192 protein-coding genes and 3 tRNA genes (2 of these 195 cut by a window edge) are annotated in these 230,686 nt (G+C 45.4%); 59 read left to right on the top strand and 136 right to left on the bottom strand.

Annotation, left to right across the window (positions count from 1 at the left end):
* Positions 1 to 1,106: the 3' portion of an SLC13 family permease gene (locus GC130_RS27110; RefSeq protein ID WP_152001505.1), read on the top strand. It extends 688 nt beyond the left edge of the window; 1,106 of the gene's 1,794 nt are visible here — the last part of the coding sequence; the start codon falls outside the window, past its left edge; it ends in the stop codon at positions 1,104 to 1,106.
* A gap of 4 nt (positions 1,107 to 1,110) precedes the next feature.
* Here the strand turns inward: GC130_RS27110 and GC130_RS27105 are convergent, their stop codons facing one another.
* From GC130_RS27105 to GC130_RS27095, 3 genes are all read right to left on the bottom strand, one after another.
* On the bottom strand, positions 1,111 to 3,471 hold the full coding sequence (locus GC130_RS27105; RefSeq protein ID WP_152001504.1) for a prolyl oligopeptidase family serine peptidase: 2,361 nt from the start codon (positions 3,469 to 3,471) through the stop codon (positions 1,111 to 1,113).
* Between the two features lie 187 nt (positions 3,472 to 3,658).
* Positions 3,659 to 4,621 carry a hypothetical protein gene (locus GC130_RS27100; protein WP_152001503.1) on the bottom strand — a complete coding sequence of 321 codons (963 nt, stop codon included), beginning with the start codon at positions 4,619 to 4,621 and terminating at the stop codon, positions 3,659 to 3,661.
* A 175-nt stretch (positions 4,622 to 4,796) separates the two neighbouring features.
* Positions 4,797 to 5,360, bottom strand: a complete 564-nt coding sequence (locus tag GC130_RS27095; RefSeq protein ID WP_152001502.1) for a DUF4251 domain-containing protein — start codon at positions 5,358 to 5,360, stop codon at positions 4,797 to 4,799.
* 418 nt (positions 5,361 to 5,778) lie between these two features.
* On the opposite strand from GC130_RS27095, the gene polA reads away from it, so the two are divergent.
* Entirely contained in the window at positions 5,779 to 8,568 is a 2,790-nt protein-coding gene (polA, locus tag GC130_RS27090; RefSeq protein ID WP_226940624.1) for a DNA polymerase I, read from the top strand.
* A gap of 91 nt (positions 8,569 to 8,659) precedes the next feature.
* The gene (locus tag GC130_RS27085; RefSeq protein ID WP_152001500.1) at positions 8,660 to 9,628 is read left to right on the top strand and encodes a threonine/serine dehydratase; all 969 of its coding nucleotides are present in this window, start codon (positions 8,660 to 8,662) and stop codon (positions 9,626 to 9,628) included.
* Between the two features lie 8 nt (positions 9,629 to 9,636).
* Here GC130_RS27085 and GC130_RS27080 read toward each other — a convergent pair whose 3' ends face one another.
* The 6 genes from GC130_RS27080 to GC130_RS27055 form a co-directional block, all read right to left on the bottom strand.
* Entirely contained in the window at positions 9,637 to 12,738 is a 3,102-nt protein-coding gene (locus GC130_RS27080) for an efflux RND transporter permease subunit (RefSeq protein WP_152001499.1), read from the bottom strand.
* A gap of 5 nt (positions 12,739 to 12,743) precedes the next feature.
* Positions 12,744 to 13,832, bottom strand: coding sequence for an efflux RND transporter periplasmic adaptor subunit (locus tag GC130_RS27075; RefSeq protein ID WP_152001498.1), 1,089 nt, complete (start codon positions 13,830 to 13,832; stop codon positions 12,744 to 12,746).
* An 11-nt stretch (positions 13,833 to 13,843) separates the two neighbouring features.
* Positions 13,844 to 15,097 carry a TolC family protein gene (locus tag GC130_RS27070; protein ID WP_152001497.1) on the bottom strand — a complete coding sequence of 418 codons (1,254 nt, stop codon included), beginning with the start codon at positions 15,095 to 15,097 and terminating at the stop codon, positions 13,844 to 13,846.
* An 84-nt stretch (positions 15,098 to 15,181) separates the two neighbouring features.
* Positions 15,182 to 16,546 carry a histidine kinase dimerization/phospho-acceptor domain-containing protein gene (locus tag GC130_RS27065; RefSeq protein ID WP_152001496.1) on the bottom strand — a complete coding sequence of 455 codons (1,365 nt, stop codon included), beginning with the start codon at positions 16,544 to 16,546 and terminating at the stop codon, positions 15,182 to 15,184.
* 1 nt (position 16,547) lies between these two features.
* Positions 16,548 to 17,234 carry a response regulator transcription factor gene (locus tag GC130_RS27060; protein WP_152001495.1) on the bottom strand — a complete coding sequence of 229 codons (687 nt, stop codon included), beginning with the start codon at positions 17,232 to 17,234 and terminating at the stop codon, positions 16,548 to 16,550.
* A gap of 76 nt (positions 17,235 to 17,310) precedes the next feature.
* Entirely contained in the window at positions 17,311 to 17,634 is a 324-nt protein-coding gene (locus GC130_RS27055) for a Rieske 2Fe-2S domain-containing protein (protein WP_152001494.1), read from the bottom strand.
* 53 nt (positions 17,635 to 17,687) lie between these two features.
* On the opposite strand from GC130_RS27055, the gene GC130_RS27050 reads away from it, so the two are divergent.
* Together GC130_RS27050 and GC130_RS27045 are read left to right on the top strand one after the other, a co-directional pair.
* Positions 17,688 to 18,833 (top strand): aminotransferase class V-fold PLP-dependent enzyme, encoded by a 1,146-nt coding sequence (locus GC130_RS27050; RefSeq protein ID WP_152001493.1) that lies wholly within the window; start codon positions 17,688 to 17,690, stop codon positions 18,831 to 18,833.
* Complete coding sequence (locus GC130_RS27045; protein ID WP_193218035.1) at positions 18,830 to 21,706, top strand: DUF5050 domain-containing protein; 2,877 nt, start codon at positions 18,830 to 18,832, stop codon at positions 21,704 to 21,706. Before GC130_RS27050 ends, GC130_RS27045 begins: the two co-directional genes overlap by 4 nt.
* Here GC130_RS27045 and GC130_RS27040 read toward each other — a convergent pair whose 3' ends face one another.
* Positions 21,707 to 21,988, bottom strand: coding sequence for a DUF427 domain-containing protein (locus GC130_RS27040; protein WP_152001491.1), 282 nt, complete (start codon positions 21,986 to 21,988; stop codon positions 21,707 to 21,709).
* A 160-nt stretch (positions 21,989 to 22,148) separates the two neighbouring features.
* Between GC130_RS27040 and GC130_RS27035 the strand changes: the two genes are divergently transcribed.
* The 6 genes from GC130_RS27035 (at position 22,149) to GC130_RS27015 (ending at position 25,789) form a co-directional block, all read left to right on the top strand.
* Entirely contained in the window at positions 22,149 to 22,493 is a 345-nt protein-coding gene (locus GC130_RS27035; protein ID WP_152001490.1) for a hypothetical protein, read from the top strand.
* A gap of 286 nt (positions 22,494 to 22,779) precedes the next feature.
* Complete coding sequence (locus tag GC130_RS27030; protein ID WP_152001489.1) at positions 22,780 to 23,307, top strand: ferritin; 528 nt, start codon at positions 22,780 to 22,782, stop codon at positions 23,305 to 23,307.
* 164 nt (positions 23,308 to 23,471) lie between these two features.
* Positions 23,472 to 24,089, top strand: coding sequence for a hypothetical protein (locus GC130_RS27025; RefSeq protein WP_152001488.1), 618 nt, complete (start codon positions 23,472 to 23,474; stop codon positions 24,087 to 24,089).
* Between the two features lie 6 nt (positions 24,090 to 24,095).
* Complete coding sequence (locus GC130_RS27020; RefSeq protein ID WP_152001487.1) at positions 24,096 to 24,419, top strand: LiaI-LiaF-like domain-containing protein; 324 nt, start codon at positions 24,096 to 24,098, stop codon at positions 24,417 to 24,419.
* A gap of 509 nt (positions 24,420 to 24,928) precedes the next feature.
* On the top strand, positions 24,929 to 25,063 hold the full coding sequence (locus GC130_RS29150) for a hypothetical protein (protein WP_255471551.1): 135 nt from the start codon (positions 24,929 to 24,931) through the stop codon (positions 25,061 to 25,063).
* 18 nt (positions 25,064 to 25,081) lie between these two features.
* The gene (locus tag GC130_RS27015) at positions 25,082 to 25,789 is read left to right on the top strand and encodes a metallophosphoesterase family protein (RefSeq protein WP_152001486.1); all 708 of its coding nucleotides are present in this window, start codon (positions 25,082 to 25,084) and stop codon (positions 25,787 to 25,789) included.
* Between the two features lie 271 nt (positions 25,790 to 26,060).
* Here GC130_RS27015 and gdhA read toward each other — a convergent pair whose 3' ends face one another.
* Positions 26,061 to 27,404 carry an NADP-specific glutamate dehydrogenase gene (gene gdhA / locus GC130_RS27010; protein WP_152001485.1) on the bottom strand — a complete coding sequence of 448 codons (1,344 nt, stop codon included), beginning with the start codon at positions 27,402 to 27,404 and terminating at the stop codon, positions 26,061 to 26,063.
* 173 nt (positions 27,405 to 27,577) lie between these two features.
* Here gdhA and GC130_RS27005 point away from each other — a divergent pair, with 173 nt between their 5' ends.
* The gene (locus tag GC130_RS27005) at positions 27,578 to 29,284 is read left to right on the top strand and encodes a hypothetical protein (RefSeq protein WP_152001484.1); all 1,707 of its coding nucleotides are present in this window, start codon (positions 27,578 to 27,580) and stop codon (positions 29,282 to 29,284) included.
* Between the two features lie 157 nt (positions 29,285 to 29,441).
* Positions 29,442 to 29,627, top strand: a complete 186-nt coding sequence (locus GC130_RS27000) for a hypothetical protein (RefSeq protein ID WP_152001483.1) — start codon at positions 29,442 to 29,444, stop codon at positions 29,625 to 29,627.
* On the opposite strand, the gene GC130_RS26995 is transcribed toward GC130_RS27000, so the two are convergent.
* Both GC130_RS26995 and GC130_RS26990 read right to left on the bottom strand, forming a co-directional pair.
* Positions 29,628 to 31,532 (bottom strand): potassium transporter TrkA, encoded by a 1,905-nt coding sequence (locus tag GC130_RS26995; RefSeq protein WP_152001482.1) that lies wholly within the window; start codon positions 31,530 to 31,532, stop codon positions 29,628 to 29,630.
* 205 nt (positions 31,533 to 31,737) lie between these two features.
* On the bottom strand, positions 31,738 to 32,283 hold the full coding sequence (locus GC130_RS26990; protein WP_152001481.1) for a hypothetical protein: 546 nt from the start codon (positions 32,281 to 32,283) through the stop codon (positions 31,738 to 31,740).
* Between the two features lie 72 nt (positions 32,284 to 32,355).
* Between GC130_RS26990 and GC130_RS26985 the strand changes: the two genes are divergently transcribed.
* From GC130_RS26985 to GC130_RS26975, 3 genes are read left to right on the top strand one after another with little or no spacing between them, the layout of a single operon-like run.
* Entirely contained in the window at positions 32,356 to 32,937 is a 582-nt protein-coding gene (locus GC130_RS26985; RefSeq protein ID WP_152001480.1) for a LemA family protein, read from the top strand.
* A gap of 3 nt (positions 32,938 to 32,940) precedes the next feature.
* Complete coding sequence (locus GC130_RS26980; RefSeq protein WP_152001479.1) at positions 32,941 to 33,378, top strand: TPM domain-containing protein; 438 nt, start codon at positions 32,941 to 32,943, stop codon at positions 33,376 to 33,378.
* Positions 33,353 to 34,147: a YgcG family protein gene (locus tag GC130_RS26975; protein ID WP_152001478.1), complete on the top strand. Its 795-nt coding sequence runs from the start codon at positions 33,353 to 33,355 to the stop codon at positions 34,145 to 34,147. Before GC130_RS26980 ends, GC130_RS26975 begins: the two co-directional genes overlap by 26 nt.
* Here GC130_RS26975 and GC130_RS26970 read toward each other — a convergent pair whose 3' ends face one another.
* Both GC130_RS26970 and GC130_RS26965 read right to left on the bottom strand, forming a co-directional pair.
* Positions 34,148 to 34,762, bottom strand: a complete 615-nt coding sequence (locus GC130_RS26970) for a bifunctional 2-polyprenyl-6-hydroxyphenol methylase/3-demethylubiquinol 3-O-methyltransferase UbiG (RefSeq protein ID WP_152001477.1) — start codon at positions 34,760 to 34,762, stop codon at positions 34,148 to 34,150. It abuts the gene before it with no gap.
* Positions 34,759 to 35,652, bottom strand: coding sequence for a patatin-like phospholipase family protein (locus GC130_RS26965; protein WP_152001476.1), 894 nt, complete (start codon positions 35,650 to 35,652; stop codon positions 34,759 to 34,761). The genes GC130_RS26970 and GC130_RS26965 overlap by 4 nt, the downstream gene beginning before the upstream one ends.
* A 68-nt stretch (positions 35,653 to 35,720) precedes the next feature.
* Between GC130_RS26965 and GC130_RS26960 the strand changes: the two genes are divergently transcribed.
* Positions 35,721 to 36,134, top strand: coding sequence for a VOC family protein (locus GC130_RS26960; protein WP_152001475.1), 414 nt, complete (start codon positions 35,721 to 35,723; stop codon positions 36,132 to 36,134).
* Positions 36,135 to 36,137: 3 nt separating this feature from the next.
* Complete coding sequence (locus GC130_RS26955; protein ID WP_152001474.1) at positions 36,138 to 36,626, top strand: DinB family protein; 489 nt, start codon at positions 36,138 to 36,140, stop codon at positions 36,624 to 36,626.
* On the opposite strand, the gene GC130_RS26950 is transcribed toward GC130_RS26955, so the two are convergent.
* The 9 genes from GC130_RS26950 to prfA all read right to left on the bottom strand — a co-directional run bounded on the left by GC130_RS26950 (position 36,623) and on the right by prfA (position 46,257).
* Positions 36,623 to 37,384, bottom strand: coding sequence for an SDR family NAD(P)-dependent oxidoreductase (locus GC130_RS26950; protein ID WP_152001473.1), 762 nt, complete (start codon positions 37,382 to 37,384; stop codon positions 36,623 to 36,625). The two genes, GC130_RS26955 and GC130_RS26950, sit on opposite strands and share 4 nt — an antisense overlap.
* A gap of 254 nt (positions 37,385 to 37,638) precedes the next feature.
* Positions 37,639 to 39,306, bottom strand: a complete 1,668-nt coding sequence (locus GC130_RS26945; RefSeq protein WP_152001472.1) for a CotH kinase family protein — start codon at positions 39,304 to 39,306, stop codon at positions 37,639 to 37,641.
* A gap of 14 nt (positions 39,307 to 39,320) precedes the next feature.
* On the bottom strand, positions 39,321 to 40,556 hold the full coding sequence (locus GC130_RS26940) for a hypothetical protein (protein WP_152001471.1): 1,236 nt from the start codon (positions 40,554 to 40,556) through the stop codon (positions 39,321 to 39,323).
* Positions 40,553 to 41,545: an HlyD family secretion protein gene (locus tag GC130_RS26935; protein ID WP_152001470.1), complete on the bottom strand. Its 993-nt coding sequence runs from the start codon at positions 41,543 to 41,545 to the stop codon at positions 40,553 to 40,555. The genes GC130_RS26940 and GC130_RS26935 overlap by 4 nt, the downstream gene beginning before the upstream one ends.
* A complete protein-coding gene (locus GC130_RS26930; protein ID WP_152001469.1) occupies positions 41,546 to 42,223 on the bottom strand; it encodes a DUF4956 domain-containing protein in 678 nt (225 codons plus the stop codon).
* A 109-nt stretch (positions 42,224 to 42,332) separates the two neighbouring features.
* Positions 42,333 to 43,115, bottom strand: coding sequence for a thioredoxin (gene trxA, locus GC130_RS26925; protein WP_152001468.1), 783 nt, complete (start codon positions 43,113 to 43,115; stop codon positions 42,333 to 42,335).
* Positions 43,116 to 43,191: 76 nt separating this feature from the next.
* On the bottom strand, positions 43,192 to 43,617 hold the full coding sequence (locus GC130_RS26920; protein ID WP_152001467.1) for a secondary thiamine-phosphate synthase enzyme YjbQ: 426 nt from the start codon (positions 43,615 to 43,617) through the stop codon (positions 43,192 to 43,194).
* A gap of 144 nt (positions 43,618 to 43,761) precedes the next feature.
* Positions 43,762 to 45,159 (bottom strand): right-handed parallel beta-helix repeat-containing protein, encoded by a 1,398-nt coding sequence (locus GC130_RS26915; RefSeq protein WP_152001466.1) that lies wholly within the window; start codon positions 45,157 to 45,159, stop codon positions 43,762 to 43,764.
* A gap of 30 nt (positions 45,160 to 45,189) precedes the next feature.
* Positions 45,190 to 46,257 (bottom strand): peptide chain release factor 1, encoded by a 1,068-nt coding sequence (gene prfA, locus GC130_RS26910; protein WP_152001465.1) that lies wholly within the window; start codon positions 46,255 to 46,257, stop codon positions 45,190 to 45,192.
* Positions 46,258 to 46,347: 90 nt separating this feature from the next.
* Between prfA and GC130_RS26905 the strand changes: the two genes are divergently transcribed.
* Positions 46,348 to 47,004: a DUF3365 domain-containing protein gene (locus GC130_RS26905; RefSeq protein WP_152001464.1), complete on the top strand. Its 657-nt coding sequence runs from the start codon at positions 46,348 to 46,350 to the stop codon at positions 47,002 to 47,004.
* Between the two features lie 68 nt (positions 47,005 to 47,072).
* On the opposite strand, the gene GC130_RS26900 is transcribed toward GC130_RS26905, so the two are convergent.
* The 4 genes from GC130_RS26900 to GC130_RS26885 all read right to left on the bottom strand — a co-directional run bounded on the left by GC130_RS26900 (position 47,073) and on the right by GC130_RS26885 (position 51,149).
* Positions 47,073 to 48,497: a ThiF family adenylyltransferase gene (locus GC130_RS26900; RefSeq protein WP_152001463.1), complete on the bottom strand. Its 1,425-nt coding sequence runs from the start codon at positions 48,495 to 48,497 to the stop codon at positions 47,073 to 47,075.
* 349 nt (positions 48,498 to 48,846) lie between these two features.
* Entirely contained in the window at positions 48,847 to 49,335 is a 489-nt protein-coding gene (locus GC130_RS26895; protein WP_152001462.1) for a multiubiquitin domain-containing protein, read from the bottom strand.
* A 272-nt stretch (positions 49,336 to 49,607) separates the two neighbouring features.
* Positions 49,608 to 50,048 (bottom strand): hypothetical protein, encoded by a 441-nt coding sequence (locus GC130_RS26890; protein ID WP_152001461.1) that lies wholly within the window; start codon positions 50,046 to 50,048, stop codon positions 49,608 to 49,610.
* Positions 50,049 to 51,149, bottom strand: a complete 1,101-nt coding sequence (locus GC130_RS26885; protein WP_152001460.1) for a helix-turn-helix domain-containing protein — start codon at positions 51,147 to 51,149, stop codon at positions 50,049 to 50,051.
* A 327-nt stretch (positions 51,150 to 51,476) separates the two neighbouring features.
* On the opposite strand from GC130_RS26885, the gene GC130_RS26880 reads away from it, so the two are divergent.
* On the top strand, positions 51,477 to 52,442 hold the full coding sequence (locus GC130_RS26880) for a Fic family protein (protein WP_152001459.1): 966 nt from the start codon (positions 51,477 to 51,479) through the stop codon (positions 52,440 to 52,442).
* Between the two features lie 10 nt (positions 52,443 to 52,452).
* Here GC130_RS26880 and GC130_RS26875 read toward each other — a convergent pair whose 3' ends face one another.
* Together GC130_RS26875 and GC130_RS26870 are read right to left on the bottom strand one after the other, a co-directional pair.
* Positions 52,453 to 53,022, bottom strand: a complete 570-nt coding sequence (locus GC130_RS26875) for a DNA-3-methyladenine glycosylase I (RefSeq protein ID WP_152001458.1) — start codon at positions 53,020 to 53,022, stop codon at positions 52,453 to 52,455.
* Complete coding sequence (locus tag GC130_RS26870) at positions 53,019 to 53,942, bottom strand: M28 family peptidase (protein ID WP_152001457.1); 924 nt, start codon at positions 53,940 to 53,942, stop codon at positions 53,019 to 53,021. The genes GC130_RS26875 and GC130_RS26870 overlap by 4 nt, the downstream gene beginning before the upstream one ends.
* Before the next feature lie 136 nt (positions 53,943 to 54,078).
* Between GC130_RS26870 and GC130_RS26865 the strand changes: the two genes are divergently transcribed.
* Complete coding sequence (locus GC130_RS26865; RefSeq protein WP_152001456.1) at positions 54,079 to 55,236, top strand: hypothetical protein; 1,158 nt, start codon at positions 54,079 to 54,081, stop codon at positions 55,234 to 55,236.
* Positions 55,237 to 55,453: 217 nt separating this feature from the next.
* On the opposite strand, the gene GC130_RS26860 is transcribed toward GC130_RS26865, so the two are convergent.
* The 3 genes from GC130_RS26860 to GC130_RS26850 form a co-directional block, all read right to left on the bottom strand.
* Positions 55,454 to 57,685, bottom strand: a complete 2,232-nt coding sequence (locus tag GC130_RS26860; protein WP_152001455.1) for a M1 family metallopeptidase — start codon at positions 57,683 to 57,685, stop codon at positions 55,454 to 55,456.
* A gap of 112 nt (positions 57,686 to 57,797) precedes the next feature.
* Positions 57,798 to 60,017, bottom strand: a complete 2,220-nt coding sequence (locus GC130_RS26855) for a M1 family metallopeptidase (protein WP_152001454.1) — start codon at positions 60,015 to 60,017, stop codon at positions 57,798 to 57,800.
* Positions 60,018 to 60,031: 14 nt separating this feature from the next.
* Positions 60,032 to 60,616, bottom strand: a complete 585-nt coding sequence (locus GC130_RS26850; protein WP_152001453.1) for a HupE/UreJ family protein — start codon at positions 60,614 to 60,616, stop codon at positions 60,032 to 60,034.
* Positions 60,617 to 60,694: 78 nt separating this feature from the next.
* Here GC130_RS26850 and GC130_RS26845 point away from each other — a divergent pair, with 78 nt between their 5' ends.
* Positions 60,695 to 61,183: a DUF6702 family protein gene (locus GC130_RS26845; protein WP_152001452.1), complete on the top strand. Its 489-nt coding sequence runs from the start codon at positions 60,695 to 60,697 to the stop codon at positions 61,181 to 61,183.
* A 41-nt stretch (positions 61,184 to 61,224) separates the two neighbouring features.
* Positions 61,225 to 62,043: a mechanosensitive ion channel family protein gene (locus GC130_RS26840; RefSeq protein WP_152001451.1), complete on the top strand. Its 819-nt coding sequence runs from the start codon at positions 61,225 to 61,227 to the stop codon at positions 62,041 to 62,043.
* On the opposite strand, the gene GC130_RS26835 is transcribed toward GC130_RS26840, so the two are convergent.
* The gene (locus GC130_RS26835; RefSeq protein WP_152001450.1) at positions 61,997 to 62,608 is read right to left on the bottom strand and encodes a 2'-5' RNA ligase family protein; all 612 of its coding nucleotides are present in this window, start codon (positions 62,606 to 62,608) and stop codon (positions 61,997 to 61,999) included. The two genes, GC130_RS26840 and GC130_RS26835, sit on opposite strands and share 47 nt — an antisense overlap.
* 69 nt (positions 62,609 to 62,677) lie before the next feature.
* Between GC130_RS26835 and GC130_RS26830 the strand changes: the two genes are divergently transcribed.
* Positions 62,678 to 65,170, top strand: a complete 2,493-nt coding sequence (locus tag GC130_RS26830) for a zinc-dependent metalloprotease (RefSeq protein ID WP_226940623.1) — start codon at positions 62,678 to 62,680, stop codon at positions 65,168 to 65,170.
* A 64-nt stretch (positions 65,171 to 65,234) separates the two neighbouring features.
* On the opposite strand, the gene GC130_RS26825 is transcribed toward GC130_RS26830, so the two are convergent.
* From GC130_RS26825 to GC130_RS26805, 5 genes are all read right to left on the bottom strand, one after another.
* Complete coding sequence (locus tag GC130_RS26825) at positions 65,235 to 66,764, bottom strand: PorP/SprF family type IX secretion system membrane protein (RefSeq protein WP_226940643.1); 1,530 nt, start codon at positions 66,762 to 66,764, stop codon at positions 65,235 to 65,237.
* Between the two features lie 22 nt (positions 66,765 to 66,786).
* Positions 66,787 to 69,315, bottom strand: a complete 2,529-nt coding sequence (locus tag GC130_RS26820; RefSeq protein WP_152001448.1) for an FG-GAP-like repeat-containing protein — start codon at positions 69,313 to 69,315, stop codon at positions 66,787 to 66,789.
* Positions 69,316 to 69,326: 11 nt separating this feature from the next.
* The gene (locus GC130_RS26815; RefSeq protein ID WP_152001447.1) at positions 69,327 to 70,043 is read right to left on the bottom strand and encodes an energy transducer TonB; all 717 of its coding nucleotides are present in this window, start codon (positions 70,041 to 70,043) and stop codon (positions 69,327 to 69,329) included.
* The gene (locus GC130_RS26810; protein ID WP_193218034.1) at positions 70,040 to 70,588 is read right to left on the bottom strand and encodes an RNA polymerase sigma factor; all 549 of its coding nucleotides are present in this window, start codon (positions 70,586 to 70,588) and stop codon (positions 70,040 to 70,042) included. The genes GC130_RS26815 and GC130_RS26810 overlap by 4 nt, the downstream gene beginning before the upstream one ends.
* Before the next feature lie 233 nt (positions 70,589 to 70,821).
* On the bottom strand, positions 70,822 to 72,369 hold the full coding sequence (locus tag GC130_RS26805; protein WP_152001445.1) for a DUF4301 family protein: 1,548 nt from the start codon (positions 72,367 to 72,369) through the stop codon (positions 70,822 to 70,824).
* Between the two features lie 198 nt (positions 72,370 to 72,567).
* Between GC130_RS26805 and GC130_RS26800 the strand changes: the two genes are divergently transcribed.
* Together GC130_RS26800 and GC130_RS26795 are read left to right on the top strand one after the other, a co-directional pair.
* Positions 72,568 to 73,023, top strand: coding sequence for a TerB family tellurite resistance protein (locus tag GC130_RS26800; RefSeq protein WP_152001444.1), 456 nt, complete (start codon positions 72,568 to 72,570; stop codon positions 73,021 to 73,023).
* 20 nt (positions 73,024 to 73,043) lie between these two features.
* Complete coding sequence (locus GC130_RS26795) at positions 73,044 to 73,400, top strand: hypothetical protein (RefSeq protein WP_152001443.1); 357 nt, start codon at positions 73,044 to 73,046, stop codon at positions 73,398 to 73,400.
* 3 nt (positions 73,401 to 73,403) lie between these two features.
* Here GC130_RS26795 and GC130_RS26790 read toward each other — a convergent pair whose 3' ends face one another.
* A complete protein-coding gene (locus GC130_RS26790) occupies positions 73,404 to 73,808 on the bottom strand; it encodes a MaoC family dehydratase (protein ID WP_152001442.1) in 405 nt (134 codons plus the stop codon).
* Between the two features lie 139 nt (positions 73,809 to 73,947).
* Here GC130_RS26790 and GC130_RS26785 point away from each other — a divergent pair, with 139 nt between their 5' ends.
* The 12 genes from GC130_RS26785 (at position 73,948) to GC130_RS26730 (ending at position 94,748) form a co-directional block, all read left to right on the top strand.
* Positions 73,948 to 76,137: a S9 family peptidase gene (locus GC130_RS26785; protein ID WP_152001441.1), complete on the top strand. Its 2,190-nt coding sequence runs from the start codon at positions 73,948 to 73,950 to the stop codon at positions 76,135 to 76,137.
* 547 nt (positions 76,138 to 76,684) lie between these two features.
* Positions 76,685 to 79,780, top strand: a complete 3,096-nt coding sequence (locus GC130_RS26780) for a SusC/RagA family TonB-linked outer membrane protein (RefSeq protein WP_152001440.1) — start codon at positions 76,685 to 76,687, stop codon at positions 79,778 to 79,780.
* A 19-nt stretch (positions 79,781 to 79,799) separates the two neighbouring features.
* Positions 79,800 to 81,356 carry a SusD/RagB family nutrient-binding outer membrane lipoprotein gene (locus tag GC130_RS26775; protein WP_152001439.1) on the top strand — a complete coding sequence of 519 codons (1,557 nt, stop codon included), beginning with the start codon at positions 79,800 to 79,802 and terminating at the stop codon, positions 81,354 to 81,356.
* Between the two features lie 161 nt (positions 81,357 to 81,517).
* On the top strand, positions 81,518 to 83,836 hold the full coding sequence (locus tag GC130_RS26770; protein ID WP_152001438.1) for a PSD1 and planctomycete cytochrome C domain-containing protein: 2,319 nt from the start codon (positions 81,518 to 81,520) through the stop codon (positions 83,834 to 83,836).
* 3 nt (positions 83,837 to 83,839) lie between these two features.
* The gene (locus GC130_RS26765) at positions 83,840 to 85,294 is read left to right on the top strand and encodes a DUF1501 domain-containing protein (RefSeq protein WP_152001437.1); all 1,455 of its coding nucleotides are present in this window, start codon (positions 83,840 to 83,842) and stop codon (positions 85,292 to 85,294) included.
* Between the two features lie 16 nt (positions 85,295 to 85,310).
* Entirely contained in the window at positions 85,311 to 86,348 is a 1,038-nt protein-coding gene (locus tag GC130_RS26760) for a 6-bladed beta-propeller (protein ID WP_152001436.1), read from the top strand.
* Positions 86,345 to 88,486, top strand: coding sequence for an FN3 associated domain-containing protein (locus GC130_RS26755; RefSeq protein ID WP_152001435.1), 2,142 nt, complete (start codon positions 86,345 to 86,347; stop codon positions 88,484 to 88,486). Before GC130_RS26760 ends, GC130_RS26755 begins: the two co-directional genes overlap by 4 nt.
* A 65-nt stretch (positions 88,487 to 88,551) precedes the next feature.
* Positions 88,552 to 89,991 carry an amidohydrolase gene (locus GC130_RS26750; RefSeq protein WP_152001434.1) on the top strand — a complete coding sequence of 480 codons (1,440 nt, stop codon included), beginning with the start codon at positions 88,552 to 88,554 and terminating at the stop codon, positions 89,989 to 89,991.
* 50 nt (positions 89,992 to 90,041) lie between these two features.
* Complete coding sequence (locus GC130_RS26745; protein WP_152001433.1) at positions 90,042 to 90,866, top strand: ThuA domain-containing protein; 825 nt, start codon at positions 90,042 to 90,044, stop codon at positions 90,864 to 90,866.
* A gap of 87 nt (positions 90,867 to 90,953) precedes the next feature.
* A complete protein-coding gene (locus GC130_RS26740; RefSeq protein WP_152001432.1) occupies positions 90,954 to 93,470 on the top strand; it encodes a M14 family metallopeptidase in 2,517 nt (838 codons plus the stop codon).
* Positions 93,471 to 93,495: 25 nt separating this feature from the next.
* The gene (locus tag GC130_RS26735) at positions 93,496 to 94,071 is read left to right on the top strand and encodes a RidA family protein (protein WP_152001431.1); all 576 of its coding nucleotides are present in this window, start codon (positions 93,496 to 93,498) and stop codon (positions 94,069 to 94,071) included.
* Positions 94,072 to 94,376: 305 nt separating this feature from the next.
* Positions 94,377 to 94,748 carry a YccF domain-containing protein gene (locus GC130_RS26730; RefSeq protein WP_152001430.1) on the top strand — a complete coding sequence of 124 codons (372 nt, stop codon included), beginning with the start codon at positions 94,377 to 94,379 and terminating at the stop codon, positions 94,746 to 94,748.
* Positions 94,749 to 94,770: 22 nt separating this feature from the next.
* Here the strand turns inward: GC130_RS26730 and GC130_RS26725 are convergent, their stop codons facing one another.
* The 17 genes from GC130_RS26725 to GC130_RS26645 all read right to left on the bottom strand — a co-directional run bounded on the left by GC130_RS26725 (position 94,771) and on the right by GC130_RS26645 (position 116,018).
* A complete protein-coding gene (locus GC130_RS26725; RefSeq protein ID WP_152001429.1) occupies positions 94,771 to 95,832 on the bottom strand; it encodes a response regulator in 1,062 nt (353 codons plus the stop codon).
* On the bottom strand, positions 95,825 to 97,474 hold the full coding sequence (locus GC130_RS26720) for an ATP-binding protein (RefSeq protein WP_152001428.1): 1,650 nt from the start codon (positions 97,472 to 97,474) through the stop codon (positions 95,825 to 95,827). Before GC130_RS26720 ends, GC130_RS26725 begins: the two co-directional genes overlap by 8 nt.
* The gene (locus GC130_RS26715; RefSeq protein WP_152001427.1) at positions 97,467 to 97,931 is read right to left on the bottom strand and encodes a response regulator; all 465 of its coding nucleotides are present in this window, start codon (positions 97,929 to 97,931) and stop codon (positions 97,467 to 97,469) included. The genes GC130_RS26720 and GC130_RS26715 overlap by 8 nt, the downstream gene beginning before the upstream one ends.
* Entirely contained in the window at positions 97,921 to 99,072 is a 1,152-nt protein-coding gene (locus tag GC130_RS26710; protein ID WP_152001426.1) for a PAS domain S-box protein, read from the bottom strand. Before GC130_RS26710 ends, GC130_RS26715 begins: the two co-directional genes overlap by 11 nt.
* Positions 99,073 to 99,356: 284 nt before the next feature.
* A complete protein-coding gene (locus GC130_RS26705; protein ID WP_152001425.1) occupies positions 99,357 to 100,532 on the bottom strand; it encodes an acetyl-CoA C-acyltransferase in 1,176 nt (391 codons plus the stop codon).
* A gap of 29 nt (positions 100,533 to 100,561) precedes the next feature.
* Positions 100,562 to 102,964, bottom strand: coding sequence for a 3-hydroxyacyl-CoA dehydrogenase/enoyl-CoA hydratase family protein (locus tag GC130_RS26700; protein WP_152001424.1), 2,403 nt, complete (start codon positions 102,962 to 102,964; stop codon positions 100,562 to 100,564).
* Positions 102,948 to 103,424 (bottom strand): MarR family winged helix-turn-helix transcriptional regulator, encoded by a 477-nt coding sequence (locus GC130_RS26695; RefSeq protein ID WP_152001423.1) that lies wholly within the window; start codon positions 103,422 to 103,424, stop codon positions 102,948 to 102,950. The genes GC130_RS26700 and GC130_RS26695 overlap by 17 nt, the downstream gene beginning before the upstream one ends.
* Positions 103,425 to 103,520: 96 nt before the next feature.
* Positions 103,521 to 105,338 carry a tetratricopeptide repeat protein gene (locus GC130_RS26690; protein WP_152001422.1) on the bottom strand — a complete coding sequence of 606 codons (1,818 nt, stop codon included), beginning with the start codon at positions 105,336 to 105,338 and terminating at the stop codon, positions 103,521 to 103,523.
* A 358-nt stretch (positions 105,339 to 105,696) separates the two neighbouring features.
* A complete protein-coding gene (locus GC130_RS26685) occupies positions 105,697 to 107,439 on the bottom strand; it encodes an Ig-like domain-containing domain (RefSeq protein ID WP_152001421.1) in 1,743 nt (580 codons plus the stop codon).
* Positions 107,436 to 108,101 carry a bifunctional 2-polyprenyl-6-hydroxyphenol methylase/3-demethylubiquinol 3-O-methyltransferase UbiG gene (locus GC130_RS26680; RefSeq protein WP_193218033.1) on the bottom strand — a complete coding sequence of 222 codons (666 nt, stop codon included), beginning with the start codon at positions 108,099 to 108,101 and terminating at the stop codon, positions 107,436 to 107,438. The genes GC130_RS26685 and GC130_RS26680 overlap by 4 nt, the downstream gene beginning before the upstream one ends.
* A 222-nt stretch (positions 108,102 to 108,323) precedes the next feature.
* On the bottom strand, positions 108,324 to 110,189 hold the full coding sequence (gene mnmG / locus GC130_RS26675) for a tRNA uridine-5-carboxymethylaminomethyl(34) synthesis enzyme MnmG (protein ID WP_152001419.1): 1,866 nt from the start codon (positions 110,187 to 110,189) through the stop codon (positions 108,324 to 108,326).
* An 83-nt stretch (positions 110,190 to 110,272) separates the two neighbouring features.
* Positions 110,273 to 110,698, bottom strand: a complete 426-nt coding sequence (gene ybeY / locus GC130_RS26670; protein WP_152001418.1) for an rRNA maturation RNase YbeY — start codon at positions 110,696 to 110,698, stop codon at positions 110,273 to 110,275.
* Between the two features lies 1 nt (position 110,699).
* Complete coding sequence (locus tag GC130_RS26665) at positions 110,700 to 111,101, bottom strand: ATP-binding protein (protein ID WP_152001417.1); 402 nt, start codon at positions 111,099 to 111,101, stop codon at positions 110,700 to 110,702.
* Positions 111,102 to 111,112: 11 nt separating this feature from the next.
* On the bottom strand, positions 111,113 to 114,436 hold the full coding sequence (locus tag GC130_RS26660; RefSeq protein WP_226940622.1) for a DUF4175 family protein: 3,324 nt from the start codon (positions 114,434 to 114,436) through the stop codon (positions 111,113 to 111,115).
* Positions 114,437 to 114,554: 118 nt separating this feature from the next.
* Positions 114,555 to 115,319 carry an exodeoxyribonuclease III gene (locus GC130_RS26655; RefSeq protein WP_152001416.1) on the bottom strand — a complete coding sequence of 255 codons (765 nt, stop codon included), beginning with the start codon at positions 115,317 to 115,319 and terminating at the stop codon, positions 114,555 to 114,557.
* On the bottom strand, positions 115,319 to 115,672 hold the full coding sequence (locus GC130_RS26650) for a hypothetical protein (RefSeq protein WP_152001415.1): 354 nt from the start codon (positions 115,670 to 115,672) through the stop codon (positions 115,319 to 115,321). Before GC130_RS26650 ends, GC130_RS26655 begins: the two co-directional genes overlap by 1 nt.
* A complete protein-coding gene (locus GC130_RS26645) occupies positions 115,665 to 116,018 on the bottom strand; it encodes a carboxymuconolactone decarboxylase family protein (protein ID WP_152001414.1) in 354 nt (117 codons plus the stop codon). The genes GC130_RS26650 and GC130_RS26645 overlap by 8 nt, the downstream gene beginning before the upstream one ends.
* Positions 116,019 to 116,128: 110 nt before the next feature.
* Between GC130_RS26645 and GC130_RS26640 the strand changes: the two genes are divergently transcribed.
* On the top strand, positions 116,129 to 116,830 hold the full coding sequence (locus GC130_RS26640; protein ID WP_152001413.1) for a ComF family protein: 702 nt from the start codon (positions 116,129 to 116,131) through the stop codon (positions 116,828 to 116,830).
* A 50-nt stretch (positions 116,831 to 116,880) separates the two neighbouring features.
* Here the strand turns inward: GC130_RS26640 and gldJ are convergent, their stop codons facing one another.
* Both gldJ and mfd read right to left on the bottom strand, forming a co-directional pair.
* On the bottom strand, positions 116,881 to 118,083 hold the full coding sequence (gene gldJ / locus GC130_RS26635) for a gliding motility lipoprotein GldJ (RefSeq protein ID WP_152001412.1): 1,203 nt from the start codon (positions 118,081 to 118,083) through the stop codon (positions 116,881 to 116,883).
* 150 nt (positions 118,084 to 118,233) lie between these two features.
* Positions 118,234 to 121,608, bottom strand: coding sequence for a transcription-repair coupling factor (gene mfd / locus GC130_RS26630; RefSeq protein ID WP_152001411.1), 3,375 nt, complete (start codon positions 121,606 to 121,608; stop codon positions 118,234 to 118,236).
* A 151-nt stretch (positions 121,609 to 121,759) separates the two neighbouring features.
* Here mfd and GC130_RS26625 point away from each other — a divergent pair, with 151 nt between their 5' ends.
* From GC130_RS26625 to GC130_RS26615, 3 genes are all read left to right on the top strand, one after another.
* Positions 121,760 to 122,392 carry a cytochrome c oxidase subunit 3 gene (locus GC130_RS26625; protein ID WP_152001410.1) on the top strand — a complete coding sequence of 211 codons (633 nt, stop codon included), beginning with the start codon at positions 121,760 to 121,762 and terminating at the stop codon, positions 122,390 to 122,392.
* Between the two features lie 262 nt (positions 122,393 to 122,654).
* Positions 122,655 to 123,449, top strand: coding sequence for a S1/P1 nuclease (locus GC130_RS26620; protein ID WP_152001409.1), 795 nt, complete (start codon positions 122,655 to 122,657; stop codon positions 123,447 to 123,449).
* 18 nt (positions 123,450 to 123,467) lie between these two features.
* Entirely contained in the window at positions 123,468 to 123,935 is a 468-nt protein-coding gene (locus tag GC130_RS26615; protein WP_152001408.1) for a hypothetical protein, read from the top strand.
* Here the strand turns inward: GC130_RS26615 and yjjX are convergent.
* Positions 123,932 to 124,483, bottom strand: coding sequence for an inosine/xanthosine triphosphatase (gene yjjX, locus GC130_RS26610; protein ID WP_226940621.1), 552 nt, complete (start codon positions 124,481 to 124,483; stop codon positions 123,932 to 123,934). The two genes, GC130_RS26615 and yjjX, sit on opposite strands and share 4 nt — an antisense overlap.
* Positions 124,484 to 124,561: 78 nt before the next feature.
* Here yjjX and GC130_RS26605 point away from each other — a divergent pair, with 78 nt between their 5' ends.
* A complete protein-coding gene (locus tag GC130_RS26605; RefSeq protein WP_152001407.1) occupies positions 124,562 to 125,845 on the top strand; it encodes an amidohydrolase family protein in 1,284 nt (427 codons plus the stop codon).
* A 131-nt stretch (positions 125,846 to 125,976) separates the two neighbouring features.
* Here GC130_RS26605 and GC130_RS26600 read toward each other — a convergent pair whose 3' ends face one another.
* The 3 genes from GC130_RS26600 to GC130_RS26590 form a co-directional block, all read right to left on the bottom strand.
* On the bottom strand, positions 125,977 to 127,254 hold the full coding sequence (locus GC130_RS26600; protein WP_226940620.1) for an NRAMP family divalent metal transporter: 1,278 nt from the start codon (positions 127,252 to 127,254) through the stop codon (positions 125,977 to 125,979).
* 82 nt (positions 127,255 to 127,336) lie between these two features.
* A complete protein-coding gene (locus GC130_RS26595; protein WP_152001405.1) occupies positions 127,337 to 128,047 on the bottom strand; it encodes a hypothetical protein in 711 nt (236 codons plus the stop codon).
* An 84-nt stretch (positions 128,048 to 128,131) separates the two neighbouring features.
* Positions 128,132 to 131,899 carry a hydantoinase B/oxoprolinase family protein gene (locus GC130_RS26590; RefSeq protein ID WP_152001404.1) on the bottom strand — a complete coding sequence of 1,256 codons (3,768 nt, stop codon included), beginning with the start codon at positions 131,897 to 131,899 and terminating at the stop codon, positions 128,132 to 128,134.
* A gap of 107 nt (positions 131,900 to 132,006) precedes the next feature.
* On the opposite strand from GC130_RS26590, the gene GC130_RS26585 reads away from it, so the two are divergent.
* The 3 genes from GC130_RS26585 to GC130_RS26575 all read left to right on the top strand — a co-directional run bounded on the left by GC130_RS26585 (position 132,007) and on the right by GC130_RS26575 (position 134,895).
* Entirely contained in the window at positions 132,007 to 132,768 is a 762-nt protein-coding gene (locus GC130_RS26585) for an NRDE family protein (protein ID WP_152001403.1), read from the top strand.
* Between the two features lie 68 nt (positions 132,769 to 132,836).
* A complete protein-coding gene (locus GC130_RS26580) occupies positions 132,837 to 134,393 on the top strand; it encodes an aldehyde dehydrogenase family protein (protein ID WP_152001402.1) in 1,557 nt (518 codons plus the stop codon).
* 82 nt (positions 134,394 to 134,475) lie between these two features.
* On the top strand, positions 134,476 to 134,895 hold the full coding sequence (locus GC130_RS26575; RefSeq protein ID WP_226940619.1) for a response regulator: 420 nt from the start codon (positions 134,476 to 134,478) through the stop codon (positions 134,893 to 134,895).
* On the opposite strand, the gene GC130_RS26570 is transcribed toward GC130_RS26575, so the two are convergent.
* The 3 genes from GC130_RS26570 to GC130_RS26560 form a co-directional block, all read right to left on the bottom strand.
* On the bottom strand, positions 134,892 to 136,349 hold the full coding sequence (locus GC130_RS26570; protein ID WP_152001401.1) for a hypothetical protein: 1,458 nt from the start codon (positions 136,347 to 136,349) through the stop codon (positions 134,892 to 134,894). The genes GC130_RS26575 and GC130_RS26570 overlap by 4 nt on opposite strands.
* Before the next feature lie 222 nt (positions 136,350 to 136,571).
* Positions 136,572 to 136,645 (bottom strand) — tRNA-Ala (locus GC130_RS26565).
* Between the two features lie 96 nt (positions 136,646 to 136,741).
* Positions 136,742 to 137,215, bottom strand: a complete 474-nt coding sequence (locus GC130_RS26560; protein WP_152001400.1) for a C40 family peptidase — start codon at positions 137,213 to 137,215, stop codon at positions 136,742 to 136,744.
* A gap of 73 nt (positions 137,216 to 137,288) precedes the next feature.
* Here GC130_RS26560 and asnB point away from each other — a divergent pair, with 73 nt between their 5' ends.
* Positions 137,289 to 139,190: an asparagine synthase (glutamine-hydrolyzing) gene (gene asnB / locus GC130_RS26555; RefSeq protein WP_152001399.1), complete on the top strand. Its 1,902-nt coding sequence runs from the start codon at positions 137,289 to 137,291 to the stop codon at positions 139,188 to 139,190.
* A gap of 7 nt (positions 139,191 to 139,197) precedes the next feature.
* Here the strand turns inward: asnB and GC130_RS26550 are convergent, their stop codons facing one another.
* Positions 139,198 to 140,085, bottom strand: a complete 888-nt coding sequence (locus GC130_RS26550) for a hypothetical protein (protein ID WP_152001398.1) — start codon at positions 140,083 to 140,085, stop codon at positions 139,198 to 139,200.
* A gap of 184 nt (positions 140,086 to 140,269) precedes the next feature.
* Complete coding sequence (gcvP, locus tag GC130_RS26545) at positions 140,270 to 143,170, bottom strand: aminomethyl-transferring glycine dehydrogenase (RefSeq protein WP_152001397.1); 2,901 nt, start codon at positions 143,168 to 143,170, stop codon at positions 140,270 to 140,272.
* Positions 143,171 to 143,334: 164 nt separating this feature from the next.
* Here gcvP and GC130_RS26540 point away from each other — a divergent pair, with 164 nt between their 5' ends.
* Entirely contained in the window at positions 143,335 to 144,822 is a 1,488-nt protein-coding gene (locus GC130_RS26540; protein ID WP_152001396.1) for a M28 family peptidase, read from the top strand.
* A 249-nt stretch (positions 144,823 to 145,071) separates the two neighbouring features.
* On the opposite strand, the gene GC130_RS26535 is transcribed toward GC130_RS26540, so the two are convergent.
* Positions 145,072 to 146,397 carry a DEAD/DEAH box helicase gene (locus tag GC130_RS26535; protein WP_226940618.1) on the bottom strand — a complete coding sequence of 442 codons (1,326 nt, stop codon included), beginning with the start codon at positions 146,395 to 146,397 and terminating at the stop codon, positions 145,072 to 145,074.
* Between the two features lie 58 nt (positions 146,398 to 146,455).
* Here GC130_RS26535 and GC130_RS26530 point away from each other — a divergent pair, with 58 nt between their 5' ends.
* From GC130_RS26530 to GC130_RS26520, 3 genes are all read left to right on the top strand, one after another.
* On the top strand, positions 146,456 to 147,793 hold the full coding sequence (locus GC130_RS26530) for a dihydroorotase (protein WP_152001395.1): 1,338 nt from the start codon (positions 146,456 to 146,458) through the stop codon (positions 147,791 to 147,793).
* Between the two features lie 52 nt (positions 147,794 to 147,845).
* Positions 147,846 to 147,921, top strand: a tRNA-His gene (locus tag GC130_RS26525).
* A 124-nt stretch (positions 147,922 to 148,045) separates the two neighbouring features.
* Positions 148,046 to 149,800, top strand: coding sequence for a CocE/NonD family hydrolase (locus GC130_RS26520; RefSeq protein WP_193218032.1), 1,755 nt, complete (start codon positions 148,046 to 148,048; stop codon positions 149,798 to 149,800).
* Between the two features lie 11 nt (positions 149,801 to 149,811).
* Here GC130_RS26520 and GC130_RS26515 read toward each other — a convergent pair whose 3' ends face one another.
* Positions 149,812 to 150,504, bottom strand: a complete 693-nt coding sequence (locus GC130_RS26515) for a response regulator transcription factor (protein WP_152001393.1) — start codon at positions 150,502 to 150,504, stop codon at positions 149,812 to 149,814.
* A complete protein-coding gene (locus tag GC130_RS26510) occupies positions 150,494 to 151,762 on the bottom strand; it encodes a sensor histidine kinase KdpD (RefSeq protein ID WP_152001392.1) in 1,269 nt (422 codons plus the stop codon). Before GC130_RS26510 ends, GC130_RS26515 begins: the two co-directional genes overlap by 11 nt.
* 142 nt (positions 151,763 to 151,904) lie before the next feature.
* On the opposite strand from GC130_RS26510, the gene GC130_RS26505 reads away from it, so the two are divergent.
* The 5 genes from GC130_RS26505 (at position 151,905) to GC130_RS26490 (ending at position 154,648) form a co-directional block, all read left to right on the top strand.
* A complete protein-coding gene (locus tag GC130_RS26505) occupies positions 151,905 to 152,285 on the top strand; it encodes a DUF1573 domain-containing protein (protein ID WP_152001391.1) in 381 nt (126 codons plus the stop codon).
* A gap of 97 nt (positions 152,286 to 152,382) precedes the next feature.
* Positions 152,383 to 152,535 (top strand): hypothetical protein, encoded by a 153-nt coding sequence (locus GC130_RS28765; RefSeq protein ID WP_193218031.1) that lies wholly within the window; start codon positions 152,383 to 152,385, stop codon positions 152,533 to 152,535.
* A 95-nt stretch (positions 152,536 to 152,630) separates the two neighbouring features.
* Positions 152,631 to 152,708, top strand: a tRNA-Val gene (locus tag GC130_RS26500).
* A 70-nt stretch (positions 152,709 to 152,778) separates the two neighbouring features.
* Complete coding sequence (locus GC130_RS26495; protein WP_152001390.1) at positions 152,779 to 153,696, top strand: hypothetical protein; 918 nt, start codon at positions 152,779 to 152,781, stop codon at positions 153,694 to 153,696.
* Between the two features lie 121 nt (positions 153,697 to 153,817).
* Positions 153,818 to 154,648: a universal stress protein gene (locus tag GC130_RS26490; RefSeq protein WP_152001389.1), complete on the top strand. Its 831-nt coding sequence runs from the start codon at positions 153,818 to 153,820 to the stop codon at positions 154,646 to 154,648.
* Between the two features lie 56 nt (positions 154,649 to 154,704).
* Here GC130_RS26490 and chrA read toward each other — a convergent pair whose 3' ends face one another.
* The 7 genes from chrA to GC130_RS26455 form a co-directional block, all read right to left on the bottom strand.
* The gene (gene chrA / locus GC130_RS26485; RefSeq protein ID WP_152001388.1) at positions 154,705 to 155,898 is read right to left on the bottom strand and encodes a chromate efflux transporter; all 1,194 of its coding nucleotides are present in this window, start codon (positions 155,896 to 155,898) and stop codon (positions 154,705 to 154,707) included.
* A 7-nt stretch (positions 155,899 to 155,905) separates the two neighbouring features.
* A complete protein-coding gene (locus GC130_RS26480; RefSeq protein ID WP_152001387.1) occupies positions 155,906 to 156,877 on the bottom strand; it encodes an isopenicillin N synthase family oxygenase in 972 nt (323 codons plus the stop codon).
* Between the two features lie 110 nt (positions 156,878 to 156,987).
* Complete coding sequence (locus GC130_RS26475; protein ID WP_201568589.1) at positions 156,988 to 157,446, bottom strand: DUF4399 domain-containing protein; 459 nt, start codon at positions 157,444 to 157,446, stop codon at positions 156,988 to 156,990.
* A gap of 88 nt (positions 157,447 to 157,534) precedes the next feature.
* Entirely contained in the window at positions 157,535 to 158,227 is a 693-nt protein-coding gene (gene recO / locus GC130_RS26470) for a DNA repair protein RecO (protein WP_152001386.1), read from the bottom strand.
* 4 nt (positions 158,228 to 158,231) lie between these two features.
* The gene (locus GC130_RS26465) at positions 158,232 to 160,514 is read right to left on the bottom strand and encodes a hypothetical protein (protein ID WP_152001385.1); all 2,283 of its coding nucleotides are present in this window, start codon (positions 160,512 to 160,514) and stop codon (positions 158,232 to 158,234) included.
* Entirely contained in the window at positions 160,444 to 161,043 is a 600-nt protein-coding gene (locus GC130_RS26460) for a thymidine kinase (RefSeq protein WP_152001384.1), read from the bottom strand. The genes GC130_RS26465 and GC130_RS26460 overlap by 71 nt, the downstream gene beginning before the upstream one ends.
* A 6-nt stretch (positions 161,044 to 161,049) precedes the next feature.
* Complete coding sequence (locus tag GC130_RS26455) at positions 161,050 to 161,373, bottom strand: 2Fe-2S iron-sulfur cluster-binding protein (RefSeq protein ID WP_152001383.1); 324 nt, start codon at positions 161,371 to 161,373, stop codon at positions 161,050 to 161,052.
* 30 nt (positions 161,374 to 161,403) lie between these two features.
* Between GC130_RS26455 and GC130_RS26450 the strand changes: the two genes are divergently transcribed.
* The gene (locus GC130_RS26450) at positions 161,404 to 162,705 is read left to right on the top strand and encodes a hypothetical protein (protein ID WP_152001382.1); all 1,302 of its coding nucleotides are present in this window, start codon (positions 161,404 to 161,406) and stop codon (positions 162,703 to 162,705) included.
* 7 nt (positions 162,706 to 162,712) lie between these two features.
* Here the strand turns inward: GC130_RS26450 and rodA are convergent, their stop codons facing one another.
* From rodA to GC130_RS26370, 16 genes are all read right to left on the bottom strand, one after another.
* Positions 162,713 to 163,990: a rod shape-determining protein RodA gene (rodA, locus tag GC130_RS26445; RefSeq protein ID WP_152001381.1), complete on the bottom strand. Its 1,278-nt coding sequence runs from the start codon at positions 163,988 to 163,990 to the stop codon at positions 162,713 to 162,715.
* Positions 163,959 to 165,791: a penicillin-binding protein 2 gene (locus tag GC130_RS26440; RefSeq protein WP_152001380.1), complete on the bottom strand. Its 1,833-nt coding sequence runs from the start codon at positions 165,789 to 165,791 to the stop codon at positions 163,959 to 163,961. The genes rodA and GC130_RS26440 overlap by 32 nt, the downstream gene beginning before the upstream one ends.
* Positions 165,788 to 166,312 carry a rod shape-determining protein MreD gene (locus GC130_RS26435; RefSeq protein WP_152001379.1) on the bottom strand — a complete coding sequence of 175 codons (525 nt, stop codon included), beginning with the start codon at positions 166,310 to 166,312 and terminating at the stop codon, positions 165,788 to 165,790. Before GC130_RS26435 ends, GC130_RS26440 begins: the two co-directional genes overlap by 4 nt.
* Positions 166,305 to 167,147 (bottom strand): rod shape-determining protein MreC, encoded by an 843-nt coding sequence (mreC, locus tag GC130_RS26430; RefSeq protein WP_152001378.1) that lies wholly within the window; start codon positions 167,145 to 167,147, stop codon positions 166,305 to 166,307. Before mreC ends, GC130_RS26435 begins: the two co-directional genes overlap by 8 nt.
* Positions 167,148 to 167,154: 7 nt before the next feature.
* Entirely contained in the window at positions 167,155 to 168,183 is a 1,029-nt protein-coding gene (locus tag GC130_RS26425; RefSeq protein ID WP_152001377.1) for a rod shape-determining protein, read from the bottom strand.
* Positions 168,184 to 168,269: 86 nt separating this feature from the next.
* Positions 168,270 to 169,796, bottom strand: a complete 1,527-nt coding sequence (purH, locus tag GC130_RS26420) for a bifunctional phosphoribosylaminoimidazolecarboxamide formyltransferase/IMP cyclohydrolase (RefSeq protein ID WP_152001376.1) — start codon at positions 169,794 to 169,796, stop codon at positions 168,270 to 168,272.
* Between the two features lie 83 nt (positions 169,797 to 169,879).
* Positions 169,880 to 170,449 (bottom strand): phosphoribosylglycinamide formyltransferase, encoded by a 570-nt coding sequence (purN, locus tag GC130_RS26415; RefSeq protein ID WP_152001375.1) that lies wholly within the window; start codon positions 170,447 to 170,449, stop codon positions 169,880 to 169,882.
* Between the two features lie 5 nt (positions 170,450 to 170,454).
* Positions 170,455 to 171,336, bottom strand: a complete 882-nt coding sequence (locus GC130_RS26410; protein ID WP_152001374.1) for a geranylgeranylglycerol-phosphate geranylgeranyltransferase — start codon at positions 171,334 to 171,336, stop codon at positions 170,455 to 170,457.
* A 48-nt stretch (positions 171,337 to 171,384) separates the two neighbouring features.
* The gene (locus GC130_RS26405; RefSeq protein ID WP_152001373.1) at positions 171,385 to 172,188 is read right to left on the bottom strand and encodes a Rossmann-like and DUF2520 domain-containing protein; all 804 of its coding nucleotides are present in this window, start codon (positions 172,186 to 172,188) and stop codon (positions 171,385 to 171,387) included.
* Positions 172,188 to 173,480, bottom strand: a complete 1,293-nt coding sequence (locus tag GC130_RS26400) for an aminotransferase class V-fold PLP-dependent enzyme (protein WP_152001372.1) — start codon at positions 173,478 to 173,480, stop codon at positions 172,188 to 172,190. The genes GC130_RS26405 and GC130_RS26400 overlap by 1 nt, the downstream gene beginning before the upstream one ends.
* 71 nt (positions 173,481 to 173,551) lie before the next feature.
* Positions 173,552 to 176,086: a heme lyase CcmF/NrfE family subunit gene (locus GC130_RS26395; RefSeq protein WP_152001371.1), complete on the bottom strand. Its 2,535-nt coding sequence runs from the start codon at positions 176,084 to 176,086 to the stop codon at positions 173,552 to 173,554.
* Between the two features lie 13 nt (positions 176,087 to 176,099).
* Positions 176,100 to 176,516 (bottom strand): cytochrome c maturation protein CcmE, encoded by a 417-nt coding sequence (locus GC130_RS26390; RefSeq protein WP_152001370.1) that lies wholly within the window; start codon positions 176,514 to 176,516, stop codon positions 176,100 to 176,102.
* Between the two features lie 33 nt (positions 176,517 to 176,549).
* Positions 176,550 to 176,819, bottom strand: coding sequence for a CcmD family protein (locus GC130_RS26385; protein WP_152001369.1), 270 nt, complete (start codon positions 176,817 to 176,819; stop codon positions 176,550 to 176,552).
* Between the two features lies 1 nt (position 176,820).
* Entirely contained in the window at positions 176,821 to 177,480 is a 660-nt protein-coding gene (gene ccsA, locus GC130_RS26380) for a cytochrome c biogenesis protein CcsA (RefSeq protein ID WP_152001773.1), read from the bottom strand.
* Between the two features lie 13 nt (positions 177,481 to 177,493).
* Positions 177,494 to 178,162, bottom strand: a complete 669-nt coding sequence (locus tag GC130_RS26375) for a heme exporter protein CcmB (RefSeq protein ID WP_152001368.1) — start codon at positions 178,160 to 178,162, stop codon at positions 177,494 to 177,496.
* A 180-nt stretch (positions 178,163 to 178,342) separates the two neighbouring features.
* Positions 178,343 to 181,144, bottom strand: coding sequence for a discoidin domain-containing protein (locus GC130_RS26370; RefSeq protein WP_152001367.1), 2,802 nt, complete (start codon positions 181,142 to 181,144; stop codon positions 178,343 to 178,345).
* Positions 181,145 to 181,373: 229 nt separating this feature from the next.
* Between GC130_RS26370 and GC130_RS26365 the strand changes: the two genes are divergently transcribed.
* Positions 181,374 to 182,264, top strand: a complete 891-nt coding sequence (locus GC130_RS26365; protein WP_152001366.1) for a sugar phosphate isomerase/epimerase — start codon at positions 181,374 to 181,376, stop codon at positions 182,262 to 182,264.
* Positions 182,265 to 182,403: 139 nt separating this feature from the next.
* Complete coding sequence (locus GC130_RS26360; protein WP_152001365.1) at positions 182,404 to 183,909, top strand: glycoside hydrolase family 26 protein; 1,506 nt, start codon at positions 182,404 to 182,406, stop codon at positions 183,907 to 183,909.
* Between the two features lie 80 nt (positions 183,910 to 183,989).
* On the opposite strand, the gene GC130_RS26355 is transcribed toward GC130_RS26360, so the two are convergent.
* The 42 genes from GC130_RS26355 to GC130_RS26155 form a co-directional block, all read right to left on the bottom strand.
* Entirely contained in the window at positions 183,990 to 186,650 is a 2,661-nt protein-coding gene (locus tag GC130_RS26355; protein WP_226940616.1) for an ABC transporter permease, read from the bottom strand.
* The gene (locus GC130_RS26350) at positions 186,647 to 186,979 is read right to left on the bottom strand and encodes a PadR family transcriptional regulator (RefSeq protein WP_152001364.1); all 333 of its coding nucleotides are present in this window, start codon (positions 186,977 to 186,979) and stop codon (positions 186,647 to 186,649) included. Before GC130_RS26350 ends, GC130_RS26355 begins: the two co-directional genes overlap by 4 nt.
* Before the next feature lie 217 nt (positions 186,980 to 187,196).
* Positions 187,197 to 189,077 (bottom strand): nucleoside-diphosphate sugar epimerase/dehydratase, encoded by a 1,881-nt coding sequence (locus GC130_RS26345; RefSeq protein ID WP_201568588.1) that lies wholly within the window; start codon positions 189,075 to 189,077, stop codon positions 187,197 to 187,199.
* A 60-nt stretch (positions 189,078 to 189,137) separates the two neighbouring features.
* Positions 189,138 to 189,767, bottom strand: coding sequence for a sugar transferase (locus tag GC130_RS26340; RefSeq protein ID WP_152001363.1), 630 nt, complete (start codon positions 189,765 to 189,767; stop codon positions 189,138 to 189,140).
* 1 nt (position 189,768) lies between these two features.
* Positions 189,769 to 190,983: a DegT/DnrJ/EryC1/StrS aminotransferase family protein gene (locus GC130_RS26335; protein ID WP_201568587.1), complete on the bottom strand. Its 1,215-nt coding sequence runs from the start codon at positions 190,981 to 190,983 to the stop codon at positions 189,769 to 189,771.
* The gene (locus tag GC130_RS26330) at positions 190,980 to 191,825 is read right to left on the bottom strand and encodes a sulfotransferase (RefSeq protein ID WP_152001362.1); all 846 of its coding nucleotides are present in this window, start codon (positions 191,823 to 191,825) and stop codon (positions 190,980 to 190,982) included. Before GC130_RS26330 ends, GC130_RS26335 begins: the two co-directional genes overlap by 4 nt.
* Positions 191,800 to 192,960, bottom strand: a complete 1,161-nt coding sequence (locus GC130_RS29305; RefSeq protein ID WP_370455856.1) for a glycosyltransferase family 4 protein — start codon at positions 192,958 to 192,960, stop codon at positions 191,800 to 191,802. The genes GC130_RS26330 and GC130_RS29305 overlap by 26 nt, the downstream gene beginning before the upstream one ends.
* A 37-nt stretch (positions 192,961 to 192,997) precedes the next feature.
* Positions 192,998 to 194,137, bottom strand: a complete 1,140-nt coding sequence (locus GC130_RS26320; RefSeq protein WP_152001360.1) for a glycosyltransferase family 4 protein — start codon at positions 194,135 to 194,137, stop codon at positions 192,998 to 193,000.
* Positions 194,127 to 194,900: a sulfotransferase domain-containing protein gene (locus tag GC130_RS26315; protein ID WP_152001359.1), complete on the bottom strand. Its 774-nt coding sequence runs from the start codon at positions 194,898 to 194,900 to the stop codon at positions 194,127 to 194,129. The genes GC130_RS26320 and GC130_RS26315 overlap by 11 nt, the downstream gene beginning before the upstream one ends.
* On the bottom strand, positions 194,894 to 195,790 hold the full coding sequence (locus GC130_RS26310; protein WP_152001358.1) for a sulfotransferase domain-containing protein: 897 nt from the start codon (positions 195,788 to 195,790) through the stop codon (positions 194,894 to 194,896). Before GC130_RS26310 ends, GC130_RS26315 begins: the two co-directional genes overlap by 7 nt.
* 214 nt (positions 195,791 to 196,004) lie before the next feature.
* Complete coding sequence (locus tag GC130_RS26305; protein WP_152001357.1) at positions 196,005 to 197,270, bottom strand: O-antigen ligase; 1,266 nt, start codon at positions 197,268 to 197,270, stop codon at positions 196,005 to 196,007.
* A gap of 558 nt (positions 197,271 to 197,828) precedes the next feature.
* The gene (locus GC130_RS26300; RefSeq protein ID WP_152001356.1) at positions 197,829 to 198,713 is read right to left on the bottom strand and encodes a sulfotransferase domain-containing protein; all 885 of its coding nucleotides are present in this window, start codon (positions 198,711 to 198,713) and stop codon (positions 197,829 to 197,831) included.
* Complete coding sequence (locus GC130_RS26295; RefSeq protein ID WP_193218030.1) at positions 198,697 to 200,034, bottom strand: oligosaccharide flippase family protein; 1,338 nt, start codon at positions 200,032 to 200,034, stop codon at positions 198,697 to 198,699. Before GC130_RS26295 ends, GC130_RS26300 begins: the two co-directional genes overlap by 17 nt.
* 9 nt (positions 200,035 to 200,043) lie before the next feature.
* Entirely contained in the window at positions 200,044 to 201,165 is a 1,122-nt protein-coding gene (locus GC130_RS26290) for a glycosyltransferase family 4 protein (protein ID WP_152001354.1), read from the bottom strand.
* Positions 201,166 to 201,188: 23 nt separating this feature from the next.
* On the bottom strand, positions 201,189 to 202,097 hold the full coding sequence (locus tag GC130_RS26285; protein WP_152001353.1) for a hypothetical protein: 909 nt from the start codon (positions 202,095 to 202,097) through the stop codon (positions 201,189 to 201,191).
* An 85-nt stretch (positions 202,098 to 202,182) separates the two neighbouring features.
* Complete coding sequence (locus GC130_RS26280; RefSeq protein ID WP_152001352.1) at positions 202,183 to 204,453, bottom strand: polysaccharide biosynthesis tyrosine autokinase; 2,271 nt, start codon at positions 204,451 to 204,453, stop codon at positions 202,183 to 202,185.
* Between the two features lie 5 nt (positions 204,454 to 204,458).
* Positions 204,459 to 205,283 carry a polysaccharide biosynthesis/export family protein gene (locus GC130_RS26275; protein ID WP_193218029.1) on the bottom strand — a complete coding sequence of 275 codons (825 nt, stop codon included), beginning with the start codon at positions 205,281 to 205,283 and terminating at the stop codon, positions 204,459 to 204,461.
* 107 nt (positions 205,284 to 205,390) lie between these two features.
* Entirely contained in the window at positions 205,391 to 206,134 is a 744-nt protein-coding gene (locus GC130_RS26270) for a glycosyltransferase family 2 protein (protein ID WP_152001350.1), read from the bottom strand.
* The gene (locus GC130_RS26265; RefSeq protein ID WP_152001349.1) at positions 206,131 to 207,003 is read right to left on the bottom strand and encodes a hypothetical protein; all 873 of its coding nucleotides are present in this window, start codon (positions 207,001 to 207,003) and stop codon (positions 206,131 to 206,133) included. The genes GC130_RS26270 and GC130_RS26265 overlap by 4 nt, the downstream gene beginning before the upstream one ends.
* A gap of 432 nt (positions 207,004 to 207,435) precedes the next feature.
* Positions 207,436 to 208,344 (bottom strand): glycosyltransferase family 2 protein, encoded by a 909-nt coding sequence (locus GC130_RS26260; protein ID WP_152001348.1) that lies wholly within the window; start codon positions 208,342 to 208,344, stop codon positions 207,436 to 207,438.
* A 10-nt stretch (positions 208,345 to 208,354) separates the two neighbouring features.
* Positions 208,355 to 209,077, bottom strand: coding sequence for a glycosyltransferase family 2 protein (locus GC130_RS26255; protein WP_152001347.1), 723 nt, complete (start codon positions 209,075 to 209,077; stop codon positions 208,355 to 208,357).
* The gene (locus GC130_RS26250; protein WP_152001346.1) at positions 209,074 to 209,700 is read right to left on the bottom strand and encodes a DapH/DapD/GlmU-related protein; all 627 of its coding nucleotides are present in this window, start codon (positions 209,698 to 209,700) and stop codon (positions 209,074 to 209,076) included. The genes GC130_RS26255 and GC130_RS26250 overlap by 4 nt, the downstream gene beginning before the upstream one ends.
* Positions 209,681 to 210,859 carry a glycosyltransferase family 4 protein gene (locus GC130_RS26245; RefSeq protein ID WP_152001345.1) on the bottom strand — a complete coding sequence of 393 codons (1,179 nt, stop codon included), beginning with the start codon at positions 210,857 to 210,859 and terminating at the stop codon, positions 209,681 to 209,683. The genes GC130_RS26250 and GC130_RS26245 overlap by 20 nt, the downstream gene beginning before the upstream one ends.
* Entirely contained in the window at positions 210,859 to 211,902 is a 1,044-nt protein-coding gene (locus GC130_RS26240) for a glycosyltransferase family 4 protein (protein ID WP_152001344.1), read from the bottom strand. The genes GC130_RS26245 and GC130_RS26240 overlap by 1 nt, the downstream gene beginning before the upstream one ends.
* A gap of 26 nt (positions 211,903 to 211,928) precedes the next feature.
* Positions 211,929 to 212,813: a glycosyltransferase family 2 protein gene (locus GC130_RS26235; RefSeq protein ID WP_152001343.1), complete on the bottom strand. Its 885-nt coding sequence runs from the start codon at positions 212,811 to 212,813 to the stop codon at positions 211,929 to 211,931.
* An 11-nt stretch (positions 212,814 to 212,824) separates the two neighbouring features.
* On the bottom strand, positions 212,825 to 213,781 hold the full coding sequence (locus tag GC130_RS26230; protein WP_152001342.1) for a class I SAM-dependent methyltransferase: 957 nt from the start codon (positions 213,779 to 213,781) through the stop codon (positions 212,825 to 212,827).
* A complete protein-coding gene (locus tag GC130_RS26225; RefSeq protein ID WP_152001341.1) occupies positions 213,766 to 214,656 on the bottom strand; it encodes a glycosyltransferase family 2 protein in 891 nt (296 codons plus the stop codon). Before GC130_RS26225 ends, GC130_RS26230 begins: the two co-directional genes overlap by 16 nt.
* A 13-nt stretch (positions 214,657 to 214,669) precedes the next feature.
* Positions 214,670 to 215,701 (bottom strand): glycosyltransferase, encoded by a 1,032-nt coding sequence (locus GC130_RS26220; RefSeq protein WP_152001340.1) that lies wholly within the window; start codon positions 215,699 to 215,701, stop codon positions 214,670 to 214,672.
* Complete coding sequence (locus tag GC130_RS26215) at positions 215,702 to 217,222, bottom strand: hypothetical protein (RefSeq protein WP_152001339.1); 1,521 nt, start codon at positions 217,220 to 217,222, stop codon at positions 215,702 to 215,704.
* Positions 217,222 to 218,280 carry a pseudaminic acid synthase gene (pseI, locus tag GC130_RS26210; RefSeq protein WP_152001338.1) on the bottom strand — a complete coding sequence of 353 codons (1,059 nt, stop codon included), beginning with the start codon at positions 218,278 to 218,280 and terminating at the stop codon, positions 217,222 to 217,224. The genes GC130_RS26215 and pseI overlap by 1 nt, the downstream gene beginning before the upstream one ends.
* Positions 218,270 to 219,712 carry a UDP-2,4-diacetamido-2,4,6-trideoxy-beta-L-altropyranose hydrolase gene (gene pseG, locus GC130_RS26205; RefSeq protein WP_152001337.1) on the bottom strand — a complete coding sequence of 481 codons (1,443 nt, stop codon included), beginning with the start codon at positions 219,710 to 219,712 and terminating at the stop codon, positions 218,270 to 218,272. Before pseG ends, pseI begins: the two co-directional genes overlap by 11 nt.
* A gap of 3 nt (positions 219,713 to 219,715) precedes the next feature.
* Positions 219,716 to 221,020 carry an aminotransferase class III-fold pyridoxal phosphate-dependent enzyme gene (locus GC130_RS29030; protein WP_201568586.1) on the bottom strand — a complete coding sequence of 435 codons (1,305 nt, stop codon included), beginning with the start codon at positions 221,018 to 221,020 and terminating at the stop codon, positions 219,716 to 219,718.
* A 1-nt stretch (position 221,021) separates the two neighbouring features.
* The gene (locus GC130_RS29025) at positions 221,022 to 221,783 is read right to left on the bottom strand and encodes a cytidylyltransferase domain-containing protein (RefSeq protein ID WP_201568585.1); all 762 of its coding nucleotides are present in this window, start codon (positions 221,781 to 221,783) and stop codon (positions 221,022 to 221,024) included.
* Positions 221,774 to 222,649 carry an aldo/keto reductase gene (locus tag GC130_RS26195; RefSeq protein ID WP_152001336.1) on the bottom strand — a complete coding sequence of 292 codons (876 nt, stop codon included), beginning with the start codon at positions 222,647 to 222,649 and terminating at the stop codon, positions 221,774 to 221,776. Before GC130_RS26195 ends, GC130_RS29025 begins: the two co-directional genes overlap by 10 nt.
* Complete coding sequence (locus tag GC130_RS26190; protein ID WP_152001335.1) at positions 222,633 to 223,307, bottom strand: class I SAM-dependent methyltransferase; 675 nt, start codon at positions 223,305 to 223,307, stop codon at positions 222,633 to 222,635. The genes GC130_RS26195 and GC130_RS26190 overlap by 17 nt, the downstream gene beginning before the upstream one ends.
* Entirely contained in the window at positions 223,304 to 224,509 is a 1,206-nt protein-coding gene (pseC, locus tag GC130_RS26185; RefSeq protein ID WP_152001334.1) for a UDP-4-amino-4,6-dideoxy-N-acetyl-beta-L-altrosamine transaminase, read from the bottom strand. Before pseC ends, GC130_RS26190 begins: the two co-directional genes overlap by 4 nt.
* Position 224,510: 1 nt before the next feature.
* Positions 224,511 to 225,521 carry a UDP-N-acetylglucosamine 4,6-dehydratase (inverting) gene (pseB, locus tag GC130_RS26180; RefSeq protein WP_152001333.1) on the bottom strand — a complete coding sequence of 337 codons (1,011 nt, stop codon included), beginning with the start codon at positions 225,519 to 225,521 and terminating at the stop codon, positions 224,511 to 224,513.
* Between the two features lie 11 nt (positions 225,522 to 225,532).
* Entirely contained in the window at positions 225,533 to 226,858 is a 1,326-nt protein-coding gene (locus GC130_RS26175) for a hypothetical protein (RefSeq protein WP_152001332.1), read from the bottom strand.
* Positions 226,859 to 226,864: 6 nt separating this feature from the next.
* Positions 226,865 to 228,133, bottom strand: coding sequence for an ABC transporter ATP-binding protein (locus tag GC130_RS26170; RefSeq protein WP_152001331.1), 1,269 nt, complete (start codon positions 228,131 to 228,133; stop codon positions 226,865 to 226,867).
* Positions 228,133 to 228,984: an ABC transporter permease gene (locus tag GC130_RS26165; RefSeq protein ID WP_152001330.1), complete on the bottom strand. Its 852-nt coding sequence runs from the start codon at positions 228,982 to 228,984 to the stop codon at positions 228,133 to 228,135. Before GC130_RS26165 ends, GC130_RS26170 begins: the two co-directional genes overlap by 1 nt.
* The gene (gene gmd, locus GC130_RS26160; protein WP_152001329.1) at positions 228,985 to 230,130 is read right to left on the bottom strand and encodes a GDP-mannose 4,6-dehydratase; all 1,146 of its coding nucleotides are present in this window, start codon (positions 230,128 to 230,130) and stop codon (positions 228,985 to 228,987) included. It abuts the gene before it with no gap.
* Between the two features lie 378 nt (positions 230,131 to 230,508).
* Positions 230,509 to 230,686: the 3' portion of a hypothetical protein gene (locus tag GC130_RS26155; protein WP_201568584.1), read on the bottom strand. 620 nt of this gene lie beyond the right edge of the window; 178 of the gene's 798 nt are visible here — the last part of the coding sequence; its start codon lies beyond the right edge, outside the window; its stop codon occupies positions 230,509 to 230,511.

Genomic DNA, 230,686 nt, shown 5'->3' with positions numbered 1-230,686 from the left:
CCTTCACAGGTCAGCGCATCATGGATAGCCCGATTGTCAAGGAACTGGAAATGGATATCCTAGAAGTTCGACGTAATGGACAAAAATATGGGCTGCCTCCCGGCGATATGGTGCTGCTCTCCGGCGACGTACTGAAAGTTCGGTGCAATGTTGAAAAGATCAAAGGGCTCAAAGACCTGGTAAAAATTCAATCGCAATCTGCTGTAAGTATTGGTGAAGAAGCCCTCAACAACCAGGGTATGACACTGGTAGAGCTGGTCATTACTTCTCAATCTAGTTTTGAGGGAAAAACTCTTAGGGAAATCGACTTTCGGCGAAGCTACCGTGCTGTTCCCCTGGCGATTCGCCATCGTGAAGAGGTGCTCCACGAACACTTGCATGAGGTAGCGTTAAAGGCTGGAGACGTTATCCTTGCAGAAATAAAAACCCACCACCTGACTGAGCTCAAAAAACAAGAGACTCATCACGAAAGCCCCTTCCTTATTCTTTCAGAAGAGGGTGTGATGGACTTTAAAAAGAAACGGTTCCTTTTTGTGCTGACAATTATTGGCGCCATTGTGTTTCTGGCAGCTTTTAATCTCGTTAATATAATGATTGGAGCGATTGCGGGCACCGCCATACTTGTGGTCTCTAAATCGATCACGATGAAGGAGGTGTACCAGGCCATTGAATGGAAAGTGGTCTTTCTGCTGGCTGGAGCCCTAAGCCTTGGAGTGGCCATGCAAAAAAGTGGCCTCGCTGCCATCATTGCTGGCTCGCTCATTGATTCGCTGGGAGAATTTGGGCCAATTGCCATCGTGTCGGGTCTTTATCTGGTTACCGCACTGCTAACGGAAATGATGTCCAACAATGCCACCGCAGCACTTTTAGCACCTATTGCCATCGTAACGGCGCAGTCGCTTGACCTGAGCCCCACGCCTTTCTTAATGGCCGTCACCTTTGCTGCATCGGCCAGCTTCATGACTCCGGTGGGCTACCAAACCAATACCATGGTGTACAGTGCAGGTGGCTACAAGTTTACCGACTACTTTAAGGTAGGCTGGCCACTTTCCCTGGTGTTCTGGATAGTAGCCAGCATCCTGATCCCCATTATTTTTCCCTTCTGAAAAACTACTTTTTCAGGTTTTTCTCAAATAGCTCGAAAATTCTTCGATACTCATCGGCCCAGCTGGAAGCCTCCACAAAGCCGTGATTCTCCACCGGATACAACGCCATTTCCCAATCCTTTTTGCCTAACTCAATCAACCTTTGCGACAGTCGAACGACATCCTGAAAGTGAACGTTGGTGTCGACCATGCCATGGGCAATGAGCAAAGGCTTTTTCAGGTTTTCTGCATAATAAATCGGCGACGACTTGCGATAGGCAATGCTATCCAGCACAGGTGTGTTCAGGATATTAGACGTATAGCCGTGGTTATAATGAGCCCAGTCGGTAACAGACCGCAGGCCGGCACCAGCCGCAAAAACATCGGGCTCGGTAAATAATGCCATCAGCGTAATAAAGCCTCCATAGGAACCGCCATAAACGCCAATCTTGTCCTTGCTCACGCTGTGTTTCTCTACCAGGAACTTGGCTCCATCCACATTGTCGGACAAGTCCCAACCCCCCATAAACCGATAGATGGCAGTTCGCCAGTCACGGCCGTAGCCTGCGCTTGCTCTGTAGTCGATGTCCAGTACTGTGTAGCCATTGTCTACCAGGAAGTTGTGGAACATGTACTCACGGTAATAGCTGCTCCACCATTTGTGCGCATTCTGCAGGTAGCCAGCTCCGTGCACAAAAACAACCGCCGGGCCGTTCGGTGTGGGATTAGCCGGTTTATAAAGCCTCGCCGGCACTTCAGTACCATCCCTGGCTGTGAAAGTAGTGAACTCGGGTGTTCTCCAGCTATAAGCATCAAATTCGGGCGTAGTTGAAGAGGTAATTTTCTTCATCGCTGCCCCCGGTTTGTTCGGCATCAGGAACAACTCCCAGGGCTTGTTGGCTGTTGAATACAAAATGGCCAGGTTCCTCTCGTCCGGCGACAACGTGACATCGTTGCTTCCGACCTGTGATGTAATTTTCACGGCCTTACCTCCCTCCAACGGCAATTTGTAAAAGTGCCTTTGTCCGAAGTCTCCCTCATTGCTGCTGAAATACCACGACTTCTTGTCTTTGGATAAGCTTACATCGTACACCTCATATTCTCCAGCCGTTAAAGCCTTTTTGCTTTTGCTATCTACATCCAGTACGTACAAATGTGAGAACCCAGTTTCTTCCGACTGAAACCAAATCCTTTTGTTGTCAGGCAACCAGCCAATGTCACCAGGAGAATACATTGACCAACCCACGCCGGGGCCGCCTACCCAGGCCTCATCCCTTTGCCTATCCAATAATGTATTCGATCCGTCCTCAGGGTTCAACAGGGTGATCCACCTGTCTTTGTTGTCGACCGAGCGATACACCATAATGGCCTTCGACCCGTCATCAGACCAGAAAGGGCCAAAGCTGAACACTTCTCTCTCGAAAGCCTTCATCGTATCAAGCTTTGGATAGTCGGCGTAAAAATCGGGCTTGTCTTTGATCCCCGGTAAATCATTGGTTTTCACCTGCATCACCTTTCCTGTGGCAGGCGTAAACATCCAAACTTCCCTTTTCGATAACTCGGAGCCCACTTTTGTTCTCGTATTGATTGGTTCCGTGTAGCCTGATTCAGCTACAAACTCAGGCACCATGGTATTGTGCGTATTGTCCGCCGATTTAAAGAGCACATAAGAAATGATTTTACCATCGGGACTCATTTGAATACCCGACACACTTTTGCCCTCAAGGTAAATTTCCTTTGGTCTGCCTGGTTGATCTGCCTTTCGGATTTCCTTTTCCAGTTCATCTTCCTCATGGCGCTGCTTCACAATCTGCGAAAGCCCCAGCTGATCATTTTTTAGCCATTCATCTTGTTCCGATAGTTTTTTGGGCTTCTTTACAGAGCCCTCTTTAAAGTTGGTAAGTTGGGTGACAACGCCCGTTGAAATGTCCCAGGAGAGCAGGTTGTTATCGAAGGTAAAATGGATGGTCTTTTCATCCGGGCCAAAATAAGCATCCGACTCCCTGCCTGCTGTATTAGTCACCTGAGTAGTTGCTCCACTCTTCAGATCCAGAACAAATATGTCCCCACCTTTTTCGTACAGCTTTTTGGTCATTTCCTTATTGTACGTGCCTCGTCTGGTCGGAAGAGCCCGTCTCTCCGAGGGAGACACCTTCAGTGGGGCGCCGGAGCCTACAACAAACTTATAAAGTGAATCGCTCGGATTCTTGTCAGGATTCCAGTCGAAGTAGATTGTCTTACCGTCTTCTGACCACCATGGGCTGGACGGCCAGTAGCCCGTGAAATCTTGCCCCTGCATAATCTGGGGAATGGAAAGGGAAGACTGGGCGGTGGCTGCGGAAAATGAAAGAGCAAGCAAAAGGACAACAATGTAGATTGGTCTCATGGGGTCAATATTATTTTGACCAATTTTCACCTTATTCAAAACTTTTGAAAGCAGCCTTACACAAAAGGCGCAGCCCGGGCAAAATACAGCAAAGTCGGCTGGCATGCAGTCGACTTTGTAGCCTTCAGAATAAACTTAACGTAAATGCTGAATCGGTTGGTTTGGGTTAACCAACAATCCTCAGGTATTAGATGCCGCCTACGAACGTTCCACTTCGTCCGTCAGAATCGGTCCATGAGCCAGCGATATCCCCACCTTCGATGGTGCCAGTGACAGTCACCACATCTCCGTCGCCCTGGTTGATGCCCAGATAAATGTCGCCATCCTCGTTGGCAAAGCCATTAATCGCCGATGAATCATCGCTGCCATTATAAATGCCCATTGCCTTGCCGCCTGCAATATTCAAAGTCCAGGTACCAATTACGACACCGCCGCCTTGTGCCGTTCCTTTATAGTCATTGTCAAAAGCGCCAGTGGCAATAGCACCAAGGGCTGTACCCGTTTCTTGTGTTGTATCGAACCAAATTACCGTGACGTTGCCATCCGCAATACTGCCCTGCGCAGTCAGCACAGTTCCTGTGGCAAAGGCAGAGCCGATTGATAATTTTCCCTCGCTATCAACATATCCAGATATCAGGCCGTTGCCGTCTCCTCCACTGTAAGCGCCTGTTGCCTTTCCCTTGCTGATAGTCAGCGACCAGGAAGCGGAATACATATCGTCAGAAAAAGCAATCCCGTTGTAGCTGCCGTCAAAGCTTGTCACCTCTATTGCTCCGGAAAGTTCCCCAAACTCCACATCGGAGTTTGCCCAGGTTCCCGATACTGCACCGTCCTCTTTAATAGTGATGACCGTCTCTGTGGTAGATCCGTCGTCGTAAGTGATGTTTACTTCAAGCTTGCCACCTTCGTAAACCGTTCCTGTGTAAGTTGTACTTCCCGTGATATAATCGAAAGAGCCGCTGGCCTGCCCCGTGTTGACCAGCATAGTCCAGGTGCCAATTTGAACCCCTTGCATCGAAAAAATCCCATTATAACTTCCATCAAACTCCAGGGACGCTGAAGGTTCCTCATCTTTGTCGCCACAGCTGACGATAGAAACAATAATCGTCAGGGAAACTGCCAGTTGGACAGTGGTAATAAGTTTTCTCATAATAGCTCAGGTTAGAAATAATATTGCTAAAGCTCACCAATGATAACCGAAATCCTCAAAAAACTACTGATGCTGTTTCGACCTCATTCAGCATCTAAGATACTCCTAAATTTTCAATAAAATAAAAAGGCCCGCTGCTAAGCAACGGGCCTTTCTGCCTGTGGTTTTGCAAGTGCTACATGGGGACACTCATACCTTTGTATTTAAACGACTCGCCATGGCGCTCCACATCTCCCGAAAAGGCAAGACTTCTTCCCCAGGGCCCATAAAATCGAGCCACAGCGTTTTCCTTGCCCCGAATGGTTATAAATATGGTGCCGTTACCATAGCCAACGGAGCTCGTTTGAATGGTGACGAATAAGTTGTTGCCGTTTTTACTCTCGTTGACCTTATAGTCTAGTATTCGACCAACAAAAGTGACGCCACCAATGCCGTTATAGCCTATGCCATAGGGAGAAGCCGTTTGCATAATAACTCTGTCTCCCTCAATGGATACAAAATTATTGGCCGTGGCCATATACTGTCGGCTTTGTCTGTCAAGGAGGAAATCGGCGTCTATAAGGAACGACCGCTCTTTCACTACTTCCTTGAGCTCAGTCATTTCCTGATCCCTCTCTAACTGTTTAAGTTCTTTTCTATCTGCTTTGGAAAGTTTCTCATTGTCATCAGCCGTTTGGCTATAAGCCGGTACTACTAAGATCAACAATCCAAGCACCGCTAAATTCTTCAACTTCTTCATAGCTTCTAATTGTTTAGTACAACCTTATAACAATCAAAAGCGATGCCACTCGTACCTTTTTAGCAATTTTTAACATTTGTGGGAGGAATCACATGCACCACCCGTTCTTTGCAGTTCGCCACAAAGGCGAACCACAAAGATTGATGGTGATCAAAAAACGAGAATCAGTCTCAGCGGAGGTAATAGCTAACAACAGAAGCATTACGCCCAGCTGACGGTTTAGACTCAAATGAGGTTAAAAAGCAAACCATCCCTACAACCAGTCCCAATAAAATCAAAAAATATCTTCGTTTTCTCATAACACCATCAATGACACAATTGGAAATAAAAGGTTGGTGCTATCTTAAAAAAAATTTTAGGCGGAGCTAAGCTGCATACTTTCTCGAATGGAAACTCCATTTTTTCTACCTTTACCATTATGAGCAAACCCGAGAAAAAACTTTTCCTGCTTGACGCAATGGCCCTTATCTACAGGGCTCATTTTGCCTTTAGCAAAAACCCAAGAATAAACTCAAAAGGCATGAGTACGGGAGCGATTCTTGGCTTCACTAATTCACTATTAGAAATCTTAAACAAGGAAAAACCAACCCACATTGCAATCTGTTTTGATACACCAGCTCCAACTTTCAGGCATGTGCAGTATGACGCATACAAAGCCAATAGAGAGGCTCAACCTGAAGACATACAGATTGCCATTCCTTGGGTGAAAAAAATGGCCGAGGCCTATAGAATTCCGATACTTGAATTGGATGGTTTTGAAGCAGATGATATCGTTGGGACCTTTGCCACCAAAGCTGGACATCAGGGGTTTGAAGTATTCATGATGACGCCCGATAAGGATTACGCTCAGCTTGTGCAAGAGCATGTTTACCTCTATAAGCCTGCTTTTCTGGGTAATTCGGTGGAAATACTGGGTATTCCAGAAGTGTTGGCCAAATTCGATATCGACAGGGTAGATCAGGTTCGTGACTTGCTCGGTTTACAGGGCGATTCTGTAGATAATATTCCCGGCATTCCGGGGGTGGGCGCCAAAACAGCCTCCAAGCTTTTGAAAGAATTTGGCACAGTAGAAAACCTCATTGCCAACACAGATAAATTGAAAGGAAAGCTTCAAGAGAATGTAATTCAGTTTGCCCAACAGGGTATAATGAGTAAAGAACTTGCCACTATTCACTGCGAGGTACCTATTGAATTCAACGAAGAGCAGCTCCGATACGATGGGCCAGATGAGGAAAAACTAAAAGGTATTTTTAATGAGTTGGAATTCCGAACCCTGGCGAAGCGTATTTTCGGCGAACCTAAAAAGCAAGAAAGCGGATCACAGATGGATTTGTTTGGTACGCCTCCTCCTGTCCCAAGCAATGAAAGCTTTGAAGCCGAACAACCTGCTGAAAAGAAAACGGCTTTCACGGAAGTGCACGACTACCACCTGATCGACACGCCGGAGCTAAGGAAAAGTCTCCTCAAATATCTGCTTTTGCAAAAAGAGGTCTGCTTCGACACCGAAACCACCAATATTGACTCATTTGAGGCGGAGCTAGTGGGCATCTCTTTTGCCTATGTAGTCGGCGAAGCCTACTATATACCCGTGCCGGAAAAGTTTGAGGATGCTAAAAAAATAGCCGAAGAGTTCAGGGAGGTATTTGAAAGCGAAAGCATTACCAAGATTGGGCAGAACATCAAATACGATATGACGGTGCTGAAAAAATATGGCGTTGAAGTAGCAGGGCCGCTGTTCGACACCATGCTGGCTCACTACCTGGTCGATCCCGACACCCGGCATAACATGGATGTGCTCGCTGAAAACTACCTTAACTACAGCCCTATTTCTATCGAAACCCTCATTGGTAAAAAAGGTGTGAAGCAGGGCACCATGAGGGATGCCGATTTGGCAGCCATCAAGGAATATGCCGCTGAAGATGCCGATATCACCTTGCAGTTAAAGGAAAAGCTTGAGCCTGAGGTAGAAAAATACGGCATGAAAAAACTGCTGGACGAAGTAGAGGGTCCGTTGGTAAAAGTGCTGTCATACATGGAGTACGAAGGCGTCAAAATTGATACGGATGCGCTGAGTCAAATGTCGGGAGAGCTGGAGAAGGCCAGTAAAGTTGTAGAAAAAGAAATCTATGAGATTGCCGGCGAAACATTCAACATCGCTTCTCCCAAGCAGCTGGGTGAGATACTTTTTGACAAACTCAAGTTGATCGAAAGCCCTAAAAAGACAAAGACCGGGCAATACGCAACCGGTGAAGACATTCTTTCAAAGCTGGCGAACGAACACCCCATCGCCAACAAGATTCTGGAATTCCGGGAGTATCAAAAGCTGAAGTCGACCTATGTAGATGCCTTGCCGCTGATGATCAGCAAAATAGACGGAAGGGTGCATACCGACTACCGTCAGGCAGTGGCGGCCACAGGGCGACTGAGCTCAAACAACCCTAACTTGCAGAACATCCCGATAAGAACCGAAAAGGGCCGGGAGATAAGGAAGGCCTTTATTCCACGAGAAGCAGGCTACAAAATATTTTCTGCAGATTATTCGCAAATCGAGCTACGCATTATTGCCGCTTTTGCCAAAGATGAAAGTATGATTGAGGCCTTTAAAAACGGCCGGGATATTCACTCAACCACAGCAGCCAAAATCTTCAAAAAGCCACTGGAAGAAGTGGACTCCGACATGAGGCGCATTGCCAAGTCGGCTAACTTTGGTATCATCTACGGCATTTCAGCGTTTGGCCTGGCCGAAAACCTGGGCATTTCACGTACCGAGTCAAAAGAAATTATTGATGCATATTTCACTGAGTTTCCAGCAGTAAAACGCTACATGGATCATATTGTGAACGTGGCACGTGAACAGGAATACGTAACAACCATACTGGGGAGACGTCGCTACCTGAGAGACATCAACTCCCGAAACATCACCATCCGTGGGTTTGCTGAGCGAAACGCCATCAATGCACCTATCCAGGGGAGTGCCGCTGATATTATAAAAATCGCCATGATACGCATACATGACTGGCTTATCAAAGAAAAAATGAAGACTAAAATGATCATGCAAGTGCATGATGAATTGGTTTTCGATGTACATGAAAGTGAGCTGGATGTAGTCAAAGAAAAAGTGGTGCATTTTATGGAAAATGCCATTTCCCTTGAAGTACCTTTGGAGGTCGGCACCGGTGTAGGCAATAACTGGCTGGAGGCACATTAAAACCTAGCAAGGTCGTCCGTAACCGGATAGTTGAAGGCTGGATATCGATCACCTTTTGCAAAGAATTAACAACCTAGAAATACCATAAAAAATGGAATTGACCATTCCCTCTATGAGCGATATCAAACGGGCCCACACCCGAATTGCTCGTCACATTCTGCAAACTCCTGTACTCACTTCGCATAGCATTGATGAAATGGTTGGCGCCAGTGTTTATTTTAAATGCGAAAACTTCCAAAAGGTCGGGGCTTTCAAAATGAGGGGAGCTGTGAATGCCATCTTCTCCATTGTGCCTGAAAACCGGACCAAGGGGTTCGCCACACACTCGTCGGGCAATCACGCACAGGCCGTTGCCCTCGCATCTAAAATGGCCGGTGTAAAGGCCTACATTGTGATGCCAAGCAATTCGGCCGAGGTGAAGAAAAACGCTGCAATCGGCTACGGTGCCGAGGTCATTTTTTGCGAGCCCACTCTGAAGTCAAGAGAGGACACATTAAAGAAAGTAACAGCCGAAACAGGAGCGACATTCATCCCTCCCTACGACGACTCGGCTATCATCGCCGGCCAGGCTACTGCTGCCAAAGAGCTGATGGAAGAGGTAGTGGATTTGAATGTAGTAATGGCCCCTGTAGGTGGTGGCGGCTTGCTAAGCGGCACTGCCCTCGCTTGCCATTACCTCTCGCCTAAAACTGCGGTTATTGGGGCCGAACCTGAGTTAGCAGACGATGCCTATCAGTCGGTGAAGAAAGGCAAGCTGATGCCTGCCAGGCCGCCAGTGACAATTGCCGATGGCCTGCGAACAAGCCTGAGCCCGCTTACCTTTGAGATCATCAGAAATCACGTTAAGGAAATCGTCACCGTTTCGGAAACTGAAATTGTCGACGCCATGCGCATCATCTGGGAGCGTATGAAAATCATCATCGAACCTTCATGCGCCGTACCCTTTGCCGCTTTGTTGAAAAGAAAAGAGGAATTCAAGGGGCAAAAAATAGGCATTATACTCACCGGTGGCAATGTTGACCTGGAAGACCTGCCGTTCGGTAAGTCGTTCGCCAAATAATTTCGTCACTAGCTGATCTGTTCGTGTTTAGTTCTGTTGAATACCCAGAAAATAATTGGGAAGACGAGCAGTGTTAGAACGGTCGCTGTAATCAGGCCGCCAATAATCACCACAGCCAGTGGTTTTTGCGATTCGGAGCCGATTCCAGTTGACGTTGCGGCCGGGATCAGGCCTATTGACGCCATAAGGGCGGTCATCACCACTGGCCTTGTTCTGACTTTCACACCCTCTATGATCGACTCATTGAGTGACAGTTTTGCCTTAATGTTTTTGTGAAATTCGGAGATAAGAATTACCCCATTTTGGATACAAATGCCAAATAGGGCAATAAAGCCGACACCGGCAGAAATTCCGAAATTGATGCCTGTCATGTGAAGGGCCAAAATACCTCCGATGAGGGCAAAAGGTACATTGGCTAGCACAAGGAGCGAATCCTTTACATTGCCAAACATGATAAACAAAAGCACAAAAATACCGATGATGCTGATGGGCACCACCTCTCCCAGCCTTTTCGTCGCTCTCACCTGGTTTTCAAACTCGCCAGTCCACCCTACGCTATATCCGACCGGCAAATTGATATTGGCTGATACTTTTTTCTGTGCCTCCTCAATCGTACTCCCCAGGTCTCTTTCACGCACTGAAAACTTCACGCCAATAAAGCGCTTAGTATTGTCCCGATAAATAAAGGCTGGGCCTGAAATGGTTTCAATGGAGCAAATTTCCTTCAGTGCGATTTTGGCCCCGTGAATGGTGGGTACCTTGAGGTTCGCAATGTCCCTCTCGTCTTTCCTGTAATCCTTGTCATACCTGATGCGCACATCAAATTTCTTTTCTCCCTCGTATTTCTGAGTCACTGTTTTGCCACCAAAAGCCATTTCCAGTACAGCTTGCGCATCGGCGATGGTCACTCCATAGGCAGCCATCCTCTCCCTGTCAAGAACTACACTGATTTCTGGTTGCCCAAGGTTCCTCAATATGCCCACGTCCTTAATGCCAGGCACGTCCTTTATTTGTTCAATTACCCGGCCAGCTATTTCATCAAGGTCGTCGAGGTCATCGCCGTAAATTTTTATCGCATTGGATGCGTTGATTCCCGCCACCGACTCGGCAACGTTGTCAATAATTGGCTGAGAGTAGTTGTAAACGATGCCCTGATAGTTCCTCAGCTTTTCATCCATTTCCTCGACCAATTCGTCCAATGAGATCTTTCGCTTCCACTCCTCCTTTGGCTTCAGGTTCACTTGCATCTGCACATAGTAAAATCCACTTGGGTCAGTACCGTCGTTGCTTCTTCCCGTTTGGGAAAGGACACCATTTACCTCCTCAAAACTCTGAAGCTCTTTTCTAAGTGTGGCTACAGTCTTCACAGTTTCGTTCAGGCTGGAGCTCATCGGCAGCTTGGCCTCCACCCAAAGCGCCCCCTCATTCAACTGCGGTAAAAACTCGGTACCCAAAAACTTTGATGAAAAGAGCGTAACCGCCAGCAAAATAAGTGCTGTAATCAATGATATTTTCTTGCTCCTGAATGTCCACAAAAACCCCTTCTCAACCATTCTATTCCAGATGTTTACAAACGGATTGTAGGTCTCCTTTACATTCTTGTTAAGCAGCAGGTGTGAGAGAACAGGCACCAATGTAAGCGTGAAGATCAAGGCGCCAATCAGGGCAAAACCCAGTGTGTAGGCGAGGGGGGAAAACATCTTACCTTCCACCTTCTGAAAGGCAAAAATTGGCAACAGGGCGGTAATGATAATCAGCTTGGAAAAAAATATGGCCTTGCCAAGTTCTGCTCCGGTTTTCTTAATCATTCCAGCCTTCGCCAGCTTGTTAAAGTTGGCCATTCCTCTGTGCCGGGCCATGTGGTCGAGCGATACGAAGAGGCCTTCCACCATCACCACTGCGCCGTCAATAATAATCCCAAAGTCGACAGCTCCCAGCGAAAGCAGGTTAGCACTCATGCCCTTCATCCGAAGACAGAGGAAAGCGAAGAGCAGCGAAAGAGGAATGATGATAGACACGATCAGCGTGGTGCGCCAATCGGCCATGAAAAGAAATACAATAACAGTTACAAACACAATCCCCTCAAAAAGATTGTGCATAACGGTATTGGTGGTGTAGGTCATCAGGTTGTCCCTGTCGTAGAAGGTTTCCATTTTCACATCTGACGGCAGCACCCGGGTATTAAGCTCTTCTATTTTGGCTTTCACTCTCTCCAGTACCTCCTTAGGGTTCTCACCCTTCCTCATCACAACAATGCCTTCGACTACATCATCGTTGTCGTTCAAACCTACCTGGCCCACCCGTGGCATTGAGCTTTCTATTACCTCAGCCAGGTTCTTCACAAGCACCGGGTTACCGTTTGCATCATCGACGATAATGTTCTCAATGTCCTCCGGGCTTTGCAGCAACCCAATACCCCGGACAACATAGGCCTGACCATTCTTTTCTATCACATCCCCCCCAACGTTGAGGTTACTCTTCGCCACGGCTTCATACACCTCAAGGGGTGTTACATCGAACTGAGCCAACCTGTTGGGGTCAATACTTATCTCATAAACTTTCTCCTGACCACCAAACGCCACAAGGTCGGCCACGCCCGGGATGGAGCGCAGTTGCCTATCGATCACCCAGTTTTGAATAGTAAGCAACTCCCTGGTGTCTCTGCTTTTGCTTTTCAGCGTATACCGGAAAACCTCGCCAGTCGGGCCGTAGGGTGGTTGCACATCAGGCTCCACGCTTTCGGGCAGCGACACGTTTCTGAGCTGATTATTGACCTGTTGGCGGGCAAAGAAGTCTTCTACATCATCATCAAATATGATTTTTATGACGGAAAGACCAAACATGGTAATGCTGCGAACGCTGGTTTTCTTCTGAACAGAGTTCATGGCGATTTCTATCGGCGTAGTAACGAATCGCTCAATTTCTTCTGCACTTCTTCCGTTCCACTCGGTTACGATGATGATTTGGGTATTAGTAACGTCTGGAAATGCCTCGATGGGCATATTTTTGAAACTGATAAAGCCAGCAATCACGAGTATACCGACCCAAAAAAACGTGAAGGCCCGGTTCTTGAGCGAAAAGGCAATAATGCTTCTAATGAACTTATTCATGAACTTTAGTCAGTTAGGGCGTCGTAAATGAGCAGCTGATTGTGGGTAACTACCCTGTCTCCTTCTTTCAATCCGGCGGCGATATAGGTGATGTCACCCAGCTGCCTGAAAGTCTCGACTTGTCTCACTTCCAGGTCAAAACGATCGTTGAAAACGACCACAAAGTTTTTACTCTTGTCAAAGATTACGGCATTGGAAGGAACAGCCAGCATTTGCATGTCTTCAGTGTAGCTGACACGAATCGACGCTCTCATTTCCGGTTTCAGCAGATAGTCACTGTTGGCCAGTTTTATCCGAACTTTCATTGCTTTAGTGGCCGGGTCAATGATGTTGAATATCTTGTCCACCTTGCCATGAAATACTTTGTCCTTGTAGCTAAGGGTAGTGACAAATGCATCTACCCCAAGCTTCACCTCATTGATGTCGCTTTCGTTCACGTTGGCAATGGCCCACACGTCATCTATCTGGGCAATGTCAAAAATGTTGTCCGTCCGGTCGGCTCGCAGCTGCATGTCCTGATTGATGTTTTTCTCAATCACAAAACCACTAATAGGCGACACTACCTCATAGATTGAACCCGATTTCATGTTGTAAATCCGGTAGGTCTCCTCAATTCGGTTGAGCTGCGATTGCGCCTTTTCTTGCTGGCTTTTGGCTTCAATCACGTCTCTTTCGGCCACAAGCTTTCCCTCATAGAGCTCCTGCGCTACTTTCACGTTATTCAGCGCCACCAATACATCGTTCTTTGCGTCCTGTAGTTCTTTCTCGAAGCCAGCCACCTCGGTACTTCTAATAGTGGCGAGCAACTGACCCTTATTCACATAGTCACCAAGCTCCACATACACTTTTACCACGTTACCTCCCACCACCGGAAATACTTCGATCAGCTTATTGTTGTCGGTGGTAATCTTACCATAGAACCTCAGCTCATTCCGAAGCGGCTCCAGAACGGCTTTGGCCGTAGTTGTGGACTTAAGCATGGCATCGCTGAGCACAAATGTCTGTTCTTTTTCACTTGTGTCCGCATCCTGTTGACGGCATCCCAAAAGGGCTGCCAACACTGTCAGGAGAACGATTGGTAGTAGCTTTCTCATTGTTTATTTATTCAGAAAACTGGCGTAGAAGTCGTGTAATTAATTCGCTCGCAGGCACCTGCGAAGTCTTTTCTAATGTTGTTGGACTGGATAATACTTTGCTGATAGCTTTCCATAAAATCGGTAAACTCTATCAGCGAAATATTCCTTTTCTGGAAGTTGGCCAGCACCCCGGCATACACTCTGTCGAAATTGTTGAAGTCGGAGTTGGGGGAGCTGATGTACTGATAATTGGCTGAGGCCTCTTCGTACTTTTGTAAAGCTGTAATGATCTCGTTTTGCAACTTTGACGACTGCAACTCATATAGCTTTTGCGATTGCGCTAACTCTGCCTCGGCTAGTTTGATATGCCCCTGATTTCGGTTCCAAAGTGGGAGAGGAAGGCCCAGCGTAAGATTTACCTGATTTTGGAAGGCACCTCCCCGTTGATCGTAAGACGCTCCGAGAGTAAGGTCAGGAATAGCCAAGGACTTCTGCCACTTCACGTTCCATTGATTCGACTCTACGTGCTGGGATGCGTACAATAAGTCTGGCCTGTTAGCCGAAGCAGCCTCCGCAAGCACGTTCACCTCTAGAACCAGGCGCTGCTCATATATCTGTAGCTCGGCAGTTGTGGGATTGGGAACAACATCTGTCCCGGAATCCAAAAGCAACCTGAGTATCGATTGCTGTTCTATGATATCGTAAGCCAGCATGGTTCGGTCATTCTTAAGTCCGAGATAAAGCGACCGGAGCCGCACCATGTCTTTGAGGGCAATGTTTCCTTTGTTCACCTGCACTTCGTACGCCGCCAGAAGCGAGTCGACATTGCTTATTTGGTTGTCGAGTGCCGCCACTGACACCATGTCGTAATAAATGGAGAAGTAGCTAAATCGCAATTGGTACTTCAAGTTCCGAAGAAGATCATTGAACTGAAGCTCAGCCAGCTTCACATTGGACCTCGCCAGGTTCACCTCATTCTTTTTCTGCCCTCCAAGGTGAATAAGTTGCTCAATAGCAAAACCCTTCTGTCCGGCCTTCCCAACATCCAGCACCTTATTGTCCTGCGGGTTCAAAGCATTCAACTCTGCGGAAAAGTAAGGGTTGTCCCAAAGCTTTGCCTGGATCGCCCGTGCTCCCGCTGCCTCCACATTGTATTGTTCAGCGAGCAGAAGGAGGTTGTCGTTCAAAAACTTCGACTCAGCCTCGGCAAGTGTATAGCCTCCCTGCCCCAATGCCCTAAAAACTGAGACCAAAAACAAAAAGCCTGTGATATAATAACGCATCCTTTGCTTACCGTCTTAAATAAACTGGTAGCAAATAGACGGAGGCGAGCTTATAAGAAGCTTAAAGACTGGCTTAAATAAACCTTAAATTTTAAAAGTGGCCACCACTTCGTTTTTACGAGCCTCGGGAATCCTATAGGTGATGGATGCCCCGTGGTATTGAAGAATTCGTTGCACGATGCCCAGGCCAAGCCCGCTTCCCGGCTTATTGGCGGTATTGGATCCTCGCTTGAACGCCTGAAAAAGCCGGGTAAGCTCACTCTCAGAGGGTGTTTCTCCACTGTTAACAAGCACTAGTTCGATTGTATCGGTATTGGTGCGCAATGTGCAAAGCGCCTGCTGATTGTCAGAGTACAGGTAGGCATTTTTCAAAAGGTTAGTAATGGCGATGCCCAACAGAATTTCGTCCCCCTCTATTTCCAGACTTATCTCCTGGCTGGTATTGTTCTCTATTTCAAAGTGAAGTTTGAAGTCGGGGTAAATCCTGGAAAGTTTTTGTGAGCAAGCGAACACCGACTCGTCAAGCCTCACCTTCTGAAAGGAGCCCAGCCCTTTCTTTTCGTCTATTCTTGATAAAATGAGGAGAGAAGTGACAACGTCGGATAGCTGATAAGTATCTCCAGAAATGCTTCGCAAGGTCTGCCTTGCCTCCGGCGAAAGGCTCTTCTCATGCGCCATGTTTTCAAGCTGTGTAACTATCCGGGTAATGGGCGTTCGAAGCTCATGCGATGCGTTGGACGCAAATTCTCTCTGCCTTTTATAAGAGCGCTCTATCCGGTCAAGCATCTGATTGAACGAACCCGAAAGCATGTCGATTTCATCTTTTTTGCCGGAAGCCGGAAGCCTGATATTAAGGTTATTGTCAGTAATCTGCTGAATCTTCTCCCGCACAATGTCCAGAGGGAGCAGGCTTTTCTTACTAAGGTAAAATGACAAGATCCAAACGGTGGTTGCACCCGCAAAAAAGGCCCCCAACAAAAGATACTTCAGGTAGTCGAGCTTTCTGTTTCCGTATTTGTCTTCGGCAGTAACCAGTGCAAAGTAATCCTTCTCGTTGGAGTCGTAATACATGCCATAAACATCATACTCGTTACTCCTTTTAAAAAAAGTCTTATTGTCCCTCAGGTACTTTAAGTCTTCCAGGTCCCAGCTAATGACAGCATCATCGATACTGCTATAAATCATATCTAAACTGTCGTTGAAGATCAAGATTTTCTCATTATACAGCTTGTGGATGGTGTTCCTGTCGATGATTTTGAGGAGCTGATAATCTACTTCTTTTACTTCTACAAGAAGCTTGATGGAGGTGATGGCCTTTTCCTGAAGGCGCTCCTCAAAATCCTCTTTTCTGAATTGAGAAAACAGCGAGAATATCATCAGAAGCACAACCCCCAGAAGCGCCGAAAACAGCAAGCTAAAAATGATTGAAAATCGCTGCTTCAGGTTCATGTTACTCTTCCTCCTTCAGATAATATCCAAAGCCCGGTCGGGTGTGGATAAGTTTCGGGTCAAAGCCCTTGTCTACTTTGTTTCTCAAAAAGTTGATATACACCTCAATAGTGTTGGTGCCTGTTTCAAAGTTGATGTCCCACACCTGCTCAGCAATAGCTTGCTTTGAAACAACCCGACCCCGGGCATTGGCCAGCAACTCCAGAAGTCGATACTCTTTTGGTGTTAGCACGATTTCCTTTTTTGCCCTCCACACCTTCATCTCATCAACCGAAATCTCCAAGTCGGCGACCTTCAGCAAACTGTCGGGCGTCTTTTGAGGTGACACACTTCTGCGCAGCAATGCCTTGATGCGGGCCAACAGTTCTTCAATCTGAAATGGTTTTACCAGGTAATCGTCCGCTCCATATTCAAGCGCTTCCACTTTGTCTTCTACTGCACTGTAGGCGGTTAACATCAGGATGGGAGTAGCGCTGTCTGTCTGTCTTATTTTTTTGCAAACCTCTATCCCACTCATGGAAGGCACATTAATATCTAGCACATACAACTGATAGCTACTGGCTTGCAGCTGTTTAAAAAAAACCACGCCGTCGTATACCACGTCGCAAGTCATACCATGACTAGCAAAAAGCCGCTTGAGCTCATTGGCCATCGTAAAATCATCTTCCAGCAGCAGTACGTTGGTCATGGTTTAAAAAGTGAGTGGCAACAGTTCACAATTATACGAGTAATAGAGATTCATAAGGGCACTTTTTCAGAAAGGATCACGCCACCCCCACATACAGCCCATCCTCCCTCCACTCCAACGGGCAACAGTCCAGGTCGCCGCCTCTTTGCTCTGCCTCCTCCCCAGTTTCCATGTTGAAACGATAGGTGTGCAATGCACAAACTATTTCACCGAAGGGATTGACCCTCCCCTGGTGCAGCGGAAACCTCATATGTGGACAAGCGTCGTGAAAAGCAAAAACTCCTTTCGGCGTCATCACAAGGCAAAGCGTTTTCCCGCCAGCAGTCAGTTTTACCGGCTTGTTCATCGTCAGACTGTTTTGCATGGCCTGTTCGCTGGAAAATACCTTATACCATTGCATGTATTGTGACTATTACGATTATTTTTACCCCGATAGCTAAAATTAGAACAACGATGCTCGATTGCCAAAGAGATAAATTTTTTCTGCCTGAAGGTGTTCCCTACCTCAACTGCGCCTACATGTCGCCCATGATGATCAAGGTTGAAGAAAAAGGCATCGAGGGTATGCAAAAAAAGAGGTTTCCCTATCAAGTCTCACCTCAAGATTTTTTTTCGGATACCGACGAGTTAAGGAAGCTGTTTGCAGAGATAATTGATACCCCTGAGTCCAATCGAATAGTTGTGATCCCTTCTGTGTCTTATGGCATGGCCACCGTTACCAGGAACCTGAAGCTGAGCAAAGACGACGAGGTTATTGCTGCCGGAGAGCAGTTTCCAAGCAATATTTATCCCTGGATGAAGGCTTGTAATGATCAGGGAGCGGAGTTCAAAATAATTGCTCCGCCCGAGCTGGCAGAAGGACGTGGAAAGAAATGGAATGAGAACATTCTGAAAGCCATCAGTAGCAAGACCAAGCTTGTGGCGATCAGCCACTGTCATTGGGCCGATGGTACTGTTTTTGAATTGAAGAAAATTCGGCAGCGCACCAGGGAGGTTGGTGCTTTGCTGGTCATTGATGGCACGCAATCTGTTGGGGCTTTCCCATTCAGTGTAAAAGAAATTGAGCCCGATGCCCTGGTTTGTGCTGGGTACAAATGGCTGATGGGACCTTACTCCATCGGGCTTGCCTACTACGGCCCACACTTTGACAATGGCTCACCGGTGGAAGAAAACTGGATCAACCGATTTGAAAGTGAGAATTTTGCTAACCTCATCAACTATCAGGAGAATTATCAACCCGGCGCACTCCGCTATGAGGTAGGCGAGCACAGCAATTTTATTCTTGTGCCCATGCTAAAGGCTGCTCTCAAACAAATCATCAAATGGCGGGTGCCTGAAATAAGCCGGTATTGCACTCAACTCACCCGGGAGGCTATTACCATTTTGCGCAACAAAGGCTATCTGATCGAAGATGACGCCTATCACTCTCCTCACCTCATTGGGGTTAGGTTCAAAGAAAAGACCTCTTTTGAGAAAACCCAGGCCCTCCTTCAACAGCACAAAGTCAGTGTTTCCGTCAGAGGCACCTCTATCCGCATTTCACCCAATGTTTACAACAATTTCGACGACATTTCTGTCTTACTTAAATGCTTCGAATGATTAAGGTTAACCAAATGGTAGGTTGTTTTCAGCCTATGCTAAAGCCAACCGCTCTAACCTTACTTCTGCTGTGTTTTTTTCATTCCATTTTTGCTCAGGTTCCAGTGATGGAAAACAACCCCGCCACACTAAAATGGAACGAGATAATAACCGATAACTTCAATGTGCTCTTTCCCAAAGGCTTTGAAAAAGAAGGTCAGCGAATGGCCAACACCCTGGAACACCTCCATGGCCCTGTCTCCAAGTCGCTGGGCAAGAAGCCCAGACCTATCCCCATTCTGTTGCAAAATCAAGGAGTTATCTCCAACGGGTTTGTAACACTGGGGCCCAGACGATCTGAATTTTATACCTCTCCTCCTCAAGACTATAAGTTTCTCGGCAACAACGATTGGCTCAACACGCTGGCTACCCACGAATACCGGCATGTGGTGCAATTCGACAAATCTATCACGGGGATCTCAAAGCTCGGCTATTGGTTTTTTGGAGAGGACGTCCTGGCGGGCCTGGCATTTATCTCAACGCCACTTTGGCTTTGGGAGGGCGACGCCGTGGGGATCGAAACAGCCATGTCCGGTTCGGGCAGGGGTCGTATTCCCTATTTTCAAGCACTTCACCGTGCCAATCTGCTCGACAGAGGTGGCTTTAAATATCAGAAGCAGTACTTGCGATCCTACAAAGACCAGATACCCAACCACTACCTCACCGGCTACCTGATGACTACCTTCCTTCGCAGAACTTACGGTGATGACATTCTGGACAGAGTAACCGAACGTTCCTTTAGCTGGCCAATTCTCCCCTTCACATTCTCCAGGGCACTGAAAAAAGAAACCGGACTCAACCTCACCAGAAACTACAACCTCATGAGTGAGGAAATGGAAGGGCTATATGAAAACCAGGTGGCCGACCTGAAGCTGACAAGTTTCGAGTCCGTCAACCAAAAGAGGCGAAAGGCCTACACAGAATACGCCTATCCCCAGTTATCGGCTGATCGGAGTGTGCTGGCCATCCGGTATGGCATCGGCGACATTTCTCAGCTCGTAGAACAGGAAAGTAATGGGAGCTGGAGAGTGTTGCACACGCTTGGTGTTTGGGAAGACAATGGTTACCTGTCCTCAGGCGGCAGCAAGGTCGTTTGGAACGAGATTCTTTTTCACCCCCGCTGGGACAAAACCACCTATTCCTCAATCAAAGTTTTTGATTTGAAAACAGGAAAAGCAGCTACCCTGGGCAAAAGAAAGCGGTACAAAGGAGCGGGCATTTCGCCAGATGGCACAATAGTGGTTACCATAGAATCAAGCATCGACAATCAGTTCAACATTGTGCTGCTCGACGCAAAAAGCGGTAATGTCCTCAACAGATTCGAAAACCCGGGCAATCACTTCTATTCCATGCCACAGTTTGCAAGCAACGGGCTGTCGATAGTAGCGCTGAAGCATGCTGCTCCCAGAAAAAGCATCGTTAGCATTGACGTTAAATCTGGTCAGGAAACTGAATGGATCACCTCATCCACTGAAAACCTCGGGCATCCTGTTCTGACGGGAGAATGGCTGCTCTATGCCTCCGATGCATCCGGGCTCGACAATTTATATGCACTTAATCTTTCTTCTAAAGAGCGTTTCCAGATTACTTCCTCGAGGGTAGGGGCCTACAACCCCAGCGTCACAAGCGACGAAAGTTGGGTTTACTACAACGAAATGACCAAAGATGGTTGGGACATTGTTCGGATTCCGTTCGAACCTGCGGGCTGGACTAAACTCCAGGACATGGTGGTCAATCCGGTCAATTATTTTGAGCCTTTGGTACTGCAGGAAAACCAAGCCGACATACTTAACACCGTGCCGGAGGTAACCTTTGACGTTAAAAAGTACCAGCAGTTCAAACACCTTTTCCGGCCTTATGGCTGGGGCTGTATAAACACACTCAGCGACAGACAAATTGAGCTGGGGCTATACTCGCAAAACATTCTGAGCACCATGTATTTGGATGCCGGGTACACCATTAACCTCACTGAAGGTACCGGGTACTGGTCGGCCAATCTCTCCTACCAGGGCTTGCCTGTCATTCTTGATGCAGGCGTGCTGTCTGGCACCAGATCTGTTTTTGAAAATGTCAACAACGACAACAGACTGTACACCTGGACTGAAAAGGGACTCAACGGCGGCCTTCGCATTCCTTTTCACCTCACGCACTCAAAGTATCTGGAAGATGCTTCCGTGGCAGCTATGTTTTCCTCCACTCTGGTTGAAGACTATGCCAATCCGGTGCTGGACATTGACCAACAGAGAAATGGCTCCCTTTATTCTGCGCAATACAGCCTAAGCTACTCCCGGCTTCTCAAACAAAGCAAGCGTGATATCTATCCAAAGTGGGGGCAATCGGTTAGCCTCAGCTATTTTGACACGCCGTTTAAAGGAAGCGATTACTTGTCGACGCTGTGGTCGGGAGAGGCGTACCTGTATCTGCCAGGCTTGCTAAAACACCACTCAGTGAGATTGAGGGGCGCCTACCAAAAAGAGGATATCAACAACTACAGGTTTCGCAGCCAGGTTCAGTATGTCAGAGGCTATGGCTACACATCGTTCAAGGATCTGACCACGTTTTCCGCTAACTATGCGCTACCGCTAGTTTGTCCTGATCTCGCTCTGGGCCCATTGCTCTATGTACAGCGAGTTCGGGCGAATGCATTCTATGATTATGGAATAGGAACCACACCCTCTTCCGACGTCACGTTCAGCTCGGTAGGCCTCGACCTCTTCTTGGATTACAATATCATGAGATACCTGCCTGTTTTTTCCACTGGTGTCAGGATGGTGTACATCCCAGATCAAAACACCTATGTTTTCAATGTGTTGCTGGGTTCGATTGGCTTCTAGTTACTTCTCCACCTTCACACCTTTCCAAAAAGCCACATAACCCTCTATGTTTCTGGCTAGCTCGCTGGCTTTAGGGTAATACCAGGCGGCGTCTTTGTTTTGCTCTCCCCCCACTTCCAAAGTGTAATAAGAAGCCGTCCCCTTCCACGGGCAGACTGTATGAGTGTTGCTCGCTTTAAAAAACTCGCTCTTGATGGTGTTGGCAGGAAAGTAGTGATTGTTTTCAATAACAATGGTGTCATTGCTTTCTGCTATTACCTGGCCGTTCCAAATCGCTTTCATAGGTACTTGCTTTTGTTGTACCTGCTTAACATGAAAATGAGGTATTGGTTCTGCAACCCGGTTTTTTTTGGCCCAACTATCTTCCAGCTGACAAAAATCAGTTCTTTTTATTTGGACTGATTTTAAATAGGCGTTATTTTTGCGTTGATTTTAATAGTCTATGCTACCAGAAGACGCTCAGGAACTTTTCAAAAATGGAGTAGGTGCTTTGTACCAAAGCACTTCTAACAAGCGGTTCTACCTTGTTTTTCAGGGTGTGGTGCAGCCTTTCAATGCCATTCAGTTCAGTCGGCTCAAATCAAAAATGGAGGCAGTTAATCCTGAAAGTCTCCTGCTTAGTCACTCCCTTTGCGACACCGAGGTTGTGTATATCCCGTCAATAGATGTATTGCTCGTTATGAGGGTGCAGGAAATGATCGGTTTGAAAGACCTCTTCGCCGGGGCGGCCACCATGCTTGAGCTGACCTCAATTCTTTATAAGCGGGTTTACAACGTACTTATTTAAAGTGAGTTCGATATAAAAATGTTGCAAAACATCACCAAGGGGCGTCATTGCGGAAATTTTCTTCAGATATTTTTCTGATCTGAAGAAAATTATCCGCAATCTCCGCCTCAAGACATTTGAGATTCCGGATAAATATTGGCCCATTTTCATTTTAGGCCAATATTTTCCGGAATGACGACATTCTTATATCGAACTCACGTTATTTAGTTTAATTACAAATCAGCCACCAGCTACACTTTTTGGCTTCGATTCCTGTTATCTTAGCCTATTGAAACCAGATTTTGTTATGAAGGATATTGTAAGAATGAAAACCTCACTTTCTGAAGAAATTGAGAAACTTTTGAACGAGCAAGTGCGCAGAGAAGCCATCAGCTCCTTCAACTATTTAGCCATCTCGTCCTGGTGCGAGCGCAACGGTTACGTCCATAGCGCCAGGTTCTTTGAGCTCCAGTCCGATGAGGAGCGTGCGCACATGAAAAAGATATTCAACTATATCTCGAGCGTGGGCGGAACCGCCATTGTGCCGGAAATCACCAACATTGTGCAGGAATTCGACTCTTTCAAGTCCGTTTTCGAAATTGCGCTGGAGCAGGAAATTGCCATTACTCATTCTATCAACAACATCGTTGATAAATGCTACAAAGCTAAGGATTACACAACTGCTTCTTTTCTCGACTGGTTTATCAACGAACAGGTAGAAGAAGAGGCTACTGCAAGAAGGTGTCTTGAAATATTTGAGCTTGTCGGTGAAGAAGGCGTTGGCAAGATTCTTATCGACAGAGAAATCGGGAAGACCCGAGGCACGGCAGAATAGCTGCAAAACTACTTATGTTTGAAGGGCTCCCAAAAGGAGCCTTTTTTATTTCATACCCTTATTGCCCTGTTTATCGTATTATTTCAACAGGTCAGGAGAGATGGATCCATTTTGATCTTTCAGGGGCCTACTTTTAGCTATTGGTTATTTTTTATCTTCAACTAATGAAACGGATTTTCTATCTGGTCTGCGTTTTTACTGTGGCTTGCCTGTGCCATCTACATGCCCAAAACAGGGCGAGAGACGAAGAGCCAAAAGTGTTGTTCGGAGGCGAAAAAATCAATATTTCCGGGTTTGGAGGAATCATCCTGGAATTCTCATCCGTTGAGGGTCATGCTGCCATTATGAATGGCGGCGGTGGAGCGGTACTCTTCAACAGGTCGCTCTTTCTCGGTGGTTACGGACTTAGTCTGTCCAACAGCGTTCACAAGGACGCTATGGGGATCAGGCGGGAAACCAGTTTTACCCACGGTGGTTTTTACGCTGGCTATGTGTTCTTTCCCCACAAGCTGATTCACTTTGGTGTGAGCAACAAGCTGGGCTGGGGCGTGCTCCGGCTAACACCCGAAGATGCCTTTTTGTCGAGTGCCGCACCCATATCAGACAATGTGTTTGTGTGGGTGCCACAGCTAGACGCTGAAATGAACTTCTCTCATTGGTTCAAAGTCAATGCCGGTGTAGGTTATCGCACCGTAACAGCTGTCAACAATTCATTTTACGACAATAAAGATTTTAGCAGTCCATCATTCACCTTATCGTTTCTATTCGGTTGGTTTAAATAAGACATCATGGAACAATCACAAAGACGTTTGGTCTTAGGTCTCTTTCTCATCGTCATCGGTGTGCTTTTTCTCCTGAGAAACCTCGATATCATCGATTTACCGTGGTATTTCCATACCTGGCAAATGCTACTCATTGGACTTGGAGCCTTCAATTTCCTCACCGGAAATCGTTCATCTGGCTTTATACTTGCCGGCATAGGAGCCGTTTTTCTGCTTCCCGACATTATGAGTTTCAATTTCAGAGATATTTGGCCGATTGTTTTAATCATTATCGGAGCAAGTCTCTTCTTCCGTAATAGAAACAGAGCTGACGAGGAAGCGCCGAACTAAAAGTCTGCCTGGCTGATGAAGTCGCCCTTTTCGCTGGCAACACCCCTCATCCGGCCCCTTGTTGCAAAAGGCACGGTTACGTCAGGCATAATCAAGCACCATTGACGCAAAAAAGGCAGCCTCATTCGAGACCGCCTTTTATCATTAGCTGGGTTGTAAAACAATAAACTATTCCTACTTACTTGTTCCTTAGCTGTGTTGAAAAACAAATTCCTTTTTTGAGCTTCCTGGCTTTGCCTAACCGGCTTCATTTCTGCACGGGTTGCTCTGTTACTTACAATACAAATGTAGGGCTGATGTAAGAATCATTTTCCCCCTACTTGGTATAGCCATTACCCGTGTACTTTTTTTTCAACAAAACGATGATTTCCGCAGGCCGAGCATATTCAAAAACGTTGAAATGAGCACATTGGTGACTCTTTTTTAACGTGAAGCCGTTTATTTACCCCACGGCTGTTTTTTCGGCTGGCCAAACTGATTATATTCGCAACGTAAAAAACAAAAGCAATATGTTTAATCCTGCAGTTACTTCTGGTGTTGATCTTTTCGTTTACATCGCTATTGGACTTATCTCTCTTGTCAATGCGCTTCTTTTCGTTAACGCAAGAAAAACGAAAGCTAAGGCTGAAGAGAACCACAAATAAGGCACTGCTTTCAGAGAAATGAGTGCATCCGGCTCATTTGTTTCTGTAGAAAATGAGCAGAAAGTATACGCCATTGGCGATATACACGGCTGCATCAATACGCTAAAAGCTTTATTGGATCAAATTGACTACAAGGGGCAATCGCCTCTTTTTTTATTGGGTGACTATGTAAATAAGGGGCCCTCTTCAGTCGACACCCTCAACTTTATCATCGATTTAAAAAGCCGGTTTCCCAAAGTCTTTCCTCTGGCAGGCAATCACGATCAGTACCTCCTCTCCTTTCTCACCAGAGACGACGACGATTGGCTGGATTCCTCGGAATACGCCAACATGAAACGTTATGAAGAGTATCAGACCATTTCTGCCGACGAAAAGCGGCTATTTGTAGATTTTCTTCTTACGCTTCCCCTGTACTACGAAACTGAAACCACCTTTTTTGTACATGCCGGGTTCAACTTCGAAAGTAAAAGCATTTTTGACGATACCAGTGCCATGATCAACACGAGGGCTTTTCACTATGACGCCCGCAAGGCCAGCAACAAGCGCCTCGTTCATGGACACCTTCCTGTAGAATTGGCAATTATGAAAAAAAGAATAGAGAGAGAATTTCCAGTGATTCCACTGGACAATGGTTGTGTGTATTCGGGCGAAAGAAAGGATATGGGATCGCTCTGCTGCCTTGAACTAAACAAAATGAAGCTTTTCACTCAGCCCAGAATCGACTAAATGAAAAATCCCGGAAACTGCCGGGATGCAATTGCAGGTACCAGCATGCTCGTTATACTTCCAGGTCTTTGTTGTGGCTGCTCACTTTGCTGTTGGGCAAAATAATGGGGCAAATAATTGCCAACACAAACAAAACGCCAATAATAACTACCATTGCCATAGTTCTGAAATTTTAATGAGAGCCCAAATATAGATCAATATTGTATTGACGCCAACAAATAGTTTAACTGGCTGATAATCTCATTAAATTTATCGCCAGCCCTTACCTGTTCTATACAACTCCCTGCTGTAGCATGGCGTCCGCTACCTTTCTGAACCCTGCGATATTGGCACCCTTCACGTAGTCAACAATCTTGCTGCCAGCACCGTGGTTAACACAGTTTTCATGAATACTTTTCACAATAATTTTAAGCCTGTAGTCCACTTCGTCCCTCGTCCATGACAGCCGTTGGGAGTTTTGTGCCATCTCCAGTCCAGAAGTGCCCACACCGCCAGCATTAGATGCCTTACCCGGCGAAAACAACACATCCTTGTTCCTCAGAAAGTGCATGGCTTCGGGGGTAGTGGGCATGTTAGCTCCTTCAAAAACGCCAATCACTTCATTCTTCACCAGTGTTTTGGCGTCATCTTCGTCAAGCTCATTTTGAGTGGCACAAGGGTATGCTATATCGCACTTTGTTCCCCATGGCGTCTTTCCCTCGTGAAACTCCGCCTTGAACTTGTCAGCATATTCTTTTATCCTGCCTCTTCTTACATTTTTCAGGTCCTTAATAAAATCGAGTTTCTCTGCGTCAATGCCAGCGTTATCATAAACAAAACCAGAAGAGTCTGACACCGTCACAACTTTTGCGCCCAGTTCAATAAGCTTCTCGGTGGTGAACTGAGCTACATTTCCTGAGCCAGAAACGACAGCCGTTTTGCCTGCTATATCATGACCATGGTGGCGAAGCGCTTCGTCGCTGAAGTAGACGCAGCCGTAGCCAGTCGCTTCAGGCCTGATCAGGCTGCCGCCATAGTTCAGCGACTTGCCTGTGAGCACGCCCGTAAACTCATTGGTTACTTTCTTGTATTGCCCAAAAAGGAAGCCTATTTCCCTGGCGCCTACGCCGATATCGCCTGCCGGCACATCCGTGAACTGGCCGATATGCCTGCAAAGCTCAGTCATGAAGCTTTGGCAAAACTTCATCACCTCATTGTCGCTTTTTCCCTTGGGGTCGAAGTCGGAGCCTCCCTTACCTCCGCCCAGCGGAAGGGTTGTAAGACTGTTTTTAAATACCTGCTCGAACGCCAGAAATTTAAGTATGCTCAGGTTGACCGAGGGGTGAAACCTCAAACCACCTTTGTATGGCCCAATAGCAGAATTCATTTGTATCCTGAACCCTCGGTTCACTTGAATCTCCCCTTTGTCGTCCAACCAGGGCACCCTGAAAATCACCACTCGCTCTGGCTCCACCATCCTCTCCAAAATTTTGGCCTTTTTGTACACAGGATGCTCCTCCACAAAAGGAACTATCACCTCGGCAAACTCCAATACAGCTTGCAGGAATTCCTTCTCTCCGGGGTTTTTTGCTGCAGTTCTTTCCATAAATGCGGATACTAAAGCAGTGTGGTTCATATCTCTTTTTTTTAGGTGTTGATTGATCTCAAAAAATTAATATAAAAGTTTTCAGTGACAAACGTAAACTCAGCGAAAAAAACCACCTTCAGAGGGCGCCCCACTCCGTTTGCCGGTGCCTGGCACAATGGTCATTTGAAAGTAAATGGTTATTTTTGTGTGAAACGTAAAAAATGTCGCTTAACCACCCCATTGAACTAACCAAAGCCCAGGAGTCGAGGGCTGCTATTGAAAGAGTTTATATCGAAATGCGCCACCTGTTCAACAGTGGCATCTACAAGCCGTCCGGCGCATCCGGCCAGCAGCTTACCGATTCACTTCTCACCCTCAGGCCAGAAATTTATGGCTCCATGAACGACCCCTCAAAGGTTGAGCTGGATGGCTTGGTATACGTGATCGAACGGCTTCCAAAGGGTATAGAGGAGTGTCGTTTCATCCGGCTGATCTCAGAAGAAGGTTATCACAAATCTGGCTTTGAAGTACTCATTCCCCATGCGAGAAAAAGAAATTGCTACAGGATTGATGACGAGCAAATGTTCATTGAGGTAACCAGAGGCAGAAGTGAGATTTACGACATTCTCACTCACCTTACCTTCATGTACCACGAAGCGGAGAAAATTAAAGAGCATGCCTATGACGGGGGTGGTAACCTGAGAAAAGAATGGCTTGCACTGGAAAAGTTGGTCACCAGTGAGCAGGATTTGAAAGGAAAAAGCAAGGAGCTTGCCTTCACTTACCTGTCGACATTGCTGGGTAGAACCTACGAGGAAACAAAGGCGGCTGTTATGCGCCTACAGTCGTCCAAGTCGAATAACAATGGTCTGTTTCACATTGTCTACTGGCTGGGAACCCTGATCATTCGTGAAAAACAGGAAAGCAAAACCATCGAAATTTCGTTTTCTCCCACCCTCCGCCAGCGCATTGGACACCACATGTACGGTGAGCGCTGGTCACAGCAAATCAACAAATACCTGATAAAGGCAAAGCTACTCGACCGCCCCATCCATGTTATCAGCGCCAACCTTCACAGTTTCCTCAACACTCTTTACAGCTTTGCGGCCTTAAAAGAATCGGAACGCAAGAAGCAAAGCCTGGAAGATGTAGCGCTTATGCTGAGCGACCCGAAAAACAAAGAGCTGAATGATCGTGTGGAAGCGTTTGCCTCCAAAAATGGCCTCCACCTTATCAAAGACAGCAACGGCACTAACATCTCTGCTCAGGTAATCGATACCGCTAAAATCAACTTTGATCTCCTTCCCACGGAGATTAAAGCAGACCTGGCAAAGGCCAAGAGCAAGAAACCAGTGCTGATTGTTTTCGATTACGCCTTTGGCGAGCAGGCCTACGAGATCATGGATGAGCTGTTGAAACCGCTGGAGGAAAACGATCAAATTTCGATCAGGGTGGCTTCAATCAATATCATGGGCAAGGCGGGCATATTGCAGGGAGGCAAAGGAGACATTATGATCCCCACAGCCCATGTGTTCGAAGGCACTGCGGACAATTACCCCATTGTCAATGATTTCAAGGCCAACGACTTCCACGCAAAGGGGTTATATGTTTGTGAAGGGCCTATGATCACCGTGCTTGGCACCTCTCTTCAAAACAAGGAAGTACTGGAATACTTCGAAAGCTCCTCGTGGAATGCCATTGGACTGGAAATGGAGGGTGCACACTATCAGAAGGCTATTCAGTCACACGCAATTATCCGCAACAGTATTAGCAGAGATGTGGTACTAAGGTACGCCTACTACGCATCTGACAATCCTTTGGTAACGGGCAACACACTTGCGTCGGGCAGCCTGGGCCTTGTAGGTGTAAAACCGACCTACCTGATCACCACTGCCATTATCAACAAAATCTTTCAACAACAAGATTAGCCACGCACTCAGAAGCAGAGCTTTTCTGATACGGAAAGCAGTCTCCGTTTTCAGCGATTATGGAAGAAATATTACATCTGTAATGATAGGGTAATAGAATAGTAATGAACAAGTTACGCTGTATTACGTTATTTACAGTAGCTAATTGTACCAAATCATGCAACTGAGTAATCTACAATCGGAAATTCTTCACTCGGTGGAGAACCTAAAGACAGATCAGCAAAAAGATGTGCTTGAATACATCTCAGAACTGCAACTAAATGATCAGCGGGTCAAAGCAAGGCTAAAGAGCCAGGCGCTAAAGGAAATCAGGCTCGCCCTGAAGAATGAGGCGTTTGCTTAGTTAGTCTTCTGACAGCACGATTATCTTGTCCTTACTGGAAAAGGTAATCAGATCAGATTTCTTTGGGTTAACCACTACCCCGTAGCCCTGGGTGGCATTTCTGGCATCGGAAATTTTCCGGTAGCCAATAGCTACTTCATTCTTTCTGGCTGCCGACTCTAGAATCGTGTAGAAGTTTACCGGCTTATCTACGTTGATATAGTCTGTAACCGGTTTTATGTAAATCTCAGAACCGTCTGCGTCAAAAAGATCCTCAAAAACCCTCATCAGGTACTTGTTCTCAGCTACCTGAGTCATCAATAAACTCAGCAGTTTATCGCTAACTATAAAATCATCGGCACTGGTAATATCTGCCAGCTGCCTGTTTCTCATGTCGAGCATTTCCGACACAATGTTCATTTTTCGTGGAGAACTGGAAGAAATATTACGCAGGTGAAGCAGGGTGATTAGTGTTTGGGCATCCGCTTCCTGAATGGGGTAGTACTCCTGATAGCACAGCAGCATGATATAATCGAACGTCTGGCATTTCTGCATCTCCAAAACTGCCCTGTCCGTTGTGTCAACCATTTCAAACTCAAGAGTGAGGTTGCTCACTGTCTTTTTAAGCTTCTCTATCGGCGCTACCGCATCGTCAAACTTTGAGATTACCTTAATTGAAGACCCGGGCTGCACATAGTTGTCCAACTCCTGGATAATTGTTTTGGCCCTATTATTCCAGCCAATCAGCAAAATTGTCTCGGCATGGGGAACATCTACTTCGTTCGTTCTTATCGAGCCTTCTTCCAAATTGAAATTCGTGCGATTAGACACAATCATTGTGTCATCATCTTCGGTTACTCCAATCATTAAGTCGCCAGGCTGAATGACGGTGCTCATTGGCGGATTTACCTCCACGTGATTATCGGAGGCGAACTGAATGCCTATGATGGCCGAGTCTTCATAGCTGAAAATAGCCTCCCGAAAAGTCTTGCCAACCAGCTTCGGCTCCTCTACAAAATAGATTTCATCGCCGCCAAAATCCATCAGCTCGATATAAACAACCGATAGCCCCGACTGACGACTTGTTTGCACCATGATTTTGGAAACAAAGTCGTCGGAAAGGATAAGCTCCACCTCGTCCTTGCCCACCATTTTTGCAACTTCGAAGTTCCTTTTGTTTTCTATTTCCGCTGTGATATGATACGGCGCCTGCCTCCTGTGTGGGCTGGAAATGATGGCCAGAATCGTCTTAATAATCTGACTGTCAGAATTCTCATTCTCTTTATCCAGAATGATGATCGACTTTGAATTAACTGGGTTGCCAATCTCGAGGTCGTGGAGGTCGATAGGGTTGCCTGTTCTGCAAATTATCTTGGTGTTCTTGGTATTGCCAATTTTGTCCTTTATCTCGTCTTCCATCAACACCTTATCCTTGTCAGCCAGGATCACAATTTTAGGATCCTTCTGGTTTTCGTTGGCGATGATCAGCTCTGGAATGATGGTGAATATTTTTGAAGACCAGCCCAGGATGAGCACATGGTCCTGCTCCATTACGAACGAACGACCTTTTCTTAGCTGATCCAGCTTGTCCATGATACCATTGGAAATCAAACCGATCAGGATACTGAGGATGACAATACCAAGCAGCGTAACCAGGAACATGAAAATCCGGAAATCCCAGTGGCCATCATGCTCGCCAATAGTACCGGGATCCAGCACGTGCATCAGGCTTGTCCAAAAGGTGTCAACGAAGTTGAGCCTGGTTACCTCATCGGGGTGAATATTGGCCAAATATAGAATGGTGGCGAACATCAAAACCAGGAGCAATGCCACCAAGCCCAGGTACGAAATAAGCTTGGTAGAGCCAGCGGACATGAAATTATCAAATGCGTATTTCAGCCGGGCCTTGGTTGATTGGTTATTCATTTAAAAGGTTTAAACAGCTCAAAAAAAATTCCATTTCGTCGATAGAAACAAAATTATCTAATTTACCAGTATAGTAAAGCATAAACGTTTCAATTACCGGATATATTTGGGATAAAACACCTTTGGCAGTGAGATGGTTATAAAATTGCTGGCTGAATACAACTGTATTCTGTGATTCACCGTCCCTTCAACTATAAAAGAAGGCTCAAAACCACCCGGTAAGCCGAAGATAATCATACAGCGTCACCCGGAATGCTTCTCTTTTTTCGTCAGATGTAAAAAGCGGCACTTTCTCTCCATCTTTACGAAGCGCAAATCGACCCCCATCCATCATCGCATTATAAAGAGTGGCTGAAAAGGTCAACTGGTCTCGCATATTCCCCTCCCGATAAATAAGGTGGTAATCGGGAAGAGTGTCGCTGCTGACCGTTACATCGATTTCTTTTATTGCGCTCCACTTCTCTGACCAGTTAAGCATCAAATAGGCCCTGTCCTGTCGCCAATTGAACACAATGGTCGGCACCACCGGCGACAATGAATCTTTGTCCCATGTTTTGTGGGTATAGAGGTAAACCCCAGCCTCTTGCTGTTCCGTTGTGGTGTAGGCCGACTGCCGCATGTTCTTGAAAAAGAGTTCGGAACGGTCGGTCGTTTTAAAGTCGAGTTTCTCAACATCAACTTTTTTGCCTTTGTCAACGTTACATGCTAGTAGAAAAAATACACCCCCTACTAAGGTCAATACATTTTTCATTTGGTAAGAATAGTGCTTCCTTTGAACACAAATGTCTCTCTGATTAGTTTTCCGTCTTATAACAATTAAACAATGAAGAAAATACTTATTGCTATTGTATTGCTGGTTGTCATTATCGGTTTGGCTTCATCCTGTGGTTATAACAAGATGGTCAGCCTTGAAGAAGGAGTTAGTGGGCAATGGTCTCAGGTGGAAAATGTTTACCAGAGAAGGGCCGACCTTATCCCCAACCTGGTGAACACAGTAAAGGGCTATGCTGATTTTGAAAAAGAAACCCTCACCCAGGTGGTCGAAGCCCGGGCCAAGGCAACGTCCACAACCATTCGTGCCGATAACTTGTCTCCTGAAGGAATGCAGCAGTTTCAGCAAGCTCAGGACGGGCTTGGTTCGGCACTTAGCCGGCTGATGGTGGTTGCCGAGCGTTATCCTGACTTGAAAGCCAATCAAAACTTTCTCGAGTTACAGGCTCAACTTGAGGGCACCGAAAACAGGATTGCTGTTGAAAGAAAAAAATTCAATGAAGTAGTTCAGGCTTACAATACAACCATACGGAGGTTTCCAGGCAACATTACAGCCGGTTTGTTTGGGTTCGATAAAAAAGGCTATTTTGAAGCTTCTGAGGGTGCAGAAAAGGCGCCTGAGGTAAAATTCTAGACTATGGCGAAAGAATATTTTAGCGAAGAAGAACGCCGCAATATCGTGCAAGCGATCAAGGAGGCCGAGCTGGCCACCTCTGGCGAGATTAGGGTACACATCGAAAGACATTGTCAGAAAGATGTGCTGGACAGGGCTGCAGAAGTTTTTTCCACATTGAACATGCAGAAAACCAAGCAACGAAACGGTGTGCTTTTTTACCTGGCTGTGGAAGATCATCAATTTGCGATAATTGGTGACGCCGGCATTAACCAGGTGGTGCCTGACCACTACTGGGGCGACATTAAAGACCACATGAAGGATCGCTTCGTGTCAGGGCAACTGACCCTTGGCCTGAGTGATGGCATCCGTATGGCCGGAGCCCAGCTAAAAGAACATTTCCCTTACCAAAAAGACGACGTAAACGAACTCCCTGATGACATTTCCTTTGGCCAAAATTAAGTTCTATTTTTTCACTGGTTTACTGGTCATGACCAGCTTAGCGGCTTCGGCACAGAGTTTTCCAAAGCCAATGTCGCCGCCGAGGATCGTGAATGACTATGCGAACCTGCTTAGCCAACAGGAAACTAATATGTTGGAAAATAAGCTCAGGGGATATCGGGACAGTACCTCCAATGAATTCGCTGTCGTGATATTGGAAACAATAGGGCAAGACGATATTGATCTTTATGGAGCTGAATTGGCCCAGGAATGGGGCATCGGAAAAAAAGGTAAGGAAAATGGTGTACTGGTTTTAGTGGCAATTAGTGACCGAAAGGTGAGCATTAGCACAGGCTATGGGCTGGAAGGTGCTATCCCCGATGCTTATGCTAAAAGAGTCATTGAAAAGTACATAGTACCTAATTTCAGAGCGCAAAAGTATTTCCAGGGGCTGGATCAGGCAACCAGCATACTCATGAGCATGGCCTCAGGCGAGTTCAAAGCGGATCCACGAACGGCAAAAAAAACGCCAGGAATTTTGTCTCTTATTATCGTTTTCTTCTTTGTCATCATTCCTATTATTTCGGTTTTTCGGGGAAGAAGAGGGCATTTTTCTTCACGCAAGCCTGGCTTCTGGACAATGCTCTTTCTCATGTCGAGCATGAATCGGGGCCGTGGCAATACTTTCAATGATTTTAACAGCGGAAGAGGAAATTTTGGCGGTGGCAGTGATTTTGGCGGCTTCGGAGGTGGAAGCTTTGGTGGTGGCGGTGCCAGTGGCTCCTGGTAGTTAGTCTTTTCTAAACACCAGAGTTGTCATGCATCTAACATCATCCACCACAGTGGTTTTCACGGGCTCTATCAGCTGCCAGGAAAATTTATCGACGATTTCCTTTATCAAACTTCTGGTGAGTAAAAACCTTGCTGATCCATCTGGAATCAGGTAGCGACCATTTCCCAGATTCTCGGTGGCATCCGGAAGGCCAATATCGCTGGTCATGCGAATAAAAAGAATGCCATCGGGAGCTAATACCCGAAACAACTCGGCCATCTGTTTATGAAAAGCATCTACGCTTTCAGCAAAGTGTAGCACAGCACTGCTGATGACAATGTCAAAGTAACCGGCTGGCAACGGCAAACTCTTCGCATTCCCCTCTATCAGCTTTCTTTCGTCAAAACCCTGGCTGGTCCCCTTGAGCAGGTATCGAAGCATTTGCAATGCAGAAGGGCTTTGATCGAAACCATAGACATCAAAGCCTTCTTTGGCAAAATAAATGAGGTTTCGACCCTCGCCACAGCCTACATCCAACACCTTGCTTTTTCCTTCAAAGCGGCCCTTGAGTATTTGATCCAAAAGGTAGATATCGATATTGCCCAGTTGGGTATTGAGTTCTCTGAAGTTCATTGCTCCGGTTCGGACAAAAGGTTGGATGCCTTCAAGGCCTCTTCAAATGCCTGCCTTCCAGCTTCAATTATTTCTTTAGCTCTGTAGAATTCAAATGTAGAACAGGCCTGCCTTGACACCTCAACACTTAACCCCGGCTTGTATTGCTTCAAAAGCTCTGAAGTAAGCCGATCCTGCAGAAGGTCAAGGGAATCGTTGAGCAAATCAAAGAACCCCAATTTCTTCTTTGCGGAGCTGGAGCCAGGAATCACTTTGCTTATCCTGCTCATCATTTCCTCTAGCCGCTTTGTGTATTGATTGGACTCTCTTTTCTCTTGTTTCTTCAAGGGACTAACGTACGGCTTGAATGCATTTACATTGGAAACAACGAGAATGTCTCCCTTGGTCCTTTTCACTTTATCAGCTGGCACAGGATTGGTCACACCGCCGTCTACGTACAGACTTTCACCCGCCTTGAGGGGCGTGAGCACAGTGGGTATCGCTACTGATGCTCTGATAGCATGATACATACTCCCGGAGTCGAACACCTTCTCCTTTTGTGTGTTGAGGTCAGTTGAAACGGCAATGAACGGAATTTGCATTTCTTCTATTGGCCGATCCGGGATAACTTTCTCCAGGTTCTTAAAAACCTTTTCTCCCCTGATAAAGCCTTGCGAACTGAAAGTAAAGTCGATGAGCTTAAAAACCTCAACTCGATCAAGGTTGCAAATCCACTCTTTGAATTCCGGCAACTTGCCACAAGCATGAAACGCACCAACAACTGATCCCATGGACGAACCAGCAATCGAGGTGATCTCGAAGCCGTGGTCAATGAGCCCTTCGATAACGCCGATATGAGCGACTCCCCTAGCCCCACCACTTGAAAGCACCAACGCTACTTTTTTACCCATATGTAAAAATAGTTTTTAACAGCCACTTTAATATGTAAATTTTCGACCTAAATCTAAACTTTAATACGATGACACCATTCCATCTTGCCTTTCCAGTTAGTGATATCGAAGCTACCCGAAAGTTCTTTACTGAAGTGATTGGCTGCAAAGTCGGGCGCTCAGCTGAGAAATGGATCGACTTTGATTTTTTTGGGCACCAGATCAGCGCCCATTTGAAGCCAGACGAAGTGGCACAGGCAAAAACGAATGAGGTGGATGGCGACAAGGTCCCTGTCAGGCATTTTGGGGCTATACTTAAGTGGAAAGAATGGCATGAGCTGGCCGACAGGTTAACCAAACAAGGCATCGAATTCATCATTGAGCCACATGTGAGGTTTAAAGGAGAAGTAGGCGAGCAGGCCACCATGTTTTTTCTCGACCCGAGTGGCAATGCGTTGGAGTTCAAGTCATTTCAGGACATGTCACAGGTGTTTGCCCATTAACATATGAGCTGGGTCGAAATCGTAGTAAGTCAGTTGAAGGATGTTTATTCAGGTTCGCCCTGGTATGGCAAGCCGGTTAGAACAATTTTATGGGAAATTATACCGGAAAGAGTTGGCGAGCGCCCCGATGCTTCCTCACATTCTGTGTTCCAGCTGGCGCAACACATGCTTACCTGGCGCACATTTGTGGTTGAGCAACTAAACGGCAACGAGGCGTATAAAGTACCTCTCAATTCTGAAAAAGACTGGAGCCCGTCTGATCAAATAAATACAGAGAGTTGGAGCGCTTTGCTCGAGGACTTTGATGACAACCAGAAAATACTTCTCGACCTTATTCAAAGAACCTCTACGGATACATTTGAGAAGCAAGTGCCAGGAAAGTCCTACGACTTTAAACACCTGATTGAAGGCATCGTCCATCACGACATTTACCATGCTGGGCAGATTGTCACCACAGCGAAGATTGTTGGCACCTACCTGCCTTCCAGCTAGTGCACGTAGCTGCCGGCGTTGATATCAATGGTGCTACCTGTAGCATGGTCTGCCAGGCCGCTGCATAAGAAAGTCACCATGGGAGCAATGTCTTTCGGCTCGGTAAGTCGCTCAAGCGCCAAATCACCAAGCACCACCTGCTCGCCATATCGCTCCACAAATTCTTTGGCCATATCGGTTCGCACAAAGCCAGGCGCAATATTGAACGCTTTGATACCCTGCTTGCCGTAGGCCCTCGCTATCGACCGGGTGAGCGATACCACCCCACCTTTGGACGCCGCATAAGCCAGGTACTCGGCGGTGTCTCCTCTAAAGGCAGCTCTTGATGAGATATTGATGATCCTTCCAGTCGCCTTTCTTTTAAGCCAATGGTCGATGGCTTTTTTACAAAGAATTGCAGTTGCATTAAGATTGACCATCATGGTTTTGTTCCATTCTTCAAGCCACTGTTTATCGGCGGAACCCATGTCGGAAGCTATGGCCAGACCGGCATTGTTGACCAAAAGTTCGAGAGACCCAAATTCACTCACCACCTTATCGAACAGCTGCACCACCTGATCAGGCTGAGCCAAATCTGCCTGAAAAGCTTTGCTCTCATTGCCCAGCACATGGGCCAGGTTTTCAGCCTCTCTGCCACTCTTGTGGTAATGCACTGCCACGGTGGCCCCTGCTTCTGCCAGCTTAGCCGCAATGGCCTTGCCTATGCCCCTGCTGGCTCCTGTTACGAGCACATTCAGACCAGATAAATTAATGTACATAGTGAAGGATCATTCGATATGCCGAAAAATAAGTGATTAGCGCTGAAACTAAAAGTCAATAAGCAATCCTCTCTTAGAATGATTTTCCAATTTACCAATAGTCAGGCAGCCTCAGCGAAGCGGGAGACTAAGAAAATTGACGAATCTGGTTTAAGAATGTCGATAACTAAATTAAGTTAACTATCTTATATATAGGTAATTATGGTTTTTGTGTGCGATTATCCACAATTTTTGCAAAGTTATCCACAATTCATCTAACGTGCTGATTTGATGATCTTTCCAACCGTCACTTGTCCGTCACCTGAAAATGCCTGGTAGAGATAAACGGCTGGCGGCAAGTCCTCTCCGTTTGAATTTCTGCCATCCCAGGCCAGGCTGCCACCTAATTTTCCCCGCTTATTAATTGTTCTCACCTGCTGACCAGAGAATGAAAATATTTTTATTGACTCAACCCCAGAGGTGGTTCCATTTTGGAAGTATATTAAATCAACAAAAGGATTGGGAAACGTCACCAGATCAACTTCTCCGTTGCTTAGTCCGGTTACATCCACTGGCCCCTCAAAATCTTCTATCTGCTGATCCAGCCAAGTGGTGCGCTGAGTGATCCAGTTCCTAAGATAGTCCACTTCCGCTGTGTAAGTTGCTCCAACAAAATTGTTAGGCCATGTGTACTGGCCAATTACCGGCCATCTTTGAAAATTCCTATTTTTGGCGTCAGATAAGACATCGGTATATTCATCAATCATCGTGCTTATTGCTTCGTCGGACCAGGCACCACTCCGCAGCGTCATCCACCGCAATTTCACCTGCTGTCTGAAAACTGGGTCAGTCATCAGTTTGTCCCACCAAAAGGGAACCAGCCAGAAGTCGTTCGGGCAAATGTCGTTGAACTTATAGGCCCAGCCCTGGGTGTTTCCTCCCTGGCAGTAGTCGGCGTTGCCAAACGCAAGGTTAAAGTCCCATATTGGCCCAAGAGTCAGGAGCCCGTCCTTGTCATCTTTGTCCTTGTACATAAAGGTGCTGAGCCTATAGCCATCAACATTTCGGCTGAGCTCATTAATCAGGAAGAAGTCAACAAAGCTCGACAGCTCTATATATTTGCGGTAGTCCGACACCGGATCCCTAAAGGAGCTCGACTTCAAAGCGCTTTCGAAGCTCTTCATAAAGCTTTGTATGTATGCTTTTTGGGCACTGGTGATTTCGTCATCTGCTGGCTCATCGTATTGAAAGAAGGCCACCTGATCACTGTTTTTATAATTGTTTGGTCGGTACTCTGACGCAAAGCCCCCACCACCGCTGCCGTCAAACTTATCGAGCTTCAAAATGTAGCCCCCGGTCAACTCCTCTCCTTCGTTATCCTCAGGTTTTAGGTTGGCTATATCCACCCGGTTTTTGTCCCGCTTCACCTTTTCCATAAACAGGTAGATGCCGTGGTATTGCCCATTGAGCACCACGTCAACATATTTTGTTCTCGAGCTATAGCGCTCAGTGAATGAGAAAAGATCGAAGGTCAGTTTGTTCCGCATCAGCGTTTTGTCGGAGTAAGGCCCGTGTAAAACCCAATCCTCTTCCGACGGAAATCCCAATATAGCCGTGTCCAGATCCTGACCCTGCTCGTCCCAGGTCTCGATGCCGAAGGACTTCTTTGGAAATAGGGCTTGAGAAGAGGAGCCCCTGAATTCAATACCGATGAAGCCATCGTAGTCAGTAAAAGGATCAGAAGTGTGGTTAGTAACCCCTTCCTGGTTGTTGATTATGCCCATTCTTGCTTTCACCTTGGGTTCGTTAACAATGGTGCGCCCTTCGGTATCGATGATAATAATGGGGAGGTTCGACGACTCAAAATCAACAGACTGTGACTGAGCGGACAGCGTACAAAAAATAGCTCCTGCAAGCAGAGCTCTTAACAATGTAGTTTTCATAAAAGTAGGTTTACTTACCAAATGTCTTCAAAATAGCTCAAGGCTGTTGGCTCAGCCAGCAGGCCTTTAAGCTTAAGGTAATCCAGGTAGGCCGATAGCAGCAAAAACTGATCCTTTATTACTCTTCCCCTTAGCTTTTCCTTGGCCTTTAGCCACTTCAACAGGCTCTGTCTGGCATCGCCAGGATCTATGACCGACAATTTCTCCCGATAGGCATCTAATTGAACATCCAATTCTTTCAGGGCTTTGACCTGGTCTGCCATCCGTAACGTTTTCTCGTAGGCCGCTCCAAGTTTAACATCCCACTCCGTCCTTGCCTTTACCTCCGCCCATTTATCATTGATCAGAGATAATTGCCTGTTTTGGGTTTGCATGCGATTGGTGTTGAAAATTGGGATGCCAATGCCTACCCGCAAGCCAAACCTCTCTTTGCCCTCCACATCCCACTCGGGCTGCACAAAGCCAATATCCCAATCTCGCTTTTCCAGCAGCACTTTACTCTCCGTGAGCTGCACATTCAACTGCTCCTTCTCCGTGGCAAGCGATACCGCTGATGGCACCTGCATTAACTCGTCCACTGTGCTCAATAACTTTTCCAACGCCACATCGGGGAACACGCTTTCAAACAATGACTGGGCAAGTGTTTCTACTTTAGCTGGGTTCGGATCATCCAGGAAATCAGCAAGCTCATTCTCCAATTCCTCCGACAAGTCCATACGATCCACCGCCAAATCAATCCTTTCAAGCTCCACATCAAGCAATTCCTCGGCATCAAATCCGCCTTCGGAAATGTATTGAGCCATATTCTCCAACCACTTCTGCCGCCAGGCAACAGACGCTTCCGTTTCCTGAAATTGCAATGCGACATATCTGATTTTCAGCCAGGTTTCAATCTTATCGAAAAGGGCTGCTTGCATAGCCTCCTTCAACTTCAACTGGGCCTCCGTCTCCAAAAGTTTGCCCATACTTTTTCCTGCCGCATAATAGAAAGGGTTGGTGGGACGAAGGCGGAAGGCGTACTCAGTTTTGTCGTTGGTGATGCCTCCCACTCTAAAATCAATCTCATCAAAATAAGCAACGCCGTACCTGTTTTGTTGAAACCATTCCAGCTGTTGCTTTGCCGCTTTTATTTCTGGCTGACTCTCTATACCAACACCGATTTGATCAAACAGCGGCAAGGGCTGCTGCCTGGCTTTTGCCATAATGGGAAGAAAGAAAAGACACGCACCGATGAGTTTGCTCCCTCTCATGGTACCAGAATCAATACTTTTTCACCCTGAAGCCAGCCTTTTGTGTTGTCGAGTTTGAAGAAGATCTCTTTGCCTGATTGCTGAACCGGCAGCTGTTGCATCATAGTGGGCAGCACTTCGACACCACCTGACCCGATATAGGTTGCCGTCGTCTTCTTGTCTGTTTCCAGCGCAGACTGCACCACCACCCGGGAGAGGTCGCCAACAATATTGGTCTGATCTGTGATATATGCCCTCACAAACTTGTTTTCGTCAGGCAACAACGATAGCAGGTCTGAAAAGCCATCGGCGGTTTGACCCTCCATAAAATAGACATTGTCGACAATGCCGCTGGCAGGAGCCAACAGCACAAGTGATGCCTTTTCTGCCTCCAGTCTTTGTTTCTCATGCAGCAGCTCTTCTCTGCTGGCTTCAACAGCCTTTACTTGCAGCTGCCTCTTTTTTAGCAGCAACGACTGCTTAAGCTTATTCTCCGAAAGGCTTGCCTCAAAATTTTGCTCAATAATCTCCAGTTTCCAGGCTGCTGCGCTTGTGGTGTCTTTTGGTTCGGTAGTAGTGAAATTCTTTAGCCAGGAGGCGTCCCGGTTCTCTGCCATCTTGATTTCAGCGATAGCCTGCTCTCGTTTAGTGCGCTCCTGCTGCAGCTCCAGAGCGAGCTCATTTTTTTCAATTTCAAACTCAAAAAGCTCCTTTTCGCTAGTTGCTTCGAGCTTGCTTTCCTGATAGGCCAGGTCTTGAAGGTCGTCGAGGATGGCTTGCGACTCAAGCCTCATCAGCACAGCCCCTTTTTCAACTTTTTGACCAGGGGTAACATTCACCTCAAGGATCACAGCTTTACGTGGGTGGTTAAGTCTTACCTTGGGGCTTTCCACAACGCCATATAGATTGGCTTTGCGCACAGGATAGTCCAGACTGAAATAAAGGAGAGCCCCGGCCAGAAGCACAATTGTTACATAGAATGCGTAATAGTTTTGTTTTGGAACGCTCATTTACACTCTTACCAAATTTCCTGATTTTGACCATTTCACCTGAAGAACCCCTTCAATCTCACTCATCTGCTGCAAAAAAGACGTTGCTGCCTCCCCAGCTACCCGAACTACCTGCCACTCGAGCTGCCAGGTGGCTTCCTTGCCTTTTTGCTGGCTCACCAGCCGAATTTTCAGGCTCAGCGGTTTTATAATTTGCTCTATTTGTGTGGCCAACTCCATTGTTTCCATTGTCACTACCAGCGCAAAACGCTCTTTCTGGTTTTTTCTCTCAACGAAAAAATGAAGTAGCCAGGCCACCAGGCAAAACATGAAGGTGCTGGATATAGCAATGCTAAAACCGTAAACACCCAGTGCTATCCCCAAAACCAGTGTGGAAAACAGAAAAAGCAGATTTTTAGGCTCCTCTATTCTGGTTCTGAACCGGATAATGGCCAGCGCTCCAAAAATGCCCAAGCCACGTGCCAGGCTGTCGCCAATCGACATCATTACGGCGGTGGATACCAGCGTGGCTAGGATCATCGAAATAAAAAATTGGTCAGGATAAACGAAACCCGTGTAGGTCTTTTTATGGGTGATAGCGATGAGCGAAGCCAAAACAAGGCCCCACATCAAGGTGTAAATGGCTGTAATGAAAGTGGGAAACCCCGACTGAAGCTCCACCGGAAAAAATTCAAGCATACATTCTTATGTTCGTATTTACTCTAGCGTAACATCTAAGTAATGTATCCTTAACGTAAAAAAAAAGCGACCTGGTAGGGCCGCTCGCTATTAATTTCCACTCTCTTCGTCAGTAAAGTGCCATATCGAATCTACGCCGGTACTTTTTTGTCAGCTCATTTTGTGCACCCATGAGCTGAAAGAAAGCGACGGCCGCCCTTCTGGGCAGCTCCTCCATAAACGCTTTGTCGATCGTAACCGCTTCTATGAGCAGACTGATGCCGCTTTCGGGGTCATCGTTTCTAAAAGCCTCCTGCGCCGCTCCGAGTTTTTTCCCGACGGCACTGTCAACAGAAATGTCCGCTTCCAGAAAATTGGCCATTTCTTCAAGTCGCTGCATGTCGTCGAAGAACTTATTTCTGTTCACCACCTTTAACAGCACTTCTCTCGCCGTGGAAGGATCCTGCAAAACAATACTCTTCGCCATCAGCATCCTCCCCTCATCACTTGCCGGATAGTCAATAATAAAACTCTCCAATTCACCCAGGGCGTTCTCATCGCCAGCGATCAGTTTCTGCTCTATCTGGCTCAAAAGCTCCTTTTCCTCGCTTGGCAAATATTGATCCAGCCATTTTTGAATTTCATGTTTGGGAAGTGCGCCTGTAAATTCGGCAACGACCTCGCCCTTATGGAACATTTTCACTGCCGGAATGCCCTTGATGCCATACTCCGCCGACAGGTGCTGGTGTTCATCTGAGTTCACTTTTACTAATTCCCAGGTGCCTTTGGCCTCACCAGCCAGTTCCTCTATGATCGGCCCTAAAAACTGACAGGGTCCGCACCAGGGTGCCCAAAAGTCAACGACCACAGGCACGTCTTTACTTTTCGCTATTACTTCTTTGTCAAAATCCATGGTTCAATTATTTCCGGCTATTTAACAAAAATGCGGCCATCGACAGTTCCTGAAACCAACACTTTTGAAGGTTGTCTTATGTGTTTCCCCAGGCATTCAGCACCAGCTGCCGACTTCCACCGTAGTTTCGGTGTTCGCAAAGATATATCCCCTGCCAGGTGCCCGTATTAAGCCTGCCATTGGTAACAGGGAGCTGTACGGAAGCTCCCAGCAACGATGCTTTGATGTGTGCCGGCATGTCGTCGGGGCCTTCCATGGTATGCCGGTAGTAGGGTGCGCTTTCGGGTACCATTTTGTTGAAGTGGCTTTCGAAGTCTACCCTAACGGTCGGGTCTGCATTTTCATTGATCGTGAGGCTGGCCGATGTGTGCTGAATAAACACCTGAAGCACACCTTGCCTGATTTTTTGCAGCTCGGGAAACTGCGCCAACACCTCCCGGGTAATAAGGTGAAACCCTCTTGGGTAGGGCTTCAGCGTTATCTCTTTTTGAAAAAATTCCATGATTAATAGTAACGATTGATATATTGATTTCCAACGTGGGTATCAGGGAGCCGGATCGCTTGTAAGATTAGCTAGAAGCACCCCAACAATGTTGCAGTGAAAATGGGTGATTTATTGAGATGCCTGCCTGCGCAGGCTTGACGATCATCCTTCCTCGTTTTCCTTTTGACCGGGTACCCATTCATAAGCCCCGATGTCAGGAAGGCTGTCTCTTTGGTGCCCAAGGTTATCGAGATCGATGTTGAGGTATTTTGCCTTGTTGATAAGAGGCGATAAACTATCAGGGCGATAGTCGTACAAAAATTCGTTGAAGAATTTTGGCGGCGTGTTGATCAGGTTGTTGTTGGCGTTCAGCAGTGAGTTGGTTGTTTTCAATAAACTGTTGCCGACCTGGTAAATGAAGCTGGCGCCTCCCCCGGTATTGAACTCGATCTCCTCCTTCTGCGTACCCCAAATTACGCTGTTGAATACCCGTGCTTGCAATGGCGTCGTAAACAACTCTTCATTTGCCAGCAAAATATTGTCTGAGAAAATGACCGAAGGGTCTTCCCGAAAGAAGTCGGAGGGGTAATTGGAAAAAGTGCAGTGCTCGTAGCGGTAGTTGCCGCCAGCCACGTTCGCTACCAGATAACGAGCCGCATTGTACACGACAGTGTTGTAGGCGTATACATCACTCGTCAAGGCCAGAATGCCATCGGACGACATGTTGCCAATGGTACTATTGGCAATCACTACATCAGGAATGTCGTCATCGTCGGGCGTACCTATTCTCAAACCTACCTCCCCATTTTTGATGACGGTGTGATTGAGGAAGTTGTCTTTACTCCCCTCCAGGAAATAAATACCTACCCATTGGCCAGGAGCTTCCCGATAGTCTCTGTCGTTGCGGGTATTTCTGAAGACTACTTTTTTGCCTGGTGTGCCCTCAGTAATAAGCGTGCCCAGTACAAACAATTTGGCTCCCGGTTGCATAAGCACTTCAACACCTGCCTTAATAGTTAAAGTTACACCAGGGGCAACAACCAGTGAGTCTGAAACAACATAGGGCATACCAGCTTCCCAGGTTTGATCCTCTTCGATAATACTGAGCCCCTTGTAGTATGACGCATCCTGCGCCCAGGCATCCAGCACCACATTGGTACGGGTGGTGCCTACCACTTCCAGGTAGTCCAGCACTCTCTTCGCTTCGACCTCACCCGTAACGGGTAGCCTGCCATTGACCAACACGAGCAGGCTATCCTTGCCCAGGATTTTGATGTTGTTGAATGCCTTTCCCGACAAGCCATTGATGGTCAACTCAAATGGAGAGCCTTCCAGCTGTTTGAGTCTGATCCCAGGCACTATAACTCCATTCTTGTTGGGGTTGTAAAGCAGCAGCCTGTACGACGGGCTCAACTGGGTGGTCAGCAGCGTGTCGAAGTACAGCGTGTCGGTAGAAAAGTAAAGAGACTCATCAGAAAGCTCAGAAAAAACCTCTTCGTCGGGTGTGCATGCCCACCAAAGGGGAAGAATGAGCAGCCATACGAGTCGACGAGTCAACATAAGTGCATTTTGAACGATGGAAGTGTGGAATTATTCTCCATCCTTCAGTTTCTCCGAGTGCTCGGCTATCCTCAACTGTTCAATAAACTCCCCCACATCGCCGTCCATAACTGACGGTAGGTTATAAACCGTAAGCCCTATCCTGTGGTCAGTTACCCGGCTTTGGGGGTAGTTGTAGGTGCGGATTTTATCAGAACGGTCGCCGCTACCCACCATCGACTTGCGTTGGGCTCCGACTTCGTCATTGTGCTTTTTCAGCTCCACTTCGTAAATCCGTGAACGCAATACCTTCAGGGCTTTTTCGAAGTTCTTGATCTGCGACTTTTCATCCTGGCAGCTCACCACAATGCCTGTGGGAATGTGGGTCAAACGAATCGCCGAATAAGTGGTGTTCACCGACTGTCCACCCGGACCTGAAGAACAGAAGGTATCCTTCCGAACGTCATTCATGTCGATATTAACCTCCACTTCTTCCATTTCGGGGAGCACAGCTACGGTAGCAGCTGACGTATGCACTCTGCCCTGGGTTTCTGTCGCAGGCACCCTTTGCACCCTGTGCACACCCGACTCAAACTTGAGCATGCCGTACACATCTTCACCAGAAACGGTAGCGATAATCTCTTTGTAGCCGCCCGATGTACCTTCCGTCAAATCAAGTACATTCATTTTCCAGCCTTTTTCCTCAGCAAAGCGCTGGTACATGCGGAAAAGATCGCCTGCAAAAATGGCTGCTTCGTCGCCTCCGGTACCTCCTCGTATTTCTAAAATAACGTTCTTGCTGTCATTAGGGTCTCTGGGAATCAGCAGTTGCTTGAGCTCTTCCTCCAGCTCCTCCTCTTTTGGCTCAAGCTCTTCAATCTCCATCTTGGCCATTTCCCGGAGTTCCGGATCCTTCTCTTTGTTGAGCAGTTCTTTGGCTCCCTTCAGGTCGTTCTTGACCTTCTTATATTCCTCCAGCTTAGCAACAATGCGGCTAAGCTCCTTGTATTCCTTGTGCAGTTTGGTGTATTGTGCCATGTCAGCCATGGCATCGGGCTGAACAATAAGGTCGCTTACTTCCTCAAAGCGCTTTTTGATGGCCTCTAGTTTATCGAGCATTCCTGAAAAATTAAGCTGCAAAATTAATAAACCCCTGATCTTTTTTCGATTAAGTGTGGTTATTTTAACGGATCGTTAGACAACCCACCTATGAGAACGCCGATAATCCTTTCCATTTCCTTCTTTCTGATTGCTTCCGGCTGCGGCCCCATGGATAAGGGGAATAGTGAAGCAGTAAAAAAGGAAATGGAAGACAGGGAGGTGAAACATGTGCTTCCGTCTCAAATTACTGACAAAGCCAAAGAAAGGGGGCTGGCCATTACCGATGCCGCACAAAAGGTTTTGCTTCAAACCCTGATGAAAAAAATTGAGTCGGAGGGCGTACTGGGAGCGGTAGAGTATTGCAATGTCAATGCTTTTCCGCTGGTGGACTCGCTATCCAAAGCCAACCATGCTAGCATCAGGAGAGTGAGCAACAAATGGCGAAACCCGAAAGATGCCCCCACTGACGATGAAGTAGCCATTATGGAAGCTTACACCTATAGTGTGGAGCAGGGACAAGCACCGAGGGAAGAAGTGTTCATGGAGGACAACTCCACACAGGTAATTTACACCCGACCCATCATGATGGGCGCTGCGCTGTGCCTCCAATGCCATGGCACGCCGGGTAAAGAGCTTACCCAGGAAGTAGCCGATAAAATCAAAGGTCTTTACCCTGAGGACAAAGCCACCGGGTACGAGCTGGGCGAATGGCGGGGGATCTGGAAAGTGGTGTTTGAGAAGAAGGAGTTGGTGTTGGAGTTGTGAGAGGAAAACCAGTTCCTTTAAAAAAGACAGTTTGGCATAAAAAAGTTACACCAAACTATCTTTCAATACTAAATCAATCGAGATAGTCTCGCAGCTTCAGCAACGGGATGAACTCCATAAACCGTAATATTGGCAAGGTCTCCCTTACCGGCAACTTCCTGAAAATAACAAGCCACACTACAGTTTTTCGATTTATCCTGATCTAACTGACCAGAAACAAAATGAAACATCTGTTGGCCAACGTCTGCCATTCCTGACGGCGCAATGAACATATTAAGCAGTTGCAGAACTTCCATGGAAGCCACATTAGCACTAAAAACATACACGTTTTCGTGAGCGTCAATGAATTGGGATTTCTCAAGACCTGCCAGATAACTAGGATCATCAAGTTTACCCTCCTTCTCCAAGTTCGCATTTTCAGTCTTATACTGCCCTAAACATTCCAAACACGGCCTCTTATACCCAACTGTCTGAGCCTTCCAATCCGCTCCAATCATTCTCGTATTATCCCTACTTGTCCTCACTAGGATACCACCATCTATCACTGGTATCATATGAGCATAGGCTATGAAATTAAGAATCTGACGAGGCCAAGGCCGATCTACACAGCTGAACAAAATATCGCAATCCAACGCAGAGCGGTAGCCGTTCTTCTCGCAGATACTGTATTCAATGGAGTCGATGTGGATTGTTGGCGATGTTGCTGAACGCCTTATAACCTCCTCAACAGCAAACACCTTCGCACGTCCAACATCTGCCTTCAAAACATTAGTACGATCCAAGTTTTTCTCCTCAACCGTGTCAAAGTCAATCAGAACAAAGTTGGAAAACCCTGTTCTCGCCAATACTTCAGCGACAATGCTTCCAACGCTCCCAAGTCCCACGATTCCAATCCTTAGTCTTGACAAATCCTCCTGGGTTTTTCTGCCCCAAGCTGAAATTGTCCTTAACTGCTTCTTTGAATCAAACTGAGGTGGAAGGAGGTCATCGTTAAAAGTAATATTCAGCTTCTTACTGAGGACTCTTACTGATTCGCACCAATACCTATTAAACTTTCTTTTCTCGACACTGTCCTTTAGCCAAAAACGTGCACTCCAAGCCCCATCAGTACCAATCGTCATGCCTATCAAAGGCAAACCAGTTAAAGTATTGGCAGCTGGTGCCATTCTTTCTTCCGCAATAACATCATCATTACTCATTCCCTGCCAGCCTGGTACAGGATGTGAATGCAGAAACACTAGCCCCTCTTTGCGTTTCCTTGCAAAGAGCATTGCTCTTTCAAAGTACGTTGGAAGAAATCCGACATTTCCGTGAACCTTCCTTTCACCTTCATTTGGTAAAATTATCTCACGAACGATACCAGAGTGGCGATTTGAACCAGTACTTGGAACATAGGTAGCAAAGCACAAATCTTCTTGACCATCTACTCTCAGTAAATGGTTTTGTAGTACCTGATGACTTTCATCAGGTACTACCACACCAAACCTCTTCATCAAATTCTGGTTAAAATGTTTCGAACGTGGGCCATGAAGGCCTTAACCGACCGATCCGTCTTATTCCAATCAGGGAACCTCCTGCTCCAATATCTCCAAGGGCTTCCAAGCGGGCTGTCAGAAACATTCTGTATTGGCTCTTTCCATCCTAAATCTGAAGAATTAAAATGCAATCCCGCCGGACAATTCATTGGAAAATCGTCACCAACCGGAAACCCAAGCAAGGCCACTTTCCCTTTGTTCTTCCCAATTGGAACAACATATTCGACAGCGACCACATTATTAGAAAACTCCTGGGTATGATACCCAAGAGCTTTCAACTGATTTACAAAGTCAACTCGTGCCATAATCAAGAAACTGGGGTTTCACCTTTGAATACCGACACAAATTTAGATCCTGGACACTTCATTTGGATCGGCTCGTCAGGAGTATCTTTATGAGATATCTCTTGGCCGGCACTATCAATCTCTATCAGGTAGTAATCCTTTACAGGCATAATACCACCATCTTCAAGAATTTGATTTGCCGATAGGGCCTTTTCACCTGTCGTCTCCGGTTCCTCATCCAAAGTGTAAAAAAACACATCAGGAGGTTTTACAGTGAAGCGTTCTATTCCGGGGTTCGAGAGATCTACCCTTTCATCGAGGCTGATTTTTTCAAAATCACAGCCTTTAAGCTTCTGATATAAACTGTGACATTCGGGTGGCGTCTTACCAGCCTTTACCAATATGTCACGCCCCTTTACGACAGGTTCGATGAAGTCAATCTTCTTCCCATCCACATCGACTTTGTATGTTTTTTTTGCAGAGGTTTTCTCCTCTTTCATAATTGATTTCATAAGTTTCTATTTAACTATTTAGTCAAGAATACCCTGTCAGGCTTAGCGCTTCGCCAGCTCGAACTAGTCCTACTCCTTGGGTACATTTTAAGGTTTAAGGAGATAATCGGTAGCTATAAATCAGTTAAATAGATGGAGCAAAGTGTTTTTGGTTACAGAAACCAGGAAGGTTAACCCACTTTGGATATTATTTCAGAATATGGTACTTTTGAATTGCGTTAAAAAAGAACCTCTTGGATCCATCAATCCTTGAATTCTGAAAATTATCCAAATCAGGTGGGTCTTCTGCCTGATTTTTTTATTTCGTTTAGTTTGTCATTTTTTAGCCTCAGGTCTAAAACATATTCTAATATCTTATCATAGCTAGTGGTTAAAACTGCCTCATTGTTGCACAGTTTTAACATAGCATTATCATCCGTCAGGAGCATTGATTGTGTATTTATACAATAGACAAGAGCCATAACTTCGTCAACCTGGTAACCTCTTCCGTGCATCCTGAAAAGTCGCTCAACATCTTTACACCTTATTGTCTCAGAATCAATTGTCTTTAAGAATCCTCGTCGGCTATATCCCTCAATTTGAAACGCCATCTGTTTAGTGATCTTTTCTAACGCCACATCAACAACAGAAAAAGTAAAATCTGGGCCTTCCTCAAAAAGTCCAGACTTAAACAAAACAAGCAACCGTTCTATGTTGTGTGCGATTAGTTTCATCTAAAAATAGTTGTCTTCAAATTCCTTAACCTTGGCTGTAGACCAGCCAGATAATTCAGCAGCCTTACCTCTTGTAACTTTCCCTTCAAGAAGCGCTCTCAATAATATCTGATGAAACCTTCTTGGCTTTTCATCGCCAAAGTACTGACCAAAGTCAGAATCAAATTCATGTTCCAGTTTGATTAAGTGATAATCATGCCAAGCAATAATTTTGTTGAATGCCGCTCTGACTAGAATCGCCCTGACCGATATCCCGTATTTTTCCTTAAGCGCTATGAGTTCCCTTTTTGAAATTCTAGTGCGGCTAGTCCCTAACTCCAAAAACAAAAGTTCTTTTGGCATCAACATTGCGCCTGCAAAAGCGTCACATATTCTTTCTATGTCGTCGTATGAGATTACATCTTCATCGATCTCCAGAATTAGGTGGCCAAGCTCATGAAGCGTGGTAAGCCTGCGTCTAGTAATTTCCTCGATCTCTCGATTGATCACTATTACTGGTATGTCCATTATCAAAGCGCTTAAGCCTTCAAAATCAACCTGCTCCCGTACCTCTATTACTCGCACTCCCTGATTCTCTAGTACAGAAATGACACTTGACAAAGCACTGCTTCCCAACTTCCAAGCTCTTCTCACTTTGAGTGCTGCTTCTTCGGCATCACCCTTGCTCCTAATCGGAACGTTTTTGATTGGGTTATTGAACTTAATTTGATAGTTAGACAAACGTACAAGCTCCTCATATCCTATGAATTCCTTCATTGCCGTTTCCTTTACTCGTTCTACGAGGTCGGTCGGGATGCATTTACCCTCCCTGAACTTGACCCTTTTGAAAGAGTCGTACGAAACGTCCTTTATCTCAAAACCCTTCAAAAAGAACTTTTCCTCGCTTGGCGCTTTAAAAAAGTCCTCAATGCGAATTTTTAAGGCGTCGGCTAATGCAAAAACCTTTTTCATGCTAGGGCTTAACTCGCCATTTTCATACTTGCTGATGGTTTGCTTTGATACCTCTATTTTTTCAGCCAAGTCGCTCAAAGACAATCCAGCATACCTCCTAGCAATTGCAAGGTTGGCAGCAAAATAATTGGTAGTGTCAGTTGTGTTCATTGGGGCAAATTTATTGTTAAAATCTGTCTTTACGTGACGATTGAACAAAAATACAATATCGTCACCTAAAAAGCAACCCAAATATAAAATTGTCAACTCGTCGCTTAAAAATTCGGCATTACACTGAGAGCAAAAAGATTGTTTAGCTTATTGGGTGACGATTTCGATTTACGATTCCTTGAGTAACCAGACCAAAAAGGCAGCGGCTCACGACAAGTCAGTCTCTCATGTGGGTAAAGATAACAACACAGCAGCCTAACTTGGTACCACAATTATTCCCAAGTCCTCTCAAAAGGCCTATCTTTGATGCTATCAAATGATAGCATTATGAAGCCGCCCTATCAGATCAATTCGGAAATTCTTCGCCTGCTTACTGAAGTGTCGGAGAAAATTGGTGCGGTCAACGCCAGCTTTCTGATCAAACCGTCCCCAACCCTGCGGAAGCAAAACCAGATCAAAACAATTCACTCTTCCTTGAAAATAGAAGGTAATACGTTGTCAGAAGATCAAATAACGGCACTGATTGAAAACAAGCGGGTGATTGGCCCTGAAAGAGATATTATGGAGGTTCGGAACGCCATTGAGGTCTACGATAAAATCGAGAGCTTCAGGTTTGATTCCGAAAAGTCGTTCCTGGCTGCGCACAAACTACTTATGAAGTCGCTTGAGAAAGATGCTGGCTTCTATCGGAAAAAAGGTGTGGGCATTGTGAAGGGCTCAAAAGTTCAACACCTTGCCCCGCCGGCCGAAAATGTTGCTTTTTTGATGAAGGATCTTTTCAAGTATCTCAAAACGGACAATGATATTCCTCTGATCAAAAGTTGCGTTTTTCACTATGAGGTAGAGTTTATCCACCCGTTTATGGATGGCAACGGAAGAATGGGAAGACTTTGGCAGACTGTGATCCTGATTAGCAAATTTCCCGTCTTTCAGTTTCTTCCTTTTGAAACGCTCATTTCGGCCAATCAGGTAGCCTACTACAAAGCCCTTTCTGATAGCGATAAGGCCGGACATTCAACTCCATTCATCGCCTACATGCTTGGCGTCATTAGCCTGGCGCTGGATAGCGTACTTCAAACCAAAGGAGCGAGTCAATCGCAAGTTGATCGGCTCCAGTATTTCCTGTCTCTGAAGATTAAGTCATTTACCCGAAAAGATTACATGAATGTTTTCAAGACACTTTCAACTGCCACCGCCAGCCGTGACTTAAAAAAAGGAGTTGAATTGGGGCATTTCAGCGTCCTCGGTATGAATCGCTTGACAACCTACAAGGTGATAGAAAAGAAAATCTAGCCCAGCTTACTCACACCTCCCCATACCTAAAGCAATCCACCACATGGTCGTTCACCAGGCCACAGGCTTGCATGTGGGCGTAAATGACGGTGCTGCCGACGAACTTGAAACCTCGTTTTTTCAGGTCTTTGCTCAATGCGTCCGACTCTTTGGTTGTCGGTGGAGCTGTTTTGTAGTCTTTCCACTGGTTCACAATGGGCTTGTTGTCTACAAACTGCCAGATGTATTTGTCGAAGCTGCCGAATTCCTGCTGCACTTTAAGAAACTGCTGTGCGTTGGTTACGGCACTTTGGATCTTGAGCCGGTTGCGGATGATGCCCGGAAAAAGGAGCAGCTCTTCCACGATCTGCGGCGTAAACTGTGCCACTATCTCAGGATCGAAATCGGCGAATGACTCACGGTAGCCGGCCCGCTTTTTCAGAATGGTGCTCCAGCTCAACCCGGCCTGCGCTCCTTCGAGGATCAAAAATTCGAAATGCTTGCGGTCGTCGTGCACCGGCACTCCCCACTCCTCGTCGTGGTACTTTACATAGTCGTCGAAGCCCAGGCACCAGGCACAGCGTTTTTTGTTGTCGTTCATTGGTAGAGGTATTCGTTTAAAAAGCCTGTGATGGTTTCCGCCGCATGATAGAAGAAGCTATACGGTGTTGTTTCAAAAGTATCCGTCGGCTGATGGTAGTACTTATGGTCTTCTACCCCAAAATAAAGAAAGGGGATTTTCTGCTTGTGAAACGGCCCATGGTCGGACGACATCGTCCAGTCGTCGTGACCTGAGCCAGGCTGGTCATGGCCCAGCTTCAGCTGGACTTTGGCATACCTGGAGCCATCCATATCTACCAGCGACTTGAGCTTTGGATAGTGATAGGTGCCACATACGTACAGCTCACCTTTGAAGCCTTTACTCACCATATCCATATTCACATTCAGCTTCACTGGGATATTGGCCTTTTGCAAGTACTCCACCAGGGCATAACCTCCCAGCAAGCCGGTTTCCTCCGCATCCAGCGCTGCGAAAATGATCGTGTACTTCGGCATAACCTTCTTAGCAGCAAAAAGCCAGGCGGCTTCCAGCAGCACGCTTACCCCCGACGCATTGTCGTCAGCGCCATAATAAATCTCGTTGTTCTTCACACCCAAGTGGTCGTAGTGCGCAGTAACCACAACGGCCGAGTCGCTTTCTCCCTTCAAAAAACCAACGACATTCACTCCTTGCGAAGGGTAGTTTTTTGCCTTGATATCGAATGGAATAAACCAACTGCTCTCCAACTCGTGAATCCCTGCATAGTTAAAATTGTTTTTGATAAATATGCGGGCTCTGCTAATGCCGTTGGTGCCACTCAAACGGCCGGCCATTTCCTGAGACGAAAGAGCTTTCAAAGCATTCATCAGTCTCGTGGAATCAACGCTGACCTGAGCATGGCTCATGAGCCCACAGAAAAGCAGCAGGCATATTAAAGTATACGCTTTGCTGTGTGTTATGATTTTTGCTCTTACTTGCATTTCTTCCGAAAATATCTTGTTTTACAAAGCCGGAGGGAATCTGGAAGGGGTCGCCGGGGCATCTTTTTATCTATTGTCCCTTTTTTCCGTAAATAGCTATTCCTCTTACAATAATAGAAACTTATCTCTGTTGAATATGATAGTAATCCTAAATATCCCCATGAGACAATTGCTGAAATTCACATTTGCCCTTTGCCTGATTGGTTTTACTGCACAGGCACAGGAAGAAGAAATAAATATAGCAGGTTTTCGGTTTCTGGACTATACCAACGACCTGCCTGCCGATCTTTTATCCGGTCGCTCTGCGGTATTTGTAAGCGTGCCACCCAAAAGCAGGGGGACTTCGGAAAGAGGCGACTGGAAAGGTTTTTCAACCGAAATGCACCAGGAGTTTCGGAAAATGGGTATTGATGCCGTTGCCTACCTGAATATCGACGATGTGATGGCTGGGACAGACGTAACGGAAGCCTTTTCGGACTTTCTCAACTCCCGCCAGATCAAGAACCTCATTCTATTGAGCAAGGTAAATCTTAAAATTGCAGGCAAAGAAAGTGAAAGAGTAGTGGTAGTAATCACGCCCTACGACGGCACGAAAACCTATATGTCGAACGGGCAGCAAGCCTGGAAAGATCAGGACAAAGACCTCGAAAAGGTGGTCAAAAACCTTGGAAAAGCAGTTTACAAATCGAAACAGGAAAACAAAAACTTCCTTATTACAGAAAAGCCGGAGTTCTTTACCGATGTGGATATTGTCACAAAACGACGGTTTCCATCTTTCGCCGGTGACCTGAAAATTGACAAGCTGGCGGTGCCCATGTATACCAAAGTGGAAATCCCTGCAGACAAGCCTGGGGGAATTGTCAACAACAATGTAGAAAAGGAAATACAGAAGTACAACGCCAAAGTAGCCAGCTCCAATAATGTGCTGAAAGGCGCCATGCAGGATTACCCCTTCAAGTATGAGTTGGTGGAGTATGATGGCGACGACAAGAAGTTGTACAATGCAGGTTATCAGTATGTGCTGCTTAACCTCAACACTACCGGATACACCATCAGAGAAATGCTGAACTATGAGGTGGACAAGAATGAGACCGACTACATTACAATGAAAACCAGTAACGGCAAGACCATCCTGAGGACTATTCCGGTGCATGCTCCTGTGTACAAGTTTTATGTCAAGCACCTGGTGACCGGCGATGTGTACCTAGGTACGAAGTGGGATGCTGATGAAACGATGGACGAAGCGCTCGGCAATTATATTCAGAATTTTAAAGATGAGCTGAAGATCAGGTAGGTATTTAGGTTAGGGTTTAGTTCTCATAAGCAAATCTTTCCTCTTTTGAGGCATATACGAAAAAGAGGCTATTTAGAAAGTTCCAAATCTGATGTCAGGTTGAGCCTGTCGAAACCTTGATATTTAACGTATTTAAGCATTTCGACGAGCTCAATGTGACATCCGTATATTTTGAGGAACTTTCTAAATAGCCTCTTCCTAACGATGGTTTTGCAACTTAGTTCGAGCCGTCTTTGAATTTGTCAAACCTGCTCTTACTGTCTACCCTTGGGTACACATTGTTACTTTGCTGAATGTCAGGAATCTCATTCTTAGGATCCAGCTTGATGCCTACTACCTGCTTGTCTTTAGCAAACACCTTGGTTACCTGCTGTTCGTTGAGTCTCCATATTTCTGCCGGAATCTTCTCGACTTCTTTGGTACCGTCGGCATATGTCCATTCGATGATAACCGGCATCATCAAGCCACCTTCGTTTTTGAAAGTCACTTCGTAGAAGTTCTTTTCGGCGTTTCTTTTCTGAATGGCTTTATCGTCGACGGCGTTTTTGAACTCGCCGTATTCCGAGCTTTTGGTGTTGGCCATGGTGAATGGTTTTGGTGCGGCAAGGCCATTTTCTACTGAAACATCACCTCCTCCAAGTGTGCCATCACCACTCACTTTTACCTGATTTTCGAAACCTTTGGCGTCAATATTCATTTTGTACCAGGTCACTTTGTCCACAGCGATGTCGCACGCATCCACGCTGTAGAACCAACCTTTCCAAAACCAATCGAGGTCAACAGCCGAAGCGTCTTCCATCGTTCTGAAGAAGTCGGCGGGTGAGGGGTGCTTAAACGCCCATCGCTGCGCATATTCCTTAAAGGCCGCATCGAAAAGCTCAGGGCCCATCACAGTTTCACGAAGCAGTACCAACCCGGCGGACGGCTTTCCATAGGCTTCGTAGCCCAGCGATCTTCCGTTTTCAGGATTGGTCATAATGGGGCGAAGGTCGTTTTTCTCGCCCTTCATATAGTTGACTACTCCTGCTGGCGTTCCCCAGGTGGTATTGAAACCAGGGTAGTTTTCAACCACGGTCTGGTGCTCAAGGAAAGTGTTGATGCCTTCATCCATCCATGCCCATTGACGTTCGTCGTTGTTGATGATCATCGGGAAGTAATTGTGGCCTACCTCATGCACAATCACTCCCACCATACCTTCAAGTGTCCTTTGCGAATAAGTGCCATCGGAGTTCGGACGGCCAAAGTTGAAGCAAATCATTGGGTACTCCATACCAATGGAAGCTGTATGAATCGACTGAGCTACCGGGTAAGGATAGTCGATGGTGTATTTCGAATAGGTCTTTAATGTGTTGACCACTGCTTTGGTTGATTCTTTTTCCCAAAGAGGATTTCCTTCCTTTGGATAAAAGCTCATCGCCAAAGGCGTGTTGTTGTCAAACTTCACAGCCTGGGCGTCCCAGATAAACTTTCTTGATGATACAAAGGCAAAGTCACGGACATTTTCAGCCTTATAAACCCAGGTTTTAGTACCCTTGGCTCTTGACTTCTCATTTTGGATGGCCTCCTCTTGCGTAATGATGATTACAGGCTTGTCGAAACTTTTCTTTGCTCTCTCAAGGCGCTCAAGCTGCGTAGCTGTTAGCACCTCTTTTGGGTTTTGCAAAACGCCTGTTGAAGCTACCACATGATCAGCCGTCGTGGTGATGCGTACAGTGTAGTCGCCAAAGGCCAGGGCAAACTCGCCTGAGCCCAGAAACTGCTTGTTCTGCCAGCCATTCACGTCGTCGTACACTGCCATGCGAGGAAACCACTGGGCAATCGTGTACAGGTAGTTGCCGTCCTTTGGAAAGTACTCGTAGCCAGAACGACCGCCAAGCTGCATGCGGTCGTTGATAGTGTATGACCAGGCCACTTTGAAAGAGACTTCACCGCCCGACTTCAGAGGCTGCGGAAGGTCTACCCGCATCATTGTTTTGTTGATGGTATATGGAATGGCTTTGCCGTCTACAGTCTTAACAGAGGCGATTTTGAAACCTCCATCGAAGTCCTGATCCCTGGTGATCCGTTGCTGCAACGACTTTCCCGAAATGGTATCAGGCATGCTACTGGAAGACACCAGCGGGGTGTTGGAGTCTTTGGCCCTCATATTCTGGTCGAGTTGCAACCAAAGATACTTGAGTTGATCAGGTGACTGGTTGTGATAGGTGATTGTTTCTTCACCGGTCACCGACTGGTTGTTGTTGTTAAGGGTTACCGAAATATCGTAGTCGGCTTTTTGCTGCCAGTACTCCCTTCCGGGGGCTCCTGAAGCTGTGCGATAAGTGTTCGGTGTGGGCAGCAAGGTGCCCATTTGCTCAAACTTTTGGCCCCATTGCCCCTGGGCGTTAACATTTTCTGCTGTGATGATGCCCGCTGCAATGGCCAGGCAACTTAAAAGAATCCTTTTCATAAACATTGAGTATTTGGAAATCGGTCTTTGGGTTTTGTTATTCATTTACCAAATAAGCCCGGAAAAAATTCCCGGGCTCACTTAACAGTATGTTTTACTTTTCTATTTGTCCTTAATTCTTCTTTTCCTTAAACTGGTCGAAGCGAGTTTTCACATCCTGCCGGGGGAACACATTGTTGTCCAGCTCCACATCTGCTGTTTCCTTGTCCGGATCAAGTTGAATGTTCACTACTTCCTTGTTTTTGGCAAACACTTTGGTCACTTCGTGCTCATTGTGTCTCCAGATTTCGGCAGGGATATACTCCTTTTCTTTGGTGCCATCGAGATAAGTCCATTCAATAATAACGGGAGTTACAAGGCCGCCAGCATTTTTCAGGGTCAATTCATAAAAATTGGTGTTGATATGCTTTTGCTTGATCGCTTCATCATCCACTTTGTTCATAAACTCCCTGTAAGAGTCGTCGGAAGTGCCACTGAACACGAAAGTTTCTGCTGCTTCCTGGAAATTAGTGGCTGGCGCTTTCTTGCCATCGGCTCCCATTACCTCGCCTGAAGCCGTTACCTGGTTTTCGAAGCCTTTTTCGTTGGTGGCCATTTTGTACCATTTTACATTGTCAACGGCCACGTCCACATGATCCGTCGTGTAAAACCAACCTCTCCAAAACCAGTCGAGGTCCATGGCCGATGCGTCTTCCATGCTGCGGAAAAAGTCTGCTGGCGACGGGTGTTTAAAAGCCCACCTGTCGGCATATTCCTTGAAAGCATAATCGAAGAGATCAGGGCCCATAATGGTTTCCCGCAACACGCTGAGCGCTGCTGCCGGCTTCGCATAGGCGTTGTTGCCAAACTGCAGGATTTGCTCTGAGTTGGTCATGATCGGGCGGATGCCCTCTTTGTCGCCTTTCATATAGTCGACAATACAGGCGGCGCAACCACGACGGATGGGCATGTCGGGATAGTGCTCCTTTTGGGTAAGCGACTGCACAAAGGTGTTGAGCCCTTCGTCCATCCAGGTCCACTGGCGTTCGTCGGAGTTGATGATCATTGGGAAGAAGTTATGCCCTACCTCGTGCACAATCACACCGATCATGCCCCACTTTTTCTGGTCTGTATAGCTGCCATCAGGCTCAGGTCGACCAAAGTTGAAGCAGATCATAGGGTATTCCATGCCAATGGAAGCGGCATGCACGGAAATAGCTTTTGGATAAGGATAGTCGATAGTATGCTTTGAATAGGTAATCAAAGTGTTGGCCACGGCCCTTGTCGACTCCTTCTCCCACAGCGGGTTGCCTTCTTTGGGGTAGTAGCTCATGGCAAGTGGCGTTTTACCATTGATATCAACCGCCATGGCATCCCAAATGAACTTTCTGGAAGTAGCAAAGGCTACGTCACGCACATTTTCAGCTTTGAACGTCCAGGTCTTCTTTTCTTTCGACTTTGTCTTCTCAGCCTTTTCTGCTTCCTTCTGGGTAACAATAATCACTGGCTTATCAAAGGTGGTTTTCGCCTTTTCGAAGCGCTGAAGCTGCTCTGGCGTGAGCACCTGAGAGGCATTTTGCAGCGTACCGGTTGCACCCAGAATATGATCGGCAGGCACTGTAACACTAAAAGTAAAGTCGCCGAAAGGTAGCGTAAACTCACCTCGACCTAAAAACTGCTTGTTCTGCCAACCATTCACGTCATCGTATACCGCCATTCTGGGGTAAAACTGAGCAATGGTATAAACGTAGTTTCCATCTTTTGGAAAGAACTCATAACCTGAGCGGGGCCCCTCAAGCATACGGTCATTGATATTGTAAGACCAGGCGATTTTGAACGAAACCTTTCCACCTGGTTCCAGGGCCTTGGGCAAATCCACCCTCATCATGGTTTGGTTGATGGTGTATTTGAGCCCCTTGTCCGACATGTCTTTTACATAGGCAATCTTGAAGCCCCCGTCGTAGTCAGCATCATTGATCATCGTCTGCAATGCTTTCCCTGAAACAGAATCTGACATTGCCGTGGTAGTAACCAGAGGGGTGTTGGACGACTTAGCTCTCATGTTCTGATCCAACTGCACCCACAGGTACGAAAGGCGGTCAGGGGACAAGTTGTGATAGGTGATGGTTTCAGTGCCGGTAATGCTCTGATTGTTGTCGTTCAGTTCGACTGAAATATCATAGTCGGCTTTTTGTTGCCAGTAGTCTTTTCCGGGTGCGCCGGAGGCGGTACGGTAGCTATTGGGAGTGGGAAGCATTGTGCCTAGCTGCTCAAATTTCTGGCCCCATTCTCCCTGGGCTTTTACTAAATAACTTGTGCAAAGGGTCAATGCTACAATGAGTAGTTTCTTCATATCAATTTCACTTTTTACCAAAATTTACTTTCTATAATCATTGTTAGTGATATGCCCGCCACAGCCGACGAAATCACCAAAATCCAGTCTCTTTTCTTTATGCTTCCCAAAGACATAAAAAGGAATGCTGCCACCATCACTGCCAAAACGATCACAATCTGACCCACCTCAAGGCCCAAATTGAAGGCGAGAAGCTGTGTGACAATGGATTCGTCTTTGCCGAGCAGGCTTTTCAGGTAGTTAGAAAAACCCATTCCGTGGATGAGTCCGAAAAACGCCGCAAACCAGTAGTTGAGTTTCACACTTTCGTTGCTCACTTCAGCGTCTTTTTTGTAAATATTGGCCGCCGCCGTTACAAATATTGTAATCGGAATGAGAAACTCCACAAGCCCTGAGTCTACCTTGATAATGTCCAGCGTAGAAAGCGCCAGTGTTAACGAATGACCCAAAGTGAAAGCGGTCACTAAAACAAGGACGTTTTTCCACTGTTGGGCCGAATAAATGGCACACAGGGCAATAACAAACAGTATGTGGTCGTAACCATTGACATCAAGAATGTGTTCCAATCCTAATCCAAAAAAGAGGCTAAACTCCGACATAGATTTCTTAAGTTGCTGCCACAAAAAAGGTTGTAAGTATACATCTTAAATTTTGTACTTGCAGTAAATGTTGTTTCTATGGCAATGATTGTACATATCTTCCTCATATTCGTTACGTGGTTGGCTCACCCTTTTCACGTAAGTGTGTGTGATGTGGAATTCAATGACAAAACTAAGTCTCTGGAGATTTCCCAGCGGATTTTTCTTGACGACCTGGAAGAAGCTTTGAGAAAGAAAAGTGGCTGGACGACGCTGGACGTGGTCAACCCCTCAGATAAGAAGCGATTTGATGCGCTTATGAAAGAGTTTGTGATAGAAAATCTTTCAATAGAAATAAATAATAAACCCGTAAAACTGTCTTATCTCGGCCATGAGCTGGAATCGGATGCTATCTGGTGCTACCTCGAAGTGACCGGCGTGAACAATTTGACTACGATAGGGGTTGCAAATAGTGCGCTCATTGACACTTTTCCCGATCAGGTCAACTTGATCCACGTCAAAAAAGAAGGTAAAATAAGATCGCTAAAATTATACAGGGATAACACAAAGGGTAGTATCAGCTACTAATTCTCCCGCTATTCTGAATTAATAATCACGTAAATTCTATTATGGACAAATTGGATCAATACCAGGAAGGACTCATTCAACTATTATTTGACTACGCTCCCAAGCTAGTGGCTGCCATCGTCATTCTTATCATTGGCTTTTATCTCATTGGCTTTTTCACCCGGTCACTAAAAAAGCTAATGAAGAAAAGGGACGTGGATTCTACTCTCATTCCTTTCCTTTCAAACATTTTTAATGTCGTCCTCAAGGCCATGGTGCTCATTTCGGTGGCTTCCATGGTGGGTATTCAAACGACTAGCTTTGTGGCCGTTATAGGCGCCGCAGGTTTGGCAATTGGTCTGGCCATGCAAGGCAGCCTTTCCAACTTTGCCGGTGGTGTTTTGATCATCATGTTTCGCCCCTACAGGGTAGGCGATTTTGTCGAAATGCAAGGGCAGGCAGGCACCGTGAACGCTATCCAAATTCTCTACACAGTGCTCAAGTCACCAGACAACAAAACAATTGTTATTCCCAACAGTGCCGTAATGGGAGGCACCATTACCAATTATTCAGTGGAAGACAATAGAAGGCTTGACCTCGTTTTCGGCGTGAGCTATTCAGATGACATCAAAAAGGTAAAAGAATTGCTTACTCAAATGGCCATGGATGATGAAAGAGTAATCAAAGATCCGGAGCCATTTATTGCTATCAAAGAAATGGCCGACAGCTCAGTCAATTTTCTTTTCCGGGTTTGGGTAAAAAAGGAGGACTACTGGCCGATGACATTCGACATGCAGGAACGGGTAAAAAGCACATTCGACAAAGAGGGAATTTCTATTCCGTTTCCTCAGAGGGACGTGCACCTTTTTCAGCAGAAGTAAGGTTGCCAAAGGGTAGCTCCTGGAAAATACCCCAGGTGCTGCCGTTGTGCTTCAGTAAACAAATATTGTCAACAAGAAATGAAGCCTTTAGCGGCTTGTTTTCAAATTCCTGCCAAGCCTCGTGAAAGCGAGGCTTTTTTAAATCCCTGAAAGCGAGTGTGATGTGCGGGTGAAAACCTCTGCCCTGATAGTCGGCATTGAACAAATTGAGCGACAAGCGCATAGCTCGGGCCACTGTTTTCTGTAAATCGTGTAATTGAGGCGATTCAACGGGCTCAGCGTAGATTACCCTCGGAGGAAAAGCTGCGAATCCCTTCAATGCCACTTCGAACGGAGTCAGCGGCAAACAGCTTTCTTCCAGCGCAGTAAGAAGTTTTTTCTCCTTGCTCTCCCTCCATTTAAAGGGCATGTGCAACGTAATGTGTGGTGGAGAATTGAGCGATTTGGAAGAATTATATTTATCCCTGAAGTACTCTTTCAGTTGGTGAAGTTCCCCCCTCAACGGCTCCGTTGGCACTACTGCCACAAAGTACAATTTCTCATCCCGAAGTAGGTTTTTTACCATTAAGCACTTAATAATTACTGAATTAGAGATTAAGCTATATTTTAGCAAATCTTTCGAAAACCATTCATTATGAGAAAAATTTACCTCTTTATTTTGGGCTTTGTACTGGCATCGTGCACAGCCTCCCAGGCCCCCGTGGCCACTACCCCTGCTTCAGGGGCGAACGCAGCCTCCGCCACCAAGGACATTGCTGGTTTTACATCAGGAATGGAAAAGTATGAAGGCTTTTTTCCTTTTTACTGGGACTCCAAAAAAGGCAAAGTATACCTTGAAGTAAACAAACTAAATTTTGAGTTTTTATACATCAGCTCCCTGCCTGCCGGAATTGGCTCCAACGACATAGGGCTCGACAGAGGGCAGCTTGGTGGTGAGAAAGTTGTGAAGTTTGTCAGGAGCGGACCAAAAATACTGATGATCCAGCCCAACTACGACTACCGTGCCATCAGCGACGACGCACTTGAAAGAAAGTCGGTGGAACAAGCATTTGCACAGTCGGCTATCTGGGGTTTTGATGTGCTGGCCGAAGAAGACTGGTCGGCGCTGGTAGACTTTACCGATTTTCTTCTCAGAGATTCGCATGGAGTAAGTCAGCGACTAAGCAGAGCCAAACAAGGCAATTATAGCCTGGACAAAAGCCGGTCGATGATTTACACCGAAATGACCAAAAACTTTCCTGAAAACAGCGAGTTTGAAGCGACCATTACCTTCACTGGCACCCCAGCCGGCGCCTGGATCAGGTCGGTGGTTCCTTCTCCGGATGCTGTGACGGTCAGGATGCATCATTCTATGGTACAACTACCCGACTCAAGGTTCAGAACAAGGGCATTTGACCCAAGGTCGGGCTACTACGGCACCACTTATATGGACTACGCCACGCCGATTGATGAGCCGATCACCAAAAGAACCATCAATCGTCACCGGTTGGAGAAGGTTGATCCCAATGCCGCAGTGAGCGAGGCGGTTGAGCCTATTATCTACTACCTCGACCCAGGCACACCCGAGCCCATTCGCTCAGCACTGCTTGAAGGGGCTGCATGGTGGAACGAGGCATTTGAAGCCGCCGGTTACAAAGATGCCTTCCAGGTGAAAATGCTGCCTGAAGACGCTGACCCGATGGACGTTAGATACAACCTGATTCAATGGATTCACCGGTCAACCAGAGGATGGTCGTACGGGGCGTCTGTTGCTGACCCAAGAACGGGGGAAATTATTAAAGGGCATGTGAGTCTCGGCTCATTGAGAGCTCGCCAGGATTTTCTGATAGCAGAAGGGCTTTTGTCTCCATATGAAGATGGCAAGCCGGTTTCTGATGAAATGATGAAAATGGTGCTGGCCCGTATCCGTCAGCTTTCAGCACATGAAGTGGGGCATACGCTTGGCATTGTTCATAGTTATGCATCCAGTGTCAACAACAGAGCGTCGGTGATGGATTATCCGCACCCTTATATAAAAATGGATGCGAACGGGAACATCGATCTTTCCGAAGCCTATGCGGTTGGCATTGGTGAGCTTGATAAACAGATTATTAAGTATGGTTATTCGGACTTCCCCGACGGCACAAATGAAAAAGAGGCTCTTGACAAGATCATCAAAGAAACTTTCAGCAAAGGGTTGATGCATATTACCGACCAGGACTCAAGGCCTGTTGGCGGTGCCCATCCTTATTCCCACCTGTGGGACAATGGCCCTGATGCCGCTGACGAGCTAAACCGAATGATGTCGGTGAGAAGAAAAATTCTCGACAATTTTTCCGAAAAGACGATTCGTCCGGATGCTCCTATGGCGCTGATAGAAGAAGCGCTGGCACCTATGTACTTATTCCATCGCTATCAGGTAGACGCTACTTCTAAAGTGGTAGGTGGACTCAACTACAACTACGCCATGAAAGGGGACGGGCAATTCACTACCAAATACCTTGACCCTGCCATGCAGATGAAAGCATTCGATGCGCTGTTGGCCACGATGACTCCAGAAGCTTTGGCCTTGCCCGAAAAGCTCATTCAGCAAATTCCTCCCAGGCCTTACGGCTATCCGAGAACGAGAGAAACATTTGAGGCTAGAACAGGCGTAGAGTTCGATCCCTTGTCGGCTGCTGAAACGGCTGCTGATTTGACGTTATCTTACCTGATCCACCCGGAAAGAGCGACAAGGCTTGTTGAGCACCATGCCCGCAACGCTGCACAGCCTGACTTTAGCTCACTTCTCAGCAAATTGACAGCCAGCACATGGAAGAAAGCACATCCTGCCGGCTATCATGGAGAAATCATGCGCACGGTAGATAAGTTGGTCATGTATCACCTGATGAACCTCAGCATCAACACGGAGGCCAGCGATCAGGCAAGAGCTATTACGTACTTGCAATTGAAAGACCTGAAAAGCTGGATCGATGCGAAGGTGAAGTCTGAAAATGATTCAGATCAGAAGGCGCATTTGACCTTGGCCTCTGCTCAGCTTGGTCTGTTTTTCGAGAAGCCAGAAGTTGTCAAAGAATACTACAAAGAAACGAAAGCGCCTGACGGCTCTCCCATTGGCATGGACGAGGGAATGGCGTGCGGATTTTGAGCAAAACGAAAAGTTCCGGGGTGCCACGTACCCCGGAACTTTTCTTTACTCCAATCGTCCTAAACTACCTGTGAATAATCAATTCAACTCTTCTGTTCTGGCTTCGTCCTTCAGCCGTCTCGTTTGAGCTAATTGGCTCCAGTTCTCCTTTGCCTTCGGTTGTAAGCCGCTCTCTGGCAATGCCTTTGCTCAGCAGATAGGCCTCCACTGCCGCTGCTCTGGCAACGGAAAGTGTCTCATTAGCGGCTTCGCTCCCAACATTGTCTGTGTGACCCACAATGTCAACTTTCAGCCATGGCTCCTTCTCCAGGCGATCGGCCAACTCATCCAACTTCTCCTTAAATTTGGCGCTAATAGTTGTTCTGTTGGTTTCGAAGCCCAGCTCCTCTGAGATTTTCTCAGATACAAATTTCTCAAACTCTACTCCTTCCACTCCTGTTTTTACGTCCGGTTCAATGGCGGCGCCAGCATCACCTTCTTCTGCTGGTACATCCACCGTGTCTGTCTCGGAGACATCCGTTTCTTCCACCTTTTCTTTCGGAACAGCCAGTCGCTTTGCCACGTTGGTGGGTGAAGGCCGCTTGCTCTTACTCCTCGCTGTTTTCTGCTTTTTCTGTCTTTTGGTTTTTGATTTGGCAGCCCTGGTCACAAGCCCTTTCAACTCGAAGCCAAATTCAAAGGCGCCCTGGTTGGCGGTATTGCTCGCATTTGTTGGCACATCGTAACTAACCCCCATGCGAAACTCGTCCCGGCCAAATTGAAACCCAGCCAAAAAAAGCCCTCCCGACAAATAAGCTCCTTTCAACTCCACAAAGCCCTTGTTGGCCAGCAAATACCGCCAGTTGATACCAGCATTGAGCTGATTGTTTCTTCCGTTGTAGGTATAAAGCACCTCCGGGTAAAGACTCATCGACCCCGATTGATATAACCGGAAACCACCATTGAGCATGAATGAGGTTCGGATTCGGTAGTCCGAGTCGATGAATGCCTCCCTGGGCTGGTTAATGTCAAAACTCGACAAACCAAAATGGGCAAGCCTGGAATTGTTCTTGTCTCGCTTTTCCCACTGCAAGCCAATGCTCAACCTACCAAAAGAGCGGCGCAACTCGTCGAAGCTCTCGCCATTGTCAATCGAGCGGTCATAACCCCGGTTGGGTATGTATTGTTGGCTCGTGAAGAAATCGTCGTAGCTGAATTTTCTTGTTTGGGCAAAAAGACCCACGCCAAGAGCCAGCTGCTGGTTTCTGGCTGTGCGCACTTGCATGGCATAGCTCAGCCCAACTTCCTGTGTTTTAAACGCCTTCCCTTCTCCAGCCTTGTCGTCCAAAAAAGTTACTCCTATACCTCCCAGAGTTCGCCCCCTCCCCGGTGCAACCAATGGGTAGCTGGCGGACAGTGAGGTGCTTTTTATATCGAATTGAGGCCCCGTGTTCTGCTGGCGGTGCACTCCGCCTACCTTCCAGTAATTCCCGATACCCACCAGCGCCGGATTAACTCGCTGGTCAGTGAAGCCATACTGCGAAAAATTGAATTGTTGCGCCAACATCGTTTGGCCGCAAAGCATCAAAAGAAAGCAAACAAGAACCAGGAACATCCACCTCATCGCTAGCTGTGATCTATCTTACGAGGTTAATTTTTCCGGATTTCTTTCCGTTGAGCAGCACGGGGCGGCCATCGCTATATCTCCCTTCCACACGCCAGTAGTATACCCCCGGGGGCATTTTTTCCCCGTTATGGGTTCCATCCCATCCTTCACTGACAGCCCTTGCGGCGTCCAACTCCTGGTAAATCAGTCCTCCCGACCTGGCATATACCCGAAAATCGATAGTTGCCGGAACGGTAGAAAGCTGAAGGAAAAACTGGTCGTTTCGGCTGTCGCCATTAGGAGAAAAAAGGTTCGCTACTCCACCGAGTTGCGCAACCTCCACCCTGATGTTGAACAGGCGTTCGCACCCAGCTTCGTTTTTTATCAACACCTGATAATCCATTGTTTCTCCAGGAGAAACGGTCTGCATATGACTAAAGGGATCGTCAAATTCGCCTGCAGGGCTCCATTCATAAGCCTGACCACCGAAGGCAGTGATATCGGCTGATTCACCGGGAGATATCGTGATCAAAGTATCTGACACTTGCGGATCGAAGAAAGCGATGACGCTCTCGGCTCTGTCAAAACAGCCAAACTCGTTGGCTGCCACTATGGATATTGTATCTGCCTGCGTAACATCGAATGTGAGGCTTGATCCTTCGCCAACAGTGCCGAAAGCCACTGAACTCCAGACAACGTTTGTCCATGTGGCTGGAACTTCGTAGGTAATTTCTGATTCTTCACATACTTGAACAATGCCTTCAATATCGTCTGATAAACGATCCAGTGGTTTGGTAGTTATCGTGTAAACCAACTGTCCGCTTCCGCAATCTTCTGCGCTCACTACCGTTCCATATAGGATATCGCTGGTAGTAGCAGAATAGCTCAACAGATCGATTTGGCCCAGGGCCCCATAATTATTTGAGTACCAGTTTCTTTCAACTCCCTCCTCACCAAAAACCTCTGGGCTCCCTGGACAAAGCTCTGCCGAGGTCCTTACCAGGTCACCATTGCAAATGGCAAACCTGAATAGCTGAAGGCCACCCATTCCGCCACCGTCGTAGGCATTATAGGCATTGTCTACCCCCCTTACTAAAAAGAGATAGTCCCCAGAAGCAAGGTTGTTAACAGTGAGGTAGTCGCCATACAGCACACTGCCATGATATGGCTGCTGGAGGCCAAAGCTCTTTGTGCTCATGTTAGACTCAAAAAGTGCCGTGGTATCGGCGTCAACTAAAAGCACGTCGTAAGAAAGTGAGCTGCTGCTGGTCAAAGAATCTATAGCTGGTTGCCACCGTATTTTCACTTCTCCAGAGCCGGTTTGCACGGCCACCTGCGGAAACGGCAGCGACGGGCCCTTATTAACCGAATCGGCCATGTTTTCAAAAAACACAAGCTTCAATCCGTGAAGGCTCTGCCTGAGCTCTACAAAATCCAGGTTGAAATCCAGGTCCCAATCGGCAAATTCAGTAAGAAGAAGAGAGTCCCGGTAAACTGGCTCAGCCTCCGTAAATGCATTTAAGTCGTTGTACCAAAAAACAAAGGTCGAGTCGTTTCGGGACGCACTTACCCAAAGATCCGTTTTGCCATCCGAGTCGAAATCTGCCATATGTGAGGCCTGAATTTTATAGTTACTCAACATACTGTCCCGCTCGGCAACTATCCGACCCCCATTGTTTCGGTAAAGAACATTTAAATCCTCCCCCGTGGAGCTTTTTCCTCTCACAAAAAGATCAGGCCTGCGATTGCCATCATACTCACCCAAGGCGATCGCCTCTACCTTATGATCCACGGCCACAAAAAATGACGTATCCGATTCCTGCACAATTTGTTCGTACTCGAAGCCAAAATTGGCAGAATCAACAAACTCAAAGATGCCGTTGTTTTTATAAAGCCTGGTAAATGACTGCCCTTGCCTGAAACCTGACAGCAACAAATCTTTTCTGGCGTCACTATCAATATCCAGGGTAAAAAATGTTCCTCTCTCAAACGGCGGAAACTCTATCATCAGGTCCTCAAAGCCTGGTGCGGTGCCCTTCAATACTTTTAGTTCGATACTATCTTCATCGTTTTGCCGTGCGATGAGCAGGTCATTCACAGTGTCATAATTCAGGTCTATAAATTGGAATGCCTCCACGGGCCCGTTCAACACTGGTGTTGGAAGCAATTCGAAAGTGAAGTTTTCCCTGGACAGCAGTACTGAAACGACTGAGTCAGCACCATTGACAACACCTGAAAACGCAAGGTCAATGGTTCCATCCCGATCATAATCAATCGGCTGTAGCTGCCAAATTTTCACATCAGGAAGCGTAGGCGTTTGTTTTGTAAACTTACCTTCCCCTTCGTTTAGATATACCTGAAGTGCCCCATTGCCCAGGCTATCGTTGCCATAAAGTATCAGATCGTAAAGCAGGTTGTTATTCAAATCAACCCACTTCATCGATACATTCTCGATACCGCTTACGCTGAGCGTATCCACTGCTTCAAATGTTTGCGCCCGGAGGTGACTAAAACAAAGCAACCCGAGGATGCTAAAACCAAGTGCTTTTAGTGTATTCATGGTCGTTTTTATTATTCTACTTTGAAGGTGAGTTTAATTGACATCCTGCTGCTGACAGGATAGCCGTTGAAGGAGGCGGGTTTCCATGCAGGGCTTCGTTTGATAACACGGATAGCCTCGTTATCAAAAAGATCTCCTAAAGACTCGACTATGGAAATGTCTTTGAGCGTGCCATCAACATCCACAGAAAACATCACCTTGACGTAGCCCTGAACGCTGTCTTTTCTTGCCAGCTCCGGGTAGGTCAGCTCGCTCTCGATAAAAGCATAAAAAAGGTCGAACCCATCCTTTGGCTCGGCATTCAGGTATACATCCTCTTTTTGTACCTGGTTAGTTTCCTGATTCTCCGATGGCTGCTCGTTTTTCTTTTCGGTCGGCGTCGATGTTTTTGGTTTTGTAACCGGGTCTTGTGATGGTGATGGTGTCTGCGTTTGATCATTGAGCCTGGTCGCCGGTGCAGCTTCAACTGGAGGGCTTGCCGAGACGGCCTCTTCCTTCACCGGCACCTCTGCCAAAGTTGGTTGTTTGTCGCTGACTGAGGGCCTGCCAAGCGTGAGTAAATAAATAATCCCGATAGCCGGAATAACAGCCAGCCCCCACAGCAGCTTCCCGGAATACGCCAGGCCGGAAACCTGCTTACTCCCCGCCAGCACGGAGTCAAAATCCCTCAGTGAGTGGATTTGTTCTGTACTGATCTCTTGTCTCTTTTTTACAAATTGGTATTTCATTTCACGACAAGTTTTTTGACCTCTTTCCTCATTTTTTCCAGCAAGCGATAGCTACGTGTTTTGGCATTGTTTTCGGTAATGTCCAAAATATCTGCCGCCTCCTTAAAACTCTTTCCTTCGAAAAACCTCATTTCTATCAACTCCAGATCTTTCGGCTCCAAAGACTCAAGCAAAACCGGCAATGAGTTCATCCATGCTTCCTGCTCGCTATCGCCGAATTGGAGTTCCTCCAGCAGGTTGACGCCCATGTAGTCATCGAGCGCTACAGTTCTGTGTTTCTTTCCTGACCTGAAGAAGTCGTAGCATTCATTCAGCGCTATCCGATACAGCCAGGAAGAAAAAGAAAGGCCCCGAACCTGGTATTTTTTCAAATTGGCCAGGGCCTTATAAAACACTGAAGAGGTTACATCCTTACTAGCCTCAAGCTGGCCAATTCGAGCATAAACAAATCGGAAAATGGGTTCGTGGTACTTCTCATAGATAGGGCCGAACCTTTTGGGGTCTTGCTTGGCTTGCTCTATAAGTGCGTGTTCATCCAACTCCACTTTTGCGCTGTTTGATTGGTCAGAATTTTGAAACTTTCGGCCCTGTAACGGGGAAGAATGGAAAAGATACAGAAGATGAAAAAATATTTTTCCCTGGAAACCGGGATTAGTTGGCACTGAGGTTACAGATGAAAGCAGTTTGATGTACAACGACAGCCGCAGCGCCGCATATTATACCCGCCAGGAACCAGATCTTAATTCAAATGGCTTTTTAACAAAAGGAATATGTTTTTCTACTGATGCTGATCCTTCAGCAGATCGGTTACTTTCTTGACAGGGTTAAATGTTGAAACTGGCACTTCAACAAACACGGTGTTCCAATTGCTCATCGAACCGTTCCAAAGTCCGGGGAGCTCCTGTGCCTTCAGGGCCTTGCCATCTTTCGATTTCTCGGTAACAAAGCCCGTTTTGGGGTCGGTGAATTTCATCAGGTCGAACTTCTTCCCGCTATAGTCTTTGGTACCACACACCAAGTCAACCGGGTTAAAGTGTGTACTTTCTTCGAAAATTTTCTTTTGCCCTGCATCCTTCAAATCAACCTGCGCACTTTCCACGATCTGTAGCGACACGGTACCGTCAGGGTTTTTGCACCAAAACGGCCCTCCTCCCGGCTCTCCTTCATTTTTCACCATGCCGCAAATGCGGATGGGTCGGTTGAATTTGCCTTTGAGGAAAGCCGATCTTTCCGCAGCCGACGCTGTTCTGGCGGTAGTATGATTGCTGGTACAAAACTCTTTTTCCAAAAAGTCGTACATGGTGTCAAGATCGGCCGTACTTGCACCACCAGCTTCAAGTTTTTCAAGGAACCCGAAAATCTTACTTTGGTATTCCAACAGAAGGCTGGCGATCACCTTCTTATAGACAAATGTGTCTTCCTTCAGTCGGTCGGGCACCACATTATCTATGTTCTTAACAAATATAACATCGGCATTAAGGTCGTTGAGGTTGGCTAGCAATGCCCCATGACCTGCCGGACGGAAAAGCAGTCCTCCGTCGTTTTCCCGGAAGGGCGCATTGCTCATATCTACGGCTATGGTATCAGTAGATGCCTTCTGCTCTGAAAAGCTTACTTCGAATTTTACGCCGTACTGTTTTTCGTAGCCCTCCTGCACATCAGCCACATGCTCTTTGAATTTGCCTCTGTGCTCAGGGCTGACAGTAAAGTGCAGCTTCACGCTACCATCGGCCGACTTAGCATAGTTGGCTCCTTCCACAAAATGCTCTTCCGCTGGTGTTCTGGAAACACCGTTCTTCTTATGAAACTTCAAAAGCCCCTTTGGCAACTGGCCGTAACCGAGTCCTTTGTCAAGCAACAGGTACTCAAGAATAGAAACATACTTTCGTTTTAAGTGAGCTTCCTCCAGCGATGTGCCTGATTTTGCATAAACATTTTTCAAGTCATCGTAAAAAGCGAAATCCTCCAGCCGCTTGAAAAAATCAAACATGGAGCCGCTCTTCTGATTGGCTGTGAGCTTTTGATAGTCGGCCTCTGAGCCGGTATACTCTTCCATAAAGCTGAAGAGGTCCTTAAACATGCGGCTGGCCGCTCCGGAGGCAGGTACGAACTTTACGATGGCTTTCGAAGCAGTTGCGCTTTCATAGCTTTTCAGCCTCGCATCAATGTCCTTTTCCGACAACTTACTAAGGCCGTCTCCAATAGTCGCTGCCTTTTCCAGCTTCAAAGGAGGAAAGTCGTCTTTGAAGTTTTGAATTTGAGCTTCCACTACGTCAGTTGAGGAGCCTCTCTTTTTTATGAAATCAATATCGCTGCTGGAAAACATTTCGTAAGTCGTTTAAGTCGGCAATTAGCTTCACCTAATTAAGGTGAAGGGGTCGATAAATCCAAGGTTAAAATGGATAAGAATTCTTACTATAAGCTCCTTTGTGTTATTCGCCGTAGGGTCTTACGCTTTAAAAATGTTAATTCGTAAAAATCAAAAGTCTTCGTAATTTGTCTACCTAAAGCATATGTCTCCATCATGAACGAATTTTTAACAATATCGCCAACCTTCTACGGTATGAGCATCGTGCCGAAGAAATACTGGAAGGACTATGGCTTTGCGCTGCTCACTATTGCCGGGGCGGATGGGGATGTGTCAGACCCCGAAATGGACTGGCTTACCGAAGACCTTGGACAGTCTTTGAAAGTAGGTACCGACCTCATTGCTGCCTGGGAAGAGTTCGACTGGGAAAATGCTGACCTTGGCGAAATTTTCCAACGACTTAACCCCAATCAAATAGCAAACTACAGCAAGCTCATGCTCTACGACGCCATCAGGATGTCTTATGCCGATGGGGATTTTTCTGACAAAGAGCGTGAAAGCGTAGATGAATGTGCCCGAATTCTTAAAGTGAACAAGGAGACAGTAATGGCCATGGAGGCCCTTGTTGAAATGGAACGGGCAGCCGACAAACTCCGACAAACTATTCTTTAAACTCAACATCCAGCCAACCTATGGAAGCGTTATCTATCAGAATCATCAACATTCACTGCTACTTTTATGAAGAAAACGATGGTGACGAGGTATTTCTGGTCATCAACAAAAAGAAAGTATGGCCCGTGGATGAGAAGTGGTACCGCATGAAGGCCGAATCATTGGAAGTTGACCATGTCATTGACGGATTCAAAGTGAACGAAAAGGTTGATTTGGAGGTGTGGGACTACGACTACCTCAGCCCCAACGACTATATGGGTAAAATCTCCATGCTCATCGACAAGCCAGGTGGGCCTTACACCACCGATATGCAGCTGGCCGACCCCAAGCAAATCGCCCGGTACTCCATCACCTGGGAAATAATAAAACCTAAGTGAGCACTAAGGAATAAGCTCTTTGTGCATCACCTTGGCTTCGCCTTCTATGACAGCTTTTCCCGTGGCAACGTGCGTGAGCACTGTGGTTATGGTGGCCGAACTTCTCCCGTCAAGACTTACCACTTCCACTCTCGCCTGGTAGTCTTCCCCTGGGTACACCGGCCTTTTGAATTGCAACGTCTGACCAAGATAGATGGTGCCATCGCCAGGAAAAATGGTGCCCAATATCCTGGAGAAAATGGCTGCGCTGAAAATGCCGTGAACAATTGGTTTCTTAAAAGAGGTGTTGGCAGCAAACGTCGCATCGATGTGCACAGGGTTTTTGTCACCGCTTAGCTCGGCAAAGGCATTTACCTGCTCCTGGGTAAGTGAAAAAGGCATTTCGTAAGTATCTCCGACTTTCAGCATAGTAGCTTTGTTTGCCTTAAATATAAGGGCTTTTTTGCAACTACTTCCGCACAACAAATTTTCACCACCAACGGATTATTGCTTGAATCAAAAACCATTTATGTTGTTCTTCCCGCATTAACCCGAAAACCAATCAGTCATGCAAAAAAGACTCAACTACTTGCTGCTGCTGGCCTTCATCATGCTCATTCATTGGGCAGAAGCGCAAAGCGGAAAAAAGCCTATCGTCACTTCCGACCTAATGAAAATTGTTACCTCCTCACAGCTGGAGGTATCGCCCGATACCAGGAAAGCGGTGATGGTCGTCACCAAAAGAGATCAAAAAGGGGATGACTATTTTTATAGCCACAACCTCTACATGCTCGATCTTGAAAAAGGTGGAGAGCCTATTCAGCTTACGTTCGGAAAAAAGAGCGACTCACAGCCTACCTGGGCTCCTGACGGTGAAAAAATCGCTTTTGTGCGATCCGACGACGGAAAATCGCAAGTATGGATTCTGCCGTTAACCGGGGGCGAAGCCTATCCACTTACTTCTGCCAAGCACGGTGCCTCTGGCCCCCGCTGGGCTCCTGACGGAAAATCTATTCTCTTTTCGTCGTCCATCCACGATTGGGACACCGAAGGCACTCCAACCTGGGCTTATGAAAGACCAGGAAGAGCATTCAAAGACGAGCCCAACTGGAAAGCACTGAAAGAAGAAGAGAAAAAAGACATTAAATCTACTCCCGACGGCGACCTTGAAGGGCTTCGGGCATGGCTGGCCAAAAATGCCGTCGACAAAAACCCACGGGTATTTGTGAATCAGGATTTCCAGGCGGAACAGGGACTCAACCCCGAGATGAAGTATCGGCATTTATTCATTCAGGCGCTTGACGCAGGAAAAGCCCGTCAACTCACCATGGGTTTCCAGGATTTTGGCGGTGGCGATTGGTCAACGGATGGAAAAACCATTGTTTGCTCCTCTGTGGCTTACAAAGTGGAGCCCGACAAGCAAAGCTACTCTGACCTTTGGAAAATTGACGTCACGTCAGGTTCGGCTACCTCCTTCCTTCATATGGAAGGTTTCTCCTTAGGCAGTCCAAAGTTCTCACCCGACGGAAAGTCCATACTGTTTTACATGCGAGATGATGTAAACAGGCATGCTACGCAAAATGACCTGGGACTTGTCAACATCGACGGCAGCGGCGCAAAAATGATTACAGCGGAGTTTGACAGAGACGCTGGTGGGCCGGTCTTTTCTCCTGATAACAAAAAAATCTATTTTACTGCGTCGTCCGAAGGGGACATTCCTTTGTACAGCTACGACCTGAAGAAAGGCGAAATCGTTACCCTTTTGGAAGGAGACAAAGGGATCAATGACTTTGCGCTTGCAGGCAAAAAAATCATTATGACCATTACCGACTTCAATAACCCTCTGGAAGTATACAGCATGGACATGAAGAGCGGGGCTTTGACAGCGTTAACACATTTCAACTCGGATTGGCTGAAAGACAAAATCGTCACTCCCGTTTCCGAATACTGGGTCACCCGACCCGACGGCGTAAAAGTGCAGTACTGGGTGATGCAACCCGTTGGCTTCAAACAAGGAACCAAATACCCGACTGTACTGGAAATCCACGGTGGGCCTTCTGCTATGTGGGGGCCGTCGGGACTCAGTATGTGGCATGAATTTCAGCTGCTGACGAGCTGGGGGTACGGAGTAGTTTTCAGTAACCCACGGGGTAGTGGTGGCTATGGCGATGCGTTTAAAAAAGGTAATTATCGAGACTGGGGCCACGGGCCTGCCAACGACATTCTGGCAGCATTGGATGATGCCACTTCCAAAAACAACTGGATGGATACCGATCAGCTATTTGTAACAGGCGGCAGCTACGCCGGCTACATGGTGGCCTGGCTGGTAACGCAAGACAAACGTTTCAAAGCAGCGAATGCCCAAAGAGGTGTCTACGATCTCACTACCTTTATGGGAGAAGGCAATGCCTGGCGGCTGGTACCAACGCATTTTGGCTACCCATGGGAAGACGGCGTTCAGGAAATCCTTGATGCCAACTCACCAATTACCTTCATCGACCAAATTACGACCCCTCTGCTCATCATGCACTCTGATCAGGATCTGAGAACGGGTACTATCCAGTCGGAAATGATGTACAAGAGCCTCAAAGCACTTGACAGGCCGGTGGAATATGTGCGGTATCCTGGCGAAGGGCATGAGCTGAGCAGAAGCGGCAATCCACTGCGCATGATGGATAGGCTCGGCCGGTTTATTGAATTTTTTGAAAGATATGTGAAACATCCCGAAGCGCCTGCGGCTACTGTGGGAGAAGACTAAAGCTAGACCTATTTTCCTCGGCTTGATTTTGTGCTTAAAGTCAAAGTCTTGTGAGGTGAGAACCTATCTTCTACCTTTTAATAGCGCCTTACGGCGCTATTTTTTTTCTGCGCATTGATACTCTTCCCGAATATTCGGCAATGTCACCAACGTTTATAATCAACCAGTTGCTCTCCTCAAAAAGCACATTTTGTTAACGCTCTATAAAATAGACCGTTATGTGCCATATATTTCCTGCTGTCTCTCAATGGTCAGCTGTAAATATAAGAATATTCATATTTTATATCTCATAAAAAGTGTGCAATCAATCGATGCAAACGATTGCTGAGGGTAGAAAATACAATGCGCTGTATGAATTCGTGTGCCCTATTTTAAAATTTGTGCGGACACACTTTCTAGCAGCTCATGAGAGCATTATCGTTTCGTTACTCTATAAAGCCAGGTATTTCTTCGTTGGTATATAAAAAACTTTATATATTTATCCCCTCAACACCCCCTGTTGATTATACCCTTTAGTTCGAATCAATTATCTATTAAAACATTTTCTATGAAGAAAAAGCTTACCCATTTATTGGTGTTTTGCTTATTGGGCTTCTATGCCCATGCGCAAAACCGAGTGATTTCAGGTAAGGTCACCGACGAGGAAGGCGGTGGACTCCCTGGTGTTAACATTTCTGTCAAGGGCACGAGCGTCGGCACAGTTACCGATGTGGAAGGTGATTATAAAATCACTATGTCTGCCGACGGCACAACCCTCGTCTTCTCTTTTATTGGTTTCACCACACAAGAGGTAGAAGTGGGTTCAAGGTCAGTGATTGATATTTCGATGACAGCCGACTTTACCCAATTGGATGAGGTAGTAGTCACTTCCTTTGGTTTGGAAAAAGACAAAAAGTCTCTTGGTTACTCCGTTACTCAGGTAGGTGGTGACCAGTTTACTGACTCCCGTACTACCAACTTGGGAAATGCACTGACAGGTAAAATAGCCGGTGTGAATGTAAGTACGCCTGCTTCAGGAGCAGCGGGATCAAGCCGTGTGATTATCAGAGGGGGATCTTCCCTGGGTGGATCGGACCAGCCACTTTATGTGGTAAACGGTGTGCCAATGGACAATTCTACACTTGGCTCTGCGGGTATGTGGGGTGGAAATGACGGTGGAGATGGTCTTTCTTCTATCAACCCTGATGACATCGAGAGCCTTTCGGTATTGAAAGGAAACACGGCCGCAGCACTATATGGTGCCCGTGCCGCCAATGGCGTCATTTTGATTACGACAAAGTCAGGTAAGTCACGAAAAGGAGTCGGCGTTAGCTTTAACTCCAACTTTACCATGGACAACGTGATTGATCTTACCGACTTTCAGAAAGAGTATGGAATAGGTGTGGATGGCGAAAAGCCTGCCAACGAAACCGCTGCCCTCGATTACGGCAACTCCTCCTGGGGAGGCAAACTTGACGGATCAAGCGTTGTTCAGTTTGACGGTGTATCAAGACCTTACTCTGATACGGGAGAAACCATCAAGGACTTCTATCGCACTGGCAAAACATGGACTAATACATTGGCTCTTTCCGGTGGAAACGAAAAAGGCAACTTCCGTTTTTCGGCTTCTGATTTGAATAATGACGATATCATGCCGAATGCAAGCTTCGACAGAAAGCTTTTCACAACAGGCTTGAACGGCGCTTTTGGAAACCTTGAACTAAAGCTGACAGGCCAGTACTCTAAGGAAAAGGCCATCAACCGACCAAGATTGTCGGACTCGCCGGGTAACGCCAACTATGCCATCCTTACAAAGCCTGCTTCTCTTTCTTACGAGACGTTGAAGGGTGATCCTGATAAATTAGGAGCAAAAGAGGATGGAACAGAATTCCGCTATCAGGGAAGCAATTATATACAGAACCCTTACTGGGCAGCCTATCAGTTCAATAGAGAGGATAATAAGGACCGTGTTCTGGGCAACATCGCATTGAAATACAACTTCTTTGAGTGGCTGTATGTGCAAGGCCGTGTCGGCACCGACTTTGTGTCCGTAGCTTCTGACAACTACGAGCCTTATGGCACAGCCTACGCTACTACCGGAAGCTTCAACCAGAACATGAGAACCATTAGAGAAGACAATGCCGATATGTTCATTGGCGTTAACAAAACTTTCGGTGACATTTCGGTAGACGGTCTGGTTGGTGGAAACAGAATGAGAAAAACAGCTGAGCAGCTAAACGCTGGTGGCTCTGGCTTGAACATTCCTTTTTTCCACAGCGTAACCAACGTTACAAATCAGGCTTACAGCTACAGCTTTTCTGAATACGGTATCAACTCCATCTTCGGATCAGCAAACATCGGATTCAGAAATTACCTGTTCCTAAACGTGACTGGTCGTCAGGACAAGTTTTCGACCCTTGCGGACGAAAACAACTCTCTTTTCTATCCTTCTGCCGGTTTGAGCTTCGTTTTCTCGGACGTGTTTACGATGCCTGAGTTCTTCACCTTTGGAAAGGTGAGAGCGTCGTGGGCCCAGGTGGGCGGTGGTGCACCAGACCCCTATTCACTTAACCTGACCTACGGACTTGTAGGGCAAGGCCACCAGGGAGCAGTTTTAGGATCCATCAGCAACGGTTCCATTCCTAACGCTGCCCTTCAACCATATATTTCCAGCGAAATTGAAGTTGGGTTTGATGTGAGACTGCTGGACAACAGGATTGGTATCGACCTTGCCTACTATGACAGGACCACAACAGACGACATCCTGAATACAACTATTTCTGGGACATCTGGCTTTGGCTCCACTACAATCAACGTAGGAGAGCTTAGCAATAAAGGTGTGGAGTTGCTTTTGAAAGGCACTCCCGTTGTTGCCAACGGTTTTAGGTGGGATATTTCTTTCAACTATGCTCACAACATAAGCAATGTGATCAACCTGGGCACAAACGCACTGGGTGAGCCTATCGAGTTCCTTAACCTTGACGAAGCGAGAACACAACAGGAGAGAATTCGTCACTATGTAGGCCAGCCTTTGGGAGCCATTGCAGGCTACAAGCAAATGGAGATCGACGGCCAAAAAGTATATGACGCCGATGGATATCCAGTGAGAGGAGACTTCGACCTTATCGCACCGGGACGTCACCCTGTGAGCGGCGGCATTAGCAATACATTCACCTATAAAAACTTTACCCTCGACTTCCTGATAGATATCCGCAGCGGCGGTTATCTGGCATCAAGCACCAACGTGGTGGCTTACAACCTGGGCCTTCACAAGGAAACCCTGCCAGGTCGTGAAAACGGGCTCACCATTTCCGGAGTTGACGAAGAAGGACAAGCACAGACCTGGAATGTCGCTCCTGAAAATGTTGATAACTACTACAGCCGCTATTCTCAGATTACCGACAACTTCGTGTACAATGCCTCATTCGGTAAACTCAGGTCGCTATCTTTGGGTTATAGCCTGCCTTCTACGCTATTGGCGAAGACCCCAATTGAGTCGCTTCGGTTCTCAATAGTTGGTAGAAACCTGGCTTTGCTTTGGTCAAGTGTTCCAAATATTGACCCTGAGTCTGCTTACAACAATAGCGGAAATGCGCAGGGGCTTGACTTCTTCGCCATGCCGACAACAAGAAACTTTGGTTTCAACCTGTCGGCGTCATTCTAAACTTTAAATGAAGAGAATTATGAAGAATATAAAGAAATATTTAAGCGCCGCATTGGTGCTCGTCTTCATCATGAGTTCATGTAACGAAGACAACCTGATTGAGCTCAACATAAATAAAAATGCCTCAGAAGAAATAGACCTTTCGTATCTGCTGGCATATGGACAGTTGAGGGTAGCTGGTGCCCGCTACGAAAACTGGAGAACCAACTTGATTTATTGCTCTACTATGATCCAACACAATGCCTCGTTGCAAGGTTACTGGAGTGGCGATAAATACTACTACAACGCACAATACAGCGGTGCTTTTATGGAAAGTCACTATACCGACGCCATCAAAACACTGACTCATGTAGTGGATCAGACAGCGGACGTGCCAGAGTTGGTTAACCTTCATGGTGCGGCCACTATCATGCGTTCTTTCGATCTTCACAAAATGACTGATCTTTATGGAAACGTTCCTTTCTTCCAGGCTGGAAGGGGGCTCGACGGAGCCGAAAACTGGTTCCCAAAGTACGATGCTCAATCTGAAATCTATGCGGCCCTGATAAGCGATATTAAAGCAGCAAGAGACGGGTTTGACCTAAGCATTAACAATTTGGGCTCTCAGGACATCCTGTTTAAGGGAGATATTGAGAAGTGGGTGAAGTTTGCGAATTCATTACTAATGAGAATAGCGCTTCGTATGAGCAAAGTGAATCCTACAGAAGCGCAAGCTGTATTTGTAGAAGCAGCTGGCGGTGCAATGACATCAAATGATGACAACGCATTTTTGGCTCAACAAAACGGTCCTGCTGGTGATACCAACCAGAACGGCACTTCACTTGTGCTTTCCAATGCCGGCGGTGGTGGTGGCGATGCCAGCAATGGCCGTGTCAGTGAATTCCTTGTTGATTGGTTAACGGACAACAGTGACCCACGTAAAATGATCATTGTAGGTGGTACCGGTGACCCGTATAACAGCACTACCTGGAACACCGATCCCGATAGTCAACAAGGCTTGCCCAATGGTTACACTTCGCAAACCATAACGGCCATCAATCCTGATTTTGAAAGCGTAAATGAGTACTCTTTCATCAATCGTGAGATTTTAGATCTGGATGATCCGTATCCATTCCTTAGCTACGCTGAAGTAGAACTGATGAAAGCTGAGGCAGCGGTGAAGGGTTGGTTGTCTTCTGATCCTGAAGCGCATTTTGTGGCTGGTGTTACAGCAGCCATCGAGTCATGGGAGGCATTCGGCATCTCAAATGCAGCAACTGCGTCGGAAATCAGCACATACATCGTCGGGCTTGACTTTGCGGGAGCATCAGACGCTGCTAAGCTAGAGTTGATTGGCGAGCAATACTGGGCCGCCACTTACCTGAACCACGTTGAGGCATGGAACAACTGGAGAAGAACAGGATTTCCTGCGTTTACTCCTACAAGCGACCCGAACAACATCACTGGCGGAACTGTGCCAAGAAGGTTGAGGTACTATGAGTCAGAAGCTGGCAGCAATCCTGACAACTATCAGAGCGCCGTTCAGGCCCAGGGACCAGACCTGCTTACCACAAGAATGTGGTGGGATGTTGAATAAATTCTCTTTCCGTTGAGATTTCAAATACTCATCTATTGATAAGGGCACCTTCGGGTGCCTTTATTTTTCCACTCTTCCCAGCCACAACTAATTAATGGACTATGCATTGTTATCCTTGCCAAACCTTCTTAAATTTTGATTTTACATAACCCTACTTGAACATGTATACCAGGCTCATCACCGGGCTTCTGTCCATCGCCTTTGCGGGATTGATTCTTTCCATGCCTGGATGCAAAGACTCCACATCTTCTGGAGCCCTGCCCGAAACCGTCAGTTATAATTTTCATATCCGCCCATTAATGAGCGACAGGTGCTTCGCCTGCCACGGCCCCGACAAAAACAAAGTAAAAGCTGGCCTGAGGCTCGATATTCCGGAACTTGCCTTTGCTGAGCTGAAAGAGAGCAAAGGAAAATTTGCGATTGTGCCTGGAAAACCTGAGGAATCTGAATTGGTAAAACGCATTTCATCGACCTACCCTACCTACCAAATGCCATCGCCGGAGTCACACCTTCCCCTGCTAACAGAGAACGAAATTGAGCTGGTGAAGAAATGGATCAAGCAGGGTGCCAAGTTTGAGAAGCTGTGGTCGTTTATCCCCCCAAAAAAAGCGCCTCTTCCCAAAGCGAAAAACGATGAGTGGCCAAAGAACGACCTTGACCTTTTCGTCGTCAAAAAAATGGAAGAGAAGGGTTTGAAACCCAACGAAGGAGCCGACAAAGAACGGCTGCTGAAAAGAGTTTCTCTAGATCTCACAGGCCTCCCTCCTTCGCTTGATCTCATGGATCGCTTTATGGCCGACAAAAGCGATGAGGCTTATGAAAAGGTTGTGGACGAATTGATGAACAGCCCTGCTTATGGAGAAAGAATGGCCGTTCACTGGCTGGACGTCGGCCGCTATTCCGATTCCTACGGCTATCAGGACGATAATATCCGCACGCAATGGCCCTGGCGGGATTGGGTGATCCATGCCTTCAACGAAAACCTTCCTTACGACAAATTTCTCACCTGGCAGCTGGCTGGCGATATGCTTCCCGACGCCGATAAAGAGAAAATCCTTGCTACCGGCTTTTTGAGAAACCATAAATACACAGAAGAAGGTGGCGTAATCGACGAAGAGTACCGGGTCGAATACATCCTTGACAAAACGAAGACCTTCAGCAAAGGCATACTTGGCCTCACCGTGGAATGCGCCCAGTGTCACGACCACAAATACGACCCTATTTCGCAGAAGGACTATTTTAGGATGTTTGCCTTCTTCAACAATACACCTGAAGTCGGGTACGAGGGCGACATATCTGTTTCGAAACCAGCCAAGGCACCGAGGCTTGAAATAACAACAGCCGACCTTGACGGGGTACTTTCATTTATCAGGCAGCTGGAAAAAGACACCATGATGGTGTCGGTAATGGATGAACTTGATACCCTGCGCAAAACCTATGTGCTCAACCGGGGACAATACGATTCGCCGACAGATGAGGTGAGACCCGAGCCTTTGTCGGAAGTCATGGGGTTTGACACCACTGCCTACCCAAGAAACCGCTTAGGCCTGGCCAAATGGACTGTTGATAAAAGCAATCCTTTGACCGCCCGTGTGTTTGTGAACCAGGTTTGGCAAATGATCTTCGGCCAGGGGATTGTGAAAACCGCCGGCGACTTTGGTATGCAGGGCGACCTACCGTCACACCCCGAACTGCTCGACTGGCTGGCGGTCGACTTTATGGAAAACGGGTGGGACATCAAATACCTGGTCAAACAAATAGTGACGTCTGCTACCTACATGCAGTCGAGCATCGTATCGAAAGAAAAATTGGCCATCGACCCCGACAATATCTACCTCAGCCACGGGCCTCGCTTCCGGTTGCCCGCTGAGTTTGTAAAAGACCTGATCCTGGCTAGCAGTGGACTCTTAGTGAATAAAATAGGTGGCCCAAGTGTAAAGGCCTATCAACCCGACGGCCTTTGGGAAGCTGCTACATCCGGCCGTGGTGTGTTGGCCACCTACCAGCAAGACCACGGAGACGACTTGTACCGTCGTGGTATGTACACATTTATCAAACTTACACTGCCTCCTCCCGCATTGATGATATTTGACGGTAGCAATAGAGACCAGTGCGAGGTGAAAAGGCCTCAAACCAACACACCTTTGCAGGCGCTGGTGATGATGAATGACCCTACCATGTTAGAAGCGTCACGGGTGTTGGCCGAAAAGCTGGCAGAAGAGCAGTCGGGCAGCGAAGATAAAATCACAAAAGCTTTTAGACTGATTGTGTGCCGGGTGCCGAAGGAGTCTGAGAAAGATTTGCTGAACAGTTATTTTTCAGAACAGCTGGGCATTTACAAAAGCCAGGCGATCGACCCTTCGGAGGTGCTGAATGTGGGTGAGTATCCTCATTTGGAAGTGGAGAAAAGTGAGGCAGCGGCACTGGCCAACGTGATTCAACTGATTTACAACATGGAGGAATCCATTACAAAGACATAAGCCATGGAAAAAGAACAACTGGAAAACGGCTTAAACCAAAACAGGCGAAAATTTCTTTCGAAGCTAAGTCTCGGCATTGGCAGTGCTGCACTGGGCTCACTGCTGATTCCCGATTTATTCAAGGGAGGCACTAGTCCGGAAGAAGAGCTTTTTGCGCAGCTCCCCCATTTTGCCCCCAAAGCCAAACGCATCATTTATCTTTTCCAAAATGGTGCCCCTTCTCAGCTCGACCTTTTCGACTATAAACCCATGCTGCAAAAAATGCACGGGGAAGACTTGCCAGAGTCGATTCGTCAGGGTCAGCGATTGACAGGCATGACGTCCGGGCAGTCCAAATTTCCCCTGGCAGGAACAATTTTCGACTTTAAACAATACGGCCAGTCTCGTGCCTGGATCAGCGACTTGCTGCCCCACACCGCCAGCATAGCCGACGAGCTTTGCTTTGTAAAAAGTATCTATACCGAGGCCATCAACCACGACCCGGCACTCACGTTTTTCCAGACCGGTGCCCAGGTAGGCAACCGCCCAAGCATGGGGGCATGGCTGAGTTACGGGTTAGGAAGTGAAAACAAAAACCTCCCCGCTTTCTGCGTTTTGCTTTCAAAAGGAAAAGGAAATGGACAAGGCGTTTATTCCAAACTCTGGACCAATGGCTTCCTCGACTCCGTTCACCAGGGAGTGCAGTTCAGTAGCGGTGACGATCCGGTTTTGTACCTCAACAACCCCGAGGGAATGGATCGGGCGGAACGACGCAAAATGCTCGATCACCTGGCAGCATTGAATCAGGAAAACTACGAGGAGTTCGGTGATCCGGAAATAGCCGCCAAAATCCAACAGTATGAGTTGGCTTATAGAATGCAGACTTCGGTACCAGAACTTACAAATTTAAAAAATGAGCCGGAGTCAATCGTTAAAATGTACGGCCCCGAATGCATGATACCTGGTACCTATGCCGCCAATTGCCTGCTGGCCCGCAAGCTCAGCGAAGGCGGGGTTAGATTTGTGCAACTCTACCACCAGGGGTGGGATGCCCACGATAACCTTCCAGGTCAAATTGTTGGCCAGTGCAAAGATGTGGACCAATCGTCTGCCGCACTGGTGATGGATCTGAAGCAAAGAGGTCTCCTCGACGAAACACTTGTGATTTGGGGTGGGGAATTTGGCAGAACCAATTATTGCCAGGGCAAGTTGACCGGCGACAACTATGGCCGTGACCACCACCCCCGCTGCTTCACTATCTGGATGGCAGGTGGCGGCATAAAACCAGGGATGGTCTACGGAGAAACCGACGAGTTTGGTTATAATATCACCGAAAACCCCGTTCATGTCAACGATTTTCATGCCACCGTGCTTAACCAAATGGGGCTCGATCACGAGAAGCTGATATACAAGCACCTGGGAAGAAGGTACAGATTGACTGATGTGGCCGGAAAGGTAGTGAAAGGAATTATTGCTTAGCAAGAACACCCAAAAAATGAAAAGAAGAACTTTTGTAAAAAACAGTGCCCTTGCCGCTTCGGCTGTAATGGCTGGACCTTCTCTGTTAGCCAGAAATCCGAAGCAAGACATCATCCTCGGCCATGGTAAAAAGCGCTACAAGCTCGACACCAAATGGAGCCAGGCAGACATCACCAAATACCCGGTGAAAGACTGCCATGAAATGGTGCAGGACAGCAAAGGCCGTATCCTCTTGCTCACCAACGAAACCAAAAACAATGTCATTATCTACGACAAAAAAGGGAAGCTACTTTCAACATGGGGGTCGGAATACCCCGGGGCTCATGGACTCACTTTGTTTGACGAAAATGGCACCGAAGTGCTCTTCATTTGCGACAACAACCGCCATCAGGTAATTAAAACGGACATGAACGGGCGTGTTCTTTTGACGCTCGACTATCCAAAAGAAACAGGCGAATACACAAAGGCTGAGGAGTACGTTCCTACCGAAACCGCCATTGCTCCCAATGGGGATATCTTTGTGGCCGATGGATACGGTAAAGACTTCATCGTGCAATACGACAGCAAAGGCAACTACATCCGTCACTTTGGTGGCCGGGGCGAAACTGATGCTCACCTCCTCAATGCCCATGGCGTTTGTATCGATTTCCGTGATCCGGCTAATCCATCGCTGGTTGTCAGCTCCCGCCAGCAAATGGCTTTCAAGCGGTATACGCTGGATGGAAAATACCTGTCTACGATTTCCCTTCCTGGAGCCTGGGTTTGTCGCCCCGTTATCAAAGGCGACTACTTATATGCAGCCGTGCTTATGAGCGCCAGTCAACCATGGAAGCAATCTGGGTTCGTAACGATTCTCGACAAGAACGACAAGGTGGTTTCCAACATCGCTGCGAATGCCCCGGAATATGAGGCTGGTCAGCTAAAGGAGTTGTTCCAAACCGATGCCGTTTTTGCCTACCCTCATGATGTATGTATCGACGACGAGGAAAATCTTTACGTAGCCCAGTGGAATTCCGGCCAGGTATACCCATATAAACTAACGCCTGTTTCATGACCAAGCTCAGGGGCCTGATCGCCAACGGCAGCTTTTTTATCTGCTGCTTGCTGGCTTTTCTTCTCGCATTCGAAAATAGTTTTGCAACACCCACCTGGCTTCAGGTACTGGGACGAATGCACCCTTTGCTGCTTCATTTCCCCATAGCGCTGTTGGTTGTTTATGCCCTACTGGTATTTGTAAGCAAAACGCCAGCTGAGTCACCAGCTGATGAATCACTTCGTGCCGACGACCTGCTGCTTCTGGGAAGTTTTACGGCCGCCCTTTCAGCACTCATGGGTTTATTGCTCTCAAAGGAGGGCGGGTATGCCGAGGGGAGTTTAACCTGGCACAAGTGGGGAGGGGCTTTGATTGCCTTTGCTTCCTATGGGTGGTACACTTTCAGGAAAACCTGCAATCACCAACCTATTCTGTCGAAAGGTATTCCCGTAGCCATGGTTGCGCTCGTCACCTTTGCCGGGCACCAGGGCGCCAATATCACACATGGCGAAAATTTTGTGCTTGCGCCTGTTATGCCCGACGAAAGTTTCGAAGATGTTCCTTTCGCTGAGGCCGTAATTTACGATCATATGGTGCAGCCAATTCTCAAGGAAAAATGTATGGGTTGCCACAACAGCCTCAAAGCCAAGGGCGAGCTTGTGATGGAAAGCCCTGAGGCTATTTTGGCCGGCGGTAAAAATGGACTATTGTGGGACTCTCTGAATTATGAAGCCAGTCTGCTTCTCAAACGCATCCACTTGCCGGAATCGGTAGAAGAACATATGCCGCCAGAGGGGAAAACTCAACTCACCGATGAAGAAAAAGAAGTCATCGAAGCCTGGATTGCCGGTGGGGCTTCTTTTCACACTTTGGTAGCCGAAACAGCGCCGGATCAACCCCTCTATCAAATAGCTCAGGCAAAATTCAACCTTACCAAAGCCTATGACTTTAAAGCCGCCGACCCTGAGCTGGTGGAGGCTCTCAATTCCAACTATCGGATCATAAGTCCGGTTGCCCTGAATTCGTCGGCACTCACCGTTACCTTTTTCTCCAGTGAAGCCTTTGCTTCGGATCAACTGAAAGAGCTTGAAAAAATCCGCACACAGGTTGTAGAACTAAGCCTTAACAAAATTCCGGTAAAAGACGAGGATCTGCCACTTCTGGTGTCTTTTGAAAACCTCGAAAAACTGCATCTCAATTTTACCGGCGTGACTGACAAAGGGCTCGCTTCTCTGGCAAAACTTTCCAATTTACAAGAGCTATCGCTGTCCGGAACAGCCGTAACTGCTTCCGGCATTTCCGGTCTTAAGTCTCTTTCAACACTCCGTAAAGTTTTTATCTGGAATACAGGCATTGAGGCAACTGAGGTGAGCCAACTATTGGAAGCTTTTCCCGATGTTTCTTTTGAGTCGGGTTTCGACGACAAGGGCACTGTCATTCAGCTTTCAGCCCCGGTCATTGTTGGAAACGATGCCTTCTTTACCGACCCTATTTCAGTGAAAGTGAAGCACTATCTCAACGGAGTTACTCTACGATACACGCTGGATGGATCAGAACCCGATAGTGTCAATTCCCCAATCTACCAAGACGGGATTCCTTTGGACGGCAATACAATAGTTACAGTGAAGGCCTTCAAAGAAGGCTGGTACAGCAGCGAGGTAGTTTCGAAATCTTTTCTAAGAAGTTCGATTACCCCTACCAGTGTTAGCTTGCTAACACCCCCGAATCCAAAATACAAAGGCAAGCTGGAGCAGGCGCTTTTTGACCACATCAAAGGCACCAATATTCATACCGACGGCAACTGGCTGGGCTACCAGGGTGAACCCATGGATGTTCAAATCAACCTTGGTGACAATGTGCCCCAAAAGTCGATCACAATTAGCAGCCTCAACAACACCGGCGGCTGGATCATGCCTCCGGCCAGCATCGACATTTGGTATGGTAACGACGAAAAAAACCTGAAGCTCTGGAAAAAAAATAAAGTAGCACAGCCATCGCAAAACCTGCCGGTTGGCCCCGCCTTTTACACTTTCGATTTGCCTCAGGAAAAATATGCCGTGCTCAAACTTCACATTGTGCCTGTAGCAAAACTACCAGCCTGGCACGACGCCAAAGGAAATCCAGGCTGGGTGTTTATCGACGAGATCCTTTTGAACTAGAGCCCAACAAATAAGCACCGGTGTCAGGTACTTTGTTTTATATAACTATGGTAAACCAACCTATCATGAAAAAGAGCATTGTTCTTTTGCTATTCACCACCTTTCTAAGCACTTCTGTTTCTTTTAGTCAAAAGGCGCAAAAAATCTCTAGCAACAAAAAAACCGCCCTTGAGTCGGTGGATAAACACTCCTCCGAACTTATTGATCTCAGCGACAAAATCTGGGAGGCAGCAGAAATCGCCTTAAAAGAAAATGTGTCTGCCAAAGCATTGGCCGACTATGCGGAAGCACAGGGTTTCACTGTCGAAAGAGGAGTGGCTGAAATGCCCACTGCATTTATTGCTTCTTACGGCAGCGGCAAGCCCATCATCGGCATCATGGGAGAATATGACGCTTTGCCCGGATTATCACAAAAGGCAGTGCCTGGCAAAGATCCTTTGGTAGAGGGTGCTCCGGGCCATGGATGTGGGCATAATCTATTTGGCCCCGGCAGTCTTGGAGCGGCATTGGCCATCAAAGAGTTGATACAAGCCGGAAAGCTAAAGGGAACGGTTCGGTTTTACGGAACCCCTGCCGAAGAAGCAGTTGGAGGAAAAATCTACATGGCCCGGGCCGGTTTGTTCAACGACCTGGACGCCTGTCTCGACTGGCACCCCGACGCTGAAAACAAAGCAAGCACCCAAAGTAGTCAGGCAATGATTGAGGTAACAGTTGAGTTTAGCGGACAAGCTGCCCATGCTGCGTTCGATCCCTGGAATGGCCGGAGTGCGCTGGATGCGGTAGAGGCATTTGTTAACGGCCTCAACATGCTGCGGGAGCACATTAAGCCTTCCGTTCGTATCCATTATGTCATCGAAAAGGGCGGTGAAGCACCCAACATTGTGCCCGACTACGCCCGGGTGGGCTTGTATGTAAGGGATGCCACCAGAGATGGCATGATGGAAGTTTATAAAAGGGTGCAGGAAATTGGAGAAGGGGCAGCTATGATTGCTGGAGTTACGCCAAAGCTAACGATCACCTCTGGCTATCACGAGCAATTGCCAAATATTGCCGGCGCCAACGTGCTTTACAAAAACATGCAATTGGTTGGGCCGATCAGCTACACAGCGGATGAAATAGCGTTTGCGAAAGGCATCCAGAGAGCTGTAAAAATGGACGAAAAAGGCCTGGACGGAACCATAGGCGGAATTGACCCCACGGCCGAATTTCCCACAGGCGGCTCAACTGACGTGGCTGACATCAGCTGGATCACGCCGGAAATTTCGCTTGTCGCTACCACCGCAGCCATCGGAACACCCTGGCATTCGTGGGCAGTAGTTGCCTGCGGCGGCATGTCGATCGGGCACAAAGGAATGGTTTTCGCCGCTAAAAGCTTAGCACTAACAATGGTTGACCTTTTTGAAAACGAGTCGATTAGAAAAGCGATGCGAGATGAGTTTCTGGAAAAAAGAGGCGATTATGTGTACAAAGCCATTTTACCTGACGGGCCTCCGCCCGTGAGGTGATTTTTCTTGAAAAAAGCTTCAACATTCAGAATACCTAAAGGCATTTATCCATGAAGACGTTTTCGGCTCTGATCTTAAGCGGTATTATTCTGTGGGCAATCAGCTGCTCATCTCCGAAAGTGAGCCACGAATTCAAAGTCATCTCCTTCTTCACTGCCAAAAATGACCAGGCCCATATCAGCTTTGTGGGCGAAGCACACCCATGGTTCAAAGAACAGGCAGCTAAGCACCGTTTCACTTACGACTCGACCAGCAACTGGAGCAATCTTAACGACGACTTCCTGGCCAACTACGCCGTCGTGATTTTCCTCGATACCCGGCCGGAAGCGCCTGAGCAAAGGGCAGCGCTAGAAAAGTACATGAAAAACGGTGGAGCATGGATGGGCTTCCACTTTGCTGGGTTTGCACTTACCCCTTCCGATTTTAATCAGGACTGGGACTGGTACCACGAGGAGTTTTTGGGGGCCGGTCAGTACAAAAGCAATACCTGGCGGCCAACCTCAGCCATTCTTCGGAACGAAGCACCCAACCACCCTGCATTAAAAGACCTACCCGACACTTTCAAAACGTCACCAAGCGAATGGTACCGGTGGGAAAATGACCTGACCAAAAATCCTGATATCGATATTTTGCTATCTGTCGACTCATCAAGTTTTCCGTTGGGCACCGGCCCCAAGCAGCATGAGATTTGGCAGAGCGGCTACTACCCCATTGCGTGGACCAACACCAAATACCGCATGATCTATTTCAATTTTGGCCACAACGATATCGATTATGAGGGAGGCACTAACAAAACGCTGTCGCATACTTTTCGCAATCCGCCCCAGAACCAGCTCGTGGTCAACGCCTTGCTTTGGCTGGGCAACAGCAAGTAAGCCACCTGCGTAATTCCGAACTTGCCATTCCTATCTTTCTCTTATCTTGGGCTCCAATTGTAAACCCAAACTCTGCATTACATTGATATGAGAAAGTTGCTACTAATTTTATTGTCCCTCGCATGCACCCAAACCTGGGCACAGGTGCAAAGCCCGAAAGAATTTCTTGGCTACGAACTCGGCGAAAGATTCACCCGCCATCACCGGGTAATGGAATATTACCAGCACGTGGCGGCCAATTCTTCAAAAGTTGTCCTCAAAGAATACGGACGCACCTTCGAAGATCGTCCGCTGGTTTATGCCATCGTCACCAGCGAGACCAACCACCAAAATATTGAAACTATAAGAACCGACAACCTGAAGCGGGCCGGTTTGCAAAGTGGCAGCCCATCTACCAACATTCCAATTATCTGGCTCAGCTATAATGTGCATGGCAATGAGTCGGTTTCTATGGAAGCCAGTATGGCCACTATTTACGAGTTGGTCACCAACAAAACTGCCTGGCTCGAAGAGGGTGTAGTGATCATGGATCCCTGTATTAACCCTGACGGAAGAGATCGCTACGCCAATTACTATAATCAGTACGGCAACAAGGATTACAATCCCGACCCTCAAAGCAAAGAGCACAATGAAGTGTGGCCTGGTGGCAGGGCCAACCATTACCTGTTTGACCTCAACCGGGACTGGGCATGGCAGACACAGATAGAGTCGAAGAAGCGGATTGCAATCTACAACCAGTGGATGCCACAAATCCATGTCGATTTTCATGAGCAGGGAGTAAACAGCCCTTACTACATGGCACCGGCGGCCAGGCCCTACCACGAGCTGATCACCAAATGGCAATATGACTTCCAGGTAACTATTGGTAAAAACAACGCCAAATACTTTGACCAAAATGGCTGGCTGTACTTTACCAAGGAGCGCTTTGATTTGCTTTATCCTTCTTATGGTGACACTTACCCTGTGTACAACGGGGCCATTGGCATGACGTACGAGCAAGGCGGCGGTGGACGTGGGGGATTAGGCGTACTTACAGCCGAAGGCGATACTTTAACATTGAAAGACAGAATTGCCCACCACCACAGCAATGGTGTTTCAACAGTGGAAGTTACGGTCGCCAACAAGAGCCAGGTACTTCAAGAGTACCAGAAGTTCTTCAGTAACAACGTCAACAGCTTTCCTGGCAAATACAAAGGGTTTGTGATCAAGGGAGATAACAACCCTGACAAGCTAACTGCTCTTGCTAATTGGCTGGATGCCATGGGCATTGCCTATGGAACGGGTGCAGCAGGCAAACCGCTAAAAGGATTTAACTATCAAACGCAGGCCACAGAATCTTTCAATCTAACTTCCAGCGACCTGGTTGTAAGCAGCTATCAGCCGAGAGGCGTTTTGGCCAGCATTCTGTTTGAGCCAAGCACTTATGTGGAAGATTCCAACACCTATGATATCACAGCCTGGGGCGTACCATACGCCAAAGGTCTAAAGGCTTATGCAGTAAGCGAGAAAATCACGCCCGGAACTGGCAAGTACAGTGCCCCGTCTGCTGAAGTGACTTCAACCGACAAAGCCTACGCTTATATCGCCCGCTGGCAAACGCTGGAAGATGCGAAGTTTTTGGCCCAGCTACTGAAAAACAAAGTGAAAGTTCGCTATGCTGAAACACCATTCTCCATCGGCGGAAAAAGCTACGAAAGAGGTACGCTTATCATTACCCGTCGGGGCAACGAGGAACATGCTTCCCATTTCGACGGATTGGTAAAAAGCCTTGCCAAAGAATATGGCCGTTCGCTGGATGCTACCACTACTGGGTTTGTCGATTCAGGCAAAGATTTCGGCAGTGGTGATGTTCACTACATCGATGCTCCTAAAGTGGCTGTGCTAGCCGGCAACGGGGTTTCCTCTTTGGCTTTTGGCGAAACCTGGCATTTCTTCGAGCGTCAGCTTGACTATCCCATCAGTGTTTTGGATACCGACGACTTCGGCCGTTTTGACCTGTCGGGCTATGACGTGATCATTATCCAAAACGGAAGATACAACGGGCTGGGTGACGGCTCGATGAAAAAGATTGATGATTGGGTGCGAAACGGCGGAAGACTGATCCTCGTGCAAGGTGCACTTAACAGCTTTGCCGATCGTGACGGTTACTCGTTGAAACGCTATGCAGACGACGATGAAAAAGCTGCCCTGAAAAAATTGAAGGAAAAATGGGACGAAGCCGATGCTAATGTAAAATATGCGGATCGTGAGAGAAACGACATCCAGGGGATTATTCCTGGTGCTATTTACAAGGTCAACCTTGACAACACTCACCCATTGGCTTATGGCTACGGAAACACCTATTTCAGCTTGAAAACAGCTGAAAGCAGGTTTGGCAAATTGTCGGGAGCCTGGAACGTAGCCTATATCCCGACGGGGGCTAAACCTGTAAGTGGTTTTGCTGGCAACAGGGTACAAAAGGAATTGGAGAACTCACTGGTTTTTGGCGTTGATCGCATGGGCGGTGGCCAGGTGATCTATATGTCTGACAATCCATTGTTCCGGGCATTTTGGGATAACGGAAAACTGTTGTTTGCTAACGCTGTTTTCTTTGTGGGTCAATAATTGATTATCAACTAACCTAAATGATATGAAAAAGCTATTGTTTATAGGATTTCTGGGGCTTATGACTGCCTGCTCGCCGGGCACTTCCAACACAAAGGACGGTGCCGATACATTGAAAGCTCAGGTAAGCGCTCCGTCGGATTATGATCCGGAAGCAAAACTGAAAGAGCTCGGCATCGAGTTATCAACTCCTTCGGCTCCGGTAGCCAATTATGTGAATGCCGTCCGTACGGGAAATTTGGTTTTCCTTGCCGGCAAGGGCCCATCGAAACCTGACGGGAGCTACGTCACCGGCAAAGTGGGTGTTGATTTAACTATCGAACAGGGCTATGAGGCTGGAAGGCTTACAGCCATCAGCCAGCTTTCGGTATTGAAAGCAGAGCTGGGCGACTTAAGAAAAGTAAAGCGCATTGTAAAAGTATTGGGAATGGTCAACTGCGCACCTGACTTTGCCGATCAGCCCAAAGTAGTTAATGGCTACTCTGATCTGATGGTGGCGGTGTTTGGAGAGAGAGGCAAACATGCCCGTGCGGCAGTTGGCATGGGGTCGTTGCCTAACAACATAGCAATAGAAGTAGAAATGATCGTCGAAGTGGAATAATAACATCTCTGGTTAAAAAAATGGAAACCCGGTGCTGCTGCTTCGGGTTTTCTTTTTTTATCGTGCTTGGGGTAGCAGCATCAACACCATTCGCCGATTCTTGCATCCCAATACGACCTGGCGAAAATTTATTCTTCCAATGGAGGTTTTTTTTGCAACCGATAGCGAAAGGCGACGTCTATAGGACTGGGCAAATGATGTAATTAAAGCTAAGAACAATTACCTGGTGAGTATCTTCTTTTCTGGTCACCAGATTGGTGATCGGAAGAGGCACTTACCAATTTTATCTCTATACACCCAACTTTATGAACATCATCGGAAATTTGCTCTGGATTATTTTTGGGGGAGGCATCTTCCTGTTTTTCGGCTACGTGATCGGTGGCATTGCCCTCTGTCTCACCATCGTAGGCATCCCATTTGGCTTTCAATGTTTTAAAATAGGCATTCTAGCCCTAAGTCCTTTTGGACAAAAAGTGGTTACCACCGAAAGTAACTCCGGCTGCCTGGCCGTAATCATGAATGTAATTTGGCTTCTCACAGGAGGTCTTTGTGTTGCTGTTACTCACCTGGTGTTTGGGCTGCTGATGTTCATTACCATTATTGGCATTCCCTTTGCCACCCAACACATGAAATTAGCTTCGCTGGCATTGACGCCATTTGGGAAAGACCTTAGGTAGCTTCTGCAGATTCCAGAAATCGTTAGTTTCTCATTTTTCGCAAGCCAGCCGAGTTGGTGATCTTGATATTGCTGCCCTTGATTTCGATGAGCTTTTCATCTTTGAAATCAGAGAGGGTTCTGATGACTGACTCCGGAGCAGTGCCAACAATATTGGCGAGATCCTCCCGGGGAATATTCATATTGAATTCTTCTCCTTCGTTCTTTTCTTTGAACTTATCTTCCAGCATCACCAGGGCCTCAGCCACTCTTTTTCTGACCGAGTTGTAGGCAAGCTTCAGGATTCTTTCCTCCATTTCCACCAAATTGTTGGAAATCATTTTGATGAACCTGATGGAAACATCCCGGTTGCTGTTCAGCAGTTTGTAGAAGTCTTGTTTTGGGATAAGGCAAATCTCCGAGTCCTCCATGGCCATGGCCGACTCAGTGTAGTTAGAATTCTGCAAAAGATCGATGTATCCGATAAAATCACCCTCTTTAAAAAGGCCGGTGATGTACTCTTTTCCGTCGTCGTTGGTTTTGTATGTTTTCGCTTTTCCGCTATTGACAAAAAAGAGCCCGTGTGGAAGATTACCTTCGTAAAAGATTATTTCTTTCTTCTTAAATTTTCTGATGGTGCGGTCGGCCGACAAATGGCTCAGCTCATTTAACGCCTTTGCGTCATTCATAAAATCTGCAATGCCATCCACATCATTGGAATACTCCTTTCTGGCAATCTGGTTTTTGCGAAGCCTCAACTCTATAATATCCAGCAATTCCACGTCGTCAAAGGGCTTAGTCAGGTAATCATCAGCCCCCATGCTCATCCCCTTTCTGAAGTCTTCTTTTTCAGATTTTGCGGTAAGAAATATAAACGGGATGCCGGCCGTTTCAGGCAATTTTCCTAAAACACGTAGCACGCCATAACCGTCGAGCTCAGGCATCATGATATCACAAATAATCAGATGCGGCAATTCCTTCTTGGCCTTCTCGATGCCCTCCTTGCCATTCGCTGCTGTTATCACTTCGTAATCAGAAAGCTCGAGAATTTCAGCGGTATTCTCCCGCATTTCCAAGTTGTCCTCTATCAGCAATATTTTAGTCATAGCTAGGTTGTGTTATTGGTATCGCCACTCTGAATTCGGTGCCTTTATTTTCTTCACTGCTAAATTCAATATGTCCGTTCATTAGTTCAATATATTTCTTGACAATATTGAGCCCCAGGCCTGTTCCCTGTATGTTGATGGCATTGTTGGCCCTGAAAAACCTATCGAAAAGGCGTTGCTGATCCTTCTTCGGAATGCCAATTCCCTCATCTTTAACCGTGATTTTCAGGAGGCCATTCTCTCTTCCCAAACCTAGGTGAATTTTTTGCCTTTCTCCAGAGTATTTCGAGGCATTGTTGAGCAAATTGATCAAGATATTCTTAGTCATTTGCTCATCAACGTAGATTTCTCCAAATGTACCTTCCGATATACTCAGAAGTATCTGCTGGTCTTCCTTTAAAGTAGGGCTTATCTGAGAAACCACCTCACTAATCATTTGTTCCAAATCAAATGATACAGGGTTAAAGGTCGTTTTCCCTTCCTCCAATTTTCCCAAAGACAAAAAGTCGTTAAGAATATATGTCAGGTTATTTACAGAAGATTTGATACGATGGACGTGTTTGTCTATTTTTTCCTTTTGATCCGAATCTGAAATATAACGGCCTATCAGAGACACTGAAGAAAGGATAGTGCTTAGTGGGGTTCTGAATTCGTGAGACGCTGTTGTGACAAACCTGCTCTTGAGTTCATTGAGCTCCTTCTCCTGATTCAATGCTCTGAGTACTTCCTTCTCTGCTTTTTTCCTTTCGGTAATGTTTTTACAAACAATCAACAAGTTCTGTATTTTCTCTTCGTCATCGAACAAAGGGACGGCATTGATCTGATACTCCCTTTCGCCGTTGGCTACCGTCACTTCCATATTCAATGGCACGCCTTTAATTACGTTTTTCAAGTTTTTAATAAAGGCTTCTTTTTGGTCTATAAAAGTCATCGAACTGGCATACGACCCTATCCAATCCTGCTTATTACCCATTTCAGGCTCTTCGGCTTTCCCATCTACAAGGAGGAACCTTAGATCTTTATCTAACACACACAGCATTCCATCTGGAAAATTACTGGCTATGGCGCTGTATATTTTCTGGCTTTCCCTAAGTGCCTTTTCAGCCTGTTTTCGTTCGTCTACTTCTTTTTGAAGTGATTCATTGGAATAGGAAAGTCTTTCATTCGCTCTCGCCAAATCACGAGTCCTTTCCATCACTCTTCTTTCCAATTGCTGGTTCAGCTCCTTTATTTCGTTCAGATTGAGAACATGCTGAATACCGTATCTTATCGAGCGTTCCAGCTGATCTGGATTAATCGACCCTTTGACCATATAATCGACAGCTCCAAGTCTTCTGGCCTCTTCGTCAATTTGCAGGTCGCCCTGGCCGGTTAGTAAAATGAACGGCCCCATAATTCCCTTCTCCAAAGAATACCGAATGAGGTCAAGACCGCTTTCAGCACCAAGCCTGAAATCGACCAAATAGGCTTCGTGCTCATTTTGAAGAATTTTCACTTTTGCCTTTTCAAAATCAGGCTCCCACGCCAAAGTGTATGCCCCGGACGGAAAATCGGCTATGATATCCCTGGTGATTAGAAAGTCTTCCTCATCATCGTCTATCAGAAGTATACTTGTCGATGACCGATGCTGATAATTAGTCATGGTTTGCGGGAAGTTCTACGATTTCAAACCAGTAGTGGCATAATGTATCCATAATCTCGACCAGCGCCTTGAACGTAACCGGCTTAGTGATGAAAGAATTCACCCCCAAGTCGTATGTCTGCATGATGTCTTCGTCTGCCTTAGAAGTGGACAGTACTACAACGGGGAGAGATTTAAGCAGCTTACTCGATTTTATTTCTTTCAAGGCCTCCCGGCCATCTTTCTTGGGCATGTTGAGGTCCAAAATGACAAGTCCGGGAGTTGGAAACTTTTCTTTGTCGGTATACGGGGGACGGTTAAAAAGGTAGTCCATCAACTGGACGCCATTTTCAACAAACTCTACCCGGCTAACCAAACCGTTTTCATCAATTGCTTCTTTAGCCAGCAGCCTGTCCTCCGGGTCATCTTCTGCAATCAGGATAAGTATTGTATTGTTTTTTGAAGTTTTAGTTCTCATGTCTGGTTTGCCTTTTTGATAGAGTTAGAATAAACGTAGCACCTGCTCCTGGTGTGCCTATTGCTACAATGTCTCCGCCATGTCGGTTAGCCACTCGCTTGCAAATGGCCAAGCCTATTCCGGAGCCTTCGAATTTTTGACCCTCCAGCCGTTGAAAAATATGAAAAATTCGATCCGCATATTTTTGATCAAAGCCCGTTCCGTTGTCCTGGAAGGTGACTTCAACAGTCTCGTCGCCGGGAGTAGCCGTCAGGTGAGCCTGCTCCTGAACCGCCCTGGCCGAGATCTTTATTCTTGGCTTTTCACCATCTTTCACAAACTTGATGGCGTTTGAAATCAAGTTTTGAAAAACCTGTGCCAATTGAGTATAGTCTCCGTCTATAGTGGGCAAGTCGGAAGCCTCTACTCTAGTTTCTGTTTGCTCTATAAGCAGCTCAAGGTCGGTGAGCACTTCTGCCAAAACCTGATTCAAATCAACCTGTACAAATTCTCGGGTCTTTGATGAAATTCTCGAGAAAGACAATAGATCATTAATAAGCCGCTGCATTCGGCCGGCGGCGTTCAGCATTCGAGCCAAATAGTCTTGCCCTTGCTCCGACAAGTTCGGAGCTTCTTTATGAAGAAGTCTGTCTCCAAATGCCTGTATTTTTCTTAAGGGCTCCTGTAAATCGTGCGACGATACATAAGCAAAATCTTGTAGCTCCCTATTACTTCTCTCAAGCTCGGCGGCATATCTCCGCAGTTTTTCCCTTGATAGCTTCAGCTCCGTGATATCGTGAATGATACCTGTGAAAATCGTTTTTCCTTCAAATTGAATTTCCGTAACACTTAAGTAAAGAGGAAATTTAGATCCATCTTTCCTCTTTCCGCTTACCTCTCTACCTATCCCAATTATTTTTTTTACACCCGTCGTCTGGTAGTTTTCCAGGTAAGTGTCGTGTCGGGTTCTGTCAGGCTCAGGCATTAACATTTTAATATTCTGACCAAGTACTTCCACTGGTTCATAGCCAAACAGCCGGGCCGCTGCTGGGTTCATTGACTCAACAATTCCCTTTTCGTCAATTGTGATTATTCCATCAATGGCATGATCAAAAATGGCGCTAAGCCTGGCCTCTGATTCTCCGGTGGAATAGTTTTTCATGGATTAAATATTATCAAAAAAGTGCTGTTTAATAGAGTCCGCTATAAGAGTGTCCACATTTACAAATCAGTAACAACATCAATATGGATTGTAAATATTTTCTTCTTTATCGGAAGAAGGTTTCCTCAATAACTATATGCTGGATGTCTTTTCTGCTCCTATTTTGTAAAGATAAAATGAATTTTGTAACCGTCTTATACAAGTTCGATCTCTTGAGGCGATAAATGAAAAAGCATTGGCAAATGCCAATGCTTTAATTCTTTCTCTCAAAGAGTCTTTGATGATCAGTTAAGTAACTCGAAAATACCAGCTACGCCCTGTCCACCGCCTACACAGGCGGTGACCATGCCATATTTTTTCTTCTGCCTTCTCAATTCATTGAAAATCTGAACCGATAGTTTAGCGCCTGTGCAACCTAGCGGATGACCAAGCGCTACTGCACCACCATTCACATTTAATTTCGACATGTCGAAATCCAGGTTTTTGGCAACAGCCAATGCCTGAGCTGCAAAAGCCTCATTCAATTCAATCAAGTCAATGTCTGCCATTTTCAGGCCGGCTTGTTTCAACGCCTTTGGCACTGCGGCCACCGGCCCTATCCCCATGATTCTTGGTTCCACGCCAGCAGCGGTATAGGCCAACATTCTGGCAATGGGCTTCAGGTTATATTCCTGCACCATTTTTTCCGACATGACCATCACAAAAGCTGCGCCATCAGAAGTTTGTGAAGAGTTACCCGCAGTTACCTTTCCCCCCATTCTGAAAACAGGCTTTAGTTTTGCAAGCACTTCGAGACTAGTATCTTCTCTTGGCCCCTCGTCGGTATCTACCACAAAGTCTCTCGTCTTTTTCTTACCGTCTTTGTCCACATATGTTTCGTGAACATTAATCGGAACAATCTCATCTTTGAATTTTCCCTCCTTTATTGCCTTGATGGCTTTCTGATGAGAGTGATAAGAAAATTCGTCAGCGTCTTCCCGGCTGATGTTGTAGTCTTTTGATACTTCCTCGGCTGTTAAGCCCATGCTGATATAATAGTCTGGGTTTTCGTGCGCTATTTTCCAGTTGAGTGCAGTTTTATACCCCATCATTGGCACCATCGACATCGATTCGGTACCACCAGCTATAATACAGTCAGCAGTGCCGGCGTGGATTCGGGAAGCAGCAATGCTTATCGCTTCCAGGCCTGATCCGCAATACCGGTTGACAATCATGCCAGGCACTTCCATCGGCAAAGCCAGCAATGAAATCATTCTTCCCATTTGCATGCCTTGTTCAGCTTCGGGCACAGCGTTTCCCACGATAAGGTCGTCTACCCTTTTGGCATCAAAGCCCGGAACCGAAGCAACCAGGTGTTTGATGACATCTGCTGCCAGGTCGTCGGGGCGGGTAAAGCGAAAGCCCCCTTTTTTCGACTTTCCAACTGCCGTTCTGTAGCCGGCCACTATATATGCATTCATAATTGTAGTCTTTTTGTGGTTAACAAAATTTAGTTCCTCAACGGCTTGCCTTTGAACAAAATGCTGTGAATTCTTTCCACAGTTTTTGGCTCACCCGTCAGGCTGAGGAATGCCTCCCTTTCCAAATCAAGCAGGTATTGCTCCGACACTTCCGTCGGCGATGAAAGATCACCCCCACTCATGATGTAGCCAAGCTTTCTTGCAATCAGGGCATCGTGCTCCGAAATATATTTTCCATACAGCATACCAGTTATGCCAGCTTCGAACAAAGCCAGTGACGATTGACCATGTACTTTGATGTCCCTTCGCTCCAAAGGCTGAGTATAGCCAGCTTCCGATAGTTCGATGGCTTTCCTTTTTGCGTCAGCCAAAAGGCGAGCTCTGTTCAGCGTGATTTCGTCAGACGGTTTGATATAACCCAATGCCTTGCCTTCGTGTGCCGAGGTGGCCACTTTGGCTGTAGCGATCGTCATAAAATATTCCTGCAAATGATTGAGCTCCGGATCACCGGGAGCATAAGAGTCACTGGCCCTCAGTGTCATTTCTTTTGTGCCGCCGCCCGCAGGAATCAAACCTACGCCAAATTCCACAAGGCCTATATACGTTTCGGCGTGTGCCTGAATAGCGTCACAATGAAGTGAAAGCTCGCAGCCTCCACCCAGCGCCATGCCCGAAGGGGCTGAAATTACTGGCACAGATGAAAAGCGAGCTTTCATCATCGTAGTTTGGAACTGGCGAATCATCAAATCGATTTCGTCAAACTCCTGATCGGAAGCATACATGAATAGCATAGCCAGGTTAGCACCCGCTGAAAAGTTGGCACCCTCATTACCTATAACCAAGCCTCGATAGTTCTCCTCCGCTTTTGCAATAGCGAGATTGATTCCCTCAATTACTTCCTGACCGAGAGAATTCATTTTTGTATGGAACTCAAGATCCAGAATACCATCACCGAGGTCATAAAGTGTTGCGCCAGCATTTGACCAAACCACTTTGTTTTCTTTAAAAGCATCAAGGATAATAAGCCCTTCTTTTCCCGGAATTGGTTTGTACGACTTTGTAGGAATGTCGTAGTAAAGCTTCTGACCTTTTTCGAATTTGTAGAAGGAGTTATTGCCCGCAGCCAGCATTTCGTGAACCCATGGGGCTACTTCCATTCCAGCAGCTTTCATCTTTTCGGCAGTCGCTTTTACACCCACCAAATCCCACGTTTCGAAAGGACCAAGTTCCCAGGCAAAACCAGCGCAGACAGCCTGATCGATTTTATAAAGCTCATCGGCAATTTCCGGAATTCTCATGGAGCAATACCTGAACACATCGTAGAATGTCGCCCGATAAAACTCACCAGCTTTGTCCGTTGCATTGATCAGTTTTGGCAGGCGCTCTTTTACACTTTCAATATCTTTTACTTCTTCAAGCGATTTAAAGGAAGCCTTGGTTCTTGACCCATATTCAAATGTCTTCAGGTTCAACTCGAGAATTTCCTTCTCGCCTTTTTCGTTTACTGTCTTTTTGAAGAAGCCTTGTTTTGTTTTGTCGCCCCACCATTTTTTATTGTAAAGCTCCTCTACAATTTTCGGTAGTTTGAATGTGTCCTTCGACTCGTCTTTTGGCAAGCCCTGCAACAAATTTCTTGATACATTAACTGTGGTGTCGAGCCCTACCACATCCATGGTTCGGAAGGTGGCCGATTTTGCCCGGCCGATAATCGGTCCGGTCATTCTATCAACCTCACCGACAGCCAGTCCCATTTTTTCCACCACATGCATGCCCGACATCAAAGAGTAGACCCCTATCCGGTTGGCAATGAACGCAGGCGTGTCCTTACATAGCACAGTTTCTTTACCGAGGTACAAATCGCCATAGTGCATAAGGAAGTCCACCACCTTTTGGTCTGTAGCCGGAGTAGGAATGATTTCCAGCAATCTCAAATAACGAGGCGGATTGAAAAAGTGTGTTCCGGCAAAATGCTTCCTGAAATCCTCGCTTCTTCCTTCAGCCATTAGGTGGATTGGAATACCCGACGTGTTGGAAGTAACCAAGGTGCCTGGTTTGCGGAATTTCTCTACCTGATCATAGACCTTTTTCTTGATATCCAGGTTTTCAACCACAACCTCCATCACCCAATCACACTCCGCAATGGATTTCATGTCGTCATCAAAATTGCCTGTCTTTACCAGGCTTGCCTTTTTGGCGTCAAAAAGCGGAGCTGGCTTTGAAAAAATTGCTGTTTGAAGGGCGGTGTTTACAATTCGGTTACGAACAAGTGGGTGCTCCATTGTTAAGCCTTTCTTTTTCTCATCGTCCGAAAGCTCTTTCGGAACAATGTCTAAAAGCAAAACCTGAACACCAATGTTCGCAAAGTGACATGCTATTCTTGAGCCCATTACACCGGAGCCAAGAACTGCCACCTTTTTAATAACTCTGTTCATAAATTTTCTCTTCGTTAATGTAAGTATGGATCAGTTGTTTATCCTCTATGAGTTGATTGATTTGTGTGATGACGTCAAAGAATACTTTGAGCTTTTCAGGCTCAACCTGGTCGATCACCATTTCGTTGAATGCGATAACTACCCGTTTTGAGAGCGTCTTCTGATACTTTCCCTTTTCAGTTAAAAATATCCGGACTGACCTGCCATCATTCGGGTCAGGCATTTTGTAGATGAGCTTCCGCTCTTCCATATTTTTGAGCATTCTCGTCAGGCTTCTTGCTTCCAACCCCATCAAAGGAGCTATTTTGGTGGCGGGGGTGCCCTCTTCGCTTTCTATATTGAGCAACACAAATCCAATCGATGTTGTAATACCATCATTTTGGCCGGCCTGGTTGTACATCCTGGCAATGCTATGCCAGGCCACTTTAATATTATAGTCAATAGTTTCTTCTCTCTTCATTCTAAAGGGATAACGGGAGTATATCAAATATAGCAAAATTTGTTATGCATGCATACTATTTCTTGCCTGGCATTTGATCAATGCAGAAAAGTGTATTTATTGATTGAGGTCGCCCCGGAGCTCCCGGAATCTTTTGCGAGCCTCGGCGGTGTAGATACTTCCGGGGTAGGTTGTAAGAAGTGCTTGAAAAGCTTCCATGGCGAGTTGCTTATTCCCCAACTGCTTGTCGATAATTTTACCTTTTAGAAACAAGGCATCATCGCCAAGTATATCCGTAGGGTAGCTGGTGAGTATCTTGTCAAGGAGGGCAATCGCTACTTCCGCATGGCCCAACTCCTGGTTAATTTGTGCCATTTTGTACCAAACCTCATCGGTAATTCTGTGGTTGGGAAATTGGCTAAGCAACGAGTCAAAACCTTGAAGAGCCTCAAGTTTCTTGTTTTGGAAAAGCAGCAAATCAACTGCAGCGAATTTCTTCATCGCCAGCTCGGTGGTGTCCATCAGTGTATTGTCCTGAATCAGCAGACTAAGTGCCATTGCATCATTAGATATTTCCCGTGAGGTGGCCAATTTCAAAATATCGAGATGGGCTTTGGCAAGTTCAAAGTCGCCATTGTAATAATTGAGCTTTGCATTCTTGAGTTTTGCCTCATAGCCAATCAGGCTTTCCTTGCTGTCTTTTTCCACCTGCGAATAAAGTAATGTCGATTCCCAGGGTTCTCCTATCAGCAGATAGATGTCTCCAAGATCTAGTTTGCAGCTGGAAACCAATTGCGGCTGAGCCCTCGGAAAATTGATAATGTCTTTTAGCGTAGAAATTGCCTGATCCTTTTCATCAAGATAAAAAGCATATAACAAAGCCTTGCTTCGGAGCGCTTCCAGGGTGTTGCTGTTCAAACCCGAATCTTTGATAAGATTATCGTAATCGGCGATCAAAGTTCTGATGGCGGTGGTGTCAACCGGATAAGTGTTTTTAACTTTTCCTTCCCTGGCCTTTATCAGCATCCTTCTTGCTAACACATAATTGGAAGACGATGGATATGTTTGAATAATCCATGAAAAAATATCTTCGGCATCTTCGAACGCTCCATTGTCAATTGCTATGATACCAATTTCCAGTACCCTCGAGCCCTCACCTCTCTCCCGGCGGTCAATGGCTCTGGCTTGCGTAAATGCACCAAAAAAATTTTTCTGCTGAAGTTCTGCCCAAATAAGTAATTCGCCATAGATAATATCATTGGGACTTTTCTGCACCTTTTGGATAAGGATCGTTTCAAGAGCCTCTAAGTCTTCGGGCTCCGTGAGCAGGTTCTGCAGAATATTCCTGACGTAGTTAATATTATTGGGATTTTGAATGGCGAAGTTGAGATACTCCTCCATCATTTGCTCCCTATTATTGAGAAGACGGTAGATATTCGCCAACTCGATAGCGTATGCATACTGGTTACCGGATGATTGTCTTCCTGCCAGATAAGTTTTAAGGGCATATTCTCTGAGCTGCTTGGAGATAAAAGTTTGCGCAGTTATTCGGAGCTTGTAGTTGTCTCCCTTTATGCCTGCTATTACCGACTCAAATTGGCTATTGGCCTTATCGGCTTTTCCTGCCGCCTGATACACCATGCCCAGGTCTATCTTATAAATTAAATTGCCATCGTCTCGCTTAATTTGTTTCTCTACGTAATCCTCTGCTTCCTTGTAGTTCTCCAGGTTGATGAGAAGCGCCAGATAATTATTGTGAACAAAGGGGATGTTTCTGGAATCCTTTACCAGGTCTTTATAAAGATCGAGCGCCTTGTCAACATCGCCCTGCCCCAAATATTCGTTCGCCAGGTCAATTTTAGCGTTGTCCTGCCCACGCAATAGAACTGGCGCAACCAGGATGAGAATTGCTACTATTATCAGTCGTTTACTCATTTATCCACATTTTCTGTTTTGTAATATATATAACTAAATTTTTAAAAGATTAATTGAAGAGTATTATTAAGTCTGTGGATTTGTGGATAAGAAAATTAGCATAAGTCGATTGTTGATCAAATTGGAGTTTCAAACAACATGTTAACATTGAAACGCAAGCGATAGTGCAAAGGAGGGAGATTGTTGATAGATGGGGAGTTAGTGATGTGAGTATCTTTTTTGACTTAAGTTGTTGGTAAGAGGTAAGTGTAATGTGCACAAATCAGCTTAACTGAAATTGTGTCGGATCGGTTCTGTTAGATTGAATCGAGTTGTGGAGAACTTGGGCAGTTGAGCACAGGCTTAGCTAAGTTTTCCACTAAAAGTTGATCTCAACATTTTCAAGTGTCCAGTTTTCTCTAACGTTAAAGAATTCGGGATATATGTACACGCTTTCGGGTTCTATTCGCTTCAGGCTGTTTCCGGTAGACCACACGCCGTCGTTGTTATCATCAACTAGGATCCTGAAGGTATAGTCTCCGGGTGGGATGTTTTTGAACTCGAAAGTAGACGTTCCTGGTTGTGAGGAAACTACTTTGTACTTGTTGGTGACTAGCTGAAGTGTATAGTTTGTGTAGTCTGTTGAAATAGTTCCTCTCACTATCCCCCGCTCTTCGCTGTTTATGAATTTTAGTGGGATGTTTTCAGTGTAGGAAGTGTCTCCGTCTACAGAAAAGAAGGTTCCCTTTGGAAGTTTGACTCGGGTATAGTTGTCTTCGACTTTGTCTAATAGTTTTTTGATTCTACTGTATCGTTTAAAGTCGAGCGAAGATGTGTCTGATTGCAATGAGTCAGTTAATTGTTGGTATCGGAGTTTTTCATTGGCAACTATCTTTTTGTCGATTTGAGTGTTGATAGTAACTTTTGTTTTGTGGTTGTTCCAAATGATGGTGTCGATCTTGACTGGATGTTGAACAAGTGTATCTATGGAAACTCTCATGGAGTCGGCGATGTAGTTTTTTGCTACTGGTTTTGTAAACGATAATGTAAATGTCGTTTTCTCGAGTATTTGCTCGTCTTTGGTAGGGATGGTGGTAAATGTAAACGGTGGAATGCTTCGCTTGCTTGATGTGAATTTTAGGTAAGTGGTATCAATGGTTTGGTTGTAGGTGCTGTCTATGGAGGTGATTGCGATTTGCAGGCTATCCTTTTTCGGATTTGAGACAGGATAGAAAACAATACCTCTCCCATCTGGTGTTAGGTTCGCTTCAATTGTCCAATTGGGAAGCTTCAAAGAATCCAGGATTTGAACGCTAAAATCTTTGAGGGGTTTGTTATAGCGGCTTTCGAAATATATGCCCGACGTGCGGGAGGTTAGTTGTGCCAGTGGGCGTACGTCGTTGCGTGTGATAGGTATGGTTAGAGAGTCGATGTTGTATGTAAGTGCTAAAGTGTCAGCGATGAATCCATGGGGCTCGTCGTTGGGCTCGCACAAATTGTTTTTGTTCTTGTCCTGGAAGGCGTAGAGTCTGTAGTTCCCGTTTTTAAGGTTTTCTATTGAGTAGGTACCATCTTCAGCAGTTTTTGTAAAATAGAGAGGGCGCTTGTTAAATATATCAGTCGTGTCGTTGGCTTGGTAGAGGGCTACTGTGGCTTCTTTGATTGGCTCGTGGGTGAGCAGGTCGATAATGCTACCTGCTATGGATAGAGAGTCGATGTAGGTAGTGGTACTAAATGCCAGTATGATGTTTTCAGCATCGTTGTTTTCGGTGATGTCTGAAATAGTGCTGTTAAAATTTAACGTGTAGGTGGTGCTGTCAGCAAATGGGTTTTCGAACTCTAGTGTTAAGCTTGTTTTTTTTATGAGTACATCAAATTTGTTTTGATCATCCGGGGTAATGATAAGTTTAGTTTTGATTTGGTCTTCCTTAATGAACTCATCAAAGACCAGGGTAATTTTCTGATCTTTAAAGTTGAGAGACTTGTTAATGGGATACGATTCCAGAAGAGTGGGAGGAATAGTGTCTTTTGCTCCTCCGGTTACGGGTTGCTGGCTGGCACATGAGGTGTAAAGGACAAATGCATATGCAGCAAGAAAAGCTGAAACAAGTATATTTTTCATTTCTTTTGGAAAATGTAGATCATACTGCTGTATTGACTTGTCCTGGCTCCGTAAATATTTGATTTACAACCATTTATGATGGACTTCAGGATTTTATTGCTGCTGTTGACGTGCGTTTCTGATAATAGGCTGATATAGAAGGAATCAAGATATAGTGGTGCTTTTTTAACGAAAGAAAGTCTGTTTGATTTTAGCAGCATTTTGATATTTTCGTCATCGAAATGAAATAGATGACGAGGTACATCGTAAGCCGCCCAGTTTTCTTTATAGTGTTGTGCATCCCAGCTCTTGGTGTTTGGAACCGCTACAACCAAATAACCGCTTTTGCTCAACAGTTTTTTTAGCTGTTTTATTGTGACGTTCAGTTCATGGACATGCTCAAGAACGTGCCACAAGGTGATTACTTCAAATTTTGCTTCTGCCTCTTTAACCGATGCCAGGTTTCGGTAAACTGATAGTTGTTTACTCATCGCTTTGGATAGACCTACCTCCGATGGTTCTACTCCCCTGACCTGGTATTTGTTTGATTCCATGTATTGCATAAACTGGCCAACACCACAGCCGTAATCCAGAAGTCTGCTGCCAGGTTTTGCTATTTTTTTGATCAATCTGAATTTGTACCACAACGTATAACGTTGAGCTAATGAGTAGAGTCTACTCATCAGGCTACCGTCACTGTTATGCGATAGGTAGTTACTTGAGTCGTAGAACTGAGAGATGGTTTCTTTGTTGGGTCGTGGGTTGGTTATTAGCAGCCCACACGAAGTGCATGTAGAGATAGCAAAACTCTGTTGAGAAACAAGATGATCTTTGCAGATAACGCTGTTTCTTAAATCGGTGTTTGAGCAAATGGGGCACTCGTCTATTCGTTCGTACATGTCCAATTACCTCCCCATGTATACCATTAGTATTGAGATATCTGCTGGGTTAACGCCGCTTATTCTGGAAGCCTGCCCTAACGTGTGTGGTTTGATTTTTAGTAGTTTTTCACGTGCCTCCGAAGAGAGGGCTGTTATTTTGTAGTAGTCAAAGAGTGGATCTATCCTGTGGTTTTCCAGTAAGTGAACTTTATGGGCTAGCTCTTTCTCTTTCACAATGTAGGTTTCGTATTTGATTTCTATCTCGCTCTGCTCTATGGCTTCTTTTGTATATGGCTTTAACGCAGCGGCGGTTTTGCTATGCAATGTGAGCAGTTCAGAAAGGTTAATTTGTGGCCGCTTTAAAAGTGTGTAGGCGGATGTTTTTTCCTTTATCGTAGCGGTATCTATCGTTGTGAGCTCTTCGTTTATTTCTTCTGGGGTATATTTGAGTTGTTTCAGAACTGCGTGTATTTGATTGCTCTGAGCAATTTTGTCTTTCGTTGCCGTTAGGCGTTGGTCGGAGGCTAAACCAATAGCATGGCCTTTCTCGGTTAGTCTTATGTCTGCGTTGTCTTGTCTCAGAAGTATTCGAAACTCTGCCCGTGAAGTAAACATCCTGTAAGGTTCTTCAGTGCCTTTGTTAATAAGGTCGTCAATCAGCACACCAATATATGCCTCAGATCGTGTTAGGATCAGTGGATCTTTCTTGCTGGTTTTGAGGTGGGCGTTAATGCCTGCCATTAGGCCCTGAGATGCGGCCTCTTCATAGCCGGTAGTGCCGTTTATTTGCCCGGCAAAGTACAGATGCTGGATGAGCTTTGTTTCTAAGGTAAGATTGAGTTGTGTAGGTGGAAAGTAGTCGTATTCGATGGCATAGCCAGGCCTGAACATTCTGGCGTTCTCAAAGCCGGGTATTTTCCTTAGTGCTTTTATTTGGACGTCTTCTGGTAGCGACGTAGAAAAGCCATTGACATATACCTCAACGGTGTTCCAGCCCTCTGGCTCAACAAATACCTGGTGGCGGTCTCGTTCTGAGAACCGATTGATTTTATCTTCTATTGAAGGGCAATAACGTGGGCCTATTCCTTTGATCCGGCCGGCAAACATCGGCGATTTTTCGAAGCCAGTCTCCAGGATAGCATGTACTTCAGGGTTTGTGTAGGTAATATAACAGCTTGCTTGTGTTGCTAAGGGAGTGGTTTCTTCGCTGTAGGAAAATTTGCCAGGCTCAGTATCTCCCTTTTGTTCCTCCATAGCGTCGTAGTTGAGGCTGCGTCCATCAACCCGGGGGGGGGTGCCAGTTTTCATTCTGCCTGACTCAAAGCCTAAACTCTGTAGCTGCTCAGTAATTCCTTTGGCAGCATGCTCACCGGTACGACCCCCGCCAAACTTCTTTTCTCCAATATGGATGACGCCATTAAGAAAGGTGCCGTTCGTAAGTACTACTGCGCTTGACTCGATCTCAATTCCCAAGCTTGTTTTGACACCAACGGCTTTTCCGTCTTTGACAAGCAAGCCGACCACCATCTCTTGCCAAAAGTCTACGTTTGGATTGCGCTCTAACGTTAACCGCCATTCCTCTGCGAACCTCATTCTGTCGCTCTGAGCTCGTGGGCTCCACATGGCGGGCCCTTTCGACTTGTTGAGCATCCTGAACTGGATCATGGTTTTGTCGGTGATAATTCCCGACATGCCCCCTAGTGCATCTATCTCACGCACTATTTGTCCTTTGGCTACACCACCCATCGCTGGATTGCACGACATCTGTGCAATAGTGCCCATATTCATAGTCACAAGCAGCACTTTGGAACCCATGGTGGCTGCAGCATGTGCGGCTTCACAGCCAGCATGACCAGCCCCTACTACTATTACATCGTATTTAGGAAACATATATTTTGATGTTCCACGTGGAACGTCTAGGTATTGTTAGTGTTAGCAACAGAGTGAGAAGAAATAATGTTCCACGTGGAACATTATTGATCCGGGAGCAAAGATAAACAAGCATCTTCTTTTTTTCTCATAAGCTCCCTTTCTGAACTTGCCTTGTCTTTGTAACCACACAAATGAAGAATGCCATGGATCATAACCCGATGTAGTTCGTTCTCAAAAGGAAGATTTAGTCGGGCGGCGTTTTCTTTGACACGGTCAATGCTGATGAATATATCACCTTCGATCTGTTCTTCTTCCTCTGAGTTATCAAAAGTAATGATGTCAGTAAGTGTATCGTGATTGAGATACTGCACGTTCATATTGTGCAAATAGTCGTCGGAGCAGAATACATAGGAAACCTCTGCAAGGGTATGCTTCTCCAAGCGTATCACTTCTTTAATCCAGGAACGAACTTTGTTGGGAGAAGCTAGTTTGAAAGTTATCTCTTCACTGAAGAAGGTGATTTTCATGCTAGCCCAGGTAAAAGATCAGGTCTACCTTTTTGCCACCTTCGTGGAACTTAACTTCGTCACACAGGTTCTTCATTAGGAAGATGCCTCTACCGCCGGGCTTCTCGAGGTTTTCTGGCGCAGTGGGATCTGGCAGGTGGTGGTAGTCGAAGCCGATCCCTTCATCCTGAACTGTGAATTGAAGGTTTTCATTGAGTAATGACAGTTGCAACAACACATTCTTGTGAGCGTCCTTTCCGTTGCCATGTAGTATGGCATTGTTTACGGCTTCGGTTACAGCAATCATGATATTGCCATAGATATCATCTTCAAGACTGAATCGTTCTTTAGCGTTGTCGATAAAACTCTCAACGATTCTAATATTCTCAGGAAGAGAAGGAATCTCGATTTTGATATTATCCATTTCTAAGCGGGTTAATTGCTGCCAATACGTTTAAAGTACTCATTTACCTCTTTTTTGTAATAAGGGTTCAATTTAGGAGGAACAGTTTTAAGCAATTCAATTTCCTTTTCTTTTAACTGCTTATACTCCTCAAAAGCCGCCGGTATCTTTCTTTCGAAATCTTTTGCGGCCTCCCCTTCCCTCTCCTTGCTAAGTTCTCTTTCTCTTTCAGAGATTTCTGCTTCTAAAAGCCGTGTTACGATGTCTTCTTGCCTCTCCTGGCTAATGTTGGCCAGTCGTTTGTTAACAAGATCTCTTTCGGTTTGTTCCATCTTTTTGATAGCATCTTCCAGGCCGCCCGGCCCACCTTCTTTGTCACCACCCATCTTCTGTTGCATGGCTTCGAGCTCTCTTCTAATCATTTCTTGCTCGGCAGCAAGTTTAGCCAATTCTTCTGATAGTTGTCTGCCTGTTTTTCCGCTTTTTTTGAGATCGTTAATTTTCTTGCTGAGTTCACTCTGAAGCTCGCTTAGGCCCGGCATGTTTTTCTTTTGCCCTTTTTTGCCTTTCTGAGGTGAGCCCATAGCGTCAGCCATTTGCTGTTGCATTTGCTGAAGTACGTCGTCGAGCAATAAAGCGAGGTTGTTCATCGATGTCATAGAGAATTGCTGCTTGCTGATCGCCAGAGATTTGTTCCGGTCTTTAAGCGCATCCAGGCTTTGATCCATGTATTCATTGAGAGCACTCACCTCTCTTGTTACAAAGGAGGCAATTTGAAAAACCCTGTTAGCCAGTGCAAGGAGACTGTCTTTAACGATAATGGCATCGTCCTTTATCTTTAATTGCTCCTGAGACAATTCAAGAAACCTTGGGTCACTCTGATTTACTTCTTTGAAGTTGTTCATGAGGGTTTCCTGGCTGAAGGAGAGCTTAACGAGGTTGTCTACTATGTCTCTGAGGTTGTCGAGGTTTTCCTCGAGCATTTCCATCTCCATATTGCTCTGCATTTGCTGCATCTTTTCACCCATCTGCTTCATTTGCTGAGCACTTTTCTTTTGGTTGTCAGACGCCTTCTTCCTCTTCTGCTCTTCCAGATTAGAAATAGACTCCTCCTGGTTCTTCTCCACTTCTTCTTTCTCTTCACTGAAATCCGGCATGCTTTCAGGGTTATTGAGCTCCTGGTTGAGCTTGTTTAACTCTTCCATGTCTTTTTGAAGCTCCTGAAACTCTTCTTTGATTTCTTCCTGCTCCTTAATGAGGTCTTCTTTTGAGTTCTCAGAGTTCTCAGTCTTCTCGCTTAGTTCCTCCTGCTTCTTGCTTGTTTCTTCCAAGTCCTGAACTATTTCCTCAAGCTTAAAGTCAAATTTCATCTTGTTGAAAAGCTCCAGGGCTCTTTCGAGCTCTTTTTCAAGGTTTTCTTCCTTGTTTTCTATCTGGTTCATCATTTTTTGAACCTCGCCAAGCTGCGACTTTTCCTCCAGCAGTTTTTTCAGTTCGTCGTAGAGTTTTTTAGTTTCATCATCAAGCAGCTCATCCATGAGCGACTGGAGCTTCTCCATTTGGTCTTTTAGCTTGGGGCTTCTTTCTGAAAAGCGTTCTCTACGCTCATTCAAATCTTTGTTTTGGTTTTTTAGCTTTTCTATGTTCTCGCTAAGCTCCTCTTTTTTTTCCAGCAGGTCTTGTATCAGCTTCTCGTCCTGCCAGTCCATCTTTTTCTTGGTCTTCAGCCGATTCTCAATTTCCTTTATCTGATCCTGAATTTCTTTCGCCTGGTCAAGGCTTTTATCAATCTGTTTTTCGGCACCCTGGGCCTCCTTCGCCAACGACTCCTTCAACTCTTTTCTCGTCGGCACCTTCATGTAATAGAGGCCTGTGCGGGTCGATTTATGCCCATTAACCTCATCATTGTCAGTTACTTCTACGTAGTAGGCAAGCGTCTCTCCTTCCTTGAGGTTCATGCTGTCGATGCGCCACTGGTAATAAAAACCCTGAGAAGACTGCTTTTTGTCGAGAGGAAGTGGAAGCGTGCTGAATAGTGATTCTTCCTTAGCATTCTGAGTTTGGTACTTAATGGCTAGCTTGGTAAGGCCATAGTCGTCGCTCACCGACCCGCCCAGCACAATGAAGCTGAAAAGAGTGGTGTCCTGGAAGATTTCTGCGTGAATTTCAGGTGCCTTGTCTTTTACCACTTCGATCCGGTACCTGATTCTGTCTTTATTTTTGCTGAATTTGTTGGCTAGCTGTACTTCATAGTATTGTGGGTTGAAAAACGTCTTTTCTACATCAAATAGCTGATTGTCAGATATTTGTGATGTTACAGGCTCCTCGTCTTTGTCAAATTTTAGCCATAAGCTGTCGGCTTCTGTGGTGCTGAATTGCCAGTTGATCTGGCTTCCCTCAGGTACTTCCACATTGCCTATGTTTTCCAAAAGAACATCTTGTTTGCCGGTGTAAGAAGGGAAGTCAAGGAAGACGTTGAAGTTTTTAAGAAGAGGCCGATTGTGTAGCGTAATCTGATATTCAGAACTTGAGTACCCTGCCGCTTCGAACCTAAAGTTGGTCTTTACAAGCATTTTCGGAAAGGTAAACTCAAAGAGTCCTTCGTCGTTTTCGTTTAACTTGATTCGACGGCCATTATTTTCCAGGTACACATTTTCTGGGATATTATCTCCTTCAATGCTCATTTTCAATTGAAAATCCTCATTGCGAAACCCGTCCAGGGACTCATTCAAGAGATTGAATGTAAACGGTGGCGGTGGGGTAAAGGTCTTATTGTATTGAATGATCCGGGCGGCACTTTCCGTAAATAGCTGAGGAATCAGCAGAAGCAATATTAGTGTGATGCCTACAGGAATGGCTAAATACCTTAAAAAGCTAAGGTTGGCATTTATTTTTATCGCATTAACAAACTTTGTTGTTGAGAGCTCCTGGCTTTTTTGGTCTATGCTGGCTAAAAGAAGACTTTCATCCTGATTGGTAATTTTTTGGAGCTGCAGTACATTCAGAAGTTTGTCTTTCACTTCGGGAAAAAACCGCCCGATCTGACGGGCTGCCTCAGCGTCATCAAGGTTTTTGCCTCCGGAGTAGATCTCCCACAGAGGCTTTATAATCCGAATCAGGAGTATGCCAGAAGTGAGAATGACAAACGAAAACAACAAAAAGCCCCTGATCCACGTGCCGAAGCGAAAATTGAACTCTAATACGGTAAACGTCAAGAAAAGGCAAAGGCCTACAAGAAGGAAGTAGAGAACCCCTTTAACCAGCTTGTCGGTAGAGTATTTCTTTTTGTAATCATGAAGTTGCCTCTTGACGGCGTCAATTCCTGTATTCATTTTGGCCTCCTTCTTTTCATCCATTTGCAATTCGCAAAGGGTATGATACTAGTTATAACGAATATCGTGAAAAGAATGTAGTTAAAAACGGAAAATTGTTTGAATAGACTTGCTTTCGCTGTCGAAAGCAGCTAAAAAACCGTTATTTGATGCTAAGTCCAACGGGGCAATGGTCAGAATGAACCACTTGTGGCAAAATTTCGGCGTGTACCAAGTCTGCTGCCATCTCCTGAGTGGCGAGGTGGTAATCAATCCGCCATCCCTTGTTGTTTGCTCTGGCATTGGCTCTGAAGGTCCACCAGCTATACTGGTGAGGTGCTGTGTTGAATTGACGGAAAGAGTCCACAAAGCCGGTGTCTATGAATTCGCTAAGCCACTCACGTTCCTCCGGCAAAAAGCCAGAACTCTTTTTGTTGGACACAGGGTCGTGGATATCGATCGGCTTGTGGCAAATATTATAGTCCCCCGAAATAATGAGTTTAGGATGGTCGGCCTTTACTTTTTTTATGTAGTCAGTAAACTCACCCAACCATTGCATTTTGTAGTCCTGTCGCTCGTCACCGGAAGAACCCGAAGGGATATAAACACTCATGATAGAGTAGTCCTGGAAATCTGCCCTGATCACCCGACCCTCATAGTCCGACTGATCAATGCCGGATCCGTACTCCACATGTTTGGGTTTAATTTTTGACAGAATGGCAACACCGCTATAGCCTTTTTTCACTGCTGGAAACCAGTAGCAGTGGTAGCCGAGGTCTTCGAACAAGGAAACGGGAATTTGCTCTTTGTGGGCCTTAAGTTCCTGAAAACAAACGATTTGCGGATCTTTCTCCTTTAACCACTGCGTTATTCCTTTGGAAACAGCCGACCGAATTCCGTTTACATTATATGATATAATTCCTGTCATTATAATGTACTTTCTTTTTCAAAATACTCAATAGCATGAATTTTTAGTAGCTTTTCTTGTTCTGTAGTGTCAAAATGTGGCAATTTTTTCATCATCTTCCAGTGAGGCCAGCCGTCCTCGTCTATGCCCTCCAGGGCGTAGAAGCCAGAGAAACTCAGTACTTTGCAGATAGCAATGTGCATTAAGTCCTGCTTTTGCTCTTTGGTAAAAGTCCTTCGCCCCTTGCCCAGTTCTTGTACACCTATCAGAAAAAGTACGGCGTTGAGGTCAGCCGGTTTTTTGCCAATCATTTTTTCTAGTTTGCCAAGTAGCGCCTGCCACTCCCTCTCGAGATCCAGGTCTTTTTTAAACATTTTGTGATGTTAGTTTTAATTCGTCCCAAAACTCAACTGCCCTTCTAAGGTGTGGAATTACTATCGTGCCCCCAATAAGTGTGGCTATGCCGAACACCTCGTCCATCTCCTTATCGGAGCAACCAAGTTCGTAACATTTGCCCAAATGATAGCGCACACAGTCATCGCACCTGAGCACCATGGAACAAGCAAGCCCCAGCATTTCTTTATTTTTTACATCAATGGCCCCTTCGCTAAAGGCATTGGTGTCCAGGTTAAAGATTCTTTTAACAAGCTTGTTATCAGAAGAAAGAATGCGCTCATTCATCTTTTCCCTGTAGTTATTGAATTCGTCTACTTTACTCATACGTTCTATCTGTTTGCGTTATAAAAGGAGTCACTCTCATGCTCCGGGTATTTTTGAAAACGGGGAATACAGGTTGTGTTTGCGAGCACTTTTTTTTCTATATTTTACCCATGGCAAATATCGCAAATGAACTTTGGAATGATTTTGTTTCTTTGATATTTCCTGAAAACTGTATCTCATGTGGTGAGTTATTGGTTCGGGGCGAGGATCATTTGTGCACAGCTTGCCGTTATCAGCTGCCCATTGTAGATGAAGCCATCCGAAATACTCTCCTTGGAAACAAATTTGTGTATGAGTCAAAGATTAGCTTTGTCGATGCTTTCTTGACATTTAAGAAATCAGGCATTACTCAGAAGCTTCTTCATCAACTAAAATACAAAGGAAACCGAGAGTTGGGTGTTATGCTCGGCGCCTGGTATGGCAACCAGCTACTAGAGAGGCCAGAGTTTTCGGCTTTTGATGTGATTGTTCCAGTGCCTCTGCACAAAAGAAAGCTGAGGATCAGAGGCTACAATCAAAGCATGGCAATTGCCGAAGGACTTTCCGTCTCCACACAAAAGCCAGTCGACGCTGAGCTACTAGTCAGGTCTAAATTCACCAGCACGCAAACCAAGAAGCAAAAGGTAGACCGCTGGCAGAATGTGGAAAACATTTTTGCGATTACCAGCCCAGAGAGTGTAAAAGGGAAAAAGGTACTGCTTGTTGACGATGTGCTTACTACCGGCTCGACACTATCATCTTGTGCTTCATCGCTTATCAGCGCCGGGGCTGAAGGGATAGGAATTTGTGCTTTGGCAGTTTCCCACAAATAAAAAAAGCTCCGAACTTCGGAGCTTTCTTATATCGATAATTTTGTTTTGTCTTAGTAGTTGGTGCCGGCACGAATCATCGCACAACGGAAACCTATAGTAGAAGTTGACGAATCTTCTTCCAGGTATCTTCTGGTTCCTGGCGACATCCAGTAAGCTACATCAGCCCATGAACCCCCTTTATAAACCCTCACTCTGTCAGACACAAGTGAGTTGAAGTTCTGCGTGTCATAACCTTTTTCGTCATCAAGGTAACCATCACGACGAACAGGGTTCAGGTCGTCAAAGTCCTGAAACGAAAGCGGGCGGTAAACGTCCCATACCCATTCGTTAACATTTCCTGACATATTATAAAGACCGAATTCGTTCGGTGGATAATCGTAGATATAAGTTGTGATCATGGCGCCGTCGTTCAGCTTGCCGGCAATACCAGCGTAGTCACCACGACCTCTTTTGAAGTTAGCCAGGAAGTAACCCATTTTCTTTCCATAAGGATTACGCAATGAGTGACCATCCCATGGATACAGTCTGCGGTGAGTTTGGTTTTCGTCCAGCCACTGAACACCAATAAGTGCCTGAGCTGCATATTCCCACTCAGCCTCGGTTGGGAGACGGTAGTTAGGTAGCACAACACCACTTTCCAAAGGAATTCTTTCACTTCCTGATTCCGCAAGGGTTACATCCTCAAGACCGGCATCTTGTGCAAGCTTAAGGTTAACCACTGTTGTTCTCCAGTTGCAATAGTCATTGGCTTGCTTCCAGTTAACACCTACAACAGGGTAGTACCTGAAACCAGGGTAACGAAGGTAGTGATCTACATAAGGATCATTGTAAGCAAGGTCTCTGGCCCAAACAGTTGTGTCAGGCAGCGATGACTCATAAAATTCTCTTGATGAGTCAAGGCGAATGTAGTAGAGATACTCCAACCAGTGAATGTTGGCGATTTCAGTTTCGTCCATGTAGAACGAAGCAACTGTCACGGCTCTCTCAACATTGTCGTGTCTATTCATCAAATCTTCCTCGAAAGACCCAAGAACGGTACGACCTCCTTCTATAAAAACTAGATTAGGACCCTCAGGCTGACCGGCATAGTCGCTCACCTGAAAACCACCCTCCTCGTTGTACTCCATTCCTGTCGCTGAGCTCAGGCTGCCTGGACTACTACTTGTTGGTGTGCTGGAACCGCAACCGCCTAGAAAAGCGGAGAACCCAACAGCCAAAGCAGAGGTACATAAGATGTTAACAAAATTTTTCATAACCTGTTTATTTGAACTTAAAAAGCTAATGTAGCCTAGATCGGGCATATTTAATAACGATCAGCTACAAATTTCAATTATAATAAGTTTTTTTCAAAAAAAGAGAGGACAATATAGGGATTTATCTAAATAATGTCTCTAACAGACGTTTTATTGTGCTACTGCCGCCTCATTTTCCTGTAGCATTTTTTTCAGGTAACCGATTGCAAGGTCTACTGACTTGACCTGCTCGAGGTTCAAAATGAGTCGGCCTTTGTGCTCCCTCATCCGGCTGATCTTAGGATTCTTTTGCACATACTCCAATACTTTGCCAAAGGTTGCTGACTTGAAGTAGGCTTCATTTTCGCCCGAAACAAAGTAGCACTTCAGCACTTCTGCTTTTAATATGAGCTTCTCAATTCCGGCTTTTTTGGCCAGCCAGCGAAGTCGTACCGTTTTTATAAGCTCTTCTACTTCTTCGGGAATGGGGCCGAAACGATCTTTAACATCGGCGCTGAATTTGGCCAACCCTTCCTCCGACTCCACGCTGTCGAGGTGAGAATAAAGGCTGAGCCGCTCTGAAATATTGTTGACGTATGACTCGGGGATGAGAATTTCGAGGTCAGTTTCTATCACGCAATCGGTGGCCACTGCCTCAACCGCCTTCTTGAGGTCTTCCGCAAACAGGTCGCTGTAGTCCTCAATTTTTAGCTCCTGAATTGTTTCGTCGAGGATTTTGTGATACATCTCAAAGCCAAGGTCAGAGATAAAGCCGCTTTGCTCACCTCCCAGCAAGTCTCCCGCTCCCCGGATATCCAGGTCTCTCATGGCGACTTTGAAGCCGTCGCCCAATTCGGAAAACTCTTCAAGTGTCACCAGTCGCTTACGGGCTTCGGCTGTCAAACCTGACGAAGCACCTGAAAGGAGTAGACAAAATGCCTTCTTGTTCGACCGTCCTACCCGTCCTCTCATTTGGTGCAGGTCGGAAAGCCCGAACATGTGCGCCCGGTTAATAATAATGGTATTGGCATTGGGGATATCAAGGCCACTTTCGATAATGTTGGTTGACACCAGCACGTCGAATTCGCCTTCGATGAATCGCATCATCACTTTTTCCAGCTTAGGGCCGTCCATTTGCCCATGGGCAATGCCTATTCGTGCATCTGGAACCAGCCTCAAAACGATACTGGCTATCTGGTCAATGTCGCTTACCCTGTTGTGCACAAAGAATACCTGGCCGCCTCTTCTCAACTCGAAGCTGATGGCGTCTCTGATTACACTTTCGTTGAATTCGTGCAGCTCGGTGGTAACGGGTTGTCTGTTAGGTGGTGGTGTGGCAATAATACTTAAGTCCCTTGCCCCCATCATGGAGAAGTGAAGTGTTCTCGGTATTGGGGTTGCCGTCAAGGTCAGGCTGTCAACATTCACCTTCGATTCTTTGAGCTTTTCTTTGATTTTTACGCCAAACTTCTGCTCTTCGTCAATGACCAACAGTCCCAGGTCTTTAAATTCTACGTCTTTGTTCACAATCCGGTGCGTACCTATCAGAATGTCAATTTTTCCTTCTTTGACCCTCTGAAGTATATCCTTTATCTCCTTTGTGGTACGGAACCGGTTGATGTATTCTATATCCAGCGGAAAATTAGAAAGCCTTTCTTTGAACGTGCGGTAGTGCTGCATGGCCAGAATGGTGGTGGGCACAAGCACCGCCACCTGCTTTCCGTTGCTCGCCGTTTTAAAAGCTGCACGGATGGCTACCTCAGTTTTGCCAAAACCAACATCGCCGCATACCAGCCTGTCCATTGGGTGAGGCTGCTCCATGTCTTTTTTTACGTCGGCAGTAGCCAGCGCTTGATCTGGCGTGTCCTGATAAATGAAGGATGACTCGAGTTCGGCCTGAAGGAAATTGTCGGCCGGGAAAGCATAACCGGGCGTAGCCTTTCTCTTGGCGTAGAGGCTGATCAGGTCTTTGGCAATGTCTTTTACCCGCTTCTTTACTTTCTTTTTCTTGATATCCCAATCCTGAGTGCCGAGCTTGTTGATCGGCGGTGGTTGTCCTTCTTTGCCAGCATACCGGGAAATTTTGTGCAGGGAATGCACACTTACGTACAGCAGGTCATTGTCCCGATACACAATCCGAAGCGCTTCCTGTTTTTTTCCACCTACATCCACTGTGTCCAGGCCTGCGAACCGGCCTACACCGTAGTCGATATGCACCACGTAGTCGCCAGGCTGCAGCGACTTAAGTTCTTTGATGGTGAGCGCTTTCGACTTGGTGTGCTTTTCCCGGGTTTTATATTTGTGAAAGCGATCAAAAAGTTGATGATCCGTATAGCACAGCAGTTTTATCTGCTTGTCGACAAACCCTTCACGTAATCCCGCCAAAAAACCTTCAAACCGCATCGTGGGATCCAGTTCCTGAAAAATTGTGTCCAGGCGCTCGATTTGTTTTTCCGACTCGGCGGCAATAAACAGGTTATATCCTTGAAGCTGACGCTGGTTCAGGTTCTCCACCATCATTTCGAAGTTCTTGTGAAATGGTGGCTGGGGCTCCGCTTCATATTGGAAGGTCGTAGCATTTTCCAGATAAAACCGGCTCCCAAACTCGATCATCGGGAAGGAGAAAATGTGAGACTTGATGGTCGCAGCATTTTCGAACAGGTCGGCGGGCTCCAGCACAATTTTCGTGTTGCCGCTTTCCTTCATCAGCACGTCAAAGCTTGCAGAAGCCTTGGTGAAGTAGCTGTCGAGCTGATCGTAGAGTAGTTGCAGATCCTTTATCCAGAAACGGGTCTCTTTTGGCACAAACTCCAGAAATGACTGCCTTTTTTCCTGCAAAAGCCTGGTTTGCACATTGGGAATGATGCTGATGGAATTGACCGAATCTTGCGACAGCTGTGTGTTTGGGTCGAAAGTTCTAATGCTTTCGATTTCGTCCCCAAAAAGCTCCATGCGATAGGGCAGCTCCCCGGCGTAAGAATATATATCGATAATACCACCTCTTACTGCGTATTGACCGGCTTCATACACAAAGTCGGTTCGCTCAAAGTCGTAGGTCATGAGCAGTTCGGCGATGAAGTCTACATCTACCTTGTCGCCGACTTTGGCATTAAATGTATTTTCTGTTAGTGCCCTCTTATTGATCACCTTTTCTGTGAGCGCTTCCGGGTAGGTGACTATTATTTCTCCTTTACCACTTCTGTGGTTGAGCTTGTTCAGTACGTCGGCCCGTAGAAGGATATTGGCATTTTCGGTCTCGTCAAACTGGTAAGGTCGCTTGTAGGAAGTGGGGAAAAACAATACTTCCCTTTCACCAAACAAGTTCTGCATGTCGTTGAAAAAGTAAGCAGCTTCCTCTTTTTCATGCATAACAAACACATGGCATTGCCTGTCCATAGAAAAAACAGCTGCAGGCACAACGGCATCGAGACTTCCAACGAGCCCCTTCACCTGAAATGCTCCTCCACCTTTGGCCTTGAAGCTCTCGGCCAGGGTTTTCACAAAACTATCTTGCTTATAAATTGACAGGAAGTCGGAAACTTTCAACTTAAGAACATTTTTTGGTGGGCAAAAGTACGGATATTATGGTGATGGAGCGTTATATAACGAATAACCGAAGGTCATTTTATGATTATTCATCGAAAAATGTTGAACCAAGGCTCAAACAAAATGTTTAAATACAAATTACGGAGCTAGCATGGCAAATTCCTATAAGAAAACAAAGGCACCGACCAGTTCATTCCCGCTCAACGAGCTGGAAAAAATGCACCCCTATAAAATGCTGTTGCTGATAGGGATTTTTGGGAGTATTCTGATCTTCTTTTTCCTGTTAATGGTCTATACTGCGTCCGGTACATTGGTCGACAAAACAGCTAAAATTGAGTTTCCGAAGGCATTTGTCATCAGTACGCTTATCTTGTTTGGATCCAGCTTCACCATTGGCCGGGCCGTAGAATACTTTGAAAAAGAGAAAACAAAAGAGCTAAAGAAATCGCTGCTGTTTACTCTTGCGCTTGCCTTTGCTTTTTCATTCTCGCAGTTTTTTGGGTGGAATGAGCTGATGAATCAGGAAGCCAGTAATGCGGTGAGAGGAGCCATCGTCTATTTATATGCCCTTTCGGGCCTTCATATTTTGCACATGAGTGCCGGCATTGTCTACCTGGCCTATTGTTATGTCCTGCTCATCCGAAAGTTGAGTAACCCTGTTCACTCGTTGCTTTATTTCACCAACCCGTTTCGGAAGCTTCAGCTCGGCCTGTTAGTTACCTACTGGCATTTCATGGACGGTCTCTGGATGTTCCTCTTCCTGTTTTTCTTGTTTTTTCTCTAGAAGAGCCCTTTTGGCACAGATATTGAAATGAACCTACAAGAATATTTGTTGCGCTTCGTTCAACTATCAGGAGAACCAAAAGCCGAAATATTTGTTAATAATACTGAATCACAATTCCATAGTGGTTTCATAGATAGGTTAGGTTGGTGATTGGGCATGTACCTCTAGGGCATGCCCTTTCTTTTTTAACAGTAATTTATTCCATCGCCTGACATCCTATTGCTGCTTGTTTCTATTTTTGTGGAATTCAATTGCCGATACCATGAAAAGAATAATTCTTCCACTCAGTCTTCTCTTGATGCTAACATTTTCAGCTCAGGCGGTAAACACCACATCGAATGTGCTGTTGTGGGGCCAAACAGGCCACAGGGTCGTTGGACTTGTGGCGGAGCGTCATCTTACCAAAAAGGCAAAAGCCAACATCGAAAAAATACTTGGTGGAGAAAGCCTGGCCATGGTGAGTAACTATATGGATTTTATTAAATCCGACCCAACCTACAAGCACATGGATCCCTGGCACTACTGTACGATTCCCGAGGGCCAGACTTACGAACAGGTTGGCACTCCCCAGGAAGGAGATGTGATAGCTACCATTGAAAGACTAAAAAAGGAATTGAAAAGCAAGCAGTTTACAGATGTGGATGAGGCCTTTGCTTTAAAAATGCTGTCACACCTGGTGGGCGATATTCACCAGCCGTTGCACGTGGGCAATGGAAATGACCGGGGCGGCAACGATGTGAAGCTGAAGTACTTTTGGGAAAGCTCCAATTTGCACAGAGTGTGGGACAGCGACATGATTGATGGTCAGCAGCTGAGCTATACTGAATTTGCCGACTGGGTAGATATTGAAAACAAGGCAACAGCGGCTGCGTGGCAAAAAAGTGTAACGACGGATTGGGCTTACGAATCGATGGGCCTGAGAAAGCACGTTTATAATTTGCCGGAGGACTTGTCGCTTTCTTACAGATACAACTTCGATAATATTGATGCAGTAAAATTGAGGCTGGTGCAGGCGGGGGTGCGATTAGCGGGGCTGCTGAATGAGATTTATGGGTAATTGGTTGTACCTTAATGTATGGATAAAAAGAAGCTGATAGCCGTCTTCAAAAAATTGGAAGACAAGCTCAACGAGAAGGAGTTCGATTTGGAAGCATGGAAGGCGTCTGCCGTTTCTTTGTTCTCGAGAACATTTGGGGCGACGGATTCAAAAATAAAGCAAATCCACGACCTCAAAATTGACTACAGCAGCTGGGCGCTCCGGGATGCACCCTCTACCTATCACCCACTGGACTCGTGCAAGAAACTGGGCAGAGAGGTAGTACTTTCTGCTATCGATGAAATAGAGCTATTTGGCTTGCCCGAGCAAAAAGACCTCCGCAAGCTGCTTGGCGAGGTGTACTCTGAAGCAGAAGTAAAGCAAATCGTTTCTTTGGCTGGTGTGGAGAAAAAAGAGGCAGAGTTGAAAAAGCTGCTAGATAAAGCAGGGAATCAAAAAAACGTGGCTTTGATAATGAAGCTGTTGAGTGAGGAAGCTTTTGACTAGAGGAAAAGCTCCTCATTGATAAACGGCACCAAAGCCAAAGTCATGGCGTGCGCATAATACTGCGTTCTGTCGATTTGCCCATGGGTAAGCAAGCCCACTGCTCCATTTTTTTGCTTTGAATTGTTTCTGCCAAAAACCTGGTCGTCGGCCACTCCCAGTTCTACGCCTTGCCGAACAAGCAGCGCTACCTTTTGTGGCAGTAAAAAAGTGGCTGTTCGTGCCCTCGAAGTATGGTCAGGCGAAAGAATGACCATCCAGGCGAAAGCCTCCATCAGGCCATCAGTATCTGAAATGCCGCCTTCTATGCCCACCCAATATTGTGCGTCAGGGCGTCCGGTCTTTGCATTCGTAGCTCTGTTAAATGCTCCCCGATAGGTTTCCTCATCTGTCATGGGTTGGTCAGAAACATTAGAGGCTGCATCTACTCCCTCGAAGCTAAAAACCTCCCCAGAGAATGCCTTTTCGAAAGCATTTTTCACGCACTGCACTTTTACCGGGTTTCTACTACCGATAATCACTGTTTTCTTCATGGTGGTAATTATACTCATTAATGTCGGCTCCTAATCTTTCCTTTTTACCAAAGGGATTGCAATTTTGGACGAAAAACTCACCAAGCCCATTCTCAGATGTTGATCCAAAAATACTTCAAGATCTTTTTTTATTTGTTGGCAGTCCTTTGCCTCAACGCAGGTGTTTCGCATGCTCAATCTTTGTTGCTCAAGCCAGACAGGGTTTTTGACGGGGAAAAAACGCTGGCAACCGGAACGGTAGTGCTTGTGGAAGACGGCAGGGTCGCCTACGTAGGGCCGGAAAGTGGCGCAAAAGCAGGAAAAAACACAAAAACGAGAACGTTGCCAGGCCAAACCCTGCTTCCGGGTTTGATAGAGGGACATTCCCATGTTCTGTTGCATCCATACAATGAAGTTTCGTGGAACGACCAGGTGCTGAAAGAATCAACTGCGGAGCGGGTAGCCAGAGGTACGGTGCACTTGCAGAAATCGCTGGAGGCGGGCATCACCACCATGAGGGATTTGGGCAGTGAGGGCGCTGGCTATGCCGATGTGGGTTTAAGAACGGCCCTGGAAAAAGGTATCATTCAGGGCCCGACCTTGCTAGTAGCTGGCCCTGCGATTGTAGCCACGGGTAGTTACGGCCCCAAAGGCTTTCACGAGGGAGTAACTGTTCCCCTAGGTGCAGAAACTGCCGATGGTCATGACGATTTGATAAAAGTGGTACGTGACCAGATTGGCAAAGGCGCTGACCTGATCAAAGTGTACGCCGACTACAGGTGGGGGTTGAACAACAAAGCGGCTCCTACTTTTACTTTGGGTGAGTTGAAGCTGATAGTAGAAGTGGCCGAAAGCAGCGGTAGACAGGTAGTAGCACATGCATCCACCAAGGAAGGCATGAGAAGAGCGATTTTGGCGGGTGTAAAAACGATAGAGCACGGCGATGATCTTGACGAAGAAATTGTAAAGCTGATGAAGGAACATGGCGTGGCCCTTTGCCCAACTTTGGGGGCTGTTGAGGCCATTGCTTCCTATGGTGGCTGGAAGAAAGGAACGGATGCAGATACCGACAGAATCGAGAAGAAGAAGGCTTCAATGACTTTGGCACTTACTTCAGGCATCGACATCCTTTTTGGTGGTGATGTGGGTGTTTTCTCGCATGGCAACAATGTGTATGAGCTGGAGCTGATGAACGAATATGGCATGAGTGCCATTGCTTGTTTGCAGTCGGCCACGTCGCTCAATGCCAAGGTATTTGGTATAGACGATAAGGTTGGAAAAATTCAAAAAGGCCTGGTGGCAGACCTTGTTGCCGTGGAAGGTGATCCATCCAAAAATATCAGCGACTTGAGAAAGGTAGAGCTTGTGGTTCAAGCGGGGAGATTGGTGGTGGAGAAATAGGGTTACGCTCCAATTTCGTTTAGTGCATATTACCAATGCCGTGTGCGCCCTCATTCCCTAAGCAGGTTTCCCTGAACGACCGTGAATTGTCATTGATACAATCCGAACTATAATCTCTTGGCTTATCGACCTTACCGTCTGAAAATACGAATTCCCAGCCAAATAAGAGGCAAAAGCGCCAGCAGGGAAATCGATGCAAAGTAAAGGCTATCGAAGCTGCTCTGATAGCCAATAGCCATAAAAATTGCCCTGGCCACCTGATGAATGCCAAGGAACAGTGTAACACCAACGATGAGCAGGCCAGCTAAGTTGGAAAACGCACCGTTGGTGTGATGAACCATGAGTCTGTTATTGTTAAGCACTAGCAGGAGCCCCGTAGCTGCCACTGGAAGCAGTACGCCGTTGATGGCCTGTGCTAGCAGGATAACGGGTACGGGGCGTAAACCGAGCAACCCAAACACCAGCCCAACGATGAGTATTCCAGCCCATACAAGTCTGTAATTTATTCCGGTGGCTTCCCACTTTTTTTCTCCCTTTCCCCAAATGCTTTGTGCGGTAATGGCTGAAGCTAGCGGAGCGGTAATGGTGCTGGTGAACCCGGCGGCAAACAAGCCTATGGCAAACAGGTATTTGCCGGGAAGGCCCACTGCTTTTTCCAGCACCGTGGCCATTCCTTCGAAGGAAAAAGGAAGCGGCGACAAAGTGCCAGAGAGCAACACAGCCATGGAGACAATGCCACCCAGGCCAATCGCAATGATGAGGCCTAACCTCATTTCACCCAATTGCTGGCCTTTGCCCAGGCCTGAGCCAAGAAACAGGTTGTAGGGCACAATAGTGGTACCTACCAATCCGATGACCAGTAAAATATCGTTGGCTGGGATTTGCGGAACAAAAAGACCTTTTGCGATTGCTATAGGAGATTCGTCAATGAAAAAGGAAGTATAAAGAAAGGCCACTCCCATTACCGCTACCAACACTCCCACCGACTTGGCTATCGAACCTGCAGAGCCTCCCCACAAAAGAACGGCCGCAATACTGGTGATGGCCAGGGTAAAAACCCATGGTGGCAGCGGAAACAACAGCCCCGCCCCTGAAATAGCCCCGACAATATTGCCTGCCTCGTAGGCAGCGCAACCAAAAATCACGGCTCCTGCGAGGAGCCACTTCATCCATGGTTGGTTTCCAAAAGTCAGCGTGACAGCCTCCCCGATGGTAAGCCCCGACGCAATGGTAATGCGGGCGGCTCCTTCCTGAAGCACCATGCAGGCGAAAGTAGAAAAAAGCAAGGCCCAAAGAAGGGAAACGCCGTGGGATGCTCCTGCCAGGGAAGCGGTCGTGATTGTTCCTGGCCCTATGAAGGCCGCTGAAATAACCGACCAGAAGAGAATGTTAAGGAGCTTCTTTTTCAAAAGAGAAGTGTAAATAGATAAGCCCCAATATATGGCATACTGATCTATTTATGAACGCTATTGATGAGATGCGGAGGGACTGCTACTTTTTAAACGCACTCAACTCCACATAGCTGTTCAAATTACCTTTTTCATCGTAGGATTCGCTTTTCACCATTCCTGCGCCTTCACTCAGGTACTCAACGCTCGATGAGTTCATCGTTCTTTTCATGCCCATGATCGACATGGTAGACTCTGAGTCGTAGGTCATTTTGAAGCAATCGTACGTGCCTGCTGCCGTGGTTATTTTCTCTTTGCCCACTACCTTTCGGTTCTTAATCGACACCGTGGTGTTGGTGGCCATGGCTTTCATGGCTGGATTATCTGAAATGATTTTAACCACAAATGTGAGATCTTTCAGCGACTGGCCGGCCTTCAGATCAGATGGAATCGTGAGCTGATCGCCCTCAAAAACAATCTGAACATCCTCCATGCCTTCCATCCCTTGCGGCATAAAATTTCTCATGTCCATTTTGAAAACGCCGTCTTCGCAAATCATCTCGATTTCATTGTTGCTCAGCTCTTTCTTTTTATCGTACATGGTCACTCTTGCCTTCATGGTCTGGTTATTTCCAGAGCCGTCAACAGATAAGATTTCCATCTTGTCGTTGGACACTTCCTTCCCTTTTTTGTTGAAGTAGGTTCTTTCTATGACCGCTCCCTCGGTATAATTGAAATAGGGATTGCACTGGCTAAATGCTTGTTGAGAAAAAATAAGAAGGCCGAAGACGAAAAACGATTTGAGTAGTTTCATGAGAAAAATGTGTTTTGTATTATTTTCCATAAAAATAGTACAAAAGTGATAAACTGTCAATGGAACTCAACAAGCATCCGTTGGCTACAAGCCCCACCCACCTCCGCCCGGTGTTTCGATGACAATGGCATCCCCTGCTTGCAAATCCATTTCGTCAACACCCTTGAGGTCAACGACCGAACCATTGCTTTTTTCAACAAACTGTTTTCCTGTTGCTCCAGGTTTGCCTCCTTCCATACCGTAAGGAGCTTCTACCCTGTGTTGAGTGAGTAGGGTCAGTTCTACAGCCTCTGTGAACCGAAGTTTTCTCACAATGCCGTCGCCACCTGTCCACTTACCCGGCCCTCCCGAGCCTTTTCTTACCGAAAACTCTTCCACTTGAACTGGATATCTCCACTCCATGATTTCGGGGTCAGTGATGCGGGTATTGGTCATGTGGTGGTGGATGGCGTTGGCGCCATTGAAGCCTGGCCCGGCACCCGTGCCGCCACAGATGGTTTCGTAGTAGCCGAAGCTTTTGTTGCCAAACAGTAGATTGTTCATCGTTCCCTGGCTACAGGCGGAAAGCTTCAACGCTTTGATCAAAGTGTCGACCAGGCGCTGGCTTACTTCGGTATTGCCGCCAACGACCGCTGGACACTGGGAAGAGTCAGCCGGAAAAGGCGGGTTGAGCAAGCCATCAGGAAGAACGATTTCCACTTGCTTCATAATGCCCTCATTGAGTGGAATGTCCTCCGAGATCAGCAGCCTGAGCACATAAATGACGGCACTTCGCACAATGGCAGGTGTGGCATTCAAGTTGCCGGGATGCACCTGTGATGAACCCGTGAAGTCAACCGTCAGCTTGTCATTCCCTCGCTGCAATTTTACTTTCAACGGGCTTCCGTCGTCCAGCTTTTCAGTACCTTCAAACTCGTCTCCCGAGAGCTTTCCCAATTGCACCCAAAGCTTTTCGTTGGAATAGTCTTTGAGCCGCTGCATATAATGCAGCACTTTTTCGACACCTTCTTTTTGACAGAGCGAAAGCAGGGCATTTTGACCAGCCTTAATTGACGACAGCGCCGCATTTAAGTCAGCCATGTTCTCTGCCACGGCCCTGGTGGGGTAGCTATGGCCGGTAAGCACTTTTTCTATTTGCTTCCATTGAGCCACTCCCTTTTGGATCAATAGCATGGGGCTGATGACGACTCCTTCTTCGGCCAGATTTTTAGCATCCGGCGGCATAGAGCCTGGTCTTTTACCTCCCAGCTCGGCGTGGTGGGCTCTGTTGGCCACATAGCCCAGTAGTTTCTTTCCTTCAAACACGGGGGCAATGAGTGTGATATCGGGCAGGTGTGAGCCGCCGAAGCCGGGATGATTGGTGACTGCCACATCGCCTGCGGACAACGGAAGCACTTCCAACACCTTGCGCACGCATAGTCCCAGCCCGCCCAAATGCACTGGGATGTGGGGCGCATTGACCACTAGCTCGCCTTTCGGATCAAGCAAGGCGCAGGAGAAATCGAGGCGTTCTTTGATGTTTACTGAAAAGGCCGTGCGCATGAGCAGTGCACCCATTTCTTCGGCAATGCCCCGAAACCTGTTGGTAAACAGCTCGAGTGCTACGGTTTCGTGTACCTCGTTGAGACCTGAGGAAGAGGCTTCTGTCAAATCTAAAATGACATTGAGCTCGTGCCCTACATTGGCTTGCCAGCCCGGGGCGATCCATGTGGTTGAAGTTTTCGAAGCTAGCAGAGCGGGGCCTTCAATTTTTGCTCCCGGAGACAACGACTCCCAGTCGTAGAGTTGGGCCGGTAGTTGTTTACCCTGGTGCGTTATTTCTTTGGTTCTTTGCGATTGCGCAGGATGTACTTTGACGGGCAGGAGCCCTGCGTCTTTGCTTATTTTCAATGCAGAAACTTTCACCTTTATCGACTCCACCTCTATGGCCCGGCTTTCTACCCAATGACCAAACAGCTCCTCATACTTGCTCTTGAAGGCAGCATACAGGCCACTATATTTTTCAGCTTCAACTTCTATCACAGCATCTTGCCCTGAAAAGCGCAGATAGGCGGCCACAAATGTGGTCTCTGTCTCTAGGATTCCCTCCTTTTTGAGCATCAAGGCTGCTTCCTTAGCAGCTGTGGCGACGATTGATTCAAAATGATGCTTCAGGTCGTTGAGGGGTTTCAGCACTTGTTGCGTGATCATGCGCTCCTCAACGGCCTTGCCAATGCCGTAGGCACTCAGCAGTCCGGCATCAAAGGGCACAATGATTTTTTTCATCCCCAGCAATTCAGCAATGGCACAGGCATGCTGTCCACCAGCCCCACCAAAAGCCAGGAGTGCATGCTCAGCAGGGTCGTACCCTTTTCTTGTGGAGATGTTTCTAATGGCTTCTGCCATCCGTTCGTTGGCAATTTGCAAGTAGCCTTCTAGCAGGCTGTTGGCTTCCGGCAGGTTTTCGGTTTGGTTTTTTATTTCGTTGAGCTGCTCTTCCAGCCTTTTCGCCGACTCCCCTTTTTGCACGGGAATGCCAAACTTTTCCTCATCCACTCTGCCAAGCAGCAGATTGACGTCAGTTACGGTCAGTGGGCCGCCGGCACCATAGCAGGCTGGCCCGGGCTGTGCACCGGCACTTTCGGGCCCCACCTTTAGCTTATGCCCATCAAAGGAGCAGATAGAGCCGCCTCCTGCAGCCACGGTTTCCACCGCTACCGAAGGAGAAGCAATTTTTGCCGGGCCTACTTCACATTCGAAACGGTAGTCGGGTTTGCCGGAGTACCGGCTCACGTCGGTGCTTGTGCCACCCATGTCCAGGGTCAGGATGTTTTTCTCACCAGATACTTTTGCAATTTCGGCAGCACCCACCACTCCTCCAGCCGGGCCACTGAGCAAGCTGTCTTTTGCATGGAAATCGTTGGCGCTGATGAGGCCACCCGCACTGGTCATCACTTTCAGTGAGCTGTCATCGGAGAGTCTATTGGAAACACCAGTCAGATAGGAAGTAAGGATAGGGTTCAGGTAAGCGTCGGCCACCGCTGTTTCGGCCCTGGGAAGCAACTTGATGGCGGGGAAAAGCTGAGATGAAACGGAGACATACTTTAATTCGGCTTTTTCGCACAAATCGAGCACTTCTAATTCATGAGCCGGGTTCTTGAACGAATTGAGAAAGGACACTGCCACCGACTGAATTCCCTGCGCTTTTATTTTTTCGATGGCATGTTCAACCTCTATAGAATTTAAAGCGACCAACACGGTTCCCTGTGCATCTATTCTTTCGTCGATCTCAAAAACATTTGAATAAAGCGGTTCGGGTTTTTCGATTTTCAAGGCAAAGATATCGGGCCGCTGTTGGGTACCAATACGAATCAGGTCTTTGAGGCCTTTTGTTACCAGCCAGGCAGTGTTTGCTCCCTTTCTTTCCAGCAGAGCGTTTGTTCCCCGGGTAGTGCCCAGCCGCATGTCCATGGGCGGGAGTGCGTGGTCTAATGCTGTTTCGGTGATTAATCGGGCAGCCAGCACGGGGGCTTCTTCACCGCCGTCCAGCTCGAAGTCGCAGGGAAAAATCAGCCCGTTCGGCAAGGAATTGACCAGAGTAAACGTAAAGTTGTTGGGGTCGAATTGGGCGATGGAATTACCGGGGAAGTGTTGGCTGAGAACTCTTATTTTATAGCCCTTTAAAATATCTTTATCGACGGCAAACGATGCATCAACACGAAAAGCATTTTCCGCTACCTGCTCGATGGCTTTTCCCCTCAGCTTGCTGCTGCTGAGCACTTTCACTCTTTTTATCTCGCCTTCGGGTGTTTCTGCCAGGCAGTCGGTAAATGTGCCTCCTGTATCCACCCAAATCTTCCACTTCTTGTTCATGGCTGTTTTCTTGCAACGCAAACTAAGTAACGGAACCTATTTGTCAAATTCATCATTGATTGGAGGAGTTGTTTTAGTATTGTGGCTATGAAAGCAATAACTTTAATATGTGCCTGATCACCTTTGCCTGGAAGCACCACCCCAACTATCAGCTGATTTTGGTGGCCAACAGGGACGAATTTTACGAACGGCCCACTGCGCCTCTCGGGTATTGGAACGACAACCCCGATATCCTTGGCGGCCGTGACTTGAAAGAAGGGGGTACATGGATGGGCATGCACCGGTCGGGACGCATGACGGCGATTACCAACCACCGTGATCTGACAAATATCAAAGCCTCGGCCCCCTCGAGAGGGAACCTCACGAAGGACTTTCTTGCTGGCACCCAATCGTCACCGTCGTTTTATGAGGGTGTAAAAGGGCAGCTTGATCTTTTCAATGGATTCAACTTGCTGACTCTTGAAAATAATGAGCTATACTATTTCAATAATATTCAGAAGGAACTACTACAGGTAAAGCCTGGTATATATGGGCTTTCCAACGCTTTCCTCGATACACCGTGGCCAAAAGTGCAAAAGGCAAAGCGCTACTTTGAAGTCACTTTGAAAAAGGATCATCCCAGCGCTACCGAAATGATCGAATGGATGGGCGATGGAGAGTTGGCGCCTGATGAGCAATTGCCAGTCACTGGGGTTTCAGCTGACTGGGAAAAACAGCTGTCGGCTATGTGCATTCAGACTGAAAGTTATGGTACCTGTTGCACTACAGTTATTACGGTTGACAACAATGGTCGTGTGGAATACACGGAAAAGACTTATCCCAAAGGCAATAGAAAGTCGGGCATCATTACCGTTCAGTTTCCCTGCTAGTATTATTTTGAAAACGCCCTAAATGTTAGCAATTTTGCGGTTCCATTAACCCCCTAATAATTTCAAAAATGGTCACAATTGAAGATACCTACGGAATTGCCGAAGCGATTGAAAAGCTCGGTATTGAAAATAAAAATGCCGGATCCTCGACCGGCAAAAATTGGATTGCTTCCGGTGGAGAGGTGATAGAAAGCTTTTCTCCGGCGGACGGAATGTTGATTGCCTCTGTAGAGTCTGCGACGGCGGCTACATATGAGCAGGTGATAAAAAAGGCAGAGGAGGCTTTCAAGAGTTGGAGACTTGTGCCGGCACCTCAGCGTGGCGAAATCATACGGCAAATCGGTGATGAGCTGAGGAAGAATAAAGAGCACCTTGGCAAACTGGTTTCCTACGAAATGGGTAAGTCCTTGCAAGAGGGTTATGGTGAAGTGCAGGAAATGATCGACATCTGCGATTTTGCTGTGGGCCTTTCTCGTCAGCTCTATGGCTTGAGTATGCATTCCGAAAGACCCGGCCACCGCATGTATGAGCAGTGGCATCCAATGGGCATTGTGGGCATCATTTCTGCTTTTAACTTTCCTGTTGCCGTTTGGAGCTGGAACACTATGCTAGCCTGGGTATGTGGCGATGTTTGTGTTTGGAAACCCTCAGAGAAAACACCGATCACGGCCGTTGCCTGTCAGAAGATAGCTGCGAAAGTGTTCGAAAGAAATAATTTGCCAGAAGGCATCAGCGGCCTCGTAATCGGCGACTATAAAATTGGCGAGCTTCTCTCCAACGACACCAGAGTGCCCTTGGTTTCTGCCACCGGCTCTACCCGCATGGGCAAGAAGGTGAGTGAAGCTGTGGGCAAAAGGCTGGGCAGGTCTCTGCTGGAGCTGGGTGGTAATAATGCCATCATTGTTTCGCAGCATGCTAATTTGGATGTGGCAATTATAGCAGCCGTGTTTGGTGCCGTGGGCACCGCAGGGCAAAGATGCACCACTACCAGAAGGCTTATTGTGCACGACAGCATTTTTGATGAAATGAAGGCAAGGTTGACTAAAGCATACTCTCAACTGAAAATAGGGAATCCGCTGAGTGAGAAAAACCATGTCGGCCCGCTTATAGATAAACTGGCGGTTGAAAATTACCTCAACGCCATTAAGGAAGTAGAAAAAGAAGGAGGCAAAACCATCGTTGAAGGTGGCGTTCTTTCAGGCGCTGGCTACGAGTCTGGTTGCTATGTTAAGCCAGCCATTTTTGAAGTAAAGAACACTTTCAAAATTGTTCAGCACGAAACCTTTGCTCCAATCTTGTATTTGATTAAATACTCAGGTGATGTAGCTGATGCCATCACTCTTCAAAACGGTGTGCCTCAGGGCCTTTCTTCAGCCATTCTCACAGATAATCTGCTGGAAGCAGAGCAGTTTTTGTCGCAGGCAGGAAGTGATTGTGGCATTGCCAATGTCAACATTGGCACCTCTGGGGCTGAAATAGGGGGAGCGTTCGGTGGTGAGAAAGAAACAGGTGGTGGCAGGGAGTCGGGCTCCGACGCATGGAAAGCTTATATGCGCCGCCAGACCAACACAATCAACTACAGCGCAAAATTACCTTTGGCGCAGGGGATAAAATTTGATCTTTAGCAGTGTATTTTACCAAAAAATTAGTAACATTTGGTGTCTTAGCCCTTTTACCTCAGGCTATGGCACCAACTAATAACTTAATATGGCAGTGACTGTAGCCCCCAGATTCAAAGCAGTGATGCTTATTGACGACAATGAGATCGATAATTTGATCAATCAGAAGATGATTGAGGCATCAACGTTATCTGAAAATATCTATGTACACACCGGTGCCAAGAGCGCCATAGAGTTTTTAAGAAATATAGAAAAGCTTGGTGCGGCAGGACATTCCATTCTCCCTCAAATCATTTTTCTCGACATCGATATGCCCTTGATGGACGGGTTCCAATTTTTGGATGAGTTTGAAAAGTTCAGGGTGGAGACAAAGGATATTTGCAATATCGTTATGCTTACTTCCTCCATTAATCCTCAGGACGTCAACAAATCGAAGAAGTACAACTACGTTAAAAAATACATCAACAAACCCCTAACACAGGATACGCTCGAGAAGATAAAGTTCTAAACCACCGACACAGAACTGAGGTCGTTTATGAATTTTTCATCCATTCTAATGAGTGTGGTTGGCGCATAAACGGAAATGTTGGAGGAATTGAATTTCCTGGCCAACACCGAAATTTTATCTGCTTTCTGCTTTTTCGCTTCGCTGGTAGCTACTTTCAGAATCTTGTTGAAGATAACGACGTGGTCAATGTTTTCTTTGCCCATTAGTCTCACCTGTCTTTGAACACTATTCATCAGCTGACTGAATAAATCATAGTCGCCCATCATACAGTACTGCAAGGCCAGCACTGATTTGATTTCAAGCTGGGCAAGCGGGTATTTTTTAAGGCTTACCTCGTTAAGGAAGTTGTTGATCCATTTAGCGGCTTCGTCGTAGTTGCCGGCATAATAGCAACTCAGGGCCCGGTAAGTGACATAGGTAATATAGGCGGGTACGTTGAGGGGATTTGGTTCATATTCTGAAAACTGAAGCTGGTTTTCCTCTTCCAACGTTTCCTCTATTTTCAGACGAATGCTTCTTCGAAGCTTTGTGATGAGCAGCTGGGAAGAAAAAGTGAACGTGGGATAGTTCATTAGAAGTGTTGCCACGGCATCGTTCACCTCATCGAAAAACTCTTCTGACTTTTTATAGAGTTGATAGTGAGTATAATACTCCAGCTTTAGGTAGTCGAACAAAAGAGATAAATGGTGGTAGATAGAATCGAGCGTATACACTGAAAAGTAGCTCTCCACTTTTTTGAGAATGTCCTCAATGGCCTCTTCATCCTTATTAAGTTCACTTTCCTTGTCGTCCACAAAAAGTCTGTGAAAAATATTTACCGCCGACTTGTACACATATAGCCTGTGCGAATCATGAAGAGCACTGACATTGGTAAGCTCCCTGAGCAGGTAACTAAGTCCCAGCTTTGACGTGTCATCTCCGGTCAGGTAGTAGTCGCCATAATTTTTAAAATAGTCTGCCAGAATATCTTCAGCCTTGTCGGTGGCCAGCATAAAGGCCACGTGTTTGTTATAGAGCTGAGAGTAGCTAAACTGCTCTGGCGAGTGCATGTGTAAGCGCTTGAGATATTTATAAACTACCGTTAGCTCTGACGACAAATCGTAGTCTATTAGCTCTTTCTCCAATTTTTTTAGCGTGGCAAGGGCAATGGCTCGTTTCTTGGTGAACACGACGTCGTTTACGTTGGCTACCTTTTTAAGAATATCAGTACGGGGGTTTTCCATTTGCTCCACCAGATACTCTTCAATTTTCTGGTTTAGCCGTGAGCGTAGCGTATAGTACGCATTGGGGTTGACACCCAACTCCTCCATGATCTTGTTGTCGCCAAGGCTTCGTTCTCTAATGCCCTTGAGCAACGAGGCCGATTTTTCGGCCGCACTTTCATTGAGGCTGTTATAAATAGCCTGATAGTCTTTATCGGAGAGTTGTTTGATAATGTTCTTGAGCTTTGCCATCTCTTACGTGTTTCTGGAAATTAAAATACCCATTTTTCAATTGTTTAGCTATAAGCTTCAATTTTATTAGCGGTAGAGCCGTTAAAAACTATTAAATGAAGCGAATTCTCGTTCTAAAAAACGGAACAGAAGTAATAGCTGGGATAATTGTGAATACAATTAGACAGGAAGATGGACAAAAAAAGGAAGACTTGCGCCTTCCTTTTGAGTTAAATATTGAAGTGGAGCATATCGGAGTCGAACCGATGACCTCTTGCATGCCATGCAAGCGCTCTAGCCAGCTGAGCTAATGCCCCATTAAAACGCCAAAGAAGAAACGCTGAACCGCAACGAGCAGACTCACATTGAAGTCTTGAATTGGGGACTGCAAAAATAGGAAAGAAATTGTATTCTCAAAAAGGTCGGCGGGCTTGCACTATTCTTTTCCAATAATAGTCGGATTTCAGGTTCGTTTCCATCACCCCAAGTTTTGTTGAGGCATGAATAAAGCGGATGTCGGTTTTGCCCCTGACGTCGGTTACCATACCAACGTGAGTGATTTTTCTTTTCCTTTTGCCCATGGCAAAGAAAATGAGATCCCCTTCTTCCAGGTCATTCAGAGAAACCTTTCTGCCCATTTTGCTTTGCGCATTGGAAGTTCTCGGCACCTGGATGCTCGCCGACTCGAATGAGCGGAGTATTAGCCCCGAGCAGTCGATGCCGCTGCGTGTGGTGCCTCCGTATTTGTAGGGAGTTCCAGTATATGACCTGGCAGACTGGATGATGACGTCGACCTTTTTTGCCCTGGATTTTTTGGAGCCGGCACAGCCCGAGAGAATAAGAATGGAAAAAATGAAAAGAACAAAAGAGGGTCTTAACTTGGACATATTTATCTGACGAATTTTCAGAACCGTTGAATTACTTTAAAATTACACAAACATTTGAAAAGAGGCTCAAATAATGTGCGGGATAACAGGAATTAAGGCATTTAATGAGGTTGGACGGATCAACATGATTCACCTGGCTGCCGCAACTGAATCGCTCGCCAAAAGAGGGCCCGACAATCAGGGGCTCTTTTACGACCATTTTGTTGGCCTGGGGCACCGCCGTTTAAGTATCATCGATGTCTCTGAAAGTGCTCACCAACCGATGTCGGACGCTTCGGGCCGGTATCAAATCGTATTTAATGGAGAGATTTTTAACTACAGACAGCTGAGAAACGGTTTGAAGGAAAAAGGGGTGCCGTTCCAAACCGAAAGTGATACCGAAGTGCTTCTTCAGTTGTATATATTATTAGGCAAAAAAGCACTGAATCATCTCAACGGATTCTTTGCTTTCGCCATATTTGACGCAGCTGACGGCTCGCTATTTATCGCCAGAGACCGCCTGGGTATCAAGCCGCTTTATTACTACTACGACGAGGACAAGCTGATTTTTGCCTCAGAAATGAAGGCCATTATGCGCTATGGCATTCAGAAAGAGCTATCATTCGAATCGTTGCTTACTTACCTGCAGCTCAATTATATTCCTGCTCCATTGACTATCCTCAAGGGTGTCCATAAGTTGTCTCCGGGCCACCTGATTGTTAGTAAAAAGAATGAGGTAACGGTTGAACAGTGGTACAAGGTTCCATTTGATGCAAGCAAAACTGTTGGGCGTCAAAGCTATTCCGACAAGCAAAAGGAATTGAGAGAGCTCCTTACCAGCGCAGTAAAACATAGGCTGGTGGCGGACGTTCCTCTTGGCACATTTCTTAGCGGAGGTACCGACTCTTCCATCATTGCAGGCATTGCCTCGAAACTGCATCCTGGCATTCATTCCTTCTCCATTGGATACAAGGACGACCCTTTTTTTGATGAAACGGAGTACGCTGAGTTGGTGGCCAGGCATTTCAACACTCAGCACCATGTTTTCAAGCTGTCAAACGATGACCTGCTTAATCATTTGGATGGCATGATCAGTTATATCGACGAGCCATTTGCAGACTCGTCGGCATTGCCGGTGTACATACTTAGTGAAGAGACCAGAAAGCACGTAACAGTGGCGCTTTCCGGCGATGGGGCAGACGAGCTTTTTGGTGGCTACAACAAGCACCTGGCCTGGCAAAAAAGCGTTGAGCCGAGTATTTCGAATGCGGTGGCAAAACGGTTTCTTCCTTTGTGGCGAAGCCTTCCGGCGTCAAGATCGTCAGCTTTTGGAAATAAGATAAGACAACTAAGTAAATACGGAGAAGGGCTTAAGCTTTCTGCTGAAGACCGTTATTGGAGATGGGCCAGTTATATGGCGGAAAACCAGGCGCTAGCGTACTTAAGCCCTTCTGCAAAGGAGGGGCTTGGCATGGACATCTACCGTGGCCACAAGGCTGGATGGTTACTGCCACTTAAACGCTCCGATTCGCTAAACAGCTTTCTTTTGGCAGATACCCAGCTAGTATTGCCTGACGACATGCTGACGAAGGTTGACCGGATGTCGATGGCGAATGCGCTGGAAGTAAGAGTGCCATTTTTGGAGCACAGAGTGGTGGACTTTGCTTTTGGGCTACCCGAAAGTTTTAAAATTCACAACGGCACAAGGAAAAGGATTTTGCAGGATGCATTTAAAGATTTTCTCCCGCAGAAGCTTTACAATCGCCCCAAAAAGGGCTTTGAAGTGCCACTGCTAAAGTGGATGCAAAATGAGATGAAGAGCACGCTGGACGGCGTTGTTTTTAATGACGACAAGTTAAACGAGCAGGGAATTTTCAGCGTTCAGCAGTTGGCTTTGCTCAGGCAACAACTGCACAGCAACAACCCGGGCGATGCGCATGCTACCACGTGGGCCTTATATGTTTTTCAGAAATGGTGGGAGAATTACTTCAAGTAAGAGTCAATCATGCATCAGTGCCTGCCTGCCAGAAAGCCGGATCTTTTCCAACTTTACGAATAGCCTCCAAAAAGAACTTTGCATCCTCAACATTCCACGATTGCGGTGAGTCGCCCCAAAGAGACCTGAAGCCGTCAATGGTGATATAATTCCTCCATGCATTTTTCTTCCAGAAGTCGAGCAGGTTAGCGATAGAAGAAATATAGTCTTTAGTGAACATTCCAGTAGGAGCATTGCAGATAAAGCTTTCGAGAAAATAGGAAGGCGTCCTGTTCTCGTCCATATGGCCCATCTGTACCAGCCGGTCTCTGATGTTTTTGAAAACCCTCACAGTAGCAAGAAACTGGCCCTGGGAGCCGCTTTCTTTCACTGCCTCGTAGGCGTTGTGCTGCTTTGGAAAATTGATGATGAGTTCCTTCCCTTTTTTAGGGTAGAATGCCACGCCCAGTTTTTCCACTTCATCTCTTCCGTGCTTGATAAACAATTTGTATTTGAAGCACACGAGCACATTCACAGGAAGGCGATTAGGAGAGCCAATGATATGAATGGCGTTGTCCCCATCCTGCACCGACCCTTCGCCAAAAGCATTTTGCATGCTTTCAAGGATGTTTTCTCTGAAGCTTTTGTAGCTAAGGCCTTTTCCTGCAAAAGGGTCTTCGTTGCTTTTGCTGGAGCCTGTTATTGAGGTCAGCTCAATCGCTACGTCAACCGGGGTATTGTATTGAGTATTGGTGCCATTGAGGTGAGAGCCGTGGAGGTAGTAGGCTACTCTGGCAGATTTTGGGAATCTTTTATAGCCAGCCAGGGCGTTCTTAACTACTGCAATTGTTTCATCAAGTTTTTCTGCCTTTATGCGGCTGGACCATTTTTCTAAAAGATCCTTTTGAGACGCCATAATCTTTACTGCGATTAGTATTTCAACAATATGTTACCCTTCAATGAAGGCACTATAAAAAATATGCTTGACATTAACAGGCTAACAAGATTACACAATTTTTAGCTTTTTTCGGCAACTGCTTCTTGTTTTCAATTGACCTGCCAAATGAAAAAAGGGAGCGATTAACTCCCTTTTCCGTTCCTTAGGCCTCTGCCAGAGTTTCCGAAAACTCTGAAATTGGAATGCAGCTGCAGAAAAGGTTTCTGTCGCCATAGGCGTTGTCAATCCTGCTCACGCTTGGCCAGAATTTGCTGTTTTTCACGTATTCAAGAGGGAATACTGCCTTTTCCCTGCTGTAAGGCAGCTGCCATACTTCGGCCAGCGCTACTTTCTGAGTGTGTGGTGCATTTTTCAGCACGTTGATCTCACGATCTGCCAGACCTTTTTCTACTTCCCTTACTTCTTCCCTTATGCTGAGCATTGCATTGCAGAACCTGTCCAGCTCAATAATTGACTCACTCTCTGTTGGTTCAATCATCATGGTGCCGGGCACCGGGAACGACATGGTAGGCGCATGGAAGCCGTAATCCATCAGCCTTTTTGCGAGGTCTTCCACTTCCACTCCAAACTGCTTAAACTCTCTGCAATCCACAATCATTTCGTGAGCGCACCGGCCATTTTTTCCGGTGTAAAGAATTTTGTAATCGCCCTTCAATCGCTCCTTGATATAGTTGGCGTTAAGAATCGCCATTTTTGTCGCATTCGTCAATCCTTCACTTCCCATCATAGCTATGTAAGCGTATGATATAGTGAGGATGCTGGCGCTACCGTAGGGTGCAGATGAAATGGACGTAATCGCTTTGTCCCCGCCTGCTTTTACCACCGGATTGCCGGGAAGGAAGGGAGCCAGGTGAGCCCCGACACCAATCGGGCCCATGCCGGGTCCGCCGCCGCCGTGAGGGATGCAGAATGTTTTGTGGAGGTTGAGATGGCAAACGTCAGCGCCAATGCGTGCCGGGCTGGTCAGACCAACCTGGGCATTCATGTTAGCGCCGTCCATGTACACCTGTCCACCATTTTGATGGATAATGTCGCAGATATCTATGATTTCTTCTTCAAACACCCCGTGAGTAGATGGATAAGTCACCATCAGCGCCGATAGATTGTCTTTGTGTTTTTCAGCTTTGGTTTGAAGGTCATTCAGGTCTATATTTCCTTTTTCATCGCAAGCTACGATCACCACCTGCATACCTGCCATTACTGCACTGGCTGGGTTGGTGCCATGCGCTGACGAAGGAATAAGCGCCACGTTGCGGTGGTTGTCGCCCCTGTTCTGATGATAAGCCCTTATTACCATTAAACCGGCATACTCTCCCTGTGCGCCAGAATTTGGTTGCAAAGAAACTGCTGCAAAGCCAGTGATCTCTTTTAGCCAGTCCGAAAGCTCGTTTACCAACTGCTGATAGCCTTTTACCTGACTTGCCGGAGCAAATGGGTGAATGTTCCCAAATTCGGCCCACGTTACCGGAATCATTTCCGATGTGGCATTGAGCTTCATTGTGCACGAGCCAAGGGAAATCATTGAATGCACCAGAGAAAGATCCTTGTTTTCAAGCCATTTCATGTAGCGAAGCAGCTCGTGCTCCGTGTGATGCACATTGAAAATCTGGTGGGTAAGATAGTCGCTTTTGCGTTCCAAAGCCGAAGAGAAGCTCACATCCACATTGCTCGACTGGCCCTCAAGATCAAATCCTGAAGTTGGTTTGCCCGCTATTTCGCTAAAGATGGAGAAAACGACTTTCAGGTCTTCAAGCTGAGTGGTTTCGTCGAGCGAGATGCCAACGTGATCGGACGAGAAGTACCTAAGATTCACCCCCCTGGATTCAGCGAGGGCCTTGATCGCTTCTTTTTTACCCGCTGCCTCTACCTTAAGGGTATCAAAAAACTCAACATTCAGCTGCTTGAAACCAAGGTGAGCCAAACCAGCATTTAGCAGTCTCGCCAAGCCGTTGACTCTTGCGGCGATTTCTTTCAGGCCGTGTGGACCATGATATACGGCATACATGCCAGCCATAACGGCCAATAGAACCTGGGCTGTGCAAATATTGGAAGTGGCCTTTTCTCTTCTGATGTGCTGCTCTCGTGTTTGGAGAGCCATCCGGTAAGCTTTGTTGCCTTCCTTGTCTACGGACACACCAATGATTCTGCCAGGGATTTGTCTTTTGTATTCGTCTTTTGTAGCAAAAAAAGCAGCATGCGGCCCGCCGTAGCCCATTGGCACGCCAAAGCGCTGGCTGCTCCCGATAACCACATCAGCGCCCATTTCTCCGGGAGATGTCAGAAGCGTGAGGCTCAGGAGGTCTGCGGCTACCGCAATCATCAAATCGTTTTCCTTCGCTGCGGCGATAAAGGATGTCAGGTCTTTCACCTCGCCATTAGCATCCGGATATTGAAGCAACGCCCCGTAGAACGAAGTGTCAGTTACATCGAAAGAAGAAAATGGAGCCACTACTAACTCTATGTTCAATGGTTGGGCCCTGGTAACGAGCAAGTCGATCGTTTGTGGGAAGGTATTTTCATCGATAAAGAATTTATGAGCATCTTTTCTCGATTTTTTCCTTAGCTCATGCAGCATGGTCATGGCTTCGGCCGCTGCGGTACCTTCGTCGAGTAAGGAGGCGTTGGCGATCTCCATGCCTGTCAAATCAGATACCACAGTTTGGAAGTTGATAAGTGCTTCCAAACGTCCCTGGGCGATCTCTGCCTGATAAGGAGTGTAGGCTGTGTACCACCCTGGGTTTTCCAATATATTTCTCTGAATAACGGCAGGCACCACGCAATTATAATACCCCATGCCGATATAGCTCTTGAATACCTTGTTGCCGGCAGCCAGTTGCTTGAATTCGTTCAGGAACTGATACTCATTTCTTGGCGCCGGAAGTTGCAGCGGCCGCTCCAGTCGAATCTTTTTTGGAACCGTCTGGTCTATTAATTCATCAATAGACGACACTCCAACAGTTTGAAGCATTGTGGCCAGCTCTTGATCATCTTTGCCGTGATGGCGACTCTCAAAACTAACCCTTTGGTTAACGTTGATCTTCATTAAGTTACCCTCTGAAAATGTGTAGTGATATGAACCTTATTTCTGACTGCAAAGGTATAATTTAATGTGAAGATATTTTGTTCCGGTTTTCAAATAAAATGTGGAATTGATATGGAAGGTTTACCTGAAAAGAATAAAATTGCCCCGGTTAACCCAAAGTAATCATGATTCAAAAATTTTCATTATTTGCGCTCGCCCTGGTAATTAGCTTAGCTGCATTTGCCCAGGATAAAAAGGCGATAAAAATCTCGAAGACCATCACCAAAGAAGACCTCTATGCCCGGCTCGAAGTGTTAACTTCCGATAGCCTGGAGGGTAGGGAAACAGCCACCGAAGGTCAGCGAAAGGCGGCGGCTTTTATAGCGGCACAGTTTAAGCAATACGGACTACAACCAATTGTTCCAGAGGCCAACTCAAAATCCTACTTTCAGCGTTTCCCGCTGCAAAAATCTCAATGGACCGATGTTTATGTAAAAGCAGGTGCGACAAAGCTGGAGAACGGAACCGACTTGCTGTATTTTGGCTCTGCCAGTACTTCCAACGAAGTGACTGCCGAGGTGATTTTTATTGGTGATTTGGGGCAGGCCTCTGGCATTGTCAAAAATGGGGCTTTCAATAATAGAATTGTTGCCGTGAGAAGCCAGGATAGCAGATCGTGGACATCAATTAGAAGGCAGTTTGCCGAAGCCAACGTTAGGGGCCTCCTTGTATTTGGCGGCGAATCGGATGGTCAATTTAAAACTGTAGTCGGTCGATACAAGAACTATATTACAGCCTCACGTCTAAGCCTTAGTAGTGAGGGAGATAGCAGCAACGAAGGCCCTTTTGTTTTCATTGTTTCGCCCGATGCCGCAAAGGGTGTCTTTGGCCTATCTATTGAAGAGTTGATGGAGGGTGCTTCAGGCGCAGAGCAACCGATGGCTAGTATCAGCTTTAAGGCAGAAAGAACCACCGAGGAGGTGATAACTGAGAATGTGCTTGGGTTTCTGGAAGGGACTGACAAGAAAGACGAGGTGCTGGTAGTGACGGCCCACTACGACCACCTTGGCAAAAGAGACGATGTTATTTACCATGGTGCAGACGACGACGGATCGGGCACGAGTGCAGTGTTGGAAATAGCCCAGGCTTTTAGCGAAGCAAAAAAGAAGGGCAACGGCCCCCGCAGAAGCATATTATTCATGACGGTGACGGGGGAGGAAAAAGGCCTTCTTGGGTCGGAGTACTACACCGATCATCCGGTGCTGCCGCTTAGTAAAACCGTTGCCAATTTGAACATCGACATGATTGGCAGGGTAGATGATGCGCATTTGGACAATGAGAATTACATCTATGTGATTGGTTCGGACAAGTTGTCGCAGGACCTTCATCAGCTTTCTGAAAAGGCAAATAAAGACTACACCAACCTTGTGCTGGACTATACTTATAATGACGAGAACGACCCAAACCGGTTCTATTATCGCTCTGACCACTACAACTTCGCAAAGAACAACGTGCCGATTATTTTCTACTTTAATGGTGTCCATGCCGATTACCACCGCCCCACCGATACGATCGAGAAAATTGCGTTCGACAAGATGACCGCCATCACTAAGCTGGTTTTCTTTACAGCCTGGGAAGTGGCTAACAGGGAAGAGCGGATTAAACTAGACTAGCGGAGTCACAAGCAAACGGTGCTAAAAGAATGCAAAAGGCCCTTGAACTTCAGTTCAAGGGCCTTTTTAGTGTGGGCTAGAAACAACTTGAGGGATCGGCAAAGCCACATCCCCCAAGATCTTTTCAACCAGCTATGGAAAGAAAGACTTATCCATCTTTCTGTATCAAATGTATGCTTTTCACCTCAAACAAAATTTTCGATTAGATGAACCCCCCAAATTCTTCGATGAATTCTGTAGATTCACAGATCAACGTTTTTTCCTTTTGTTCTTTTTGGGTGTTGGCTTCTTAAATTGACCTTTCGGATGCTTCTTGTCATGAAAGGCACCTTTGAAATCCGGGTCATCTTTTCTTTTCTGATGATCCACTTCCCTGGCCATGTCTTGCTGCTCTTCGAAAGGGGTTTCTTCAATGATCAAATCTTTCGGCAAGCGGTGTACGGAAATTTGTTTTCGGATAAGCTCTTCTATTTTTCGAAGGTGATATTCTTCAGCAGGGTTAACAAAAGTCCAGGCTGAGCCTGCCTTGTAAATTCGCCCTGTTCGTCCTATCCTGTGCACATAATCTTCGTACAGCACAGGCACATCAAAATTGATAACATGGCTCACCATGCTCACGTCGAGGCCTCGTGAGCTCACATCCGTAGCTACCAGGATTTTGCTGTCGCCAGCTTTAAAGGCCTCAAAAGCGTTGATTCTGGCATTCTGGTCTTTATTGCCATGAATCACCTTTACAGATGGATTGATTTTTCGGTGTATAAATTTATAAAGGTTGTTGGCAGTGTCTTTTGTTTTGGTGAATATAATGACCTTGTCAACTGCCTCCGTTTGATGCAGGAACCAGTTGAGCATGTGAATCTTCGTCTTGAAGTTTGGTATGAGATACACCCGCTGTTCAATTGTTTCGAGCGTACTCGACTGAGGGGCTACTTCAACTGTCTGAGGAAACTCCAGAAACTCCTCTGAGAGCTTCACTACTTTTTCGGGCATGGTGGCAGAAAACAACATGTTTTGCCTCTTGACGGGAATCACCTCCAGTATCTTCCTTATCTGCGGCATAAAGCCCATGTCCATCATTCGGTCAGCTTCATCCAGCACGAGTGTTTTAATTTGGCGTGGATGGATAGCCTCTGCGTGATAAAGCTCGGTGAACCGACCGGGGGTGGCCACGATCAAGTCCACACCTTTTTTTAACTCTTCAATCTGAAGCTTTGGCCCCTTTCCGCCGTAGAGGCCCACTACCCGAAGGTCGGTGTAGGTGGCCAGCTTTCGGGCATTCTCTTCGATCTGCATCACAAGCTCCCGGGTGGGTGCCAGAATGAGCGCTCTCGGGTCGTTGCCTTGTGCATATTTAATCTTCAAAAGAATGGGAATCAGGTAGGCCGCTGTTTTGCCCGTGCCGGTTTGCGCTATGCCGAACAGGTCGTGGCCAGCGTTCGCCACAGGAATGGCCTTGGCCTGAATAGGAGTGGGCGATTTATAACCCAAATCGGCGATAGCGTTCAGGAGTTGCTTATTCAGCTTGAACGATTCGAAGCCGGCCGACTCCTCCATAAAATTTTTGTTATCTATCATGCCAGAGGCCCCTGTTTGGGTATATAAATGTAAATTTGCATATCAAATAGTCCATCCTATGAAGACGAAGCTGATTGTAAATGCAAATATAGTGAACGAAGGCAAGGTACGTGCCGGAGATGTGTTGGTGAAGGGCCAGTATATCGAAAAGATAGGTTCGCACTTGACCGATGACGCCGACGAGGTGATAGATGCCGACGGCAAATACCTGTTGCCTGGGGTAATCGACGATCAGGTGCATTTTCGTGAGCCGGGCCTCACACATAAGGCGACCATTTATACCGAGGCCAGGGCGGCTGTGGCCGGGGGAGTCACATCATTTATGGAAATGCCCAACACAGTGCCCAACGCATTAACTCAGCAGCTACTGGAGGATAAATATGAAATAGCCAGGCAAACATCGCTGGCTAACTACTCTTTTTTCATGGGAGCCAGCAACGACAACCTGGAGGAAGTACTAAAAACGAATCACCGGAATGTGTGTGGCATCAAGGTGTTTATGGGTTCTTCCACTGGTAATATGTTGGTAGACAATACGCAGGTGCTGGAAGGGCTTTTTAGCAAGGTAGACATGCTCATAGCAACTCATTGCGAAGACGAAGCCACTATCAGGGCTAACACCGAAATATTCAGGAAAAAGTATGGCGAAGATGTGCCTATTGAATGCCACCCCCTCATTCGAAGTGAAGAAGCTTGCTATCTCTCGTCATCAATGGCAGTGGGCTTGGCAAAGAAGCACGGCACCAAGCTACACATTCTGCATATTTCAACCGGGAAGGAAACGGCACTATTCGACAATTCAATTCCTCTGGCAAAAAAAAGGATAACGGCTGAGGCATGTGTTCACCACCTTTGGTTTTCGGATGAGGACTATGCGAGCAAAGGGACACTTATTAAGTGGAACCCGGCTGTGAAAAAGGCAAGCGACAGGGAACAGATATGGAAAGCTTTGTTGGAAGACAGAATCGACGTGGTGGCTACTGATCATGCGCCCCACACCTGGGAAGAGAAACAAAATAGTTATTTCAATGCACCTTCCGGTGGGCCGTTGATTCAACATTCGCTCGTGGCGATGCTTGAAAAACAGCGGGAGGGCAAAATAAGTATGGAACGGCTGGTGGAAAAAATGTGCCACAACCCAGCTATTTTGTTTCAAATTGAAAAACGAGGCTTTATCAGAGAGGGTTATTTTGCTGATTTGGTGATTGCCGACACTAGCTCCACCTGGATGGTGGAGAAGTCAAATATCCTTGCGAAATGTGGGTGGTCGCCTTTTGAAGGGCAAATCTTTCATTCAAAAATTGACACTGTCCTTGTTTCAGGGCACAGGGCTTATCACAAAGGCCAATTGGATGAAACTAAAAAAGGTGAAAGATTATTATTTACAAGAGACTAAGTGCTTTGCAAAATTGATGAATGCCATTAACTTTGCAGTCCCAAAATTACATGGTGGTTGTAGCTCAGCTGGTTAGAGCGCCTGATTGTGGTTCAGGAGGTCGCCGGTTCGAACCCGGTCTTCCACCCTTGTGAAATGAAGAAGCCCTCAGTGAGGGCTTTTTTTATACCCCATTTTTTCCCAACGAGTTAAGTATCATTTTTCCTTTCCAGTTTCAATGATTTAATTGACATGACCTTAACCCATTGTGCGATGAAAGCATTGATTTTTTCTTTTCTCCTCAGTTTTTTAGCAATCCCACTGGTGGCTCAGCCGCAAGCATGGAACATTCAACGGGAAGTGGTCAGAATTCCCATGAGGGACGGCGTTAGCCTGGAGGCTATTCTGTATAAGCCAGCAGGAAAAGGTAGATTTCCCGCCATTGTGTACAGGACGCCCTATGGCAAAGATGAGTATGATGGTTACGCCATGTTTCCCCTTGCTGCAGCAAAAGAAGGGTTTGCCGTTTTTCTGGTGGACGTTAGGGGGCGTTTCGGGAGCGAGGGGGAATTCAGAGCTTATCATCAGGAGCGGCCCGATGGCTATGATTTAATAGAATGGGTGGGCAAACAGCCCTATGTGAACGGAAGAGTTGGTACATATGGAGGATCCTATCCAGGTATTGTTCAGTGGCTGGCATTGTCAGAGGCACCCGAGGCGCTTAAAGCTGCGGCACCCGACATGACCCCGATCAATAGCCACTATTTTTATTATTTCGGCGGAGCTTTTTCAATGCCCTGGCTTGATTGGTTTATGCCGTTCATAGTCCCTGACCTTCGTAAAAAAGCCAATGATACCTCGGGCCCCTGGCATGACGGGGAGGCATATGACGACTGGGTGAAAGAAAGAGAAAGTTGGTACAAACACAGGCCGTTGTCCGACATGCCGCTGCTGAAAAAATATGCGCCATATTACTACGACTGGCTCTCGCACCCTGACAAGTCAGACTGGTGGGACTTTGCCTCGGTAGAAAAAGACTTTGGGAAAATGCAGGCACCTGCCTTGCTACTCAGTGGCTGGTACGATGCTGCCTATGGGCCCCTCGGCGCTATTCAGGCTTTTCAGGAAATGAAAACAAAAGCCGCTACCGCCATGGCGAGAGAAAACACCACACTGATTCTTGGCCCATGGAACCACACATCGATAACCGTGAGGAAGACAAATTTTGGAGAGGTCGACTTTGGGCCGTCGGCGGGTTTCGACTTCGACAGGGTTTTGATCGACTGGTTCACCATTCACTTAAAAAAAGAGGAGGCTCCCATGCCTGACCCTGTGAGTGTTTTTGTGATGGGCGCTAATGAATGGAAAACGTTTAGCGACTGGCCCGTACCCAATATCGAAAGCACCACGTTTTATTTGGCAGCTGGTGCCGACAACAAAAGTGGGAAGCTTGTATTGCAGCTTTCAAAAAAGGCGAAAACCATGTCTTACACCTTTGATCCAAATAATCCCGTGTATGATAAAAGTTTCGAAAAAAGCTATCCCTTCGACCAAAGAGAAATCGAAGCCCGGGAGGATGTGTTGGTCTTTACTTCCGAAGTTTTGGAGGAGGACATTGAAGTAGTTGGCCTGGTAGAGGCCGCTTTGGAAGTAAGCTCCTCAGCGAAGGACACAGATTTTCATATAGTGCTGTGCGATGTCTATCCCGACGGCAAGTCAATTAACCTGAGTGGGCTGGATGCTGGCTATTTAAGGATGCGCTACCGGGAAGGGCTTGAGAGGCAGGTGTTGATGGAGCCGGAGAAGGTTTATCCGATATCTATCGATAATATGGCTACGGCTAATTTGTTTAAAGCCGGGCATCGCATCAGACTGTACATTACCAGCAGCAGCTTTCCGCACTATGACCCGAACCCGAACACAGGAACGAACATTGCCACGGAAGCAAACCTGATTCCGGCTGTCAATAAAGTCCATGTGGGTGGTAAGAATGCCTCGAAATTGATCTTGCCAACAGTGAAAAAGTAGTGACTGCGCTTTTATTTTACTCTAAGCTGAAAACCGACGCTATGATGGTTTTCAATTTGAACATTCGGATCGTGCCTGAGATACTTTCTGAGACGTGACACAAAAACGTCAAGACTTCTTCCGGCGAAATAGTCGTCGTCGCCCCAAAGCTGCAAAAGAATTTCGTCTCTTTTCACTAGCTGATTCTTGCGACACACCAGCATGAAAAGCAAGTCATTTTCTCTTCTTGTGAGCTTGGTTTCGCCATCTTTGAAATGCAAGCGGAGCGTGTCGGTGTTGAGTGTATACTCGCCAATGGCCAATAGCTGAGAAGTTGGCTTTTCCTCAGCAGGCGTGGTTCTTTTTACAAACACTGCTACACGAAAAAGCAACTCCTCCATACTAAATGGCTTCGTGATGTAGTCGTCTGCTCCAATGGAGAAGCCCTTCAGCTTGTCTTCCTGAAGCGAGCGGGCAGTGATGAAAAGGATTGGAACAGATGAATTGGTTGCCCGGATGCTCTTAGCCAATGTAAACCCGTCTACTTTTGGCAACATAATGTCCAGAAGGCACAGGTCGAAAGTGTTGGCTTTAAAAAATTTCTGAGCATCCAGTCCGTTTGTGGCATGAACCACCTCATAGCCACCTTGCTCCAGGTTGTCCTTCAGCACAAAGCCCAGGCTTGGGTCATCCTCTACCAGTAGCAGTTTTGGCCTATTTTTCATGAACTGCTGGGATTTTGATTCGAAAGGCGGTTCCCCTTCCGGGCGTTGAACTTACTGTAATGTCACCGTTATGGGCTTTGACGATTTGCTTTACATAAAACAAGCCCAATCCAAAACCTGAAACATCCTGCACATCTCCGGATGGCACCCGGTAAAATTTCTTGAAAACGTGTTTCAGCGATTGAGCAGGAATGCCCCTACCCTCGTCCTTAAATGTAAGGAGCACCTCGTGGCCAGTGTCGGTAATATCCAGGCTGATGACGGGGGCACCCTCCGAATATTTGATGGAGTTGTCGAGCAAATTGCCCAGCACATTTTGAAAGTGGAGGGTGTCAGTTTTTATTTTGCTGCCATGGCAATGGCATTCCAGTTGCCATTTCCCGCCAGCAACTTGCACTTTTTCCCGGGCCGTCTGGTCAAACTCCTCTAGCAGGTCAGCCACTGACTGTAGCTGCATGTGTAATTGCAGTTTGTTTTTTTCTACCAGGGCTATCTGCAACACCTCTTCCACATGGCTTTGCAATCTGTCGGCCTCTTTTTCGATCAAAGAAGCGTATTTGTGAAGCCGTTCTTTCGAGTCCTTTTCGTTGGCCGACCGGATTACTTCTGCCGACAGCTTAATGGTCGACAAGGGAGTCTTGAACTCATGGGTCATGTTGTTGATAAAATCCCGCTGTATTTCTGAGAGTCTTTTTTGCCTTGCCATTACCACCATGGCGTAGGCAAAGAACCCTATCACAAGCAGTAACCCTCCCGAAGAGTACACCAGAAAGTCCATTCTGCCCAGAAGGTACCCTTGTCTTGAAGGAAACAGCACCCCGAAATAATACTGGTCTTCTTTTAGCGAGGGGAAGCTTGCCTTGACCAACTTCCCTTTGTTTTCTGAAACCTGATTTCCATAAACCATGAGTTGCGACTGGCAATCGTATATGCCATACTCAAAATCGGTGAAAATATTCCGCTTGTTCAATTCGGCGGTCAGGAAGTATTCCAGGGTTTGGGGCTGTAATACCTGTGAAGTTCGTACGATATAATAATTAGCCGATATCTGCTCAATGGGATTGTAGGCCGGCACATCTAAGCCATCGGTTTGGCACAGCGACTCCACAACATTGCGTAGTGCGAGATGAAGATTATGGTCGAAAGTTCTGGACTCAGCAATGTAGGCCTGCCTGATCCAAAGAAATTGAATCAGCAGAACTCCGGCTACTGAGAGTGCTCCGAGTGAGGTGATAAGCCTGATTGAACGAGTCCTCATGATTCAAAATTAAACAATCCATTGATGAACAGTGTGCCATTAACATTTCATTAACACTTGTTATGCTTTCATTAACAGCCTTTTAAAGTTTCAGTACGGACATTTGAATCGTTATTTATTTTTTCACTAAAACACATTAATTATGAAAAAGAACATTGTTGCACTAGCAGGGCTCTTCGTCGCCTTTATTGCTCTTTCAAGCTTTCGTCCTGCCGCCGAGTCATTGTCATTCAAGGCAATGACTTACGACTTTGGCAAGATTGCGAAGGGTGCGCCGGCAAGCCACAACTTTGACTTTACGAACCCATCCAGCGAGTCAATTACCATCACCAAGGTGACGGCATCTTGTGGGTGCACTGTAACGGACTACACGAAAGGTAGTATTGGCGAGGGTAGTGAAGGGTTTGTGAAAGCTACTTATAATGCTGCAAAGACAGGGGCTTTTAGTAAGACTGTGAGCGTTTATCACAGTGGCTCCGAAGCTCCTATTGTGCTGACCATTAAAGGAGAAGTAGTAGAATAGTGATATAAGGGTGTTGGGGCTGATTTATGTTTCAGCCCTATACCCTTCCCATTTTTTAACCTGACACAGAAAAGAGCAGACGGTGAAAAGGCAGACCATGAAGTATTTTACCAGCCCAAAAGAGCTACCCGCAAGGGTTCGCAATACATTGACTATTGCGGCCTTAGTCGTGGGTGTGGTGGTAGGCATTGCTGCCATTTTCGAGAAGCCCATCATCAAGGCAGCGACCGACTTTTTTAGCACTTGCTAAGCTTACCTCCCCATTTAAGCCTTTGTTTATTTCGAATTGTTTCTCAAACTTTGCTGGCTAGCAAGTCGCACGTTGCTGCTTCGATGGTTCATTTTGGGAAGTTAGCTCAGTTGGTTTAGAGCACCGCCTTGACAGGGCGGGGGTCGCAGGTTCGAGTCCTGTACTTCCCACCAATGCAGCCGGTAACAACCCGGCCTTCCTGAATACATAGTTTCTACCCCGCCCCTCAAAACAAGACTTTTGATGTCAATTAGAATTGCTTTTTACACCCTTTGCTTTATTGTTTTGGTAGCCTGCCATGGCAAAAGCGACAAGAATGACTATGCTGAGGAAAAAGCGAGAGCACCCTTCGAGGCGGCTGCTTCAATGGGAATCATAAAAGAAAGTAGCCTCGATGAAATTTCAGGGATAGTGGCTAGTCAGAGATACCCCGGCTTTTATTGGGTGCACAACGATAGTGGCGGCAGTCCTTCCGTTTACCTGATCGACAGCCTGGCCCAGCTCAAAGCCGAAATTAGATTGGAGGGGCTTATCAACCGTGACTGGGAGGATATCGCCATTGGTCCAGGGCAGGACGGGGCCTATTTGCTTTACGTAGGTGAAATAGGGGACAATAGAGCTGTTTATGGCAATTACTCCATCTATTCGTTTCCCGAACCAGAATTGAATATGGCGGGAGAGATTCAATCTCTCAGCATCAGCGACTTTTCAACGTATCAATTTCAATACCCTGATGGCTCACGGGATGCAGAAACCTTGCTGGTCGACCCCACCAACCGTGACATCATCATTATATCTAAAAGAGGGGACAATGTTATTGTCTATCATTGGCCTTTTGCGGAGCAGACCCCCGAACCCTATGTGCTGCACAAGGTGGGTGGCATCCCGTTCTGGATGATTGTGTCGGGAGACATATCGCCAGATGGACAGGAGCTTTTACTTAAAAACTACGAATCGATATTTTACTGGAAGAAGGAGCCCGGCGTTCCCTGGCTGGAAGCGATCATGACGAACCCTCACAGACTTCCGTACCAACCGGAGCCACAGGGTGAGGCCGTTGCGTTTACAACAAGCGGCCGTGACTACGTCACGCTAAGTGAAGGAAAAGGTTTCCATGACTCTCAGCACCTCTATTTCTACCGAAGAAAAAGTGAGGAATAGACGTTATTGGGTTAACACAAACTGACCAATGTCAGGTTTTCTGAATATTGAGGTCATGTCAGGGGGAATTGGGAAGCTTTAAGTTTACTTTTAATTAGCAACCTTGTAATCCTACAAAGACATGAACATCAAAAACATACTTGTACCGACAGACTTCTCTCCGTGTTCGAAGAATGCTGTTAGAATTGCAGTAGACCTTAGCAAGAAGCTAGGTGCTAAAATCCACCTTATCAATGCCATTCATGTGCCAACGCCGCATATGGACATCGGCGGCCAGGCCATTATTGAACCAATGCTGGAAGAGTACGAGGAGGAAATAGACAAGAAATTCGACGCTTTGGATGAAGAAATTCCAGGGTTGAAGGATGTTAAGCATGATCATAGAGCGTATATATCTTTCACCATTGACGCTATTTATACGGCGATGGAAACCAAGAAGATTGATATGATTGTGATGGGCACAAAAGGCAGTCATGACACGCTTGAGAAGCTGCTCGGCGGGGTAAGCAGCGAAGTGATTCGAATTGCTGATGTGCCAGTGCTGGTGGTGCCTGAAACTACCAAACAATTCAAACCGAAGAAGATAGTATTTGCTGCTGACTTCAATAAGATAGAGTCAATAGGAAGGCTAAGTCCGTTGAAGGATATTGCCGAGCTTTTCGAAGCTGAAATCACAATCGTCAATGTTACTGAGGATGACAAATTTCCATTTAGCCGTCTGGTGGAGAGCTTCAAAGTCGACAAATTTCTTAAGAACATTAAGCACTCTTTCGAGACTACAAAGAATGATGATGTAAGAGCCGGGCTTTTTGAATTTGCCGAAAAAAACTCAGCTGACATGATTGCCATGATGCCTAGAAAGCATTCTCTTTTTGAAAAGATTTTCAAAAGCAGTGTTACAAAAAAAGTGGCCATGGGTGTCAAGGTGCCTTTGCTCACCTTTCACGAGTAACACAATATAGAAGGCTATTTGGCATGAAGACCCTGGGTACAAGCACTCAGGGTTTTTTATTGGCCTTTGAATACAAAACCCAGGGCAAAGCCAATAAGAATTATAATGGGGCGAGGCATTTTAGTGAACTGAAGCACCAGAAAAGTAATAATGATCACCAGAATATTGAGGAGGTTTTGCTCCAGGGGCTGGTAAAGCAAAAAAGCCGCTGCTACCACCATGCCCGCACTGGCGGCATTGATCCCCTCCAGCGAGGCTTTTACAGGCCGGTACTTTTTGAGCTGATCCCAAAACCTGGATACGAAGAAGATCAGGAAAGTGCCTGGGAGAAACACACCTATTGAGGCGATAACCGCACCCATTATTTCGCCGCTTGTCCCCCATTCCCGCATGGTAAGAGCTCCGATAAAAGCACTGAAAGAAAAAGTAGGGCCCGGAATCGCTTGTACCAGGGCGTAGCCAGAAAGGAATTCCTCTGAGCTGAGGTAGCTTTTGAATTCCACAAACTCCGTATACAGAAAGGGAACAAGTACCTGCCCTCCGCCAAAGATGAGGCTTCCGTTCCGGTAAAAGTTCTCAAATAACCTTATTGGCAGCGTGATGGCCTGGTACTTTGTAGCTGCGCCAAGTAGCGCTGCAAATATCAGCACGCCTCCCCAGAGGAAAAAGTTGGCCCATACGATGTTTATCTTTTGACGCTCTTCTTTTTCGTGCCTTTTGTATTTGGTGGAAGAGATTACTCCACCTGCGAGCAGAAGTACGGGGAACAAATAGGGAGAGCTGATAAAATAGGAGATTACTGCTGATCCAATCGCTAAAAAAATGCTTGTCCGGCTTTTTACCACCTTGCCCCAGATAAGCACGGCTGAATAAGCAACAAAAGCTATCGCCATGGGCTGGATAAACCGGGTAAAATGAAGGCTAAGCTCTTTTACCTGTAGACTGTTGATCAGGATAGCGGCCGCCGTCATGATAGTCACAGCTGGCAAAATCCAAACCAGCAGTGTCAGATATGCCAAAGGCGGCCCTCCCCTTTTGAAGCCTATAGCGGTAATTGTTTGTGTAGAGGTGGGGCCGGGTAGCAGGTTGCACAGCGCATGAAGCTCTATCAACTCCTCTTCCGTTAAATATGCCCTGAGCTTCACCATCCTGTCGAGAATGATGGCAAAATGTGCTTGAGCACCGCCAAATGAAGTGATGGCGAGGATGAAAACGTCTTTGAGAAAGATGAAATTGCGAATATTGCGCATGGCAATACTATTTCTTGAGGCCTATTTCAGCTAACCTCTGTTGGAGGAAGGCTCCAGCTGTTATGTCATCGTATTTTTTAGGATGTTCACTATCAACACAGCTTTCCAGGCAGGTGAGATCCATGTCGGACCGGGGATGCATAAAAAAAGGAATCGAATACCTTGAGGTATGCATGAGGTCTCTGGGAGGGTTTACTACCCTGTGGATAGTGCTTTTAAGCTTGTCGTTTGTTAATCTGGCGAGCATATCACCTACGTTTACTACCAACTGCTCAGGTAGTGCCGTAATTGGGATCCATTTCCCATCTCTCCTCAAAACCTGAAGGCCATCAGCACTGGCTCCCATCAGCAGCGTGATAAGGTTGATGTCGCCATGTTCGGCGGCCCTTACTGCATCGGCAGGAATGGCATCGGGGTTCTCAATAGGAAAATAATGGATGGGCCTTAGGATACTGTTCCCATTTTTCACCCTTGATTCAAAATAGTCTTCATCGAGCTCAAGATACAATGCAATGGCTCTCAGCATCGCTCTTCCTGCGTTTTCAATAGTTCTGTAAGCTGTCAGGGCAATTCCTTCGAATTCTGGAATCTCTTCAGGCCAAATATTGTCAGGGTACTCTTCTTTGATCGGGTCGTTGTCGGTTACTTCCTGGCCGATATGATAAAACTCTTTTAAATCGCCGGTCGACCTTCCCTTCGCATGCTCCTTTCCCTTGGAAATATACCCCCTTTGACCAGCCAGCTCCGGTTTTTCATATTTTTGTTTTACTGCGTCAGGTTCGTCAAAGAACTTCTTGATGATACTGTAGAGCTTTTGCTGTAATTCGTCGGTCAAGCCGTGATTTTTGATAGAAACAAAGCCTATGTTGTTGTATGCTTCCCCGAGTTTCTCAACAAATTTTTTCTTTTTTTCAGCGTCTCCGGAAGTGAAATCAGCCAAATCGAGAGAGGGAACCGCATCAAATAGGACCTGGGCCATAGTTGCTTGTATTTTGTATAATGATAGTGAAAAACGAAAAAAAAAGCCACCATACTAACTTCCAAGTCACGTTGACTAAGTATGGTGGCTTTTTAGCTATTTTTTTGAAATTACTTCACGGTAATCTTAATGCTGGTGGCCATTTCAGGGCCATACGATGTGTGAACACCGTCAGCGAATTGTAGCGATATAGTGTAGTCGCCCGGAGCAAGCTCAAGCTGCGTGTCAGTCTGGCCTTTGCCAAAGTGAATGGTTGAATCACTGGAAGGAATTACTTCGCCTTTTGGCCAAAACTCCTGATTGATAAGTATATGATGATGGCCAAAACCTTCTTTGACCTGTCCTGCTGGTTCAATCTGCATGCCTTCCACACCCATTTCCACAAATACAGGGCTGCTTACCGTGGCTCCGTCGGTAGGAGATTTGAAAAACACCCGGGGCTTAACTGCTTCGGCAACGGCTTCTGTTGCTTCCGGAGTGCTGGCCGTCTCTTCTGTGTTTTCTGTTTTTGGACTAGAGCATGCATATACACCAAATGCTACCATAGCTCCTAAAAGAATTTTTCTCATAATTGACAATTTTTGTTGGTTCGTGTAAAATTATAACTCTTACCACGAAATAACCATCATAGCAGCAAATAGATTCGTGAGGAGACGCTTAATGAAGAATTTGTCGCAATACCTCCACCGACTTGAGTGAGCCCAGGGTGCCAAGGTGGTGATCGTAGAAGCTGATGACATTTTTCAGAGCCTCTCTTTTAATCTCCAGGGTGGTTTTCTTTTCGTGAGCGTAGGGAGCGTTGTACAAAAACTCAATAAACTCCAACACCTCTTTCGAGAGCATATCACTTTTCGTCAGGTGATACACCTGCTGGTACAGGTCTTCGGTATTGACCAGGTCGAAGCCCAGGTATTGCGTAAACTTGACAAGAAACTGTAAATGAAAGCTTTCAAAATTGGCAGTTAGCGTATCGAACTCTTGGAGGGATTTTGCTACGAAATCAAACTGACCGGCGTGATCATGCTCGTTTTCCCTTACGATCTTGCTCAGTACCTCACCCAAAAAGATGCCGATAGTCGTTTTTCGTATTTCAAAGGGAATATGTTGATACGGATAAAAACACTTTATTTCTGAAATACGATTGAGTTGCGCTCCGTCTTTATGATAGATTACCAAATCCAATAATGTGAGTGGCTGGTATAGCGCCATCTTTCCTTTTGATTTGGCCGACCTTACTCCATTAACAATGTAAGACTGCAAACCAAAATCCTCGGTATAAATGCGGGAGATAATCGACGTGTCCCGGTACTTGATGTAGTTGATAGCGATGCCACGGGTTTTCTGTAACATGCCTTTAGTTGATTACGGCTATTTTGCCGACTACAGATTGGCTGCCGTCTCGGGTAGCAGCAAACACAATGTAAATGCCCGAAGCAACCCTGGTTCCGTTGTAGTCGGCTAGGTTCCAGATCGCTGTTCCGCCTGTGCTGACCATTTCTCTGACCAGGCGACCTGCTTCGTTGGTGATTTTCACTACTGCATCGTAGGCGAGACCCTCGATGGCCACCACACCATTGAAGCCAGGCCTCACAGGGTTTGGGAAGATCTTTGCTTTTTGCATGGCCTTGCTCGGTGCTGTTGCCGTTGTTCTGTACGACACCAGTCCACCAGAAGTAAGCACGAAGAGCTCACCCGAGCTATTATTAATTGTCAATTGCTGCACGTCGTTGGCGGCTAACGGGCTACTTTCTCTGGTAAATGAGGTAAGCGTTCCGGCACCATATTCATCCAGAAGGAACAAGCCTTTGTCCGTGCCAATCCATTTTCTGTTCGCTCCATCTACTTCTATCGCCTGAACGGGTTCTTCGTTCAACACAAAGGCATTCTCTGCCACCGGGTAGGAGATCAAAAGGTCGACTGGGTCGAACACCTCGTAGGTGTTGGCTACAATGGCCAAGCCGCCTGATGTAGCCAGCCAGGTGTAGTCGTCTTGGTCGAAAGCGATGTCAGCCACTGTTGACGAAGGAAGGCCAGATCCTGTGTTAATGATTCTGTATTCTTTCGAATCGATGTTGAAAACAATTACACCACTATTTGACGAATGCGGCAAAATTCCCCAGAAATCGCCATAGCTGTTTTGCTGAAGAGATACGGCTGACGGTACGGTATTGGGAATAAAGCTGAGAGGTTCCCAGCTTCCATCGGCAAGCATCATCATGTACTTGTTGCTGGCCTGATTGGAGCAGATAATCAGGTTGTTATTTTGATCCATGGCCATGGCCGTAACAGGCACAAAGCTGTTGGTCGCCTGAATGAGACTGCCCTGTGTTTGGTGGTCGATGAGTTTGCCAGAGCTGTTTTGAATGATGCCTTTTCCATAGGCCAGGACATAAAAATCGCCGGAGTCCCCCACCGAGGCAATTGAGGAAGCATCCTTAAAAAGAGGAAGACTTCCTGGCTGAATGGGCTCCCAGCCCTCCTTTGTGAAAGCCGACACAGATGCGTTTCGGTTAAAAGGAATGAGCCCATTGTACTCAAAGCCGCCGCCAAGACTAAAAACTGTATTGCCGATCACCGAAACATCGGCAATGGTACTTTCGAACGGGCCATTCACCACGTGATAGGTGATTCCCTCTGCGGTAGACTGACCCAAACCGTTTTTTTCATCTGCAAACCAGATGGTTCCCTCGTCAGCAAAGGCGTCTGCCACCACAGTGCTGTTTCCCAGGGTAAAGGCGGAGGTTTGGCCATTCACAGATCGTTTGGAGACTTGATTCCCTTTTCCATAAAGCAACTCGCCATTTTGCAGCGTGAGAAACTCTGGTTTTGTAGTAAAAGAGATTTCCTCCCAGCCACTTCCTTCATTTACCCATAACCGCCCTTGCATGCTGGCAGCGTAGGAAATTTCATCCGAAACTTCAATGAAATCAATTTGGCTCACCCCTTCAAGCGATCGCTTCCAACTGCGGAAGTCCAGTAGATTAGTATTGTTTCGGTGGCCTGAAATAACGCCGACTGTGGTAGCAAGCACAATGCTATCTCCTTTGATGCCTCCATCCAGAATGCCTACGCTCGTTCCGTTTCTTCCCAGCTCCCGATAGTCATTCACAACCTGAAATGAGTGCAGGTCAATTTCCAGCATGCCAAAGCTGGTAGTGGCGAAAAAGGTTTCTTCCCCGACGAAGATATTGTTAATGACTTTACTGGAAGTGATATTGGCACGCATCAGGTCGTTGACATTAATAGTCTCTGACTCTTTGAGGATATCAATATTGCCATTGGCATAGCCAATGAGAAGAGAGCTGCTTGACTCATGCGCCGCAAGTGCTGTGATACCCACATCGCTTAAACCATTGGCTTTGGTGATTTTTCTGATAGCCATGTTTTCGCCGTCAACCTCTACTAGGCTATGAAAGACGTTGCTGTAGATTCGTTCATTTAGCTTGACTACTCCATATCCCTGGTTATAATTGAAGTGCGTTCGCCACTGCCCCACAGGTATGTCGTTTTGCCCTTGGGCAACAGCGGTCAACAGGAGAAGTGCAAAAGAGACTAGCGAGCTTTTTCTATTTCTTGTCATTACCCATAGCTTCCCAAAAGCATTTGCGGCACCTTGCTTCATAGGCTTCTTTTTCACCGAGCATTATTTTATTGTTTCCCAACGAAGTACGATATGAGTAGGAAGCAACGTCGCCACAGTTCATACATATTGCGTGAATTTTTGTCACAAATTCTGCGACAGCCATTAGCTGTGGCATACAGCCAAATGGCTTGCCCATAAAGTCCATATCGAGGCCAGCCAGTATCACCCTCTTGCCTTTATTTGCAAGTGCTACACTTACGTTAACGATTTCGTCATCAAAAAATTGAGCTTCGTCTATGCCTACCACCTGGCTCTCTCCGGCTAGCAGAACCACATCGTCAGCAAACTGAACAGGGGTTGACCGGATGCTTCGGTCGTTGTGCGACACCACATTTTTATCATGGTATCTTTTTTCGATAGCTGGCTTAAATATTTCGACTTTTTGCCCTGCAATTACGGCTCGGTTCAGCCGCCGGATAAGCTCTTCTGTTTTGCCCGAAAACATGGAACCGCAGATTACTTCAATCCAGCCTGACCTGCGGCTTTCCCTGCCCGATCCTTCCAAATGTGGCTCTATTAGCATTTTTTGTTATCCTGAGTAGTCAATATGCGGGAATTTATTTTCATCCGCCACACTTATTTCAATATCGTTCGACACCAGGCACTGGCAGGCAAGTCGCTCATTGCTTTCCAGCCTACCCATTTCCACATACTTTTTTTCCGCTTCGGTCAGTTCACCAAGCAATGCCAGCCCTTCATGAACGATCGCCTTGCAGGTTGTACATCGCCCTTTGCCGCCGCAGGCGTGCATCCAGTCAATGTAGTTTTCCTGCAAAATAGAAAGGAGGGTTCGGCCACTATTTTCGCTGAATAGGCGTTTGTTATTCAGGTTTTGTATAACGATCTTGGGCATAAAACTAGCTTTGCAAAAGAAACAAAATATATGCGGGAGAGCAAACTGAATCATGAGGCTATAGAAGCGTTTGCTGAATTGTTTACAAAGAGAGCTTGTGATTCTTTCTTTGAAGGCACTGATACTATTTCGGGGAAGGAAATAGTGGATTTAACTCCTGTAAAGCAGGTGAATTATTTTGTGTTGAAAATTCTTTTTCGCAAATGGCAAAAAGAGACGCTGCGCCTACAGAGCCCCTATTTTAATTATAAAAATGAAGATGTTCGTAAGGCTCTTCTGTCATTTATGAATGCGCTTTCCCAGCAGATAAAGGTTAATAGGGTGAACTTTGAGCCTTTGCTACAGCAAGCTACCAGGGAAGCAATTTTACTGATTGTGTCTCCCTACGATTTTTTCAGAGAGGAATTGACCGGGCACGAAAGCGGCAAGCTGAATGACAAGTATTTGAAAAACAGTTCAAAATACATTAAGGTCAATCAAGAAATTTTTGAAAGCTATGTAGCGCTTTTTGAGGAGAAAGCGGAGGGCGAGTTGTCGCATGACGACGCTGTTGTTTTACTCGATGAGCTTTTTGCTGCTGGAAACCTCTCCATGGAAAACCGCCAGGAGTATGAGGAGAGGTTTAGCGAAGTAGCACAGGTTGATTTCTCAACTTTTGTAGAGGAGGAGGATTCGTCGGAAGAAGATGACGACGACAATGATGATGATTTTGATGAAAATCCGGAAGAGGAAGAGAGTGAAACCTCAGAAGACGAGGAGGATGATAGCTCAATGACTGTGGAAGACAGAGGCCCAGCCGAAACTGCAGAAGAGGACGAAGATGATGAGTTGATACGTTTTGTTGACGAGGAGGAAGGCGACGAGGAAGACGAGAAACCCTCCTATGATGCCCTGGAAGAAGTGCAGGAAACGCAGCCAGAGGAGGAGGTTAAGGGCAAGGGTTCATTTGAGTTTTTGGGAGATGAAGAAAGCGATGATGACGCTGAGCCGGATGCTGCACCCTTGAACAAGCAGTTTTCGTCTGAAAAAACGCCGCTCCATGAGCAGCTAAAAGCCGATCAAAGGCCTTCTTTGGCTGAGGTGCATCAAAGTCAAAAAATTGATAGCATAGCTGGCAGCATCACGGTTAATCAACGCTATATGTTTGTTAACGAGTTGTTTGATGGTGACAGCGACGTTTTTCTGGCCGCAATGAAGAAAGTGGAGGGCTGTGATAGTTTCGACGACGCTGTTGAACTCCTTATCCAAACCTATTCCAAAAAGCTGGAATGGGACATGAACGCTCCTGAGGTAAAGGAGCTCCTTAAAATTGTCTTCAAAAAGTTTCGCTAGCCGTCTTTCAAGATCTTGTGAAGATTTGCATGCGGTGTGCGTCCAGCTTCAAAAAGATAAACAGCAATATGGTGAATGCCCACAGCGAGGAGCCGCCATAGCTGAAAAAAGGCAGTGGAATGCCAATAACAGGAAACAGCCCGATGGTCATGGCAATGTTAAAGGCAAAGTGAAAGAACAAAATGGACGCTACCCCATAACCATATACCCGGGCAAATTTGGATTTTTGGCGTTCAGCTAGCTGAGTAATTCGCAGGAGCAGCGCTAGAAAAGCGGCGATCAAAATAAGTCCACCAAACCAGCCGTGCTCCTCTCCAACAGTACAAAAGATATTGTCCGTGCTCTGGTCTGGCACAAAGTCGAACTTCGTTTGTGTGCCCTGCAGGTAGCCCTTACCAAACAGGCCCCCTGAACCAATGGCGATCTTAGACTGGGTCACCTGCCAGCCAGCGCCAAGTGGATCGGCATTGGGGTCGATGAGCTGCATCACCCGCTTTTGCTGGTGGGGCTTCAGCACTTTGTTCATAATAAAATCGACACTCTGAACAAAGCCAAACATGAACACAGTCGACACGATGACAACGCCAATTTTTTTGATATTTCTGCCAGACAATGCCGCAGCCAAAAGACCGAGCGTTAAGAGCCCGATAATGAGCACCAGCTTATTCACCAGCAGTGTAAGAATGAAAAGGAGCACGAATGCAAAGCCAATAATGAAGAAGACAGGGCTTAGCCCTTCCCTGTAAAGCACAATGATAAAGCAGGCAAACACCATCGCAGTTCCGGTGTCGCCCTGTAGCAAAATCAGAGCCGCTGGCACGGCAATAATGCCCAGACTCATCAGTTGGGTGCTGATTTTCTCGAACTTGATGGTTGGCTGGCTGAGGAACTTTGCCAGCGCCAGTGCAGTCGCAAATTTTGCAAACTCCGAAGGCTGGATGCCAAAAGCACCTATACCAAACCACGATTTGGAGCCTTTCACCTCGGAGCCGAAAATAAGCACGCTGACAAGCATGACCACAATGACACCCAGCACAATGAAGGCAAATGAGTCGTAAAACCTGAAATCAATAATGCTTATGACGAGGATAATTAGGACGCTGGTACTGATCCAAATCAGCTGGCGGCCTGAGTTGATGCTGAAATCAAAGATGCTGGCGCCGAGTTCGTCATCGTACACAGCTGCATATATGTTCAACCACCCTAGGAGCACAAGGAGGAAGTACAGAGAGACTGCGAGCCAGTCAAACTGGTTAGAGGTTAAACTTAGCCTTCTCGTCCGCATCTAGAAAATCTCCTTTTAGTACATAGGGTTCCATCCTCAATTTTGCTTTTTCTCCCTTGAGGTATTTTTCGATAATTAGCCCAGAAATAGCAGCAGCGGCTCTTGCGCCCTGGCCTGCATTTTCTACGTACACTGACACAGCAATCCGTGGGTTATCCATCGGCGCAAAAGCGATGAAGGCCGAGTGATCGGGACTATTGGCATTTTGTACGGTACCGGTCTTACCACAAACGATGATATCGTCCAGTTTGGCTCTGTATTGGCCAGTGCCGTGTTCTACTACGTTATGCATGGCTTCAACAGCAATATCAAAGTATTCGGGATTGATACCGGTGTGGTGCTGCACTTCATATTCCGGCCTGGGCTTGCCTGTGTCGCTTATCGCTTTTACGAGGTGAGGGGTATAGTAGTAACCACGATTGGCCACGGTGGCAGTAAAATTTGCCATTTGCAGCGGAACGACCAGGTTCTCGCCCTCGCCTATGGCAATGGAATAGATGTTAGAATATTTCCAGGGTTGATTGTTATAAGCCCTGTCGTAGTAAGCTACGTTGGGCACCATACCACCTTTTTCATTGGGTAAATCTATTCCCAGTGTGCTGCCAAAACCAAAGTTGGCTACTCTGCCCCGCCATTTCTCAAGCCCAATTCGGGTATCTTCGTAGGTATCCCTGGAGACATCCTGATTCACTACCCGCTTCAACACCTGATGAAAATACGGATTGCAAGACATGGTGATGGCCCCCAGCAAATTCTCAGATGGGCCATGATAATGGCAACCAATCACACTCTGGTTGCAGGCGATCACCGTGTTGGGGGTAATCACTCCTTCCTGCAAGCCGATCATGGCCTGCATGATTTTAAAAACTGAGCCGGGTCGGTACATTGCCATCAGGGGCCTGTTAAAAAGGGGAACCAGACTGTCTTGGGAAAGCTTTGTAAAGTTGGTGCCAAAATCCCTGCCGCTCAACACCGCCGGATCGTACGACGGACCAGACACAAAAACCAGGATTTCCCCAGTGGCTGGCTCAATGGCTACAATGCTTCCCACTTTTCCTGCCAATAGCTTTTCTGCATATTGCTGAAGCTCAATGTCCAGGGTTGTGGTAATGTTTTCGCCAGGAATACTTAATGTGTCGTATAACCCGTCTTTGAAGCTCCCCTTATCAACCCCACGAACGTTAACAAGTTTGTACTTCACACCTCTTTTGCCTCTCAGTTCTCTCTCATACGACAACTCGAGGCCGCTGATGCCGATGTGGTCTCCCTGGCTATAGTAACCAGTGCGGTCAGCGTCAAGTTGCCTTTTGCTAATTTCACCAGTATAGCCCAGGGCGTTGGCGGCGCTTTTTGTGGTGTAGCCCCGCACTGTTCTGGCCGACACATAAAATCCGGGAAAGTCGATGAGGTAGTCCTGTGTTTTCGCAAATTCTTCAGGCGACAGAAGGTTCACAATTTTTGATGCCTTTATGGGGCTGTATTTTCTCGCTGCATTTAGCCGTTCGATCAAGTCAGCTTTGGATATATTGAACAGGCGGCAGAACTTGGCGGTATCGAGGTTTTCGATTTCCTTGGGCACACCAAGAATATCATACACCGGGCTGTTGTACACCAGCAGTTTGCCATTGCGGTCATACACTTCGCCCCTGTACGGATACTCAATTACTTTTTGAATGATGTTACTATCAGCAGCACTTTTGTAGCTGGTGTCAACTATCTGGATAATGAACAGCCTGACGAGCAGGATAACACCCACCAGCACCATTCCAGTTTGGATATATAGTTTTCTGCTATCGTTCATAGCCGGCTACCTTTCTGAGGCATTCTTATATATAGTATGATCAAGCTCACCACAAGTGTGAAAATTGAACTCATAGTTGCTTTACCTAAAGTTACCCAAAACATCCCCAGATTTCCTGCTTCTATAAAGAAAAGCGCTACATGATGGATAAAGATCAGAGGAATAAAATAGGATAGTACCCATCCCCAACCCAGCTCGGCAGCCGATATTTGCGTTCCAGCGTCGTACCCACCGCCTGGAGTTAGTATTCTGATCAGCCCCGGTCGCAAGTACATTACTAACACAGCACTGGCCGCATGAATTCCAGGCGTGTCATAAAAAGTGTCAATTGAGATTCCGTACAAAAAACCAGTAGCCATTAATGCTATGGCAGATACCTCAAGAGGAATAAGAAGCAAGGGTAGGATATAGATGAAGCAAGATGAATAGTTGCCCAAAATGAGGTTTTTGAGAACAGTCACCTGGAGTAATCCAAGAATAATAAATGCGGCAGCCAGACTTATGTAATTGCTTCTATTCATAATCTGGAATAGTTACTTGTTCGAGTGAGTCTTTTTCTTCGGCCAACAGATTTTTCACTACATACACGTATCTGAGACTGTAGAAGTCGGTAGCGAGCTTCACCTTAACTGTGTAAAACGTGGCGTCATCAGAAATAGTAAATTCTGAGATGGTACCTGCCTGATAGCCTTCCGGGAAAATGGTATTGAATCCGGAGGTAACAATGGTGTCTCCCACCTGGAGGTTTACATGTCGGGGGACGTATTGCAGATCAGCGTAAAGGGCATCTCCCGATGCCCAGCGCAAAGTGCCGTACACCTGATTTCGTTTGACGGCCGTGGATATCAAAAACTCAGTGTGCAGCAGCGAAATCACCGATGAAAAATGCTTCGAAGAATATTTTACTTTGCCCACAATTCCCTGGGGGCCTACCACACCCATACCCGGGACTATGCCGTCATCCGACCCCTTGTTGATTGTAAGATAGTTGTTGACCCTTCTAGTGGAATTATTGATGACTTTGGCAGCCAACATTTCATATACATAATTAGATGAGTCTATTGAAACTGAGTCAACCCTGATCGGGTCTATTCCTTTGGGGGGTTGATTCAACAACATTTCGTGCAGTTGGCGGTTTTCTTCAGCCAGTTGTGCGTTTACCTTACCCAGAGAGAAGTAGTCAGATACATTAGATGAAACGCTCAGCACATTGGCCGTCAACCGGTTGGACGAGTTAAAAAACTTCGCCCCCAAATAGCTTCTGTCGTTTAAGACCAGCCAAAAACTTATTACCTCTAAAAACAGAAAGGTTAGAAAAGCCCTATTTCGGTAGAGAAATTGGAATAATGAATACATTCAATGGTTAGGTCATCAAAACCGCTTTGTACGCATTAAGATTTTTCAAGGCAAGGCCGGTTCCTCGCACAACAGCTCTTAATGGATCATCTGCAATGTGGATCGGAAGTTTAGTTTTCATGGCCAGGCGCTTGTCGAGACCTCTCAGCAGCGCACCGCCACCCGTCAAATGAATGCCGTTGTCATAGATGTCCGCAGAAAGCTCCGGAGGGGAAATTTCCAAAGCTTTGAGTACGGCTTCTTCTATTTTCGATACAGACTTGTCGATGGCGAAAGCGATTTCAGAATAGGAAATCTTGATCACTTTTGGAATGCCCGTCATCAAGTCACGGCCTCTGATTTCAAAATCTTCGGGCCCTTCGTCGAGTTCAGTAAGGGCCGAGCCAACTTCGATCTTTACTCTCTCAGCGGTACGCTCACCAATCAGCAGGTTGTGCTGGCGGCGCATATAGTCGAGAATGTCTTTGTTGAAGGTGTCGCCGGCTACCCGGATCGACTGGTCGCACACAATGCCCGAAAGTGCGATGACAGCAATCTCAGTGGTACCACCTCCGATGTCCACTATCATGGAACCAACAGGTCTTTCGATGTCGATGCCAATACCGATGGCCGCAGCTATCGGCTCCGGAATCATGTAAACCTCTTTGGCACCGGCGTGCTCAGCGGAGTCACGTACCGCTCTTTTTTCCACTTCAGTAATGCCGGACGGGATACAAATAACCATCCTGTGGGAGCTTGGGAAAAAGGACTTTCCACCCTGATGGATCATTTTGATCATGCCTCTGATCATGTGCTCAGCAGCATGGAAGTCGGCAATCACGCCGTCTTTTAGTGGACGGATAGTCTTGATGTTTTCGTGGGTTTTTTCATGCATTTGCATGGCCTCACGTCCTATCGCTAATACCTTGTTGGTGTTTTTGTCAATGGCAATAATCGAGGGCTCGTCAACTACAATTTTGTCCTTATGAATGATAAGGGTGTTGGCAGTGCCCAAGTCTATGGCTATATCGCTGGAGAAAAAATCTAAGAATCCCATTGTTTATTTTAATTCGCTCAATTACGCTGAAAACGTGTCGAAAATACAAATTTGAGACTAATAATCTCGTTGTGTTTTAATATTAATCAATGTTTGAAATGGCGATACCCGGTAAACACCATAGACAAGCCATGTTGGTCGCAATAGTCGATCGATGCTTGGTCCTTGATAGAACCACCTGGCTGAATAACCGACACAATGCCTGCCTTGTCCGCAATCTCTACACAGTCGGGAAAAGGAAAGAAAGCATCCGACGCCATAACTGCCCCCTTTAGGTCAAACCCAAAGCTCTTTGCTTTTTCAATGGCCTGGTTCAGTGAATCAACCCTGGACGTTTGTCCAACCCCGCTAGCCAGTAGCTGGCTCCCTTTTGCCAAGACAATTGTGTTTGACTTTGTGTGCTTGGCGAGCTTGCTGGCAAACAGCAACGCATCAATTTGCTCAGCAGTGGGCTCGGCCTTTGTCACAACCTTAAGGTCCTTTTTGCCATCGGTATGCAGGTCACGATCCTGCACAAGTACGCCATTCAAAATGGTTTTTGCTTGCTTCTTTGTGTCTATGCCCGCCTTCTGCTGCATGATGATCCTGTTCTTCTTTGATTTTAGAAGTTCTAAAGCTGCGTCGTCATATGCAGGAGCAATTAATACCTCAAAAAACAACTTATTCAGTTCCTCTGCCGTTTCCAGATCAATTTTTTTATTAGTTGCCAGCACACCGCCAAAGGCAGAAACTGTGTCGGCTTCAAAAGCTTTGAGGTAAGCATCTTTTACCGTTGAGGCCACAGCCACACCACAAGCGTTGGTGTGCTTGATGATAATAAAGGCTGTTTCTTTGGGAAATTCTTCCACAAGCGAAACAGCGGCATCAATATCCACCAGGTTGTTGTATGAAAGCTTCTTACCATTTAGCTGATCAAACATTTTGGCCATGTCGCCAAAGAAAACGCCCTTTTGGTGAGGGTTTTCGCCGTATCTCAGAGTAGTGGCTTCGTCTTCCGCTATTCGCAACGATGGAATTTCGCCGTCCTGATTGAAGTAGTTGAATATAGCCGTATCATAACCCGAGCTTATTCTGAAGGCATGGGCGGCAAATTTCTTTCGGTCAGCTTCAGAGGTCTCGCCCTTCTTCTCTTCAAGCAGGGCGCTCAAGTCTGGATAAAGATGTCTCGATGCCACTATGGTGACGTCGTGGAAGTTTTTGGCTGCCGCCCTGATGAGCGAAATGCCTCCAATATCAATTTTTTCTATGATTTCCTCAGAGGTTCCGCCTGCTGCCACTGTTTCTTCAAATGGATACAGGTCAACAATGACCAAATCGATAGATGGAATTTCAAATTTTCCGGCCTCTTCAATATCAGAATAGTTGCCTCGGCGGTAGAGAATGCCGCCAAATATTTTTGGATGGAGCGTTTTTACCCTGCCCCCGAAGATTGACGGGTAGGCTGTAAGCGACTCAACTGGTGTCACTTTTATGCCAAGCTTTTCAATGAATGATTGGGTGCCTCCGGTGGAGTATAACTTTACACCCAGCGAGTGAAGTTGACGGATAATTGGCTCAAGGCCGTCCTTGTAATAAACTGATATTAAAGCAGAAGTGATTTTTTTTTGGCTCATTTACGGCTAGGAAAATTAAGGTGCAAAGCTAATAAAATTTGCCTGCGTGAGGCATTGTTAGGTTGAAAAAAACCCTGTGTTTTTTACTGAATCACCTGATCGTGTATTACTTGAGGAAAATAGGCGTATTCAAGCTGATGAATTTTGGCAGCTAGGCTTTGCGGCGTTTCGTCCTTTTCAATATCGCATGATGCCTGGAAGAGGATTTTGCCTTCATCATATTTTTCATTCACCAAATGGATAGTAATGCCGCTGTCCTTTTCACCTGCCTGAATTACGGCCTGGTGAACTCTGTCGCCATACATGCCTTTGCCACCGAACTTGGGCAGCAGTGCCGGGTGTATGTTGATAATTTTGTCAGGGAAAGCTTTAATGAGATTGTCAGGAATAAGCCAAAGGAATCCAGCTAGAACCACCCAGTCAACGCTGTGAGCTTTCAGTACTTCCAGCACATTGTTGTTTTCGTAAAAGTCAGGTCTCGAAAAAACATGAGAAGGAATTCCCAGTTTTTTGGCTCGTTGAAGTACTCCCGCATCCTTTTTGTTTGAAAGGATGAGCTTAACAGCTACGTCGCTGTTGCCTTTGAAGTGGTTGACAATGTTTTCTGCGTTTGTTCCACTTCCGGAGGCAAATATGGCCAGGTTCTTTTTCATGATTTTTAATTCGCTGCAAAGAAAGCCATACTAATGATACCACTCAGTATAAACAGCTTACAAAAGGTACTCAGGTTGGCAAATTTGTCTTTGGTATCGGCTCGCAAGAAATATAGGATAAAGAGAGCGGCCGGAATAATCATTACCATGAAGTAGGTATTGAGCACTTCGTTTTTTGCCTTGAAAACAAAATAGAATATGCTTGCAACGAAGACGATAAGGAGGAGGAAAACGAATTGCTTTGTTTTGCGAATGCCCCACACAATGGGAAGCGTCTTGCAGCCGAATGTTTCGTCACCTTTCAGGTCTTCCATGTCTTTGATGATTTCCCTTACCAGCGTGATGCCAAAGGCAAAGTAAGCATAGGTGAAAATCAGCCAGTTTTTTTCTCCAAAGAGAACCGCTACTACGAGAACCGACACGCCCGTAAGCAGGGCAATGCTAAAGTTGCCAACAAAGGGAAGTCGCTTGAGCTGGTTAGAATAGAGCCACAATGTGAACGCAGAGAAACAGTGGATGAGCCCGATCCAGGGAGAAAGAAAAAAGCCGATGAGTATGCCTGCCAGGTTAAGCCCCAGCTGCCAGATCATGGCAATTCTGCGCTTTAGAATTCTGCCTACGATCACCCGCTCGGGCTTGTTGATGTAATCGATTTTTACGTCGTAGTAGTCGTTGATGATGTAGCCAGCCGCCGCAAGCATGAGTGTGGAGCTGGTGAGCCAAAACAGGCCTGGGTGGGCGAAAATTGCCCATAAACCGTGTGTGGAGGTCGTAAGAAAGAGGGCCGTCATGTATTGAGTGAGGGCAATAATAAGCAGGTTAGGAAACCTTGTCAGCCTGAAAAGACCGGTGAACGAGAAATTCCTGGGCCGGGACGACTTTGCCATTTTCTCCAATTAAGGTTCAAAGAAAGTGCAGAACCGCTGGATTTCAAACTACACGTCCGACTCATATTTGCTGTCGATGATTTCCTGAGAAATCATGCGGTACATTCTTTGCAGCGATTCGTTATCGGCTAGAAGTAAGGTCTGAGCATCGATAGTGGTAAAATCTTCTCTTGCCGCCGGGCCGGTTTGAGCATTTTCAGGCCCGATTTCAAAAGCTTTGCGAATGGTTTCCACTACAAGAGGTTTCAGTATATCCAGAGAAATGTCGTCTTTTTCAAGCACCCGCTCGGCCGACCTCAGCATAAAATTGGTGAAGTTGCTGGCAAACACGGCCGCCACGTGCAGGTTCTTCCTTTCTTCCTCTTCCATGAACACCGGCTCTGAGCCAAGAGAAGCCACTACACGGTTAAGGATTTCCAATGTGTGATCGTTGGAGCCTTCTATAATAATCGGAAGCTGCGAAAAGCTGATAGTTGCACCATGGCTAAAGCTCTGAAGCGGCCACAACACGCCGAAGTTTTCAGCGGCAGTCACCTCCAGTATGCTCATGGGGGTTGCTCCGGACGTGTGGACTATGATGGCCTCGTCAGGGAGCACAATTTCTGTGGCCACCTGCTCTATGGCTTCGTCGGGCACGGCAATAATAAAGAAATTGCAGTCGCTGTCGGAAAAATCAAGGCTATTGACCAGCTGACTGGAATAGAGGTTGTAGGCCAACTTCTCCGCTGATTTTTGGGAAGGGTTGAAAATTTCGGCAATCCGGTGACCGCCTTTTTCCAGGGCCATTGCCAGTTGCGTGCCCAGCCTGCCCGAACCGATAAGAGCTACTCTGAAGGAAAATCGTTCTGCCATTAACTGTCCGCTATTTTGTGTATTGCGGCAGCTAATTTATCTAATTCACTGGTAAGTGTATACACGTGTGGCGTTACTCTTACTCCTTTGATGTTTTCCCACACAATACCCACCACGTGGATTTTGTAGTCATTGAACAACCGGGTGGCGATTTCCCCAGGCTCCTTGCCCTCGATGGCGAAGTTGCCGAGGGCGCAGCTAAAGTCGGGTTTGAGAGAAATGTTGAGTTTGACTTTCGGGTGGTCTTTTACCTTTTCGCACCAATAATTTTTGAGGTGCCGCAACCTTTCTTCTTTTCTTTTTGGGCCTATGGCATTGTGAAAATCGATGGCCTGACCAATGGCCTGCTCTGGCGCAAAGGAGCGGGTGCCAAGGGATTCGAACTTGCGGATATTATCACCCCTGGGGTTATCGTTAGTGAAAATAGGCCAGATTTCAGTGATGCGCTCTTTTCTCAGGTAAAGCATGCCGGTGCCAAATGGAGCACAAAGCCATTTGTGGAGGCTGGTGCCGTAGGCATCGCAACCAAAATCGGGTACTTTGAAATCCATATGGGCAAATGTGTGGGCGCCGTCCACCAGCGAGAAGATGTTTCTTTTTTTCGCCTCTTCGCAGAGTCTCTTCACTGGCATGATCTGCCCGTTCCAGTTGATCATGTGAGTGATGTGAAAGACTTTGGTTTTAGGGGTCACAGCATCTGTGAAGGCCTTTACTACGTAGTCTGCATTTTCCGTGGGCATATCCAGATTGAGCCAGACTAGCTTAATGCCGTCTCTCATTTCCCTCTGCTTCCAGGCATTGATCATGTTGGGATAGTCCTGCCTGGTAAGAATCACCTCATCCCCTTTTTTCAGGTCCATGCCGTAGATGACCGTATCCAGGGCTTCGGTGGCATTCCGGTTGATGGCTATTTCGTCAGGGCTACAACCCGCTAAATTTGCCAGTTTTTCACGTAAGGGCTCACGACCCTGGTCGAGAATGCCCCACATATAGTAAGACGGCGCTTCATTGCTGAGGTGGTAATAGCGATCGTTGGCTTCCTGCACCACTTTGGGCTGGGGGCTTACACCACCATTGTTGAGGTTGATGATGGAGGGGGATACAGTGTAAGCCTGGCGGACTGCGCCCCATGAGAGCTCATCTTCTGCGGCTGCAAAGGGGTCGAGCGATTGCAGGGACTTCAATCCATCTGCCACCTCGAAAGAGGCAGCTTTTGCCGCCATACCTGACAAAGACAAGGCACCGGCTGCGGCACTCATTTGCCTGAAAAATGATCTTCTGGAAGCCTTCATAGGTCGATTGATTGTTCGGCTATGAAGGTAGTAAAATTGACTTGATTGTTAAACCACTTTACTTGAATGGCTTATTCCTCCTGGCCCTTGTCTCTCATTTTGATAAACTCGACATAGCGCCTGCGAATGGCCATGGCAAAACCAAGTACCATGATTAGGGTGCCTGTCCAAAGGACGTTGATATAAGGCTTAACTACGGCCTCCAGAATAACCCACTCCTTTTGTGTGGTGTTGATGCCAAAAGTGAAGCTATTGCTTTCAGGGTGGACGTTAAGGAAAGTGATTTTTGAAGCGACATCCTTCACCTCCTCAGGTATCAGACCGATCATTCTGTCCTTGATCAGGTAAATAGGCTCCACAATATAGTCTTCATCGGCGCCACTAATAACGATTCTTGCCTTGATTGCCACGTCTTCGGGCCCCAATGTCACTTGTGGGATTTCCGTTATTCTTTCAATGCCCTGCACCCTGGCAACAAAGTCGTTCACAAAAAAAGTTTCGCCAACCTTTACGGTCACCTCTTCCATTTCGTTCCACTCTGTTTCAGATTCGGGATCCGGAAAGGTTCTTACGTGGGTATACAAATCGGAGGTAAGAGTTCTTTTGATATCAGGAGAATAGACTTGCATCCCCATCGACTCGTTGATTTGGAACCTGGGGTATAGCGTAAATTTTTTGCCGTCGCTTTTCGAATATTCAATTTCGAAGAAACTGTTTTCAGGGTTGTCAAGAACCAGTGTATCTCCTTCGGAAAAATATTTCTTTCCCTTCCACTCTATGTCCTTTCGGGCCACTACTTTGTAGGCATCGCCAAAAGCTTCAATAGCACTAGTGCTCACATAGCCAGGAAAGCCATCTATTTCTTTTCTGAGACCTTTATAATTTAGAGAATAGTCCCCCATTTGCACGGTTTCATGCTGAAACAGCAGGAGATTCTTTGTGTTCATTTCCTCCGGAAAGTCCTTATTCCAAATCATTCCGGTATTGTTAAGGGAAATGATCTTGGAATAGCCAGAAGAGAAAAGAACACCCACCAGCATCATGGCTATGCCAATGTGTGCCACGGCTCCGCCTGCCAGTTTGGGGCTCGTTTTCAGCAACGAAAAAAGAATTTTTCCATTAGCAACGATGGAATAGATGCCTGCGGTAAGCAAAAGAATGTAGGCTGGCTCGGTGACTTTAGCCACAACAATAATAATTCCAGAACCCAGCAAAGAAATAACTGCGGGGTAAAAGAGGGACTCCTTGAGCTTTTGTTTGTCCACTTTTTTCCACCAGAAAAACTGCCCTGTTCCTGAGAGCAGGGCCAGGATAACTGCCAGCCAGATTTGCCACTTGCTGTAGAAAGCGACCTGATCAGCCGGGGGCGCTACATTGGAGATGCCGCCAAACAGCTCAACAATGGCATTCCATACAGGGATGGAAGTGGGTATAATCACCTGAAAGGCCATTACACAAAGCGTGGCGGCACCCATGAAAATCCAGAACTCTCTGGAGTAAGTGGAAACTTCCTCTTCGGAGGTGGGTATCTTGCTCCAGGTTTTGCCCAAAAGCCAAACGGATAGCACTGTAAACGTTAGAAGATAGACAAGGAGCTGGCCGGAAAGCCCGAGATCAGTAAACGAATGGACTGATGAATCGCCTAGTATACCGGAACGAGTAAGGAATGTGGCATAAAGCACCAAGATGAACGTAGCAATGGACAGCACCATGGATGCCTTCAGTGCGTTGTTACTTTTCTTGAAGGTGATCATGGTGTGGATGGCTGCCACCAGCACCAGCCACGGCACGTAGATGGCGTTTTCCACGGGATCCCAGTTCCAGTAGCCTCCAAAATTTAGCGTTTCGTAAGCCCAGTAGGCGCCCATCAATATGCCAATGCCGAGTGTGACTGCCGAAAACAGTGCCCACGGCAGTGCCGGCCTGACCCATTCTTTGTATTTTCCTATCCAAAGCCCAGCCATGCAATACACAAATGGGATAATAGTGGTGGCAAAGCCCAGGAACAAAGTTGGGGGGTGAATGACCATCCAGTAGTTCTGAAGCAGGGGGTTGAGGCCTGAGCCATCTTTGGGAACGAAGTCCGGGTTGAGCTGGAAAATCGGCGCATTCATTGCCTCACGCAGCAAAATGAACGGCGAGCTTCCAAACTTTACATTGAAAATAACGACCCCAAGGATCATTGACAGAAGGAAGGCTTGCACAGCAGCGAAAACGGCCATGATGGGTGCTTCCCAAAACTTGTTGGTGTTGATCAGGATCGCCCCAAGAATGACATGCCAGAATGCCCACAGCAGGAAAGAGCCTTCCTGGCCGTTCCAAAATGTAGCAATCTGATAGTAGACCGGAAGCTCAGCAGAGGAGTGGCTCCAGGCATAGTGGTACTCGAAATAGTGGCTGTTGATGATGTAAAAGAGCGAGGCAACAACACCAAATACGGAAGCGCCATGAATGTAAAAGGCGATGCGTGCATAGCTAAGCCAGGAAGGCTTGGCAATTTCATCGGAACGCTGGGCTTTCCAATATGAAAATGCGCTGATGAGAACAGAAACAAACGCTGTGATCACTAAAAAGTGACCTAAATTACCAACAAAGGTATGTATCATCTACTTTTCGGGCTTATCTGACCTCTCCAACTTTTATTTCATTCTCCTGATATTTTGAAGGGCACTTCATCAGGATTTTGTCGGCAATGAATTTATTTTTCTTGTAAGAGCCCACCACCACTACCTGCTCCGACCTTAGAAAGTCCATGGGCATGGGCTGGTTGTAAATCACTTCTTGTTCAAGGTTGTCTTGATCAACCATGATGAAGGAGAAGGAGAGCATATCGGGGCTGGTTTGAATACCAACTGGCTGACCCTGCTCGTCTTTCTTTAGGGCTCCCACCACATGGATCATGTTTGCGTTGCCTTTTTCGGCTAACTCCTGGGCTTCTCCAAAGCTCACATAGGTGCTTGCGTCACCCGCTGTGGAAACAATAACCATGACAGCCACAGCTATGATGATGATTCCGAATATGTGCGACTTTTTCATTGACTCTCTTTTTATATTTCAACTACCTAAACCTTATTTTCCTTGCAGAAATTCCTCTACCTTTTTTTCCAGGCCCGTCACTTTCATGTCCATCCTTACCACGTAGAAGGTAAATCCTCCCAAGAGGGCCACCATTACTGCTACTACGACATAGATTTTTCCCTCGGCCCGGAAGCCGTCTGCCATTTCAACAGATTGATTGGCATAATCGTTTTCATCTATTTTATGTTTTTCCTGTGCCCAGAGGCTGGTTGACAAAAACATGCCTGTGGTAAACAGTGCTATGGAAAGTGTATGCTTCATTTTATTGCTCTGTAACATGTTGAACTAATCTCATTCTGACCCTGATGGTGGCGATCCAAAAACCTATGAGCGACCAGCCAATAACTGCGGTGTAAAACACTTTCCTCAGTTTGCTATCCAGGTCATAGGCATTGAAACCGGGGTTGCCGCCGTTGCCGGGGTGCAGTGAGTCGGTAAGCCGGGGAAGGATAAACAAAAGAGGGATTAAAATGGCAAAGGCAAATATGTTGTAAACCGCACTTATCCTTGCCTTGGTGTTTTCGTCCTCTATCGATCCTCTAAGTATAAAATAGGCGAAATAGATAAGGATGCCGATGGCGGAAGCGTTTTGTTTGGGGTCGTTGCTCCAGGGCTCTCCCCAGGTAAAATTGGCCCAAATCATGCCAGTTACAATGCCCATCACACCAAATGCTACACCAACGTTGGCAAACTCCAAACTATAGATGTCGTTTTTTGGGCTGGGGTTAGAAAGGTTTTTAATGGCGTAAACTACCGACGCCAGCAAAAGCAAAATCATACCGAACCACATGGGCACGTGAAAATGCAGCACCCTGATGGTTTCATTCAGAATCACCAGCCGGGGAACGTCAAAAAGAAGACCTGCACACACTACGTAGAGCATGAGCACAACTGCCAGGATTTTCCACCACCATTTTCTTATCAATTTATCCATATCAGCTTTTCCAGAGAAAAGGAAACAACACATAGCCCAACGCAATTCCAATGCAATCTACGGCCGCCAGCGTAATTAGTTCGTCTGATGTGTCGGCCCAAGTTAGGTCATCAATAGCATTCTTTACAGCTTTAATTGACAGCAGGAGAATGGGTATGAGCAAGGGCAGACTCAAAATGGCCATAAGTACGGTATTGTTGCCAGCTTTTGAAGCAATGGCTGACATCATCGTGAGTACTGATGAAATACCTACGGAGGCCAGCGCCACCACTGAGGCAAACATCAGTGTGTTGATGACCGGATAGCCCAAAACCGTTCCGTATACTACCACCGCAATCACTGCCAGTACCACCATCAGCAAACTGTTGTAGATCATTTTCGCCATGATCAGGCTGATTGGGTGCACTGAAATGTAGTAGTAGAGCTGCCTGCCGGGAGACTCCTGAAGGAAGCTTTTGGCAACCGCATTGATGGCAGAAAAAAGAATTATTATCCAGAAGAGGGCATTCCACAAATGGTCGGGAAGTCCGGCCTGATTTTTAACTCGCAGACTCAGGTAGATGATGAAAATGGTGCTGACAGTAAACAACAGGAGGCCGTTGAAAGCATACTTTTGCCTCCATTCAAGGGTGACCTCTTTGAGGAACAGATATTTGACTTCAGCCCACATATTTTTTGGTGGCGCAAAGTTACATCAGAAAAAAGTGTTTTGGTAGCAAAAGACAGTTAAAGAGCGCTGATTTGAGGCATTAACAGGCACTGTATAAAAGTTGAGGGAAGCAATTTGATTGCCTCCCCCAACTGTCAAATCGGAAAAACTTTTTGGCAAAGAGAAAAACTGTTGATCTTTCTACTCCATAAACCCATAAAGCTTCATCTCCCGCATGGTCCAGGTGACCTCAAAGTCGATGGAGCGCCCACGGAACTCTCCGTGTACGATAGAATCGGATTTTGTTAAAGTCATGCGCAGGAATTTCGTTTCTACAGGAGCTATTCTAATAGCCATTGAAGCATTGTCACCTTTCGCCTTCTCCAGCAATTTTGTCCACTGCTTGCCGTCCATCGACACTTCCAGATCATACTCTTTTGGATAGGTATGGATTGGAGGAGGTGAGCCTGGTCTCCAGCCCCGGCTGATGGGCGGCGAGGTGAAATGGATTTCGGTAATGGTGGCAGGTTTAGGCAACTGCACCTGGTACCACATGCCCGCCTGTTGGGTAATGCCTGTTGTCCAGCCTTCGAAGTTGAAGGCTCCCTTTGCCGATGCTGTACTTCCCTTTCTGGTGTTGGCAGTGTGGCTGGCAGTCATTTTCCAGTTGTCTGCTGGCGTCAAAACTTTGGGAACTGAGGCGAACAGCTCAGGGTATGTATACGACTTGGTTTGTGCTGTCGTACTTGCTCTCACTCTGGCTACGTCTTCGGCGGTAACCAGTGACGATTCATTTTCAAAATTGGCCCTGATAAACGATGCCGCTGCGGCAATCCATTCGTCATCATTGTTGCCCATGGGGGCCATCATGATACCTGTGTACGAAGTGCCTTCGATATCTCCTGTGAGGCCGTGCAGCAGAGTCTTAATCACATAGTCCGGGTGGCCCTTTACTCGCTTTGAAGCGGCCAGCGATGGTGCCATTAACTTGCCTTGCCCGCCAGGAGCTCCGAGCCCCAGCGTACCATGGCAGGTAGCACACAGGCTGTTGTATATATCGGCACCTTTTTCAAGCAGCACCTGCTCTTTTTCCGAGTAGTTGGGGTTGTTGCGCCCAAAGAATGAATTAACTACGACTGGTTCCAGTACCTGCTGCGCCACCAACTGCACACCGGCTGTTTGATCTGCGGTCATTACTGCCTTCACAGCCTGTTCCGTTCCCGGAATTTTGAGGAGGCGCCCGGTCATCATGGCACGCATTTTCACCATGGTGTCCTCATCGTTCATCATACGCACGTAGTCAGCCCCAAGCGACATGTCACCAGCCTTATAAAGTGTTTCGCCCACCCACATGGCTTGAATGCGCATACGTGGATTGGAATCTTTCATCATTTCCCTGACAAGACCAGCGTCGAGTGCGCCGATACCTTCGAGCACCCACAAAGCGTGAAAACGAGCCAGAAGGTTGTCACTTGTCTTTGCCATCTTAACTAACTCAGGAGCTACCGACTTATCCTGGCGCTGCACCAGTACCTGCTGCGCCATGTCTCTCCACCAACCATTTGGGTGACTGAGGTATGCCAGAAGCTCCGACGATTTTTGGTCGTACATCTTTGGCTTTGTCTTGTCTCTTTGAAAATCCTTATGGCTTAGTCTCCAGATTCTTCCCAGTCCTACGACTTTGTCGAGCTGATACTGCTCAATTTTCGCTCTCAGGTAAGAGCCCACAGGTGTCCATTCTCCCTCCTGGATAATGCCGTGGTACATGTCCGTAATGTACATGGTGCCGTCTGGCGCTGTCGTCATGTCAACCGGACGGAAAAGTGGATCAGTTGAGCGAATGAACTCTGATTTTTGATCCTGAAAGACGTTGTGTAGCGTCGTCAAACCTTCGTTAACTACAGGATTGATTTGCCTGACGATTCTTGCTACAGGTTCGCCGTAGAAGTATTGGCCGTAGAGCTCTTTTGGCAGCCTGTCGCCCCGGTACACATCGTTGCCAGCTGCACCTGTCACTCTGTTCAAGGTTCCCTCGGGCATTCGCACCGCACCCATACCGCCCTGCATGTCGGCTATCTTTACGGGTGCTCCCCAGGGCACATCGAAGCCCTCTGCATAGTTCACGTCTTTTACAATATAGTCGCCATAATGAATCGGAAATTGAAAGGACATGGGTAAACCGTTAGACCCGCCCTGAAACCAGAGTTTGCCATCATCGTCATGCGAAATTCCCCACTGGGCGTGGTTGGAGCCTGTGGCTTCCCTTATCACACCATTGGGCGTCCATCTCACCCTGAAGGGGTTCACTGTGCTGTATAACCAGTTGTCCATGCCCCAGTACAAAAATGCTTGTTGATGCTCCACATTACCCGGGCGGCCAAAATTATCTGTAAAAAACTCCTTTTCGTCCGCCTTGCCGTCATTGTCGGTGTCGGTAAACATATACACATTGTCGGTGTTCGACTCCATGGTCAGCACACTGTTGGGGCCAAAGGCCAGAACAAATCTTGGGAAAACGAGGCTGTCGACAAACGTTCCCCCCGTCTCATAGATGCCATCATTGTCTTTGTCTTCCCAGCGGGAAATGGCGCTTACTGGTTCAAGCGTACCTTCGGAATCAGCTGTAAGCATGTAGGTGCGTAATTCCAGCACGTACATTCTGCCGTTGCCATCAAAAGTAATGGCACCTGGCTGCTGTATTTGCGGCTCTGTTAAAATTGGTTCAAGGCTGTAGCCGGGCTGAAGCAGGAGCCTGGCCTTTTCTCCATTTACGGGCAATGGTATCACCGGCTTCTTTGGCTCAAGGTCAATGCCTTGCCAATAGGCGTTGGTGGTGTCGGCTCCCTCTGGTAACTGCACAACGGGGAGGTTGATTGTATCCTGAGAAGTGCTCAGCTGAGGAGTTTTATCGAACTGCTTTTCTGACGGAGAGCAGGAGAAAATCGAAAGGGATATAAAAAAAGCAGCCCCCGCACGGAGCCAGTCACTTGATGTAGTTCTCATAGGGTGAAAATAGAATGTAGTATGTATAAGGTTGGAATTTAACCATTATCATGGCGCATTCCCATTGACTTAGTTTTCACTGGTTGGTTTTCTCACATAATGCCACCCCATTTTGATACAAATGGAGTTCCAGGTTAGACCGTTTGGCGCAATTACTGGTGGAAAACGTGTTGTACATTCCTTAAATTAGGGCTAATATGAACATGTGAATCACCCTAAATAAAAAAATATGAACAAGACGATAACCCCTTTCTCTAAAAGAACGATTTTGTTGCTGCTGCTGGCCCTTTTGGCGGGATCTCCTGCGACAATGGCCCAGGAAATTGGCATTCAGATGGGTAGCATGAGAGAACTCATGAAAGTAGATGTGGAAAAGACGCTGGCTCGTCTACAAGAGCTGGGCGTCAAAGAGCTTGAAGGAGGCACACCACGTGGAATTGACAAGGAGGCGTATAAAAAGCTGCTCGAAAAATACGGGCTCAAAGTAGTAGCAGTTGGTAGCAACTTCGATGCACTGCAAAAACCAGATGAGCTTCAGGCAATCATCGATAATGCGAAGTTTTACAATGCCAAATTTGTGCTCTGCTACTGGATTCCCCATACTGAGGAAAAGATGACCCTTGAGGAGATGAAGAAAGGGGTGGAGGTCTTCAATGCGGCGGGAAAAACCCTGAAGGAAAACGGACTGACTTTCGCCTATCATGCCCATGGTTATGAGTTCGTTGACTACGAAGGAGGCAATGGCACCTTGTACGAGTATTTTATGGACAATACCAACCCGGACTATGTCACCGTTCAAATGGACGTGTTCTGGATGCGCAACCCTGGACAAAATCCTGCTGCGTTGCTGAGAAAATACCCGACTCGCTTTACTTCACTGCATTTGAAGGACAGGAAGCCGGGAAGCAAAGACAACCTGCAGGGCCGCCAGGATCCTGAAACCAACGTAGTGCTTGGTCAGGGCGATGTTGGCATTGCCGAGGCCATGGAAGCCGCCATGGAAATAGGGATCAAACACTATTTCATCGAAGATGAATCTTCGAGAGCCCTTGAGCAGGTGCCGCAAAGCCTGGACTATCTGGCATCGCTAAAGACAAAGAAAGGCAAGAAAAAGAAATAGCCATAAGGAATACCCTACCCACCGGACCGGCGTGGAACGATGAATAACCTGTCAACAGACTAAGATTTATTCCGTAATGGTACAGGCTATTCCCGCTTCGGCGGACCGATCTGGCCGCTAAAAAGTAAAATTTATACAGATGAAAAGAGCCTTGTTTTCACTGACACTTTTGTGTCTGTTCAATGTTGCTGCCTTTGCACAAATAGCCCCTGTTACGCCGAACGCCTCTCCTGAGGCACGGGCGTTGCTTGAGTACATTCAAAGCTTGAGTGGCAAGCATACGCTGGTGGGTCAACACAACTTTCCTATTTCAAGGGACAGGAATTCGCAGTTCGCTGCTGATTACATAGGCAAGACGCCCCCAGTTTGGAGCCAGGACTTTGGCTTTGCCAAAGACGGGGACAAGGATTCGTACCTGGCCCGGCCCTCTATCGTGGAGGAAGCTATTCGCCAGCATCAACTCGGTGCCATTGTCACCTTATGCTGGCACGCTGTGCCGCCGACAGCTGATGAACCGGTCACCTTTCAGCCGTTGCCCGGTTTTGATTCTACGGCTTTGGCCAGCGTGCAGGGAGATTTACTGGACAAGCAATTCAAAGACCTGCTGAAAAAGGGTACAAAAATCAACAAGAAGTGGCTGACTCAGGTAGATGAAATTGCCGGCTACCTGAAGCAGTTGCAAGATGCAGGTGTACCAGTATTGTGGAGGCCTTACCACGAGATGAACGGTGACTGGTTTTGGTGGGGTGCCCGTACCGACCCGAAATATGGCACAGCGGCCTTGTACCGTCAGATATTCGACAGAATGGTGAACTACCACAAGCTCAACAACCTGATTTGGGTGTGGAGTGTAGACAGGCCCAGTGCCCCGGGCCGTGAGTTTATCAAGTACTACCCAGGCAATGAATATCTGGACATTCTTTCGCTGGACGTGTATGGTCGTGACTTCAACCAAAGCTATTATGATGGGCTCATGGAATTGTCGCAAGGCAAACCTTTGGCGTTGGGTGAAGTGGGGAATCCGCCTTCGCTGGAAATACTCGAAAAGCAACCCAACTGGACCTACTGGGTGGTGTGGTCGGGCATGGTGAGGGGAACACCGAAAAGCGAGTATGAGCCACTTGTTGCCGACTCACGCATTGTGTTTATGGAAGACAAGGCGTACACCGAGGGGACCAGAGAACTCAGAAAGGCTGAGGGCTTTGAGCCCCTCCCGTCCTCAGTTCCGGCGGACTTCACAGGCGAGTGGGTGCTCAATGAGGATGAGACAAAATACCAGGGGTTTGGCGGGCCGGCAGTAAAGCTGAGCATTGTGCAAAAGGACAATAAGCTTCTGATTAAGTCAACCTCCGTAGTAGAATGGGCCGATGACGAGGTAACCGAGCAAACCTGGCCGTTGGATGGGTCGGCTATTGAGTCTAAAATGTTTAATTCACCCAGGGTGCAGCATGCCAACTGGTCGCCAATGAAGGACACGCTGTCCATCGACTCGAAGGTAACATTCAACTTTGGCGGTAATCCATCCACGATTACAGGTTTGGATGTTTGGACGCTCCAAAGAAGAGGTAAGAAGCTTGTGATTCAGCAGACGTCAAAATCGCCAAGAGGTGAGAATGTTTCTACGGTTGTGTATGATAAGAAGTAGATCAGCAGTCAGCTGCATCATGTATCTAAACGAAGAAGGGGCCACCTGAGCCCCTTCTCCGTTTATTAGAAAATCAAAACTTATTCACTCCTCAACGACTTGGCCGGGTTCGTAGAGGCTGCCTTTGCCGACTGAAAGCTTACAGTGATCAGCGCTATTAGGGTCGCCATTAACCCAGCCAACGCAAATACCCACCAGCGGATTTCAGTTTGAAAGGCGAAACCTTCCAGCCAGCGGCTCATCACATACCACGCCAGAGGAGTGGCAATCACAATCGCCACAGCGACGAGCTTCATGAAGTCAGCGGAAAGGAGAGAAATAATCTGAGCAAAAGAAGCTCCCAACACCCTTCTTATGCCGATTTCTTTGATTCTGCGCTCCGCCGTCCAGGCGGCGAGGCCAAACAACCCCAGGCATGCAATAAAAATGGCCAAAACCGCAAACACGCCAAATACTTTACCGAACCTGACGTCGGCCTGGTATTGGCGGTTGAACGAATCATCGAGGAAGCTGTAAAGAAAAGGCCGGTGCGGGGCCATCTGCTTCCAGGTATCTTCGATTTGGCTCAGGGCTGCCGGGAAGTCGGTCGTTTTTAGCTCCAGTGCCAGAAAGCTGGTGCTCCACTTCGGTTCCAGCCTTAGTGTGAGCGGCTCCACCTGATCGTGCAGCGACACATAGTTGAAGTCCTTTACCACGCCGATGATGCGGCCGTCTCTCCCCCATTGCGAAAACTTTTTACCGATAATATCCTCCGGATTTGGGTAGCCCCACAACCTGGCGGCTGCTTGGTTGATCACCATGGATTTTGCGGTATCTGCCGGGAACTCTCTGGAGTAACCACGGCCAGCAACTACCTCAATGTCAAAGTGCTCGATAAAATCAAAATCTACCTCGTAGAGGTTTGGTGCATGATTTATCATTTCGCCAGAGGCGGTCTCTACACTGGTGCCAGCCTTGGGAAAATGCCCGCCCGGCACTGTTCTGGTAGCAGAAACGGAAGTAACGAACGACATTTTTTCGTATTCGTCTTTTATGAGGTCGATTTTTGACTGCACCCGGCCATCGTAGCCATAATCGATCACTAGCATTTGATCCTGCTCAAAGCCCATATCAACCGACCTCATATGCTCCAGCTGATTGTATACAATCGTCGTACCGGCAATCAAGGCTATCGACAATGTGAACTGGAAAATTACCAACCCTTTGCGAAGCACAGCTCCCTGAAAAGAAGCTTTGATGATACCTTTGATAACCTGAGAAGGAAGAAAGCTCGATAGTACAGCAGCAGGATATATTCCTGCAAAAAGCCCCACTACCACAGCGGAACCAAGCAAAATGACAATGGTGCCTGGCATGAAAAGCAGCTCAAGCCCGAGGGCTTTGCCGGTAAGCGTTCTGAAGCCCGGCATGGCTGCCAGCACAATCAGGTAAGCAATACATGCACTGATCAGCGACAGCAGCACCGCTTCGGTCAGGAATTGGGACATCAAAGCCCACTGGCGTGCACCGGATACTTTTCTCACACCCACCTCTTTCGCCCGTGTCATCGACCGGGCACTGCTGAGGTTCATGAAGTTGATGCTTGCGATGATGAGAATGAAAACAGCAATCGCTGAAAACAAATAGATGTTGGAGAGATTGCCAGTCACTCCAGGCTGCCTTTTGGCTTCGGAGTGGAGGTAGGCATCACCCATGGGCTCAATAAGTACATTATAGCTCCAGTCGGTTACATGCCGCCGTGTGAAGTCGTGCATTTTAGCGTGAAGGACATTGATATCAAACCCTTCGGTCACGGTAAAGTAGGTGTAGGTGTCCACATAGCCCCAGGCGGTAAACACACCAGGCCTCGACCGCTTGAACATGCTCATGGGCATGAGCACATCAAAAGTAAAATGTGAGTTGTGAGGGATGTCCTCCAGAACAGCCGTTACCATGCAGGTGGATGCTTCATTGATCCGGCCGGGAATAGCATCCACTTCGATGGTTTGGCCCACGGGGTTTTCGTCGCCAAAATATTTTTTTGCAGTAGACTGGGTAAGCACAATACTATTGGGCTGGGCCAGCGCTTTCTGCGGATCGCCCGCTACAAACTTCCAGCTGAAGACATCAAACGCAGTAGAATCGACAATGAAAATGTTTTCCTCGTTGAAGACTTTGTCGTCTTTCCTTAAAACTGTTCTCGCTCGTCCGGAGAACCTGACCACCTGCTCAACTTCGGGAAACTCCGCCTGGAGGGCAACCCCCACAGGAGCATTGCCCCACACGTCGTAGTCTTTAGGGTTGTTGCTGGTGGCGGCTGTGTCGGCCAGGTTGCCTGAATTATGCAGTAGTCGGTATATCCGGTGAGCCTTGCCGTGGTACTGATCATACGAGAGCTCATCGAGTACATACATAGTGATAAAAATGCAGCAGGCAAAGCCTATGGCCAAACCGGAGACGTTCGTGAAGCTAAAGAGCTTGTTTTTCAGCAGCACTCTCCAGGCCACTAGTAAATGATACTTGAGCATGATTTGATAGTTTAGTCCTTTTGTAAAATTGTTGCGCATCAGGATGCCGGGACGGAAAAAGCGAATAGCATTCCACACCAGCCTTCTCTTAGCTTTATTGTTGTTGTGTTTGAGTAAGTCTCTGTTATATCGATAAATAAGGTCACCCTCTATCTCTTCATAGAGATACTCTGGGCAGATGAGTTGAAGGAACCTCCGCACCCAATGAGGGATTATCTGATCCTGTTCCTTCACTCCGCTGCGATTTTAAGCTCGGGCACCATGTTCCAAAGTTTCAGCCTGCTGTCCTTGATGTTTTTCAGCATAGCCATACCGGCGCTGGTGATGGTGAAAATTCTCTTTTTGCGGCCGCCCCGCATGTTGGTGCCACCGCCAAGCTCTGATTTAATAAAGCCTTTATCCTCCAGCCTGTACAGGGTAACATGCACTGCACTCAGGTTGACTTCCCGGCTTAGCTTCGATTCTATCTCTTCTGTGATAGCCGCTCCGTAAGCATCGTCTTTCAAAGCGGCAACGAGTGTGAGGATCAGCTCCTCGAACTCGCCTATGTATTCTTTGCTCATATACTTACAAAAGTATATGCTTATATTTTGTAAAACAAATTGGCAAAACAACACGAAAAAGAAAACCCCACTCAATAGCGTGTACAATAGCAAAGAACTAAGGGCTTTCCACGGCTTGAAAAAGCCCTGGGCTAAAAGAATAATTAAAACTGTAAAGCAACAAGCTCCCAGAAACAGAATGGCACCCTGGAAAGCCGAACGGCCGTCTGTCCGAGCATTAGGGTGTATACGATGGGATTATTTCTTTATATGCTGCTTTGATTTTGACGATATCTCCAGTTTGTGCAACTTTTTCAAGCATCGAAACCATGGTTTCGATGCCTTGAGGGTGAACATTTTTCTTAGCTGAAAATATTTTTCCATGCACTGTGGCTTCAAGTGTTTCCTGCGATGTAAGCAATTCCTCAAACATCTTTTCCCCAGGTCTAACTCCTGAAAATACAATTTTTATATCCTGATCAGGAATTAGGCCAGAAAGTGATATCAAGTCTCTCGCCATATCCAATATTTTCACCGGCTTGCCCATGTCTAAAATAAATAGTGAGCCATTCTTATTCATTGCGCCCGCCTGCAAAACTAACTGGCTGGCTTCCGGTATAGTCATAAAATATCTAACCATTTCGGGGTGAGTAATGGTAATGGGCCCACCGTTCTTAATCTGTTCTTTGAATATCGGGATTACACTTCCCCTACTTCCGAGCACATTTCCAAACCTTACCGAGACGAAATACTGATCCTTTTCGGCTTTTGAAGACGCTAGCGAAACAAGGTGCTCGCTCACCCTTTTTGACGCTCCCATAACTGAGGTTGGATTTACGGCCTTATCTGTCGAAATATTGACGAAATATTTAACATTATACTTAAGTGCAAGTTCAGTCAGGTTCTTGGTGCCAATAACATTGTTGAAGACAGATTGAGCGGGGTTGTCCTCCATAAAAGGGACATGTTTATGCGCCGCAGCATGGAAAATCACTTCTGGTTTGTATTCATCAAACAGTTTTTCCAGAGTGTCTCTGTCTCGCACATCGGCAATTTTAACATCAAATTTTTGGAACCCCCTTTTATCCCTCAATTCAATACTTATCAAATGTAAGCTGCTTTCTCCTCTCCCTACCAATAAGATGGTGTCGGGATCAAACCTGGTAAGCTGGCGAACAATCTCAGAGCCGATAGACCCACCTGCACCGGTAACCATCACCCTTTTTTGCTTCAAATAAGCAGATATCTTGGTGCTATCCAGTTGCACAGGCTCCCTCCTCAACAAATCTTCCAATTCGACATTCCTAAGGAAGTTAATATTTACCCTTCCACTTATGAGATCATTTAACCTTGGGATTGTTCTGTGTGGTATGTTGGCCAGTTGAGCGTACTCGACGATTTTTCGTATTGTGTCTCCTGTAGCATTGGGCATGGCTATAATGAGCTCGTCAATGTTCTCTTCATCAATAATTTCACTCATCTCCTCGATCTGCCCAAGAACAGGAACCCCCAAAAAACGTTGGTTACTTTTAGTCGGATCATCGTCCAGAAACGCCACAGGAAGGAACCCTTCTTTCGGGTTTCTAAGCATTTCTCTCGCAACCATTGTCCCCACGTCTCCTGCACCGGCAATCAGCACCCTTTTCCTTCGTGGGAAATTTCTTTTGGAAACGAAGTTTTTGAAGTAATATCTAAAAAGAATCCTTATGCCACCAAGACTCAAAAGCATTAGTGCGGACTCAATAAATGGGATCGAGTATGGAACAACAAAATTTGGCCGTAAAACAAAAACAAGCACCCAAGCAAAAAATCCAACTACGACATCCGCTTTTACTAGTGAATAAAAATCCGAGAGGCCTACATTTTGCCATGACTGTTTGTACAATTTGAAATGCCAAACTGATGCAGCCTTGACGAAGAATAACAATGAAGAGTAAACAAATAGGGACTCAGCCAACCTTTGGATATCTCCCTCAAGACGCAAAACAAAACTAACTACGGTGAGAGTTGTCCAAAGCAGGACATCAATCATGAATTTGATTATCGATTTATTGCCTATTATGAAACTATGACTACTTGTCATTTCGCTTAGTTTTCCCAAATGTCTGACCTCCTTCACTGATGCCTTTTGTTACCAAAGTCTGCCTGGTGTAAATAGTGCTAAATTGAAAAAAAAGCGTCAATGAATAGTTGCCCCCTGGCTGGTATCCTTTCCACCTGATCTTGATAATAATTTCCTCAATGTTAGATAGATTATATAAAAATAATTTCTTACTGACGGGTTCTCTATGTAAAATTGATTGAGGCTGATTTTATGTGGTAAAATTTCTTTGATATAGAGCGAGTCAGGATCAGAAGCCAGACTTAAAACGTCATTTTCATCTTTATAGAATATTGAGGCCATATCGGTAACTCCTGGCCGGATGAGAAGAATCTTCTTCTGATCTTCTGTGTAATGTTCAACATATCTTCGAACTTCCGGTCTCGGCCCAACGAGGCTCATATCCCCTTTGAAAACATTGATCAATTGAGGAACCTCATCTATTTTATATCTCCTCAAAAATAACCCGAATTTTGTTATCCTACTGTCATTTGCCCCAATCGTCAAAAGACCATTTTTGTCAGCACCACTCCTCATAGTTCTGAGTTTATATAAAGTAAACTCCTGCCCCCCCCTACCTACTCTTTTCTGAAGGTAAAAAACCGATCCAGAAGAGTCGGCAACTATTAGCGCAGCAAAAAGTAAAAAAGCGGGAAGAAATAATATCATTCCCAAAATGGATATCGTTAAATCTAGCAACCTAATCATTTCAGCGCAGAACGTTTGAAACGGCAGTAACTAAACAGTTGGTTACATACTCAATATGCTCATCAAGAAGTTGAGGATAAATCGGGAGTGATATCTCATTGGCGTAGAGATTGTAGCTCACTTCAAACTCACAAATATCATAAGCCTGTTCTTTAAAAATAGTAAGTAAAGGGAGCGGTATAAAATGAACGTTCACCCCAATGCCACTTTGTGTCATCTCTTCAATAATTAAATCTCTTTGAGCTTCATTTGCTCCCTTAATGCGAATTGGGTACAAGTGATAACTTGACTCAGTGCTTCCATGTCTCAAGGGAGGAAGAATTGCCCAGCTATGCTTGGAGAAGACTTCCTGATACATATTTGCTATGCTTCTTCTTCGAGGTAGAAGAGTACTTGCATATTTTCTTAGTTGAGCAACTCCAATTGCTGCACATATGTCTGGCATGTTCATTTTGAAGCCAGGATACACAATGTCGTACTTCCACCCTCCCGCTTGCAACTTAGTAAATGCGTCTTTTGTTTGCCCATTAAGGCTCCAAAGCCTCAATGTTTTATAGACGTCGCCGTTGTCAAATGGTGGTGGAAGATTTAAGCACAATGCTCCCCCTTCAGCCGTCGTAATGTTTTTTACTGCATGAAATGAAAAAACACTGATATCGGGCAATGCTCCAACAGGCTTTCCCTTGTATACTGCCCCAAGAGAGTGTGCTGAGTCGCTTAAGATAAGAACTCGACCCAACTTCTTTTGTGGGGCTGATGCTGGGTCAAAATGTATGGAGGAAGCATTTCTAACTATTTCGAATATCTGCTCGTAATCACATGGCCAGCCAGCTATGTCGACAGGAATGATCGCCTTGGTTTTGTTTGTGATGGCAGCTTTGATCTTCGCAGGATTGAGGGTAAAGTCACTTTTAACGTCGACCATGATGGGGGTCGCTCCAATATGCTTTACAGCCAAAGCCGTAGCACAGTAAGTATACGCAGGAATAATAACTTCATCACCTCTTCCCACTCCGAACCAATGAAGGGCCAGCATTAGCGCTGAAGTTGCTGAATTGACAGCTACAGCAGAATCACACTGATTGAACTTTGCGATGAGATCTTCTAACTCCTTTACTTTGGGGCCAGTAGTTATCCAACCTGATCTTAGCGTATCAGTTACTTCAGTTATTGTGTCTTCATCAATAAATGGTGGCGAAAAGGGAATATTCATCATAAGCTGTCAATTTTTTTCATCGTCGACTCAACAATTGGTAAAATTACAATTAACTGTTCTTCGAGAAAATTGGATTTGCCCCTCCCCACGTGGTCACTTGTTATCAAATCTTTTTCGGTTGGCATAATAGAGAATTGCGGGTCTATAAATTTAAAGATACGCTCGAGCACAGCTTCAGAGTTGTAAACAAGGTCTTCATATTTAATTTCGATAAGCCGACCGGAATCTATTGATTCCCGGGCTTCAAGCATTTTACCAACACAATATGTCCATTGTTGCGCAACTATTTGATCTATTGATTTAAATTGAAGATCTTTCGACATTCCTGGGAAGTTGACTCCCCAAAAGAAATCATTTTTCCTTTTAATGAGATTTCTCTTCAAAAACTTCATTCCGTAGTTAATTAACAAAGAAGGAGGCATATTTCTCATCTTTTGGAGAAGGTATTTGCTGTCAAGAGGGGCCTTCCATTGTCGGATTACTGACTCGCAGACGTCAATTCCGTTTCGATACAGAAATATATACTTTGCGTCAGGGTAATTCCTCTGCAGGAATGGGATTCTGATGGTATTCGAAACCGACTTCTCAATCAAGTAATCTCCTTTCTTGGCATATCTCTCCAAATATTCGTGTATCCGATGCTTATTCTTAGCAGAATAGTTAGCAGGACTTAATTCGTCATGCTCTAACGACTCGTTTCCCCACCTCCAGACAAAGTTTATGTCGTATGGGACTTTACTAATGCCTGGATGCTGGGCAAGCACGTCCCTCAACATTTTTGTTCCTGAGCGGGCTGCTCCGATAAGAAAAACAAGATTACTCCCTTCTTTTGATAACTTCATCTATACATTGTAAATAATTCTGTGTTATAATTGATGGTCTAAAGTTGCCATCGTGCGTAGCCCGACAATTTTTTGATATCTGCCTTACTAATCCTGGGTCTTCTACAAGCGACACTATATAGCGCTCCATTTCATCAATATCGCCGTTCAGAACGCTTTTTCCCAACCCATGTTCTGCAATCAATAGTGCAATCTCAGAACTGTTGCCTCCTTCATAAATTACTGGCTTGCCAGCTGCAATGGAACTATAGAACTTACTTGGTACCATCAGGCCCTCATAGCCACTTTTTAAAGAAATAAAGTGCGCTAAAGACTCCTGGGAAACTTCTTGAAACTTGTCGTCAGGTAGGTAGTCGATCAACGAAACGTTAACAGGAGACTGGTCAGCAATAAAGTTTTCTATTAGACTTCTGTGTGCGCCTTTTCCAACAAACAAAAAATGAAGGCTCGACAGCCTCGCTAGTCTTTTCGAAACACCAAGAATTGTCTCGAACTCATGGGCCACACCCATGTTGCCCGAATAGAGTATTATCGATTTTCCCTCCAGCCCAATGTCAGACTTAATGCCAGTATTTACTACTCTATCGGGGCTGTAGGTTGAAACGTTGTGAATCAGTTGGATTCTTTTCTCATTCACACCCTTCCTGACTAATAGGCTTTGCATACACCGACCAATTACGATTACCTCTTCAGCTTTCTTAAGTGCTCTTAGGCCAAGAAAATTAAGCAGCTTATAAACCGGCCCCGTGCGTCTAAGCTTTCCCATGACCACCAGCAATTCAGGTTGAAAGTCCATTATGTGAACAACATAGGGAATTCTGACCAATCTTGAACAAAAAGCCCCCAAAATGTAAAATAGAGGGGGTTGCGTGTAAAAAATATTGACTTTAGGCCTGCTCCATAAAATTTTGATGGGTGTCAGCAAGAAGTAAGTTAAATGGGAGACTAACTTATATTTCCTCAGAAATGGAATCGTCCAAACATATTGAATGTGTTGACTAATATTACTTGGTTTAGCTCTATAAATCCCTTTGCTTATTACTGCCGACGTTTTTAAACCCTGAGATTCAAATTTCTCAATTATCCAATCCCAAAGAGGAATCGCTATTTCGAAGGTGTTATAAAGTTTGATCAATTCGTGCCTGTTTTTAATTGATGAAGGGAATACGTTCCTACTTCAAAGTTTCCAAAAAATCCATGAACTTCAATTTAACAACGTCTGGATAAAACTTCTCTTCAAATACCCTCCTCGAACCGGTGGCGCACTCGATCCAATACTGGAAATCGTATAATCTGACTATTGCATCACGTATTTGCAGCGGTGACATTTTTTCCACCAAGACGCCATTCACATCCGTTTTTACGTACTCTGGAATTGATGCATGAAAGGTAGAAATAATAGCGTTGCCCGCATTCATCGCTTCAATAATACTGACTGGCTGGCATTCTGTGGGATAGTAGGTTGGCAATATAAAAACATGGGCTTCCATAAGTGCCCGCCGAAGTGCTTGCCGGTCGGAGATGGCACCAAGCACAGTAACGAATTTCTCAAGTTTATTCTCGGACAGAAAACTCAAAAATTCCAATTCATCGGATCTCGCCATCCAACCTCCGATAAAAGTTGCATGGAAGTCAATAGCCGAATTCCCCGAAAGCAAGACGAGGGCTTTTGCCAGGTCCTTATATCCTTTGGAGGGGATCATATTCGAAATATAGATCAGTTGAAAAGTGTCTTCCTTTTTCCGACTACGAATCTTTAGCTCTACTTCTTCTTTTGAGACCAGCAGTTCTTTGCTTAACGTATTCTCCAGAACAAACTTTTTGTTTAACTGGATATAAGACGCACACTTTGCATACATTCTCTCGCTCGAAAAAATAAAGCGATCAACACCCGTAACAAAGGACAAAGTAAAGGGTCTCAGCAAGTTCTTTCGAAATAAAGAAGAGTAGCTTCCTGTATGGATGTGCCCAACAATAAAATCGACCTTTCCCCTGGCTGCCAATGTAGTCAAGTAATTTTTTAAAAAACCGAGCGTTGAATGAGAGAAAGTCATGTATAGGCAATTATATCTCCTTCGATTGAGCTCCTTTCGCAGCCCAATCAATTTTTTGATGTGAGAGACAATACCGCCTATTCGAAGCAATCCCGTTGACTGAAGTCGTCCCTTACTATTCGAGATATTAATCTTTTTCTTTTGCGCATCGTTAAGCCACCCAAATACCAACTCGTTATTCACGGTGTGGCCAGTGTAGGGGGGAGGGAAATTAGTGAAGAATAATACAGACGTCCTTTGTGCTTTGCTAGTATGCATTTAGCCGATACTTACTTTTCAATTCTTGATAATACTCTAAATCTTTTTCTGAAAAGTATTCAACCCATTGATTAGTTTTCCCTTTATTGAAAAACATTTGACCCCCGGAAAAGAAGTTCATTTTCGACATTCCGTGAATCTGCTCATTTGTTTTTAACTTATCAAAAGCGGCATTGTCAAATGCCATTGATAAAATTTCAGTGTTGATATCAAGACTTAACTTCCGCAAAGAATCCGAAATTTCCTTTAATCCGTCTCTCTTCAAGTCTTCGTACCTGATAACGCAAGTTGCCTTTTTCTCCCACGATTTTAAATGTTTGAACCAAGCTTCCAGACCAAATTTTTTGCTTCTTATAAATGTCTGGAAACTCTCAGGGTTCACCGCCGACACCTGCTTGCTCCTGTAATTATAGTAAGAAACCATGGTATCCCGAGGGTCTCTCACTATGAGAAGGCTTTTTTTACCGGCAAATAGGGGATTCCATGCCCAATGGGTTTTCACAAATCTTGGCATTGACTTATACGGCCATGGTTTTAAAAGGTCATTGACTCCAAACTCCGGCATAACTTGATCCAGAGAGGAAAACGTCACGATTTTCCCATTGAGTTCACTCAGGGAGATGTAATTATTTATTACAAATCTAACCCATGTGTTCCCGGATTTGGGGAATGAAACCAGAACGATGTCTCTTTTATTTAAACCAAGGAAACCTTGTGAGTATTTAGCGCTTTTTTTAAAAAAGTTTATAATGGAGGTTACCATTTCCAAAAGATGTTAACACTGTTGAGATGCTTTTTTCCATTACTTAAACTTTTCAATTTTTTGGAGAGCCCAATGTTTTTTTGCTTGTAATGGTCATTTAACAAACTCATTACTTTTGGATCAAAAATGTTTTGCTTTAAGTTCTTGTTAAAAAAGTTTGCAAATACCTGGTTGCTAAAGTTTGCAAATTTAGAAATGACCCGATTTTTACTTCCCAGTCTTTCGGCGTGTATTAGAAAAGAATTGTAGGAATTTTTTTTTGGTCTGGAGTTTATGGATGTTGGAACAAAGTCAGATTTAACGTTAAGAAATGAATAAATATCAGCTAATACTTTTTGTGAATCTGCCTCAATTTCTTCGTAGAAAGCAACATAGAATTGCCCTGGTTTAAATTCTGCCAAAAAGCAATCTAGTTGCTCTTCATAGTATCCCCGAGACAAAAGGTCTAAAACGATTGGCTCAATTTCGTTAGATCGATTCTGATCAATAGCTTTTATAATTTGAGCATTGATGTCAACGTCCCGGTCAATCAGCCCTTTTCTTAGGTACCAAAAGTACGCTGATTTAAACCGATCTACCGGGTTTCTTAAAAGAAGAATAAAATTACAATGAGGTAAATTTTTTTGGATTTCGATTGGGGAAGTATTATCAAAAAAGTACTCTACCGACACATCTCCGACTTTCTTATTATTTTTGTTTTCGATGTCAAATAAGGTGTAGTACCATTTTATTCCACCCTTCTCATTGTACAAAGGCCCGCCAATATATTCCCTCTCCTTCTTGTAAGCAGGTAATATTAATTCGGGATGTTCCTTTAAACAATAATACAACCACGAACTGGCTGATTTTTGCACTCCTATTACGAGGAAATCTAAATTGATACTATTCATGAAAGCGTTGGTGTCATCTCATTCAAACAGCCCATTTGCAAAGTAAAGGTAACTAAGATTTATAACTGAACCTTGCACCATTTTTATATAACAAGATGACAAGCCTCGTGAGCTCTGATGGAATTTGTAATCTGTGTCTTTCAGAACCGTGACTTTTTTATATATACGATTAAAAGTGATTACCTTTTCAGCTTTTGAACAGACGAATTCCAGGTTAGCTTACGAGACTGCTACTTTCTTTATTCCTCAGAGTAAATAAGACAGGTAAGACAATATAAACGATCGGCGTTGTAAGCCCTTGATAAAGGTTATTTTCTACTACTATTGCTGTGAGTGCTGCTAAAAATCCAATGACTATTAACCTATTATCATTTCTCTGTGCGGCAATATATTTTATCCCGTTTATAAACGCATAGAAATATAAAGAAAAATAGAGGAGAGAGGGTAATAGTCCAATGCTCATAATGTACGCCATATAATGGTTATGAACAATGCTAGCTGCGTGGTAATAATAAACCTCTGCATCGAACCCACTGCCAAAGAATGGATTCCTGCTTGCGGTGATATAACCTAAATGTAAAAGATCAAGCCTTTTTCCAAGCGCTTCCGACCCCATTGAGGCCATCCAGTCAAAAACATACGGCGCTACCAGCAAAGATATCAGAGAAATCAAAAGAAAGCCGCTCAACAAAATGAGTCTGTTTCTATCACTACGAGTAGAAAAGTCTAAAAAATAGAATACAATTAATCCAGCGGCAACTGCCAAAAGAAAGCTTCTGGATTGAAGGAAAATGAATGTTACGTAGACCAAAATTAACGAAAATAGAATCTTTAGGAATAACAAAGTATTTCTGTACTTGATGTTTTTAACGGTCAATGACAGTACCATAAAAATTGACACTTCCATAAAAGAGCCAAAAGCACCCATACCTAACCCTGAAAGCCCTGAACTCCTTCTAATATCGGACGTAATTCCCTCCGAATTTAATCTTGATCTTGCTGACACTTTTAACTCTTTGTCGAAAAATTCCTTTTGAAAATCGAACGCTTCAAATATAACTAGCATTAGCACGAGCAAAATGCCAGAAATTATAAAAGATTTTGACAACAAACCTAAATAGCCACCTTGGTCATCGGCTGATAAAATATAGGTTAGTGCAACTAATAAAATATAGGCTCCAAATATAGAAGTAAGGCTTGATGAATGCGCTGTATTGATATTTACCAATGAATGGTAAATGGATGTAGACAATACTACGAACGCCACAATTAAAGCAAGTTTAACATATATTTTTATTTGCTCACCTTTAGCCAATGAATAAAGAAAAAGAAGAAATGCAAAAAGATCTATAACTATGGGAAGCGATATATGAATAGGCCCATCAATATAGAATTTTCTGAAAACCTCAGAAATTGGAACTAAAAAGATAATGGCACGATGTAAGTCTCCTTTGCTAACTTTTAACCCAATTCCCCCCATTGTGAAATTTTAATTTTTAATAAGGTTTCCACGAATTCTAATCCTTTCAATAAATTGAATCTAGTTTGAATGTTGGCGGCTATAGTGCTCGTATTTAGCCGCCTTTCGATTCAAATTTATAACCAAGTATATTAATCTTCTTAAGAAGGTTGTAATGACAAATTTGCAATTCATTTGAACTTCACAAAAAAAAATACAACGTGTTTGGGCTTTTTGCTTTTCGGAGACTTTGATATGTTGCTCTCTAAATTAGAACTTTTCTAATTACAAGAAATTCTTAGTTCGAAGGAAGCGCTCAAGATTTTGTAGGAGCTATTTTCAAAGCACCTTCGAAACCTTTCGTCATTATTTCCAAAAGGGTCTCAAACGGTGAGCCAATCGAACCTGACTTAACCTCTTGTCAGTATTGAGGATAAAGGCGCTTAACTGGATGCCCTAAAATTAGAAATATTTTTGCTCTAAATTTCCAGGTGAAGCCCATGCATGCCATAAAGTGTAGCCGTTCCCGACAATCCTGCTTACGCAATTGTGAAATCCACCGTTTTGATTTAGAAGTGATCATTTCCATTCAGATAAGTCTCTGGAAAGCAGTTCTTCAAGGTTCAAAATTTCTGATTTGTATAATCTAACCATATAGTCCCTCAACTCTTTTGGCATCTCCTCCCTGAACCTTGCTTTCTTTTTAATGAGTTGTCTTACAAAAGTCCTAACCATATGTTGCTTATGCTTAGGAACGATTTTACGAAATAATTTGCCTAGCCCACTATTTCTGACGAGGGATGATAAATATAGTGACCTTGGCTGGCTTGATACATTTAGTTTCTTTGTGAACTCCAGTCGGCCTATTGGAGGGATTTTCAGGAAATCGAAAATTTTTTCAAGCAGTTTTGTCTCATCTTTTAGTTCATCATAAAATAGTATAAGGAACTTTGAAGGGCTAAAACATTTGAACCATGCCTTAAGTTGAATGGAATACAAGCCACAAGAAAAATACCTATGGAAAATGGGTTTACCATCTCTTAAACCATTGATATCTTCATCAACAGCCTCACGAAATGACTTCAACTCTACAAGATTAACTTTCCTGTGAAGGTAATTGGACCAAGCCCTGTCGGTTGGATTTCTCAAGATGACAATAAACTTTAAATCATCATTTTTGAAGGTTTCTTGAATCCTTTTAGCTACGATGTGGGCGTTTCCCAAGTATGCAGGTGTTGATTCACCGATATATTGAATTTTCTCGCTCAACGCAGACTTATCAAAATACTTGTTGTAAAAGAAATTAACTCCTTCCGAAAACAATTCGTCATCCAGAAAGAATCTGGTCTCTTTATACTTCGAGAGGCAAATGTTTGGATGATAATTAATAAGGTGGTGCAATGAGGTAGTTCCAGATTTTGGGGCACCAATAAGGAAAACCTTTTGCTTATTTTTTAAATCCATTTACTAGACCTTTTATCTGTGTATAGTTAAATACAGTTGGGTTGATCTTCAGTTTCTTTCTCACAATAATCAACATCACCAAATTCCTCATGATCCATGATATCACTGTGGCAATAGCCGCACCAGTTATTCCATAAAACGGAATCAGCGCAAAATTTAAGACAATGTTGACCATTGCAAACAGAAGCTCCAGACGAGACCCTATTTTATCGCTACCTGAAAGCATTAAAAGAATTCCAACAGGCCCTGTGCTCACAGCGAAAAGTTTCCCAAATGAGAGTATCAATAAAACGTTGTATCCAGGGATAAAGTCATTTCCAAATATCCCTAGCAACCTTTCCCCGAAAACAACAATTAGCAGGAAAAGAACAAACGACGAGGCACTCACAAATAAATTGAGAAAAAAAAGCTGTCTCTCTAGCTCTTTATTGCCATCCTGCTTTCTTGACCGAGTTATATATGGCTTAATTGTTATGTTTGCGACTATGGATGAAAAGGAGATTAGCATAATAACCTTGGACACTGCACCATAAATTCCTACCTCTTCAGGTGCCCTAAAAACCCCCAGGATTAATACATCTGCGTGCTGGTTTAAGATACTTGTGCCGCTAAAGATCAAAAAAGGAAACGATTCTGCAACGAGTCTAAATGGGTTAGCTTTTTCACTTTTGTGCAAGTGTAACTCTAAAGTTGCTTTTTCCTTGTTAATCCAGTAACCAGAAACCAATGCCCCAGTAAAGAATGCAAAAGCATTCGCAACTTGAGCATAAAACGGGCTTATCAAGGCATCGTTGATAACGACCGTAAGAATCATCACTAAAATAAGAACGAAATGCCTAATTATTAAAACTGGAATGTTAGAAATAATTGTCTTTTTAAAGGCAATTAATATGCTTTGGTTCAAATTTGAATAGGAAATGATTGGCAGCAAGACTAACAAAGAAATTGCCCATACAGAAAAATTAGGTATCTGGAATATATAGAGAAATAATAGCACCAAAGAACCGATCAGTAAACTTGACGCCATAATAAATAGCGGCGGAATGGACAAATACCAGCCAAGCAATGACCACTTGCGGCTTTCAATCGTATTCGAAATTTTAACTATCAAAGAGTTGTCAAAACCAAGACGAGCAAATAAAGAAATCAAAACTATCCATGAAAAAATATAAGTAATCAACCCAAAATCACTGACACCCAATATTCTTGCCAGAACGGTTTGACTCAATAAGCCCAGGAATGCCCCCGCCACTTGCACAAGTGTCACACCGGTGAGCTTTCTAAAAATATTTGATTGACTAATCCTCTTCAAAGGGTCCATTCTCATCGTCTATCCGATCTTGGCTTGCTTGCCCTTCGAAACGCTATCTAGTAGGTCGAGATACATTTCTCGCTGCCTGACCCAATTAAACCAATCCGGCCTTTGTTCGGGAACAAATTTTCCATTCAATATATATTTCACAAATTCATCAACACTATCCATCGTATTCATTACCAAATAAGGTATTTCAGCAACAGGAGAGGCGGCAATGGGTAAACCGCTAGATATAGCCTCGATAATTACATTAGGCAATGAATCACTTCTAGTGGGATAAATAAATAGATCACTGGCTTGGTAGTAATTTGAAATGTTTTCCCTTGATACAAAACCCTCATACCTGATCCTGGCGTCGGAATTAGCTTCAAAATTTTCCTGATAAGGGCCACGCCCAATGATACAAAACTGGTATTCATCACTTTGCAAGGTAACACGCTTTATTATTTCAATTAGCCGGTCCGCTCCTTTTCCGTATGACAGGGTTCCCACGTACAAAATAAGTTTGCGCTCCGGTTTAAAGCCCAATGATTTTTTTAGCGCACCCTTTTTTCTGAAAGATGATTGCGGAAAAAGATCCGCCTTAAAAGGTTGAGGCAAAACAACCAGTCTGTCTTGGCTGAACCCCATTCTTGCAAATTTATTTTTTGAATCCTGCCCTAAGACGACAAGCTTATTTGTTGTTTTAAAAAGGGACAAAATAAGGAGATTGTAGATGACATACTTCACTGCCCTTCGTAAAACACCAGAGGCCCTGTCCTTTTCGCCAAGAATATCTCCGGTTACACGTGTTATAGAGGGAATGCCATAATAGAGACTGAATAAGTTAACCAATACTCCAGATGGAAACGGATCGGAGAGATTAACAAGCACGTCAGGCTTGCGGTGTGTTTTAAGGAAACTTTTTAGGGCAAAGGCGCCAAAGACCAGTCCTTTGAAATTGAAAAAAAAATTCTTCTTATATACATAGACCTCACAGCTCGAATTAATTAATGATCGATCGACGGAGGAGCCAATAATCAGCGATACAGCAACTCGTTCCTGTAGAAGCTGAATAAAATTTTCAAGAAACGTAATATTATTTGCCTTAAATGTTTTCGTGCCTAAAAAAACCAGGTTGACGGGAGGTTGCCTCATCGCTGAAAAAGGTAGGGTTTAATTCAAACGGCCGCTCGGCCAATTCTGTTCATAATATAATCTATTCTAGTTGATTGAGCATTAGTTATCCTTTCTCTCCAAAATACCGACACATCTGCTTCGTGGAAAAAACTATCTTCTATTCTAAGGTCATGGCTCGTCTTGTGTGTCAGCATCGAAGGGGTGAAAATATAGGAGGGGTGTATTGCCACATTTCGACCTGAAAGATTAGTTAGTATTTCTCTGGTAACTTTATACGGATCTTTATAAAGTTTTTCGTAGCTATAAACCGGAATACCCAGTTTGCCTAACTCATAGTTTGCAACTATGCTCGTTAAAGCCCACATCACAGTGATCTTTTCAAATTCGAATTCCAATCCTTCTAACAGACTTTTCATTTCCTTTTCATTCCATAAAAAGCGATACTTACCGTTGATAACTTCGGCAGTAAATTTATGGTAGTGGAAATCAAAGCCAAACTCCATCCAAAACTGCGGCCTTTTAAGAATAGAGGCAACAACGGACTTAACTTCTCGTTCTAAGTATATGATCCTTTTCGAAACATTCTGATATAGCCAGGGAATCATAAAGTTCCCTCTAATCAATTTCATTCCAATAATATCAGATTCTCGCCAAATCATTTCCACATATTTTTCATTCACCTCCTGTAAATTAGCGGATAAATGATTTCGAATTAGCCAACGGTTATCGACTTCTTTGCAGAGACAACTTTTAAGGTGTTTCGATAATTGGTTATTCATTTCATCATTTAACCCGCTAGAATAGCAGGCGTGTTTCGCAAATGATAAAACCTCGGGATGCATCGGTTCAAAGAGTATCAACCCACCAAGAGATTTTGAAATAATATCTGACATCCAGGTGGTACCTGACCTGCCAAAACCTAAAATCAGAATGGGTTGTTCACTTTCCATCTAAAATAAATGCTTTAGTTTAGCACAGGCTTCTATCAAAATCAGATCGTTTCTCGAAATAAATAGTTTGACATCAGTCATCCATCTAATTCAGATTGTTGTATAGAATTCCTATTTCCGAACTGATAATTTTCGTCTTTAATTGATTCAAAATCTCCACTGTTCGAAGCTGTGTTTTTTTATGCGAGACGACAAATACCGAAAAATCCACAAAAGTGCTCAGCGTTAGTGCGTCCGGCGTCAACTCTAAGGATGTGCTATCGAAAACAACGCAGTCATACTTCTTTTTTAACCTTTCCAAAAGCATCTCAAGTTTAGGCTTATTCATCAGAATAGTGGAATAATCCTTAGCTGCGCCAAGTTGAATAATTTCAAGGCCCCCAATGTCAGTTTTTCTTGCAAGTTTATCCAAATTCATATTCTCGATAAAAAACTCTTCCATTCCTTCAAAACCTGTGTAGCCAAAAAGTGAGGATAAATTTTTCTTTCGATTGTCTAAATCGACTATCAAAGTAGAATAACCAGAGTTTGCAGCCAGAATAGCCGTATTTAACGAGGAAAAAGATTTCCCTTCGCCTTGTAAATAGGATAGATATAAAATGGTCTTTGGGTATTCCTTGGACGGCAGTAAAAAGCTCATGCTAACCCAGAAGTCCTTCAAGTCTTCAGAAATTTGTTCAAATTGTAAGTTCGGAAACTTTGCTTTGTTCAGTGATACAGCTGGTAGACACCCAATAATAGGAATATCTGTTCCTCTCGTAATATCAAGTGGCGAGTGAATGGTTGTTCGAAAAAAGTCGTAAAACCCTATTCCCAGTATCGGCATGAAAAAACCAAAAATTATAGCAACGGAAACATTAAAGTTGCTCCTTGGGTAAATTCGGCTGGAAACATATGCTGGATCGACTAATCTCGAAGAAGTTTCGTTGCCTTCCTTAGCGATTTCTGCTTCAGACTTCTGCTTCAGCAAATAAATATAGACCTCCTCATTTAAGTCAAATTCCCTCTGAATATTAATTAGCGTTCTTTCATCATTGGGTACTCTATCTAAATTCAACTCAACCTCTTTAATGAGTTTTTCAATGCTGCCAATTTGTATTTCTAAGGTGTTACGTTGATTACGAATATTTTCTGTTACTGCTCGCAACTTAACTGCAATTTGTGATGCCAGAGACAGTAGTTGCGGATTGATTTCTGAAACGGCCGTCCGCAACTTTGAGTATTGGTTAATTAAATTATTTAGGCTGGAAACCAAATCATTTAAAACTGGATCTGTAATTCCGGCCGTCGAAGGACTTATTAAAATACCCGCATCAGTCTTACTAAGGTAGTCAAGAGTGTATGAACAATACATAAGTTGCACTTGATATCGGGCGTAGTCCTTTTCAAGTTCGTGCAGTTTGTTCAATGTTGTGATTCCCTCTTGGTTGATATTTATGATTTTGTTCTCTGACCTAAAATCCTCCAGTTTTGCCTCCGCAATCAAAAGGTTCTCTCTAACGCTTTTTAATTGATTGTCAATGAAATCTATTGCTTCATTGGCCGATTTGTTTTTCAACTCTAATTCCCTGCTCAAGTAAGAAGACATGAGCTCATCCAAAATTTCGATATCCAGTTCGGGCTTAGTGGAACTAAGGCTCAATTCAACAATGCTCGTCTTATTACTGACTGGTTTAATTTGAATCCTCTCTTTTAAAACTAGCGCATGCTGCCCCGGATGAGAATAGTTAATTTTGAATGTCCTTCCCAAATGCGATAATTCTATGTCTTCTTTTTTTTCAATTTGAACAATGAACCCGTGAAACTGAATTGGCACACCTAAGACAATTCTTAGGCTATCAACGCCCAAGTTCCCGTTCCCTTGCGAAGAAATGTACCCTCCATTTTCATCCACTATCTTAAATAGGAATGTTTTGAGGTGCCCATCACCATTTGTTTCAATAAGTCTGCAAGTAAAAAAATCCACATCTTCAGAGGCTTCAGACATCGGGCTTACTTCTTCTAAATCAATATTGAGGTTTAGAGATTCCGTAACTTTTTTGATTAAGTCATAGGAGCCAAGAACTTCTATTTCATTTTCGATATTGGTAGTAGGGCTAAAGAACTCAAGTTCCTTCATAAATGTTTGGGATGCACTCTTCTTCTGATCGACAATATCCAAACTAGCCTTGACTAAATATCGAGGCGTAGAATACTCATTTATAACAAGAGCAAAAAAGGAGAATGAAATCAGAGAAAGGAAAAACCAAATTTTATAGTCCCACAAACGCAATAAATAGGAATGTATATCAATTGTATCTTTATCTTTACTCCTGCCAAGGTACTTAAGATAGTTTTTCTTGTTTAGAGTTGACATACCAATTAGTTGTTTACCAAAATAAAAAATAGCGCAATCGAAGAAACAGCCCCGACAATAATGGCTATGTCCTTTAAAGAGCCGACAACAGATTTAAATTCCTTTATTTTTAGTGGTTCAACATATATTTGATCTCCCTGCTTTATATAGTAAAATGGGCTATCAATTATCTCGATCTCAGTAAGGTCTACAAATTGAACAACTTGGCCGTCCGTAGTCTGTCTAATAAAAGTCACTTTCTGTCGGTTTCCTTCATTGGTTAAATCCCCGGCATTAGCAATAGCTTCAAAGATTGTTACCCGATCTTTCAAAACATTGTATCTGCCCGGTTTATTAAATTCACCAAATGCAGTATAAGTTATTCCACCCATTCTAACTAAAACGAATGGATCTATCATATAAAGTCGAAGGGCTTCTTCGATTAGGGTTTTAGACTCTTGCAATGTTTTTCCCTCAACATATATATTTCCGATTAGCGGAATCTCCACTTCGCCACTCTCTTTTACATCGTAACCAGAAAAGTAGTTCGCATTTGCTGCGGCATCAAGTTGCGTAGCCCTAATTGAATTACTTTTTGACTCAAATATTTCGGTGACAGCGGGATCAATTGACCTTATTTCAACGCTAATTATATCACCGTGCTCCAGCCTATAACCGCCTGTAGAGGAAGGTGAAAATGGTCCGTGGTTTTCCGCTGAGCGAGTCCCTTGAAAATAAATCAATTTCCCATTTGGAATACATGCTGAAAGGAGCATTGAGAATAACGCACTGGTAAAAAACATGAGAAATGAGCTCCTTTTTTTGGGCTCTGTAACTTCTTTTAAATTCATTTTTTTTGATGAAATAAAATAGTGCAAAATGAACATCTTCAAATCTATTGAGTTGTGTTGAACGTCCAAGTCGACCTTTTTTCTTGTAATCTCTAGTACTGAATCCTCTAAAAAAACTGACCAAGTTTTCTCAAAGGCTTTAGACTAAGAGTATAGAGCTTTGGTTTTATTTTATTTATTTTCCACGCTTTTCTATCTTCCCTATTCGCTTGAACTCTATTTTTAATAGATCTGTTGCTTACTCCTCCATCCCTCATTTTTATGATAACCTGAGGCAGGTAGATACATTTAATCTCTTGTACAAATAAGAGTCTCAACATCATCTCGTAGTCTGCCGAAATATTAAGGGTTGGATCGTATAGGCCATACTTTTGGTAAATAGTCCTTCGAACAAAGAAAGTTGGGTGGGGAGGTGACCACCCGTAGTAAAACCTGTCCTTATCAAATGCGCCGCTACGCCACGACCTCACGACTTCACCGACATTATCTCTTTTAACATATTTTACGTCTGCATAAGACACGTCAACTGACTCGTCTTCAAATACCGCTGCTATCTTTGTAATTACATCACCATCAACGTAAAAATCATCGGCGTTCAAAATACCAACTATTTCGCCCGTCGCCAGACTGATTCCCTTATTCATTGCATCGTATATTCCTTGATCAGGTTCGCTAACGATCTTTGAAATTCTATCCGAATACCTGTTTATTTTTTCAAGAGTACCGTCAGTTGAGCAGCCATCAATGATAATATATTCGATATCTTCGTAGGATTGGTTCAGCACAGAGAGGATACAACCCTCAATAAACTGTGAGTTGTTATAAACAACCGTTATTATGCTGATTTTCATAATGTGCTACTTTTGCTCAATGGAATTACGGCATTTTTATCCGGCTCAGAAATTTGTAGATGGAGCAACATCAAAAACACCGAAGTAGGAAGCACACCTCTCGTCACCAGATAATATTCGGTGATTAAATTAGCCAAAATATATGTGCAAAGTACTATCAAGAAAGGAGCAAAGTACGGAATTCGATTATTATTCTTTGCCAGAAAAAACGTACTTCTAACAAGCCCAACAATAATAAAAACCATTAGAACTAGCCCGAAAACCCCAAGAAATCCATTGGTTGAGCCAATAAGGCCATCGTACCATGTTACGTAATTAGAAATAAGCCCAACGCCAAACAAGAAAAACGTGGCCGACGTCTGCTCAAACGACAAAAGAAGCTTTCTTATGCGACTCATTGAGCTATCATCCCCACTGTTGAAATCCATCGCTCTTTCCGCAAGCGCTATCAAACCTCTATCGAAATCGATCTTTGAAATAAGGTAAATGCCTCCAATCAAAATGATAACGGCCAGGTAAACCGTCTGCTTTCTAACAGTGCGAAAACTTCTGAAGCTAATAAGAATGTGCAACAATTGAGAGAACATCAATACGGCTATGCCTGTCTTTGAACCCGTCAAAACCATGGCCGGCACCGACGCGACGTTGATAAATATCACCATAAAATGATGATGCCCAAAGATTTTTTTCCAGTGAAAATTGTACATGACAAGGCTCATCGCCAAGTAGCAAGAATAAAGGTGTGCGTCAGATTGATATAAGTTACCAGAAAAGGGAAAGCTTGGCCTAAAAACACCGTGAATTCTGCCAGTTATCCTGAGAAACAGGTAGATGTATACCCAGGCACTCAGGAAGAAGAACGTCCACAAAAGTAATTTGTTAAGCGTTTTCAGCCGACTAGGACTTATCCGTATTGAATTAAGTATGAAAATTGGAAAAATGGGCACTAGAAATTTATAAATAAATCCAATGTTTTGAATGTTCCTAACTCCAAAAGCCCATAACCCAATCACGCTACTGATTGAAATAATAACTAGCAGAGCCAATATTATCTGAAAAAGCGATTGTGATATTTTTATTCTACCAATCACAGACAAAAGGGATAAAACCAAAAAAATGTCTGTGAACCTGAAAGGACCAGCTAACTCCTTATTAATTGGCAATGAAATTATTGCTAGACATAGAAAAACATATGCCGGCTCAATTTTGATATCCCTCTGAAGGATGTTAATCGTAAATATCATCGATAGGTAAACTTCATCTTGAGATTCAAAAACGTTAACTTGTAAATTTAGGCAAAACTAATGTTTTAAATCATCAAACTTCCACTTGATTCGGGTTACGATAGAGGCCGCAGATGGGAAGAAACAAATTAGCAGGAGTTTACCTTTGTGAAGAGTCTTTAGCTTGGATCGTAATATATTTCCAGTTTTAAAGTCTCCCGTAAGTAGCGAGTTGTATCCCACTGAATAATCAAAAATATCCGATTGGCGTATATCTAATCTCTCCCTATTTTTCAGAAGACAATCAATAAGTTGAAGCATTCTGCGAGCTCTAAAGTTTACTTTTGCCTTGCCATAATTCAATATTCCTCCAAAGGTCTGATTGGTATGCTGTCGGTATAGGTAAAGTTTTTCTTTGATGTGTAGTATGTCTTCTGCTCGCTTCTTTATCATGAATGAGAACCAAACATCCTCAAAAGGCAGGTCTTCTGGCATCGGGAATACCTGTTCCGCTATTTCTCTTTTCATTGACCAAGCCCACCTAGGAATGCTGATCATGTATTTCAGAACATCTTCATAGGTTGCCGAAATGATAGATTTGTTAACGTAGTAATTGCCTATTGTCTTTAGCTTTTGATCAACCACAAAGCTGTCATGGCAATGGGCATCAACTTTTTTTAAATCATCATACTTTGAAAAAAAAGCTGGGAGCAAAACATCATCGGCATCTATGCATTTGATTATCTGTCCCTCAGAAAGGCTGAAACCGTAATTGAGGCCCTGTACTTTGCCCGTACCAATGTTGTTATAAATCTTAATCCTTGGATCCTTTAAGGAAACTTCATGCACGATTTTATACGTATCATCCTCCGAACTATCATTTACCACAATAAGCTCCCATTTAACAGTTTTCTCCTTTTGCAGGGAAAGAATGGATTCTCTTATATAGGAGGCTGCGTTCTTTGCAGGCATTATAAAGCTTATCATTAATAGGATTTTAGTATTTTAAAAGTCGATAAATAAGAACGGGGAGCGATATAATTGCAAGCGGGCCGCCATGCCTGGTTAGGACAATAATCGTTTCAACTAAATTCCTGACAAACTTTTTCTGACCTACACCTCCTAATAAATATTCCGCAACCGGGAAATCGAGTTGCTGAGCATATGTATAATTTTCGTGACCTATTAACCTAAAGTACCAGTCCAACTCTCCTTTTAAAATGTAGTTGGAATTGTAGTTGATTAAAATATCACGGTGAACTAAAAGCGATTGATGGCAGAGAGTTCGGGTGCCCCAAAATAGAAGGCTAAAAAAACTAAGGCTCTTTGGCTCAAGCCTATTTGTATTTCCATTGCCGCTTAAAAGCACTGAACCATAAACTAGCTTGGGTCCGTTGGCGACATTGCAAATTACTTTTGAAAGGGTCTCCCCATCAACAAACTTGTCACCGGCGTTCAGAAAAATTGTCCAGTCCCCCGTCGCATATGCTATACCTTTATTCATAGCATCGTATATGCCTGCGTCTTTTTCACTGACGTACGATGATATGATATCACTGTTGGCTTCTATTACCTGTAAGGTTCCATCAGTTGAACCTCCGTCTATCACAAAATACTCAATGTTTTGGTAGGACTGACTCCTAATACTCTCTATCGTTTCCTTTAGAAGTTGGGCGGCATTAAAAACTACTGTTATTACACTTACTTTTTGCGAACTCATTCGTTTCTGACCTCTTTAATAAACACCGCAGGGTTCCCTCCCCAAATTTGATTGGCTGGAATTTTACTTCCCCTAACAACAGCTCCTGCACCAATGATAGAGTTATCTCCGATGACACTTCCCTTCAGAATTGTGCAATGCCCTCCTATGAAAACATTATCCCCTATGATCACCTCCGATTTGCCAATATTGGTTTTCACCTCCGGAATAGCTGTTCGCTCCACAGCCTTGAGTGAATGGAAATCTGTATCATAGACAACACAATTGCCTCCAAACCTGACGTTGCTGCCTATGGTTATTCTTTCATGACAGACAATCGTTGAGGCACTTATCCCGACATTGTCGCCGATTGAAAGACGGCCTCCTTCTCTGCAAATGAGCGATGTTTTCTGCTGCCTGCCAATATTATTAAAAAAAGATCCACTGTTGGCTCTAAATCCTTGCGAAATCACAATGCTGGATCCAGGTAAACATTCAATAGAAATGAATCCATTGATTGTCCAACGATCTCCAATCTTTACACCATTGGCCGCCAGGGTAAACCGATTCCAAATTTTGGCCGCAATCACATAAACGATCACCCGGTAGAGGAAAAGTATCGATCTAAAAAGAAGTCTCAGCATCTTCGATTAGGGTATTATATATATTGAGGTACTCTCCAAGAACTTTTTGGGTATCATGTCGTTCCCTTGCCATTTTTCTGCTTTGAACAGAGATTCTTCTCGAAAGAGCTTTGTCTTTCATTAACATTCGTATCCCCCCAATAATACTATTAACCTCCAAAGATACCAGGATACCGGTTTCAGAATGCTCAATAAGTGAGGAAACGCCCCCTACATCTGAGGCTACCACTGGTAACCCAACCACTTGTGCCTCGCAAATACTATTTGGACTATTGTCAACATACGATGGGTGCAGCAGCACCTTACTATTCAACATCTCTTTCACTATCTGATCAGCGGAGGCTCTGCCTTTGTGAAAGACATTCACGCCAACTTTAAGGTTGGCGAGCTGTTTTCTCTGAATCAACGCATTTAGATCTTTAACACTGCCATCTCCAAATATTACTAATGTGAGATCGTCATCCTGAACCAATGCATCGAAAACGTACAACGCTTCAGCTATCCCTTTTATTGAATTAAGCCCTCCTAAAAAGAGGATATTACTTTTTTCTTCAAATTGGTTTCCTTCCTCAACAAAAAAGTCGGTGCGGATCATTTCCCATCCGATAAATATTCTAGCAGTTGGATTAAGCAATCTCACGGCAGCAGAATCCCAATGAGTCCTGCAAACAAAGTGCTTATGTTTCCGGATTCCCCACTTTTCATAGACCGACCCAAGGAGCCATATTATTTTTTTGCTTGAGAATGTTTCTGGCAAGGCTTTTAGATATCTGAAAAGAATTCCTTGAATACTTACAACTGTTGGTTTTTTTAGCCCAATCGAGGCAAGCTCAAATTGATGCTCTGTTCCATGAACGTGAACCAGGTCATAAGACATCTGATTGTTTTTCAGCCACCTCCTTAAAGCGAGTATACGGAACAGATAAAGTGTCACTATATCCCACTTAGGCGGAAGCATCTTTAGAAGAATAACCCTGTATCCATCCTTTTCAAATTCTAAAGTAGATGAACTGATTGACGAGCTCGTTGACAGGATAGTAAGTTTGATCTTGTCTGACAAAGACAATGCCCTGGCCAAAGATGTTATCCAAGGTGCAGCGTGGGCCTTTGGGTCGGCGGGGTAGGGGGCAATCCATAAAACATTCCTTGTCACGGACATTAGTCTAACTTTTGGTAAACATTCTTGGTCTTTTCGGCTATGACACGCCAATCAAAGCTTAATGCTTTTGCTCTGGCAGCGGCACTTTTTTCCTTTCTTATAGTTTCATTCTTCAACAAAAACTCCAAAGCATTTATACTATCATCAACATTTTTGTTTACAAAAATAGCCTCCTTTTCTGTAACGTAGTCTCTAATTGAGTCTAGTTTCGTGATTACTGTTGGCAATCCACATGACATACATTCCAATAGCGCATTGTTGGCAATTGCTCCGTTTAGGGGTAGGAAAAGCAGATCAGATTTTTGAATTTCTGCCAACAATTCAAAATCAGAGATGTTATTTTTAAAAAGTACATTGTCGCAATTTCGGAAGTATCTTTCGTTCTCTGGCGACGAGATCACAGTGAATTTAACTTTGGCATCTATCGATTTGAACGCAGCCACCACCTTGCTTGCCATATCAAAATCTCTCAGCCAACTGCCCAATATGAGAATATTCCTTGCTTCTTTTTCAACAAAAGATGGAGTGAAATATTCAGTGTCCACACCATGAGGAATGAACTCCACGTTCTCGGAAGAAAATATTTTTGTCAACACTGGAATTTGGTTTGACCCCAAACCTATTGCAACATTAGATCTTCTAAAATTATCCATCATTTTCCTGCCTGAACCTGTTTTGGAAAGCCCGTCAAACCATTCTTCAGGTTGATGAAACGTGGATACGATAGATGTTGTTCTTGGGAAATTGAAGGGCGTGAAGGCCAGCGTATTCTCGGGGTACAAATAATGAACAATACTATTTTCTTGGAGGCTCCTTCTTACTTGGAAATTAAAAAGCAATCGAAGCATTTTAAAGGAGTAATTGTATAAGTACATTCCAGGTTTTTCATCCTTGAATCTTTCGAGGTGCTTGATCCTCTCTCGGCTCCTGTTCAAGCTTAATACCTTTGCATAAGGGAAAAAAGAAGAAAGAACATCATAACCGGAGCTTTGCCCGTGATGTCCAAACTTTAGATTTACGTGTACAAGAGGTCTTGATTGCATAATGCTTTTCTTGGGGTTGAACTGCCTCAACTATTCATTAGGCCTTTTACAATTCCCTTTATCCTTGCCAATAGAAATGGCCACTTTTTACTTGAATCGATCTCTTGCTTAAAAACGCATATTAAAACATGCTTAAAATAGTGCAACGCAAGCCGGGGCAACCCTTTTTTATAGTATAGATAGTGAAAAAGGAAATGATTTCTAGTCATATAGTATTCATATACAATACCATTGTTACTGATATCCTGATATGCAGTAACTGTTGTGTCGGAAGCCACCTGCCAACCCAATGTCTTAGCCCTATGGCACCATTCTGTTTCCTCAAAATAAAGAAAGAACTTCTCTTTCAGTAGTCCAATTGCTTCCAGAGCTGAAACACGGATCATAAAAAACGAGCCGTTTACATAGCCAATGTCTGAATTCAGGCCGTGGGAAATAACCTCTAGAACATTCTTTTTAGCGTGCAAATGTCCTGGGTAATAGAATCTGTTGAAATGCAAAAGTCCTCCGTCTGAAAATATTTTGTTTCTTTCTCCTTTCAAACAAAGTCGAGGGCCGATTGCTGCTAAACTCTTCTCCTTTAATAAGCTAGTATTCAAGGTGTGGAATATATTCTCGTTTAATTCTATGTCAGGATTCAGCAGGACGATTGACTTTATCTCTTTTCGGCGCATCAGTTCTTTGATGCCCACATTATTACCTCCAGCATACCCAAGGTTCCTACTGGCTAGTAGCAGGTTCTCAGAAGGTATTGAGCTACGAAGCAGTTCGTTCTCCGCTGCGTCAGCGGAGTTGTCAACAACAAGCATTCTGAGAGATTCATCCTGAAAGGACTCAATTTTCTGATACAGCTTGAGCGTCTCCTTACCAGAAAAGTAGTTAAGAATAATGATTCCGATCAATGATGCCATATACAAGGGGTTTACTCAGCTCTCAGATAAAGTACTACCTGATCTCCTTTTCCCTCCTCATTCAACTTTTGGGACTCCCTTTCCCACAGTTCAATTTGCTCCTTACTAAACGGGCTGTTTTGGATCGACTCTGCATATGAGTTAGCTGCCCTTAGCGGTATGTCCTGCAAGTATTGTTCACTTCCCCAAAACTGTAATGCGTAAGAATCCCACTCCACTTTAAGAAGTTGGAGCCCAACGCTCTTTGCTAAAATCTCAGCACTTTTCAGCGTGTGCAGATAATAGTGTCTTGGTGCGTCAAGCTGCACCCAGTTGGTTCCATACTTTTCCCATGCGTAGCTGAGCACAGGGATACGCATCATAAGAACACCCGCTGGGTTGAGTTTTGTCTTCAGTATTTCCAGCGTCTCTTTCTGATCTGGCATATGCTCAAACACGTGATGCAGCATAATCAAATCATAGGTACCGTTCAATTCCCGTAAGCCACTTTTAAATATTGGCACCTTTCCAAATATTGAAGAGTCCTTCTCGATGAACAAGTCGGACCCTGACAAGCTGCTAAAACCATAATTATGTAGCCTCCGGAGATAATGCCCAGATCCACAGCCAACATCGTGAATAGCCGAACTGAGACTTAGTCCAATTTTCTTCAGCCGTGCTAAGTCGGCATCAAGGTTAAGTTTCGATATATTTGTTAGCCTCAAAATTGGGTTTAGTACGAACTTCACCTGATTCTTGAGCCTCTGGTACTTGCTAACTTGACGCAGGGTAACTTCGTTAAATGAGTAGTAATTTTCAGGATAGTACTTACCAATATTTTTTGGATATTCCTTTATCTGAAGGCACCCACAATTTGTGCATTCCAGGTATTCAAATGAATCCTTTAAACCGAACATCATTTCCCTCACATGGTAGGGCTTAAGTTGGCTTTCTCTGCAAATCCTGCACTTCATTAGCTCTCCTTCCATAATAATTTAAGCTTGAGGCGAATACTTTTTTTTAGCTCAAAATAATGTTTGATTTTTGGATACCTTTCTTCAAGATACTTTATTCTCAGAATTGGCAGCCAATAGTTCTTCATTGTTTCCTCAAATTCAGACAATAAATCACCTTCAATCACCTTTTGAGACTTTATGTGTTGCAAAAAATCACGCTTTGCCCTGTACATTTTTCCAAAATTTTTACTCATTCCAGCATTATGCTGCCGATAGATGGCCAATGGCATATCAATAAAAGCATAACTCTCAGACTCCTTAAAAAGACGTATCCAAAAGTCCCAATCTTCCAGGGCCATAAGAGTTTCATTGAACCTAAATGACTTGAAGAAGTCGAAATGAAATACACCGCAATGAATCGGAATAGTAAAGCCCCTATCCCAATTGAGCACAATTGTTCTTAAGGAGAACTTCACCACTGATAAATCGCAGTAGGGGGGCATTCTCTGCGACATTACTTTTAGCGCTCCTTCGAAGTTAGATATCACAACTCTCAGGTTGTCGTCTTTAGCTAATTCTTGAACCGACAATTCGAGCTTGCCTCTTTCTATGACGTCGTCTGCATCCAGAAACTGGATATATTTTCCCCTTGCCCTGTCCAGGCCCACGTTTCTTGCAGAGCTTAAGCCGCCGTTTTTCTTTTCACAGCAAATAAATCTTTGATCCTTTTTACACCAGGCCTCAGCGATATTGGCTGAGTTGTCAGTTGATCCGTCATTAATTATCAAACACTCCCAGTTTTCGTAAGTCTGGGATTCAATCGAGCTCAGAGACTCATTTAAATATTCTCCCTGATTGTAGCAAGGCACAATGATGCTTATCAGAGGAAAGTCAACAATCTCACTCATGCATTCTCTGGGGTCACGACGACTTGTAAAACAAAAAACATTTCAGAAAAAACCGTACCCTGGCCGCAAAGGTAAGTTTACTAAAGCCAAAGCCCTTGCTTAGTTCAAAAAATACTCTTGGACTATGCTCCAAGATTCGAGAGTGAACCAAATCAATCCACTTGTCCTTAATGACTTCACCAAAAGATTGCTGCGAATATATCTGTTTTTCTACATTTGCGGCAAACACTTTTCCTAACCAGCGGTCTATATCAAGATGGGAAATTTCGCCTAATCTTGAATAGTCACTATGAGCCAATGCCTTTTGAATATTTAATTCATCTCTCGTCGGTGCCAAACCCAACCTTTGGGCCTGCCAAAGGATAATTTTTTCTACCATTTGCTCCATTAGTGAGGCTTTGGCTATGGACACACTTTGGCTATGTATTCTATATTTGACGAGAACCTGCGGAAGATTGTAAGTCTTGCCCATTAAGGCAAGCCTCACCCACAAATGATAGTCTTCCGCAGGAGGGAAATCGAGGCTGTAAATTTGGGGCAAACTTTCTATGTAGTCCCTATTAATCATTACACTTGATTGAGCTATGATATTGTGAAAGAATAACAGCGAGGGATAGTTCTCAGGAGGATACGTGTATTGATTATAACCAATAGTTTTGCCAGCGGTGTCGATAAGCTCTATGTCTGAACCAGCAAAGGCAAAGTCTGGATTTTCACTCAAAAAGTCATACTGTACCTGGAGCCTGGAAGGATATGCCAAGTCATCTGCATCCAGAATCGCTAGGTACTTTGCTCTGGCGAGGCTAATTAACCTGTTCCTAGTATACGCTATTCCTTTATTTTTTTCGTTTGTGTGAAGCCGTATCCTCTTATCGTCAAAGGAGCTAATCACATTTGCAGTATTATCCGTAGAGCAATCATCAACGACAACAATCTCAAAATCATCAAAAGTTTGGTTCAGAACACTTTGTATAGTTGCACGTATGTACGCCTCTGCGTTAAATGCAGGTATGACCACGGAGACTTTCGGTGTAGGCTGGCTCAATTATTTATAGAGTAACTTTAGCAAATTGACTTTTAGGAAAGGCCTTTTAAGGATTCTGGCAAAGGTTCTGATTTTGAAAAAGCGTTTGATTTTCACGCTATCGTGCTGAACGACCTGGTCAAGGTTTGTTTCCCTAAATTCAACACTTGAAAAGCTATTCGCCTTCACATACTTGTATTTTGAGCCAAAGCTTCTGAAGTAGTAGCCATAGATCAAGGCCCCTCTCTTTTCCAGTGAAGCTAAGTCCTTCTGCTTACAGTAGGCTATCAGCTGACTGTGCGAATTTGGATTGTAGGTGCTTTCCAGCTTCTCGTAGAAGGCTTTACCTGCCAAGATTGAAGGCTTATTCCAGAAAGTCGCTTCGATCCCAACCGTCGAACCAAAGGTGACCACTTTATCGGCTTTTTCTATTAGCAGGTAGCTACTAATTTTCGATTCGGGGCTTATTACCGTAAGGTTAGCATACGAGAGGGCGGAGTATGCGTTTGTTTCAGAAGGATCTGCGTTTGCCAAATTTGGATGCAGCCTAAGGTATAATTTGATGTCGCTCCTAGACAAAAGATCTTTACAAATCGCTCTAATACCTTCAAGCTGGCTGTCATACAGGTGATTTTTCCATTCATCATCAATGGCGGCAACTTCATCTTCGGAAGAATTAAAAATCACTATATTCACTTTTGTATCATCCCAGCCTTCGGGTAACTGGTTGGTATCCTGCTTATCAATAAAAGAATACCAATCCACATTTGCGCCCACCCGTCTTGATTTGAAAAATGACTCTGCCGATTCAATTTTTTCACTTTTGTCGGATCTTTCCCACAATTCTTTGGCCTTGGTTGTGAAATTCTCTATCGAATGAGGAAAATGATTGGTAAAAAGGCCGTAGTGATGTATATCCTGACCCCTTTCGTGCAGTACGCACCTGACCCCAGCTCTCTGGCAAGCTCTGAATACTGCCCGGGTATGGGCCCATCTTCCATTAAATAGATACACCAGCGCTGGTTGCTCGACGGCTAAAAATCTCTTGAACGCATAATAGATCTCTGCCGAACCGACCATGTAGTCCTTAACAAGCTCTCTGTGTTCTTGAAGATCTAAAGAAGACACTCGTAGTAAAGAAATAAGTGATGATGCCACAGATTGACCTATGTCATATCTCTCGTCAATAGAATAGGCTTTGAGATCATTGATATCTTTAAAATATTTCCGAAGAGCTTCGACTACTTTTTTGTCTTCCCAGTGCAAATATTCTTTAATGCCGACATTCCTAACCTTCGAGTCTAGCAAGTCAACCCCAAGTTTTCTTTTCTTGCAACACAAAAAGCAAGTATCAACAGCATTGGTTAAGTTCTGATCGCATGCCTTCAGTTCAGAAAAGCACGACATCTGAACAATGTCGTGCCCGTGATCAAGGTGCTTCTGCATCAGCTCCAGCTCCGTTTCGTAGTGAGAAGGCCAAAGATTGTGCGAGCTAAAAAAAGCTACTTTCGTAGCGCTGTCATCGGCTCCGGTTATTTTCATCAGTCAAGATCTTCAGTCTTTAGCGGCTCACCGAATAAAATTGACCGCTTCGCAGTTGTTCCAATTATTTCCTTATAGTACTTTGGATGAAGGCCAAAACCAGGTCTTATTGACCTGATATTCTCGGCTGAAAAAACATCTCCCGGTTTAATATCGCCAATTGCGTATAATGATCTGCTAAAGTCCTTGCCCTTTTTTTGCTTTTCTGTAAGGGAATAATCCACCCTCCCGACTGCAACCTCAGCTTCCCTCACGGCCCTCACCATTTGGGCAAACTCTTCCTTGTTCAACGAGAATGACGCATCGGGGCCGCCAATAGCACGATCCAAAATGAAGTGTTTTTCTATAACTCTTGCTCCTAGGGTGGTGGCCACAACTGGTACAGTAATACCCATGGTGTGGTCTGACAAACCGCTCAATACCCCGTATCTGGCGGCCAGGTCAGGAATCATACTCATGTTTGCTTCTTCGATTGGTGCTGGATAACTGGATGTGCACTTAAGCAGAATAATGCGATTGTTTCCCATTCGCTTGCATGCTTCAATTGCCAACTCAATGTCTTCCCTCTCGGCAATACCTGTAGAAATAATAACCGGCTTATTTTTTGACGCCACATACTCTATCAAAGGAATGTCTGTGATTTCGAAAGACGCAATTTTATAGGCGGGTGCATCCAATGATTCCAGCAAATCGACCGCTGTATTATCAAACGGAGAGGAAAAACAAACCAGCCCTCTAGACCGTGCCCGATCAAACAACTGTTTGTGCCACTCCCATGGAGTATAGGCTTCCCTATATAGGTCGTATAAATACTTGCCGTCCCAGATAGTCCCCTGCTTTAATTTGAAGTCGTCAGTCCTGGCATTGAGGGTTATAGTGTCCGCAGTATATGTTTGAAGCTTTATGGCATCTGCTCCGGCTTCCTTTGCGGCATCAATTGTATCGAGGGCGTTTTGAAGAGACCCGTTGTGATTTGCTGATAACTCTGCAATAATAAAAACGCTGTTCTCTTTGCCTATTTGAAAGCCCCCGATGTCTATCACTTCTCTATTTTTCATTTTTCCAATTCCTCGTAAATTTTATACGGTCGCTCAATATCTCTTCATTAAAACCAAGCTTTCGAAAAATCACCAACGAAGCTAAGTTCTCTTTCATCACATAACCAATAATAGCGCTCAATTCTGAAAAATTTTGCGCCAGGTGCTTAATGGCAGACCTTAATACCGGAAGTCCTAAACCCTTACCATGAAAGGATGAATCTATTAAATAACTAACAACTGCGACATTTCCTTCGTTCAAATCAAATCTGACAGAGCCAACAGGCTCCTGTTGATATTCTGCGATCAGGTAGATGCAAGCCGGAGAGGTCACTTTTTCCTTAAACCATTTCTTGTGCTCTTCAAACGGGATATGATTCTTAGTAAATGAGTACTTCCTTACCAGCCGGTCATTTCCCCATCTGTAGGTTAATTTATCGTCGACTTGGCCAGCTTGCCTCAGGCTAATTTTTTTTTGCATCTCCAGAGAGCTAAACAGCTTTTTGAATCTGCCTGGTATCTCTGTATCTATGCCTTTAAACAAGGTTGTCCTGCGGGATAAAGCCGACGTCAAAGCACCTCGCAGTTGATCTGATTCAAACTGTTCGGCGTCCACAAATGCCTTGGCGTGCCGAAAGCCGGTGTAAAATTGCCTCTGATTGTCTGCATAGTAACCTGATATCACCACTAACTTAGCGGAAAGGGCCTCTAACAGTGTGCCACTGCATGGCACGATCGCATGTGTGGATTGAGACATTACCTTTGCCATACCGGACGGATTCAGGTTTTCAAGCAATTGAATTTCTCTGCTCATCCCAGAAATTTTTTGAAACAAGTGTTCTCGCATCTGGTAGGCAGCACCTATTACAACTCGAATCGTTTCAATTTGGGGAAATTCGCCCGCCACCTCCAATGCCCGTAAAGTCAAATTCAATGGATCTGCTCCACCGAAGCAAATCAGCAATGACAGTCCCGCATTTTTCTCGGATTCCCTATCATGTAATTGCAGAAATTCTGGCCTCAACAAGGCATATTCAGTACCCAAACACAATTGTGTGAAAGGCATTGCATTGTAATTTTCTGGTAAAACCCCCAGCGCATGATTGATGATTGCGTCCACATTAAACTTACCCTGATAAAGGTCATCCACGACGACGATAAGAGCTCCTTTGTCTGCTAGTTTTTTCTGATAAACAGAGTCAAAATTATAGCCATCAACGACCACGGTGCAGCCTTTTTCGACTGCACTGAAAAACTGTTCTTCGTGCTGGATTTCTTTTAGATTCAGATCAAAAGAAGCTAATTCCTGCTTCAGAGCCTCCGGAATAAAGCGGCAGAAAAATGTCGTCAAAAACTCCTCAGAAATGTTTCTGGCAAGGGCCATAGACCTAATCAAATGGCCCAGTCCAATTTCAGAATTCCCGTCGACTCTTATATAAACTTGAGGTTTCAATTATTAATTAAGTCTTTTGAATCCTCCATGGCAAACTGGCCCCTCCAAAAGGGTGCCGACTGGAAGGCCCTCTTCACATTTTTTTATCAGTCCAAAAATCTTGTCAAGCTCTTCAAAATAAGGATTGAGAACTGATGGCACATGAGTGGTACTGACATACACGCTTGTTCCAGCGAGATATCCTTTTTTGAGCATCTCCTGGGTTATGAGGGTTTTATAAGCCAACGCATTGGGGCTATCAAAAGCGAAAGAAATAAGTGCTGGCAGCCCAGACACGCCTATCTTAAGGTTGTGGTGGCTAGCAAGGGCCTTCCAGCGAGAGCTTATTTCAGTTCCCGTGCTGGTAATCGTCTCCCAAGACCGTTCACGCTCCATAACCTCCAGGGTTTTCAATCCAGCCGTTGGGCCTATTCTTTCAGTCCAAAACGTACTGCTGATAAACGACTTTTGGGCGGCCTCCATCACTGATTTTTTCCCAATTGTTGCAGTAATCGCATACCCATTTCCTAACGCCTTTCCGAACATTGCCATATCCGGCTCTACTCCATAAAGCTTATGAAGACCGCCAAATGTCTGGCGAAAGCCTGAAGTACACTCATCAAAAATAAGGACGATATTATTATCAGTTGCCAGTTTCCTGACCTTGTGAAGGAAATTATCCTCTGGGCCTTTGTTTCTGGAGACTTCCATCTTTATCACCCCAACCTCGTTTGTCTTGATAAGTTTCTGTAGCTCCTCAATATCATTGTAATTGAAAGGGAGAACCGTGTTTTTTAGGTTCTGAGGGACTCCTAACGGGTCAAGACCTGGAAGGAGGTGTCCGGCCAGGTTCTTATCGTCCCCGAGATTGGCTGAAAGGTACCAATCATGCCAGCCATGGTAGCCACAAATGGCTACTTTGTCTCTACCGGAAGCAGCCCTTGCAATTCTAATGGCTATGGCATTCGCCTCGCCCCCACTTCTGGCAAATCGCACCATGTCCGCCCACGGGTGAAGCTCGATCAAGCGTTCGGCAAGGTATACTTCCTCAGGGCAGTTTAGAGTTGACATATTTCCATTTCTGACTGTAGCCATCACGGCGTCATCTACTTCGTCGTGCCCATACCCTAAAATATTTGTTCCAATTCCCATAATTGAAACATCAGTAAATTCATTCCCATCCAAATCCCACACTTTACACCCTTTTGCTTTGGAAAAATAGGAGGGCCATTTCTCCGGCAAAAACATTTCAGGTCTTTTCGACAGCAGCATAGTTCCCCCAGGTATTAGGGTCTTTGCTTTTTTGTACAACTCCTGCCCTTTTCCCATTTCATTCTTCTTTAGATAGTGATTTTAATAAACCTTCATTCCGAGTGATATCCTTATTTATGGCCAGCAGATCGTGGTCAATAATATAATTTGTGTAGTCAAGCCAGGACTTATCTAAGCCTTTGGCCTCGGTAAGTCTCGTTATCAAATCCAAATCCTTTTGCTCATCAACCGTCATTCTTATGTGTGAATAGTTCTTTTCGCATGGGAAATTCACGGCGGCAAAATTCTGACCTCCCTTAAAGTCGGAGTTATTTCTAATAAAGGGCGTTACGTGTTCTCTTTCTGATTTCTTGTCTGCAAGTTTCCAAGCTTTTGACAGAGCCTCAAACTTAAACACTTCTATGTCCTGCCCATCAGGATAGTGCTCCAAAAGGGTGTTAGAACAATAGTCCGCATTTTTTTCAATAGAAAATTTCACAACTTTATCTACCAATGCTGGATCAATCAAAGGACAATCTGAAGTTACCCGAACTACCCAGGTCGGTGAATGTGGCAAAGCAGCCTGGTAAAATCTGTCCAAGACGTCATCTTCTGATCCTGCGAAGGAGTAATATCCCCACTCTATGGCGTTCTTGTATATTACGTTATCATCAGGCGAACTTGTAGTGGCGACAAGTATAGCATCAACAAGCTTGCATTTACTTAATCTTTCCAAATGAATTTGTAAAAGCGTCTTGCCTAAAATAATTTTCAAAACTTTTCCAGGAAGCCTTGTGCTGCCGGTTCTTGCCTGTGTAATTAAGAGAGTGTTTAACCCCATAAAGATGGATTTAGGAGGGCTTTATTTTTGACTATCAAACTATTTATAGAATTCATGGTATCCTTACTTAGGACAAAGCTAGCCGCTTCCAGGTTCTTTTTCAATTGAGTTACCGAATCAACACCTATTAGTACATTGTCAATATTCTCCTGTGTGAGACAATAGCCAAGAGCAAGGGTATTTATAGAAACACTCTCTTCCAATGCCAGTTCCCGAATCCTGAGCAATTGTGGGGCCAATGCCTCTGTTATTCGATGCTTCGAGGTTGTCTCCATAAAAAATAAGCCTTGCAAAAAAGTGGATCTTGTGTGGATAGCCTTACGTTTCTCTTTTGCCCGCTCAATCATTTCGCCTCGTTGCGAAATGTTATCAAGTAAATTGAAAGGAAGTTGCACAAAGTCAACCCTATCATCATCAATGAGAGTAGCAATTTCCTCATTATTGTAGACCGACACTCCCAATTGGCGAAATACCCCTTTTTCTTTCATCAAGCTTAGCCGATCCATCAGATGAAGATGTTCTTGGTATGCTCCAAATGAGTGAAACATAAGACCATCAAGTTTTTCAAGATGCAATTCCCTGAGAAAAGTTTGGAGTTTTTCCTCCACAGTATGGTTGTTAATGCCGCCTGAAATTTTGGTTATTACATTGAAAGGCTTTTTTTGGTTTTCTCTATTATAGCCTCCAATAATCTGATGAGCAGACCCGTAGGCTTCAGCAGAGTCCAAGGTGTCAATTCCCGATTCTCGGGCCAGTCTTAGAATATTCAGGCTTTCGCTCTCGGGAATTTGCCCTGCTTTATTATTAACACCATAGGGAATGCCCATTTGAACAGTTCCCAGTATTAGCTTATTGATAAGAGGCATCTACGTCTTTCCTTAAAACCGTGATAGAAATAAGGTCATGAAAATCATCCTGGCCATTTAATTCCATTGTGGCGTGATTGTAGGTGGATTTATCAAGCAAATGATACATGTGGGTGGACTCAAATATTTTGTAATAGTCTTGTTTATAAGAATACGCATTAAATTCACTAATGTGGTGGTAGTTGTTTTTTAGTGCCTTTTCAGAATAAAAATCGGTAATAACTAACATCCCACTGTTTTTCAAAACTCTATCGATTTCCGCCACGCTTTTCAAGAGTAGGGCTCTATCTACAACATAAAACACGAATCCCACAATTACCAAATCACAAGAGGAATCAGGAACATCATCAATATTATCCATCGTTCCATGAATGAAACTCACTTCTGGATATTCCTTTTTGCCAAAATTTATAGCGTCTTTTGAGGGCTCCACCCCTATCACAGACTCGGAGCCAAAATAGTTTTTTATAGCATTTAATCTATATCCGGCACTCGAACCAATCTCAAGTACGCTTTGTGGATTGATTTTGTAATTTTTAAGTAGTGTGATGATTCTATCCTCTTCTGGATTATAGTTCCCAAGCTTGGATTTGTTCCTACTGAACCAAGCATTGGCTTCGTACGACAGGAAAGCAGACTTTTGTTCTTGCTTGTTCATGAGAAGTAGCTCTTAATTTCTTTGATCACAAAATCTTGTTCCTGATCTGTCAGCGTCGGGTACATGGGCAAGCTGAGGCAGCGAGTATAGTATCTTTCTGCATTTGGGAAATCTCCAACAGTCCACCCTTGTGACTGATAATATGGCATTAGGTGACATGGAATATAATGTACCTGAGGGAAAATATTCTTAGTACGTAGATGATTATACAGCCCAATTCTATCTTCAATCTCGATGATATAAAGGTGATATGCATGCCCCTCAACTGCCCTTGACTGCCCTTTTATAAATGCCGTATCAATGAAAGATTCATAGTACCTCCCGGCGATCTCCCGCCGTCTTTGGAGACCACCGTCCGCACGTTTCAATTGGCTGAGCCCTAAAGCAGCTTGAAAGTCTGTCAAACGGCAATTGTATCCCAATTCCTGCATTTCCATATACCAGCCCGGCCAATCACTGTTAACGGCGGAGCTCATATGCTCAATCTCACCCAAGGCAAGGGCTTTCGTATTTTTAAAGAGTGCACTTTCCCTGGTAATGCCATGAGTACGAAGCATGAGAAGTCTTTTGTACAGAGAATAATCATTAGTTGTGATCATCCCACCTTCTCCGGAAGCAATGTGCTTGACTGGATGGAATGAAAAAATGGCCAGGTCAGCAAACTGTCCACTACCACATTTACGTTGGGAACCATTCTGATCAGTAAAATATCCGCCCGGAGCATGACAAGCATCCTCAATTATCCACAGTCCATGTTCTTTAGCCAATTCGGCTATTTCCTGCATGTTAATGGCCCTTCCTGCAAAGTCAACCGGAACAATTCCCTTGTAGGTCCCTTTAGGGGAGCTCTCCAACAAACTCCTTACCTTATCAACATCCAATAGATAACTTTCTGGATCGATGTCAGAGAAAACCACATTTCCGCCACAGTATCTTATGCAGTTGGCGCTCGCCGCAAAAGTTATCGGGGTTGTTATTACATTGTCTCCGTTTTTTACGTCCAACGCCAGGGCTGAAAGATGAAGCGCTGCCGTACCATTTGAAACGGCAACAGCATACTTACTACCGACATAAGCTGCGAAAGCTTCTTCAAATTCCGTAATTTTCGGCCCCTGAGTTAGAAAATCGGATTGAAGAGTGTGAACTACTGCCTGAATATCCTCCTCAGTTATGTGCTGCCGGCCGTAAGGGATTTGTTTCATTCTAGTATTTGAAAGTTGAATCTACATGTTCACTGATCAACTTCCTCAGGCTGTCTACTGTCTCCCAATCGTGATTCTCGCCCGAATTGTAATTGAACCCAGCTTTAACCTTTTTTGCGCTAAATTGGTTAACAAAGTCGCTAATTTTCCACTTAGGAGTGCTCGGAAGTATAACGTAGTATTTACCCAAGTCATAAGTGTTATAAGAGTCTGATGCGGTGATCATTTCTTCATGCACCTTCTCCCCAGGTCTTATTCCAATAATCGGCTTCTCACAATCCGGTCCGATCGCTTCGGCTACGTCCATGATACGATACGAAGGGATTTTGGGAACAAATAATTCTCCTCCCCATGCATGCTCCAGAGCATACATGACCATGTTAACCCCTCCTTTTAGTGATATATTGAACCGAGTCATGTCTGGATCCGTTATTGGCAATACTCGCTCAGTCCTTCGACTAAGGAAAAAAGGAATAACGGAACCATTTGAACCCATTACATTGCCGTATCTAACCACTGAAAATTTTATTGGATTGCTACCGCTAATATTATTTGCAGCGATAAACAACTTATCCGACGTAAGTTTAGTAGCCCCATAAAGGTTAATAGGTGCACAGGCCTTGTCTGTTGAGAGGGCTACCACTCTTTTTACTCCAGCCTCAAAAGCTGCGTGTATGACATTTTGAGCTCCGCCAATATTTGTTTTTATACATTCATCCGGGTTGTACTCAGCAATAGGGACGTGCTTCATTGCCGCTGCATGAATCACGTAGTCCACGCCATTAAATGCCCTAACTAGCCTTTTTTCATCTCTGACATCGCCAATAAAGAACCGAATTTGTGGAAATTTGTCTTCAGGGTACTCCTGTGCCATTTGAAATTGCTTTTGCTCGTCACGAGAAAAAACTATTACTTTCTTAACTTCAGGCCATTTGGCGAAAATTTCCCTTGTTAGCGCTTTCCCAAGTGAGCCTGTACCTCCAGTAATTAAAACACTTTTATTGTTTAACATATTTCCTTTAATTATTCCCAAATGGTATTTTCACTACTAACAACTTTCTTAATTGAATTTAGCACTTTGGTTGAATTACTGTCAGCATCAAAAGTTTCAATCTCTACGCTGTATGCGTCGTCAACCAATCCGATGCCACATTTAGTCATCAGCGCTGAAAATTCGTTCTCTAAGCTGCTGTGTTCAAAAGAATACCTCAAAACATCCTCGATTTTCAAGCCGTCTTCATATGTGATGGCTCCTGGTAACTTTTGGTACCAGGCATTCCCAAATATCAGAGCTTTCTTACCTCCCTTTATTGCCTCCCATCCTGCTGTGCCGGTTACAACTGCAACAAATTCCGAATGTCTGGTTAGCTCATGAGTATTATATGAAACTGGAGCGAGTACAACATTCTTAAGCATCTTTAATCTTTGAAAGAATAGGTGCCCCCGTTGAAAATCTGTCTGCTTCGGATTCTCCTTCACGACCACCTTCCAATCAGCTGGCAAAATATGCACAAGACGTTCAATTGCCAAAAGTTGATCGTTGTACAACTTGCCAATAGCAGAAGTTGTCAACTCGGGCTGCATTGCCAAAGGAAAATAGACATATTTGGTTAAATGCAGATTCAAATCTTTTTCGTTCCTTCTTATGGCGTCCACAAATCGGTTGAATCTATAATTTTTAACTAGTTCTATTCCTACAGCAAACAATTTCTTCGATACTACAAGCTTAGCAAGTCTAAGGTAACGAGGCCTTCTAAAAGCAATTGGAGCCACATTACTCATGTAAAAATATTCGTCCTCATGCCGTTTTTCAATCTTGATCTTCTGTTCAACCGAGACGTTATTAACGGATTTAAATTGTCCAAAATCGTCAAGCTTTGTTACAATGAAAAACTTCTCTTTGAACAAAGATTGATAAAATAAAAGTGTTTTAATTTTTAATTCTTTAGCAAGAAGGTATAAAATAAAGTCCGGGCCTTCGTGAGGAATATTCGAAAAGATCACTAAATCCGGTTTCCTCTCACATAAAACGTTAAATAGTCTATTAAAAAAGATATTAAATGCATCGACGAAATCGTGGTAAGTCCATGAGTAGTCCTGGTAATGTCTTGAAAACATATTGGTAAATTTATTAAGGCCGCTATTATATACGGACTTATAAATTTTCTCATCAAAACTTATGGTGTGTAAATTTTCATCACAACGGAGGTAATCGAATATATTTTCAGAACCTCCAAAGTCATTGACAGTGTGAACTACTTGAAAATCTGGATCAGCGGAAATCGCTTTTACAATGCTCAAACCAGACTGGCCTTCAAAGCCCCATATAATAGTTTTAAGACTGCTCATCCAAGGCTAATTGATTGTCCACGTGGAGTCGCACAAAACTACACCTGAATTATTTGAGGGGTAAACTATACCAGGAGTCAAATTGGTAATTTCAATATTTGCGACATCTGTATGCCACCATATATCCTGACTCCCTTCCATGGCACCCAGATGCAAAGTATATAACCCATGCCTCAAGTTGTGCTCTATATTTATTCGGACTACCACCTCAGTTTGGGCTTCAAATGAAAACTCGTTACCTGAATTGTTTGCTGTAAAAACATTGACGCCGGTTGCTGTTGCCACAGTAAACCCAACTAAAAGTTTTTCGACTTTTTTCAAAACTTTGAACCTAACCAGAATCTCAATTGGCTTGTTCCAATAAAACACATTAGACAATTCTACAGAGTTCTCAAAAGCTAAATCTATTAATTCAACAGTTCCAGCATTGTAAGACGCGGTCCGATTATAGGGCATTAAGTTCACTATTGCCTCTTTTCCATCTAAACCGGACAATAGGTACTCATTAACAATATCTCCCATGGCACCTCGGTATTTTAAAGTGCCGTTTTCCAACAATATCCCTTCACTGCAAAGCTTGGAAACCGATTCCATATTGTGGCTGACAAAGAGAACAGTTCTGCCTTCTCCTTTGCTCACCTCACCCATTTTACCTAAACATTTTCTCTGGAAATCAGCATCTCCAACTGCTAAAACTTCATCAACAATTAGAATTTCAGATTCCAAATGAGCCGCTACAGCAAAGGCAAGCCTTACGTACATGCCAGATGAGTATCTTTTTACTGGAGTATCTATGTATCTTTCAACCCCTGAGAAATCCACAATTTCATCGAATTTTTTTTGTATTTCCTTTGTGCGCATGCCAAGTATGGCACCGTTAAGGAAAATATTTTCTCTACCAGTCAAGTCTGGATGAAACCCTGTCCCAACCTCCAGCAAGCTGGCGATTCGTCCCCTAACCTTAATTTGGCCGGTTGTAGGGGTGGTGACCTGGGATAGAAGTTTCAACAAGGTGCTCTTTCCAGCTCCATTTTTCCCAATTATTCCTATCGCCATTCCCTCTTCAACTTCGAAAGAAATGTCCCTGAGGCTCCAAACGACGTTGGATACGCCCTTCGTGGATCGAACATTGGTTTCTCCAAGCTTCAAATAGGGATCCTCTTTCCCCCTTGCTAGCGCCCACCAGCGCTCCAAATCTCTTGAAAGAGTACCTGTGCTGAATTGCCCGAGTTGGTATGCCTTAGATATGTTTTCTACTTTAATTGCTTTGCTCATTAAACCGTATCTACAAAATTTTTCTCAACCTTATTGAACACCAATGTACCTATGAACAAGATTAGCGCTGTGATACCGCAGGTATATAAAAAGCCAAGCCATGTAAAGGAGCCCTGCCCTAGAAAGCCTAGTCTCACACCTTCTATAATAGTAGTCATTGGGTTAGCAAGAATGGCGAGTCGATAAACCCCGTACAAGCTAGATAGTGGGTATACAACTGTAGTTGAATACATCAATAGTTGGACACCAAAAGTGATCAAAAAAACTAAATCTCTGTACTTTGTTGTAAGAGAGGAAACAATCATGCCAAGGCCAAGGGCCAGGCTAGCCATTAAGAACAAAAGAATAGGAAATAATAGTATATAAATTGAAGGACTGAAGTTTGCTCCCTGAATAAAATAATAGGCCATCATCACAAGAAGCAGACTCAATTGTACCGACAGTTTTATTAAACTCGAAATGATTATACTCAAAGGCATAACTATCCTTGGGAAATATACCTTGCCGAATATGTGTACATTATCAATAAATACACGTGATGTTTTAGTAAGGCATTCGGAGAAATATGTCCAAGCTGTTATGCCAGCTAAATAAAAGAGTGGCTGAGGAAGTTCGTCTGTCGATATTCCAGCCAATGAGCCAAATACAAACATATAAACTCCCATGGTGAATAGTGGCTGTATAAAAAACCAAACTGGCCCGAGAATTGTCTGTTTATAGAAAGATATAAAGTCCCTCTTTACAAACATCCAGAGCAAATCTCTATATTTCCAAACCTGCTTTAGCTTTAAGTCAAGTAAGCCAGATGTCGGCCTGATTACTAAGTCCCAGTTTTCTTCGGTCTCTTTCACTTACTCTGCCTGTTTTAAAACCTTGTGTCCTGCACTAATCAAATGGATGTCTCTTTGAAAAAGCTTAACATCCGAATCCATCATTTCTTCCACAAGACCTTTCAATTGATATTTCGGCTTCCACCCCAACCTGCTATGAGCCTTTGCAGGGTCTCCAATGAGAAGGTCAACTTCAGTTGGCCTAAAATATCGTGGATCTACTTTTACCAGAGTGTCCCCTAATTTTAATCCTTCAGGGAGGTCTGAATTCCCAACTTTCTTCATCAACGTATCAGAATCAATTGATTCAAGAACTCCAACCTCATTTAAGCCATTTCCCTGAAAATGCAGATTGAGCCCAACGTGAGCAAACGACATTTTAATAAAATCTCTTACACTGGTAGTAACCCCGGTGGCAATCACATAGTCCTCGGCAACGTCCTGTTGAAGAATTCTCCACATAGCTTCAACATAGTCTTTGGCATGTCCCCAGTCTCTTTTCGCATCAAGGTTGCCAACGAATAAGTCTTGCTGTAAACCAAGAACGATCTTAGCAACGGCTCTTGTGATCTTGCGAGTTACGAAGGTTTCTCCACGAAGGGGGGATTCATGATTGAATAGAATTCCATTGCACGCAAACATATTGTATGCTTCCCGGTAGTTCACAGTTATCCAGTAGGCATAAAGTTTGGCAACTGCATACGGAGACCTTGGGTAGAAAGGTGTCGTCTCTGACTGAGGCACTTGTTGCACCAATCCGTACAATTCAGAAGTGGACGCTTGATATATTCTTGTTTTGCCTTCAAGACCAAGAAGCCTTACGGCCTCAAGAATCCTCAGCGTCCCAATGCCGTCTGCATTTGCAGTATATTCTGGTGTATCAAAACTCACTTTCACATGGCTCATTGCCGCCAAATTATAAATTTCATCTGGTTGCGTCTCTTGTATGATTCTTGTCAGATTCATCGAATCTGTCATATCACCATAGTGCAAAATAAGCTTTGGATGGTCGACATGGGGGTCTTGATACAGATGATCTATCCTGTCTGTGTTGAACAGCGAAGCTCTCCTTTTTATGCCATGAACCTCATACCCTTTTTTGAGTAACAGTTCAGCAAGGTAGGCGCCATCCTGTCCGGTAATTCCTGTAATTAATGCCTTTTTCATCAACTAACTATTTTCTTATCATCATGAATATTAAGCTGGAACCGAAATTCAGAGTCGTTTTACACCGCTCCTTTATTGTCCAAAATTAGTGCAAAAGCTTCCTCTTTCAGAATCACTGGAATCGTAGTTGAGCTTGTTTTTAGAAACAGTAGCTTCATTCAGAAGATTTGACTTTGCACTAACCGAAGAGTCAGACTTACCAAACTCTTCTGCTAAGATTTGAATATGTTCTTCTGAGTCGGAATTGCTGAAAAACTTAATCAAATGGCGAAATTTGGTTTTCGAAGTTATATGAGACCATGACACAAGAGTTTTTGAGTAACAAAATTACTCGATTGTTAAAACAATCCAATTATATCGAGCTTTTCGCATCATGAATCAATTTGTCTTCGAGATTGTCAGCTCTTTGAAGTAGGAAACAAATAACATCAATACTAGTATAAAAAAGCCAACCACAGCGCCAACTCCTGTATAAAGAATAATTATTTTGCTCGCCTTAGGTTCCGAAGGGCTTCCAGGAATTGAAACAGGTTCAAACTCTGAAAATAGAGGAGTT

The organism is Imperialibacter sp. EC-SDR9 (genome assembly GCF_902498805.1).
In the GTDB taxonomy this organism is placed as follows: Bacteria; Bacteroidota; Bacteroidia; order Cytophagales; family Cyclobacteriaceae; genus Imperialibacter.
Note: the sequence above shows the minus strand (reverse complement) of the source record. Positions and strands in the feature narration are given on the sequence as shown.

Bases quoted from the DNA above. Each gene is read 5' to 3' on its own strand.
- GC130_RS27105 (WP_152001504.1), bottom strand. From the start codon at position 3,471: ATGAGACCAATCTACATTGTTGTCCTTTTGCTTGCTCTTTCATTTTCC.
- GC130_RS27100 (WP_152001503.1), bottom strand. From the start codon at position 4,621: ATGAGAAAACTTATTACCACTGTCCAACTGGCAGTTTCCCTGACGATT.
- GC130_RS27095 (WP_152001502.1), bottom strand. From the start codon at position 5,360: ATGAAGAAGTTGAAGAATTTAGCGGTGCTTGGATTGTTGATCTTAGTA.
- polA (WP_226940624.1), top strand. From the start codon at position 5,779: ATGAGCAAACCCGAGAAAAAACTTTTCCTGCTTGACGCAATGGCCCTT.
- GC130_RS27085 (WP_152001500.1), top strand. From the start codon at position 8,660: ATGGAATTGACCATTCCCTCTATGAGCGATATCAAACGGGCCCACACC.
- GC130_RS27080 (WP_152001499.1), bottom strand. From the start codon at position 12,738: ATGAATAAGTTCATTAGAAGCATTATTGCCTTTTCGCTCAAGAACCGG.
- GC130_RS27075 (WP_152001498.1), bottom strand. From the start codon at position 13,832: ATGAGAAAGCTACTACCAATCGTTCTCCTGACAGTGTTGGCAGCCCTT.
- GC130_RS27070 (WP_152001497.1), bottom strand. From the start codon at position 15,097: ATGCGTTATTATATCACAGGCTTTTTGTTTTTGGTCTCAGTTTTTAGG.
- GC130_RS27065 (WP_152001496.1), bottom strand. From the start codon at position 16,546: ATGAACCTGAAGCAGCGATTTTCAATCATTTTTAGCTTGCTGTTTTCG.
- GC130_RS27060 (WP_152001495.1), bottom strand. From the start codon at position 17,234: ATGACCAACGTACTGCTGCTGGAAGATGATTTTACGATGGCCAATGAG.
- GC130_RS27055 (WP_152001494.1), bottom strand. From the start codon at position 17,634: ATGCAATGGTATAAGGTATTTTCCAGCGAACAGGCCATGCAAAACAGT.
- GC130_RS27050 (WP_152001493.1), top strand. From the start codon at position 17,688: ATGCTCGATTGCCAAAGAGATAAATTTTTTCTGCCTGAAGGTGTTCCC.
- GC130_RS27045 (WP_193218035.1), top strand. From the start codon at position 18,830: ATGATTAAGGTTAACCAAATGGTAGGTTGTTTTCAGCCTATGCTAAAG.
- GC130_RS27040 (WP_152001491.1), bottom strand. From the start codon at position 21,988: ATGAAAGCGATTTGGAACGGCCAGGTAATAGCAGAAAGCAATGACACC.
- GC130_RS27035 (WP_152001490.1), top strand. From the start codon at position 22,149: ATGCTACCAGAAGACGCTCAGGAACTTTTCAAAAATGGAGTAGGTGCT.
- GC130_RS27030 (WP_152001489.1), top strand. From the start codon at position 22,780: ATGAAGGATATTGTAAGAATGAAAACCTCACTTTCTGAAGAAATTGAG.
- GC130_RS27025 (WP_152001488.1), top strand. From the start codon at position 23,472: ATGAAACGGATTTTCTATCTGGTCTGCGTTTTTACTGTGGCTTGCCTG.
- GC130_RS27020 (WP_152001487.1), top strand. From the start codon at position 24,096: ATGGAACAATCACAAAGACGTTTGGTCTTAGGTCTCTTTCTCATCGTC.
- GC130_RS29150 (WP_255471551.1), top strand. From the start codon at position 24,929: ATGTTTAATCCTGCAGTTACTTCTGGTGTTGATCTTTTCGTTTACATC.
- GC130_RS27015 (WP_152001486.1), top strand. From the start codon at position 25,082: ATGAGTGCATCCGGCTCATTTGTTTCTGTAGAAAATGAGCAGAAAGTA.
- gdhA (WP_152001485.1), bottom strand. From the start codon at position 27,404: ATGAACCACACTGCTTTAGTATCCGCATTTATGGAAAGAACTGCAGCA.
- GC130_RS27005 (WP_152001484.1), top strand. From the start codon at position 27,578: ATGTCGCTTAACCACCCCATTGAACTAACCAAAGCCCAGGAGTCGAGG.
- GC130_RS27000 (WP_152001483.1), top strand. From the start codon at position 29,442: ATGCAACTGAGTAATCTACAATCGGAAATTCTTCACTCGGTGGAGAAC.
- GC130_RS26995 (WP_152001482.1), bottom strand. From the start codon at position 31,532: ATGAATAACCAATCAACCAAGGCCCGGCTGAAATACGCATTTGATAAT.
- GC130_RS26990 (WP_152001481.1), bottom strand. From the start codon at position 32,283: ATGAAAAATGTATTGACCTTAGTAGGGGGTGTATTTTTTCTACTAGCA.
- GC130_RS26985 (WP_152001480.1), top strand. From the start codon at position 32,356: ATGAAGAAAATACTTATTGCTATTGTATTGCTGGTTGTCATTATCGGT.
- GC130_RS26980 (WP_152001479.1), top strand. From the start codon at position 32,941: ATGGCGAAAGAATATTTTAGCGAAGAAGAACGCCGCAATATCGTGCAA.
- GC130_RS26975 (WP_152001478.1), top strand. From the start codon at position 33,353: ATGACATTTCCTTTGGCCAAAATTAAGTTCTATTTTTTCACTGGTTTA.
- GC130_RS26970 (WP_152001477.1), bottom strand. From the start codon at position 34,762: ATGAACTTCAGAGAACTCAATACCCAACTGGGCAATATCGATATCTAC.
- GC130_RS26965 (WP_152001476.1), bottom strand. From the start codon at position 35,652: ATGGGTAAAAAAGTAGCGTTGGTGCTTTCAAGTGGTGGGGCTAGGGGA.
- GC130_RS26960 (WP_152001475.1), top strand. From the start codon at position 35,721: ATGACACCATTCCATCTTGCCTTTCCAGTTAGTGATATCGAAGCTACC.
- GC130_RS26955 (WP_152001474.1), top strand. From the start codon at position 36,138: ATGAGCTGGGTCGAAATCGTAGTAAGTCAGTTGAAGGATGTTTATTCA.
- GC130_RS26950 (WP_152001473.1), bottom strand. From the start codon at position 37,384: ATGTACATTAATTTATCTGGTCTGAATGTGCTCGTAACAGGAGCCAGC.
- GC130_RS26945 (WP_152001472.1), bottom strand. From the start codon at position 39,306: ATGAAAACTACATTGTTAAGAGCTCTGCTTGCAGGAGCTATTTTTTGT.
- GC130_RS26940 (WP_152001471.1), bottom strand. From the start codon at position 40,556: ATGAGAGGGAGCAAACTCATCGGTGCGTGTCTTTTCTTTCTTCCCATT.
- GC130_RS26935 (WP_152001470.1), bottom strand. From the start codon at position 41,545: ATGAGCGTTCCAAAACAAAACTATTACGCATTCTATGTAACAATTGTG.
- GC130_RS26930 (WP_152001469.1), bottom strand. From the start codon at position 42,223: ATGCTTGAATTTTTTCCGGTGGAGCTTCAGTCGGGGTTTCCCACTTTC.
- trxA (WP_152001468.1), bottom strand. From the start codon at position 43,115: ATGGATTTTGACAAAGAAGTAATAGCGAAAAGTAAAGACGTGCCTGTG.
- GC130_RS26920 (WP_152001467.1), bottom strand. From the start codon at position 43,617: ATGGAATTTTTTCAAAAAGAGATAACGCTGAAGCCCTACCCAAGAGGG.
- GC130_RS26915 (WP_152001466.1), bottom strand. From the start codon at position 45,159: ATGTTGACTCGTCGACTCGTATGGCTGCTCATTCTTCCCCTTTGGTGG.
- prfA (WP_152001465.1), bottom strand. From the start codon at position 46,257: ATGCTCGATAAACTAGAGGCCATCAAAAAGCGCTTTGAGGAAGTAAGC.
- GC130_RS26905 (WP_152001464.1), top strand. From the start codon at position 46,348: ATGAGAACGCCGATAATCCTTTCCATTTCCTTCTTTCTGATTGCTTCC.
- GC130_RS26900 (WP_152001463.1), bottom strand. From the start codon at position 48,497: ATGAAGAGGTTTGGTGTGGTAGTACCTGATGAAAGTCATCAGGTACTA.
- GC130_RS26895 (WP_152001462.1), bottom strand. From the start codon at position 49,335: ATGAAATCAATTATGAAAGAGGAGAAAACCTCTGCAAAAAAAACATAC.
- GC130_RS26890 (WP_152001461.1), bottom strand. From the start codon at position 50,048: ATGAAACTAATCGCACACAACATAGAACGGTTGCTTGTTTTGTTTAAG.
- GC130_RS26885 (WP_152001460.1), bottom strand. From the start codon at position 51,149: ATGAACACAACTGACACTACCAATTATTTTGCTGCCAACCTTGCAATT.
- GC130_RS26880 (WP_152001459.1), top strand. From the start codon at position 51,477: ATGAAGCCGCCCTATCAGATCAATTCGGAAATTCTTCGCCTGCTTACT.
- GC130_RS26875 (WP_152001458.1), bottom strand. From the start codon at position 53,022: ATGAACGACAACAAAAAACGCTGTGCCTGGTGCCTGGGCTTCGACGAC.
- GC130_RS26870 (WP_152001457.1), bottom strand. From the start codon at position 53,942: ATGCAAGTAAGAGCAAAAATCATAACACACAGCAAAGCGTATACTTTA.
- GC130_RS26865 (WP_152001456.1), top strand. From the start codon at position 54,079: ATGATAGTAATCCTAAATATCCCCATGAGACAATTGCTGAAATTCACA.
- GC130_RS26860 (WP_152001455.1), bottom strand. From the start codon at position 57,685: ATGAAAAGGATTCTTTTAAGTTGCCTGGCCATTGCAGCGGGCATCATC.
- GC130_RS26855 (WP_152001454.1), bottom strand. From the start codon at position 60,017: ATGAAGAAACTACTCATTGTAGCATTGACCCTTTGCACAAGTTATTTA.
- GC130_RS26850 (WP_152001453.1), bottom strand. From the start codon at position 60,616: ATGTCGGAGTTTAGCCTCTTTTTTGGATTAGGATTGGAACACATTCTT.
- GC130_RS26845 (WP_152001452.1), top strand. From the start codon at position 60,695: ATGGCAATGATTGTACATATCTTCCTCATATTCGTTACGTGGTTGGCT.
- GC130_RS26840 (WP_152001451.1), top strand. From the start codon at position 61,225: ATGGACAAATTGGATCAATACCAGGAAGGACTCATTCAACTATTATTT.
- GC130_RS26835 (WP_152001450.1), bottom strand. From the start codon at position 62,608: ATGGTAAAAAACCTACTTCGGGATGAGAAATTGTACTTTGTGGCAGTA.
- GC130_RS26830 (WP_226940623.1), top strand. From the start codon at position 62,678: ATGAGAAAAATTTACCTCTTTATTTTGGGCTTTGTACTGGCATCGTGC.
- GC130_RS26825 (WP_226940643.1), bottom strand. From the start codon at position 66,764: ATGTTCCTGGTTCTTGTTTGCTTTCTTTTGATGCTTTGCGGCCAAACG.
- GC130_RS26820 (WP_152001448.1), bottom strand. From the start codon at position 69,315: ATGAATACACTAAAAGCACTTGGTTTTAGCATCCTCGGGTTGCTTTGT.
- GC130_RS26815 (WP_152001447.1), bottom strand. From the start codon at position 70,043: ATGAAATACCAATTTGTAAAAAAGAGACAAGAGATCAGTACAGAACAA.
- GC130_RS26805 (WP_152001445.1), bottom strand. From the start codon at position 72,369: ATGTTTTCCAGCAGCGATATTGATTTCATAAAAAAGAGAGGCTCCTCA.
- GC130_RS26800 (WP_152001444.1), top strand. From the start codon at position 72,568: ATGAACGAATTTTTAACAATATCGCCAACCTTCTACGGTATGAGCATC.
- GC130_RS26795 (WP_152001443.1), top strand. From the start codon at position 73,044: ATGGAAGCGTTATCTATCAGAATCATCAACATTCACTGCTACTTTTAT.
- GC130_RS26790 (WP_152001442.1), bottom strand. From the start codon at position 73,808: ATGCTGAAAGTCGGAGATACTTACGAAATGCCTTTTTCACTTACCCAG.
- GC130_RS26785 (WP_152001441.1), top strand. From the start codon at position 73,948: ATGCAAAAAAGACTCAACTACTTGCTGCTGCTGGCCTTCATCATGCTC.
- GC130_RS26780 (WP_152001440.1), top strand. From the start codon at position 76,685: ATGAAGAAAAAGCTTACCCATTTATTGGTGTTTTGCTTATTGGGCTTC.
- GC130_RS26775 (WP_152001439.1), top strand. From the start codon at position 79,800: ATGAAGAATATAAAGAAATATTTAAGCGCCGCATTGGTGCTCGTCTTC.
- GC130_RS26770 (WP_152001438.1), top strand. From the start codon at position 81,518: ATGTATACCAGGCTCATCACCGGGCTTCTGTCCATCGCCTTTGCGGGA.
- GC130_RS26765 (WP_152001437.1), top strand. From the start codon at position 83,840: ATGGAAAAAGAACAACTGGAAAACGGCTTAAACCAAAACAGGCGAAAA.
- GC130_RS26760 (WP_152001436.1), top strand. From the start codon at position 85,311: ATGAAAAGAAGAACTTTTGTAAAAAACAGTGCCCTTGCCGCTTCGGCT.
- GC130_RS26755 (WP_152001435.1), top strand. From the start codon at position 86,345: ATGACCAAGCTCAGGGGCCTGATCGCCAACGGCAGCTTTTTTATCTGC.
- GC130_RS26750 (WP_152001434.1), top strand. From the start codon at position 88,552: ATGAAAAAGAGCATTGTTCTTTTGCTATTCACCACCTTTCTAAGCACT.
- GC130_RS26745 (WP_152001433.1), top strand. From the start codon at position 90,042: ATGAAGACGTTTTCGGCTCTGATCTTAAGCGGTATTATTCTGTGGGCA.
- GC130_RS26740 (WP_152001432.1), top strand. From the start codon at position 90,954: ATGAGAAAGTTGCTACTAATTTTATTGTCCCTCGCATGCACCCAAACC.
- GC130_RS26735 (WP_152001431.1), top strand. From the start codon at position 93,496: ATGAAAAAGCTATTGTTTATAGGATTTCTGGGGCTTATGACTGCCTGC.
- GC130_RS26730 (WP_152001430.1), top strand. From the start codon at position 94,377: ATGAACATCATCGGAAATTTGCTCTGGATTATTTTTGGGGGAGGCATC.
- GC130_RS26725 (WP_152001429.1), bottom strand. From the start codon at position 95,832: ATGACTAAAATATTGCTGATAGAGGACAACTTGGAAATGCGGGAGAAT.
- GC130_RS26720 (WP_152001428.1), bottom strand. From the start codon at position 97,474: ATGACTAATTATCAGCATCGGTCATCGACAAGTATACTTCTGATAGAC.
- GC130_RS26715 (WP_152001427.1), bottom strand. From the start codon at position 97,931: ATGAGAACTAAAACTTCAAAAAACAATACAATACTTATCCTGATTGCA.
- GC130_RS26710 (WP_152001426.1), bottom strand. From the start codon at position 99,072: ATGAAAAACTATTCCACCGGAGAATCAGAGGCCAGGCTTAGCGCCATT.
- GC130_RS26705 (WP_152001425.1), bottom strand. From the start codon at position 100,532: ATGAATGCATATATAGTGGCCGGCTACAGAACGGCAGTTGGAAAGTCG.
- GC130_RS26700 (WP_152001424.1), bottom strand. From the start codon at position 102,964: ATGAACAGAGTTATTAAAAAGGTGGCAGTTCTTGGCTCCGGTGTAATG.
- GC130_RS26695 (WP_152001423.1), bottom strand. From the start codon at position 103,424: ATGAAGAGAGAAGAAACTATTGACTATAATATTAAAGTGGCCTGGCAT.
- GC130_RS26690 (WP_152001422.1), bottom strand. From the start codon at position 105,338: ATGAGTAAACGACTGATAATAGTAGCAATTCTCATCCTGGTTGCGCCA.
- GC130_RS26685 (WP_152001421.1), bottom strand. From the start codon at position 107,439: ATGAAAAATATACTTGTTTCAGCTTTTCTTGCTGCATATGCATTTGTC.
- GC130_RS26680 (WP_193218033.1), bottom strand. From the start codon at position 108,101: ATGAGTAGACTCTACTCATTAGCTCAACGTTATACGTTGTGGTACAAA.
- mnmG (WP_152001419.1), bottom strand. From the start codon at position 110,189: ATGTTTCCTAAATACGATGTAATAGTAGTAGGGGCTGGTCATGCTGGC.
- ybeY (WP_152001418.1), bottom strand. From the start codon at position 110,698: ATGAAAATCACCTTCTTCAGTGAAGAGATAACTTTCAAACTAGCTTCT.
- GC130_RS26665 (WP_152001417.1), bottom strand. From the start codon at position 111,101: ATGGATAATATCAAAATCGAGATTCCTTCTCTTCCTGAGAATATTAGA.
- GC130_RS26660 (WP_226940622.1), bottom strand. From the start codon at position 114,436: ATGGATGAAAAGAAGGAGGCCAAAATGAATACAGGAATTGACGCCGTC.
- GC130_RS26655 (WP_152001416.1), bottom strand. From the start codon at position 115,319: ATGACAGGAATTATATCATATAATGTAAACGGAATTCGGTCGGCTGTT.
- GC130_RS26650 (WP_152001415.1), bottom strand. From the start codon at position 115,672: ATGTTTAAAAAAGACCTGGATCTCGAGAGGGAGTGGCAGGCGCTACTT.
- GC130_RS26645 (WP_152001414.1), bottom strand. From the start codon at position 116,018: ATGAGTAAAGTAGACGAATTCAATAACTACAGGGAAAAGATGAATGAG.
- GC130_RS26640 (WP_152001413.1), top strand. From the start codon at position 116,129: ATGGCAAATATCGCAAATGAACTTTGGAATGATTTTGTTTCTTTGATA.
- gldJ (WP_152001412.1), bottom strand. From the start codon at position 118,083: ATGAAAAATTTTGTTAACATCTTATGTACCTCTGCTTTGGCTGTTGGG.
- GC130_RS26625 (WP_152001410.1), top strand. From the start codon at position 121,760: ATGGCAAATTCCTATAAGAAAACAAAGGCACCGACCAGTTCATTCCCG.
- GC130_RS26620 (WP_152001409.1), top strand. From the start codon at position 122,655: ATGAAAAGAATAATTCTTCCACTCAGTCTTCTCTTGATGCTAACATTT.
- GC130_RS26615 (WP_152001408.1), top strand. From the start codon at position 123,468: ATGGATAAAAAGAAGCTGATAGCCGTCTTCAAAAAATTGGAAGACAAG.
- yjjX (WP_226940621.1), bottom strand. From the start codon at position 124,483: ATGAGTATAATTACCACCATGAAGAAAACAGTGATTATCGGTAGTAGA.
- GC130_RS26605 (WP_152001407.1), top strand. From the start codon at position 124,562: ATGTTGATCCAAAAATACTTCAAGATCTTTTTTTATTTGTTGGCAGTC.
- GC130_RS26595 (WP_152001405.1), bottom strand. From the start codon at position 128,047: ATGAAACTACTCAAATCGTTTTTCGTCTTCGGCCTTCTTATTTTTTCT.
- GC130_RS26590 (WP_152001404.1), bottom strand. From the start codon at position 131,899: ATGAACAAGAAGTGGAAGATTTGGGTGGATACAGGAGGCACATTTACC.
- GC130_RS26585 (WP_152001403.1), top strand. From the start codon at position 132,007: ATGTGCCTGATCACCTTTGCCTGGAAGCACCACCCCAACTATCAGCTG.
- GC130_RS26580 (WP_152001402.1), top strand. From the start codon at position 132,837: ATGGTCACAATTGAAGATACCTACGGAATTGCCGAAGCGATTGAAAAG.
- GC130_RS26575 (WP_226940619.1), top strand. From the start codon at position 134,476: ATGGCAGTGACTGTAGCCCCCAGATTCAAAGCAGTGATGCTTATTGAC.
- GC130_RS26570 (WP_152001401.1), bottom strand. From the start codon at position 136,349: ATGGCAAAGCTCAAGAACATTATCAAACAACTCTCCGATAAAGACTAT.
- GC130_RS26560 (WP_152001400.1), bottom strand. From the start codon at position 137,215: ATGTCCAAGTTAAGACCCTCTTTTGTTCTTTTCATTTTTTCCATTCTT.
- asnB (WP_152001399.1), top strand. From the start codon at position 137,289: ATGTGCGGGATAACAGGAATTAAGGCATTTAATGAGGTTGGACGGATC.
- GC130_RS26550 (WP_152001398.1), bottom strand. From the start codon at position 140,085: ATGGCGTCTCAAAAGGATCTTTTAGAAAAATGGTCCAGCCGCATAAAG.
- gcvP (WP_152001397.1), bottom strand. From the start codon at position 143,170: ATGAAGATCAACGTTAACCAAAGGGTTAGTTTTGAGAGTCGCCATCAC.
- GC130_RS26540 (WP_152001396.1), top strand. From the start codon at position 143,335: ATGATTCAAAAATTTTCATTATTTGCGCTCGCCCTGGTAATTAGCTTA.
- GC130_RS26535 (WP_226940618.1), bottom strand. From the start codon at position 146,397: ATGATAGATAACAAAAATTTTATGGAGGAGTCGGCCGGCTTCGAATCG.
- GC130_RS26530 (WP_152001395.1), top strand. From the start codon at position 146,456: ATGAAGACGAAGCTGATTGTAAATGCAAATATAGTGAACGAAGGCAAG.
- GC130_RS26520 (WP_193218032.1), top strand. From the start codon at position 148,046: ATGAAAGCATTGATTTTTTCTTTTCTCCTCAGTTTTTTAGCAATCCCA.
- GC130_RS26515 (WP_152001393.1), bottom strand. From the start codon at position 150,504: ATGAAAAATAGGCCAAAACTGCTACTGGTAGAGGATGACCCAAGCCTG.
- GC130_RS26510 (WP_152001392.1), bottom strand. From the start codon at position 151,762: ATGAGGACTCGTTCAATCAGGCTTATCACCTCACTCGGAGCACTCTCA.
- GC130_RS26505 (WP_152001391.1), top strand. From the start codon at position 151,905: ATGAAAAAGAACATTGTTGCACTAGCAGGGCTCTTCGTCGCCTTTATT.
- GC130_RS28765 (WP_193218031.1), top strand. From the start codon at position 152,383: ATGAAGTATTTTACCAGCCCAAAAGAGCTACCCGCAAGGGTTCGCAAT.
- GC130_RS26495 (WP_152001390.1), top strand. From the start codon at position 152,779: ATGTCAATTAGAATTGCTTTTTACACCCTTTGCTTTATTGTTTTGGTA.
- GC130_RS26490 (WP_152001389.1), top strand. From the start codon at position 153,818: ATGAACATCAAAAACATACTTGTACCGACAGACTTCTCTCCGTGTTCG.
- chrA (WP_152001388.1), bottom strand. From the start codon at position 155,898: ATGCGCAATATTCGCAATTTCATCTTTCTCAAAGACGTTTTCATCCTC.
- GC130_RS26480 (WP_152001387.1), bottom strand. From the start codon at position 156,877: ATGGCCCAGGTCCTATTTGATGCGGTTCCCTCTCTCGATTTGGCTGAT.
- GC130_RS26475 (WP_201568589.1), bottom strand. From the start codon at position 157,446: ATGAGAAAAATTCTTTTAGGAGCTATGGTAGCATTTGGTGTATATGCA.
- recO (WP_152001386.1), bottom strand. From the start codon at position 158,227: ATGTTACAGAAAACCCGTGGCATCGCTATCAACTACATCAAGTACCGG.
- GC130_RS26460 (WP_152001384.1), bottom strand. From the start codon at position 161,043: ATGCTAATAGAGCCACATTTGGAAGGATCGGGCAGGGAAAGCCGCAGG.
- GC130_RS26455 (WP_152001383.1), bottom strand. From the start codon at position 161,373: ATGCCCAAGATCGTTATACAAAACCTGAATAACAAACGCCTATTCAGC.
- GC130_RS26450 (WP_152001382.1), top strand. From the start codon at position 161,404: ATGCGGGAGAGCAAACTGAATCATGAGGCTATAGAAGCGTTTGCTGAA.
- rodA (WP_152001381.1), bottom strand. From the start codon at position 163,990: ATGCGGACGAGAAGGCTAAGTTTAACCTCTAACCAGTTTGACTGGCTC.
- GC130_RS26440 (WP_152001380.1), bottom strand. From the start codon at position 165,791: ATGAACGATAGCAGAAAACTATATATCCAAACTGGAATGGTGCTGGTG.
- GC130_RS26435 (WP_152001379.1), bottom strand. From the start codon at position 166,312: ATGAATAGAAGCAATTACATAAGTCTGGCTGCCGCATTTATTATTCTT.
- mreC (WP_152001378.1), bottom strand. From the start codon at position 167,147: ATGTATTCATTATTCCAATTTCTCTACCGAAATAGGGCTTTTCTAACC.
- GC130_RS26425 (WP_152001377.1), bottom strand. From the start codon at position 168,183: ATGGGATTCTTAGATTTTTTCTCCAGCGATATAGCCATAGACTTGGGC.
- purH (WP_152001376.1), bottom strand. From the start codon at position 169,796: ATGAGCCAAAAAAAAATCACTTCTGCTTTAATATCAGTTTATTACAAG.
- purN (WP_152001375.1), bottom strand. From the start codon at position 170,449: ATGAAAAAGAACCTGGCCATATTTGCCTCCGGAAGTGGAACAAACGCA.
- GC130_RS26410 (WP_152001374.1), bottom strand. From the start codon at position 171,336: ATGGCAAAGTCGTCCCGGCCCAGGAATTTCTCGTTCACCGGTCTTTTC.
- GC130_RS26405 (WP_152001373.1), bottom strand. From the start codon at position 172,188: ATGGCAGAACGATTTTCCTTCAGAGTAGCTCTTATCGGTTCGGGCAGG.
- GC130_RS26400 (WP_152001372.1), bottom strand. From the start codon at position 173,480: ATGAAGGCTTCCAGAAGATCATTTTTCAGGCAAATGAGTGCCGCAGCC.
- GC130_RS26395 (WP_152001371.1), bottom strand. From the start codon at position 176,086: ATGATACATACCTTTGTTGGTAATTTAGGTCACTTTTTAGTGATCACA.
- GC130_RS26390 (WP_152001370.1), bottom strand. From the start codon at position 176,516: ATGAAAAAGTCGCACATATTCGGAATCATCATCATAGCTGTGGCTGTC.
- GC130_RS26385 (WP_152001369.1), bottom strand. From the start codon at position 176,819: ATGAAGCATACACTTTCCATAGCACTGTTTACCACAGGCATGTTTTTG.
- GC130_RS26375 (WP_152001368.1), bottom strand. From the start codon at position 178,162: ATGTGGGCTGAAGTCAAATATCTGTTCCTCAAAGAGGTCACCCTTGAA.
- GC130_RS26370 (WP_152001367.1), bottom strand. From the start codon at position 181,144: ATGAGAACTACATCAAGTGACTGGCTCCGTGCGGGGGCTGCTTTTTTT.
- GC130_RS26365 (WP_152001366.1), top strand. From the start codon at position 181,374: ATGAACAAGACGATAACCCCTTTCTCTAAAAGAACGATTTTGTTGCTG.
- GC130_RS26360 (WP_152001365.1), top strand. From the start codon at position 182,404: ATGAAAAGAGCCTTGTTTTCACTGACACTTTTGTGTCTGTTCAATGTT.
- GC130_RS26350 (WP_152001364.1), bottom strand. From the start codon at position 186,979: ATGAGCAAAGAATACATAGGCGAGTTCGAGGAGCTGATCCTCACACTC.
- GC130_RS26340 (WP_152001363.1), bottom strand. From the start codon at position 189,767: ATGATTAGGTTGCTAGATTTAACGATATCCATTTTGGGAATGATATTA.
- GC130_RS26335 (WP_201568587.1), bottom strand. From the start codon at position 190,983: ATGATGAATATTCCCTTTTCGCCACCATTTATTGATGAAGACACAATA.
- GC130_RS26330 (WP_152001362.1), bottom strand. From the start codon at position 191,825: ATGAAGTTATCAAAAGAAGGGAGTAATCTTGTTTTTCTTATCGGAGCA.
- GC130_RS26320 (WP_152001360.1), bottom strand. From the start codon at position 194,137: ATGCATACTAGCAAAGCACAAAGGACGTCTGTATTATTCTTCACTAAT.
- GC130_RS26315 (WP_152001359.1), bottom strand. From the start codon at position 194,900: ATGGTAACCTCCATTATAAACTTTTTTAAAAAAAGCGCTAAATACTCA.
- GC130_RS26310 (WP_152001358.1), bottom strand. From the start codon at position 195,790: ATGAATAGTATCAATTTAGATTTCCTCGTAATAGGAGTGCAAAAATCA.
- GC130_RS26305 (WP_152001357.1), bottom strand. From the start codon at position 197,270: ATGGGGGGAATTGGGTTAAAAGTTAGCAAAGGAGACTTACATCGTGCC.
- GC130_RS26300 (WP_152001356.1), bottom strand. From the start codon at position 198,713: ATGGATTTAAAAAATAAGCAAAAGGTTTTCCTTATTGGTGCCCCAAAA.
- GC130_RS26295 (WP_193218030.1), bottom strand. From the start codon at position 200,034: ATGGACCCTTTGAAGAGGATTAGTCAATCAAATATTTTTAGAAAGCTC.
- GC130_RS26290 (WP_152001354.1), bottom strand. From the start codon at position 201,165: ATGAGGCAACCTCCCGTCAACCTGGTTTTTTTAGGCACGAAAACATTT.
- GC130_RS26285 (WP_152001353.1), bottom strand. From the start codon at position 202,097: ATGGAAAGTGAACAACCCATTCTGATTTTAGGTTTTGGCAGGTCAGGT.
- GC130_RS26280 (WP_152001352.1), bottom strand. From the start codon at position 204,453: ATGTCAACTCTAAACAAGAAAAACTATCTTAAGTACCTTGGCAGGAGT.
- GC130_RS26275 (WP_193218029.1), bottom strand. From the start codon at position 205,283: ATGAATTTAAAAGAAGTTACAGAGCCCAAAAAAAGGAGCTCATTTCTC.
- GC130_RS26270 (WP_152001350.1), bottom strand. From the start codon at position 206,134: ATGAAAATCAGCATAATAACGGTTGTTTATAACAACTCACAGTTTATT.
- GC130_RS26260 (WP_152001348.1), bottom strand. From the start codon at position 208,344: ATGATAAGCTTTATAATGCCTGCAAAGAACGCAGCCTCCTATATAAGA.
- GC130_RS26255 (WP_152001347.1), bottom strand. From the start codon at position 209,077: ATGAGTTCGCAAAAAGTAAGTGTAATAACAGTAGTTTTTAATGCCGCC.
- GC130_RS26250 (WP_152001346.1), bottom strand. From the start codon at position 209,700: ATGCTGAGACTTCTTTTTAGATCGATACTTTTCCTCTACCGGGTGATC.
- GC130_RS26245 (WP_152001345.1), bottom strand. From the start codon at position 210,859: ATGTCCGTGACAAGGAATGTTTTATGGATTGCCCCCTACCCCGCCGAC.
- GC130_RS26240 (WP_152001344.1), bottom strand. From the start codon at position 211,902: ATGCAATCAAGACCTCTTGTACACGTAAATCTAAAGTTTGGACATCAC.
- GC130_RS26235 (WP_152001343.1), bottom strand. From the start codon at position 212,813: ATGGCATCATTGATCGGAATCATTATTCTTAACTACTTTTCTGGTAAG.
- GC130_RS26230 (WP_152001342.1), bottom strand. From the start codon at position 213,781: ATGGAAGGAGAGCTAATGAAGTGCAGGATTTGCAGAGAAAGCCAACTT.
- GC130_RS26225 (WP_152001341.1), bottom strand. From the start codon at position 214,656: ATGAGTGAGATTGTTGACTTTCCTCTGATAAGCATCATTGTGCCTTGC.
- GC130_RS26215 (WP_152001339.1), bottom strand. From the start codon at position 217,222: ATGAAAATAACCGGAGCCGATGACAGCGCTACGAAAGTAGCTTTTTTT.
- pseI (WP_152001338.1), bottom strand. From the start codon at position 218,280: ATGAAAAATAGAGAAGTGATAGACATCGGGGGCTTTCAAATAGGCAAA.
- GC130_RS29030 (WP_201568586.1), bottom strand. From the start codon at position 221,020: ATGGGAAAAGGGCAGGAGTTGTACAAAAAAGCAAAGACCCTAATACCT.
- GC130_RS29025 (WP_201568585.1), bottom strand. From the start codon at position 221,783: ATGGGGTTAAACACTCTCTTAATTACACAGGCAAGAACCGGCAGCACA.
- GC130_RS26195 (WP_152001336.1), bottom strand. From the start codon at position 222,649: ATGCCTCTTATCAATAAGCTAATACTGGGAACTGTTCAAATGGGCATT.
- GC130_RS26190 (WP_152001335.1), bottom strand. From the start codon at position 223,307: ATGAACAAGCAAGAACAAAAGTCTGCTTTCCTGTCGTACGAAGCCAAT.
- pseC (WP_152001334.1), bottom strand. From the start codon at position 224,509: ATGAAACAAATCCCTTACGGCCGGCAGCACATAACTGAGGAGGATATT.
- pseB (WP_152001333.1), bottom strand. From the start codon at position 225,521: ATGTTAAACAATAAAAGTGTTTTAATTACTGGAGGTACAGGCTCACTT.
- GC130_RS26175 (WP_152001332.1), bottom strand. From the start codon at position 226,858: ATGAGCAGTCTTAAAACTATTATATGGGGCTTTGAAGGCCAGTCTGGT.
- GC130_RS26170 (WP_152001331.1), bottom strand. From the start codon at position 228,133: ATGAGCAAAGCAATTAAAGTAGAAAACATATCTAAGGCATACCAACTC.
- gmd (WP_152001329.1), bottom strand. From the start codon at position 230,130: ATGAAAAAGGCATTAATTACAGGAATTACCGGACAGGATGGCGCCTAC.